The sequence below is a fragment of the Paenibacillus sp. J22P165 genome, from assembly GCF_059692015.1.
The window spans coordinates 173015-403700 of the sequence record NZ_JCAUAP010000002.1 but is presented as its reverse complement, the minus strand read 5'-3'; the positions used below and the strand labels follow the sequence as shown (position 1 = coordinate 403700).

Genomic DNA, 230686 nt, shown 5'->3' with positions numbered 1-230686 from the left:
GATTTGCTCCTGATCTTCGTGATTATGGCATTGGTGCTCAAATCTTAAAAGATCTTGGTATTACGAAGCTTCGCCTATTAACGAATAATCCGCGCAAAATCAAGGGCTTGGAAGGCTATGGCCTCGAAGTGGATGAGCGTGTTCCGATTCAGATGGAAAGCAAGAAGGATAACCTGAGTTATTTGCAAACGAAACAACAGAAGTTAGGCCACATGCTGAATTTCAACGATGTCGGCAAAGGCATTTAATTTTAGTTACTAGTTGATCACATAGATCACATCACAAACCACTAATACGCTTTAACAGAAAAGGAGATTCTTATCATGGCTACAATTTATGAGGGACATTTAATTTCGCAAAACTTAAAATATGGGATTGTTGTAGGTCGTTTCAACGAATTCATTACTTCCAAGCTGCTTGGCGGCGCACAAGATGCGCTTAAACGTCATGGTGTGGATGAGAATGAGATTGACATCGCTTGGGTTCCTGGCGCATTTGAACTTCCTCTTATCGCTCAAAAGATGGCGGAAAGCGGTAAGTACGACGCAGTGATTACCCTTGGTGCTGTTATTCGTGGTTCAACGCCGCATTTTGATTATGTGTGCAGCGAAGTAGCAAAAGGTGTTTCTGCGATTAACTTGAAAACTGGCGTGCCTACGATCTTCGGTGTATTAACAACCGATTCCATTGAGCAAGCTGTTGAACGTGCAGGAACGAAAGCAGGCAACAAAGGCTGGGAAGCTGCCGTAACTGCAATTGAAATGGCGAATTTGACGAAGCAATTCACTTCGTAATGCTGGCTTATTACCATTTGGAAACATTGTTGCCTCGGCTGTTTGCCTTCCTAATTGCCATGACCCTGCATGATACAGCTCATGCGGGTATTGCTTGGTGGTTAGGGGATCGAACAGCCCGAGACAGCAAAAGATTATCGCTAAACCCCTTGGCACATTTAGATGTCTTGGGGCTAGCGATGATTATATTCGGACCCTATGGATGGTCGAAGAAAATGCCGGTTGATTCTAACCATTTTCGTAAGCACAAAAGGCTCTCACATACCCTAGTTTACCTAGCGGGACCTGTGACGAATCTCGTTCTTGTGCTGTTTTTTTGGTGGTTATATTTTTATTTACCATCTCTTCTCGGCTCTTCAGCTGAATCGATGGTCATTGAACAATGGCGCGTGTATTTACAATATTGTGTGATTGTTAATTTAATGATTGGACTCATACATATGCTGCCGCTCTACCCACTGGATGGCTGGTACATTTGGAGAGGCTTCGTTTCTCCTCCGAAACAGCGCTGGATGGCAAGACAAGAATTAAAAGCACTTATTCTTGTAATCGTTTTAATGGTTACCCCAATTGGTCAATTAGCGCTCAGTCGCATTTATCCATATGCTGTACAAGTAATCATGCATCTTTATTCACTATGACAAGGGGAAGAACGACATGAAAGTTACGTATAAGTTAGAAGCATTTGAAGGTCCCCTTGATCTATTGCTACATCTGATTGATAAAAATGAACTCGACATTTACAATATTCCGATCAAAGAAATTACAGATCAATACCTTGGGTATGTACAAGCGATGCAGGAGCTAGAGTTAGATATTACAAGTGAGTTTCTAGTTATGGCAGCCACGCTGCTCTCCATCAAAAGCAAAATGCTGTTACCTAAGCCGCCTGTCATTGAATTTGACGAATATTTTGATGATATGGATGACTCCTTAGACCCGCGCGCAGAACTTGTTGCCAAGCTGATTGAATATCGGAAATATAAATCGATTGCGGATATGCTTCGTGACAAAGAGGTAGAGCGCAGCCTCGTATACACACGTGAACCTGAGGATTTAACGTCTTATTTGCCGGACCTTCAAGAGAATCCGGTGGAAGGGTTAGATGTTGCTGATTTACTAATTGCCTTTCAACGAACATTGCGGAAACTTGCAAATCGTAACGTCGTAGCGCGAATTAGGCGCGATGAGATCTCGGTAAAGGATCGTATTCGTGAGGTTGTTGATTTGCTTAAAATAAAAGGTGGTAAGTTATTATTCTCTAAGCTATTCGATTATGAGATGACGCGGGAAGAAATCGTCGTCACTTTTCTAGCCATTCTTGAGTTGATGAAAATGAAGAAAATTACATGCTACCAGAACCAGCTTTTTGAAGATATCGTCATTCAAGCCAAAGAGGAGGGATCCGATCTTGACACTCAACTTCCAACAGATGAAATCGATTATTGAAGGACTTCTCTTCGCTTCTGGCGATGAAGGTCTAGATCTCAAGCAACTTGCTGAAGTGATGGAGCTTGATGCTTATGTGATTAAAGATTTGCTGAAAGATATGCGAACGGATTTCAAACGAAAAGGGCGCGGCGTCCAAATCGTAGAGGTTGCGGGAGCATACCAACTGACTACATTGGCGGAGCACGCTCCTTATTTTGAGCGACTGGCTTATACACCGTCTCGTTCTTCGCTCTCTCAGGCTGCCTTAGAGACATTGTCCATCGTTGCGTATAAACAGCCTATCACGCGCGTTGAGATCGAAGAGATCCGCGGCGTTAAGTGTGATCGTGCACTCGCGACCTTAACGGGTAAAGATTTAATTACGGAGGTTGGACGAGCTGACGCCGTGGGAAGACCTATCTTATATGGGACATCCAAACAATTCTTAGAATATTTCGGTCTTAACTCGATTCAAGAATTACCAGACTCAGCGAACTTCCAAGGTAATTTTGACTTGGAGGAAGAAACACGCATGCTATTCGATCGTTTAGGCGGAGACCAGAAGCAATTAACACTGGACGATGTGAGTGACGACCATTCGGAATAGATCGTGAACGTGAACTAAAGCTTATCCAAACATGCATTTCATTTCCTCTTAGAGGTCATACTAACTCCACCTGCGAGAAGTTCTTTTCCTGCAGGTGGAGTTTTTAACATGCCGGTTTATTTTGACTGAGGAGGCGTAAGTGTTGCTGTGGGTAGGATTGGCCGTCTTGGTTGTTTTGATTGCCAGTATCGTTGTACTGTGCAGTTTTATGCGCGGTGAGTTTTATTTCTCCCGAGTAAAAGATAACGATACGCTTTCCGTAGAGATGCGGGGGCTGTTTGGACTCGTGCGATATCGGTATGTGATCCCTATCATTCAATTCAAAGGTTTCACTCAAGGGATTTTAATTAAGTCAGAAACTGTAACGAAGCATGATGCCAAGTTAAAAGATGAAACGAGAGAGCATATTACCAAAGATAAAGTCATTACCTTTTACAAGGAAACCAAAGATGTCCTTGTACATACGTTGAATTTATATGGCTGGATGAAGCAAACGTTGGCCAAAGTGGAGTGTACGGAGCTGAAATGGATCACACGGGTAGGAGTAGGCGATGCGCCAGAAACGGCGATTACGACAGGTGCTGTATGGGGGATTAAGTCGTCGCTGCTTGGCTTCACAATTCGATATGTGAAGCTGATTGCGAAGCCGCGTGTGGATGTCATTCCACAGTATAACGAGAAGCAATTTGCCACGGAGTTTCGGTTTGCTGGTCGCATCCGTGTATGGTTTGCCGTTATAGCAGGCATACGGTTATTGTATCGAGCAGCTAAGGTCAAAGGGGGCATTCGGAGCTGGATCCAGTTCGCGCTGAAGGCCAGAGCTAGATTTAAACCTGCATCCTGAGTTGAGTTGTACATAACCCCATGCCACTAGGGGCACTCTAGAACTGAACCATATTTGTTCTTTTGAGTTCTTGTGCTTGAGCTTTCGATGCCAGCATGTATGGCGAAAAACGCTAAGGAGGAATATGAAGATGTCCGAACACCCGATTCAAGGCCTCATGAAAGTCGCCATGGAAAATATAAAAGAAATGGTCGACGTAAACACAATTGTCGGTGATCCGGTCGAAACGCCAGATGGAAGTGTCATTATGCCGATCTCCAAAGTAGGATTTGGTTTCGCGGCAGGTGGCAGTGAGTTTGTGACTGACTCTGAAATCGAAATCGAAAGTGGGTCAATGAACCGCGGAGATGCACTTAATGCCAAAGTTGCGTTGCCCTTCGGAGGCGGTAGCGGTGGCGGGGTATCCATAACACCTATTGCTTTCCTAGTCGTGGGTAAGAATGGTGTTAAGGTCGTGCCGCTAGATAACCAAACGCATATTCTGGAGCGACTCATCGATTCTGCACCGCAGGTTGTGGACAAGATTCAAAGTATGATTAAAGGGATGTCAGCGAAACCGGCGGCAGCCGCTTCAACGAATGTCACCAACGTCGAGAATCAGAATTTTATTGTGTAGCATCTGGTCATCATGAGCTGTCCTTTGTGGACAGCTTTTTTCTTTATGATTCCTGTCATAGCATTAATCAATTGCACCTTTCACTGCCGTCTTGGCAGACGTTGGGCGCCAATTTACCAATCGGATAAGTTGATCCTGCATATATGCGGGTGAATATTTAAAATCACTTTCGACCCAGTGGAAAATTAGACCGAGCAGCGCATGTATCGCATAAATACTAAGCAGCTCTTGATCAATAGCGCTATCTTGTTCGGAATAGATAAGTTCTTCTTGCGTGATTTTTTTCAAGGCAGTAAACATCTTCTCTTTTAATTTAGGAAGAACATCACTTTTAGTTAAGACGGTATAAATGGCAGCGTTTTGATAAAAGTGTTCAAATATTTTGACTGAGGTGGCCGTCAATTCATTGATGCGGAACACTTCTACATGTTCATAGGGGGCGCGGAAGGATTGAAGTAATTGCAAGGTCAAATTGTCAATGACTTCATCAAGCAGTTCTTCTTTGCTTTCGTAATTGGCATAAAAAGTGCCTCGATTATAGTTGGCACATTCTACAATTTCAGTAATCGAAATGGTGGAGAACGGTTTTTGAGCCATTAGCGAAAGCAGTGCTTCCCTTAAAGCTAGTTTGCTTCTTACGACGCGGCGATCCGTTTTTTTAGTGTTTTCCGACATTTCGGCTCATTCCTTTTTGACGATAGTGAACACATCAAAGCATTTTGTACAGTAGCTAACAAAAGCATGTTTTTTACTGATTGTATCAAACTTGAACCTCTATTATACTCCAATTGTAAGAAGTTCTATAGGCACATTTCAATGTTCAATTCGCACCGAAAATACGGTTCATTTGGAGGAATTATATATGAAGCTTACAGGAAAAGTGGCTATTGTTACAGGTGCAGCGTCTGGTATGGGGAAAGCAATCGCAGAGTTGTTTGCGACGGAAGGTGCGCAAGTTGTCGTTTCGGATCTTCGGGTAGAAGCGGCTCAAACCGTTGTAGCGGGAATTGCAGAAAAAGGTGGTTCTGCCATTGCGGTTGCCGCCAATGTTGCGAAAGAAGAGGACGTACAAGCTTTAATAGATACGGCTGTGAAGGAATACGGCACGGTAGATATTTTAATAAATAATGCTGGAATCATGGATAATTTTGTTCCCGCTGGGGACTTAACGGACGAGCTGTGGGAGCGTGTATTCGCAATCAACACGACGGGTGTCATGAGAACAACACGTAAAGTCCTTCCTATTTTTACAGAAAGAAAAAGTGGTGTCATTGTGAATATTGCCTCTGCTGGAGGATTGAATGGCTCTAGAGCGGGTGCAGCCTATACGGCTTCCAAACATGCGGTCGTTGGCTTTACGAAAAACGTTGGGTTTCAATATGCCAATCTAGGAATCCGCTGCAATGCGATTGCACCTGGTGGTGTAAGCACGAACATTGGGACAACCATTACCGCGCCAAATCCGTTCGGGATGGAAAGAGCGATGGTTGGCATGGGCTTAAATCCACGGGCTGGTGAGCCTGAGGAAATCGCAAAGGTAGCCTTATTCTTGGCTTCTGACGACGCTAGCTTTGTGAATGGTACAGTTGTTACGGCAGATGCGGGTTGGACAGCTTACTAATCTATACAACATTGAATATGGAAGTTTAGCCTGTTGATTATTCAACAGGTTTTTTGTTGTTTTAGCTCATCTGTCCCTTCCCTTGGGATAGCATCGAATTCTCGGACATATCCCTCGTCCAACCGCATATACTTGTACAAAGTTTTATCTGTCGATTCGAACTAGCATGTGTACAAGTTCGCTCGTGTGGGAGGATAACCAAAACGATGAAAACCAAACACCAGTTCTTCTTCATTTGCTGTGCCTTGATTGGAATATTAGTCGCGCCATGGTCTTATGTAGACGCCGCGCCGCCAAGCATTCATACCAATGCTGTTGGTGCTTCGCTCGTTGATGTGGAGTCAGGTCGGGTCCTTTATAGTGAAAAAGGGGACACGCCTATGCGAATAGCCAGCTTGACCAAAATTATGACCGCGATCATTGCCATTGAGCAAGGTGATCTGGGGAGTATGGTCAAAGTCAGCAAGAACGCTTTTGGGAAAGAAGGGTCTTCAATTTATTTGAAGCTTGGGGAAGAAATGCGACTTCATGACATGCTCTATGGACTCATGATGCGTTCGGGCAATGATGCGGCTACTGCAATTGCAGAGCATATCGGTGGAAGTGTCGATGGCTTTGTCTATTTGATGAATGAAAAAGCGCAAATGCTGGGGATGGATCATTCCCATTTCACGAATCCATCAGGGCTGGACGAAGGTGAGGGTCATCGCTCAAGTCCGAACGATATGGCGAAGTTGACAGCTTATGCACTTAAAAATAGTGTTTTCGCAGACATTGTGTCTACGAAGTTGAAGAAAGTACCTAATCCGAACGAAACATGGGATTACTCCTGGTTGAACAAGAATAAGATGCTCTCCATGTTCGAAGGAGCCGACGGTGTAAAAACGGGTTATACGAAGCTGGCAAAGCGTTGCTTAGTATCTTCAGCTACTAGAGACGGGCAGCAGCTTGTCGTTGTTACTTTGAATGATGGGGATGACTGGGCAGACCACGCGAGATTGCTTCAGTACGGCTTTGCGAATTTCCCGCTGCAGACGTTAGTGAAGAAAGGGGATGCGATCGAAGGAACCCCTTGGGTGGCAAGCCGAACCTTTAAATATCCACTTGCAGAAGGTGAATATGCTAGCCTATCCCACAAAGTGACTTCGGTGGATCCGATGACAACAGAGTATCGTCTAGCGGAGCGCGGCTCTTTACAGATCTTATTAAAGAACAAGTTGATCCAAACGATTCCGATCTATGATAAGACGAATCCGTTGTTAGCCGTACCGGAGAAAGCGACGTTTTCGTTTCAACCTAGCCTTCCTTATAAAGAAACAATACTAACAAAGTATGGGTATATCTGCCGAATGCTTGTACAAGGACTGTTTAATCTATCTGGCTCCCAATGGGCGGATTGATCGGTGGCAAGTATAGGGCAAAAGTCGCGTTGTAAGGAGGCTAAGCTATGGTGAATTGGATTTGGTTGTTTTTTATCGTCGTTGGTTTCCTCGTCGCGGCGATTAATGGAGATATCGAATTGGTTACGCAAGCGGCTTTTGATGGGGCAAAGAATGGGGTAACGGTCTGTTTCGGATTAATTAGTGTATTGGTATTCTGGATGGGCATGATGCGAATTGCCGAGGATGCGGGTATTTTACAAAAGCTAGCTAGACTGCTTCAACCTGCAGTACGTTTCTTATTCCCAAGCGTTCCTAAGAATCACCCTGCAATTGGCTATATTATGTCGAACATGAGTGCGAATATCCTAGGTTTAGGCAACGCAGCTACACCGATGGGTATTAAAGCGATGCAGGAGCTGCAGAAGCTCAATCCTAACAAGGAAGAAGCTAGTACGGCAATGGCTACACTGCTTGCACTAAATACGTCGAGTATCACGCTAATTCCAACAACACTTATTGCGATTCGTATGAATTTCAATTCCATGAATCCAGCAGAAATCGTAGGCACTACACTCATTGCGACTATCATCTCAACAACAGCGGCCATTTTCGTAGATCGATGGTATCGTAGATCGCGCTCACCTATCCCTCCGCTGAAAGGATGAACCGGCATGTACGCACTCGTTTCGCTCATTTCGGCATGGGCAATCCCAATCATGATAGTATTCATTCCCTTATACGCCGCATATCGCAAAGTACCTGTCTATGAATCATTTGTAGAGGGAGCTAAGGACGGCTTCGACACGGCGATCAAAATCATTCCGCACTTAGTGGGGATGATGGTGGCGATCTCTGTGTTTCGCGCTTCTGGTGCAATGGACATGATGATCGGCTGGATGCGGCCTTTCTTCGAAAGTATCGGCGTGCCTACGGAAGTGCTGCCTTTAGCTATTTTGCGACCGATCACGGGAGCGGGTTCGTTGGCTTTTACCACTGATTTGATTGAACAATTTGGACCGGATTCGATGATTGGACGTATTGCATCAACGGTGCAAGGGAGCACAGATACGACGTTATATGTGATTACTGTCTATTTTGGCGCAATTGGCATCCGCAAGGCCGGATATGCGCTTAAAGTTGGATTAATTTCCGATGCGGTGGGCTTCATTGCATCCCTTATTATTTGTTATTTGGTATTTTCTTAAAAAGATGTGTGTCTACGATGCCGCTCAAAGTCAACATTCTGTCACCTTCTGTCAGTTAATGTGGGTTGCCGCTTGAGATTTGCTGTTAAGTCCGTTATCATTAGCTTGAGGTGAAAGCGGATAATGGAAAGACTGCAAAAAGTATTAGCCGAAGCTGGGATTGCATCCCGCCGGAAATGTGAAGAGATCATTACAGCGGGACGCGTGCAAGTGAACGGTGAAGTCGTCACGACGCTGGGTGTGAAAGTGAATACAGAAGAAGATGAAATTAGGGTCGATGGACGTGCGATAGGTCAACAGAAGAAGATCTATGTCATTTTAAATAAGCCCAAAGGTGTCATCACGAGTGCAACAGATCCAGAAGGACGAAAAGTCGTTACTGATTTCTTGCCAGGGATCAGAGAGCGTGTATATCCGGTCGGACGATTGGATTATGATACGGAAGGCTTACTCATCCTAACGAATGACGGAGAGTTTGCTCATTTATTGACACATCCTAAGCATCATGTACCGAAGACCTATCAAGCGACTGTCAAAGGGGTGCCACACGGCACGTTATTAGATAAGCTCAAAATGGGCATACAGTTAGAAGATGGGATGACAGCTCCTGCAGAAGTTGAGTATGCGGATGTGAACATGGAGAAGAATGAGTCAGTCGTTCAGATCACAATTTATGAAGGAAGAAACCGCCAAGTTAGACGGATGTTTGAGGCGATTTCATTCCCAGTTATCAAATTAAAGCGGATTAAATTTGGTCCCATCTTCTTAACAGGTCTGCCAAGAGCGAAGTATCGTCACTTGACGCCCAAAGAGGTTGAAGAGCTTAGGAACGAAGCTCTAAGGACACATAACGTTCAAAAAGGCCAATAAGAATTGGCCTTCTTTTCGTTATAATAAGGGTATAATTCGATATTCAAAACTAACATTGTCGACAAAGCGAAGGTGATTAACAGTGGGTCGTAATAAGAAGTGGGTACAGATTGGGATATTTGCAATCGTGCTCATTATTGGTGTGTTTACGATTATTACAAATTTGTCTGCTTCAGCAAGCAAGAAGTACCCGCAACAAGGGGAGAAAGCTACAAACTTTTCCTTGGTAGGGTTAGATGGTAAGACGCATGAGCTTTCCGATTACAAAGGGAAGGTCGTGTTAGTGAATTTCTGGGGCACGTTTTGTCCACCATGTAAAGAGGAAATGCCTGATCTTCAGAAGCAATATGATAAGTGGAAGAGTCAAGGTGTCGTTTTCTTGGAAGTGAATGTGGACAAGAATAAAGTAACGGTTCAGAGTTTCATGGAACAATACAATCTAAATATGCCGGTGCTGCTCGATGCCAATGAAGTTGTACGTAAGTTGTACGGCGTTATGGACTATCCAACCACCTTTTTCATAGGGGCAGATGGCAAAATTGCTGTGAAAAAAATTGGCCAAATGGAAGAGGCTTATATTGATGAGACCTTGGCTAGCTTGGTTAATAAATCTTAAGTAGTAAAAGAAATGTCGCACGCAGGCTCAATGTTTTTAGGAGGTCATCATGTTCTACAATACCAAATGCGATTGCGGTCATCAGAATCCCACAGGGACTACGCTGTGTGAATCATGTGGCAATCCGTTGATCGATGTCGATGGCAGAGATATTCTGGAAATGCGCTATGATGGCATGGCTCGACGCTCTCAGAAATCCAATCCCTCTCTGCTCGATAAAGTCTGGAATTTCTTCTCCTCGGTCAAAATAGCCGTATGGATTATTTTCATTACAACACTAGCTTCGGCAGTAGGGACAATTTTTCCACAAGAGAATACATTTTTGGACATGGATCCAACCCAATACTACAGCGATAATTACGGAACGTTAGGGAATATCTATCACGCGCTAGGTTTTTCTCATACCTTCAGTTCCTGGTGGTTCATCACGTTACTATTCATGATTGGAACCTCACTTGTCATTTGCAGTCTGGATCGTGTTCTTCCGTTATATCGGGCGCTTTCCAAGCAGCAAATACGTAAGCATATCAATTTCCTTACTAGACAAAATGTTACCTACGTAACAGACTTGCCTGCTGGTACGGATGAGATCGCATGGACGAATAAGTTAGGTACACTTTTACGCAAAAAAAATTACCGCGTACATACAGATGGTTCAGCGCTTCTTGCTGAAAAATATCGTTTTAGCCGTTGGGGTCCCTATATTAATCACATTGGACTCATTATCTTTCTCATCGGTGTGCTGATGCGAGGCATTCCTGGTTGGCATATGGATCAATATATGGGTATTCTCGAAGGCGAAACTAAGCCTATCCCGCATACTTCGTACTACATCAAAAATGAGAAATTTACACTTACGTTGTATGATGAGCAAGATCTGCCTGAAAGCATAAAATCGAAGGGTCAGATTGTGCCCAAAACGTATGAAACACAAGCCATCTTGTACCATTGTACAGCGAATTGCAAAGATGGGTCAGAGGCGCCAGTACTGGAAGAAGTCCATAAATCCAACATCATTGTGAACCATCCATTGGATTACAAGGGTCTGCAAGCCTATCAGTTTGACTATAAAGCAACGCCATTACTGATCTCTGTGAAACCAACGTTGAGCAACCCAACAACTGGTGAGACCTATGGCAGCTTTGATTTACCTATGAATAATCCCAAGGATTCCTATCAAGTAGGACCGTATAAGCTTACGTTAAAAGGCTTCTTCCCTGAGTTTGGCATGGAGAAGGGGCAACCGATCTCGAAATCGAACGAACCGAAAGCACCTGCTTTTATTTTTAGCATTACGGGACCGGGGCTAGCGGAAAAAGGCGAACCTTATCTATATTTCCCAAGACAAATTGATAAGGAAACGTTCTCGCAAGATACAATTAACGGTGCAATTAGCCAAAAGTTGAAGATAGCAGTGGGCTCTATGGAAGGCGTTCAGTTTGCCAATTACACGACCTATTTGAATATCCGCGTAGATAAAGCTATGCCGTATATCTGGGTTGGCTCCGCGATCTTTATGATTGGGGTCATCATGGGCTTCTATTGGCAACATCGACGCATTTGGATTCGAATTGATGAGGGTAAGCTTACACTCGGCGGTCACACGAACAAGAACTGGTTCGGACTTCGCAATGAAGTTGCCGCCGCATTAAATAAGAATGATTTAGAAGTTCAGCCGAAAACATTAGCAAATGGAGGAAACCAGGGGTGAATGTAAACTCTGTCAGCAGCACCTTTCTACTCATCGCTTTTTTTGTATACTTGCTCGCATTCTTCCTGTTCGTCTTATCGATTACCGGTAAAAGATGGAGCAATCGGAAGCCCGAGGATCACACGAGGCAGTGGGGCTTCGTCGCTTTTATAACGTCGGTTATTGGTTTTGCTTGTCATGTGACGTTCTTCTTCACAAGATGGGCAGAAGGGGGGCATATCCCTACCTCCAATATGTATGAATTTATGACTTTCTTAGGGATGATGATCATGTGTGCCTTCTTGATCGTATATCTCATTTATCGGACACCAGTATTAGGGGTCTTTGCCTTACCGATTGGTTTTATCATTATTGCTTATGCATCTGTATTCCCAAGTGAAGTACAGCCATTGATTCCTGCGTTGCAGAGCTACTGGCTTAAAATTCACGTGACGACGGCTGCAACTGGAGAAGCTTTCTTTGCAGTAGGTTTTGCCGGCGGCTTGATGTATTTGCTGCGTGCTGTCGACTATCAAGGAACGACGAAGACTGATAAAAAGGAACAAAGGGGTGTTGAGCTAACCCTATTCTTTATCCTTATGCTCGTGGCATTTATTGCGTCGATTTTTACATTCAACGGATCGGGTTACAAAGCAGTCTTCTCCAAAGATGTGATTGTGACCAATGCGCAAGGTGTGCAGGAAACGAATCATACAACGGAAACGTATGTATTGCCTCCAATTGTACAACCGTATGATACGCAGGTCGTGGAGATGAAATCATTCTTAGGCATGTCAGAGCCATTATTCACAGCTCCATCCTGGATGGAAGGGGCAAGTGCGGGGCGTAAATTGAACACGGTGATTTGGTCTATTCTCGGTGGTTTAATCCTCTATTGGTTGGCACGTTTAGTTGCACGCAAACCTTTAGGAGCTGCGATTGGCCCTGTTGTAAAAGGGATGGATGCGGAAGATTTGGATGAAATCAGTTATCGTGCTATTGCGATTGGTTATCCGATCTTTACACTGGGTGCACTGATCTTTGCGATGATTTGGGCTCAGGAGGCTTGGGGCCGCTTTTGGGGATGGGATCCCAAGGAAGTATGGGCATTGATTACTTGGTTATTCTATGCTGTATTCCTACATCTTCGTCTTTCAAAAGGGTGGCAAGGTAAGAAATCCGCTTGGTTAACGGTTATTGGATTTATCGTGGTAATGTTCACCTTAGTAGGTGTCAACTTAGTGATTGCAGGACTGCATTCCTATGCTGGTGTTTAATATCAAGTACGTACATTAAAAGAGGATGTGACGTGAAGGTGGAATTGAAGCCTAGTATACTTGTTGTAGATGATGAAGAACGTATTCGCCGATTGCTGCGCATGTACTTAGAGAAAGAAGGATATCTCATTGAAGAAGCGGAGGACGGAGAAACCGCTTTGCGGATGGCGACGGAAACCGACTTTGATTTAATCTTGCTCGACGTGATGCTGCCTGGCATCGATGGGATTGAAGTGTGTGCACGCCTTCGACAAGTGAAGTCCACACCAGTCATTATGCTGACTGCGAAGGGTGAAGAGACGAATCGTGTGAGTGGATTTGAAGTGGGAGCGGATGACTATGTGGTTAAACCGTTCTCGCCTCGTGAAGTGATATATCGGGTGAAAGCGATCCTTCGCCGCTCGTCAGCAACTGCTTATCTATCTAAAGATGCAAGCTCCAGCAATAATATTGTATTCCCGAACCTGATTATCGAGCATGATGCACATCGTGTGACAGCGGGTGGTCAAGAAGTTGCATTAACACCGAAAGAGTACGAATTGCTGCATTACTTAGCCGTATCTCCGGATAAGGTGTTCTCCCGAGAAGAGCTGTTGAAGGATGTTTGGAATTACGAGTTTTTTGGTGACTTACGTACGGTAGATACACATGTAAAAAGACTTCGTGAAAAATTAAATAAAGTATCCCCGGATGCTGCCGCGATGATTACGACCGTGTGGGGTGTAGGCTACAAGCTAGAGGTGCCTAAATAAGTGTTTATTTTCAGGAGTGTCGTAGGGAAGTTGTGGTTAACGATTATTGGCCTAGTTGGGGTTGTTTTGCTCATACTAGGCTTTTTCCTTGTCAAATATATGGGAAATTATTTCTCGCAAGCAACGGATCAGCGCGAGAATATGAGAGAAATGGCAGTCAAGTTTTCGGAAGAAGCAACGACGCACATGTACAATGAGCAATTTTATCAACTAAGTAATGAGCTGCTCAGCTTTCAAGATTCAAGAATGCTCGTGATTTCTACAGATATGAAGGAAATGGTCATCCCACGAACTAGCGGGAGCCAGTTAGTCGAATTCCATGTTTCTGATTTCTACACGCAAGAAGAATTGAAGCCTGTATTTTCTGGCCAAACCATCGATAAGCAAGTCAATAAATCGGGCACTGGCCGCTTTGAGGCAGGAGCGGAATACCTCGTAGTGGCAGCTCCGCTTTTCAGTTTGGAGGGCGGCATTGTAGGGGCGACATTGCTGTATCAATCCCTGCAGTCGTTAGAAGCCACGCAATCGTATATGTTAAGATTGTTTATTTATGTGTCTATTGTTGGTTTTCTCATGACGACCTTCTTCGCCTTCTTCTTATTCTCACAAATTACGAGACCGTTGCAGCAATTGAAGAAAGCAGCTGATTTTATTACACATGGGGAATATGGAAGGCGTGTCCCTATTTTATCCAAAGATGAGATTGGTGAGCTTGCCAAGACGTTTAACCACATGGGCGAAAAGGTACAGGAAAGCATTCAAGCCCTTAGTCAGGAAAAAGAACATTTATCAAGCATTCTTGGAAGTATGACCGATGCGGTCATCACCCTGGATGTGAATGGATCTGTTATGCTGAGCAACCCACAAGGGGAGAAGATCGTAGAAGAGTGGAGCACAATTGAGTGGTCTGATGATGAGGGAGAGCCAAGACGTTTCCCAAAACCGGATACCGCACTTGGCGATTGGGGACTCATGAGCTACAGCAATCCGAACACCAAGCCAATTCCTGTGCCGTTGATTCCGCTCTTTGAAGCGGTTGTCGATGAGTCGGCAGAAGCTGCTACGAAGCTTCATGTAAAGAATGGCGTCTGGTCCGTGGCTATGACGCCACTCTACTCGCGAGACCAGGTGCGCGGCGCTGTGGCTGTCCTCCGTGATGTGACGGAGGAGGAACGGCTGGATAAGCTGCGCAAGGATTTCGTGGCGAACGTCTCACACGAGCTGCGTACGCCGATCTCGATGCTGCAGGGCTACAGTGAAGCCCTGCTCGATGATATTCCCTCCACGCCGGAGGAACGCGTGGAGCTGGTGCAGGTCATTCACGATGAGTCGCTCCGTATGGGGCGCCTCGTCCGTGACCTGCTCGATCTGGCGCGGATGGAGGCCGGCCATCTCGAGCTTTCCTTCAGGGAGGTCGAGATCGACTCCCTGGTGCGTCGGGTGCACCGCAAATTCGCGGTGCTGGCCAAAGAGCGCGGTATCGCGCTTAGCGTGGCGCTGCCGGAAGAGCCGCTCATCCTGCGGCGTGCGGATGAGGATCGCTTGGAGCAGGTGTTGACGAACCTGCTCGACAACGCGTTCCGCCATACGCCTGCCGGGGCGATTGCCTTGAAGGCGGAGGCATGCCTCTCGAAGGATCGGCCTGCGATCCGCATTGAGATTACTGACGAAGGACAGGGTATCCCTGCCGAAGACTTGCCTTTCATATTTGAACGGTTCTACAAGGCGGACAAAGCGCGTACGCGTGGATCCTCAGGGGGGACTGGACTTGGACTTGCAATCGTCAAGAATATCATTGATTCCCATCATGGTACGGTAACGGTACAAAGCTCATGGGGGCATGGCAGCACGTTTACGATCTGCTTGCCTTGTGAACACAAATAAACAGAAAATTGTGCGAATTTCGACACAAAAAATAGGCGTTTGCTAGGAATACTCAGCAAACGCCTATTTCATGTGTAGAATATTCAGATAAAATCTTGTTGTTCGTGAAACAATTTGTGCTTATTAGAGCGTAAGTGCACGAACATTCACGATTTCATCAAGCTTTGTCAATTCAGCCAACACTTCAGAAGGAGCTGTTTTATCAATCGTCAGAACCATGATTGCGGATCCGCCGATTACTTTACGACCCACTTGCATTGTCGCGATGTTAACTTGGTTGCTTCCTAGCAATGTACCAACGCGGCCGATAATACCTGGTTTATCGTTGTGAGAGATCAATAGCAAGTTACCTTCAGCAGCGAAGTCAACAGGGTATTGATCAATACGCACGATACGCTCACCGAAGCCAGCAAGTAATGTACCTGCAAGAGTTTTCTCTTCTTGTTTCGTTTTAACCGTTACAGTAACAAGGTTAGTGAAACTGTTGGATGCGTTTGATTTTTGCACGACGATGTTCACACCGCGTGATTTAGCCAGATGCATCGCATTGATAATGTTGATGGATTCTAATTGGTTTTGGAAAATACCTTTTACGATATAACGATTTAACGGACTTGTATCAACATCCATCAAATCACCTGCATAGTTAATGATGATTTCAGAAACAGCACCTTGGGCAATTTGACCAAGAACAGAACCAATTTTCTCACCAAGACTGAAGTAAGGTTGCAGCTTGTTAAGCACATCTGCTGGAACTGGCGGCATGTTTACTGCGTTTTTGAACGGCTCGTTGCGAAGAATGTGAAGAACTTCCTCGGATACATCGATCGCTACGTTTTCTTGTGCTTCAATCGTGGAAGCGCCAAGATGAGGCGTTACGATTACTTTAGGATTCGTTAAGAACGGGTGATCCTTTGCTGGCGGCTCAACTTCGAATACGTCGAAAGCAGCTCCTGCAACGATTCCTTGATCAATCGCTTCTACTAATGCTAGCTCGTCGATAATTCCGCCGCGCGCACAGTTGATGATGCGAATGCCTGGTTTCATAAGTTCGAATTGTGTTCTGGAAATCAGGTGACGCGTTTCTGGCGTAAGTGGTGTATGAACAGTGATGAAATCAGCTTGAGCAGCGATCTCGTTAACAGTTCCTAGCTTAACACCCATTTTCTCAGCGCGCTCTTCTGTCAAGAACGGATCGTAACCGATAACTTCCATACCGAATACTTTTGCGCGTTTCGCAACTTCACTACCGATACGTCCCATTCCGAGAATACCTAGTGTTTTGTTACGAAGCTCAACGCCGATAAATTTACGATCCCACTCGCCGCCAACCGTTTTCTTGTACGCTTGTGGAATCATACGAGCTGTTGCCATCATCATAGCGAAAGTAAGCTCGCAAGTTGCAATTGTGTTCCCGTCAGGTGCATTGATAACGATAATTCCGCGTTTAGTCGCTGCTTCCAAATCAATATTATCAACACCAACACCGGCGCGGCCAATGACTTTCAACTTCGTACCGGCAGTCATGATTTTCTCAGTTACTTTAGTTTGGCTACGAACTAAGAGGGCATCGTACTCACCGATGATTGCGATGAGTTCGTCTTCGGATAGACCTGATTGCTTAACCACTTCAACATCAGTTGCATCATAAAGCATTTGAATTCCCATGTCACTAATTGGATCGGATACTAGAACTTTGAACATAATTCGTTTCCTCCTTAGATTTGAACATAAAAAAACTCCCAGCCCTCGGACACAGACAGTTAGCCTGTAGCCAAAGGGACGAGAGATTGCTTTCGTGGTACCACCCTAGTTCGCTGCCCATTCGCATGGGTAGCCTCATTTGGTCTTGCGACCTGGAACTGTAACGTGTTCCTATCCCGATTGCATCTACTAAAGTTCAATGCAATAACTCTGGAGTGCTCCGCAATAGTTCGCTACCGATTCTCACCTACCATCGGTTCTCTGAAAGCTACTTTACCTGCTTGGCTCCGTCAACGCTGTACTGTGATATAGAATTTTTACTAGATTACCATGCGTTCGAAATCGTGTCAATACATGTCGAACGATTTTCACTTTTACGTCATAAATGTTCGGATTGACAATCATTCAGAAGCTTTTCGTTTATTTTATAGCATGAATGTTAAGAAAGCAATGAGTTTTTGTTAATATTTGAGCCTATATTTCGTGTATGGTACAGTGAATGTTAAGATCTCATTTTAAAAAATCAGGAGTGTGTACGGAAATGGAAATCAATCGCATTTATCCGCAAATTTTTCTCCAAGAGATAGAAAAGAAATCGCTTGGCAATAGTGTAATTATTGATGTAAGGGAACCCCATGAGTGGGAGTACTATCATATGGAAGAAGCAAAGCTTATTCCGATGCAGCAAATACCGCTGCGTATGGGGGAGCTTCCAGATGATGAAGACATATATATTGTATGTGCACATGGAGTGCGCAGTATGCGTGTAGCTGAATATTTGAAAGAGAATGGGTTTGATCGCGTCATCAATGTTGATGGAGGAATGGCGGCCATTGCCATGTTCCGCGGCTTCCAATACGACTAAACTGAAAAAGCTGAGGATGCGGGTTATCAACCACATTCTCAGCTTTTATTAATTTACATCTGAAAAGAAGGGTAATTGAGGTAACATCTCATTGGTATACCATTTTGATTTCCCTTTGACAAAGTCGCCTGTTCGAACCGCATTGGTACTTAGCAATAATTCCATCGTTTGATTTACATCGGTTACATTTAATTTCTTAGCTTGCCCTGAGGCAATGAACTCGTCAATTCTTATCGTTAAATCCTGCGGATAAAATGGCGAGAAGGCTTTGTTTTTCAATAATTTAGCAGTAATATAAACATTCTTCACATTCAAATTCATCGATCGCCACTGATCGAGATTGGCTGTATTGTTGGAATCGAAATATTCAATATCTGGATCCAGTGTGCCATTCCAAACAAGAATGGAGTCAAAATAATTTTTTTGAGCGGTTAAAGCTTGCGTCTTGGCTTCAAGAAAATAAGCGTCTTTGTGAATGGCATCAATCAACTGTGAATGGCTTTGGGCATTCGCTTTCGATTGATACGTATTTAATGCATCTGTGAAAAGCTTTAAGCTCTTTAAATAACCTTGGTGTGATTGAACCAGCAGTGGTGAAGACGCAGGCATATTTTTGTTCTGTAATGTATTGTATTTGTCCGCAGCAATTTTACTAAGCTCTTTCAGAACAGCGGAAGCATCCACGGCGGCATTATCCATCTCGATTTGACTCAGCAATTCAAACCATTTATTCTGAAATTCCCTAAAGGGTAAAAAGATGGTATGGTAATATGACACTAGCACTTGTTGGTCATAAGCGCCTACTTCGGGGGCTGCGGCGGCTTTACCAGCGTTCATTATTTTATCATACTTCAAATCCGCTTTCGTTTGTCCTAATCGTAACCCATAGAAAAAAGCGCCAAGGATACAGACCAGCATAAAGATAAACATGAGGGCAAATAAATAATCAGTGCGAGTAAGACGCTTCTCCATAAATCTAGCTCCTTGTTGTCTTTGATATTTGTTTTAGTATAGGTCAATCAGCATTAAAAAGGAATATTATAAGGAAATGAGGTACTTCCTTTGAAAAAATTTGATTTCAAGAACCTTCGTATTGGGAAAGTTGACATTAGTGAGCTGAATGACAGGACATTATTACTAAATCTTTACTTTACACAACTGCTTACGCTTATTATCGGAATAATCATCTTAATATTTCAGAGCAATTCTAAGATTCTTTCTGCCTTGTCCTTTCAAGGTGGATGGAAAGTTGTAATTTGGGGATGCTTATTTGCTGTAGTGGTGCTTGGTGTGGACTTGCTTATCTCAAGATGGGTACCCAAGGAAGTTGCGGATGACGGCGGCATTAATCAAATGATTTTTGGAAATAGAGCCCTTTGGCATATTGCACTTATCTCATTTATCGTATCTGTCTGTGAAGAAGTCCTATTCCGTGGTGCGATTCAACATGCTTGGGGGCCTTACTGGACTAGTATTCTGTTCGCTGCGATTCATGTGCGGTATCTTCAGCATTGGCTTATGACAGGAATGGTTTTCTGCATTAGCTATGGCTTAGGTTGGATTTACCTTCATACGGGAAGCCTATGGACACCGATAATTGCTCACTTTATGATTGATATGGTGATGGGATGCATACTTCGTTTTAGCAAGGAGGAAGATCAAGTTTCATGAGTGTAGGAGATAGAGTAGCTTCACGATCGAATCCTGGAGTGGAGGAGAATCAGGAGGATGAGACCTATTTACCGCCGCGTAGAGCCGTACATCCTTCAGAGCAAGGTAAATGGACGAATCTTTTTTATATGACACTGCTGTGGTTGTTTATCGCGTTGGTGGTGAGTTTAACTGTTTGGGGGATTAAATATTCTTCGTTATGAGACCATAAAATGAGCCATACGCTTGCACGAAAGATTCGTGGCAGCCGTATGGCTCTTATTTTCGTTTCTAGCGCATCTCAAGCTCGATCGCATTCGGATCAACAAAAGTATAGCCTTTTTCCTCCAGCTTCGTAAGCAGCGTATCGAGGGCGCTCACGGTCCAAGGGAGTTCATGCATGAGGATGTTGCTGCCATTGTGAAGCTGTTGCAACACATTCTCAATGACTTTGTTAGAATCATTGTTTTTATTCGTCATATCCCAATCTAGAGAACCATTGGACCATGTCATATAAAGCATTTTGTTGTTTTTAATTTTTGTTTTCAAATAATCGTTGCCCGAACCAAATGGGGGACGGAAAAACTGAGGGGACTGCCCGATAATGTCTTTCACAGCTTGTTGCACATCATCCACCTGTTTATCAATCTTCTCATTCGCCATATCTTTCAGATTCTCATGATCCCAAGCGTGATTGCCGATGATATTTCCACTCTCATGAACAAGCTTAACGAGCTCTGGCTTTTGCTTAATGCGATAGCCGTTCATGAAGAAGATTGCTTTCGCTTTGTGTTTGTTTAGAATATCAATCAGAGATTGATTCATCGCCTGATCTTTCGGGCCATCATCAAAGGTTAACAGGACGACTTTCTTATTGCCATTCGGGTCATTCGGTACAATATCATAATTCTTGTTCATATGATAGGTCTTCTGAACGACTTCGGGGGCAACGGGTGTTGGAGTCGGCGTAGGTGTAAGTGCCGCGGTTGGTGTTGGACTTGAAGTTGGGCTTGGACTAGCTGTTGCTTCTGTTGTTGGGGCCAAGCTCGATGAGGCAGCAGGGCTCGTTTCTGTTTGATTTGAACTGCAGGCAGCTAACAAAAGCATCACCGACAGGAGCAAGGTACTTGCTTTCTTTTTCATCATATGTCTTCTCCTCAGATCCTTACATGGTAGTCATTCCTTATAGTACCACAAGTATATACATATTTCGCAGATGTCAATTCTCCTATGTTTTCCTTCTGATTTGACGTATGCCCACTTCTAAACTCGCACAACCTAGGAAGGCTTCATACTACTTATCATGGAGGGAGATCCAATGAAATTAGGCACATTTATGCTTGGTGGTATTGCAGGCGCGGCTGCGGTCATTTATCTCAATCGTAAAAGTAAATCGATGCTCTTCTCAGCATTTAGCTCATCCAATCAATCGATGGGCAATGTCATGGATAAGGCGAAAGAAACGTTCGCGAGCAAATCTTTTGGAGAATCTGCCGCCAGAAATTTCTCCTCGACGAGTACAAATGGCTTGAATCAAGTGGAGAAAATTGTGAAAGAGGACCCGCATTTGAAGGCAACCGTCAGCGAAATTCTGCAAGATAATAAAATAAGCAACGCTACAATTCAATAATAATAAGCTCGCAGCGCAGTCTGGCATACCCACGGGGCCGGCTGTGCTTTTTCTTTTTATACATAACTTGCGCGTGCAATTGCGAAGATTTAGTGTTAACATGATAGGTGAAAACAATAGATGGATGCATGTCCATTTATTAATTAATGGTTCACCTTTTTATTTTTCTAACATATTCTGATTGAAATAAGGTGACCATGCTTTCGATGCAAGCTTTCCTAGTGGAGAGCTCAAAGGAGGATCCTATCATGAAAATAGAACGCTTAAGTCAGGATAAGATACGGATTTTCCTAACATTCGATGACTTAACTGAACGTGGAATTCAAAAAGACGACATGTGGAGAGAAATTCCAAAAGTGCACGAGTTGTTTAGTGAAATGATGGATCAAGCCTATTCGGAGCTCGGATTTGACCCGTCCGGTCCGCTTGCTGTTGAGGTATTCGCACTCCCAGCGCAAGGAATGGTTGTTATTGTGACCAGAGGTAAGCTTGATTTGTATGCAAGTTCTGATGCATATGACGATCACGAAGCTGAAGAAGTGTACGAAATGGAAGTTACGCTTGAACAAAGCGATTTAATCTCCTATGCTTTCCGTGATTTTGAAGATCTGCTGCGTGTATCCAAAGTAATCAATCCCCTTCTGATGGAAGGCGGTACCCTGTATTCGTACAAAGGGAAATATATTTTACAGCTTGAGCCTGTAGATCTTGAAGAGACGAAGTATCAAGCACTAATCGCTGTCCTATCTGAGTTCGGTGAAGCTTCTTCTATAACGTTAGCCGTCCTCGAAGAATACGGAAAGACGATTATCGCTGATGATGCTGTGAAGGTGCTCTGCCGTCACTTCAAATAAGCAGGACTCACGTCCTCATGCAGTCCAATGAAACAAGCATCTACCAAAAACAACCGTTTTTGAGGATGCTTGTTTTGTTTTCCATAATACGCATCTAAGGTGTCATGTGTTACAAGTAGATAAGTCAAACAAGAACGACTATAATAGAGGTATGTATTTCAAAAAGAGAGGGGAGCTGGAACTTTGCATATCGTGCCTATTTTACTGGCAGCCATAGCCCCAGGTCTCTCGTTGCTCGCCTACTTTTATCTGAAGGATCGATACGAAACAGAACCTATACATCTAGTGATTCGCATGTTTCTCTTCGGTGTACTCCTGGTGTATCCGACGATGGTTCTACAGAACGCATTTATCCAAGAATTCGGCAATGGCACTATTATGACTTCCTTTTTTCTATCTGGAGGCATTGAAGAGTTTCTGAAGTGGTTATTATTGTATCATCTGATTTTCCGTCATGAAGCCTTCGATGAGCCCTATGATGGGATTGTGTACGCGGTGGCTGTAAGTCTCGGCTTCGCAACCCTAGAGAATATCATTTACGCCTTCTTACATGCTTCTTCGTTCTCAGCTCTAATGCTTCGTGCACTGCTGCCTGTTTCGGGTCATGCCTTATTTGGTGTGATGATGGGGTATTACATGGGCAAAGCGAAATTCGTTCCTCACAAGCAAAACAGGTACCTCTGGATGTCGCTTCTGCTTCCAATTGCGTGGCATGGTGCATTCGATTATATTTTGCTCATTTTCAAAACAGGCTGGATGTGGATTATGATTCCGCTGATGACATTTCTGTGGATACGCTCGATTTGGCGTGTTGATCGTGCGAATGCACACTCTCCCTTACGCGTTGTGACCGTCGATGAGAAGATTAAAATGGGATGAATTGGGTATAATGACTGTATAATTGGTGAGCTCCATTACATGGAATGGGGATAGACCGGGAGGGTATACATGTCATTAACGACGCGCGTGAAAGTGAAGATCCGATGTCGATTATGTGGTGAGAAGTTTGTTTTACGAGGCAAAAAGGAAAAAGACAAAATTGAAACTGGATTTCGGCAATGTATATGCAGTAATGAGCACGATTTTGAAATAGAGACCGAAAGTTAGCGAAAGGCCATTCTTCCGAATAGGCCTTTTTTTGCATAGAACTTGTGTTTAACGCCTCCGTCCTTACAGGACTGTGAGGCTTTTATTTTGTGTCAATCTTGTATAAACCTGCCTCCTCGCGTAAAAACTAAGCGCAAGATTGGGTATGAAAGGAGCAGTTCTGTGTATAAAAGATTAAGTATTGTCATGTTTCCATTTCTATTGCTGGCATTGATCGGGGCTTCTGTATGGGGGTATTTAGAGCACCAAGAGAAGAATACGATTTTAATTAAAGCTGAAAATCAGTACCAACGGGCGTTTCATGATTTGTCCTTTCACATGGATAAGCTACATACGGAGTTAGGGAATACATTGGCTGTGAATGAAACATCGGAGCCTTCCTATCGAAAAGGATTAGTGAATGTTTGGCGTCTAACCAGTCAAGCACAAAGCGATATCACCCAATTGCCACTGATGCTGCTGCCTTTTAATAAAACAGAAGATTTTCTAGCGAATATGGCGAATTTCTCCTATCGGATGTCGGTACGGGATATGACGAAACAACCTTTAACAGAAGCTGAAATGAAGACGTTAAACACGCTTTACGCACATTCTGCTGATATTACGAAAGAAATTCGCGGCGTACAAGATAAAGTCATTGCAAATAATTTAAGATGGATGGATGTAGAGACGGCTCTAGTGTCTGAGAACCAAATGCATGACAATGCGATCATCGATGGTTTTAAGATTGTGGATAAGCAAGTAGGTGGATATGATGAATTAAATTGGGGGACAGGCAACTTATCGGTATTCTCCAAAAATGATGTTAAAATGTTGACAGGGAACGAGATGACGGCTGATCAGATTAAAAAGAAGGCCATTGCATTCCTTGGTGTTCAAGATTCATCTAACATTAAAGTTATCGAAAACGGTGGAAATGCACCCGAATTTCAAAGCTTTAGTGTTGTGGTTCCGAGCGGGGATGCTTCCAAAACGGATACACAAATGGATTTTACTAAAAAAGGCGGGCATCTCATTTATTTCATGAAGTCGCGCGATGTGCCATCCTCGAAGTTTAATCTTCGTCAAGCAAGAGATGTAGCTAATGAATTCTTGGATCAACATGAATATAAGGATTTAAGTGCCATTAGCTATGATCAATATCAGAATACGGCGACAATTCTTTTTGCTAAGAAAGAAAACAATGTCACCATTTACCCCGAACAAGTAACGGTTAAAGTTGCCTTGGATACGCTTGAAGTAACAGGGCTGCAGGCTACTAATTATATTTATTCGCAAAAAGATCGCAAAATTGGTCAGCCCAAAATTACTGCCGAGCAAGCTCGTAAGCAGCTGAGTTCCAAAATGAAAGTGACCGGTGAATCTCTCGCAATCATCAAGAATGATCTGGACGAAGAGGTGCTGTGTCATGAATTTATCGGAACGATGAATAACAATATCTATCGGATTTATGTCAATGGGGATGTGGGCATGGAAGAGAAAATTGAGACGATTCGTCAGGATCAAGTAGAAGCAGCAAAAGGAAAATCTTAGTAGAGAAGAAGCAGGCTAATGGCCTGTTTCTTTTTTTTCTATCTAAATGTTGATGGCATGGTATAATTAGGACATAATACTTCGCGGAGGTGCGGAAATTGCTTCCTAAGGTCAACCAGATATTACATATGCAAATGAACAGTATTGATGAAGATGAGTCCAAAATCGAGTATAAGTCGCGAATTGCGGATGTAACAGAAAGCGCGATCATTATTGAAATCCCGCTGAATGAGAAAACAGGACGCTTGAAAAAAATGTATCATGGGGATGAAATAAGCGCACATTTCCTTGGACAAGGCGGTGTAAAGCACTATTTCACCACGGAGGTCACGGGATTCACAGAAGACGTCATTCGTTTAATTGAATTGCGACTCCCTGAGTTAAGTGCAATAACGCAAATACAACGTAGGAATTTCTTACGGGTTTTGGCTGAACTTGAGATCGCTGTGAAGCTCAACGACCAAATTCAATTCATTGGCTTAACGGATGATGTTGGCGGTGGTGGTATTTCATTTATTTGTGATGGACATATCCCAATCGGTTTAAATGCGATTATTTCGTGCTGGGTGCTTGCTCCCTTCAAAAATGGCGCGATCGAACATATTCCATTCACAGGTGAAGTGGTCCGAGTGAAGGCTACTGAGACAGGCAAACAACTTGTGATGATACGATTCGCAGAAATTGCGGATCGAGAGCGACAGAAGTTGATACGCTTTTGCTTCGAAAGACAAATGGATTTTCGCAAGCGTTAAGGATTGAGAGGAGTCGACTGCGGGCATACTGCTAAGCATATTGGAAGCTAGCAGGAGTGTGGTCTCATGTCGAAGGAGCAAGAGTCAGAATCGTATGAGCAGTTATTTATTCGCTTCTCGGCGAAAGTAGAGAAGCTCATTATTAGAGCTGTCATTTTTGTTATTATTCTGCTAGTTTGTGTACAAGCGTTGCTGCAAAATGCGTATATTCGTAAGCATTTCACACGTGTGGAGCCGCTGGAAGGGCAGCCTTATATCGTGCCAGAACATCCAATGAAAGAACGCTCCTAGGCGCATGAATTCAGCGAACGAATGAACCCAAGTTTTGCATATGACCATGTTCTGTGGTATAATTTCTAGTAATTAGCAGGCAAGTGCCTGCTTTTTTGTACGTAAGGTACTGTGAAGTATTGTTAGGAGGAACAGCAGCTTGGATAAGTTCAATATTGCCATAGATGGTCCTGCTGGAGCCGGTAAAAGTACCATTGCACGGTTAGTTGCCGGTGCACTAGGTTTCATTTACGTGGATACAGGAGCCATGTATCGAGCAGTAACATGGAAAGTACAGCAAGAAGGGCTGCTACCTGAGCAAGAAACAGAAGTGGCTGCGCTCTCCAATCGCATGAAGCTTGAGCTCATCCCTGGAGATGAAGGACAACAAGTATTCGTAGATGGTGTTGATGTGACGAAAGCAATCCGTTCAGCGGAAGTAACGACACATGTTTCGCAAATTGCCAGCTATGGTGCTGTACGTCATTTGTTAGTAGCTTTGCAGAAGCAAATGACCGTTTCCAAAGGCGTAGTCATGGATGGCCGTGACATTGGTACGCATGTCATGCCAGATGCAGAAATTAAGGTTTTCTTAACTGCGAGTGTGAAGGAACGTGCTGAGCGCCGATTCAAGGAACTAGAAAACAGTGGTACGAATACACTGACTCTTTCCGAATTGGAGCAGGATATCGCACGTCGCGATCAATTCGACGAGGCGAGAGAAATATCACCACTGCGTAGGGCGCATGATGCCGTGTTAATGGACAGTACGTCAATGACGATTGAAGAAGTTGTGGACGAAATCCTTGGACTTTGCAAGGACAAAGTCGGAGGTGGCAAATAAGATGCTATATCGCATCGGAAGAGCCTTATTTCGATTTATTTTTACCGTATTTTTCCGAATGCGAGCGATCGGGATGGAGAATGTGCCAGCACAAGGCGCTGTTGTTTTGTGTGGTAATCATACCAGCTACTTGGATCCGCCTTTCTTAGGCTCACCTCTGCGGCGGAAGGTTCATTTCATGGCCAAGGCAGAGTTGTTTGATATCCCAGTACTTGGGACGATCATTTCCAAAGTAGGGGCATTCCCTGTTAAGCGCGGCGGTGTTAGCAGAGAGTCAATTCGACTGGCTGTGCAGTTGTTGCGTGACGGCAATATCCTTGGCGTTTTTCCAGAAGGAACAAGAAGTAATGCTGGAGGCATGGGGAAAAAAGGCGCAGCAAGTCTTGCATTGAAGTCCGGTGCAGCTGTTGTTCCAGTAGCTATCGTAGGTACTTATTCACTTTTCCGTCGTATGACAATCGTTTATGGGGCGCCGCTGGATTTGACTGCTTATGCGGGAGCGAGCTCAGAAGATTTGGAGCTGGCTACAGAGGCGATCATGAAAGAAATACGCCGACTACATACGGTTACTAGTAAAGCCTAGTCAGAAATGTATGGAATCGAAAGCTTGGAATTATACTAACCTTAAAGCGATTAGAACTTATTATTGTGTTTGAAACAGAGTAGGAGCTTGTCTGCTGCTTTGTGACTTATAAATTATTTTTGTTGGTTGTAAATAGAGGAGGCTAATCTCATGTCAGATGAAGTAAAAGTTGAAGATCAATCACAGGAAGCTCAAGAAACGGCCGTTTCACAAGCAGAAGCAGAGCATGCGCTTAACAATGTTGCTGTGCTGAAGAAAGGCGCTACAGTTAAAGGCAAAATCGTTAAAGTAGACGCTGATCAAGCTTTCGTCGATATCGGTTACAAATACGATGGTGTCATCCCAGTTCGTGAGCTTTCATCCGTAAGCTTGAACGACGCTGCGCAAGCAGTTGAATTGGGGCAAGAAGTTGAATTGAAAATCGTTTCCATTAACGATGCGAAAGAAACATTGGTATTGTCCAAACGCGTTGTTGACAACGAAAAAGCTTGGGAAACTCTTCAAGGTCAACTAGAAAGCAAAGAAATTATTGAAGCTGCAGTTGCTGAAGTAGTTAAAGGCGGACTAGTTGTGGATATCGGCGTACGTGGTTTCGTACCTGCTTCCATGGTTGAGCGTCAATTCGTTGAAGATTTCTCCTCTTACAAAGGCCGCACTTTGCGTCTTCGTGTGAAAGAAATCGATCGTGAGAAAAACAAAGTCATCCTATCTCAAAAAGATATTTTGGATGAAGAGTTCGAAACAAACAAAAAGAAAATCATCGAAGGTCTTCAAGTTGGTCAAGTACTTGATGGTACAGTTCAACGTTTGACACAATTCGGTGCATTTGTTGATATCGGTGGAATTGATGGCCTTGTTCATATTTCCGAACTTGCTTGGCAACACGTAGAACAAGCATCTGATGTTGTTAAAGAAGGCGACAAAGTTAAGGTACAAATCCTTAAACTTGATGCGTCTAATGACAAAATCAGCTTGAGCATCAAAGCAACTCAAGATGGTCCTTGGTCCAATGTTGAGCGTGATTTCAAAGCTGGTGATATCGTAACGGGTACAGTTAAACGTCTTGCAGCATTCGGCGCATTCGTTGAAGTAGCTCCTGGTGTTGAAGGTCTTGTGCACATTTCCCAAATCGCACACCGTCACATTGGTACGCCTCATGAAGTGTTGAAAGAAGGACAAGAAGTTCAAGTGAAAATCTTGGAAATCAACCTTGCTGAGAAACGCGTTAGCTTGAGTATCAAAGATACAGAAGATGCTCCTGAAGCACCTGCTGGTGCAGCGGCTCCATCATCTGCTGGCAAACCAGAAAGAGAAAGACAACCTCGCGGCGATCGTGACCGCGGTAACAGTGCAAGTCACCAAAAAGAAATTGCTGGTAACGAAAATGTATCTCTAAGCAATCAAGGTTTGTCCATGACACTTGGTGAGCGTTTTGGTGATAAACTAGCAAAATTCAAAAAATAAATAGATCCAACTTCTAGGAGGTAAAGAAATGCGCATCTCACGCAAAATGGAGCATGTCCATTACGCGCTGGAGCTTGGTCAAACTCGTCAGCAAGGGCTGGCGGACATCAAGCTTGTGCATAACTGTCTTCCTGAGACTTCGACGGATCATATTGCTTTAACCACAACAATCGGCGATCTCATTATGAGTTCGCCGATTTTAATTAATGCAATGACCGGCGGCGCTCACGAAACAGAGAGCATTAATCGCGAACTGGCCATTCTCGCCAGGGAGAAAGGTTTGCCAATGGCTGTTGGGTCTCAGATGTCAGCTATTAAAAATAGTGAAGTAGCATCCAGCTATCAAGTAGTACGGCGCGAGAATCCAAACGGCATTATTTTCGCTAATTTGGGCAGTGAAGCAACAACAGAACAAGCACTACGTGCTATTGATATGATTGAAGCGAATGCGCTTCAAATTCATTTGAATGTGATGCAGGAGCTGATTATGCCGGAAGGTGATCGCAGCTTCGTAGGTATGCTTGGTCGGATTGAGAACATCGTTCGTCATGCTCCTGTTCCAGTTATTGTGAAAGAGGTCGGCTTTGGGATTTCAAGCGATAATGCGAAGCAACTGCGGGATATTGGCGTAAAGGTTATCGATGTAGGCGGATCGGGTGGAACTAATTTTGCAGCTATTGAAAATGCAAGACGACCAGCTGAACTCGCATGGTTGAACGATTGGGGAACACCGACTAGTATGACTTTATTAGAGGTGCTATCTGTTTATCCATGGGGATCTGTTATTGCTTCAGGCGGTATTACGAATGCTTTGGAAGCCGCTAAAGCACTTACATTAGGTGCTTCAGCAGTTGGTATGGCAGGCGCATTTCTGAAAGTAATGCGTGTAGATGGCGTAGATGCCCTTCATGCTTATGCGGATGAGCTGCACCAAGGACTTATTTTAATCATGACAGCATTAGGTGCTAATTCCATTCAAGACTTAACACAATGCCCTGTAGTTATCGTTGGAGATACCGCAGAGTGGTGTCGTGCGAGAGGCATTGACTTAACTTCATACGCAGAGCGAAGATATCAGAGTAAATAATCAAAATATTGCCATACTAAGGATCAGGCAGTTCTCCCTTATTTCTAGTGAGGGGGAGCCTGAAGATCCGCAAGCCAATCGATGGGGAAAAGTTTTCGAAGGCTAAGCGGGGTAGGGTGGGTTTGATTATGAATGACGGTTATCTATCGCTTATTCTCCTTTGCATCACGCTGATCTTACTTGCCAGCGGTTGGAAGGAGCTTTACATCCGAAGTATATCGCATAAGGGCATGCTTCTTTTTTTTGTCTCTTGGTTGATTGGGACGAGAGTAACCGTTACTATCCAACATGTACATATTCAGCTTGTCTATGTCGTCGTGCTAGTGATCTCTTTCAGCATTCTTTATGTCACGCGAGGATTTATACATAAGCTTCATCTGCTATCCATCGGTTTATTAATCGGTTCACTTCACTTTCTATTTCAACAGCTTCTTGAGATGGACCCGATTCTCATCATACGTAACTCAGAGTGGCAGACCGCTCTGTTAATCGCCATTGTTGCCGTGGTTGTTCAACGGCAAGCGTGGGAACAGATTGCAGCGATTTCGATCGGTTATCTGATCGGGGATATGTACCAAGCGGGTATTCATGAGGTTAATGGCTTTCATCAATTGGGTATGGCTACTTTTCAAGATCAGTGGTGGCTTACAATCTTCACTGCGAGGACGGTAACGATCCTGATTCAAGCTGCGTATGGTGGATGTCGAACTGTATGGAGAGATTGGTTTGGCCGCAGGGGGGATAGATGAGATGAATTTCACGGATATGGCATGGCTCCATACACATCGTTATACGATTGGGATAGTCATTGGTGTTATTTTTGGCATTATCTCACGGATCAATATGCTGCGTACGGATTATAGGCAATATCCGACGTATCCACATGGCAAAATCATTCATGTCTCACTTGGCGTTATCGCTGCAGGACTTGGGGCTGTGGCCATACCGGCACTTCTGGAGAAGAATTATACAGCCGTCACTTTTCTATCGCTGGCTGCTCAGCAATTTCGAGATGTACGAAATATGGAAAGACAGAGCTTAACGAAAATAGATGAATTAGAATTAGTACCAAGAGGTTCTGCTTATATTGAAGGTATCGCCATGGTCTTCGAAGGTCGAAATTATTTAGTCATCATGACGGCATTCTTGGCCTCGTTATTTAGCATCTTATTTGCTTGGTATTGGGGAGCAGTTGCTGGAGTGCTTTCGATAGGACTGGCTAACTTTTTTAAATCAGGCAGTAATTTAGGAGATATCACTGACATAGAACAGGTCGATATTCGAATGGAAGGGCCAGATGTTTACGTCGGCTCCATCTATATGATGAATGTTGGGCTTGTGGACAATCGTGAGAAAATAATGAAATATGGGCAAGGTTTTTTCATTAAACCCAAAAATCGTAATGCACGCGTGACGATTTCACATTTGGGGCAGCGCCAAGCGATCATGTACGATATGTCGACCTTATTTGGGGTTTATCGTGATGAGGGAGAGCCTTCGTTACGACCTATGGCCAAGCTGGACCTAGATTCGGGAACGATCGGTCTGCTGCTTCTTTTGCAGGAGAATGATAAAGAGAAAACGGTAACTGCACTACATCGCGTGCCTGTCCTTGAAAGTGCTGTACGCATGCCTTCTGAAGCTGGTGTGAATAAAAGGAGGGAGGGGTAATCCCTGATGTCACAGATCCTCGCAATTGTAACATTAACGAAAGAACGCATTGCTGGCGGTGCTCCGATCTTTGTTGTTGACGGGGAGGATGAGCTTCAGAGAATGGCATTTTCTTTGGAAAAAATGTTAGATGCGAATGCCCATGATTTGAAAAATGGCACGATGATTTTGGTGAAACATGGCTAAAAACCGCAAATGATGGGATCTCCTTGGAGCAAGTCTCAAAACAGATTAGCCAAGGCGCGTCTTTTTTGTTATGATGTAAGTTGCGTATTTTTCCATGGAATTCATGGAATTCGAAGGAGTGATATAAATTGGCTAGACCCGTACTTGCAATTGTAGGCCGACCTAATGTCGGGAAGTCCACCATTTTTAACCGAATCGTAGGCGATCGTATGGCGATCGTAGAAGATAAACCAGGTGTTACACGGGATCGTTTATATGGTGTTGGTGAGTGGCTGAATACGTCGTTCAGTGTTATTGATACAGGCGGTATTGAAATTGACGGTGAAGACGTCATCTTAAAATCGGTGCGTGTGCAAGCTGAGCTTGCGATTGAAGAAGCGGATGTTATCGTGTTCATGGTTGATGCGAAAGCAGGCGTAACTCCGTCAGATGAAGAAGTAGCGCAGTTATTGTTCCGTTCCAAGAAGCCAGTCGTTCTGGCAGTGAACAAAGTCGATAATTTGGCGCGTCAAGATGATATTTATGAGTTTTATTCCCTTGGTTTCGGTGACCCTGTTGGGATTTCCGGTTCGCACGGTATTGGGATAGGCGATCTTCTTGAGGTCGTATGTAACTTATTCCCGGATAAAACAGATGATGAGTACGGTGAAGAAGTTGTTAAATTTGCCTTGATCGGTCGTCCGAATGTCGGGAAATCGTCCATGACGAATGCGATTCTTGGTGAAGAACGAGTTATCGTGAGCGACGTTGCGGGTACAACGCGTGACGCCATTGATACACCGTTTGAACGTGATGGACAGAAGTTCGTCATCATCGATACCGCGGGTATGCGTAAGCGTGGCAAGGTGTACGAGAACACAGAGAAGTACAGTGTTATGCGTGCAATGAAAGCCATCGAGCGTGCGGATGTGGTATTGGTTGTAATCGATGGTCAAGAAGGAATTATTGATCAAGATAAGCATATTGCTGGTTACGCGCACGAAGCAGGAAAAGCGATTGTCATTGTCGTAAATAAATGGGACATAGTAGAGAAAGATGATAAGACGATGCAACATTTCACGACAACAATCCGTGATCATTTCTTGTTCTTGAGCTACGCACCGATTGTATTTGTATCAGCCAAAACGACTCAGCGTCTTCACAAGTTGCTGCCAGTTATCGTTCAAGTGGCTGAAAATCATGCATTGCGTGTACAAACTCATCTACTTAATGATGTTGTTTCCGATGCTGTTGCCTATAATCCGCCACCAACGGACAAAGGGAAGCGTCTGCGGATTAACTATGTGACCCAAGTGGCTGTGAAGCCGCCAGTCTTCGTTCTTTTCGTGAATGAGCCCGAGCTTATGCATTTCTCGTACGAGCGTTATTTGGATAACAAAATCCGTGCAGCTTTCGGCTTTGAAGGAACGCCCATTCGCATCTTGAGCCGAAGAAAAACTTCGGACAAAGAATAGGAGATGTTGTACATTGCTTTCGATAATAACAATTGTAGTGGGCTATTTACTAGGATCCATAAGCTTTAGTTATTTATTCGGAAAATGGTTTAAGGGAATTGATATTCGCAAACACGGCAGTGGGAACGCAGGGGCAACGAATACGCTTCGCGTACTGGGGAAAGGTCCTGCAATCCTCGTCCTTCTGCTGGATGCGTTGAAAGGCGTCGTTGCTGTCCTGTTGGGTGTATGGGCTGCCCCAGGACCAGATGACATCTGGATTCGCGTTCTGTGTGGTTTAGCAGCCATTGTAGGGCATAATTGGCCAGTATTCTTTGGCTTCCGTGGTGGTAAAGGCATTGCTACCACCATTGGTGTCATGGCAACGCTTTGTTTCGTTCCTACTTTGATCGCTGGCCTTACAGCAATCCTTATCATTGCTATCACACGCTTTGTATCGCTCGGTTCCCTCATTCTTACAGCACTCTTACCTTTTCTTATTTGGGGGATGGACCGGCCGTTGCCTGTTTTGTGGATTAGCATATTGCTGTGCGCCTTTGCATTTTTGCGTCATCGGACGAACATTGTAAAGCTTATTCAAGGAAAAGAAAACAAGCTGGGCCAGAAAAGAGCCTAACGCAATACAACTACACGTAGGAGGGGTAACCGTGACACAAAAAGTATCGGTCCTTGTAGCTGGAAGTTGGGGGACGGCACTCGCCTCGGTATTGGCGGATAATGGGAAAGAAGTACTGCTATGGTCTCGTAATGAAGAACAAGTAGTGGAAATCAATGAAAAGCACACGAACAGTCGTTTTCTCAAGGAGATTTCGCTTTCTCCATCGATTATAGCGACTAATTCGTTGCAAGATGCTGTGCAGGATGCAGATGCGATCATCATGGTTGTTCCTTCTTCAGGCATGCGTGAAGTGGCTTCTAGGATGCGTCCTTTTCTGAAGAAAGAGACCCTCATCATTCACGCCACGAAGGGCTTTGAAACGGGAACTCTGAAGCGTATGACCGAAGTGCTTGCAGACGAGTTGCCAGAAATGGATCCAAAGCGATTTGTCGTCCTTTCTGGACCTAGTCATGCGGAAGAGGTCATTTGCAAAATGCCGACAACCGTTGTTGTCGCTGCAGAGGATTTACAAGCTGCTGAGGCGGCTCAAGACTTGCTCATTACGCGATACTTCCGAGTCTATACGAATCCGGATGTAACCGGTGTTGAAGTAGGCGGTGCTTTGAAAAATATTATCGGTCTTGGTGCCGGGCTGACGGATGGCTTGGATTTTGGCGATAATGCGAAAGCAGCACTTGTGACCAGAGGGCTTGCGGAAATTACGCGACTAGGCACAGCAATGGGGGCGAACCCGCTTACTTTTGCTGGATTAGCTGGAATTGGTGATTTGATCGCTACATGTACAAGTAGACATAGTCGTAATTGGCGGGCAGGCAATAAATTGGCTAAGGGTATTCCTTTAGATGAGGTACTCAAAGAGATGGGCATGGTTGTGGAAGGCGTCAAGACGACGAAAGCAGCTTATGATCTCGCAAGCCGGTATGAGGTCACAATGCCAATTACAACTGAATTACATAATGTGTTATTCGAGGGGAAATCTCCACAGCTGGCAGCGCGCGATCTAATGGGACGTGTGCGTACGCACGAGATGGAAGAATTACCGATGACACGATAAGCAACAAAAGGTTGGAGATAGCCTACACCAGATCTTCTCCGCACTCATACTATACCCTATCAGGAGTTCTCATTAGCTTAGGGTATAGGAGGCGGCATAATTGGCGAATAAAGATATGTCGAAGGATGTATTAAGTGTAGTCAAGAAGAAGACGGGCAAATCCGTTACATCTAAAGATATCGAAAAAATTGCAAGTGGAGTGAAACCATCTACCTTGCAGAGTGAAGTTCAATTAAGAGCTCTCATTAAACAGGTATCTGGATTAGTGAATGTCAAGGTATCGGAAGAAACGATTAATGATATCATTCAAGCAGTAAAAAGCAGTAAACTTGATACCAACAATATGCAGCAATTAATGAGCATGATGATGGGTAAGAAATAAGAAGCATGAAGGGGTCTCATCCCCTTTATGCTTTTTTCTCATTCTGTGCTATACTTACATGTGTTTCATTTTTGATTTTTACATAAGGAGTTTAGAATATGTCATCTTTAGACAAAATGTGGGCCTCATTTGTAGCCATGGGATTGATGGTTGTTGCTTCCTTTCTAATTTCATATGCTCGAACAAGAACAAATGGATGGTGGCGCGGTGTTTTATCGCTTATTGCCTTTTTGATGTTTATCCCTATATTGCTATTTATGCTGTCTTCTTTGTTTTAAACAACCAGAGGGGAGATCATCATGTTAGAGTTGAAAACACGCAAAACGCAAGTTAAACTAACACCGGAAACAGGCTTAACCATTCTGGATCATGCCTTGAAGGCAGATGTGGAATGGGGGTTCTCCTGTACGCGAGGAACTTGCGCGAGATGCCGCTGCTATGTAGCAGAAGGCCGTGAGCTGCTTTCTGAGGCATCAGAGGCGGAAGAAGATCGTCTAGAGCCAGAAGAGCTGGAACAAGGCTACCGACTAGCCTGTCAATGCGTAGTAAAGCAAGAAGGCACGATTTCAGTGACACATAAACCTTATTTTTAAAAATTACTGCCTGAAAGGTGTGGGCATGATGAAACTGCTGGAGCCACTACTCCCGTCGATTTCGACTATTCATACTCGGTTACAGCAAGCTCATAACGTTCAATGGTTGATAGGCGGTAGCTGTGGTTTACTCCTGCACAACGTCGATATAGGGAGAACACCTAGAGATTTGGATATCTATATCGATCTGAAGGATGTTCAGACGGTGCATATGTTGCTTGAACCTTACGCGACGGATCGTCCAGAATTGAGTGAAACCTCCATATATGCGTCCATTCTAAGTCACTATAACATCGAGGGGCATCTCGTTGAAGTTGTTGGTGATTTTAAAGTAAAAGCTTTAGATTCGATGTATCAGGTCGAAGTCAGCTATTTAAGGGAAAACTACTATTCCCCTGTTCATGTCGAGGGACAAGAGGTTCCAAGGATGCCGCTCGCGCATGAGTTTCTCTTCAATGTACTGCGCAACAGGCCAGATCGCTATGAACCGATTCTTAGGACCATGAAAGCATATCCTGATCAACATATGAAGGCTTTGGGTGAATTGATAAACCGGAATCAATGGGGTCATGAATTTCAGGAAAAGATGAACGAAATGCTAGATTGGAACCGATAGTCAGATAGACGGTCCGCTAAGAAGGTGACGATTATGAGTATATATGAGGTTCATTTTTGGCCAGATAACAAAAAAATTAAAGTGAGACCTGGCACATCTTTGCTGGATGCTGGCAATAGGGCGAAGGTTCACATCCGTACGCGTTGCGGAGCAAAGGCTGCCTGTTTAATGTGTAAAGTGAAGGTTAACGATCAAAGTGGTCTTGCTCCGATGAATACGAACGAACGCTTGAAGCTGGGTTCCTTGGTTCATGAGGGAGTTCGACTTGCCTGTCAGGCGCGTGTAACAGGTGCTGTAGAGGTTCACATTCCAGAGGATCCGTTAAAGGCAGCTATTCGTGCGCAACTTGCGAGACAAGCCGAAGACAATGACTTATTTTAGACCAGATAGGATGGTTGAGTTGTGACAATAAATCGAAGATGGACCCAAGGTAGAAGCTTGCTTCTGGCGCTTATCTTGGTTATTTTGCTTACAGGCTGTGCCTACCCACAAGAGCTCCGAAAAGAAAATCAAATTAATCCCGCTGAATTTATTACTGTGGTTCAACAAGCTGTCGATGCCTTTCACGAGAAGTCAGGCGTGCTTCCCATTAAAAATAGTGAGATGTCAACGCCACTCTATGAGAAATATGTGATTGATTTTCCGAAACTGAAAAAAATGAATCTACTGAGTACCGTGCCTGCAAATGCTTTTGAAAGCGGGGGTGTATTCATCTATGTACTCGTGGACGCCGAAACGAAACCCGTTGTAAAGCTGATGGACCTATCCGCCTATCAAAGTGTGGAAGATGTTCAGAAGAAAGTGAATGATTACATTGTGAAGCATGGTGGCAATATGCCGCAAACGGTATCTCAGAATGACGCATTTGCTTATGTTGATTTCAAGTTGCTAGGGATGAAGGAGTCCGAGATTAAGTCGGTTTATAATCGGAAAAATAAGATAACGTATATATTAAATAAGCAAACGGGTGAGGTTTCCATTGATTATGCGATGGATATCAACACGTTTATTCAGAATAATGCATTGAGCAATTCGTTGAAGCCAGGTCAGGATTTGAGGCAGATTCTCGTAGAAAAATCCTATTTTGTGCCGATTCGAAGCGTTGCCTATGCCTGGAAGGATAATCAACCTATGCCGCAAAAGTAGTTATACAGCTAACCTCCTCCAAAACTGGTGGAGGTTTTTTTGTCTTTATAGAATAAGCGCAACCGACAGATCATATATTCTTTCGAAAGCCGTATGTGCTTCATAAAATATGAGCGAAAAAAAGTTGAAACGCATCTATCATATTTCTATCGAAAGTACATATATTTTTACTAGTCCAAATGAATGTACGAGTAGTCAATTGTTACCGTCATTAGCGTCAGTTGACGACCAAACTGTAGGAGGGATTCTCTTGGAGAAAGTGGATATCTTTAAGGACATTGCAGAACGAACGGGAGGGGACATTTACCTGGGGGTTGTCGGAGCAGTCCGGACAGGGAAATCAACCTTTATCAAACGTTTTGTGGAATCTGTAGTGCTGCCGAACATTCAAAGCGAAGCGGATAGGATCCGGGCTACCGATGAACTCCCGCAGAGCGCTGCTGGCCGCACGATTATGACAACGGAGCCGAAATTCGTACCGAATACGGCGGTTCAAATTTCTGTGGCCGAGGGACTGAACGTCAATGTTCGCCTTGTTGATTGTGTTGGATATGCAGTCGATGGCGCCAAAGGCTATGAAGACGAGAACGGACCTCGGATGATCAATACGCCATGGTTCGATGAGCCGATTCCTTTCCAAGAAGCGGCAGAAATCGGAACTCGGAAAGTCATTCAAGAGCATTCCACATTAGGTGTTGTTGTTACAACAGATGGCACGATTTCGGATATCCCGCGGTCATCCTATGTACTGGCTGAGGAAAGAGTCATTAATGAGCTCAAAGAAGTCGGGAAACCGTTCATTGTGATCATTAACTCTCAGAAACCTAATAGTGAACCTGCACTTGAGCTTCGCAGCGAGCTGCAAAGCCGCTATGATGTTCCTGTTGTGACAATGAGTGTAGCCAGCGCCGGAGAAGAAGAAATGGTCTCTGTGCTGCGTGAAGTGCTGTATGAGTTCCCAGTGCATGAAGTGAATGTGAACTTGCCTAGCTGGGTGATGGTGCTGGATGAGAATCATTGGCTGCGCACACAGTTCGAAGCATCCGTTCGCGATACGGTACAGGATATCAGACGCTTACGTGATGTTGACCGAGTTGTCAGTCAATTTGCTGAATATGAGTTTATCGACAAGGCGGCATTGGCTGGTCTGAATATGGGTCAGGGTGTAGCTGAGATTGATCTCTTTGCACCGGATGAACTGTATGACCGCATTCTCGTTGAGGTCGTGGGTGTCGAGATTCGCGGGAAGGATCATCTCCTTCAGCTCATGCAGGATTTCACACATGCGAAGAGGGAATATGATCAGTTCGCTGAAGCCCTTGAGATGGTCAAAACAACTGGCTACGGGATAGCGCCTCCTACGTTAGCGGAGATGGCGCTGGATGAGCCTGAGTTAATCCGTCAAGGTTCCAGATTCGGTGTTCGCTTGAGAGCTACCGCGCCTTCGATCCATATGATCCGAGTGGATGTTGAATCCGAATTCTCACCGATTATCGGAACGGAGAAACAAAGCGAAGAGCTAGTGCGCTATCTGATGCAGGACTTCGAGGATAATCCGCTGAAGATTTGGGAGTCTGATATCTTCGGAAGATCGCTGCACTCGATTGTGCGAGAAGGCATACAAGGCAAGCTGGCTCAAATGCCAGACAACGCGAGATACAAACTTCAAGAAACACTTGGCCGCATTATTAACGAAGGCTCTGGTGGCTTGATTGCCATTATTTTGTAGGTAAATGTGGACAAAAAAACACTCGAAAGAGTGTTTTTTGTCGTTTCTTAGCGGAAAGACCCACATAAATTGGAAATAGATACTTGAAATTGCTCCCTGAGTGTATTACTATGAATTTATTCGTCTGCTTTCAAAGTTCATTTTGCTTAGAAAATCAACGATTTTTCAGCGGTTTATGTATAATTTCTGAGAAAACGGTGAAAACAGGAAGTAACGGAAGTGAGAAATTTTGGGGGGAGGTGAATGGCATGAATAAATCTGAATTGATCAACAAAGTTGCGGAAACATCTGAGCTTTCCAAGAAAGACGCAACGAAAGCAGTAGATGCTGTTTTTGATGCAATTTCTGAAGCATTGCAAGGTGGAGATAAAGTGCAATTGGTTGGATTTGGTAACTTCGAAGTTCGTGAACGTTCTGCTCGTAAAGGACGCAATCCACAGACTGGTGGAGAAATTGATATCCCAGCTAGCAAAATCCCAGCTTTCAAACCTGGTAAAGCACTTAAAGATGGCATTCAATAATTTGTATTTATACATAGGATTGAACGTTACATAATTATAAAGCCGTGACCCCGGAATGGGGGGACGGCTTTATTTGTTTTCCCTTAATATGGCTTTACAATATGAAATTCTCCTACTATAATTACAAAAGTGAAAGCGTTATTCTTGGCAGTAAACGGGGAATGACGGGGTATGGCGCAGCTCGGTAGCGCGCACCCTTGGGGTGGGTGAGGTCGCACGTTCAAATCGTGTTACTCCGATTATCACAAAGACATCGGCGTTCGATGTCTTTTTCTATTGCCAAGAATACAGACGCAGTTCAATTTCAGCTAGGAATAGATGTCTAGAAATTCTTTTCTTGGAAGACGTAGGGGGTACCGGTTGTGAATAAGTTGAAGTTGAATGAGCTTGTGAAGTCACAGGATTGGACAATGTTTGGTATTATTGCTTCGATTTACTTGATCTGGCGTATTGGGACCGTTGGCAACTGGAGTACAGAATGCTGGATATTGTTATGTATCTGTCTGTTAGGTGTTCGGAAGGATCAGATTGACGTGGATTGGAAACGTTTTTTTTTGATAGGAATACCACTATTGGGTATTTTTTATTATTTTTATGGGACAGGGAACGGATTCTGGTGGAAGATCGCCAACTGGATGTTTGAAAATAATCGCCACCCTTGGCGCTGGGATAGTTATATGAATGCCATTCCGCTGAACTCTGGAGGATGGGCCAGATGGATTGCTAACCCTTTTCTAGATCGAGCAATGGTGTGGGTGTATAACTATGGCTTTGTGCTATCACTTTGGATTTGTATTGTGAGAAGTTTTTGGACACGCAGTGTGAAAAAAATGCTGTCCTATGCGCTGTCGGGACATATGCTGCAATTTCCGCTCATTTTACCCTTCTATAATCTCATCCTGCTCCATGAAGTGTGGTATGTAAATAAACAACCAGATTTGCTGCATCGCGTATTCGCGGATGAAAACTCTCTATTAGTAGCCGTCATGAATTGTTTTCCTAGTATGCATACCTCCATTTCATTCGCCATGCTCCTTCTGGCGCTTCGTGAGAAGGACCGCATTTTTAAATACATGATGGTTACCTATTGCTCAGCGATTATTTTCTCAACGTTATATTTGCAAATTCATTGGGTGATTGATGTTTGTGCAGGTATGTTATTCGCATATGGCACGGTGAAATTAACGGATCTCATCATACGACTAGGTACCACACATGTGTTGCCGGCCAGATTCAAACATTTTTACCGAAAACGCACAAATTCATCTTCTACTGAAATATCCGTCTAGGACATGTTGACTTCCGGTTACTATTTTTGGCATCATTAGATATAGGGATGAAGGATAGGGAAGAACGGAGGATAACTATGGAACAATCGAATAAATCGAATCAGTCCAATCAGTCGAACGCGAATTCGAACTCGAATGGTAATGAGTACTTCGTGATTAAAGCCAAAGACAATGGTGTTCATGTGATTGGATTAACACGTGGACAAGACACACGTTTTCATCATACAGAGAAGCTGGATAAGGGCGAAGTCATGATTGCTCAGTTTACGGAGCATACCTCCGCGGTAAAAGTGAGAGGTAAGGCATTGATTATGACGAAGTTTGGAACGATCGATACAGAAGAGTAAGAGTGAATCAACAAATAAGTGTTGTTATTTGGACAAAAGCAGGCATAGCCTGCTTTTTTTATTTGTACAATGGTGTATAGGACTTGTCATTGGGAATAACCTGTGGGTTATTTGGCTCCTGCATATGCTTAGGAGGTGTTGAATGTGAAATGGTCGATGCGCATTGTGATGACGCTTGGTATTTCTGTTGTTGTTGCGATAAGTTTATCCATGCTGCCGAAGATGGATCTTTCTTCAGGCTTGAGTTCTGCTTACACGTGGTCCAATAATCGAGGCGGTCAGTTGACTGAGAATAATCTAGCGGATCTGCTCGTTCAAATTCCGCTGCAGCTGCGGATTCGGAAGGTGGAGCTGAGTGCAACACGATTGTCACTTGACTTGAGCTTGCCCAAAAATGCGGATACGATTGCCGTTTATCGGGACTTATATACCATTGCGCAAACGATGCTTATCAATACGAAGAATGTAGATCAAGTATGGGTACGCATCATCGATTATTCAGGAGCTGCAGATACAACTTCAACACAGCTCGTCCTTGCTATGGTAGCGCAGCGAGAATATGGAAAGGATATGGAGAAGAAACCTTCTGAATTAAGTTTAATTCAATTGGAGCAGGAGTTGCAGAACCGCTTTCGAATCACATATACCTCTAAATGGCAGCAAAAATATCCGCTATAATTTATTGTGCTTCTATTAACTTGTTATGCTATAATAATTTGGATTGAGACATCGAGGTTTATAAAATGAGATTTGGCATACGGTTACGGAGGCTTTTGCATGAATTCTTATCGGATCCCTGAGATCGCTAAGCAGTACACGGAGTATGATATGATCCAAATTCACACAGACTTGCCCGATTTTCCTGAGTTGCGCACACGTCTGTTGTTTGCATTCTTGAATGAAGATAACAAACTAAGTTCATTAAGTGAATTATTTACCTTAGCTACTGCACTTGTCCAGCTTGGCCTCGATACCCATGATCTTGTGACAGCATCCAATGAAGTCAAGGAGAAGAAGGCATCTAGATCAAGGCAGTTGAAGGTGCTGGCAGGGGACTACTTTAGTGCCAGATTTTATCATCTCCTAGCCAAAACGGGACAGATTGATATGATTAAGCAACTTTCGAATGCGATCTGTGAAGTCAATCGGCTTAAGATGAGCAGCTATATGAAAATGAAACAGCTGAAACTGACGGCAGAAGATTACATTCACCATATGGTGGAAATCAAATCTCAGCTGTTTTTGTCTTTTTCAGAAGTCATGTCCGAAACACACAAGCCAGCATGGCCTGATATTTTGAGAAGCTTTGTGAGATGTGAACTATTATTTAATGAAATTTTCTGTATGGAGTCAACTTCGAAGTTTAGAGGTAGCTGGGGATATTGGCATATTAACCAGAATGGCACCAAAGAAGAGCGAAAGCAGCTGCAAGTTGAAGAAGTTGATACAACAAAGGTTCGCACTCTTTTGCATAAATACAGTATCTCTTCGCAATTGTATCAATTGCTTAACCTTCATACCAAGCAATTGCAGGACTATATTAAGAAGCTTGATTCGGACATGCTACAAAGTGAACTCTTTCACATGGGAGAGCCCTTTTTACGATTTACTGGGGAGAAGCCCAAAGTATTAGAAGAAATTTAAGGGGATTAAGGGGACCTGGGTAATGAGTGTAAGTAAAACAAATACCGACAACAAAAAAGCTAAGAGCAAAGAAGAGTTTGTCCATGGTGTCTTTGAAAGTATCGCGCCTAAGTATGATTTGATGAATAATATTATTAGTTTTAACCGGCATAAAGCATGGCGCAAATTTGCGATGAAGAAGATGAATGTACAGCCAGGGGATACAGCAATCGATCTATGCTGTGGTACGTGTGACTGGACAATAAGTCTTGCGCAAGCCAGTGGTACTGGGAAAATGGTTGGCTTAGATTTCAGCCAGAACATGCTGGATTTTGGAGCGGAGAAAGTAAAACAATTGCGCTTAGATCAGCAGATCGAGCTTATACAAGGAAATGCGATGAGTCTTCCGTTTGACGACAATACTTTTGACTTTGCCACAATCGGGTTTGCCCTGCGTAATGTTCCCGATCTAGAACAAGTCATCAGAGAAATGCAACGTGTCGTTAAGCCCGGAGGGCTAGTTGTGTCTTTAGAGCTATCTAAACCAACCTGGCAGCCGTTCAAGTCCTTATACTATATCTATTTCCGGCATATCATGCCCTTCCTTGGTAAATTGATTGTCAAAAAATATGAGCAATACAAATGGTTACCGGAGTCCCTAATTACATTTCCAGATCATAAACAACTTGCAGCGATCTTCGCAAAGAATGGTTTAGATCAGGTACAAGCCCACCCGCTCTTTGGCGGTGTAGCAGCTTTACATGTAGGGACTAAAGGTAAAACGAAATCAGGAGTGTAACAGCATATGTTTACTAAATTGAAGATTTTTCTTGAAATGATTAAATTTGAACACAGCGTGTTTGCTTTACCCTTTGCCTTCATGGGAGCTATTCTTGGTTCCGTGGTACTACATGGGCATCTGCCGAGTTGGGCACAAATTGGTTGGATTACGTTAGCTATGGTAGGGGCAAGAACTGCCGCGATGGCGTTGAATCGTGTTATTGACCAAGCGATTGACAAACGCAATCCTCGGACGGTGAATCGTGCTATTCCTGCCGGGCTTATTTCAGTCCCACAAGTCATTATCTATATCATCATCTCGTTTGCAGTTCTTTTCTGGGCAACCTATCATCTAAGCACGTTGTCTATGAAGCTGCTTCCAATAGCTGTATTCTTTCTTGTCATTTATTCGTATACCAAAAGATTCACATGGACCTGCCATTTCGTTCTAGGTTTGACGCTAGGTCTTGCTCCATTAGGTGGCTGGATTGCGGTTACTGGTCAATTTACGTGGTCTTCGATCATCTTTTTCCTAACGGTTGCTTGCTGGAGCGCAGGATTTGATCTGATTTACGCTTGTCAGGATGCAGATTTTGATCGTAAAGAAGGCTTGCACTCTCTGCCTAGTCGATTTGGCATTAAAGCAGCTTTGCAAACAGCTCGTGTGCTTCATGTTTTGACTGCAATCGGATTAGTCTCCTTATTCTTTATCACGCATTTGAGTTGGTTGTATTTAGTCGGGCTAGTTATTGCTTATATCTTGCTGTTTAAAGAACATAGACTCGTTACACCACAGGATTTATCCAAATTAAACACGGCTTTTTTCACGATGAATGGTGTTTTAAGTTTAGTTATGTTCACATTCACATTACTTGATGTCTTAGTAAGCCAACACTCATGAGCAGCGGAAACTGGGTTATTGGAATTACGGGTGCGAGTGGAGCTATTTATGGCGTACGGTTGTGTGAAGTTTTGTTGGATCTTGGTTTAGATGTACATCTTATTATTACGGATGCTGGATGGCGTGTCCTGCAGGACGAGTTGGACTGGAGCGTCACGAAACGTCAGGATGTCCTCGAAAAGCAGTTCGGGGGACGAGCAGGTTCATTTGAATATCATCCCGTAGCGAATATAGGTGCGACAGTTGCCAGCGGTTCATTTCGAACCAAGGGGATGGTTGTCATTCCATGTTCAATGGGGACGTTATCCGGTATTGCGCATGGATCATCCGATAACTTACTTGAACGTACCGCGGATGTCATGTTAAAAGAAGGAAGAAAATTAATTCTGGTGCCAAGGGAAACACCTTTGCATGCTATACATTTAGAAAATATGCTTACCCTAACAAGAATGGGTGTGCGAATGATTCCGGCTATGCCAGCCTTCTATAATCATCCGCGCTCAATCGATGAGATGGTTGATTTTTTGGTAGGCAAAGTAATGGATAGTATGGAGATTGAACATTCCTTGTACCGGAGATGGGGAGATACGAATGAGCAACCTAGACCCTAAAATCCGAATTGGTCGAATCAACTATACAAATGTATGGCCGATCTATTTTTATTTTCCAGAATTGATGAACAGTTCGGAAGTCGATATTATTGAGCAAGTCCCTACATCACTCAATCAAGCAATGGCGGAAGGCCGGATTGATATGGGGCCAATTTCTTCTTTTTCATATGGACAATATTTTGAAGATTATATGCTTTTCCCTGACCTATCCGTAAGCTCATATGGTGAAGTGAATTCAATTCTGTTATTCCATGACAAACCACTGCGTGAAATCGTAAACGGGAAGATCATCCTTCCGACGACATCAGCAACGTCTGTGAATTTACTTAAAATCATTATTGAGAAGTTTTATAATGGCAAACCGACGTATGAGTATGCGAAGCCAAGCTTGGATCAAATGATGGAGGGAGCAGATGCTGCACTCCTCATTGGGGACGATGCGATTAAGGAAAGTTGGCGTAATCAAAAGTATATGATTACTGATCTAGGTCAAGAATGGGCCAAATGGACAGGGAAATGGATGTCATTTGCCGTCTGGGCAATTCGTAAGGAAACGATTCGTAAATATCCTGAGCTTGTAGCTACCGTTTATGAGGCATTCAAAGCAAGTAAAGAAAAAGCGCATCGCGATCCGAAATTCATGATAGAAGAGGCGCAAGCTACTGTTGGCGGCAACGCGGATTATTGGCATCATTATTTTCATACATTGTGTTATGATTTCGCGGCTGAACAGTGGGAAGGACTTACTTCGTATTATCAGTACTGTTACGAGCTAGGTTTCTTACCCAAACCAGTTCAAATAGGCATTTGGGAAGATAATAAAGTGGCACGGGTGACAGAATGAAAAACTTGTTGGATATTTATTCTAGAAAAAGAAGAGATATTTCAGCGATCGAGAAAGAACTCGAAGAGAGTGTTAATAACGATCATTCTTTACTAAGAGAAACCTCGATCCATCTACTTAAAGCAGGAGGGAAACGGATTAGACCCGTTTTCGTCCTGTTATCAGGTGAATTTGGCAATTATCAACTGCAAACGATGAAAAACGTAGCCGTGCCATTAGAGCTGATCCATATGGCCTCCCTTGTCCATGATGATGTTATCGATGATGCTAACACGCGACGTGGTCAATTGACGGTACGTTCCAAATGGGATAATCGCATTGCTATGTTTACAGGTGATTATATATTTGCTAGAGCGCTAGGTGTGATTACTCAGATCCCGAATCCCAAAGTTCATCAGATTATGTCCAAAGCTATTGTGGAAATGTCCATTGGCGAGATGGAACAGATTCGATTTTTCTTTCATTCCGAGCAAACCATTCGTGATTATTTACTGCGCATTCGCCGTAAAACTGCTTTGTTAATTGCGATTTCATGTCAATTAGGAGCGATGGCATCAGGGGCTTCTGATCAGGTGAGCACTAAATTGTATAATTTTGGCTATAATGTAGGTATGGCCTTCCAAATTAGAGATGATATTCTGGATTTAATCGGAACGGAGAAGCAAATTGGGAAGCCGCCTGGGAGCGATGTTAAGCAGGGGAATATCACATTACCCGTATTGCTGACCCTCCAAGATCCTGTTTTGAAACCGATGATATTGACAGAACTGGATCGAATCCATAAACTGGATGGACAAACAGATGTGAGTCGATTCCTAGAAATGATCCGCGGCAGCGCTGGCATTAAGGAAGCCGATCGACTTTCTCAGCTTTATATTGATAAAGCGATTTCGTCGTTAGACAACCTGCCAGATATCCAAGCGAAGAAGGATCTCATTGAAGTCGCTTATTTCATTGGGAATCGATCGTATTAACGTTAACGTGAAGTGGATGCTTAAGAAGTCATTTTTTTGACGAAAACTTAAGTGGATGCTTACGAAGTCAGTTTTCTGGCGAAAACTTTAAGGAGGTAGTCTTTCAATGGAAAAAACATTTCTCATGGTTAAACCAGATGGTGTGCAGCGGGGGCTTGTCGGCGAGATTGTTAAGCGCTTTGAACAAAAGGGTTTCCAATTGATTGGCAGCAAGCTGACGGTCATTAGCCGTGAGCAGGCGGAGATACACTATGCAGAGCATAAAGGAAAAGATTTTTTCGAAAGACTTGTGAATTTTATTACATCAGGCCCTGTCTTTGCCATGGTATGGCATGGTGATCAAGTTATCGCTTTGTCCCGAACAATGATTGGCAAAACAAATTCGCTTGAAGCCGCACCTGGAACCATTCGCGGAGATTACGCCGTACATACGAATCTCAATCTGATTCATGGGTCTGATTCACCTGAAAGCGCCGAACGTGAAATTAATAACTTCTTTCAGCCTAGTGAAATTCACATGTATACGAAAAACATACAAGAATGGATCTAACAACTACTTAACCAAAGAATCTGGTATCTGATGGGGATACAGGTTCTTTTTTGTTGTTATATAAAGGATTTTGGTAAATCCACACAGAAAGTATCAGGGTAGATACTGATCAAGGTGGGTGGACAGCATGGAAGATCAAGATTTTTTACTATTTATTAAAAAGATAAAGGAACACACGTCCATTGATCTTGCGCTGTATAAAGAAGCGCAAATGAAGCGACGATTAACTACCTTGCGGATGAAGCGGGGTTACAATACGTTTATTTCTTTTTTTGAAGCTATGATGAAAGATAAAGAACTCTTCTATGAGTTTCTGGATCGGATGACGATCAATGTTTCTGAGTTTTGGCGGAATCCGAATCGTTGGGAGCTCGTGGAGCAAAAATTTATTCCAGAAATGCTAAAACGTAATCGTAGGTTAAAAATTTGGAGTGCCGCCTGTTCGACAGGGGAAGAGCCATACACGTTAGCTATGATCTTAGCTGAACAAGGGGCGCTGGGTGAGACGACCTTACACGCGACGGATATTGACGATGGCGCTTTGGAGAAAGCGCGTAAAGGCATGTATTTGGACCGCTCCGTGCGCGATGTTCCGGCTGCTTATGTGAAGAAATATTTTAAGCAAGATGGTCTCATGTTTCATGTTTCAGATGAACTCAAAAAAGCAGTGAAATTCCAAAAGCAAAACTTACTCGTCGACACGTTTGATAGTGGTTACGATCTTATCGTTTGCCGGAATGTAATCATCTATTTCACAGAAGAAGCAAAGCATGTCCTTTATCAAAAGTTTGCCAAAGCCCTTAAACCTGGCGGTTTGCTTTTCGTCGGTTCCACAGAGCAAATTTTCTCGCCTGGTCAATATGATTTAGAGGCTGCCGAAACGTTCTTTTATCGCAAAAAGGGTGTATAAGATCTTCCTTATCTTCCAATACTAAGATGTAGCAATGCAAAGTGAGAGAAATGTCGCGCTTTGCACAATGCATACACGCTTAGGGGGCTATCATGGACAAACGCAAGGTGATTACCGCTTATCGCAGAGGAATGATTTCCATTCAAGAATGTGCTCAAATTTTAGGAGTCGATTCCTCACAAATTACGGGTCTAATGAATGATCCTCAGCTTTGTGAGCCTCAGAGGGTTGTCCAGAAGCAGCCTATGCACGGGTAATACTAGCTCCTGTCTAGTTGATGACACGCTTACGCGGAAGGGAATGTCCCCGACCTGTGAAGCGTGTTTTTGCATTTGTGTTGTTGCCAAACCTGAATACCTATACTATAATGACAACAGATAATCGCGCGTCAAAGCGCTAAAGTGCTTGGTGCTGCAACATTCTCAACGTTAGCACACGAAGTAAGTATGCTCGGTTTTTCCATACTATTATGTTTATATACGGAGTTCCATGTTCTTCGTAAAATTCTTAGGGGGTAACGGATTGTGAGATATTTAACAGCAGGTGAAACGCATGGACCGCAGCTCACTGCGATTATTGAAGGGTTCCCAAGTAATGTAACCCTTAACTTTGAAGACTTGAACCATCAATTACATAGACGTCAAAAAGGCTATGGTCGTGGTCGTCGGATGCAAATCGAGAAAGATACAGCTACCATTGCAGGTGGTGTGCGCCATGGTAAAACAACAGGAGCACCAATCGCTTTAGTCGTTGTAAACAATGACTGGAAACATTGGACTTCGGTTATGGGTATCGAACCCGTTGAAGAAGATAATGAAGGTAAACGTCGCGTCAATCGTCCTCGTCCTGGACATGCGGATTTAAACGGCGGACTTAAATATAATCAAAAAGATTTACGTAATATTTTGGAAAGATCCAGTGCGCGTGAAACAACAATGCGCGTTGCTACGGGTGCAGTAGCGCGTCAATTACTAGCTGAGTTCGGGATCAAAGTAGCTGGACAAGTTATTCGAATCGGCGATGTAGAAGTAGAGCGTCAAGAACTGCCAGTTGATGAGCTCATTCGTATTACGGAAGAATCACCAGTTCGTGTAGTGGATAAAGAAGCAGAAGCCAAAATGATCGCTGCGATTGATGCTGCCAAAGAAGATGGCGATACATTGGGTGGTATTGTTGAAGTTATTATTGAAGGTGTGCCAGTTGGACTAGGCAGCCATGTTCAATGGGATCGCAAATTGGATGGCAAAATTGCACAAGCGGTGCTTTCCATTCAAGCATTCAAAGGTGTTGAATTCGGTATTGGTTTTGAAGCAGCAGAGCGTAGAGGCTCCAATGTACATGACGAAATCTTGTACACGCAAGAAGAAGGCTTCAGACGCAGAACGAATCGTGCAGGCGGTTTTGAAGGTGGTATGACGACTGGCGAGCAAATCATCGTGCGCGGTGTTATGAAGCCAATCTCGACGTTGTACAAGCCATTGCAAAGCGTGGATATTGATACGAAGGAAGTATTCACAGCGCAAGTAGAGCGTTCCGACACTTGTGCCGTGCCAGCAGCATGCGTGATTATGGAAAACGTAATTGCCTGGGAAGTGGCGAATGCTTTCTTGGATAAATTCGGCGGAGATTCCATCGAAGAAATTCGTACGAACTTAACGAATTTCCTCAAGCAAGTGGAGAACTACTAAAATGAGAGAACTTACCGTAGAGCTTGGAGAACGGTCTTATCCCATTTATATTGGCCAAGGCATTCTTACCAATATCACGGCGCTGTTCGACCGCGCGAAGCTTAGCCGCAAGTCGCCGCTGCTCATCGTCACCGACGAATCGGTGGCGGCACTACACTTGGAGCGCGTCCTGACGCTGCTCCGTGAAGGCGGCTTCGCCGCGACAGCCTGCGTCGTGCCCGCAGGCGAAACATCCAAATCCCTCGCGCAGCTCGAGGGAATCGTCACTGCCGCCCTCCAGGCCGGCCTTGATCGCAATTCTGCGATCATTGCCCTCGGAGGAGGCGTGGTCGGCGATCTCGCCGGCTTCGCCGCGGCGAGCTTCATGCGCGGGATCCGCTTCGTGCAGATCCCGACGACGATCCTTGCCCACGACAGCTCTGTCGGCGGCAAGGTAGCGGTCAATCACCCGATGGCGAAGAACATCATCGGGGCGTTTCACCAGCCGGAGCTAGTCCTCTTCGACATCGACTTGCTGTTGACTTTGCCTGAGCGCGAAGTGAAGGCAGGCCTGTCTGAAGTGATCAAGCATGGCTTGATCTGGGATGCCGCTTTTACACAGTGGTGCGATGAAAACGCAGACAAGCTGCTGACGTTAGATCCAGAAGCGTTAAGTTATGCGCTTTATATAGGTTGTCAGGTGAAAGCCATCGTGGTATCGCAGGATGAACGAGAGAATGATCTCCGTGCGATATTAAACCTCGGACATACGATCGGACATGCACTAGAAGCCGTAGCGGGCTATGGTGAGTTGCTTCACGGTGAGGCCATCGCTATTGGGATGGTTGGCGCTGCAAAGCTTGCTCAACAGTTCGGCTACAGCGAAGATATTCATACGGTGACCAAAGGTTTATTTGAGAAATATGGGCTGCCAGTAGCCATTCCTTCGCATTTGGATACAGATCGCATTATGAGTGCCATGATGCATGATAAGAAGTTCAAAGAAGGTACGATGGTGTACATCATTCCTACCGAAATTGGTAAAGTCGAGATCCGCAAGGACGTAACGGCACAGCAAGTCAGAGAAATTGTTGACCTTCTAAAAGGGGAGAAATAACCGATGTACTTAAGGGGAATTCGCGGCGCGACAACAGTTCAACACAATGATGCAGATGAAATACTTTCAGCTACGAGTGAGCTTCTTCAAGCAATTGTAGAAGCCAATGATTTCCTTCCAGAAGATATTGGATCGGTTTTCATTACAGTTACGGAAGATATTACGGCAACGTTTCCAGCAAGAGCTATTCGTACGTTGGTAGGCTGGGAACTTGTACCGCTAATGTGTTCATTAGAAGTGCCGGTTGAGAATGCATTACCAAAATGTATTCGCTTGATGGTGCAGGTGAACACGACCAAAACCCAAGCAGAGATCAACCATGTGTATTTGAAAGAAGCGAAAGCGCTTCGGCCTGATATTGTTAAATTGACAAATGAAGCTACACGGTAGTATAGTGAATTTAGATGAGTTTAGGTTAGTAGAGCAGAGTTTAGTCGAGTAGAGCAGAGCCGAGTTGAGATGAGAAAAAGTAAAGTAGCAGCTGTATGACCATAGGTTCGTTCCCATAGGGGATCGTCTATTTACTCATACCCAGCCCTCATTATTTTTTTTCACATTCATCCTGATCGTCTACTGAAACTAAAGTCAACCTCTACCCCTGGTAGAGGTTTTTTTGTATTCGAATAGAGTTTTGAGCGCCGCAAAGACGAGTAGCTCACAAGCTGAGAGGGGATGTTTCCATGTATACACCTGAGTTGCAAGAAGTCATTCGTTTGTCCAAAGATTATAATCTTATCCCAGTGGTGCGTCATTTACTAGCAGATACCGAAACGCCAATACGTGTGTTCCAACATTTGTACCAAGAGCCCCGTGCTTTCCTTTTAGAAAGCGTAGAAGGAGGAGTGAAATGGGCACGTTATTCCTTCTTAGGAAGCGATCCTTTCTTAATGATCACGGCGAAGCATGGAAAAACAACGGTCGAAACGGGGTCCGAAAAGAAAGTTACGGATGAGAAACCGATCGAAGTGTTGAAGGCTTATCTTCGTTCCTACTCCAGCCCTCAGCTTGCTGACCTTCCTCGTTTTACAGGCGGTGCGGTTGGATTCTTCGGATATGATTTATTGCAATACTATGAGAAACTGCCGGCTCATCAGATTGATGACTTGCAAATGAATGATATTCAATTCATGTTCTGTGACCAGGTTATTGTGTTTGATCATTTCAAACAGCAGATTAAAGTGATTGCAAACATACATGTGCCCCAATTCGCAACGGATGCGGATATCGCGAAAGCCTATCAAGCAACCTGTGAGAAAATCGATGCGACGATTGAGAAGATTAAACGTCCACTTAAATCAGATACGATGACGCATAATCCAATTGTATCTGAACCAGAACTGGGTGAAATTCGCTCCAATATTACGAAAGAAAAGTACATCGCCAATGTAAACAAAGCGAAAGAATACATTCGTGCCGGCGATATATTCCAAGTCGTGCTATCGCAGCGTTTTGAAATGGAAACGACCGTTTCTCCTTTGCAGGTGTATCGTGTACTTCGAACAATGAATCCTTCGCCTTATATGTACGTGTTAAAAATGGATGATGAGGTTATTGTCGGTACATCCCCCGAGCTGCTGGTACGTGTTGAGGAAGAAAAAGTAGAAACGAGGCCAATTGCTGGAACAAGACCTAGAGGCAAAACACCAGAGGAAGACCATGCATTAGAGCTTGAATTGCTTGCGGATGAGAAAGAACGTGCGGAGCATTTGATGCTGGTTGATCTAGGACGCAATGATATCGGGCGTGTGTCGGAATTCGGTACTGTCAAATGTGATACGTTTATGGACATTGAACGCTACTCGCACGTGATGCATATCGTTTCGAATGTGTCTGGTAAGATAGCGAAAGATAAAGATTTCTTTGATGCTTTCCTTTCCTGTATGCCTGCAGGCACGGTGTCTGGAGCGCCGAAGCTGAGAGCGATGGGGATTATTGCTGAATTGGAACCTGAATCTCGCGGTTCTTACGCTGGTGCGATTGGTTATCTAGGATTTTCCGGGAATTTGGACACTTGTATTACGATTCGGACGATTGTTTTCAAGAATGGCAAAGCCTATGTGCAAGCAGGGGCGGGAATCGTTTGGGATTCAGTACCTGAGAGTGAATATCAAGAAACCGTGAACAAAGCGACGGCTTTGCTGAAATCAATTCGTATGGCAGAAGCCATGTTCAGTCCTGAGCCAAGACCTGTAAGCGATATTAACAAAGATTATTTTGTTAACTCATAGAAGGAAGGGGTTTGGATGAACATGAGTGGAACAATTTCAATACAGCAAGCACTTGGTAAAGTCATTAGTGGCAGTCATTTGACACGGGAAGAATCACGTAGTGTCATGGCTGAGATTATGGATGGAGTAGCTTCACCTGCGCAAATTGGCAGCTTGTTGACGGCGCTTCGTATTAAAGGGGAAACCTTTGAAGAGATCACAGGATTTGCGGAGACAATGCGAAGCAAAGCTGTGCAGGTGAAGGTTCACCAAAGCGACCTCCTCGATACCTGTGGAACAGGTGGAGATGGTGCAGATACCTTCAATATATCAACAACAGCAGCGATCGTTGCAGCAGCAGGCGGAATTCGAGTGGCGAAGCATGGAAATAGAGCGATGTCGAGTAAAAGCGGGAGCGCTGATGTTCTAGAAGCACTGGGAGTCAAGATTACGCTTAGTGGTGAACAAGCGGCAAAGTGTCTAGACCGTACGGGTATTTGCTTTATGTTTGCGCAAGCGTACCATCAATCCATGAAGCATGTTGCGGCACCTCGTAGAGAGCTTGGTTTTCGAACAGTGTTCAATTTACTTGGCCCACTAACGAACCCAGCAGGCGCGGATCGTCAAGTGCTTGGTGTGTTCGACAGAACCAAGACGGAAATGCTGGCACAATCGTTGCAAGCTCTCGGCCTGAAGCGCGCGCTAGTTGTTGCTAGCGAAGATGGGTTGGATGAGTTCAGCATCTCCGCACCTACGAAGGTAACTGAGCTCAAATCAGATATCATCACAACGTATACCATAACGCCAGACGATTTGGGCCTTCGTTCACATAGTATCAAAGATGTAGCTGGCGGGGATGCTTCATTAAACGCAGAAATTATTCGTCATATATTTGCAGGTGAAAAAGGACCCTACCGAGACATCGTACTTGCCAATACTGCTGCATGCTTCTATGTAACTGGACTTGTAGGCACCATGCAGCAAGGTGTTAAAATGGCTGCAGATGTGATTGATTCGGGGCGCGCAGAGCAGAAATTGAATGATTTAATCCAATATACAGGAGAACTATGCCATGTTTCTTGATAAAATTGTAGCTACCAAGCGTGTAGAAGTGGAAGCAATGAGTGGATTTTCAATCGCTGAGGCAGAGAAGCTGATTGCTCAACTTCCCCCTTGCCTAGGCTTTGAGAAGGCGTTAACAACTAGAAAGAATCGCTCCATGGGGTTGATCGCCGAAGTGAAGAAGGCTTCTCCGTCCAAAGGATTAATTCGCGAGGATTTCGAACCTGTTGCGTTGGCCCAGTCTTATGAACGTGCTGGCGCAGATTGCATTTCGGTTTTGACGGATGTGTCTTACTTCCAAGGGAGTAATGACTATCTGCAAGCTGTGCGCAAAGCCGTGAATGTACCGTTACTGCGCAAAGATTTCACCATTGATCCAAAACAAATTTATGAAGCTAGATTACTTGGCGCAGATGCGATCCTTCTCATTGCTGCGATTCTTACAACAGAACAAATGAAGCAATATTTGAAGTTAGCCAAAGACCTTGGTCTGGATGCGTTAGTTGAAGTGCACGATCGTGAAGAATTGGAACGCGCACTAGAACTGGATACCCAACTCATAGGTATAAATAACCGAAATTTAAAAACCTTCGTAACCGATTTAGGAACAACTGAAGAGTTAATCAGCTATATGCCAAAAGGTAAAACTGTCGTAAGTGAAAGTGGCATCTCGACGGTTGGAGATATGGCATATGTGGAGCGTGTTGGCGCTCAAGCTGTGCTGATCGGCGAGCATTTCATGCGTCAACCAGTTGTCGAGCAAGCGGTCCATCAGTTGATGGGTGAACTGCTCAATAAGGCGTAGAAACAGGGAAGAAAGAGGCGAATTTGATGGGGGTTGGCACGATTCCGACGGTAAAAATTTGTGGACTTCAAAGCGTTGAAGTGTTAAAATCAATCGTACATTTGCCGATAGCACATATCGGCATTGTTTTTGCACCGAGCAAGCGACAGGTTACGCCAGAGAAAGCTGCCGAGCTGATTGCTTATTTGAAAACGGAAGAAGCGAAGGGGCAGACTGTGCCTCGTACAGTAGGCGTCTTTGTAAATCCGACGCAAGAGCAATTGATCGATATTTTAGCCGTAGCACCACTTGACATCGTTCAACTTCATAGCCAAGAAACCCCCGATTTCTGCGGGTGGGTGCGTGAACATTTCGGGGTCAGCGTATTTAAAACCGTCTCTATCTCGAAAGCAGAAGATCGAATTCCCTCCTCCGCGGAGGTAGCTGCTCAACTTGATCCGTATATCGGGAATGTCGATGCTATTTTATTAGATACCTTTGACCCCGTATATGGCGGTGGTTCCGGGAAGACCTTTGCCTGGGATTGTATTCCCGTTTATCAAGCGTGGGCAAGGGCTGCGGGTGTACAACTGCTGGTGGCAGGCGGACTTCGACATGATAATGTAGATCAATTAGTGCTTGCCTATGCTCCTGATGGCGTTGATGTATCGAGCAGCGTGGAGACAGATGGCGTGAAAGATATTGCGAAAATAACCGCGTTTGTGGAAAGGGTGACCCGTAAGTGACACAAGTACCTGATCAGCATGGTAGATTTGGCAAGTTCGGTGGCCGTTATGTGCCCGAGACATTAATGAATGCCTTACATGAGCTTGAAGAAGCTTATGCACGATATAAAGATGATCCTGAATTTATTGCGGAAGTTCGTTATTTGCAAAAGCAATACTCTGGGCGACCTACGCCGCTATATTATGCAGAACGTCTGACTGAGCTTCTTGGTGGAGCGAAAATTTATTTGAAACGTGAAGATTTAAATCATACAGGCGCACACAAAATTAATAACACCATTGGACAAGCGGTTCTCGCAAAGCGAATGGGCAAGAAGAAAATCATCGCAGAAACGGGAGCAGGTCAGCATGGTGTTGCTTCTGCTACCGTCGCGGCACTCATGGGTTTTGAGTGTAAAGTGTTCATGGGGGAAGAAGATACGAAGCGTCAACAATTGAATGTATTCCGTATGAAATTGTTAGGCTCGGAAGTTATTCCTGTGACTTCAGGAACGCGCACGTTAAAAGATGCTTGTAACGAAACGCTTCGTTACTGGGTTAGTAATGTGCAAGATACGTATTATATTCTTGGTTCGGTTACTGGACCTCACCCATATCCGATGATGGTTCGTGATTTTCAACGTATAATCGGGGATGAATCCCGTGAGCAAATTCTAGAAACAGAAGGCCGATTGCCAGATGCGGTCGTTGCCTGTGTTGGCGGAGGCAGTAATGCGATGGGGATTTTCTACCCATTCGTACAAGATGCTTCCGTGAAGTTGATTGGTGTTGAAGCAGCCGGTCGTGGCGTTAACACAGAGGAGCACGCAGCAACCATGACCAAGGGAACGCCAGGCGTGTTCCAAGGTTCACTCAGCTACTTGCTTCAGGATGAGTACGGTCAAGTGTTACCGGCGCATTCGATTTCAGCAGGTTTAGACTATCCAGGGATTGGACCAGAGCATGCTTATTTGAAAGACTCTGAGCGTGCTTCGTATTATCCAATCACGGATCAGGAAGCGCTTGATGCGCTGCAACTGCTGAGCCGCACAGAAGGTATTATTCCTGCACTAGAGAGCGCACATGCAATTGCCCATACATTGAAATTAGCACCTACGATGTCCAAGGATCAAATCATTATCGTAAGCTTGTCTGGACGCGGCGATAAAGACGTGGAATCCATTCTAAGTTATCTTGGCGAGGGGGAATAGGCGATGAACCGTATTGACAGTCGTTTTGCAGAACTCAAAGCGCGCGGTGAAACCGCATTGATGCCCTTTCTCACGATTGGCGACCCATCGATTGAGGCTTCCCTGGAACTTATTCTGGAAATGGAACGCGCAGGCGCGGATTTAATCGAGCTCGGTGTACCATACTCCGATCCGCTCGCGGATGGGCCAGTGATTCAGCGCTCCTCCGAGCGCGCGCTCAAACGTAAGATCTCCATATTTGATGTGATCGATGTGGCCAAACAAGCAAGAACCCGTGGTTCAGAGCTGCCATTCATCCTCTTTACGTACTATAATCCGGTTCTTCAGATCGGTTTGGATCGTATTTTCAAAGTGATGCAAGAGAATGAAATCAGTGGTATTATCATACCTGATCTACCATTAGAAGAAGATAGTGAGACTAGAGCTATTGCTGAGAAGTACGGCGTACATTTGATCCCATTAGTGGCACCAACATCCAATGAACGCGTGCAACGTATCGCAGCGAGTGCGCGTGGTTTCGTCTATTGTGTATCTTCACTAGGTGTAACCGGCGAGCGTGCTGAGTTCTTTGGAGGAATCGAAGACTTCCTAACAACGGTTAGGGAAGCTGCTTCGGTGCCCATTGTTGTGGGCTTCGGTATATCGTCACGTGAGCAAGTCGAACGCTTCGAGAAGCTTTGTGATGGCGTTGTGGTGGGGAGCGCAATTGTCCGTACAATTGAGAATGCTTTGCCGCACTTCGAAGTTGACGCTGCTCATCCGGAAGGTCTCAAGCAAATCGGCAGCTTTGTAGGTCAGTTAAAACGTTCGAACAACTAATTGATGAGGTGACTACACGACATGAAACCGAAACAAACCATTATACATTTGCCAGTCTATCAACCAGGTAAACCGATAGAGGAAGTCAAGCGTGAGCTTGGGTTAACTGAAGTCATCAAGCTTGCTTCTAATGAGAACCCATTTGGGTCTTCTCCACACGTCAAGGCTGCAATTGAAGCGGAAATCGCCAATATTAGCCTTTATCCAGATGGAGGTGCTGTACAGCTAACGGAAGCCGTAGCAGCATCATTAGGCGTTGAGAAGAATCAACTTATTTTTGGCGCAGGCTCCGATGAAGTCATCCTTATGCTAGCACGTGCTTTTCTAGTGCCTGGAGATGAGTCGGTTATGGCTTCTCACACATTCCCTCAATACAAACATAATTGTGAAATTGAAGGTGCGATTTCTATTGAAGTTCCGTTGAAAGAGGGTACGCACGATTTGGATGCCATGGCTGCGGCTATTACAGATCGTACGAAAATCGTTTGGATTTGTAATCCAAATAACCCAACAGGAACGATGAACACGGATGCCGAAATTAAAGCTTTCTTAGCCAAGGTTCCTGCACATACCATTGTTGTCCTTGATGAGGCTTATTGCGAGTACAACACAACAGGTGAGTTCCCAGATAGTATTGAGCTAATTAGTCAATACAAAAATGTTATTTCACTCAGAACCTTCTCGAAAATTTATGGTCTTGCTTCACTTCGTATTGGTTACGGTATTGGACATCCGGATGTCATTCGTTCAATTAACCAAGTACGTGAGCCATTTAACACGACACGTTTTGCACAAGCCGCTGCGCTCGCTGCGATCGAAGATCAAGATTTCATCGCGAGTTGTCGCGATGCGAATACAGCTGGTTTGCACTACTTAAAAGAGCAATTTGAAGTACTTGGACTACAATCATTCCCTGCACACGGTAACTTTATCATGGTCGATGTTTCACGACCTGCAGGAGACGTGTTCAATGGCTTAATGCGCCGCGGAATTATTGTTCGTGGTGGACATATGTTAGGTTTCCCAACTTCGCTGAGAGTCACAATTGGCTCTAGCGAGCAAAATGCAAAATTTATTGCGGCTCTAACGGAAGTTCTCTCAGAGGTTCCCGTTCAAGTCTAATTCAGAGGATAAAGGTTGATTCCTGTCATGACGAAAATTGCAATATTCGGAGTAGGGCTGATCGGCGGATCACTAGCCTTGTGTTACAAAGGAAAACCAGAATTTACCGTTGTAGGACATTCGCCTAATCCGAATTCGGTAGAAAAGCTGCTGAAACGAAATGTAGTTGATTATGCAACTACAGATATGGCTGAAGCGGTTGATGGGGCTGACTACATATTTCTCTGTGTTCCTGTAGGTAATCTGGAGGAATATGTGCAGAAGCTGATGAAGCTACCCCTGAAACAAGGCTGCATCATTACGGATGTAGGGAGCACCAAGGCTTCAATCACAGAAAGTGCGGCAGCCCACTTGAAGGAAGGCTATTTCTTTATTGGTGGTCATCCGATGGCAGGCTCTGAGCGGCATGGGGTGGAAGCTGCGTCATCGCACTTGTATGAGAATGCGTTCTACGTGTTGACACCAGCACTAGGGACACCACAAAGTGAAGTTGACCGACTATCTAGTCTACTCAGTTTAACAAAAGCTCAAATCGTGCAGGTTGACGCACGAGAACATGATGATATCGTGGGTGCGATTAGTCATTTGCCACATATCATCGCGGTGGCACTTGTCAATCAAGTTAGAGGATATAACGAGAGTAATCCCTTGTATCAGAACTTGGCAGCTGGAGGCTTCCGCGATATTACACGAATTGCATCCAGTGAGCCGACGATTTGGCGTGATATTCTAGTCAATAATCGTGCTGTTCTGCTTCGATTGCTCAAGGATTGGAAAGAGGAGATAGCTCGATTTGTTCAGCTTATTGAGCAGAGCGATGGCGAGGGGATTGCTGAGCAGTTTCGTATCGCGGGTGAATTCCGCAATACATTACCGGAACGTCGTAAGGGCATACTTACCTCTTTATTTGATATTTACGTTGACGTTCCTGACCATCCAGGAATTATTGGAGCCATTACTTCCTTGCTTGGAAATGCTCGAATCAATTTGAGCAACATTCAAATCATCGAAAGCCGGGAAGATGTACCTGGCATTCTTCGATTATCTTTCCGTAACCAAGAGGATGCGGATAGGGCTTCAGAATTGTTGGGCAAAGAATATGCCGTGCATGTGTAATACGTATCTCAATATTTCATACCTGGACTTCCTTTGCATTGGTTTCTGCCAATGTGAAGGGGGTCTTTTTATTATTTTGATTTACCGGATTCTCAGGCCAAAAGGCTCATGCTATAATGGGACTTATTATTCATATATATACTTTTTATTGTAATGGGGCGGTTGAAATGAAATATCGAATGATGGTAGTCAGTTTGTTGGCGGTAATGATCGTAATCCTTAACTTTTCACCCATTTTAGTAAGTGCCAAAGATGTGTATTATTCCAATGAGGTAGCCGTACTCGTATACCATCACATCGACGAGAATGAACAGAGCTCTGTCACCATTACGCCAAAGCTCTTCCAGCGGCAACTCGTATCGTTACAGCGGAAAGGTTTTCAGTTCATCACCCTAGACGAATTTAAGGACTTCAAGAGCAAAGGAAAAGCTGTCCCAGATAATGCCTTGCTCGTCACGTTTGATGATGGCTATGAAAGCTTCTATACGTATGCTTATCCCATTCTACAAAAGCTACATATTCCTGCCGTGAATTTCGTTATCACCAAAGATCTGGAAGATCCCAAAAGGCCTAAGTTAGCATCCCTATCCAAAGATGAGATTAGACTGATGCGCAGCGAAAATTCTTATATTGATTTTCAAGGGCACTCGGATGAGCTTCATGCGATGAAAGATGGGAAGCCCATGCTTTCTAATAAGGTTATGCACAATGGGACTCTTGAAACGGATGGGGAGTTTAAGATAAGGGTTGTACAAGATACGCGCAATTGTATTGCCAAACTTAAGGCATTACAGGCTTCGAAGGAAGTCGATGCCTACGCCTATCCATATGGCAGCTACGATGATACGACAATTTCCTACTTGCAAGAAGCGGGAGTACGCTATGCTTTTACAACGAAAGCAGGGATTGCTTCAGATTGGACAGATCCGATGCAAATTCCACGAATTAATGGAGGCAGTCCTTTTGTACGTCCGCATTCCATCAGTAACTTAATTAAGCAGGCGAAGAGAGAGCAATCTCAATTTGCAAGCTTGAAATGATCTGTAGTAAACGTTTTCAAAAAAGTGTTGACAGAATGAAACCGTATACATATAATAAAAGTACAGTATGGTTTCTCTCCACTCCTATCCGATAATCGCACCATAAGTGCAACCGCCGATTCGGCGGTTTTTTTTTGTCTATTTTTCTAAGGTCGTACATATGAAATGATAGAGGAGTAATCAGAGAGTCACACAACAAGTGAAATATGAACTTTATCCAACAATTTGTCGAATCTAGCAGGAATCTCGTGCTGAATCGAGAATAGGTAATAGGCTAATTGTTTGCCAATTTAGGTATTCACATATTTTTTACAATCCAACGCAACTTTTCACTCCAACTGAAGTAAAACATGTATGAACAGTTGGAGTGGTACCCGGAATCGCGAGGAGGGTCGCCACGTAATGACCGATTCCCAATTGATCAGAGAAATCAAGGATGGAAATGTACAGCTGTATAACGAGCTTATGCGTCGTTACGAGCGTAAAATCCTTGCCTTTATTTATCACATGCTCAAGAGTACGCAAATGGAAGCAATCGCCGAAGATTTGTGTAATGAAACTTTTTATAAAGCGTATCGCAGTTTGCATTCTTTCCGTGAGATTGAGGCATCTTTTTCTACGTGGTTATATACGATTGCCCGTAATACTGTATTGAGTGAGCTGCGCAAAAATAAAAGTGTCCAAGTGTCGTTGGAGCAAAGCGGGCTAACCCCTCATGCTTCTTTTGATGCGATGCCAGAGCAGGCGATGTTGCGAAATGAGAAGGTGTCCATGGTACGTGACGCGATCAATAGCTTGCCTGAAAAGCAAAGATCAGCATTGATTTTACGTGAATACGATCAGATGGATTATCAAGAAATTGCCAACATTTTGGGTCAAACTGTCAGCTCGGTGAAATCGCTTCTATTTAGAGCGAGAGCGTCCGTCAAATTGCATTTGGATCCTTATTTCAGTGAACCGATATTCGAAGAATCGAAGGGATGACAAGCGATGAAGTGTAGTGAGATCCAGGACTTATTTGGCGTCTATTGGGATTTACCGAATGATGACCTGCGTCGTAAGGCAGTGGATGTACATTTAGAAACATGTGACTCTTGTAAAGAGGAATTTCAAATATGGGAAGAAAGCATGATCCTTATCCGAACGGCAGCAACGGAAGAAGAGTTTACGGACTTTGAGCCTATCGTTTCCACGAAAGTGATGAGTCGTATTTATGAAGATGAATCATGGCGGATTCCTGTTTCAGAACGGATGTATTCGATTTCCTATAAATTAAGAAGAAATTTAACTGCGGTAATCGCATTTTGTCTCGCGCTATTTGTGTTTAGCTTTTTATTTGCAATTGTTTATGATGGTACACCCCAGTCAACAATGGCTTCCGCGGACAATTCACTTTATGATTTAGAAGCGCCGCAAGCCCTTAAATCAAGTGGGACAGAATCATTGAATGGACATAAGCTGGGGGATGCTGTAGCCAGTCTGAATCCAAGCTTTATGGAGCCATTACGCTTTCATGTAGGGCCCATTCACTCGTATCCACATTATTTGCTAGTTGTTTCACTGCTTGGGTTAGTATCTACCATTATTATTATGAATTGGTTATCACGAACAAAAACCTAGTGCTCCTTATGGAGCATTTTGCATTTCAAGAGCTGGAGGTAAAGAATGACGACAATCGGCTTCATACGACATGGCAGCACGGAATGGAATCGCTTAGGCAAGCTGCAGGGACAATTGGATACAGATTTAACAGAAGAAGGCAGGGAACAAGCTAGATTGCTTGGATTACGTTTAGCCAATGAAAGCTGGGATGGGATCATAAGCAGTGATCTTAAACGAGCAAATGAAACGGCACAAATCATCTCTTCCTTATCGGGTATTCCATTTATACGAACAGATATACGGTTGAGAGAGCGCAAATATGGACTTGTAGAAGGCACTACCGTCTCTGAGCGTGAAGAGCGCTGGGGAGCCGAATGGAAGCTTCAGGATCTAGGTCAAGAATCGGATAGCGAGCTATGGGCACGATGGATGGGGTTGGAGACGGAGATTTTGCGCGATTTCCCGAATAAGAAGGTGCTGCTCGTATCGCATGGTGGCTTCATTGTTCAAGTGCTTCGCGTTCTAAAGCTGAATCAAGAGGAATTTCTGCAAAATACGTCATTAACCCTTTTGTTGCGTCAGTCTGATCAATGGGAGCTTCAATTGTATAATTGTTTAACTCATTTGCAAACAACCTCGGAAGCGAGGGTATAAACGTAAACATGACTCAATTAGAGTCATGTTTTTTTGTTTTACACGGAATATTTTCGGGAAAAAATCCCATAATGGTTACTAGAAACATCGGAGTAGATAGCTCCGTTAGATAGGAGATGTAGGATGGAAATGAACCTAGCGGATATGCTTAGCTATGCCGATATCCATGATTTAGGCCGAATTGCACATACCTACGAGTGTGAGTGTAATGGTCATTCTAAGAATGAGTTGATTCAATCCATACTGAGTACGGCCATGCGCAAAGATATATTCGAAAAACACATTCAAAGTCTTAGTTCGGAACATATTCGATTCCTCAACTCCTTACTCTCCGATCCTCGCAATGCGTTTAGTATGGAGGAGCTTATCGCTAGAGCCCAACAGTCGCGATTTCAGAAGGAAGAGTCGTCAGAGGGTTGGAATCCAAGAGATATGATCCTGAACTTCAAGAAGCTAGGATGGCTGTTTAACGGGTACTCACAGCAAACGAAATACCTATTTCACGTTCCATCTGATTTAAAGCGAAGATTTAGTGATGTGTTGGCCAATCAATTCAAGCAAGCTTTGGTCAAAACAGAAGAACCAGAGGTTTATCGCGATGAGCAAGTACTTCTAGCCCATGACGTATTTCACTTCTTAACGGCCGTTGCACAGCAAGAGATGCCTTTAACTGCAGAAGGTTTTCTTTACAAAAGGCAGCTAGGGCAGATCATCACGCTATTATCTGTTCAAGAGAACATGGTACCAAAAGGGACTTGGCGGTTTGGTTATGGACGGATGTTTAAAGAATACCCGAATCGATTTTCACTTATCTATGATTATTGCTACTACCACGAATTCATAAGTGAACATGACTTGGTCCTTCGCCTGACAGACGCAGGCAAAGCTCGTTTAATGGAAGGAAAGAAAGAGTCGATAGCGGATATTTATTCGTTTTGGTTGAGACTTTACAAAACACCAATTCCAAATATCCAAAGCATCGCAGGTTGGATGGATCGACTCTGTGATCAGTGGGTGACGATGGCTTCCATTGTAGAGTTGCTTAGTCAATTGGTAAAACCATTTTACTATGATAGTTCAGCATCCATTGTTGAGCAGAGAATCATTCAAATGATGATGCATATGGGTCTGATCCGAATCGGGGAAGATCACAGTCACGGTGCGGTTATTCAAGTAACCAAGCTAGGTTCTAAAGTAATTCGAGGAATCAATATTGCTGATGATGACAAAGTGGTGCTTATTTAAACTAGGTATTAACACATTCATGTTCAAACGGGCTTTTGAATGAAGCGTAGTATTTGCGAGTGAATATGATGTGATAGGAGCATAACAACGGGTTGGCGTACACCAAAATGCAGACACATATTTTTGCGAAAAAGAAGCTCCTGACAAACCGCGGACAACATTTGGAGGTAGGTCTCATGGGAAAAATGAATGTATCTAACGATGCGCTGCTGGCACTTTTCGCGGAAATGATTTGGGATAATGCCTTACGCAAATATAGAGAAGAAAATCTTTATAAGGAGATTGATAGCGCCTTGGCTAAAGGAGATCAGACATCGTTTCTGGCGCTAACATCTGAATTAAGGATTTTACAATCACTAGGGTAATCATTAGCGCGAATGAATTAGTAAACACGAAGACATGAGGATTCCAATCCCATGTCTTTTTGTCTGTCGAATGATTGACAGTCATGAGATGACGGATTAAAGTACAAGTTGAGCTTATTCTACATAGCGATTGTTGTTTTGGTAAATGATAGGGAGGCGCTTCACTTTGAAGTTTAATGAGATTGCATCACAAGATTGGACGGAATTGAAACCTTACTTGGATACGTGTCTTCTGCCTGTAACCGGATTGACAGGAATGGAAGATCCGATGCAAGTGACGACAGCGTTGGAGAAGCTCCGAGATGTAATGGAAACGATTGAGATTCCTTACAAAGGCAGAGTAGTCACTTATCCAGCTCTCCATTACATAGCAGATATGGGAACAAATAACCAAGTGAATGACATCGTGCGACATTTGAAAAAATCCGGCTTTCGTTACATCATCATCGTAACCTTGCATGAGGAAGCAATGAATTGGAAATCAGATGAAACCGATTTGATGATTGTTGTCGATCAAGAGCAATGGGCCCAGCAAGCAGAGGCAATAAAATCAGGTATTTCCAAACATGTGCAGCAACTATGGTACCCTGCCTGAGTAACTTTGGTCGAGTCGTGTATTAATGGAAAAAAAATGTGCAAGATAAGGGTAGTAATGGATGAATGAGGCATGCAAAAAGTTGTGACAATTTCGTTAAAATTTGTCCAAAAGCGAAGATTTCAATCCAATAAAAGGAGTTATGAATTCTTGACGACCTAGTAGACGTAGGCTATTATTAGAAATGTCCTAGTTATGTAGTGTAATGTCGAACGACACGTGATAGAGGTAGCTGGTGTCCGAGAGGGTTCGGACTTCGGCCAATGTAGGAGGGTAGACCTGAGAATGAGTGATCATAACAATCACAATGAAGAACAGCATGGGAAGAAACCCGGGACCAAACGCGAAATGTCTCGTCGACAATTTCTTTCTTATACCCTTGGTGGCGCTGGTGGATTCATGGGAGCCGGGATTATCATACCGATGATTCGGTTTGCCGTTGATCCTGTCCTTCAGCCAAAAGCAGCATCGGACTGGGTTAAAGTTGTCGAAGAAAGTAAAATTACGAATGTTCCACAAGCGTTTACGTTCCAAGTCCATCAGGTAGATGGTTGGTATGAAAGTGAAGCTGAACTCGTAGCATGGATTTCCAAAGATAGTAAGGGTGCTCTCTTTGCGTTAAATCCAACGTGTAAGCACTTAGGTTGTACGGTCAACTGGAACGACAACCCTGCTTACAAAGATCAGTATTTCTGTCCTTGTCATGGTGCGCACTATACGCAAGACGGCAAGAACCTTGCTGTTGCGCCAAGTCCATTAGATGAGTACACAACAAAAGTAGAGAATGGTTTCGTGTATGTTGGACAACTGCATGCTAACACTAGAGTATAAGGGGGCGTCACGATCAGATGTTTAAAAACGTATACAACTGGATTGACGAACGTCTTGATATTACGCCTATGTGGAGAGATGTAGCGGATCACGAGGTACCAGAACACGTTAACCCTGCTCATCACTTTTCCGCATTCGTTTATTGTTTTGGCGGATTGACGTTTTTCATCACAGTCATTCAAATTTTGTCAGGTATGTTCTTAACTATGTATTACACACCTGATATTATCAATGCTTATGCAAGTGTTGATTACCTACAACATAAAGTAGCTTTCGGTGTTATCGTCAGAGGTATGCACCACTGGGGAGCTAGTTTAGTTATCGTAATGATGTTCTTACATACCCTGCGCGTGTTCTTCACAGGATCTTACAAAGCTCCACGTGAAATGAACTGGGTAGTAGGCATGCTCATTTTCTTCGTTATGTTAGGTCTTGGTTTTACGGGATACCTGCTTCCATGGGATAACAAAGCTTACTTTGCAACACAAGTAGGTATGAAAATTGCAGCATCGGTACCATTTGCTGGACCGTACATCGAAACATTGCTGCAAGGCGGAAGCATTGTTGGTGCACAAACACTGACACGATTCTTTGCTATTCATGTGTTCTTCCTGCCTGGCGTTCTGCTCGCTTTGCTTGCCGGACACTTCTTCATGATTCGCAAACAAGGTATTTCCGGACCGCTATAATTTAGGGAGGGGCGAATAGCGTGGCGCATGGTCATAAGTCTGATGAAAAAATCGTTTACGTTGGGGATTCCCGCGTAATTAAGAAAACGCAAGAACAACGACTCATTCCGAGAGATTACTCTGCTTACCCAGGTAAATCAGAAGCCTTCATTCCAAACTTCTTGTTGAAAGAGTGGATGGTTGGTGTCGTTGTCTTGGTCGGTATGCTAGTTCTAGTAATGTCCGACCCAGCTCCGTTAGGTTATCCTGCGGATCCTAAGAACACAGCATTTATTCCGATGCCTGACTGGTATTTCTTGTTCATGTATCAATTGCTGAAGTATCCATATACATCGGGTGATTATGTTGTTCTTGGAGCGGTTGTAGTACCAGGTTTACTATTTGGTGGTTTGTTGCTGGCTCCATTCTTGGATACGGGCAAAGAACGTCGTTTTTATAGAAGACCAATTGCTTCAAGCCTTATGATTCTATCTTTGGTCGCTTGTACATACCTTACGTACACGTCATGGGCTCATTACCAAGTTGAGCTTAAAGAGAAAAACATTATTCCAGAGCACATTAAGCGTGAAGAAGAAATGCACGCTAACAAAGGTGGAGCAGCTGGCGAAGGCGCGAAGAAAGAAACGAAAAAAGCAGCGGCAATCGTTGCTGCTGATGATCCAGGTGCTGCGATCTATGCCAAAGCAACTTGCTTAGCATGTCACGGAGCGCAGTTAAAAGGAATGCCAGCTTCAGGAGTACCTGCTTTACTAGGTACTGGCGATACGCATACGAAAGAAGATATCATGGGCATTATCAAAAATGGTAAAGGCAACATGCCTGCCATGTATAAGCCTAATATTGATAAAGGTTTGACGGATGCGGATATCGATAAACTTGCTGATTGGTTATCCAAACAAAAAACGCAATAACAATGAAACCTGATCGCGAAAGTGATCAGGTTTTTTTTGAAAAAATATAACAGTCTACGTTTCAATATTGATTTTTAAGGAGGAGCCTACATGTCTGTTTCCTACTTTTGGAGCAGGGACTTCTTACTTAGTAAGAAAATGCTATGGGTGCTTTTCATCAGTAATTTGTTAGGAACCATTTATGGCTATGAATGGTACTGGATACAAATGGTAGATACGATTGCCGAAAGTCCAGTCTGGTATGTGTTATTTGTACCGGATAGCCCTACAGCAAGCTTGTTTTTCACACTATCCGTTGGCTATTTGATCTGGGATCACGCTCGACCTAGAGCAACAACGAAGCTTTCTAAGGCCATACGCGGATTCATTGAAGCTTTCGGTCTCATCACTTCGTTTAAGTATGGGATTTGGGCAGTTACGATGATCTGGGCAGGAGCTTGGCAAGGAGCAGCCGTGGGCTGGGATGGATGGATGTTAACTGCTTCACATTTGGCAATGGCTGTGGAAGCGCTGTTATTTGTACGCTGGTTTTCGTTTCGCATGCCGGCTATTGTCCTTGTGGGAATCTGGACCTTTTGGAATGATTTCATGGATTATGAGCGAGGGGTCTTCCCGAGGTTACAGCGTGAGCTTCATCCTTATTTAGGTACAATTCAATTCTTCACAATATGTTTAAGTATCATTGGAATCTGGATTGCGATCACGTGTCTTATGGTAAGAGAGAAAAAAATGTTGAAAGCGAACACCTGATGGTCTAAAGTGGGACGAACCTCCATATGATGATGGTGAAGGAGGGGATGTCCCATGTTTTTCAATAGAGTGGTGAGAGGGATAGCGGCGACTTTCTTACTCGGACTTGTGCTGTGTATACTTGCAGCTTGTGGAGCAAGCAGCCGATCAGTCGGACAAGTTAGTAAACCCATTGACCCCGCACAAGTAGAGCGGATTACATTTCTGAATCAAATTGCTGAGGAAATGTATACGTTAACGATGTCGGGACAAATTCCAGAGGCAAGAAATAAGTTAATTCAACTATCCGATCAAATTCCGAAGATCTCATTTGAAGGAATTACGTCCATTGAGGGCTTGAACGCTTTGACGGAAACAGTCACAGAGGCAAAGCGCGTATATAATGCGGTCAATTACTCGCCGACAGACGGACAAGTAGCTGTAGCCAAAATTCGTCTTGCAACAGATGCACTCTCCCATAAGAACCAGCCAATGTGGCTGCAATATGATAAGGTGCTGCGAAATGATAGTCAGCTGTTAAGTCAGCAAGTGAAAGCCAATAAACAGCAGGAAGCGATCGCTGAATTCAGTAAACTCTCTCAGCATATAGCTATTATTCATCCCTCATTAATTATTAGTCGCGACGCTGGATCGGTAGAGAAGTTAGATTCGATAATTGTCTTCCTCCGAACCCAAGTAAACACGAAACCAATGCCGATAAAACAGATAGAAGGCGGCATTGTTCATCTGAATCAAGTGTTGGATGAACTATTTATGAAACATAAAGATGCTCTGGCCTACGTGCCCCTTACGGATCCGAAACAACCTATTATCTGGTCACTCAGTATAGGTGTCATTATAATAGGAGTGCTATCCTATGTTGGTTGGCAAATGTACCAGTCCGGCCGTCACATCGTACCTGTTAAGCAAACAAAGGAAAGCGAAAATAGATAATAAAAGTGGGTTAAGATTGCTCGGAGAGAGCTGCTTAACCCACTTTTTGTCATTCATTTGTAGTTTTTTTATTGTATGGTTTTGAATCCTTCACCAATGACTTCATGTACATCTCCAACAATGATAAAGGCCCGTGGATCTACGGCATGAATGAGCTCTCGCAGTTGCCTGGTTTCATGTCGGTATACCACACAATAAACCACTTCCTTGGTGTTGCCAGAATAGGCACCACGAGCTGGGAAGAGCGTTACACCACGATCTAATACTTTGGTAATGGACTCTGCTAAGACACTCGGCTGTTCCGTGATGATTGTAAATGCTTTCGCAGCATAAGCACCTTCGGATATGTAATCAATGAGTCGAGAAGTAACGAAGACGGCTACTAGGGAGTAGAGCACTTTTTCTTTTGGCAGATATAAGAAGGAAGAGCCAATCACGATAACATCGATAATGAGGATGACTTGTCCGACACTCCAACCTCTTTTTTTATGTCCGATACGAGCCAAAATATCAGAACCACCCGTTGTTCCTCCGAACCGGAAGACGAGCCCAAGTCCAGTTCCAAGCGTTATGCCTGCATAAAGGGTTGCTAGGAAATAATCTTGTGTAGTGTGAAAAGGGATTAACCAGCCCATATGGATCAGCCGCTCCATCACCCAAAGAAAGAGCGAAAGACAAATAACGCCGAAGATCGTATAAAGCATGGGACCTTTGCCGAAATTACGCCATCCTAAGTAAAATAAAGGGATATTAAAGAGGAGTGTAGAGATGGAAGGCGGAACATTTAACACATATTTGAGCAACAGCGATATCCCTGTTAATCCGCCTTCCATCAGTTCATTGGAAATGACAAAATAATGCAAACCAAACGCATAAATAGCGGTTCCAATCAGAATGCCTACCACATTAAGAAACTGATCAGCGAACCTTTCTTTGAAAATCATGTGAATTCCTCCATGCCTAAAATACATTCTGGTGTAACAAAAAATTTGTCAACTTTTCTCGTTTAGTTTAACATAAGGAGGATAACCTTTGTGAAGATGATGGAAAGAAGGATGCCAATGTCAGAACGTTCACTAAAAGACCTGCAACAAGAGGTTGATACTTATATTTCCCAGTTCAAAGAAGGATATTTCAGTCCACTCGCTATGCTGGCGAGAATGTCAGAAGAAGTGGGTGAATTAGCTCGTGAGGTGAATCATTCTTACGGTGAAAAACCGAAAAAGAGTACAGAAGCGGACAATTCAATTGAATTGGAGCTTGGTGATATTTTGTTCATCACGATCTGCTTTGCGAATTCACTTGGCATTGATCTGACCGAAGCGCATGACAAAATCATGCACAAGTTTAATACCCGCGATGCAGGGCGTTGGACTAAAATAAACACCGAAACGAATTGATCTTCATAAACTAAACCATCCCCACTAGTCGGGAAAACCGCTTATGGCAAAGGAGGATGGGCAGATGAATGGAGAAAATCAAATACAGAAAGCATACGAATCCATACTTGGGCATGATTTTGAAAAGGCCATTGAATGGTTTGAAAAAGCAATAGCTGAAGAACCAAACAATGCTGCCTATCACCACAAATTATCCATTACTTTCGCGAGAAGCAATAAACTCAGCAAAGCTGTGGAACATGCATCAAAGGCGATTGAACTAGAACCGACGAATGAGGCGTTTCGCTTCCATTTGCAAGTGTTAAATGCACGTGAGCTGGTTGAACAAGCCAGAAGACAGCTTACGAATCAGTCGGCGCATGCGGAACGTGCTATATTCCTGCTAAAAGAAGCGATTGTACTTGATCCGCTAGCCATTGAGGCGTATCTTATTCTAGGTGAAGCCTTCGCTATGCGCAAGGATTATACAAGAGCTTATCAAACCGTTATGGAGGCTGTTCGATTGGAGCCGCATCACGAGCTTGCGAAACAACATGCCGCGATTTATCAGATTAAAATGAAGTCTGAGCAGGGCCCGAAACAAAGATAAAGGAGATCATCATATTATGGAGCGTCCAATACGCGTAGCAGTCATCGGAGCAAGTGGAAGAATGGGGCGGGAGGTCGTCAAGACCGTACTGCGTGAATCCGATATGGAGTTAGTAGCAGGGGTAAGTCGTACCTCTGGCCCGATTGATCTTGGGAAAATGGTGGGCATGGAAGAATGCGGGATACTGATGGGGAACGATATTGAAAAAGTACTTATTGAATCCAAACCCGATGTGTTAGTTGATTTTACAGGACCGCAAACAGCGGTTTCACATACAAATCTTGCGATTCGCCTAGGGATTCGCCCCGTGATGGGAACGACGGGCTTCACCCCTCAGGCTATTGCTGACTTGGACATGCTATGTCGAGATAACAAAATAGGGGGATTAATTGCACCGAATTTCTCCATTGGGGCAATCCTAATGATGAGATTTGCTGCACAAGCCTCTAAATATTTTCCGCATCTTGAAATTATTGAATATCACGGTGATCAAAAACTAGATGCACCATCTGGTACAGCTGTTAAGACCGCTGAAATGATTTCAGAAGTGCGAGAAGAAATTAAGCAAGGGAATCCGAAAGAAGAAGAAACAATTGAAGGTTCACGCGGTGGGTATTACAATGGATTCAGAATACATAGTGTACGTTTGCCAGGTGTATTTGCCCAACAAGAAGTCATTATGGCTGAGCAAGGCCAAGCGCTCAAAATTCGACATGACTCTTACGATCGTGCTGCCTACATGCCAGGTGTAGCTATCGCGGTTCGTAAAGTGATGACATATACCGGAATGATTTATGGATTTGAGCATTTTATAGATTAGAGACCCCTAGGAGAGTGGAAGTCAGATGTTAAACATCGCGCTTATTGCCCATGATCGGAAAAAAGATGAGATGGTGAATTTCGTTACTGCTTATGAGCATGTTTTCGAGGGGCACAAACTATATGCAACAGGCACGACAGGTACACGCATTATGGCGAATACCAAATTAAGTATTCATCGATTTATGTCAGGTCCATTAGGCGGGGATCAGCAGATTGGTGCGATGGTGGCAGAAAATGAGATGGATTTCATCATTTTCTTGCGAGATCCACTAATGGCACAACCGCACGAGCCTGATATCATTGCTTTGCTTCGTTTGTGTGATGTGCAGGGGATTCCATGCGCAACCAACATTGCGACAGCAGAACTGCTAGTGAGAGCGTTAGACCGCGGAGATTTCGCGTGGAGAGAACTCGTACATAAATATAAGCCAGGTATTGAGTAATATGAGTGAACATGTTGATATTCTCATATTTGGTGCCCATGCAGATGATGCTGAGATTGGGATGGGTGCAACAATTGCGAAACATACAGAGCGTGGGCTTCGAGTTGGACTCTGCGAACTGACCTATGCCGAAATGTCTTCGAATGGTACGGTTGAAACGAGATTAGAAGAAGCAGCAGAAGCTGCCAAAATACTAGGCGTAGCAGCCCGTACAAATCTTGGTTTGCCGGATCGCGGTTTGTTCATCACTGCGCAGAACATTGAACGCATTACACAAGAAATTAGAAAGTTTCGTCCGCGGATCGTGTTCGCGCCATATTGGCAAGATCGTCATCCCGATCATATCGCGTGTTCCATGCTCGTACAGGAAGCTGTTTTTAATGCGAAGCTGCGTAAATATTTACCTGAAACAGAAGCAGTAAATGTGGAACAATTATTATTTTATTTTATTAATGATGTTTACGAAGCTAGTGCGATTGTAGATGTAACAGATACATATGATAAAAAAATGGACGCACTCCGTGCGTACCAGTCACAATTTGTAACGGGTGCGAATTCGGTTGTGACGCCACTCAATCAAGGTTATGTCGAGCGCGTTGAAGCTCGTGATCGACTTATGGGTCAGAGACGTCAATTGACGTACGCGGAAGGGTTCGTTTCCAAACTCCCCTTGGTGATAGAACATTTTGATTGATCGGAAAGAGGTGTGACAGATGAAAGACAAATTAAAAATTGGTATTACCTGTTATCCGACTTTGGGCGGTTCAGGAGTTGTTGCGACTGAATTAGGAAAGTTATTGGCTGAAAAAGGACACGAAGTTCACTTTATAACACATAGCATGCCTTTTCGTTTAGGCAAATTTCATAAAAATATTTTTTATCATGAAGTGGAAGTGAGTCAATATTACGTCTTCCGCTATCCGCCTTACGATCTTTCACTTGCCAGTAAATTAGCTCAGGTTGCCAAAATGGAGGAGCTTGATTTACTGCATGTGCATTATGCGATTCCGCATGCTGTATGTGCGTTGCTAGCAAAGCAAATGGTTGGTTCGAATCTCAAGGTTGTTACAACGCTCCACGGCACAGATATAACGGTATTGGGGCAGGATCAATCGATATCAGATCTTATTCGCTATGCCATTAATGAAAGTGATGCCGTAACGGCTGTTTCCAAAGATCTGATCAAAGAAACACGAGAATTGCTAGCCATCGATCGTGATATTGATTTGACGTATAACTTTGTAGATAAACGGGTGTATTACCCGCGAGATATATCGAAGCTAAGAGGCGAGTTCGCGCGACCAGATGAAAAAATACTGATTCATATTTCCAATTTCAGACCTGTGAAACGCGTGCAGGATGTGGTGGACATTTTTGCCAAGGTTAGTAAGGAAGTACCGTCTCGACTTTTATTTGTTGGGGAAGGTCCGGATCTTTCGAAAATGATATCGAAGGTGAAGGAGCTTGGGCTATCAGATAAAGTAACCTTCTGCGGTAAACAGGATGACGTCGCTCAAGTTATTTCTCTTGCAGACGTGATGCTGCTTCCTTCTGAGAAAGAAAGTTTCGGTCTGGTTGCACTAGAAGCAATGGCTTGTGCTGTGCCAACCATTGGATCCAATGCGGGTGGTATACCCGAGTTGATTACACATGGTGAAACTGGATTTTTGGCGGAAGTCGGAGATACGGACCAAATGGCTACATACGCGATTAATTTGCTGAAAAATCAAGTGATGTACGAACAAATGGCGCAAAATTGTTTGAATCGTGCGCGTTATACGTTTTGTAACGATATTACTACGGTCCAATATGAAGAAATTTATTATCGTGTGCTAGGGAGAGAACTCCCTGAATCACACCGTATTTCAGCATCTTCTTGTCAGTAAGGATGCGAATCGGATAGGAGAATGAAGTTGGAAGTTCGTAAGGGATTGCATGATCCAGGAGCTGCAGAGGTATTGTCGACACTGGTGGAAGCTGGATTTGAGGCTTATTTGGTCGGTGGTTGTGTGCGAGATGCAGTTCTTGGAAGGCCAATAAAAGATATTGATATCGCAACTTCTGCGCTTCCAAATCAGGTTATTGAGCTTTTTCAACGTACAGTTCCGACGGGTCTTCAACATGGGACAGTTACTGTACTAATCGCGCAGGAAACCTATGAGGTAACGACCTTTCGTAAAGAAGCTGCGTACGAGGGCTTTCGTCGACCCGCCTCTGTCGCATTTATTTCAGATTTAACCGAGGATTTACAACGAAGGGATTTCACGATGAACGCGATGGCCATGGATCGGGCTGGCGTTCTGCAGGATCCTTTTGGCGGCCAAGGGGATCTGGCCGCGGGTATCCTCCGATGCGTAGGCGTACCGGAGGAACGATTCGGCGAAGATGCGTTGCGCATGCTTCGCTGTATTCGTTTCGCCTCGAGCTACGATCTAGAGATCGAGGAAAGCACTTGGCAAGCGCTGCTGGCGAAAGCACCGTTACTGCGTCATATTGCGATGGAACGCGTCCGCAGCGAGCTGCAGCGCATGGTTGAAGGCCCAGCCCCTGCGAGGGCTGTGCGGCTATTGCTGGCGAGCGGCCTGCTGGCCTACCTCAAAAAGCAGCTTCCGCTGCCTTTTGAGGCTTGGCTCGCCTGGGACGACGCGCTGGACGTTGTCAGCGCGCTGGAGGCGCAGCATGACCGCTGGGCCATGCTGCTGATGCTCCTGGAGGTGCCAGCGGACATTGTCCGCGAGGCGCTCCAGGAGCTGACCTTCTCCCGCGCCGACGCCGCTGCGGTCGCGGGCGTGCTTGCGCTGCGCGACGCTGTCGCCGCGCAGATGGTTGCCGAGGACCCGGCTCCGCTGGAGCGGGTCTGGAAGCTTGGCGCGGTGCGCCGCGGCGAAGCCGCAGCCCGCGCGTTCTTGCGGCTGCTGCGCGAGCTGCCGCAGGTGGATGGGAAGCGCGGCCAATTGGCGCGCTTCTTGGCTGAGACGGCGCCGGAGCTGCTGCGGCGCGGAGAGGCTTGGCTGAAGGAGGTCCCCTGCTTCAGCCTGAAGGAACTCGCCATATCCGGCCAGGATGTGGCGGCAGCACTTGAGAAGCAGCCGGGCCCATGGATGGGCGTGCTGCTGCAGGATCTGCTCGAGCGAGCGGCTCTCGGGGAAATCCCGAATGAGCGCGAAGCTCTGATTTACGCCGCGCAGGCTGCGAAGTAGCAGCGCTGTGCGGTTTTTCTTTTTGAATGGCGACGACGATGGGATGGGAGCCATTCTACGCATTGTTGAAATCGAATAACTGTAAGAACTACATTTAATTTTCATGTATTTAACTTGAAATTGCATTTAACTGTAAAACATCCAGCTAATGAATACCTATGATGTGAAAAAGGCAGAATTCATCGAAAATAGCTACATAAAATCCAGTTATTTACGATTTTGGTGGTTTTTCATTCATTCAAAATAACTACATAAAATCCAGTTATTTGAAAAATGGTTCGTGAGGTAGTCAGTTAAGCCAGAGGTATCTTGTACGCTGAATTAGCTAATAAATTGAATTAGAAATCAAGCGCAACCCTGCGCTACTATAGATCAAACTATAAGATTGCGAGTGAATTCGTATGAATGAACGAATTTTAGAGCTTTTTGAGGAAGCTCCTGAGACGTATGTATCCGGAGCGGAGATCAGTCGACGGCTGGGTGTGAGCCGAACGGCCATTTGGAAGCATATCGAAGAACTGCGTGAGGAGGGGTATGCGTTCGAAGCGGCCCCACGCAAAGGGTATCGTCTGCTGAGTAAGCCGGCAAAGTGGCGGGTTAGCGAGTTATTGAACGGGATGAAGACAAAGGTACTTGGTCAGAAAGTACATATTTACGATGAAGTCGACTCGACCCAGACGATTGCACATCAGCTCGTCGCCTCAGGGGCGGCTGAGGGCACGATTGTGCTTGCGGAAAGGCAGACGGCAGGAAGAGGTCGAATGGGGCGCAGCTGGCATTCTCCTTCGGGTAAGGGGATCTGGATGAGTCTTATTTTGACCCCGCGTATTCCTGTGTACTTCATGCCTCAGTTAACTTTACTTAGTGCGGTTGCCCTTTGTCGGGCCATTCAAAAAGTATGTCACGTGGAGATCGGCATCAAATGGCCGAATGATCTTCTGATTAAAGGGAAGAAGGTCAGTGGTATTTTGCTGGAAAGCAGCGGTGAGGATGAACGTTTGAAATATGTCATCGCAGGTATTGGCATCAGTGTGAATTTGTCTGTAGAGGATTATCCGGAAGCACTTCGTTCGATTGCAACTTCTTTAGCGATTGAATCCGGTAGCGAGGTTTCACGCGAGGGCTTAGTACAAGCTTTCCTTTTGGAATTTGAAGAGATGTATGCTCTTTATTTGGAGAAGGGCTTTGCCCCCATCCGTCTGCTGTGGGAAGCTCTAAGTGTCACATTGAAGAGACCAATCCGGACATCAACGCCATCTGGCTTTATTGAAGGTATCGCAGATTCCTTGGATGATACGGGAGCTTTGACCGTTATTACTGCCTCAGGTGAGCGGATTAAAATTTACTCTGGTGACATTGAACTAAAGTAGTGGGAGATAAAGGGTATCCTCCAGGAGCAAGCTTTGGTATAATAGAAGCATAAGGCGGTATCCTTATAGGAACTGCACTTGTAAGTTGGGTGTCAATCTCGACAACGAAATAACGTTTGAAACAAGATGTTGGATTCTGCTCTGAGCCTTATTGGACCGAGACAGAGGGATCATTGATTCTTTCTGCATGCGTTCCTTTTAGCTCTTAGCTAAAAGGTTTTTTATTTTATATGAGGAAGCTGGGATGACTGTGGAACAACGTAAGGCGCTAACGACAGCAAAGATGAGAAAAATGAAGCAGGACGGCGTACCGATTACGATGGTGACGGCTTATGATTATCCCTCCGCACGTTTATCAGAGGAAGCTGGTATTGATGTCATTCTAGTAGGTGATTCTCTGGGGAATGTCGTGCTAGGCTATGATTCTACGTTGCCTGTTACCTTGGATGACATGGTCTATCATACGCGAGCAGCTGTACGCGGCGCCGCGAATACGTTTGTCGTCGCGGATATGCCATTCTTAACGTACCATGGCAGCTTGGACGCAACGTTGCAAGGTGTCGGGCGTTTAATGCGTGAAGGTGGCGCTAAGGCGGTTAAATTGGAAGGCGGGGCTGAAATAGCGGCTACGGTGAAGGCCATTACAGAAGCAGGTGTGCCTGTGGTTGGCCATTTGGGATTAACACCGCAGTCGGTTCACCAATTGGGCGGCTTCCGTGTTCAAGGTCGCAGCTCAGAGCAAGCAAAGAAGCTTCTGAGTGATGCTAAAGCGATCGAGGAAGCTGGAGCATTTGCGGTCGTTTTGGAGCTCGTAACCGATGAATTGGCCGCGTGGATCACGAAGCAGCTATCGATCCCTACAATCGGAATTGGATCTGGTGTACATTGCGACGGGCAAGTTCTGGTGTACCACGATTTGTTGCAGTATGGTTCTGACAGTACTCCCAGAAAGTTTGTAAAAGCTTATGCAAATGTAGGGGAAACTATCCGTACGGGTATTGGTGAATATGTGAAAGAAGTGAAGGCGCGGACGTTCCCGGCGCAAGAAAATACATTTCATATGGACAATGATGTTGTTCAATATCTATACGGCGATAAGGAGTGATTGGCGATGGAAGCGATCCATACCATGGAAGTTGTTCAGACAATTGCCGATTTGCGAGCTCGAATAAAGGCATATCGACGGAAGAACGATCAATCGGTCGGGTTCGTGCCGACGATGGGCTTTCTACATGAGGGTCACGCTAGCTTGCTGAACAAGGCACGTTCACAAAGTGGTTTGGTGGTATTAAGCATTTTTGTGAATCCGCTGCAGTTTGGTCCTGGTGAAGACTTTGAACGTTATCCGCGCAATGCAGAGAAAGACTTGGCTGTAGCCGAGGCAGCGGGCGTGGACATTGTTTTCATGCCATCCGTAGAGGAGATGTACCCTACACCGATACGAACGAATGTCAGTGTAGCGGAAGTGACCACTAGGCTATGTGGGGCTTCACGGCCAGGCCATTTTGATGGTGTAGCTACGGTTGTAAGTAAGCTGTTTCATATGGTTCAGCCGGATCAAGCTTTCTTTGGGCTAAAAGATGCCCAACAAGTTGCGGTCATTGAGCAGATGGTGCGGGATTTGAATATTCCGGTAGAAATCGTACCTTGCCCAACCCTTCGTGAAAAGGATGGCTTGGCGATGAGCTCCCGTAATGTGTATTTATCTCAGGATGAGCGTCAACAAGCGCTAGTATTGTCGCAGTCCCTGCAGAAAGCGAAGGCGTTCATCGAAAGCCAGCCACTGGATTCTTTTACCTCACAAGAAATAGAAAGTCTTGTCCGTGCACATATACAAACGGCGCCATTAGCCGTTATTGACTACGCTGAAGTACTGTCTTACCCAACTTTAGAGCCTTTTGAACATAGCCATTCTATTTCTACTCTTATTATTGCTCTGGCTGTAAAGTTCGGGAAAACACGTTTAATTGATAATCTTATTCTACAAGTCAGGAAGTGACGTCTATGTTTCGCACAATGATGAAAGCTAAGATCCACCGCGCCACGGTTACAGAGGCGAATTTAAATTATATCGGCAGTATCACGATTGATGAGGATTTAATTGATTTAGTGGATATGCTTCCGAATGAGAAAGTGCAAATTGTGAACAACAACAATGGTGCACGTCTTGAAACTTACATTATACCGGGGCCGCGCGGCACAGGTGTCATTTGTTTAAATGGCGCAGCAGCAAGACTGGTCCAAACAGGAGATACGGTAATTATCGTTTCTTATGCCATGATGAGTGATGAAGAAGCTAAGAAGCACCATCCAACGATTGCTATTATGGGAGCGAACAACACGGTTGCTCAATTGCTGAAGGAAGAAGAGCACTCCACTGTTCTTTAAGATAGGGGTAGAACCACTTGCATGCATGAAATCGTCTTAGTTTACAAAGAATGAGGGTAAGCTTTCGAAGCAAAGGTGGGGATGCCAAATGTTTAAGCATTTATTTTCCACAATGAATGAGGTTTTGGAAGAAATCCAGAAGGAATATCCGAACAGCGATGTGGAGAAAAAGGCAGAGCTTGACGAACAACTGCAAGTGTTGAAGACGATGAGTGATGAATTCATCGAGGCGTGGCTGCTATTTGAGGAGAAGCTGGGAAAGTTCTATGGGGCGGAGCCGACCATCAGTACCAAAACTTTACATGACGAGCTGATGGAACTCGATATGTCTGGCAAGCAAACCGAAGAGTTCATGCGTGGGCAAGGATACTACAAGTTGTACATGTATGATCAAGCGATTAAAGAATTCGAAGTGTTGATCCAAAGGCAACCGGATTTCTTGTTAGCACGCGTATATTTAGCGATGGGGCATTTGCGCAAAGGAGAGTTTGGGGATGCGTATCAGCACTTCAAATTCTTGCTTCCATTGACGGATAATACGAAGATGAAAGCTATTTCTTATAACGCCATGGGTTGTATCCAAGTGCAGAACCAGAACTTAGAGAAAGCTTTCGAGTATTTTCAAAAAGCCTATCATACCGACCCCTCTTGTATGGAGCCACTAATCAATCTTGATGAGTCCTAACCCGAAACGGTAAAACAAGGTATTCCCTTTTCCTAATTAGATTTGGTATGCTAGGAGAAGTGTAGGACGAAGGGATTGAAGATAGACGTTATGAAATTTGCAGTTTTGGATTTTGAAACGACAGGAAGTCAGCCTGGGGACGAAATTATACAGGTTGGACTCGTCATCATAGATCAATTTGAAATTACAGACAGGTATACTTCTCTGGTAAATCCAGGGATTAGTATACCTTCTTCGATTACAACTTTAACAGGGATCACGAACGAGATGGTTGCCGATGCACCTTCACTCGATCAGGTTATGTCAGACATGTTCCCGTTGCTGTTTGATTGTGTGTTAGTCGCGCATCAAGCAGCATTTGATTTGTCTTTTCTACAACGAGGCTTAACGAGAACGGGGTATCCTCCTTTCTCAGGACGCGTGCTCGATACGATGGATATGCTACGTATTTTATTCCCATCGATCTCAAGTCTTCAACTCAGCATGGTTGCTGCTTTGTTTGGCATTGATCATGAGAGGCCCCACCAAGCGGATAGTGATGCGGAAGTGACGGCTTTGATTTGGATTCATTGTCTGGACCGTTTATTAGGATTGCCGCTATTAACCGTACAAAGGTTGAACCAAATTTTCGAAAACGGTAATACCGATTTAGGCTGGTTTCTGGATGAAATTTGTTTATATAAAGAGTCAGTGACTAGTGTCGATATGGAAACGAATCGCTACTTCCGTCAATTTACTTTGAATGTGACGGATTGGGGCGAAGATGAGGAACTGCGTACAGAGTACGAAGTGACACAAGCGCTAGGCACTTCTTTTCAAGCGTTTCAGCAGGGGTTAAAGTCCGCGTTGCAGCAAAAATTTGAGGTCTACGAAGATCGTGAATCTCAGGATCAAATGATTCTCGAAGTCGAAAAGTCATTGGAAGCGGATCAGCATTTGATGATCGAAGCGGGAACAGGTACGGGGAAATCTTTAGGATACTTGATCCCATCGATCTATTACGGCTTGAAATATGAGAAGAAAGTAGTTGTTTCCACGCATACGATTAATCTGCAGGAGCAGCTGCGAGAGCGGGATATTCCTTTGTTAAAAGAAATTTTCCCAGTTCCTTTCAAAGCGGCTGTGCTCAAGGGTAGGAGTCATTATCTGTGCCTGCGTAAATTTGAAACTAAGCTGACCACGCGGGATTATGAGAATGGCAGGGAAGACCCAATCACCGCTGCTCAAATGGTGGTTTGGTTAAGCGAAACGGAGCATGGGGACGAAGAGGAGCTGCACTTTGGGAATAAAGGCGCTCAATTCTGGTATTCGGTTGCGAGTGATACGGACTCCTGTTTAAATCGGATGTGTCCTTGGTACAAAAAATGCTTCTACCACCGCGCGCGTAATGATGCCAACACGGCCGATGTGATCATCACGAACCATTCCCTCCTTTTTACGGATATGAAGGCTGAGAACCGCCTTCTACCGTCTTACAAGCACCTTGTCATTGATGAGGCGCATCACTTTGAAGAAGTGGCGAGTAAGCACTTGGGTATCGAGCTGCATGCTTCAGCTTTCTATCATTCCTTATTGTGGCTGTACAAGGATAATCGGAGTGGTCAGCTTCCTATGCTTCGGTTCCGATTACAAAAATCGGACGAGGCTGGGGAGCGTGCAGCGGCATGGAGTAACACGATTGATGGATTGTTTCCCAAAATCATTTCAATTAAAGAAGACTGGGAGCGATTAAGCGAAGCGCTTTACGAATTGGTATCCTCCAAAAGCGACCCTTCACAATCGGAGAATTCGCAGTATGTACTGCGTTTGAAGTCAGATACGTTGCCTGCGAATTGGCGTGAGCTGCTGATTATGGAGGATAATATTTATCTGAATGCGAATGATCTGTTGCGAACATTGGATAAATTGTTGAATGAATTGAAAGAACAACAGGATGGACTAGGGGTTCAAGGGCTAGTTACCGATCTGAACGGCACAGTGAAAGAATTGTATGCGCATCGTGACGCCCTGCACTTCTTTATGAAAATGGCGGATGAAGGCTATGTGTATTGGATTGAAGCGGGTACTTACGCCAAAGCCAAATCGGTTCAGCTGAACTCCGTTCCTACTGATGTAAGCAGCTTGCTGCAACAGCATTTCTTTGAAACGAAGGATAGTATCATTCTGACTTCTGCGACACTTTCGGTGAATAAATCGTTCCAATACTCGGCCGAGCAATTAGGATTAGCTATTCCAGAGGATGAAGAATCCGGCAAGTTGAAAACCGTTCAATTGCCATCTCCCTTTAATTATCGGGAGCAAGCTCTGGTTGTGATTCCGCGTGATTTTCCCACGATTAAGGGAGCAGGAGATCCTGTATTCATTGATGCCCTGATCGCTTCGCTCAGCGATGTTGCGCTAGTGACGAAGGGGCGTATGCTAGTGCTATGTACGTCGAATCGAATGTTGAAGCTCGTGCATGCAGGCATGAAAGAGAAGCTGAGCCAGCATGGCATTACCGTGCTTGGACAGGGGGTGGACAGCGGCAATCGGAGTAAGCTGACACGCATGTTCCAAGATAACAAAATGTGCGTGCTGCTGGGCACAAGCTCGTTCTGGGAAGGCGTAGATATCCCTGGCGATGCGCTTAGTTGTCTGGCGATCATCCGTCTACCGTTCCAGCCGCCGAATCATCCACTCGTGGAAGCGAAGTGTGAAAATATTAAGAAGCGGAATGAAAATCCTTTCATGAAATTCTCTGTACCACAAGCCGTCATTCGGTTTAAGCAGGGCTTTGGTCGTCTTGTTCGGAGAGCGTCTGACAAAGGGATCGTTATCATCTATGATACACGTGTTATTGAAACGTATTATGGCAAGCATTTCCTCTACTCGTTGCCTGGTCCGAAGATCGAGCACATGACATGTGAACAAATGTTACCGAGGATCGAGCAGTGGATGGGAGGAGCCTAATACGTGAAAACACAAAAAATTTCAGAAGCCGTTGTCCGTCGTTTACCGATCTATTTGCGTTATCTGAATGAATTGCAAATGAACAATGTATCGACTGTGTCTTCTCAGGATTTAGGTCAGAAGCTGGATCTAAATCCAGCTCAAATACGTAAGGATCTAGCTTATTTCGGTGAGTTTGGTAAAAAAGGAATCGGTTATGACATCAATTATCTCATTGAGAAGATTCGGCAGATACTGAAATTGGATCGACATATCCAAGTTGCACTCGTAGGAGCCGGCAACTTGGGGAGGGCCCTTTGCAATTATAATACCTACTTACGGAATGATATGAAAATTGTCGCTTTATTCGATGCCATGCCTTCTAAAACAGGTGAGGTTATAAATAACTTGGTCGTGCTGCCGATGGACCAAATGAAATCGGTCTTGTCTGACCTTGGTGTGAGGATTGGTATTATAACAGTGCCAGCAAATGAGGCGCAAAATGTGGCCAATGAATTCGTTGCCTGTGGCATTGAAGCGATATTGAATTTTGCTCCCGTCATTATTAAAGTACCGCCAGATGTCCGAGTGCATTATGCCGATTTCACGACAGAGCTGCAGAGCTTGGCTTACTACTTGGATTAAAAAGAAAAAAAGGCACGGCCCGCGCAGCTTCAGCGGGTCGTGCCTTTTGTTTGATTACATGATCAAGCGGAAAATCGCAAAGTACAATGAGTAGGCTAGCACCATGGAAATTGGAATCGTAATAATCCAAGTGATGAGCATGCGACCTACAGTACCCCATTGTACTTCATGGAAACGCATGACACTTCCTGTTCCGATGATTGCGGAGGAAATAACATGAGTCGTTGACAATGGTTTACCAATGAACGTTGAGAATTGAATAACAATCGAAGATGTTAAGTCTGCCGCGAAACCGTTAATGGGTTCAATTTTGACAATTTTACCGGACACGGTTTTAATGATACGCCATCCACCAATCGATGTACCAAGACCCATCGCGAGAGCTGCAGCAATTTTCACCCAGAGCGGTACATTCAAATCATCTTGAACCCCAGCCGCCACGAGACCAAATACGATAATCCCCATCGCTTTTTGTGCATCATTTCCACCATGTGAGTAGGAAAGTAATCCGGCAGACAGGATTTGTAACGTACGAAATCCACGATTTAGCTTAGATCTGGACGTATTACCTGACCAAATTACGATATATTTGATCAACACCATGATGAGATAACCCAATATGAAAGCAATGATCGGTGACAGAATCAGAATAATAATAATTTGAGTGAATCCACTCCAATTCACGCCATTGAATCCAGCACCCGCAATAACTGCTCCAGCTAAGGAACCAAGCAGTGTATGGGAGGAAGAAGACGGAATCGATAGATACCAGGTGAGCAGGTTCCAAATAATGGCGGCAAGTAAAGCAGCAATAACAACTTCAACACCATTTTCGATTTTGGCTGGATTCGCAATACTACCACCAACTGTTTTGGCTACTTCGGAAGATACCATGGCGCCTACAAAATTAAGTGAAGCTGCCATGAAAATAGCTACCCGCGGGCTTAATGCTCGCGTAGATATCGAAGTTGCGATCGCATTAGCTGTATCGTGAAAACCGTTGATGAAATCAAATAGCAGTGCTAATGCAACGATAATGATCAAATAAGTTAACATGAATTCCTCCTAGCGTTTTCCAATTGGAAAACTTTCCTCGTACACCAAGACATCTCGTCTTAAGAATAACGAAGTACTACACTGTCTAGAATGTTAGCGACATCCTCACAAGCATCAGTTGTTTCTTCAAGGCGCTCATAAATTTCTTTGAGTTTAAAATCTTCGTACACATCTTTACGCGTGATGAAAATTTGGCGGATCCCTTCGCGCATCAAGCGGTCTCCATCATTTTCCAGCTTATTTATGGCTACGGTATGTTCCGGAATTTGCATATATTTTTTCTTAGCCAATAACTTGAAGGCATCCAACATATGCTGACAAGAGTCAACAATTACACCTGAGAAATCTTTCATATAAGAATCCGTATGAGAGACATTCAAATAGTCGAAACGAGCAATTGTTGCTTCAATTCCGTCTGTAACATCATCTACTTTGGAAGCAAGAACCATAATATCTTCCCGATCGATTGGGGTGATAAATACTTTGTTCAGACCTCTGAAGATGTCGTGGGTAATCGAGTCACCTGCATGTTCCAGATCATGAATCGCTTTGACATATTCAATTGGGGGTTTTTCACCCATCATCGCTGTGCGAAACAGTTGAGCTGTTTCTAGAGCGTTCTCTGCAGCACGAATGAGAAGTTGCAAGAAATCGACTTCATTCTTTCTGGTGAATAACGTTGTCATAGAATCCTCCTAATTTTTACTATATGTACAAGTTTTTAAACGAATTTGTTAATCGAAAAAGACCAAATTGTAGAAAAAACTCACAAGGTTTAAAGTATCATACTCATTAGTGCTAAAGCAACGAAAATTCCGTGACAATTTACAATTTCTCAACATCTTTGAAATCGCGCTCGGCTTCCTTGATTTTACAAGCCTGAAGATGTAAAGTTTATGGAGCAGTAGCTGTTTATAGAATGAGCATAGAGAGGGTTTTTTACTATGAAAAAAACATTAATTTCAAATGGTATTTTTATTACTAATAAGGAAGACAAAACATCCATCAAGGGCTGTATGGTAATCGAAGGCAGTCAAATTACATACTTGGGAGCAGAAGTCCCAGAACCGTTAGAAAATTATGATGAAGTGATAGATGGGACAAATAAATTGTATATGCCTGGACTTGTGAATACACATGGACATGCTGCGATGTCACTGCTTCGCGGGTATGGGGATGACTTAGCCCTTCAAGTATGGTTAGAGGAAAAAATGTGGCCAATGGAAGGGAAATTCACTTCGCAAGACGTGAAATGGGGAACACGGTTGTCGATCCTTGAAATGATCAAGGGCGGCACGACGACATTTGTCGACATGTATGACCATATGAATGAAGTAGCCCTTGCTGTAGAAGATTCCGGTATGCGCGGCGTATTAACTCGCGGTGTTATCGGTCTTTGCCCACCTGATGTTCAAACAGCAAAGCTCAAGGAAGCAACGGAGTTCGCGACAAATTGGCACGAGAAAGCAAATGGCAGAATTACAACGATGATGTCACCACATGCACCATACACATGTCCTCCTGATTATATCGAGCGAATTGTACAAGTTGCCCATGATCTTAATTTGCCCATTCATACGCATATGTCGGAGACACGACGTGAAGTTGAAGGCAATGTAGAGCAGTACGGGGCACGTCCAGTAGCTCACTTGGAAAAGCTAGGTGTGTTTACACGTCCAACTCTGGTTGCGCATGGTGTTCATTTGAATGATGAAGAAATCGCGATTCTTAGTAAATATGATGTACGTGTCTCCCATAACCCAGGAAGCAATTTGAAACTGGCGAGTGGAGTAGCGCGTGTTCCAGAATTACTGCGTGCAGGAGTCAAGGTTTCGTTAGGCACAGATGGTGCGGCTTCTAACAACAATTTGGATATGTTTGAAGAAATGCGTTTGGCAGCACTTATTCATAAAGGGGTATCCGGAGATCCATTGGCTGTACCGGCGAGGGAAGCTTTGCTGCTAGGTACGCGTATGGGAGCAGAATCCATCTGGTTGGATAACGTTGGACTGCTTGAACCGGGCATGAAAGCAGACTTCATCGCATTAGACATCGATCAACCCCATTTCTTACCGAAGACAGACTTCGTTTCTCACATTGTGTACTCGGCTTGTGCGAAAGACGTTGTAGATGTCTGTGTAGACGGGAATTGGATCGTACGCAAAGGTGAGTGCTTGACGCTTGATGAAGAGAAAATTAAACGTGAATTTGAACTTAGCTTCGATAAACTCATTGGTTAAATGAATGCGGAGTAAGAGCATGTGGGGAGGTGCGCGGCGTTCATGAATGCGAAGCGGACGATTACACTTGGCATTTTTATCGTACTAACGCTAGGTGTTGTGCTTGGCCGATTCTACCTCAATATACAGAATGAACACTGGGATGAGAAACATGTTGCTGTAGAGAAAGCTTACGAGGGCAGTATGATGACAAAAGCCTCCAAAGTTGATTTTTTCTATGGTGATGCGGCCTATCAAATTGTATACGGTGAAAATAAGCTAGGACAGCGATTAATTGCTTGGGTGTCAGATCAAGAAGTTCATACGGAGATAACGGACGAAGCTTTCACAGAGGAGCAAGCCCGCGCAGCTGTCATGACGAAAGCACCGAGTAGTGAAATTGAACGTGTTATGCCAGGAAGATTAGGAAATGATTATGTATGGGAAGTGTTTTATAAGACGAAGGATGATAGAGGTACACGTTATTTCTATGATTATTATGCCTTCAAAGATGGAACGTTTTTGGATACCTATCGACTCAGCCTTCAATAAGAAGGTTGAGTTTTTTTCTATTTTAAAGCACGTGTTAGATGCTGTTTACTCTTTTTTCTGCGGTTTCCACTGTTTGCATAAGGCAGATCGTGTATATAAAGTGATATACTGATCGTATAGCTTTTTGGGATATACAAAATAAATCATTACAGAAAGGTGGACGCCAATCCATGAAGATGAAGCTGCGCGTTTTACCTGTGATTTTTAGTGTGATTATTTCAGCAGGTGTACTTTTCGGTGGCTGGTTCGCCTATACAAGCTTTGCAGTGGAAAATCCACTATCCAATATCATTAATCGTGCGCCAGGAGTGACGGATTCCACGATGAAGCTAACTTCCAATCAAGTGGATATTGAGTTGACACTCAAGCCTGATGCAAACTTACGGCAAGTTGTAGAATTAATTAAGCAAGATGGCGCGTCGAACATTGGGAAGCGTTCTGTGAATATATCGATTAAGAATCAATCCTCGGAGAAGCTGGATCAATGGTGGTCCAAAGCTTTGTTTGAAGTAGCGCAAGCGATGGAAACGAAGCATTATGCGGATATTCCAACAACTTTACAGAAGTATGCAGATGGTGTGCCTACAATGAAAGTAGATAGTGAGATGGATGAACACAACGTATATATCCGTTTAACAGATGGTGATGCGACGAAATTTATCATGCTGCCAAGAGTCTCCCAGATCGGAGTGTGGCCGAATGAGTAAAATATATAAAGAGATAAGCATTGGATTTGTACCTGTTCTACTCGTGTTTTTAGCTTTTCAAGGTGTGAATGTGCTGCCCATTATTTTTGTTAGTGCGCTTGGTGTTTCTTTATTCTATATGATGAAAACTCGCGGTGGTATCGGAGCTGCTGCAGGCGGCGGAGATCGTAAAAGTAAAAATAGGACTCCGTCTTTTTTGACATTTGATGAAATCGGTGGACAAGATCGAGCGAAAAAAGAATTGATGGAAGCTCTCGATTTTCTAATTAAGCATGAGGAAATTAAAAAGTTAGGTATTCGTCCACTGAAAGGTCTACTTCTAACGGGGCCTCCAGGTACAGGGAAGACTTTAATGGCGAAAGCAGCAGCTCATTATACGAATTCCGTCTATATGGCTGCTTCAGGCAGTGAATTTGTGGAGATGTATGTGGGTGTTGGTGCAAGCCGGGTCAGAGATTTATTTAATGAGGCTAGAACGCGTGCGCTTAAAGAGGGCAAGGATAATGCTATTATTTTTATTGATGAAATTGATGTTATCGGCGGTAAGCGTGATGGGGGTCAACAGCGTGAGTATGACCAAACCTTGAATCAATTATTGACGGAGATGGATGGCATTCATACCAATGATGCGCCGCGCATCCTAATTATTGCTGCCACCAACAGAAAAGAAATGCTCGATAGCGCTTTGCTGCGTCCAGGGCGTTTCGACCGTCACATTGAGGTAGATTTGCCAGATAAAAAGGGCCGCTTAGCTATTCTCCATATCCATGCCAAAAATAAGCCCTTGGCAGAAGGTGTTACATTGGATATAACGGCGGAACAAACTTTTGGTTTCTCGGGTGCACAGCTAGAAGGCGTGTTGAATGAAGCGGCTATTTATGCAATGCGGGAAGATAAGCCAGCGATTGAGCAGCCACATTTGGCTTCAGCGATCGATAAAGTGATGATGGGTGAACGAACAGATAAAGAAACGGCGAATGAAGAGAAAGAACGTGTGGCGTATCATGAATTAGGCCATGCTATTATTGCAGAGCTAGTTAGACCAGGTTCTGTTTCACAGGTTACTGTTAGCCCACGGGGTAAAGCATTAGGCTATGTTCGTCATAATCCCCCGCAGGATCATTATTTGTATACGAAGGATTATATCGAAGATCAAATCATGATTGCCCTTGGTGGAGCTGCCGCCGAAGAAATGATTTATGGTGGTCGAAGCACGGGTTCACGAAACGATTTTGAACAGTCCCTTTCTATGGTTCGTAACATGATGGACGCTGGACTAACCAGCTTAGGTATCATTGATCGTGATATGGTGACGAAAGAACAACTCATGAAAGAAAATGCAGCCATTCTGGATGCATTAATGCTAAGAACAAAGAAAATGTTAGATGAGCAACGCGGTATTTTCGAGCATGCTTTTGCAATTTTGATGAAAGAAGAAGTACTCTCAGGGGATACATTTCGCGCCTTATTTGACGCCTCGGTATCTCAAAGTGCATAATATGACCGTTGGCCAATTAGGCCAGCGGTTCTTGTCTTTACCTAGGGCCGTACTTATACATATACTAAGTGTAAACCATAAGCGAAGAGCAAGTTGCAAGGAAGAAGGAGAAACGAGCTATGATGTTTAGAACAATTGGTGTAATTGGCGGAGGAACGATGGGACAAGGCATTTCTGAAATGCTGGCAGCCCGAGGCCTTGACGTTATGCTTGCTGAGAAATCAACTGAAAAACTAGACCGAGCGATCGAGTTAATTACGGTTAGTTTAGATAAGCAAATTGAGCGGTGGGCATTGACCGAAGCAGAAAAGAAATCGATTTTATCCAAAATAAAAAGAGCTGATTCGATCCAGGATATGGCAAGCTGTGATCTTGTCATTGAAACGATTTCCGAAGATTTGAATGCTAAGAAACATATCTTTTTCCAGCTCAATCAAATATGTTCGCCGCACATTATTTTGGCAACGAATACTTCCACATTAAGTGTAACGGAAATCGCTGCTATAACGACACATCCAGAGCGAGTAATTGGTTTGCACTTTTTGCATCCGGTTGCCAAGGTAAATCTGGTTGAAATTGTTCGGGCTATGAAAACATCCGATGAAACTTATGAACACACTCGCCGCTTTGTTGACGATTTACTTTCGAAAAAAAGTATTAAAGTCAATGAATCGCCGGGGTATATTACGACCCGTTTGATCTGCACGCTCATTAATGAGGCACTTCACACCTTATCCGAAGGTGTCGCTTCAGCGGAAGATATTGATCAAGCCATGCGCATAGGATATGAGTTTAAGCACGGCCCACTAGAAATGTGTGACCGATTCGGACTCGACGCTGTTCTAGCTGCGCTAGAAGGGATGTTCCGAGAATACGGCGATATCAAATATCGACCATCCTATTTGTTGAAGCAAATGGTGCGTGCTGGGCATCTGGGGACCAAGACAGGAGAAGGGTTCTTCCGTTACGACAAGGATGGTGACCGACTATGAACATTCTGGTGATTAATGCCGGCAGCTCATCCGTGAAGTATCAACTTTATGATATGGAAAATGCGAAGGTGCTCGCAAAAGGCAGAGTTGAGCGCATTGGCATGGATACCGCAATCCTGATGCACGAACCTGCCGACAAACCCGAATTTCATAAGGTAGATGAAATCCTAGAACACACAACCGCCATCCGCAAAGTGCTGGATGTGCTTGTACATCCTGAGCATGGTGTGCTAAGCGCCATCTCGCAGATCGATGCCGTAGGCCACCGTGTCGTCCACGGCGGCGAATCGTTCAAGAACTCTGTCCTCGTCACGGACGAGGTGAAGAAAGAGATCCGGCGCCTCTTCGATTTGGCGCCGCTGCACAACCCGGCGCATATGCTGGGCATTTCGGCGGTGGATGTGAACATGCCTGGCGTGCCGCAGGCCGTCGTCTTCGACACCGCCTTCCATCAGTCCATGCCGGCGAAGGCGTATCTGTATCCGGTGCCGATGGCTCTCTACCGGAAGCACAAGGTGCGCCGCTACGGTTTCCATGGCACGTCGCACAAGTACGTCAGCGAGCGTGCCGCAGCCTTCCTAGGACGCCCGCTGGAGCAGTTGAAGCTCATTACCTGTCACATAGGTAATGGCGCTTCCTGCGCCGCTGTATGGGGCGGCCAGTCGGTTGACACGAGCATGGGGATGACGCCGCTCGAGGGTCTGATGATGGGCACGCGCAGCGGCGATCTGGATCCGGCCATCGTGCCCTTCGTGATGGGCAAGGAGGATTTGACGATCGGCGAGGTCAGCTCGATGCTGAATAAGCATAGCGGACTGCAGGCGATCTCGGGGATCTCCAGCGATATGCGGGAGATCGTGGAAGCGATGGAAGCGGGCGATAAGAATGCTACCATGGCTTTTGAGATGTATGCGTATCGATTACGCAAATACATCGGGGCTTATGCCGCAGCGATGAATGGCGTCGATGCGATTGTCTTCACCGCCGGCGTAGGCGAGAATTCTGCACCGCTGCGCAAAGCGGTCTGCGAGGGATTGAGCTTCCTTGGTGTTGATTTTGACGAGGAAGCGAATCTGCAAGGAAGAGGCATTGAGAAGCGAATTACTAAGCTTGATTCACGTGTTGAGGTCCTAGTGATCCCGACCAATGAGGAATGGGTAATTGCTCAGGATACGTATAGTCTGGTGAAATCGCAGACCCCGTGATTCTTTCGTGGAAATCGTCAAATAGTGTACAATAGAGTAGATCTTCAGTGATCTTCAGTTCTAAGGAGGAAGATATTCAAATGAAAAGTACAATAGGTGAAGTTAAACATCATGTCGGCGAGTCAGTCACCATCGGCTGTTGGCTAAACAAGAAGCGTTCCAGCGGTAAAATTCAATTTTTGCAGCTTCGCGACGGTTCGGGATATATACAAGGTGTTGTTGTAAAAAGTGAAGTGAGTGAAGAGGCATGGGAAGCGGCTTCTAAGTTAACCCAAGAGAGCTCCTTATACATAACGGGCAAAGTGAAAGAAGACACCCGCAGTAAAGGTGGTTTCGAGCTTGATGTAACAGGTGTTGAGATCATTCAAGTAACCGAAGAGTATCCGATTACACCGAAGGAGCATGGCGTAGATTTCCTAATGGACAATCGTCATCTGTGGATTCGGAGCCCGCGTCAGCGTGCAGTACTTGTGATCCGTGCTGAAATTATCAAAGCGGTTCAAGGGTTCTTCAATGACCGCGGCTTTCATTTGGTGGATCCGCCGATTTTGACGCCATCCTCTTGCGAAGGCACGACTAACTTGTTCCACACCAAATATTTTGATGAAGATGCCTTTTTGACACAAAGCGGACAGCTTTACATGGAAGCTGCTGCGATGGCGCTAGGCCGCGTATACTCTTTCGGTCCAACATTCCGAGCAGAGAAATCGAAGACTCGTCGACATTTGATTGAGTTTTGGATGATTGAGCCCGAAATGGCTTTCGTGGATCACGTGGAAAACCTTGAGGTTCAAGAGCAATTCGTTTCCCATATCGTGCAAACTGTGCTTCAAAACTGTCAAGCAGAGCTTGAGACATTGGAGCGGGATACATCGAAGCTAGAGAAGATTAAAGGCAGTTTCCCACGTATTACGTACGATGAGGCTGTCGATTATTTGCAAAAGAATGGGCACGAATTCGCATGGGGCGAAGATTTTGGAGCTCCACATGAGACAGCGATTGCCGCGCAATACGAAACGCCGGTATTTATCACACATTGGCCAACGGAAATTAAGGCTTTCTACATGAAGCCAGATCCTAGCCGTCCTGAAGTCGTGCTATGTGCCGATATGATCGCACCTGAGGGCTATGGCGAAATCATCGGGGGCAGTCAACGGATCGATGACCCTGAATTGATGGAGCAGCGCTTCAAGGAGCATGAGTTATCGCAAGAAGCGTACCAATGGTACTTGGATTTGCGCAAATATGGAACAGTGCCGCATTCCGGGTTCGGTTTGGGCTTAGAACGTACTGTTGCTTGGATTTGCGGTTTAGATCATGTGCGTGAAACGATTCCGTTCCCACGTTTGTTATACCGTCTATACCCTTAAGTAGTGGCATTGTCCATGGGGAGAAAGGGGAAAGACGTATGAGTACTCAAACGAATACACAGATGAAGGTCGAAGCGATCCTAATGAATAGCTTTATGGAGGGGAGCGTCGCGGTACCGAGTCTATTGCTCAAGCATTATCGCGCCTTGCTTTTGAGTGAAGTGGATGTCATGACACTCATTCATTTCATTTCTTTTGTTGAAAAGGATAGGAACAACTTCCCGACTTTAGATGAAATTCAGGAGCGAATGTCAGCTTCACCTGATGTAGTTATTGCGAGTGTGCAGAAGCTGATTCGAGAGCAATTTATTGCCATCGATGAGGATACACATGAGACGACAGGTTTTCGAAGTGAGCAGTACAACCTAACGCCACTGTATAAGAAATTAGCGAAACGCGTGGCTGAGCAGCAGCTCCAAGAGTTAGCGGAGTTGGCGGCACAAGCGCCTGCTCCTTCAGATGATCGAGTTAAGAACATCTATACGACGATCGAAAATGAATTCGCAAGACCGTTAACGCCAATGGAGCTGGAAACGATCAGCAATTGGTTAGATAAAGATAATTACAAAGAAGAGCTGATTATGACGGCTTTGAAAGAAGCGGTATTTGCTGGGAAAGTCCATTTCCGCTATATTGATCGGATTCTACTGGATTGGAGTCGCAATCGCGTTTCGACGGTGGATCAAGCCAAGGAGTATTCGCAGCGATTCAGGCAGACTAGATAAAAGGCAGAGGGAGTTCCACTAGGGTGGTGCTCCCTTTTTTATTTGAATTAGCACTCATGGTGGGAGAGAGTGGGATTTAGGGAATTGATGCAAATGTGCAGGCTTTTGATCTGAATATTAGAGTGTAGTGCGCATTGATGCAAATGTGCAGGGCTTTTGAGTTGAATATCGGAGTAATAGCTGTTTGAGCTCGAAATTGCTGCATTTTCGCATCAATTTCTTATTCTTCGCAGGATAATAGGGGAAAAAGATGCACATTTGCAGGAATTTTCGATATAGGGTAGAGGAGTAGCTGATGCAAACCCAAAAACACCTAGCCAACCAGTACATGTCGTACTTGTCAGCCAGGTGTTTATTAGTGTTCACACTTGGATTTCATTCAACTACTTGTTCATTACATGCAAACGGTACACATATTCGAATAAGAATTCGAATGCTTCAAGATGACGTTTTGCTTCGAACGCATTCGCGCCCCACGCGTAGATCCCGTGCTTACGCAGCACGATACCGGGAATGCGAGGTACGATCGCACCTTCGACAAGCTCAGCAATGCGTGGAATGTCCGCATAATTAGGCAAGATAGGAATCTCAATTTGAGCTTCTTCATCCCAAATGTTGAACGCTTTAATAAGCTCCACACCATCAACGGGAATGCTGCCACGCTCACCATATAGTTCGGAAGCTAAGTTGTTATAGATGGTATGCACGTGGAAAATAGCGCCGGCACCTGTTAAGCGGTAAATTTCGCTATGGATCAATGTTTCCGCTGATGGCTTTAGGCTGGTTGCTTCTGTTGGCAAGCCTTTCTCGTTAACGAGAAGGAAGTCCTCTGGCGTTTGGACAGATTTATCTCTTCCGCTTGACGTGATAGCGAAGGTGAAGGCTTCAGGTTCAAAGCCGCCAACACGAACAGATAAGTTACCGCTTGTCGCAGGAAACCATCCACGTGCTGCCAGATTAGCCTTGATGTCACGTAATTCAGCGAAGGCACGCTGTTTTTCTTCTAGTAAAATACTCATTTGACCGGTTCAGCCTCCAATTGCTTAATGATATCGAAGAACGTTTCGAAGGAGTGGTAAGCATATCCGAGTTGCTCACAACGTTCAATGAGATAGGATCTGGCAAAAATCGTATCCACAAGCTTAGCACCCTCAAAATCGGTGATACTGTCTCCGATAATAATGCGCTCGTATTTCTCAGAATCGTAAGAGCGAATGATGCTTGTTTTGCACATTCCACAATCGGTTTGGCAGTGAGCATCACACGGATTCGGCCATAGAATCTCGATCGTTTCTCCTTCGAAAGAGCTGGCGTTGCTATAAATATGATTCTTCGGAATCGCGAATGGACGAAGAAGCGGGTAGATAAAGAAATCGATGCCTCCACTTGTGACCAAAAGCGTAATTCCTTGCTCCTTACAGTACGTGACGAATTCTTCAAAACCATCGCGAATGATAGCATTGTTAATAGCAAAGTCCACAATCTCCGCTTTACGCGAGGTAGGCAGCAGACGGAACATCGCACCAACGCCTTCGCGAATGGAGATTTGCTGCGTCACGATTTGTTCGACGATACCTTCCCAGCCTTCAGGATTAAAATGCTTCATAATCGCGACGATGTTATCACTAACGGTAATCGTACCGTCAAAGTCACAAAAGATAATGCGTTCCTTGCTCATTCTCTAATCCCCCATGTGTCAATAGCTGATTGTAATTCTGGATGTGTTTGGGCGTAGTCGCGCAATGTTTTGCCTTGCAGTGTTGCGTCGATAGCTTGACGGAAAGCTTGTCCACCTGCGATCGTTCCCATCGGATGACCGTGGATCCCGCCGCCTGCATTCACGATGACATCCCCTCCAAAATCGCGCAGAATGAGCGGAACTAAGCCAGGATGGATCCCTGCGGACGGCACCGGGAAGCTAGTTGCTAATTTCAATTCTACTTCATTCGGCACTTGATACGTGTAATCTTTATGTAAATCCTTCGTTAAGAGTACATGTTTAATCGCCAAATTTTCTTCCCGCGGCATGACAACAGAGCCGTAAGGCGAAGGGAAGAGCACTAGATCAGCACCAGCTAAGCGCATCAATTTGCCTAGAAGAACAGAAGCTGAGATGCCGTAATGTGGTGACGGATAAGTGGCGCCAGCCATCGCAGGATGAGCCATAATCGGAATGTTAATGTCCGGATCCGAGCTTAATTCATGCAGCACATCAAAGCCGTAAGCCAATACATTGAAAAGCAAAGCATTAGCGCCTGCCGCAATGGCTTTCTTAGCTTGGGCAGCAAGTTTGGAGGTGGACCCAGTCAAATTAACCGCATATAGCAGCTTTTGCCCCGTCTCCTTCGTCGCTTGTTCGGCAGCTTCGAGACAGATCGCAATGCGTTTCTCCATAGGTGTTAATGGGTTTTCGAATAAGATCTCATCATCCTTAATCAGATCAACGCCACCAGCAGCTTGCAAGTAAAACTGCTCGCGAAGTGCCGGTAATTCGTACCCTACAACGGATTTGAAAATACTCATAAGCAGCGGGCGGTCATGTACGCCAAGCAGATCACGAACACCTTGCATACCAAATTTCGGCCCCGGGAATCCCGAGAGGAAATCGGAAGAGAAAGCAAGGTCAATCAGCTTGATTTTACCGTCCATAGACAACTTTCCGAATACAGTCACTAATAGCGCTGGGATATCTCGGCTAAAGTTCACATCCGGATAGGCGATAGTGATATCCGCATAGCGTCCCGAAAGGGGCTCACCAGCAGCAGGCTCGTGCACCTCAACAGAAACGACCTTGCCTAGATGCTTCTCCATGGAAGCTTTCTGAGCCTCCGGCAATTCGGTCCAACTGCCAACAGTAAGGCCAATGGCGATACCTGTAGCTTTTTTATGAAAATCGGCTTTCTCATCGAAACTCCGATAGGTTGCTAAACAATAGGAACTCATAACGAACTTTCACCTGCTTTAATTAGAATTCAAACGAACTTGTTACTTGTCAATGTCGCTTAGAGTGATTTGCCTACAGGACTTGTGGCAGCAATTTGCTCGCCCATTTCCTTCGCACGTGCAGCGGATGCAAATACGGCTTGGGTTATTGCTTCGCTAAATTGGAAACGATCCAAGGCTTCAATTGATTTTTGCGTAGCTCCATTTGGAGACGTCACTTTGCGGCGTAACTCCGCAGGATCTTCCTTCGTATGCTGCACCATATGGGCAGCGCCAAGAAACGTTTGGAGTGTCAATTGCCGCGCATCTTCTTCGGTTAGACCGCCATCGATTCCTGCTTTAATCATTGCTTCCATGAAATAATAGACATAAGCAGGGCCGCTTCCGGACACGCCTGTCAAAATTTCTAACTTATCTTCGTCCACAATCGTGACGGTTCCAACGGCTTCAAACATTTGGATAGCGAACTGCTTGAATGTATCATTAACCTTAGCGGAGAAGCTCATTCCTGTTGCGCCTAATCCGATGGTTGAAGAGGTGTTAGGCATGGTACGTACGATTGGCATGTTGGTTTGTAATAGCTTTTCAGCTTTCTCGATGGATAGTCCAGCAATGACCGAAATCAGCAGCTGCTTCTCATTCAAAAGGGGAGCAAGCTCAGCAAAAGCCGTCTCGACATCCTTAGGCTTCATGCAAAGGACGATGACGTCTGCCTCACGAATGAAGGCATCTTTTGTTTCTGGGTCTAAAGTAGCCTCCAGCCCGTATTCCGAGCGAAGATAAGCTAATCTGTCTTGATTGGAACGATTCATCATATAAATATGTTTCGGATTGGCTACTTCGGTCTGAATAAGGCCGCGAGCGATGGCTTCTGCCATTGAACCTGCACCTACAAAGGCAATTTTCGCTTGAGATAACATCGTGGACATCAGGCATTCCTCCTTAGTATATACAGCTTATTCGCGTATTTGTCCGCTTCCGTAGACGCGGTATTTAGTTGAAGTTAGGGCAGGCAGTCCCATGGGACCACGTGCATGAAGCTTCTGTGTGGAAATGCCGATCTCGGCTCCGAATCCAAACTCAAAGCCATCTGTAAAGCGCGTCGAAGCATTATGATAGACAGCAGCTGCATCTACTTCTTGCAGGAATTTCTCTGCATTGGCAGCATCTTCCGTTACGATACATTCCGAGTGCATCGTGCCATACGTACGAATGTGGGACAGCGCCTCGTCCAGATCTTTTACAATTTTGATCGATAAAATATAATCACCGTATTCTGTTCCCCAATCAGCTTGTTCAGCAACCAGCATGCTTGGCACTAGGTTCCTTGCCTGCTCGTCACCACGAAGCTCAACATTGACGTCTTGGAACGCTTCGGCAATCGCAGCTAAGTGTTGCTCAGCAATCGCTTCATGGACAAGCAAGGTTTCCATACTATTGCAAACAGAGGGACGCTGCGTCTTGGCATTAATACCTATGCGTACCGCCATATCGAGTTGAGCACTTTGATCTATAAAAGTATGACATACCCCTGCACCTGTTTCAATGACTGGGACGGATGCGTTATTGACAACATTTTGAATAAGTGAATGCCCACCACGTGGAATCAGCACGTCAATGAGGCCATTGAGCTTCAGCATTTCATCCACAGAGCTGCGATCAGCGCTTAGAATTAATTGCAAAGCATCAGCTGGGAGGGCAGAACGTTCCAAAGCTGCATGCAGAACCTCTACAATTTTCTCATTCGAAAAGAGGGCTGAAGATCCACCACGCAGCACGACTGCGTTGCCAGTTTTGAGACATAACCCTGCGGCATCCACCGTAACATTCGGTCTAGCTTCATAGATAATACCGATAACGCCTAGGGGCACTCGGATTTTGCGAATCCGCAGACCATTCGGGCGGTCAAAAGATTCTAGCGTATCGCCAATCGGATCTGGCAACTCGGCGATTTGACGAAGACCTTCTGCCATCGCTGCGATACGAGATTCGTTAAGCGCCAATCGGTCGAGTAGGGACGCGCTGGTACCCAACTCTTTGCCACGCTGCAAATCCTTCGCATTGGCTTCAATAATTGCTTGCTGTTCCGTAACCAAGGCATCAGCCATAAGAAGCAGAGCTTCATTCTTCTGTTCGGTCGTTAGATTGCCCATCGCTTGGGCAGCTTGTTTGGCAAGTTTGGATTTCGAAATAACTTCACTCATGGGAGAACCTCCTAGTTCAATAAGGATTGGCAATGTGGCAACAATTGTTCGACAGTAAGCTCATAAGCGGCACCGTTACTGCGCTCTTTACATTCAACAATATGTTCGCCAGCTTTTTTACCGATAGTGATGCGTAATGGGAAGCCGAGTAAATCGGCATCATTGAATTTCACGCCTGGGCGTTCTTCACGATCATCCCAAAGGACTGAGAAACCTGCTCGAGTTAGGGTTTGGTAAAGCTCTTCAGATAATTTCAATTGAGCTTCATCTTTCATCTGAACGGTTAAAAGATGGATATCGTAAGGTGAAATTGCGTTTGGCCATATAATGCCTCGCTCATCTTGATGCTGCTCAATGACCGCAGCCAATACGCGTGATACGCCAATCCCGTAGCAGCCCATAATCATGGGCTCGGACAGTCCATTCTCATCCGTGAAGGAAGCGCCGAGGGATTCACTATATTTTGTGCCGAGCTTAAATACATGACCAACTTCAATACCTTTAGCAAAAGAGAGTTCATGTCCGCAGTGGGTACAATTTTCGCCTTGACCGACGTTGCGAACGTCAACATAGGTTAACTTACCTAGATCGCGTTCGACATCCACGTGTTGAAGATGATAATTAGCTTCATTGGCACCGACAACGGCATTCTTTAAACCTTGAATCGATGTGTCTGCAATCAATCTGACGGTGGATAAACCAATCGGACCTATAAAACCAGCGATTGAACCAAGCGCTGCGATTTCAGCTTCGGAGAGCATAACGATGTCTTGAACGCCAAGAACCTGTTTCAGCTTAATGTCATTGATGTCGAGATCACCTCTTACAAGCGCAATGACGGGTGTGCCGTCTGCTTGTATGGCGACCGATTTAATGATTTGCTGTGGTTCAATGTGGAGGAATTGGCTCAATTGCTTAATCGAAGTTACGCCTGGTGTATGCACTTTTACGGGTTGCGTGTTTACCAAGTCCGTAAGGGAATCCCTTGCATTTGTAATGTTTCCAGTGGCTTTCTCCAAGTTCGCTGCGTACTGACAGGATGGACAATGAACGATGGTATCTTCACCGACATCCGCCAGTGCCATAAATTCATGTGTATCCGTGCCGCCGATAGCGCCAGAATCAGCTTCTACCGCTCGAAATTGAAGACCGCAGCGTGTAAAGATGTTAACATAGGCGTCAAACATCGCTTGATAACTCGCATCGAGACCACTTGCTGAGCGATCAAAGGAATAAGCATCCTTCATTAGAAACTCACGACCACGCAGCAGGCCAAAACGAGGTCTGCGCTCATCCCGATATTTCGTTTGGATTTGATAGAGAGTGACAGGTAGTTTCTTATAGGAATGAATTTCATCTTTAACGAGTGTCGTGATGACTTCCTCATGGGTTGCACCTAGTGCGAACTCGCGGCCATTCCGGTCTTCCAATCGCATCAATTCAGGACCGTATACGTCCCAGCGACCGGAGGCTTTCCATAATTCGGCAGGATGGAGGGCAGGCATGAGCATCTCTTGTGCCCCTGCACGATCCATTTCTTCACGTACAATCGTTTGAATATGTTGAAGGGCTTTAAGACCCAAGGGTAAGTAGGAATAAATTCCACTGGATAACTGGCGAATGAGTCCTGCTCGCAGCATGAGTCGGTGACTGGCTGCCTCGGCATCTCCCGGTACATCGCGTAAAGTTGGATTAAGTAGTCGTTGTTGTCTCATGTGTAGGGAGATCCTCGCTTTCTATATTCAAAATAGTAATTTCAAGCTTATGTCAAAGGCACCCATTCATCACGATGGATGACTTCGATGCGAGATACTTCGACGCGCTTCTGAACTTCGTCGGTCGAAAGCCCTGCCGCGGCTTGCACTTGCCAAGCCGCATAATTGACGACGCCGCGGCCAAGCAGCGCGCCTTCACTGCAGATCACCTCGACGACGTCGCCGGGGTGGAAGTCGCCAACCGCTGACGTGATGCCAGCGGGGAGTAAGCTCTTCCCACCGTTGATCAGGGCTGCCTTGGCCCCCTGATCAACGATGATTTGCCCTTGGGGCAGCGAGTGGAAGCCGACCCACTGCTTCTTGACCGGCAGATTATTCAGCGCCGTGTCAAAGTACGTTCCCTTGCCTGTGCCTTGCACGGCAAGGTGCAGATCATCGGGCTCCAGCACCCGCCCGATGAAGACCGGCACGCCCCCGCGCATCGCGATGCGGGCGGCCTCGACCTTGGAGCGCATGCCGCCGGTGCCGACCGCGCTCCCAGAGCCTCCAGCGAAGCTGAACAGCTCATCGCTGATGGCGTCTACGCGCTCGATGCGCTGCGCGTTCGCGTTCTTACGAGGATCGTCCGTGTAGAGGCCGTCCATATCTGTAATGATGATCAATTTGTTCGCCTTGACCAAATTGCCTACCAAAGCCGACAACGTATCATTGTCGCCAAATTTAAGTTCATCCACGGAGACGGTGTCATTCTCGTTAATAATCGGGACGACGCCGCGCTGCAAGAGCTCGTCGATCGTCATCATCGCGTTCTGGACGCGCTTGCGGTTGGAGAAGTCGTACCGGGTCAGCAGGATTTGCGCCACGCTCACGCCATGGGATGCAAATGCTTCATGGTACGCTTGCATTAACAGTGCTTGGCCGACGGCCGCGGCAGCCTGCTTCTCGTGCAGCACCTTGGGGCGTGTGCGATAGCCAAGGGACGTGAAGCCTGCGGCAACGGCGCCTGAGGTCACGAGCAGCACTTGGCTGCCGCTGCGCTGCAATTGCGCGAGCTCAGATGCAAAGAAACGTATTTTATCCGGATTCAAGCCACCCGTATCTGACGTTAATGAGGAGCTGCCAATTTTGACGACGATTCGCTGAGTCATATTCATCCCATCCTTCGTTTTCGTAGCTATGTAAATACAAAAAAGACTCCCGTCCTTAAAACATAAGGACGAAAGTCTGTTGCTTCCGCGGTACCACCTTAGATTAGCGCATACTGATGTCCAGATGCACTCAACTCTATTCCCTGTATAACAGTAGGGCACTGTTCAACTCATCGTTGACGGTTCAGGGGCAGGTTCAGATTCGGTTCACGGCAAGCTCTCTCAGTCGGTGGAGCTTACTCTCTGGTTACGTGCTGTACGATTCTTACTATTCCCATCATCACGTTGCTGTTTGTAATTATAATTCTAACTAGAATAGCATGGTACGCAAGACTTTGTAAAGAAGCAAAAGCCTAGATTACTGCATATATCTTACATTGGGCCTGCCCAAATGGTTTACGCAAAAAGATTCAATTTCCCAATTCGCTGTACGGCTTCTTCTAAGCGTTCTTCAGAGGATAGAAGCCCTAGTCGGACATAGCCTTCACCGTGTGTACCGAAGCCCACACCTGGTGCCACGACAACTTTCGCTTCCTCTAAGAGGAGATCAGCTAGACTCTGGGAGGAATGACCTTTCGGCACGGGCAGCCAAGAGAAGAAGGAGCCTTGGGAAGGACGGGCATTCCAGCCAATGCTGGCTAGAGCGGTGTAGAGTGCATTTCGACGGCTCTCGTACACATCACGTAACTCAGTTACACAGTCTTGTGAGGCTGTTAAGGCTGTAGCCGCAGCAACTTGAATCCCTCCAAATAACGAGCAATAGTAGTGATCTTGCATCAAGTTGATAAGGCGGATCACTTCTTTGTTACCGAGGGCAAAACCGACACGCCAACCTGCCATATTATACGTTTTGGATAACGTGTAGAACTCTATGCCTACTTCTTTGGCACCAGGGGTTTGTAAGAATGAGATCGGTTTTTGACCATCAAAACCAATGGCTCCATAGGCGAAATCACTCGCTACTACGACGCCATTTTTCTCCGCAAAGGCAACTGTTTCTTCATAAAAAGAAGCGGGAGCGGTAGCACCGGTTGGGTTGTTCGGATAATTAACGAACATGAGCTTGGCGCGATCCAATTCGGATTGTTTCAACTGAGCGTAATCAGGTAGGAAATTATTTTCTTCTCTCAGCGGCATGAAAGCCATCTCAGCACCTGCCAGCGCGACCCCAGACCAATAATCAGGGTAGCCTGGATCAGGGACTAAGCAGACATCGCCGGGATTTAATAAGCATTGCGCGATTTCAATGAGTCCTGTTTTACCGCCAAAAAGGATGGCAACTTCCGTATCTGGATCCAGATCAACGTTATGATCTTCCTTATAACGCTGCGCAATCGCTTGTTTCAAGAAAGGAAAGCCACTGAAAGGTGGATACTTATGATACAAAGGATTAGCCGATGCTTCTTGTATGGAGGTCACAATATGCGGAGGCGTAGGGCGATCTGGATTCCCTTGGCCCAAATTGATGACGTCATGCCCGGCGGCAATTTGTGCATTCGCTTTACCTACTAGCGTTGCAAAGAATTGTGTAGGGAGCCCCTTCATTCTTTCAGCAGGCTGTATGGCAAAGCGAGAAGTTGTTGAAGATACGTTGGTCACGGTTTAATTCACACTCCGGAGGTCGGGATTTTAAACTATACCCTAAATGTAACATGATTAATCTTTTTTTCATAGTCGATGAAGATAATCAATTGTACTTCATTTTGCCGTTATCATATGATGTAGGCAACGACTTACGAAGGAGAGGAATGCAGATGACAGACCATGCTCAAATCGCTGATGTTTTTCTACAGGAATCGATACGTGCTTTTCAAAGTATGAAGAAATTGGGGGATCGTGCTTTTGCCCAAACGGATGAGTCATTGTTTTATCAGACATTAGATGAAGAATCGAACTCGTTAGAGGTTCTTATCAAGCACATGCATGGGAATATGTTGTCCCGTTGGACGGATTTCTTAACCACAGATGGGGAAAAAGAGTCGCGTGATCGCGATGGCGAGTTTGAAGGGGAACGAGTATCTCGGGATGCTTTGCTTGTCTTGTGGGAAGAAGGTTGGCAAGTGCTTTTTACAACATTGGGTTCGTTAACCTCTGAGGATGTGCTATCACTAGTGCGTATTCGAGGGGAGCATCATACTGTCTTGCAAGCCATTCAGCGCCAAGTTTCGCATTACGGCTATCATGTTGGGCAAATTGTGTTGTTGTGTAAGCATTGGTCGAGTCAAGATTGGCAAACGCTTAGTATTGCTAGAGGTCAGTCAAAGCTATTTAAACCTACGGTGTAGTTTCGTTTGATTTGGCTGCGAGCAGAGTTTGAACAAGAACAGATAGAGAAGTGAATATTGAGTTACACGTACTTTTCGACTACTATGTAGTCATATATGTTTTTTTATTGGAAGGGGTCAAACCAAATGTCGCAGTCACAACTGCTCAACCTTGCATTAATTCAAATGGATATTGCGATCGGGGAACCCGATGTGAATTTTGCGCAGCTCGAAAAGAAGCTTCACGAAGCCGTTCAAGCGGAACAAAAGCCGGATGTCCTGATTTTCCCCGAAATGTGGAACACCGGGTATGCGCTAACGGAAATTCAACAACTAGCTGATGTGAATGGGGAGAGAACGAAGGCTTTCTTAAGTAACTTCGCCCGTACACATCGTGTGAATATTATTGGTGGATCGATCGCGGATAAAAAAGAAGAGCGTGTACTTAATACGATTTATGCTTGGGATCGTGAAGGCAATGAGATCGTAGAGTACTCAAAAATTCATCTTTTCCGACTCATGGATGAAGAGAAATTCTTGCACAGCGGGGAGCAACTTGGCTTATTTGAACTAGAAGGTGTACCTGCTGGCGCAATGATTTGCTATGATATTCGATTCCCTGAACTTTCACGTAAATTAGCGCTAGAGGGCGCGAGAATCTTATTCGTTCCGGCAGAATGGCCGCATCCACGTCTGCATCATTGGCGTACACTCCTCATGGCACGGGCCATTGAGAATCAAATGTACGTAGTTGCATGTAATCGCGTAGGGACAAGCGGTACGACGAATTTCTTCGGTCATTCGATGGTTATTGACCCTTGGGGTGAAGTGCTGGTTGAAGGCGATGAAAGTGAAGCGATCTTACGGGCTACGATTGATTTGGAAGAAGTTGTGCGCGTACGGGGTAAAATACCCGTTTTTGAAGATCGCAGGCCTCATTTGTATTAGGGAAGTTGATTTTTGCAGCGATATTCTGTAAACTAAAACCAATTGAATGATCAATTGTGGCTGTGAAGGATGAATAGTACTTGAAGGACTTCATAATCAGCGAGTTGGGGAATGGTGTAAGCCCAGCATGAAGCTCAAGGAAACGGCTATCCGGAGCCAATACGATAAAGGGGATACATGCTTATGTGAGGTGTATCAACTAGGGTGGAACCGCGGGTGCTAAAGCTCTCGTCCCTAGGCATTATTTGATGCCTTTGGATGTTGAGCTTTTTTGATGTTTGCTCATGTCCAACGGTCGTCATCGGGCGAAGTCCCACTAACTAGAGCTTAAGGAGCGATTGAACAATGAGTGTAACAATGGAGCAAGTTGTCGCATTAGCGAAGCACAGAGGTTTTGTTTTCCCAGGTTCCGAAATTTATGGCGGTTTGGCGAATACGTGGGATTACGGCCCACTTGGTGTTGAATTGAAAAACAACATCAAGCGCGCATGGTGGAAAAAATTCATTCAAGAGTCCCCGTATAACGTAGGATTAGACGCGGCAATCTTGATGAACCCGCAAGCTTGGGTAGCATCCGGTCACGTAGGGAATTTCAACGATCCAATGATCGATTGCAAAAGCTGTAAAGCCCGTCACCGCGCGGATAAATTGATCGAGAACAAGCTGGCTGAGAAAGATATCGAAATCATCGTAGACGGTATGACGTTCGATGACATGATGAAGCTGATCGTGGAACACAATATCGTGTGTCCAGATTGCGGAAGCAAGGATTTCACAGATATTCGTCAGTTCAACTTGATGTTCAAAACGTTCCAAGGTGTAACAGAAGCGAGTTCAAACGTTGTTTATCTTCGTCCTGAAACGGCACAAGGGATCTTCGTTAACTTCAAAAACGCACAACGTACAATGCGTAAAAAGCTGCCATTTGGTATTGGTCAAATCGGAAAAAGCTTCCGTAATGAAATTACGCCAGGTAACTTTACATTCCGTACGCGCGAATTCGAACAAATGGAGCTTGAATTCTTCTGCAAACCAGGTGAAGATTTGAAATGGTTCGAGTACTGGAGAAGCTTCTGCCATAACTGGTTGCTATCCCTAGGTGCGAAAGCAGATAATCTTCGTCTTCGTGATCACAACGACGATGAGTTGTCCCACTATAGTAATGCAACAACAGATATCGAGTATAAATTCCCGTTCGGCTGGGGCGAGCTATGGGGCATCGCGGATCGTACGGACTATGACTTGAAGCAACATATGGCGCATTCCGGCGAAGATTTCAACTACATCGAGCCAGAAACGAATGAGCGTTATGTTCCTTATTGTATCGAGCCGTCCCTTGGGGCAGACCGTGTGACTTTGGCGCTTCTGATCGATGCGTTTGAAGAGCAAAAGCTGGAAGGTGACGACACTCGTACGGTTCTTCACTTCCACCCAGCGTTGGCACCGATGAAAGCAGCGATTTTCCCGCTTTCCAAGAAATTGAATGAGGGTGCACAAGCGGTATTCGCAGACCTTGCGAAGCATTTCATGGTAGATTACGATGATACAGGATCCATTGGTAAACGTTACCGTCGTCATGACGAGATCGGTACACCATTCTGTATCACATACGATTTCGAATCCGAGACAGATGGTCAAGTGACGGTTCGTGATCGTGATACGATGGAACAAACACGGATGCCGATTTCGGAGCTAAAAGCCTTTATCGAGAACGCTCTACAATTCTAATAAGCATATCATATGTAGGAAAAAACCCCTTGTAAGCACGTCAGTTGACGTAAGCTACAAGGGGTTTTTCTCTTAGATGACATAATCTAAGACTTCGCTATAGGGTAAGTAACGTCGGACTTCGCGTAACGGCGGCGTATATACATGCAGGGAAATGGCCGGCTCATGAAATGGATTGTTCAACTGGTGAATCTGATCCGCAGGTGCAACAAAATACTCGCCAGCTTGGATGAAATCGTCTTGATGAGCAATCGGATACCCTTCCGAGTCTAAGGCGAAAGTCGAATTGACTAAGGAACCTGAGGCCAGATAAGCTGCGCCGATGGACGAGCCATGATTATGGATAGCGGTTGAGCAGGAAGCGGGGATATGAATGACGATGACTTCGAGATCGGGTGAGCTAAATACGACATTTCGGCCATATGGTAGTTGAGTAGGTTCAGTTTTGAGGTCTGGAACGAAGGATAGATTTCGCTCTATCGATTGAAGCGCCTCTATTAATTGTTCCAGGGTTGGTGCATGCAACTTACAGAATGTCTGTTCAATTGCTCTGATGAGCGTCATTGGCATCTCGCCTCCTAGGCATTCTTATCTCTTTATCAAAAATAATTTGGGGAAGGATAAGTTTTGTTTATATAATATGCCTCGGAGTTTCAAAAGGTTAGGGATAAATGTAAGATTTTAACGTGGAAATCAGTCTGTAGACGGGGAAATGTTCCTACTCTAGCGGTATGACATACGGATATCGAATCTGAGACAATAGTAGATATGACAATCTACGGAAATTGAGAGGATGAACGAGTATGCTGCAGGTTGGAGTGAATGAGCAAGATCAGAAAGAAATTTTGGCCGTATTTGCTGCGTTAAGCAAAGCATGGAATGACCATGATGGTCAGGCATTTGGAGCTTGTTTTACGGAAGATGCTGATTATGTGACGTTTAATGGGCAGCATTTGAAGGGGCGTCAAGCCATAAGCGATGTTCATCAAGTGTTGTTTGATGGTATTTTGCGTGGTTCCAGTATGGTTGAAGGGGGAGCTCTGAATATACGATTCGTGACATCCGATATGGCAATTGCGCATGCCGTAGGGGCCATTAAGCTGCGTTGGCAGAAGAAGGCGCCTAAAAATCGAGATTCCATAAATACGAACGTGGTGATTAAAGAAAAAGGGGCATGGAAAATTGCTGCCTTTCATAATTGCCGCATCCAACAGCCGAATTTTATTCAAAAGTGGTTCATGAACAAAGCGAAATCGAAAAATGCGTGAGGACTTGTTCTCCATCCCCTTAGACCACGTTTTCTAACCCATCTGCGGTGTTCCTGGTAGTTACGAATTGGAACATTCCACACCTATTTCGTATGTATCCTACGAATGGCACGTGCCTGAAATCCTTACTCCTGATTGAAAATCTGCGAACGCTGTCGTTTAGTAGTGCAAGTATACTATCTTATTAGAATTACTACCTTTGCACTATTTCAAGCATTTGTTTTGAGCCTTATAGTTAGTGACACATGCGCGAAAAATACAAAATTTTGTAAAGGTTGTGAAAAGATACGGCGATAAACGACAAATAATTCAATTCTACTCACAGCATGGATGCTATTTCATTACAAGGGTATATAGGGAAGAAGGAGTGGAATTGATGAAAGGTTTAGCTGAAGAGACGCAAATGCATGAATTTACAGAGAAAATAGGCATCTCCCAAGTGGAGATTGCCAAGCTGCATGAGAAATCATTTCTTAATGGCGTTCAAAGAGATTCGACGCGCGTGAGGTTTCGCGTGCAAGGCAAGATGATGGAACGGCTGCTAGCTAAAAACCAAGTACTCATGGATGTCATACTTCGGCAAGCACATTTGAAGACGAATACCTTTTATTTTCCGAATTTATTAATGGTAACAGATAATCACGGGGTCATATTAACAATTAATGGGGATGAACGTTCCATTCTACAAGCCGCGAATTTGAATAATATCGGCATTGGTTCTTCGTTATCACTTTCTAGTGCGGGTACAAATGCAGTGTCGGCTGCAATTGACCTTCAGCGTCCAGTATGGATAAGTGGTGAAGATCATTATCTGGATACGATGCATAATTGGGTGACGATGTGTGTTCCGATACAACCGGCTGATAATCAAATTATAGGGTACTTAGTTTTGACGGCTTTTGAGCACATTTCCGCACCTTTCATGTATCCATGCATCAAGTCAATTGCGCTTCTGCTCGAATATGAGTTAAGAAAAACAGAGCTGCAAAGTAAAACTTGGTTCGTTGAGGAAATGCTGGAAGAACGATTGAAAGCCTTCAAGTTAACGCTTCGGGAGAAGGAAGTCGCAACGTATTGGCTGCTAGATTATGATTATAAGCAAATAGGAAAAGTTCTGGGAATTAGTGAGAATACTGTTCGAGTCTATGTTACTAAAATTAATCGCAAGCTCAAAGTCAATTCCAAAGCTTCTTTGATTCTAAGTGTTCTTGGTGCTATTTAATGCTATACGAAAATTAGACAGATACATGTATGGCACATCTAATAATAATGACGTGTTAAGCAGAGAAATGGTTCAAATTTGTAAAAAAAGCTTCTATCTCACAGGATGTACGTGGGATGAGGCTTTTTTGTCTTGAAAAAGCGAATGTAAACTTCGTAGTAGCGTGAAAATTGATAGATGGGATACATGTGGAAGACCCATTTTTCACTGAAATTGCTGAAAAAACACGATCGATCAGATAGATAGGCTTGTGAGATATATAAAGATAGAAATTTACTACAGTAGAAGACGTTTCGAAAGAACTATATGAAATCGCTTCCAAAGTATGAGTTCTGTTGAAATATCCCGACTTCTGTCCTCGGATGAGACTGTCAACTAGCTTGAAATCCCTATAAAATGGCCCATTCCTAGTAGGCATACCTTAAGAATTATAGTTCATGCATTAGGTCATTTGAATTAATAAATATGTATGATTTGCTCTACAGAAATTACCGTCTATATTTGAGGCATCCCACCGAAACGGGAGGGAAAATGTCGAGCTTTGAGGGACGGTAGGCTATGAGACAAAGAAGAAAGGCCTTGATCCTGCAGCCTATTAAATGGATTCTTCTTCTAGGCGTCGTCGGTTCTGGAAGTGTATATGGTTTATCGGCGGCAGGATTCATCGAGTGGAATTCAGAGCACAAGTTGGAAAGCCTCATGTTCTGGAAAGCCACGGACAATACGGCAACGAAAGGTATTGCCTTAGCAGCTGGGGCGGATAAAGATAGTGCGAAGCCATCGGTCAAACCGACACCAACTGTAAGTGGAGCACCAACAGCTACCACATCGGCAGCACCAACAGTAATGCCTGCAAGCACGCCAGCACAAACAACGGCACCAGCAGCAACGGCGGGCTTACAAGTGATCTCACAAGCACAAAGTATTGTCGGAGTTAATGCCAATGTCAAAGCATGGCTGGAGCAGGCAGGATTAATCAAACTTGACCCAGGGAAGTTGTTCTCCTTTCAAGCTTGGTTGGCTGAAGCTAGCAAAGGCAAAGTGCCAGAGAAGAAAGCAGATGAGCTATCTCAGGTAGCCTCGTTACTGTATGAAGCTGCATTACGAGCTGGCTTGCAAGTTGGTGAGCGTTATGCACATCAAGATAATCCGAGCTATGCAGCTGCAGGATTCGATGTTGAAATTCAAGGCGAGCAGAAGGATTTAACATTGTATAACTCGCTGGATGTGCCCTTAACGGTAGGCGTGATGTATAACGGTGAAATTCCAATCCTGACGTTGAATGGAAAACCGAAAGCAGAGTGGAAAGCTCCTAAAATTACGGTTACGAAAGAAGTATTCGCACCGGAGAGCATGTTTGTGATCGATTTTACGCTGGCGGGTCAAGGTGAAGCTAAACGAAGTGAAGGCCAATCAGGACTTCTAGTCAAAGTGTTCGCTGATGAGAAGAATGATGGCAAGAACGAGCTGATATATAAAGATTTCTACGCACCACGTCCTATTGTTATCGCAAAGGCGCCAACTGCGGAAGAACTTAAATCACCATAGATCACAAGGTTGCACAGATCCGTTACGTACTCTATCAACAGAAGGGAGGACCCCCCAATGCGCATAGGTGAACTTTTTGTCATGAACGGACTCATCACGGAGGATCAGCTTGAGCAAGGGCTGAAGCAGCAAGTGCACACACGGAAGAAAATCGGTGAGATTCTCATCGATAAAGGGTTGATTACAGAAAGACAGTTAGTCGAAGTCCTGGAATTTCAATTAGGTTTTCCAGTCGTCAATATGTTTGAGACGCAGCTGGATATGCCAACAGTTCAATTAATTCCAGAAGCGCTAGCGCGTAAGCACTGTGTCATTCCTATCGAACGTAAAAATGGCAAAATCAAGGTCGCGATGGTTGATCCGCTGAACTACGGCGCGATTGAAGAAATTCGCATGGCGACGAATATGAGTGTGCAGCCCGTCATTGCGATTCGCTCTGAGGTTGAGCAGGCGATTACGAAAAACTATGGCATGAAAGAATCCGTCGATGAGCTCATGGTCGACTTGGACAAGATCGAAATCAAGGACGAGGAATCGGAAGCAAATGACCAAGGTTCACCGATTGTAAAGCTAGTGAACCAAATCATTCAATCCGCTGTGCAGCAGAGGGCGTCCGATATTCACGTTGATCCACAAGAGAAGCAACTGATCGTGAAATACCGGATTGATGGTGTGCTGCGAACAGAGAAAGCGCTGCCGAAGCATATGCAAGGTGTATTGACTGCTCGTTTGAAGATTATTGCGAAGCTGAATATCGCGGAACGCAGGTTGCCGCAGGATGGTCGCATCCAGATGCAGGTCGATAACCGCCGAATTGATATTCGGGTATCCACGTTACCGACAGTTCATGGTGAAAGTATCGTTCTCCGGATTTTAGATCAATCCGCAGGTGTGAAAAAAATTGCCGAATTAGGACTCAGTGAAGCCAATCTGGTGAAATTCGACAAAATGATTCAAAAGCCAAATGGGATCATGCTGATCTCAGGACCTACAGGAAGCGGGAAAACGTCAACGCTCTATTCCGCACTCGGACAATTGAACGGTGATGATGTCAAAATCATCACGGTTGAGGATCCGGTCGAGTATCGGATGAATGGTGTCACGCAAGTGCAGGTTAACTCGCAGATTGGATTAACCTTTGCATCCGGTTTACGTTCCATCCTACGACAAGATCCGAACATCGTCATGGTCGGGGAGGTCCGGGACGCAGAAACGGCCGAGATTGCGGTGCGTGCTTCTCTTACAGGACATTTAGTCTTAAGCACCATCCATACGAATAGTGCAGTCAGCACAATAAGCCGGCTAGTCGATATGGGTATCGATTCCTATTTAATCGCATCATCGCTCTCCTGTATCGTCGCTCAGCGTTTAGTACGGCGAGTGTGTAGAGAATGCGCAGCACAAGTACCAGCTAGAGAAGATGAAATTAAGATGCTGGAAACGGCTGGACTACTGGGTGGCAGTGAGCAATCATTGGCGGGTACAGGTACAGGTGTCGTAGTTCCGCTGACTTCGCCAAAATTAGCCGATAAGCAAGTCATGGTGACCAGAGGTAAAGGCTGTGGCACATGCAACAAAACAGGTTATAGAGGTCGTATTGCTGTTCACGAGTTGCTAGTCGTGGATGAACCGCTGCGCAGCCTAATTGTGCAGAACCGACCAGTAAGTGAGTTAGAGCAGCATTTGGTTAAGCACGGCTTTAAGAACATGCTATATGATGGTTTGCTCAAGATTCGTCAAGGACACACAACGATTGAAGAAGTGTTAAAAGCCGTGGCGGACGAATAACGACAGCAAAGAAAGCAAGTGTTGATTGGGGGTGAATGTTAACTTGGCGAACTTTACGTATGAAGCCGTCAACGAAAGCGGTAAGAAGCTGAAGGGGCTGATCAAGGCCCAGAACAAGCAGTTGGCCATAACGGAGCTGCGAGGACGCGGAATTACCATACGAAGTATCCAAGAGCAGCGGAAAACAGCGATGGATCTGGAGATTCACATTGGACGAGCAGTTAAGTTGGAGGACTTCGTTATCTTCTGTCGACAATTTGCTACCTTGATCCGAGCTGGTATTCAAATCGACCAAGCGGTTTCTATTCTTGAAGATCAATCGACATCCAAGTATTTGAAAGCAGCTTTAGGTGATATTTCGGAGCAAATCCGCAATGGCCATCCCTTATCGAAAGGAATGGGAGAACACCCGAAAGTATTTCCCGACATGTTTGTTAATATGATGGCCTCTGGTGAAACGGGAGGTAACTTGGACGAAGTACTTGAACGAATGGCTGAACATTACGAGAAAGAACACAAAATAGTGCAAAAGGTGAAGTCAGCTATGACTTATCCAATCGTTGTTCTGGTCATCGCTATCGTTGTCGTCATTTTCCTTCTGATAAAAATTGTACCAACATTCGCATCCATGTTTATGGATCAAGGCTCGGAATTACCATTGATTACGAGATTTGTCATGAGTTCAAGCGACGCAATCGTTCATTATTGGTGGATGTTCTTGGCTGGACTTGTTGGATTGATTGTTCTCTATCGGAGCTTCACATCAAGTGAGGAGGGGAAATTCTGGGTTGATACGATCAAATTTAAGATACCCGTTTTCGGAATTATTCTCAAAAAAGCAGCAGTTGCAAGAATGACACGCACGATGTCATCGCTATTCGTTAGTGCGGTGCCAGTACTACAGGCGCTTGATGTGACAGCGAAAGTCGTTGGTAATCGCGTTATTGCCAAGGTGCTGCTTGAAGCAAAAGATAGTTTGCAGCAAGGCAAAATGTTATCGGAGCCGATTCAGAAAAGCGGTATTTTTCCGAAAATGGTCGTTCAAATGCTGATGATCGGTGAGGAAACAGGGCAAGTCGATAACATGCTTGCAAAAATTGCCGATTTCTTTGAAGCCGATGTTGATCAAAGTGTCGATCGATTAAAGGCGGTCATTGAACCTCTGATGTTATTGTTTATTTCCAGTATTGTCGGAGTCATTGTCGCTGCAATTATGAGTCCGATGTTCAAAATGTACGATAATTTCTTAGGCTAATGTCATTCAGGCTTGAAGGGAGGTGATAGATAGACATGTCTGCGGTTTTACAAGCAATCCAACATAAAGCAACAACAGTTTGGCAAGAGAACGTACATAATCAAAATAAACCAAGAGGTGGGAATGAAATGAGCGCAATCGCCATGGAAAACAAACAAATTGAAGGTTTTAAAGCTCCTAAAATGTCTTTCAGAGAAGCAATGAAGAATGAAAAAGGGTTGACACTCATCGAGTTGCTAGCAGTAATCGTCATTATTGCTATTATTGCAGCAATCGCAATACCATCCATTAGCTCCATTCTTGAGAGAACGAAAGCGAATGCTCATAAATCGAATGCTCATATGATGGTTGATGCTGCAAGACTTTACGTAACTGGCGAAGGGATTACGGTGCCTACTAACGGAAACGTAACAGTCAATATGGCAGACCTACAGGCAAAAGGATATTTACAAATTATACCACAAGATCCATCGAACAAAGGAACTACGTACACGGCTGGAACAAAAACAACTACGCCTACAGCTCCAGCAACAGATGGATCAAAAGTAGTTATTACAAATACTGCTGGAATATTTACTTATGTTGTACACCTATTAAATGGCACACATAATTACCTAACTGTTGATGGTACTGACGTAGGTACACCAGGTGTAGAAGAGGCTAACCTAGATACAATTGCTGTCGTATTACCATAATTCCAATTCAAGCGCGCCGCCTAGCGGCGCGCCCCTTATCCCTTATGCATACCCGAGAGGAGTTACCGCAATGTTCGCAAAGAAAATTAGCAAATACACATACGGCATGCAAATTTCGGATACAGAAGCGAAGTTAGTTGAAATTATGAATGTGAATGGGCAAGTTACCCTGACACAGCGTCATTCCATCGCGCTGGATAGAGGCAGTATTAAACACGGAAAATTCGTGGACGAAGACGCGGTCATTGGTCGCATTTCAACCTTAGTGAAACAAATAGGGTTACAAGGTGCACATATCAATGTCACAGTACCGCTTTCTAATGTGGTGCTGCGTAAATCGGTCTTTTCGGCCTTAAAAGATAAAGCATTACGCAACATGATTGACGTTGAATTACATGGCGGGCAGCAGCTGCCATTTAAGAACCCTGTTTTTGACTTTGTTCGATTAGGCGCACCAAAGGATGAGACAGCGGCTTCGGTGGAAGGCGCTGTGAAATCGTCTAAAGCCTCTGGGCAAGAAGAAGTCCTTATTTTTGCAACGCCTAGCGAAGTAGTTGAAAGCTATGCGCATGTCATCAAGCAATCAGGACTCGTTCCTGTGGCTGTTGACCTCGCACCGCTGGCGCTACACCGCATGTTGGTACGCCATACTCGGTTAACCGGCTCCGCGATGAAGGATCGATTCATGCTGCTGCATGTCGAGCCCGACCATGCGGATGTCAGCATATTCGTGAATGGCATTCCGGTATTTTTCAGATCGATTCAAATCAATACGAGCTTTTTCTTGGACACGGGGACAGATCAACTTGCGGCTTATGCGCGCAATTTATCCATGGAGCTTGGTCGTGTATTGAATTATTTCCAATATACGGTGTCTACGGATCAAAAGCATGTGGAACTCGTGTATCTCGTAGGTGAGCATGAGTGGGTAACTGCACTGCCAGAGCATCTGGAAAGCGCTTTTACGGGGGAGATTACTTCGTTTCCATTGCAGGCTATTTTGAAAGATGAAGATACAACATGTCAAGCTTACGCGGTTCCAGTTGGACTAGCGATGAAAGGAGCTTAAGGACGATGAGCGCAAGTGTACAGAAACTTCAGTCCATCGAAATTAACTTGCTGCAAATGCGGCAGGAAGAGCAAGCAGGATCAAGTCCGCTACTCCGCTATGTATTTATGGCAGCAATCGTCGTGGTGGTTGGCGGCATGGGATGGATGTATACGACCGCAAAATCAGAACTGAAAAAGACGAATACCGCCATTGAGCAAGTGAACCTTCAAATTAAGGAAGGTCAATCGAAACTTGCCAATTCCCCAACAGCCGGGGCTGTTGCTGATTTCATCTCCATTCCGAAACAAATTATCGCCAGTAAGCCCTTAGCCACAGATGTATTGGATAAACTCTCAGCCCTCATGCCGCTCGCATCCAATATCACGGCATTGAGCTTTGGGGATGGAAATAAGCTCAAAGTGACAGGGAATTTTGCTTCGAGTGAAGATGTGATTACATTCATGCAAGCGACGAAAGCCTCAACCTCCTTTACTTTAATTGCAACAAGCGGGATGAATAAGTTGGCTGCCACACAAGAGGATAAAAGTGGAGCAGCAGTAACAGATCCGCCTTTACCTGTCATTCAAGCTACTTTTGAGCTGCAGTACAAGTCCGATGCCACCAAGAAAGGTTGATCTCGCGAATGAGCATGCTTAACAGCACAAGAAATCAAATCATCGTAGCTGTCATCCTTGCGTTGGCGCTCGTGATGGTCTACATGAATTTCGTCTCTCCGCTGCAAAGTGAAAGGGAGTCCAAAGCGAAATTGTTAGTCCAAAAGAAGCAAGAGCTGGATTCATTGAATAAACGGGCTGCTGGAGGAAGCGCAGTAGGCGCAGCCGAGCAAATCAGCCTTTCCAAAGCGCGCAGTCGTGTGCCAGAAGTGCCCGATGTGGAAGGTCTCATTCGCGAAGTGAGAATGCTGGAAGTCATTACGAAAATGTCGTTAGCTTCTTATAACTTTGAGATTGGCAAAGCCGCAGATCCTGTTGCTGCACCAGCTTCTAGTGCACAGCCTGCTAATGGAAGCACAACGCCTGCTGCGACAGCGGCTGTCATGCCATCACTAGCGATCCCAGTTAAGCTCAATACAACAGTTAAAGGGGATTATCAGCAAATTCGCCGCTTTCTTGGTGAGTTGCAAACAGCGAATCGTTTGATGCAAGTGGATAAGCTGACATTTGCTATTAAAGGTGCAGCACCTGTGAAATTAAACGCATCCAAACGGGAGATTACGGTCAACATTTCGCTTGTTTCGTATTATGCGCCTGGATTACAGAAGTTCTTCAAGGCACCGCTGCCGGTTCCATATTACAAGCCAGCTGGCAAGACGAATCCACTTTATTAATGAAATTCATATCCATTCAGGAGGAAATACGATGAGTATGATAGCACCAACCACGTCTGACATGTTATCACTGAAAGATTTGCTGCGTGTTTCTTACGAGTCGAAGGCTTCTGATTTGCATATTAATGCAACCACAGAACCGCTTATGCGGCTTCATGGGAAATTAATGAAGGTGGTTGATTCGGTGCTTTCGCCAGAGGATACCCATCGAATGGCGAAAGAAATATTAACAAAAGAGCAATACGAAACGTTATCCAAAAAAGGGGAGGTCGACTTTTCGTTCGAGCTTCCTGGACTGTCCCGTTATCGAGGAAATGTGTTTAAGCAAAAACGACATATCAACATGGTATTTCGTGTGTTATCGACGACAGTACCATCCCTTTTTAGCTTAAATCTGCCAGATTTGGTTCAGGAATTTGCATATAAGCATCAAGGTCTAGTCCTAGTAACAGGTCCTACTGGTAGCGGGAAGTCTACTACACTTGCCTCCATTATCGATTTTATTAATGAAACGCAGAAGAAACATATCATCACCTTGGAAGATCCGATTGAGTACATTCATCCAAGTAAAAACTGTCTTGTCGCGCAGCGTGAAATTGGTATTGATACATTGACGTTCTCCAACGGTTTGCGATCTGCACTTCGTCAAGATCCAGATGTTATTCTTGTCGGCGAGATGCGGGACTTAGAAACGATTAAGACAGCTATCACGGCTGCTGAAACAGGTCACTTAGTTCTGGCAACACTGCATACCCCGGATGCGCCTCAAACCGTCGATCGGATTATCGATGTATTCCCTACCGAACAGCAGAGACAAATTCGCGTACAGCTTGCCTCCGTATTGATTAGTGTCTTATCCCAGCGTTTAGTTCCGCGTATGGATGGCAGAGGGAGAGCCATGGCGCTTGAAATACTCATTAATACACCCGCTGTTGCGAACTTGATTCGCCAAGAAAAGATTTATCAAATCAAATCTGTCATTCAAACGAACCGCCAAATCGGGATGCAAACGATGGTTTCCAGTCTGAAACAGCTTGTTGAAGAGGGGATCATTCACCGAGATGCGATCAAAGAATATGAAATGACCTTAGGAGAAGATTAAATGAAAAAACATAAACATGCACTCGTCATTGCGTTACTTGTTGTATCCATCATGTCTCCATCTGCGGTCTTAGCAAGCGAAACGACGGTTAACACAGCAGTGTCCAGCCAAGTAAGCAACCCATTTGCTATTGTACAAGGTCTTGATTACGAAGCTCGGAATCAGAAATACGAAACGATGAAGTTATCACTCACGGGTTGGGAAGTCGGTATGGTTGTTTCCAAGGAACCTTATGCTGTAGTTACGAAAGCAGATGCAACAGGCGCACATGTGAAAATTTGGACCGGAGCGATTGCGCGAGACAATAACGACTTACTCGTGTTCTGGGATGAAATCGGTGTCAAGCCGACAGGTGAGCTTGATTTTCATGCGACAGATGTAGACGAGATCGTCCGTTCGTACTTCGAAAGTGCATCCCAAGAGTTGTACCGTGTAAAAGCCTACCTAGGTAAAGTGCCATGGGCTAACATTCCAACAGATGCGGAAGCTGCACTTCATGGAGGTGCGAAGGTCACTTCAGATGGTTTGATTAACGTATACGGTATCGCTTTTCAAAATCCAGATCGCGCTGTTGCGAAGGAGCTGGGTTCAGTGAAAAAAGCTGGTGATATACCAGCAGCAGTACCGACACTGCGCACGTGGAAACAAACAACCGTAAAGACAGTGCCTTCTGATGCAGAGACGCATTGGGCGAAAGAAGAAATTCTCGATTTGATGCAAAAGTCGATTATTGATGGATACGAAGATCACACAATTCGACCGAACCGAACACTTTCAAAAGCGGAATTTATCACGCTAGTCGTAAAATCCTTAGGCATGGAACCTGTGAAGTCACTGGTGGTGGGTTATGAGGACATGGGGAAACATTGGTCGACCGGCATGGTGGCTTCTGCGCAATCGATGGGATTGCTTGACCTGAGACCCGTGGATCTAAATTTCTCGCCAGACTTACCGATTACACGGATAGAAATGGTTGGACTGGTTGATCGCATTTTACAGAAATTTGACGTGAAGGTCGGTACGGGAACTGGCGATTTCAATGACATCACAAGCTTAACAGATAAGAATAAGGCATCCCTGCAAAATGTGATAAAGGCAGGTATTGTCGGCGGATATGAAGACGGTTCATTCAGACCACAAGGGTCACTTACTCGGGCAGAAGCATTTAAGGTCATCTCGAGAATCATTCATTTGGTGTAGGAAGGAGTTCAATCCATGCATTGGTATCTTAAAATGAAAAAGAAAAGCGCGATCATGCTGGCTGGGATGCTGCTTACGAGTATGCTTCCTGCTGCTTTTGTAGGATCGAGCCCCGCTTATGGGACAGAAGTAGATAATGGTTGTTTAGCCATTAGCGGTGTAGGTAATGTGCCTGTTACCAGTGTTGAGCGGAACCAATTAGTTACGATCAATTACACACTGGATCCGAGCGGGACTCATACGGTAACGCAGAGGCGTGATCCTGTAGATATTGCTTTCGTAGCCGACGTTTCTGGCAGTATGGCCTACCATATGGATAAAGATAATAGCAGAACACCTATTCGTCTTCAGATTTTAAAGGATGCCTCAGCTACATTGACCAATAAATTTACAAGCGTGAACATGGGGGACCGTATTGGACTTATTAAATTTAGTTCTGATGCGACAAAAGTACTTGATTTGGATACGAATTACACGAATGTTCAATCGGAGATCGAAAAATTCAAAGCTAATGGCAGTACGAATATTGACGATGGTCTCGCTAAAGCGAAGACAATGTTAACTGCGTCGGGAACGAAGCCCGTAAAACAAATTATTTTGCTTACAGATGGTAAAGCAACGGTTTGGACCAATGAAAACGACGGCAATAAGGTGATAACGAATGATACAGGTGCCAAAGCCGCAGCAAAAGCAGATGCAGATGTATTAGCAGGTCTAGGCATTAAAGTATTTACGATCGCTTTGGCTACGCCAGGCTCTGAGGAGATTGATTTGGAATTACTGAACTATATTGCTACTAAAACCGGAGGAACCGCTTATGAAGCAAGTTCTACCAGCCAGCTTTCAGCCGTTTTTGATAACATTACCAAAACGATTGAAACGCCAACTCAACTTAAAACGGTGACACTGCGTCAACCGATTCCAACTGGTTTCATCTTGGCGCCAGGCGAAAATGCTTCGAATGTAAAATATGAAGCTGCCACACACGAAGTTGTAATTAACGTTGGTGATATCAATTTTCCATTTAGCCCGGAGCAAGACAAGATTGATCTAGCTATTAAGTTAATTCCTGACACTGCTGCAGGCGATTATCCACTGCAAGATGCCAAAGTAACTTACAAAGATGCATGTAATGCGAACCGACAGTTCAACATTAATTTCAATACACAGCTGTCTGTTAGTGTTCGTGTCCTTGATAAATACGAGAATGTGTATATCGGGAATAGTGTAGGTGAATTGCAGCGGTTACGCGCAAGTGATAAGCAGAAGCAATGGACGATTAAGAATAAAAATTCAGCGATCACGGATATACACTTTGTGGATACTGATCATTCGATTGTAAGGATTAGCTATAAGGATGGTACAACAGAGCAAATTGATTTGAAGCCTAAAGCGCCAGCGTCATATGAACTCGTTGATGGGAATGGCAAGCTGATTAATGAGAATGGCTGGCATTTTGGACCAGGAAAGCTTCGTTCTGTTTCTGGTTCCATTTCACAACTTCCTAACACTACTGTCTATGCGAATGATGATTTCCAAGGTAACTATATTGCGGGTTATGAGATATCCGTGAATAATGGCAATTGGCAAAAGCAAACAACAGACGGTGTGGTCGTTCCAGATGGGGATGGTATGAATTTTAAAACACGAGCATTTACAAATGCAATCAGTGGTAGTGCTTTGACTCCTATTGCTGGGGCAGTTGCGACTGGAAATGTCTCCTTAGATAGTTCAGGGCCATTGATTAGCTGGAGTAACGACATTGATATCACAAAACCGACGAATGATGCCATCATTTATATTACGGCAACGGATGATTTAAGTCCCGTAACGAGTGTTAGAGTTTGGTTCGATAATAAAGCACTTTCCATCTCATCCAGCTCTCCGAAAATGGCGAAGAATGGCAATACGTATGCTTTCCGTTTAAGTGATGTGGCAGGATTGGGAACGCTTGAGCAACGCCAAGGATGGCATCAAATTCATTTTGAAGCGACATCCATTGGTGGAACAACTTCTACGGCGCAGACGCCAGAGTATTTCGTTATCAATCCGGGTCCGACAGCTACGCTTAAAGGTGTGAATTATAAGGCAGGCGACATTTCGGATAAACCGGTTAGTGTAACGATAGTGGATGAGAAGTATCCAGTAGCTGATCGCCCGTTTGGCAGCGTTATAAAGGAAGGATACACACTGAAAGCAATGTATTATGCGATTATGCCGTCTTCAGCAACACCAGAGAAAAGCGATTGGAAACCATTAACATCGAAACGTTTAACGGTAACGACCAAAACCAATATGACAATAGGGACTTCCTACGTGTTCTTAAAGTTGGTTGATAGTTCCAATGTTGAAATCGTTCAACAACCGTTTAGTGTTCAATTCGATACAGAACAAAACAACAACTAGACCGGCGAAATCGGTGAGGTAGTGAGGAGGACTTACGGTGCGCCGCAATGAACGTCTGAAGCAAGTGGAGTCTAACGAAGACGGCATGTCACTCGTGGAAATCTTGATTGCTGTGACGATTATGTCGATTATCAGCGTTACGCTGATGGGATATTTTACTTCAGCTGTAGATAAATCGGCACAAGAAAGCCGCAAAATAATTGGCGCTAACTTAGCTCGTTTGAAAGCAGCTGAGCTGCGCGACGTTTTTAAAACGGGCTATGAAGATGCCATTGTTCCATTGTTGACGAGCAGTCCCAAATTTTCAGGTGACTTATCGAGTAATGGTTCAGAGTTAATGAAAGGCAGATTAAAAGCGACTGAGATTAATGGCACGCTCTACCACTATTTGGTTGAACTAGATAAGAGCTATTCTCGCTGGGAGGCTGCAGATCCGTTTCGTAATGATTCGGACGACTATTTGGCTCAAATGTTCGTTACTGTATACTGGTCAGGCGAAGAGTCAATTGCAGTCCCATCAGCCAAATCATCAACGACACTCGATACGTATCTTATCAAAAGGTGGTAGCGCCACATGGAGCGGAATGAGAAAGGGATGACCTTGATTGAGATTCTGGCTGCTTTGCTGATCTTCGGCATGGTAGCCTCCATCCTGTACTCTTTTATGCTAATGGGCGTGTCGATGTATAAACGAGTCACGATGGAAACCCAGATGCGTAATCAAGGAGACGGGTTGTACAGCCAGATTATATCGGAGCTGAAGGAAGCGATCTACGTTCAGGATGAGGGAACGGATAAGAAGATCATTCGGTATGCGAAGAAGAACAATGATCCAAAAATGTATATTGATCTTTTTGAAATGGAAGTTATACCGGATCCAAAAGGCGGCGGGAAAATTGAAATTAGGGAAGCTGGCACGAATGCGGTTAAACGTGTTTTCCAGCTGGGAAGCAAATTTACGATTCGTGAGGGTAGCTTGAGTGAAGCGAGTCAGAATCATGACCGTGTTCAAGTGACGCTCGAATATGCCAGAGTGAATAGTAATCAGTATAAGGACGCAGATAATCCGAAACTGGTCATTGATTCGCAAATCCCACTATTTCGCAATGATTAAATGGGACGGATTGGAGGAGGCATACATTGAACACTGTGAATGAAGACAACAACGACCTCCAACCGAGGATGCATCCTGAGCAAGGCTCTGCGCTAGTTATCGCTTTGCTGGCCGTTGTGTTAATGACCATGATGGGGCTCATTCTCATGAGCGTGCTGCGAGGTGGAGCTATCCAAGCTGCGACGACAGAATCAAGCGTTCAAGCGGAGGCCATTGCACAGAAAGGCTTGGACGACACATTGGCACAAATCCGGCGAGCGGTTGCGCAAGGAGAATTCAATGGCGGGACGAACTATCGGAATCGTGTTAGCCATGTAGAAAAGCAAATCGTCGAAATGATGCTTCCATTTATTGATAAGCATATAGGTGATCCCAATAATCCCAACGATAAGAATGGAGAAGTGGTTAAAGCCAAGAAAGGAAGCTATCAAGTTGATGTTGTGCTTGATGAGCCTACGAATCCAGAGTTATCGCCGAAAAAGCCTTTGGCGATTCCTGATGCACCCTATGTGCGCAAGTTTACCATTACCTCGCGAGGAATCATGGAGGGGAAGCCAGTTACAGTCGTAACCAAAGTGATGACTGTGTATGTGAGTACGATTAACCCGGTATTTCGGTATCCCGTATCATCCGGCGGTGATCTTTTGCTGAATGGAACGCCTTCTATAACCGGTGATATTTATGTGGCCAATCATCTGAAAATCCGAGATGAAGCTTTATTTACGGGGACTGCGAGCGGAACCAATCTGAGTAAATATGGCATACAAACGGGACTTCCAGCGATCCGCGGATTTATTCGGGTAGGTGGTGATCAGGATATCATTGTGCCAAGGAAGTTCAATTTTACACAATCTGATGGTGTGACTGAATCCCTGCCAATTACGGATGCGAGTGACATTGTAAAGCCGGACTATTTTGCTCCTCAGAATTTTCCTTTAGAAGATCCTACCCTTGACGCTGATATTGATGTCGATGTGCAGGGGTATGTTTTGAATAAAACGCAAACCGAATTACAAGTCAAATTAGCTGCTTTGTCTTTAGGTGGTAATTCGGAGCCTAATCCAGAGTTGATTGAGCTTCCGCCGTTATTCGGTGATCTGACAAAGAGTATGCTATACAACGATTTGTGGGTGACTGTTGATGGTGAGGTGAACGTTAAGGACGCTGTCTCCGCTGCAAACGAGGCGGATATGTTCGTGAATAATGGCGTTCTCACGATGGCGAATGATGCCTCGAAGCTCAAGCTTAGTAATGGTTCTGTGTATGTGAAGTCGCCCGATCCGAATTTAGTTGCCGCTGACTTGCGAGGAGAACTTTCACTAGCAGCTGGTAAATTCGTCGCAGTTGATGGCAATGTAACTCTGAATAACGGCTTCCGTTTTCCGAAGGGCACGATGTACATCAAGGGTGATTTGAAGATTATTGGGAATGTTTGGCTGCAAGGCACAGTGTATGTAGATGGAAATGTAGAGTTAAAGCAGATGACGTCGATTAACAAAGAAGTGGAAGGATCAACAGGTTCATCGCAAACCCCGCTTATTGTCGTGGCTTCTGGCGAAATTGTACTAGGAAATAGTACGAACGCGGGTGATGAAAATGTTCGCGCCTTCTTCTATACCAAACAAGGCATTCGTTTGTATGGGGTCATTTCGAAGCTGTGGCTGACCGGTGGCATACACGGTGGTACTGGGGGAGTTGAACTTAATGCTGTGAAAGGTGACTTACTCACTGGCGGAGGGAGCACGGTTAAGAGATACCAAGGGAGTACGGATTGGAATAGAGACGTCCCAGAAATTCAATTGGGCAATTCGAAACCATCTCGGCTCCAGATTTTCTACGATGATAATCTCTATGACGCACCTCCAGATGGCATCCCAACGACTGACAATTTTAACGTGTTTGTGAAGAATATCAAATACATCAAGTAAGGACAGATTAACCATTCTGGAAGGAGGTACCTTCAATGTCATTCCAAATCCTAGTCGTTGACGATACGAAATTTATGCGGAAAATGTTGACTGATATTTTGAAGCAATACGGTCATGAGGTGGTTGGCGAAGCAGAGAATGGCAGACAGGCTGTACAAAAGTATGAGGAGCTTCAGCCGGATATTGTTCTCATGGACATTACCATGCCTGAAATGGACGGGATTGAAGCGATGAAAGAAATTCGCAAGCTCAATCCGACAGCCGTCGTTCTCATCTGTTCAGCTATGAGTCAGCAAGATCTCATCTCTGATGCGCTAAAAGCAGGAGCGAACGGTTATGTTATGAAACCGTTTAAACCAAATCGCGTTAACGAAATTGTTCGTAAATATGGTGTGCCGCGTGTAATAGGTCATTTAATACCACAAGAGATGCAACGCACGGAAACCGTTCCCGCAGAAATCGAGATCCAAGAGACGATATTTGAGAAAGAAGAATTGGAATTGCAGGCTAATATAGCCGAAGGTGCTAACACCCAAGTTGAAGGTCTGAAAGCAGTTGACCAAGCTTATTCAGAGCCTGAGGTATTACTTTATACGAAACAAGATGTGGAAGAAGTACATGTACCAGAAGTCATCGAACTTCGACAATCTAATCCTGAACCCGAAATGAAGAGTCAGGTCGTGGAGGAACGGAAAGTTGCAGCCAAACCAGCTCAGGTCGTCAACGCGCTAGAGGTATTGCTGGCCTTTGCTGAAGTGGAGGAGTCTAAAATTGCGATGGAATCCACGGACCCCATACAAATGGAAGAGGTAATGGAACTTTCAGTTTCAGACGAATCTGAAGATCGCCTCTCGGAAATGGAAAAGCTTGCTGCCGCAATGCAAGGAGACTTGGACCAAGAATGGCAGTTGGAACAAGAATTACTACAAGAAGTACAACAAGCCCAAATTGAAGAACCGATTCCCCTTCAGTTCGAAGAAGGAAATGAGTCAGAGTCCATTGTCGTAGTGGAACAAGCTATGGAAGAAATCGTTGAAGATTTGGAAGCGAGTTCATTTGAACTTAGCTTAGAAGATCTCAATGATCTCACAATGGAGATGGAATCGCTTGCGAATATTGAGTTGGCCCAAGAAATGGATGATCTAGTCAATGAAGCTCCTGAAATGAAAGAAGAGGCTCCTATCAACACCACATACAAGTCTCCAGAACCGACGGACACGAATAGAGTTGGCTTTAAAGCTGTGAATGGCGGAAAGATCATTAATTTATTCAGGGGGAATGGACCAATGAAGAACTTCACAAGCAGTGTTATGTGTAATTGGAGTGAGGATTTGAACGGCGAAATGTCACAATACTTGGTTGTATGTACAGAAGCAGAGAATAAAATCGAGATCGATATGACGACTTCAAGTGGGCAAAAGCAATCCATTACGGTTACCATTGAGAGCTTTAATCAATTGGCGGCCTGGCTGCAGGTTCAATTGGGAACTGCTCCTGTGAGCAATCGTGAATATGCGAAGAAAGCAGATTTTTAAGCAGGGCATAGCAAGGATAGACATCTAGAGGGGGTTAGGGCGATGGGGTGGGAAGCATGGAGTTACACAATTCTATTGTTCATAGTGGGTGCATTATTCGGTTCATTCTTTAATGTCGTGGGGCTGCGAGTACCGAAAGGGATATCTGTTATTGCACCGCGATCCAGTTGTGGAAGTTGTGGACGTCAGCTTAACGCGATAGACTTAATCCCAATCTTGGGATGGTTCATCCGCAGAGGAAAATGTCATACCTGTGGGTCATCCATATCCCCTGTGTATATCGTTGGTGAGTTGGCAGGGGGTGTCTTATTTGCCTCACTTCCATCATTGGTTAGCATCGAAGAACTATGGATTGCTTACCCGCTTGTCTCTGTGCTTCTCATTCTTACGGTGAGTGATTTGGCGTACATGCTGCTGCCTAACAAAATCATTTATCCAGCTATGCTGCTGTTTACGGCATTACGCTTGTTCGTACACCCCTTGCCGATTTGGCAGTATGCACTGGGATTTGTGATTGGGGGAGGCACTTTGATCATCGTATCCCTTGTAGCGACTTGGATGGGGAAGCCGGCTATGGGCTTTGGGGATATTCGATTGATGGCTTTAGTAGGACTTGTTATGGGAATTAAGCTTGTGCTGTTATGCATTTTTCTGTCGGCGCTGCTCGGCAGCGTCATCGGTATGGCTCTAATCGCCTCAGGCAAACTGGATCGGCGTTCACCCATTCCCTATGGTCCTTTCATCGCTGTCGCTGGATTCATCTGCTTTTGCTTCGGAGACCCATTGATGACGTGGTACATGGACCTCATCCTTTGGCAGTAAACCTACATTTCGTAAAAGAGAGGTCGAATTCCTATGAACTGGTTTCTAATGCAATCGTTTCGTGCTAAGCTTCAGCTCGGCTACTATGCCGTTGTTGTTTTCTACACAATTATTATCCTTATTTTAATGTTAACGGCAGATGTATCTGTGATTTTTGCTCTTTCTTCATCTTTGATTCTCATGGTATTCAGCTTTCCTTATGTGCGTTTCTTGGAAAAAGCGTTAACCGAGCCTATCGATAATGTAACGCGTGTTGCCATGAATATTGCGAAAGGAGACTTTACGCAGACGGTAGATGCTTCCTCGAAGGATGCGTTAGGCGATATGGGCAGATCGTTCAATGCGATGATTGTGAAATTGAAGGAGCTTTTGAATGAAACTGCCTCCATCTCGAAGCACGTCGCTGACTCGAGTCGCGATATTTACCACAAGAATGAAGGGATAAACACGATGATTGTGGAAGCTACAGGTTCTGTGACTTCACTTGCTGAAGGAGCAAATGAAATCTCGTCTGGGGTTTTTAAAAGCTTCTCCGTCGTTAAGGAAATCGAGACCAAAATCACGGATTATGTAGATTCCACACATGAAATGAATAATCGTTGTGGGCAAACGTTAGAGCTTGTGAAAAAAGGGATGCGAGCAGTTGAAAGTCAATCCGAAAGTGTCTCTCACATTGTTCTTGCGACAAGTAATGTATCGGGGACGATTGATGATCTGGTGAAGGAAGCCGCTGGTATTTCCTCTATCACACGTACGATTTCAGAAATTGCTGAGCAGACCAATTTGCTGTCCTTGAATGCCTCAATTGAAGCAGCGCGTGCTGGTGAGCATGGAAGAGGGTTCTCTGTGGTAGCGCAAGAGGTGCGTAAGCTAGCTGAAGAGTCGTCCAAGTCAGCCAAAAGCGTATTTCATATGGTACATAACATTGAGAATAGCATTCGAATGGCTCAGAAGAATATTCAAATTAATGAGGAAATCGCACGTAGACAGACAGAATCTATTGAAGCAACGGAAAAAATATTTGGCGAAATGGTTGAAAGTATACAATTCATTACGCAGCGTATGGGTGAGTTCACGGGTGAAAGCCAGAAGATGCTGAATGCAGCCCAATTCATCACGGGTACCATGGAAAACATTTCTGCCATTACGCAACAATCGGCTGCTGGTACAGAGCAAGTATCTACGTCTATGGTCCAACAAACGCGTTCTGTCAAGGCTGTCGTTATTCAGTCAGAGCAAATGCTTCGAATGGTAACACAACTACAGCGCACGATTCAGATATTTAAGCTTTGAGAGAACGAAGTAGAGATCCAGAAAGCATGCAAGAGAAGGATACCCAAATAAACGATGGTGGAGAAGCGAAACAAGTTTTGGATGAGCAGTCGTTTACCTGCTTTTGCCGCTAAAAAGAAAAGAGAGAGGGGGAGAATAATTTTAATGCCATAGAAGGCAAAATAGCTGTGCTCGTAAAGGAAAGCCATAATAGGATTCGCTTCACCAATTAAGTTTAATCGGAGTCCCATATCTGTTAGACCAGCATCTAATAGACTAGCAATACATAAAAAAACAATTAAAGTTCGACTCAAAGGAACCACTCCTTTTGGTTGTTTAAGAGGTTATGCTAACGAATCGTTTGCATAACCTCTTTCATTGTGGAAATAAACGCTTCCGCGGCTTTTGAAATATAGCGACCTTTGCGATAGGCAATAACAAGCTTGCGGGTAGGTCTACCTTCTAGTGAAACGTTAACGGGAGAAAGCTCATGCAAACTTCTTTTTGATATCAAGTAAGGGACGAATGCGATCCCCATGCCAGCAGCAACTAGCGATTGCACAGTTTCCATATTACTCGATTCAAAAACAATATTCGGTGTAAAGCCAGCTTCCTGACACAGATCAAGCGTTAGCTTACGGAAACCTTGCCCTTTTTTTAATGCGATGAAAGCTTCCTTTTCCAGATGAGAAATACGTATGGGCTCTTTACTTGCTGCTAAAGGATGCAGTGGCGGAACAGCTAAAATAATTTCTTCTTCCAGTAAGGTCTCATAGACAAGAGATTCTTCACGTAAAGGTAAGGAAAGAAGAGAAATATCGGTTTGACCATTCACAGTTAATGTCTCGAGGTTGGATGAAGTTTCTTCAACAAGCGAAATTTCAATATCCGGATAGGCGGCTTGAAACACAGGTACTACGAAGGGTAAAATGGTTGATCCTGTGATTGGCATACTGCCAATGACAAGACGTCCTTTTTTCATTTGTGAAATATCTTCCATTTCTTTTTTGAGTCCTTCAATCATATCGAGAATCTTTTGTGACTTCTCGACGAAGAGGGAGCCTGCATGGGTTAATTCAACCGAATTCGTGCTGCGTTGGAACAAGAGTACGCCAAGCTCCTTCTCCAGCTTGGATAATTGCTGGCTTAAGGAAGGCTGAGCGATATGGAGCTTCTCAGCTGCACGTGAGAAATTGCGTTCGATCGCGATCTGGATTGCATATTGTAATTGACGTAATTCCATCCGAAGAAGTGTCTCCTTTTTCATGGCTTGATGGTAATCATATCAAGCTTTTTGGGCCGAAACAAGCTGATACTAGGAATAAATAACCATAAAGGGCAGCAAGAACTGGTTTCTTCCAGTTTCGCTGCCCTTTATGGTTATTTTCAGGAAATAAACGTTATCTACGAACGGTACTTCGATACATTAAGAATAACAAATATGGAGCACCGATGATCGCAACTACGATCCCCGAAGGAATCTCTTTGGGAATGAGAATCGTTTTGCCTATAATATCAGCTAATGTTAGTAGAATAGCCCCTAAGATGGCCGAAAGTACAACCGACTTCTGATGATGCTGCCCCATGAAGAGACGAACAGCGTGTGGCGCGAGTAAGCCAACGAAGCTTACGGTTCCAACCGCGGCTACAGCAATCGCAGCAACGAACACGCCAATTGCAGCAGATACTAACCTTGTCTTCTGCAGCTTCAGACCTAGTCCAATAGACACGTGGTCACCGAATGCTAATAAATCTACACGTCGACCTAGTAACCAAGCGCTCGGCAGTAAAATGATCGTTGTAATCAGTAGTTGGATGACTTCTTTCCAACCTCTAGAATAGGTACTGCCCGCTAACCATGTAAGTGCGGGAGCGGCACCAAGCTTAGATTGGATCACGAGAAATTGAATAACAGCCGAACCTATTGCAGAAATCGCAATACCGACTAGAATCAGCACGACGGGATTTAGTCCCTTTTTCCATGCGAGGGCATAGACGCTTCCCGCGGAAAGGAGTGCACCGATTATAGCACCAATAGGCACCCAAGTAGCGGACCCTGTTGGCCAAATCGTCAACACAAGCAGAGCACCCATTCCGGCACCAGATGTAACACCAACGACGGAGGGGTCTGCAAGTGGATTGCGAACAGCCCCTTGCATCATGGAGCCAGCAACAGCCAAGGAGGCGCCAGCGAGCGCAGCAACCAGAATGCGCGGCAGACGCAAGTTGAGAATGACATTGCGCGCCATTTCTTCACCTTGCCCAGTCATTACGGCGATAACGTTAGATAGGGGGATATGTAAAGCTCCAGCTGTTAGGCCGAAGAGAACCAAGACGACAAGGGCAATTGCAGATACCACAACTAGGATCGGATATGGAATTTTGGTGCCTACATAACCGACGCTCATCGAGCTGCTCTCAGCGGAAGCTTTCATGCGAGATCCTCGAATTGCCAGCCAAATTAACCAAGGTGCACCTATTAGAGCGGTTACGGAACCTGCAGGAAGTTCGCCTAGTGTACTGCGGAACATTTTGGCAATTGTATCCGCGCCAAGTAAAACTGCTGCACCCCAGATCGCACTCCCTGGAATCAACAGTCGATGTCGTTGTAAGCCAATTAATCGAACAAGATGAGGTGCGATAAGCCCTATAAAACCGATGGGGCCAACAACACTCACAGTTACACCTGCGAGTAGAATTGCTGCGGCTAACGCAACCAATCGAACTAGGTTAATATTTTCACCTAATGAAATAGCAGTTTCTTCGCTTAATGCAAGCATATCTAGCTTTTGATGGAACAGAAAGGCAACGACGAGACCAATGCAAATCCAAGGGAGTGCATATTGGACACCTTGCCAATCGTTCTGACCTAATGCACCTGAACCCCACATGAATAAGCCATTAGTGGCATCTTCAAACATGATCTGCAGTCCGCTTGTGAAAGCCGAGAGTACGAGTGTTACGATCATGCCAGCAAGTGCCATGCGTAGAGGCGAGCTTTTGCGGCCGCCTGACATGTAATAGGCCATAACGGCTGCGCCACAGGCCCCAACTAATGCCAAAAGTAAGGCGTGATCCGACTTCAGCGCTGGGAAAAAAACGGCAGCCAAAACAATAATGAAATAGGCACCCGCATTCAAACCTAACGTTGAAGCGGAAGCGAGAGGATTACGTGTGACGGTTTGTAATAAAGCACCTGCAACTGCGAGTGCTGCTCCTGCGAGCATGCCCATCACTGCGCGCGGCATGCGAAGCCCCCGCACCATCAAATGGTCGGGGGTATCTTGTGGAGCTATCAAAGCTTGTATAACCGTATGAACGGTAATGTTCGCTTCTCCTTGTGTTAAGTTGAGGAAAAGCAAGAGGCAGAGGGCGATTCCCCCGCCTCCAAATACAAGAAGTGATTTCCACGCGATATTAGCGAAAGGGTTAGTTTTCGATTTCATCGCAGATTGGATCATTTCGTAAGTGAAGCAGCAGTTAGCTCAGCAAATAATTTGGCAGACAAAGGTCCACCGAAAGTCCAAGTGTTACCAGGAAGCTTAAATGTTTTGTTGTCTTTCACAAATGAAAGACCTTTCCATACGGCATTGTCTTTCAGTTGTTTCTCGAATACGTTATCCGCATCTTGAACGATGTAGAAGAAGTTTGCATTTTGAACAGCAGGTAAAGCTTCTACGGAAGCAGTAGAGAAACCATAAAGCTCAAATTTCGTGGATTTAAATACGTTTTTCAAACCGATACGTTGCATAATTTGAACGACCATGGAGTTGTCAGTGAACATACGTAGAACAGCATTGTTTTGGTTGCTGAATGCTTGTGTTAAAGCGAACTCAGCGCCATCCTTTTTCGCAGCAACTAATTTCGCCTTCGTATCTGCAAACGCTTTGTCAAGGTCAGCAAGTACTTTGTCTCCTTCTGCTTTCTTACCTACGATATCTGAAATTGTTTTGAATGTAGTGATCATATCGGAATATTGATCGCCTTTTCCTTCAGCTGGGTAGGATTCAAAAGCGATCGTTGGAGCGATCTTGGAAAGAGCTTCGTAGTTTTTGCTCGAACGCAATGTGCTTGTAATGATAAGATCTGGCTTCAGTCCCGTGATTGTTTCTAGGTTAGGCTCTTGACGAGTCCCAACGTCGACAACGGAAGCATCTAAGGCAGGCTTCACATTTACCGCACCTAGGTAGCCTTTATTATCAGCTTGACCTACAGGTTGAAGGCCAAGTGCTAACACATCTTCTGTGTATGCCCATTCTAATGTTACGATGCGTTTTGGTGTACCTTTAATTGTTGTTGTTCCGAGTGCGTGTGTAATTGTCTTATCTGCAGCAGGTGTTGCTGTCGGCGCCACACTTGCAGCGGCAGCGGCGCTTGGTGCAGGTGATGTTGTTGTCGTAGAATTTCCGCATGCAGCGGTTACGATTAACGATAGTAGTGCGATTGAAAAAGTAAGTGGTTTAAATATGGTTCTCACAAAAATTTCCCCCTAAATATTCTATTTTTTTCTTAGAATCGATGGCCAATTCGAGTCCACTAGGAGAATGATAATCATTATCATTAAATATGTCAACCTTATTTTGCTATATAGGAACAATCTATCAAGCTTATAGTTATTATATCTTGGAACTATGAGATAATCCGTGCTACATTACTATATGAGGGTAAGACATTAGCAAACTAATGCGGATAATGACAAGAGGTGACTGGATATGAGTAAAAAGACAATGTTCGAGAAGATTTGGGATAATCACGTTATTAACCAGGAAGATGGCAAGCCTAGTGTTATTTATATTGATTTGCATCTAGTACATGAAGTAACTTCACCGCAAGCTTTTGAAGGGCTTCGCATTTCTGGTCGTAAAGTTCGTCGTCCAGACTTAACGTTCGCAACGATGGATCACAACGTTCCTACTAAAGATCGTTTCAATATTACAGATCCAATTTCGAAGCAACAAATTGATACACTTTCACAAAACTGCCGCGATTTCGGCGTTACACTTTTTGACTTAGACAGTCTTGATCAAGGTGTTGTCCACGTTATGGGGCCTGAGCTTGGTCTTACACACCCAGGTAAAACCATCGTATGTGGAGACAGCCATACATCTACACACGGTGCTTTCGGCGCACTTGCTTTCGGTATCGGAACAAGTGAAGTTGAGCACGTAATGGCGACACAAACGTTGCAACAATCCAGAGCAAAATCCCTAGAAGTTCGTATTAATGGCAGCTTGAAGCCAGGCGTTACAGCAAAGGATTTAATCCTTGGTGTCATCGCGAAGTACGGAACAGATTTTGCAACCGGTTATGTTATTGAGTACACAGGCGAAGCAATCCGCGGTCTTTCTATGGAAGAGCGTATGACGGTTTGTAACATGTCTATTGAAGGTGGAGCTCGTGCTGGTCTAATTGCTCCTGATGCGACAACATTTAATTATCTGCGTGGTCGTGAATATGTACCTCAAGGTGCTGATTTCGACGCAGCTGTTGCTGAATGGTCCAATCTTGTAACAGACGAAGGCGCTACGTATGACTGGGTATTGGAATTCGACGCAGACACATTGATTCCGCAAGTAACCTGGGGTACGAGCCCTGGTATGGGAACAAGTGTGACTTCCTTGGTTCCAGATCCGCAAAGCTTCGAAACAGAGAATGAACGTAAAGCTGCTGAAAAAGCGCTTGAATATATGGATTTAACACCAGGCACGCCGATGACTGAACTGAAAGTAGACTATGTCTTCATCGGTTCTTGTACAAATGGACGTATCGAGGATCTTCGTGCAGCAGCTAAGATTGCACAAGGTTACACGGTAGATCCAAGCGTTACAGCAATCGTTGTTCCAGGTTCAGGTCGTGTTAAAATTCAAGCTGAGAAAGAAGGTTTGGATAAAATCTTCTCCGACGCTGGATTCGAATGGCGCGATGCAGGTTGCAGTATGTGTTTGGCGATGAACCCAGACGTGCTTCAACCAGGACAACGTTGTGCTTCCACGTCCAACCGTAACTTCGAAGGACGTCAAGGACGCGGCGGACGTACTCACCTTGTTTCCCCAGCTATGGCAGTTGCTGCAGCAATCAAAGGTCATTTCTATGACGTTCGTGATTGGGAAATTAAAGAATACCAACAAGCTTAATTTCGGCTAAGTCAAGCAATGCTTAAGATGCTAGTTTTGCTATAGCAAAACTTTAAGGAGAATGAGAACATGGAAGCTTTCAAACAACATACAGGTCTAGTAGGCCCTGTTGATCGTGTAAACGTAGATACAGATGCAATTATCCCTAAGCAATTTCTTAAACGTATTGAGCGTTCTGGTTTCGGACAATTTCTATTCTTCGAGTGGAGATGGGACGAAGCAGGCAACGTAATTGAGAACTTCCCGTTAAACCAAGATCGTTATCAAGGAGCTTCTGTTTTGATTTCCAGAGCGAACTTTGGTTGCGGGTCTTCCCGTGAGCACGCGCCTTGGGCGATTCAAGATTTCGGATTCCGCGTGATCATCGCGCCTTCCTACGCAGACATTTTCTACAACAACTGTTTCAAAAACAGCATTCTGCCAATCAAATTGTCGGAAGAACAAGTTGAGGATCTGTTCCAACGTACGGCGATGCACGAAGGATACAAGCTGAATGTTGATCTTGAGAACAAGAAACTGACTGATGAGTACGGACTTGAAATCAACTTCGATTTGGATGAGCACCGTCGTCAATTCTTACTGCAAGGCTTGGATGACATTGGTTTGACGCTTCAGCATGAAGCGAAAATTACTGCGTATGAGCAAGCACACCAAAAGCGCTTAGCTTATAAATAAGGTTGGACTAAAAGGCGTATCCCCTCAATGGGGATACGCCTTTTTTTTGCTATAATTTGCATATTTTCTTGAGCAATCTTGCAACTTTTGGCAGTTAGTAACGTCTAATAGATTACTAGATTGTCGAAGAGAAGGAGGTTGCGCTGTCAGGTAAAGGTTAATTTTGCTATAATAACAAGGAAGTTGATAGAATGATAGAGTTGGCTAAATAACTTCGTAGTGACATCCCCCCATTCCGACATTACATAGAGGTGAATAATGAAATTTCCTGCAATTTGTTTGTTTTTACTCGCTTGTCTGTTGCTGCTGCCAACTACTGCCCTCGGTGCTGAAGCGCCAAAGCCGATAAAGCTATTTATGAATGAAAAGCTGTTGGATGTTCAGGGGGCTCAGCCCCGTATTGTGAATGATAATACAATTGTTCCTGTAAGAATTATTGTCGAGCAAATTGGTGCGCAAGTGAGCTGGGACGAAGCGACCAGTAAAGTAACCATTGTGAAAGACAAAGTGAACATCCAACTCGTAATTAACAATGTAACCGCACTTATTAATGGGAAGAAAGAGACATTAGAAGTGGGTCCGAAGATTGAAAATGGTTCTACCATGCTACCACTGCGATTCATAGGTGAGGTATTTGGAATTGAGTTCAAATGGGATGGCCCTACATCGTCTGTCCATATGTTCAAAAAGGATGATTCCGATTCAAAACCCGTAACCGGACCTGTAGATGTTAGTGATCCGAATGGGAATAACGGTAATCCCGAAACAAAGCCGCCAGGAACTAAGCCAACAACCGGGACAGGTAATGGTACCGGCAATGGCAACGGAAACGGAACGCCGATACCAGATCCATCAGTTCGCGTAATCACGTCTATTTCACTGACAGAAACAGAATTGACGGTTACTGCGAAGGATGGAACTCTAACTCCGAATGTATTGAATCTATCGAATCCTTCACGCTTGGTGTTTGATTTCCCGAACACGACATTGGATGATTCACTTCAGAAACTGTTGGTTAAAAATGCAGGAGAACTGCCATCCAAGCAGCCGCTTGTATCCAAAGTGCGATTCTCTAATTTTAATGATAATCCGGCTACCGTAAGAATTATTCTCGATTTGAACGGCCCGGCAGGTTACCAAACGATAGCTACAAAGCTGCCGAATCAGTGGAAGGCAACGATTGGTGAAAAGAAGTTAACTGTGATTATTGATGCTGGGCATGGGGATAACGATCCAGGTGCGCTTTCCATTACAGGTAGGCATGAGAAGGATTTTACACTTGCAACAGCGAATAAAGTAAATGCACTGTTAATCAAAGATAAGCGAATTAACGTTCTGATGACCCGTTCAGATGATACCTTTATTCCATTAGATGATCGTGTTTCTTTTGCCAACAATATTTCAGCGGACCTATTTTTATCGATTCATGGGAATAGCGCCAAAGCAACCGTGTCAGGAACAGAAACCTACTATAACAGGCCCGAAAGCTTAGATTTCGCCAATGTTATTCATAAGTATGCGGTTCCGGCTACTGGATTTGCAGATCGCAAAGTTCGCCAAGCAGATTTCCGTGTGATCACGAAAACCAACATGCCAGCAGTATTGCTTGAAGTTGGTTACTTGTCCAATAAAAATGATGAATCCGCGATGTACAAAGAGGCATTCCAGGACAAATTAGCTGCTTCGCTCGTTGCTGCTATTAAGGAGTACTTGAACCTTAAGTAAGCAATAAGAATTCGAAGCAGCAAAAACTAGGCTAGCATGTCTAGGCATAAAGCTAAGGAGTGAATAAGATGAACAAAACAAGTCGCCTAGTTCAAGGAGCGCTCCTTGTAAGTGCCATCACGTTGTCTATCACGGCCTGTGGCCAGAAAACACAATTAACAGGAGCTGCTACGTCGGAACCACAAGCTACGACTACACCGATTGCAACTATTTCTACGCCAACAGCCACGCCAAAGCCAACACCAGCGCCTCTTAAGCAGGTGCAAGTTAAGGCTTATTACAGTGATCAAGATGAAATGAAGCTCGTTGAGAAAGTGGTAACAATCAGCGTGGAGAAGGATGCTGACACTTATGAGGCTGCATTGAAAGCACTTCAGAAGAATGATGATCCCAAAGCACCTTCATTATTTGACGATATGAAATTCACAAGTGTCAAGTTCGATGCTGCCAAAGGCGAATTGAAGTTGGATATGGCATTCGGACCCAAAACGCAAATGGGTGCGCCTGGAGAAGAATTATTTATCCAAGCATTAAAGAAAACAGTGTTCCAATTTCCTGAAGTGAAAACCTTGTATGTACTTAAAGACGGTAAGCAAGTAGATAGTCTAATGGGACATCTGGAGCTTCCTTACCCGATCAAACGACCTAACTAAATAGGAATTGTAGAGGAGTTACATCGAACATGAAAAATAAGAAATTGGCGAGTGCTATCGTAAGCTCCATGATCATCACAAGTCTAGCAGGTACGCCAGTCCTTGCAGCACCCGTGAATACAACAACATCAACAACAACGAACACGAATGTACGACTATCTTTTAATGATGTGAGCAGTGATTACTGGGGGATTCGCCACATTTCCAAACTAGCCTTAGAAGGCGTTATCGAGGGAGTCGCAGAGGGCATCTACTCACCAGAAACTTCGGTTTCACAACAAGATGTATTAATTATGGCTACACGTATGATGGGCTTACAGGCTGATGCGGACAATTTGGCGACGGATACGGTATTCCCTGATTACATGTTAGTTGATAAATATGCTCGTAACTACGTAGCGCTAGCCTTACAAAAAGGCTTGATATCAACAGAGCAAGAAAAAGTTAGAACGCAAGGTACGAAGCCGGTTGGTAATTGGGGACAACAAAAAGCAACGAGAGAATGGGTGGCTGAAGTCGTCATTCGTGCTATTGGGAAAGCTTCCTTAGCGGAAAGCTTATCTACGAAAGCAACTTCATTTACAGATAACAAACAGATCAGCAACAGTGCGCTAGGTTTCGTAAATGCAGCTGTGTCATTAAAAGTCGTAGATGGGTTCGAAGATGGCTCATTTCAACCGAAAGGCGCGGTAACACGTGCTCAAATGGCTGCTTTCCTAAGTCGTTCACAAAAGAGTTTGACGACATTACCAGAACGCGCTAAAAAAGGGTATATGACAAGCCTAACAAGCGGCAGTATTGGCCTAATGGATAAAGACGGGAATACAAGTACATACAAGATTTCACCTAATACCGTATTTTTCGGAAATAAAAATGATGTAGCTATTTCATCCAAAGAATTGCTAGAAACGTATGAAGTATCCATTGTTCAAGTTAACGGTACAGCTTATTATGTAGAAATCCTAAGTGATGAGCTGTATATGGACATCCACGAAGGACAATTACTGAAGCTTAATCTGACTACGATGAAAGCGACATTAGACGATTATGAAAGTTACGATTTAGCGTCCGATGTTGCCGTAACGGATATGAATGGACGTGGACTTAGCTTAGGAGAGATTGTAGCAGGAAGCACGATCCAAATTCGTAAAAGTCAACTTGTGGACAGCGACAAATATACATCTATCGTTGTCAAACAAATTCCAGTGAGTAAAACGGCGGTTGGTGATATCCAAACGTTGAATAAAGACGCGATGCAACTAACTCTGATTGAGTCTGCCTCTGGAGAGACAGAGATCTATGGATTTTCGAGTAATTTGATTGCTACGCTGGCAGATAATACGCTTATCAATTTGGATGCCATCCATGTTGGAGACACAGTTGAATACACCGTCAAGAATAGTGAAATTGTGAAGCTTATTGTTAAAAAGCAAGCAGATGTTGGAACAAGTGTGGAAGGGACGTTCAAACAGTTTACCGACGACCAATCTACGATTTTGATTAATAAAACGTCTGGTAAAACAGTTGATGCCTATGAGTTAAGCAGTAACACGCGAGTTGTTATTAATGGCTTAGCCAATGCGAGTATTTATGATTTGTCTGCTGGGGATCAATTGAAGTTAGATGTGTTGAATAATAAGGTTACAACGATTACAGTTATTAATCGGTCAATTGAGAATTTATATTTTGCGAAAATTATTGATTACAATGCCTCATCCAAAATTTTAACTGTCACGGATAATGCAGGTAAACCACATGCCTTTCTTTTGAATGATAGTGTTGCCATTTGGTACAACGGAACTAAACTTCCATTCACTAATTTCAATAGCCTATTCTCAGCGGGCAAATATGTAGATCTTCTTGTTTCCAATGATTCGGTTAAACAAATTCAAATGTCCTTGCAGCTGGATGGTGCACTGACACAATTGAATTTACAAACGAATGATATTACATTGAAAACAGATAGTGGACAAAGTTTAACATTTAAACTTAATTTTACACCAATTGTTGAACTTGCTAACAAGCCAAACAGTACGCTTTCCGATTTGAAAGTGGGAGATAAAATTAGTCTGCTTCTAAGTTTTGATCAGGCGACAGTAACGAAAATCGTCACCAGTAACACAAAGGTATTAAAAACCCTATTAACGAATACGAACCAAAAACAAGCTACGTTCTTGGATGACTCCAATACGACTGTTACTATTCCTTTAGATGGGGTACCGCTTGTGAAAGCAGATGGCACGAGTGCTGCATTCGCTGACCTTGCGATTGACGATTATGTGAAATTCTCATTCAAAGGTCTTGCGATTACGAAAGCCGAGTTAGTAACACCTGTTCGAGGTAAAGTAACAGCGGTGAACGCTGCAAGTTCAAGTCTGACCATTCAAGATTTTACAGGTAAAAGTCAAGTAGTTAACGCTGGCAACAATTACAGTGTGAAACTCAATGGCGGCATGGATTGGAGCTTCTCCTCGATTAAAGTTGGGGATCGTGTTCAATTGATGAAGGACGCCAATGATAAACTCATGATTCAAGTTGCTGTCGCTTCTAAACGTGAGTTTGATCAGTATAGCCCTACATTGAACCAAGTGAATGTCAAAGCTTCTGGAGGCGAGCAAACTGCCTATAACCTGTTTCCGAGAGCTTACCTGCACACTAGTACCTCAATTGTCTTGCCATCTTCCTTCGTTTCTGGAGATCAGCTGACGCTTTATATCCTTGACAATAAAATTGTTGAGATTGAAAATTAGATCGTTGAACAAATGTTTAAGGAAAACCGTCTGTATAGGAGAAGCCAATCTTCTCAAACAGGCGGTTTTTTTCTTATTTTCAAAAAAAATGTTTATTTTTTAGAAAATGTTCGCATTTTGACGCTTTCAAGGATTGATTATGCCCTGACAATTCGCTAAACTGAAGAATATTACGACCCTAAGGAAGATCAGCTATGACACAGAAGACAGTAAGACATATTCTGGACACCATCGGTGAACTATATCCGGATGCGCATTGTGAGTTGAATCACAGTAATCCATTTGAATTAACGATTGCCGTGTTGCTATCAGCGCAGTGTACGGATGAAACCGTGAATAAGGTTACCAAAGACTTGTTTGAGAAGTACAAACGACCTGAAGACTACTTGGCTGTTCCGTTAGAGGAACTGGAGCAAGATATTCGGCGAATTGGTTTATTTCGCAACAAGGCTAGTCATATTCATAAGCTGTGTCAGTTGCTACTGGACAAGTTCGGTGGTGAAATTCCTGAGAAGCATGAGCAATTGGTTGAATTGCCTGGTGTTGGGCGTAAGACGGCAAATGTCGTCGTATCGAACGCATTCGGCGTTCCGGCAATTGCGGTTGACACGCATGTCGAACGAGTCTCTAAGCGATTAGGACTTGTTGGCTGGGATGATTCCGTACTAGAAGTTGAAAAGAAGTTAATGAAGAAAGTACCACGTGACGAATGGACGCAAACACATCATCGATTGATTTTCTTCGGTCGATATCACTGTAAGGCACAGAACCCCAATTGCCCGATTTGTCCCTTATTGGACATTTGCCGCGAGGGGAAGAAGCGTATGAAACCACAGCCAACAAGGAAAACTATTACAAACAAATGAAATGCTGACAAAGGATGGGATTGAAATGAAATGCATCGCCGTATATACCAATAGCTTCGAATTGTTCTCCGATATTTATGAGCAAGTGATCAACACGCCGCTAGCCGATAATGAGGAAAAAGTCATTGAAGGTGTAACTGTCAGTGAATCCGGTGAGGTTCCTCAGAATTACATAGACAAAATGAAAACAAAATCCGAGGTTGTTGTGATGAAAGTGAAGGATTCGGATATTACGATTCTTCAGCATCGTGACGTTTTTGAAATTTTCCTGCCGGAAAAAGAAAAAATCGCCCTCACGTAAGTCCAGAATCTCCCTTTGGGAGATTTTTTTTCTGTACAGCTGAGAGGGATAGTTAAGAATCAATCATAGAGGAGCGGAATGAACGAATGTCGCAATTGGTAGCTAGAAGCATCAAGGTCATGCCGGATGCGCTTAAGAAGATGCAACAGGTGCTTGGGCAGGCAGGGGATGAAGATAACGCGGCAAAAATGGGGCAATTGCTCGACAAGCTGGACAGTGGACGGATGAATATTGCGTTCTGCGGACATTTCTCTGCAGGTAAATCAACGCTGATTAATCAACTTTGTGCCCATGCCTTGTTACCGTCGAGTCCGATTCCTACGAGTGCTAATATCGTGAGTATTCGAAATGGGCAGCCTGGTGCGCATGTGACGCATCGCAGCCTTGAAGGAAAGGTCAATCCCTTAGGAGAGACGACAACAATTCCGCTCAGTGAGCTGGAGGCTTACTGTGTAAATGGAACCGATATTGAAACGGTAGAAATCACGTATCCCATTCCTTTTCTAGGTGAAGACACAGCGCTGTTGGACACACCAGGTATTGATTCTACGGATGATGCACATCATCAATCGACGGAATCTGCTTTACACTTAGCTGATGTGGTGTTCTATGTTATGGACTATAACCACGTACAATCAGAAGTGAATTTAGCTTTTACGAAAAAAATGAAGGAGTGGGGAAAACCGCTCTATCTGATTGTGAATATGATTGATAAACACAAGGAGTGGGAGCTTCCCTTTGCACAATATCAAACGGGAACAAAGCAAGCTTTCTTGAACTGGGGCATTGAACCTGATGACCTGTTGTTCGTTACGATGAAGGAACCTGCACATCCGCATAATGAGTACGCTAAACTGCAATGGTTGCTGAGCCGACTTATTGAGCGTGGAGATTCTTTGCGCAGTTATAGTATTGATGCTTCTGCGAGGTATTTGGCAGCAGAGCATAGTAAATGGTTGGCCGAGCAACACGAAGCTCAGAAAGCGGAATTGCTGGAATCGATCCATGAAGAAGGCGATGTGGAGGATGTTCAACAGCTGGCTGCAGCCAAGCAAGAACAACTTAACACATTAAATAGCTTGCCGGAAACGTTAATAGTTGATCTCCGAAAAGATGTTGGTGCCATTATAGAGAATGCCAATATAACACCTGCGTTAACGCGTGATTATGCTAACGCCTATTTGGAGAGCCGTAAGCCTGGTTTTAAGGTTGGATTTTTCGGGGGCGCAGCTAAGACCGCTGCAGAGCAAGAGAAACGGCTGACGGCGTTTCAGGGAGAATTGGCAGAGCAAGTGGAAGCTCAACTTGACTGGCACTTGCGAGATGCCCTGAAAAAGGCAGCAAGTGATCAAGGTCAGCATGATGTTGCGTTAATTGCTCAGATTGAAGCTTTGAAGGTTGAAGTAACCGGCCTTTTGATTGCTTCCCAGGTGAATACGGGAGCAACGTTCGGCGGTGAGTATACGTTAAACTACATGAAGCAGCTTGCTGGCGAGTTGAAGCTGCAGTACCGCAAACTGGCGTTTGCGGTGATTGACATCATCGCGGCGGCGGTCCGCGACAGTTCCCTTCCAGCCGCCGCTGCGCTAGCGGCTGAGCTTGAAGCCCTGAGCGGCCGGCTGAGCGCCTGCCGCGAGCTCGCTCGCCTCGAGGAAGCCGAGGCGGCGGCTGAGACCCAGCTGCTGCGCATGGCCAGCTGGGAAAGACCGTCTGCGCCGGCGCTGCCGGATGCGCAGCAGTACACGGCCATGGAGGAGCCGGCAGCAGCCCCGCTGAGCGGGGCTAACCTGCACGTGACCTCCATGGGCACGATCCTGCAGGCTGCCGCGATAGCTTCGGCAGCTGCAGGCACGGGCGACGCTGCTCCAACGGCAGCAGCAGCGCCCGCAACGCCGTCATCCGTGTTCACCTCGGGTGAGCACGGACGGCGCATGGAGCGCAAGGCCGCCGACTTGCAGGCGGCCTCAAGCCTCATCGACGGGCTGCCGTCGATGAGGTCGCTCGCGCGCTCCATGCGCGAGAAAGCGGACCGTCTGCGCCAGCGGACGTTCACGATTGCGCTGTTCGGCGCATTCAGCGCGGGTAAATCTTCGTTCGCCAATGCACTGATTGGTGAACGGGTGTTGCCGGTGTCGCCGAACCCGACGACGGCGGCGATCAACAAGATCATGCCGCCGACGGAAGGCTGGCCGCACGGTACCGCCAAGGTCAAGATGAAGAAAGCAGAAGCCATCTTGGAGGATGTGCTCTACTCGCTTCAAATTCTAGGCGTTGAAGCAATCGATATGTCGTCCGCGTTGAAACGGATAGGCCAGCTTTCACCTGCTGACGTAACAGCCAAAGGAAAACCCCATTTCTCTTTCCTGAAAGCTGTTGAAAAAGGTTGGGAAGCAGCCTCGGGTCAATTGGGTACTGAACTTCGGATCACGAAAGATGAATTCTCAGGGTATGTAGCAGAAGAACACAAGTCCTGTTTTGTGGAATTTATTGAATTATATTATTCCAATCCGCTGACGGATCAAGGTATCATTTTCGTGGATACACCAGGGGCAGATTCTATTAATGCTCGACATACGGGGGTCGCTTTTAACTATATTAAAAATGCAGATGCTATTCTTTTCGTCACTTATTATAACCATGCATTTTCCCAGGCAGACCGCGAGTTTCTGCTTCAGCTAGGTCGTGTTAAAGATAGCTTTGAAATGGATAAAATGTTTTTCATCGTTAACGCGTCTGATTTGGCGGCAAGCTCAGAGGAGCTGGCAGGGGTCGTGAAGCATGTGGAGACGAATTTAGTGCAGCACGGTATTCGTCATCCACGTATTTATCCGATATCCAGTTATTTGGCAGCAGAAGGTAAAATCAATGGCAATGAAAGCTTAGTCGTACAATCGGGTATTCAACCTTTTGAGCAGCAGTTTGTTCAATTCACCTTGAATGAACTCAGTGATGTGGCCATTCATTCGGCTAATCTAGAGCTTCATCGAGCAATTAGCACCATGCAGAAGTGGCTGGAACGAGCACAATCGGGTGAGGAAGAACGTAGACTACAGCTTATTATGTTGGAGGAGTCGGAACAACAGGGCTTAGACCTATTAGACGACACACGCTATGATGCGGAGCTGAAAGAATTGAAGAAGGAAATCCAAGAGTTGATGTACTACGTTAAGCAACGTACGATGTATCGCTTTGGAGAGCTTTATAATTTTGCATTCAATCCTTCTACCTTCCGTGATGAAGCCAAAGACCCTAAGGCCGCACTGCAATTCGCATGGAATGAACTGCTGCGCATGATCGGCCATGATTTATCGCAAGAAGTTCTAGCCACTACACTTCGTGTGGAGAATCGCATGAATCTCATTAGTACGAAGCGAATGAATCGTTGGGGTGAGGAGCTGAGCTTACTGTTAGAAGGCTTTGAGAAGGCTGCCTACGAGTCCAGCAAGTTTGTGACACCTGAGGTGACTACGAAGCTTGAAGCATCGGAAGTGAGTTTGAAGCTGCTTCAGAGTTATTTCAAGAATGCGAAGCAATTTTTTGAAGGTGATGGTAAAGGCAAGTTGAAAGCTGAATTAGAGAATCGGATCAATGCCCCGGTTGTTACGTTTATTGAAGGGCAAACCAATGAGCTCGAGCAAGCTTACGGCATCCAACTGGAAAAGTGGTTAATTTCACAGAAATTGATCATGGAGCAACAGGTAAAAGAACACGCAGAAGGGCTTCGCGATGCACTTCAAATGAAGATTGATTTGGATGAACTCATATCTAAACAGCATCAGTTGAAGGCATTTGTTTAGCTATTAAACAAAAGGGTGACTAGGTTCTTCGGAACTTAGTTGCCCCTTTTTTTGGATTGTTCATGTAAAGGCTTTCATTGGCGGTTATCCCGATGATTTAAAAGAATAGGGGGGATTACTACACGTTTTTGTGAATTTATGCCTATTTAAGCGATTAAATCCGATTATCCTCGAATTGCTCACATATAGTGATGGTGTTAAGATTCATAAAGTGTTCACACATTATAAGCGTTTCAAATCTATCCTTTTAAGGAGGGCCCAAAGTGGATGTATTCAGGCAACTGAAGCCATATTTTTGGCCAGAGAAAAAACTGTTTTTTGGAGCTATTGCATGTCTTGCAATCGCTACCGCGCTCGGCTTGGTGTACCCCAATTTGCTTCGGTATTTGATTGACGAAGTTATCACCAAGAAGCAATTTGGCCTAGTGCCGAAACTGGCACTCATCGTTGTACTTGTTGTTTCTACAAAGGGGATGTTCCAATTTTTGCATGGTTTGTGCGGGGGTCGCTTAGGTAACCGTGTTGCTTACCACTTACGGAATGCACTATACAAGAAACTGCAATATTTGTCGTTCCAGTACTACGATCAAGCAAGAACGGGAGACTTGATGTCCAGGTTGACAGCTGACTTGGAAGCAATTCGCCAATTTATTGGCTTTGGCTTCGCACAAATACTGAATGTATTGTTAATGCTCGTTTTCGGTATGGCGATGATGTTTTCTATCAGTTGGAAGTTAGCTTTACTTACGATGATTACTATGCCTTTTCTAGCTTTTACTGCCGTTCGCTTTGAAGGTAAAATTCATCCGGCTTTCCGGATGGTGCGTCAGTCCTTGAGCACAATGACAACGGCTGTTCAAGAAAATATTACAGGTGTTCGGACTGTTAAATCATTTGCACGCGAACCGCATGAAATTTCCAAGTTCGCTGAACGTAATGAGGATTACAAGTCCATGAATATTGGGTCGTCAGGGATTTGGGCAAAGTACTTCCCGATCATGGAGATTCTAGCGAACTTGAGTGTCGTTATACTACTCGGGGCTGGCGGTTACATGGTAATTGACGGGGCGATCTCACTAGGTGAATTGGTAGCCTGCTTTAGTCTTATTTGGTACATAATCGGTCCGATGTGGGGACTTGGTTTTCACATTAATAACTTTACACAAACGAAAGCTTCTGGTGAAAAAATTCTCGAGGTTCTGCATCACTACATGCATGTAAAAGATAGCGAAAACGCTGCAGCTCTGACTAAGGTTGATGGGCACGTTCGATTCGAAAATGTCACATTCGCTTATCCCGAAAAACAACCGGCCTTATATAATTTTACACTGGATGCCCCTCCAGGCTCTGTCATTGGACTCTTAGGCAGTACGGGATCAGGGAAAACGACCGTGATTTCGCTCCTGATGAGAGCTTACAATGTCAAAGAAGGCAAGGTAATGCTTGATGGAAAGGATATTCGTTCTTTACAGATTGAAAGCTACCGCAGCCAAATTTCAACGGTTTTCCAAGAAACGTTCCTATTCTCTTCTACGATTCGAAATAATATCGCATACGGTCGCAAAAATGTGACCATGGACGAAATTATTCGGGCTGCGAAGCTAGCCAAAGCGCATGATTTCATTTCGGAGCTGCCTGAAGGCTATGACACCTTAGTGGGTGAACGTGGACTCGGTCTTTCCGGAGGACAAAAACAGCGGATTGCGATTGCTAGAGCTCTGATCAAAGATCCGAAGATCCTCGTGCTAGATGATGCTACAAGTGCAGTTGACATGGAAACAGAACATGAAATTCAAGCTGGTTTTGGTGAAGTTATGGCAGGACGTACAACGTTCATCATTGCGCACCGAATCTCATCTTTGAAACATGCGGACGAAATCATTGTACTCGATAAAGGGCGCGTCATTCAAAGAGGTAAGCATCATGAACTTCTACAGCAAGAGGGCTTGTACCGCCAAACGTATGAGATTCAGTATGCAGACGGTCCACAAAACCAATCTGCTCAGAACCAAGCAGCCGTTACCCGAGAAGAGGGGACTTCTGTAGACTCAGAAGTTGACGTCAATCCAATAACCCATTCCTCCAAGCCAGAAAGAAGGTTAGCAAATTGAGTACTCCATCGAAACAAGCTGAGGCAGCTGCGCCGAATCCAGATTCTCAAACAGGGCATCGCTTCGTTTATCAAGATGATGAACTAATCGAAAAGCCTTTTGACTGGGGCCAATTAAAACGCTTGTTTGGCTATATGAAGCCTTATCGTAAACAAATGCTGCCCATCATCATTACCATGATGCTTTTGGGCGCGATTACGAAATTGACAGTTCCACTTCTCATCAGTAAAGCAATTGACAATGCGATTATCCCGAAAGATAAGAATATGCTCTTTATCATTGTTGGCATTATGCTCAGTGTCTATCTAATTCAATGGCTTGCGAATACATTCCGTATCAAATATACGAACATGATCGGGCAACGTGTCATCTATGATCTTCGTCATGACCTTTTCAGTCATATTCAGAAGCTCTCATTTCGTTTCTTCGATACGAGACCAGCCGGGTCTGTCCTTGTTCGTGTGACGAACTATGTGAATTCCTTACAGGATTTATTTACGAACGGTGTCGTCAACTTATTGATCGACGTTGTACAACTCGTAGGTATCATTATTATCTTGCTATCATTTAATTTTAAATTAGGTGCATCGATCATTGTTACAGTTCCTATTATGTTTATCATCTCGACAAAGCTTCGGACCAAAATCCGCCGCTCTTGGCAAGATGTTACGATGAAGCAATCCCGATTGAATGCCCACTTGAATGAGTGTATTCAAGGTATTAAAGTCACACAGGCCTACACACAGGAGAAAGAGAACATTCAGTTCTTCTCCAAAATGAACATGACCAATCGATTATCCTGGAATCGTGCTTCCATGCTGAATCAATCCTTTGGGCCACTCATTGAAATAACAGGTGCAATTGGTTACTTTATCTTATTCTGGTTGGGTGCGCATTTGATTCAAACGGGTGAAATCAGCGTTGGTTTACTTGTAGCGTTCGCGACTTACATCGGGTATTTCTGGGAGCCGATTACCCGTTTGGGGCAGATGTATTCGCAGTTATTGATTGCGATGGCTTCGGCGGAGCGGATTTTTGAATTTATGGATGAGAAACCTACGGTGGCAGAAATCGAAGGTGCGAAAGATTTACCTACCGTACAAGGAAATGTGAAGTTCAAAGATCTTGTTTTCGAGTATGAGCCTGGACGCCCAGCACTGAATCGGATCAATTTGGATGTAACTGCCGGACAATCTATCGCTTTGGTAGGTCATACCGGATCTGGGAAAAGTACGATTATGAACTTACTCTGTCGCTTCTATGACCCGAATGAAGGGGTTGTTGAAGTCGATGGATACAACATTCGTAATGTCACGATCCAAAGTCTTCGCTCCCAAATTGGTGTTGTACTCCAAGATACATTTATTTTCTCGGGCTCGATACGTGATAACATTCGTTTCGGTCGATTAAATGCAACAGATGATGAAATCGAGCAGGTCGCAAAAGCTGTTCATGCGCATGATTTTATCGCTCAGTTGCCTAATGGGTATGACACAGAAGTGCAAGAGCGCGGTAACGTCCTGTCGATGGGGCAGCGCCAATTGATTTCCTTTGCAAGAGCCCTTCTTGCGAATCCGCGAGTGCTCATTTTGGATGAAGCGACGGCAAGTATTGACACGGATACGGAGCTCAAAATCCAAGAGGCACTTAAGACGCTTCTAGCGGGTCGTACGTCATTTATAGTAGCGCATCGTCTTTCTACGATTCGTAATGCCGACAAAATCGTCGTACTGGATCACGGACGTATGATGGAAATCGGTAATCATGATGAACTCATGAAGGAACAGAAGATCTACTACGGCTTGATTCAAGCCCAGTATAAATTTTTGCAGGATGCTGTATAGGTTTGAACAAAGGGAGCTGCTTAGCCACTTGGATGTGGTTAGGCAGCTTTTTTGTGTGCGATGCAAAGGGAATCAATGTAGACTTCTGAACGCCAACCCCCACTTAAGCAGCCACTACTCAACCAACCACCACTAGCTATTTTAATCAACCAGTCACCCGAAAAAGTGTATGCGGCATGCTGTAAGTCGAAAAAATCGACCTACAGGCGGGAATTATAGCTGTGAGCGTGCTGTAAGTCGAAAAAATCGACTTACAGGTGAGAATTATAACTGTGAGCGTGCTGTAAGTCGAAAAAATCGACTTACAGGCGGGAATTATATCTTTGAGCGTGCTGTAAGTCGAAAAAATCGACTTACAGGCGGGAATTATATCTTTGAGCGTGCTGTAACTCGAAAAAATCGACTTACAGGTAGGAATTATAGCTGTGACATGCTGTAAGTTGAAAAAATCGACCTACAGGCGGGAATTATAGCTGTGAGCGTGCTGTAAGTCGAAAAAATCGACCTACAGGCGGGACTAGAGTAGTGTGCATACTACAATCACCACCCCGTAAACTCACCCATCTTTACAATGTTTGCAAAATTTGACGAGAAGCTATACTCTTAAATTGGAAATATGCCAAATATTCGCAGGAGGGGACAGCAATGAAATCATCTCGTTTCATTTGGGGTGCCATTGGTTTAACCGCGTCAATTTCTACGATCGTTTTCGCTGTTGGCTTTGCATACGCGGCGAATCAAATATGGTTTCCTAAAGCCTCTGGAGATTTGCAATTAGCCACTCCAGCGCCAACGAAACCATCGATAATCGAAAGTAACAATAAGTTACAAATTGTCGCATTAGGGGATTCACTTACAGCAGGAACAGGCGACAATACGGGTAAAGGCTACGTAGGACGAGTCCGTGAGAAGCTGGAAAAAGCAAGCGGCAAACCTGTCTTCGTACTTAATAACCTTGCTATTCCTGGCTACAAAAGCGATCAACTTCTGACGGATTTAGAACAGAAAAAAACACAAGATGCACTTGCGCAAGCTGATATTATTTTGCTTACCATTGGGGGAAATGATATTTTTGCAGGAGGCGAAGGGCTTTTCAAAGGAGCTAACCAAACGGAATTTAATCCTGAGGCCGCTGAGAAGCGTGTAGACCCTGCACTCACCAAGATGGAGAAGATTATTTCGACCATTAACAAAGCAAACCCGAAAGCAACGCTATTATATATCGGTTTATATCACCCTTTTCTGGATCTTGATCCGACAAGAGAGGGCTCTTTAACTGTACAGCGATGGAATAACGGGGTGTTTAAGTTAACTAATCAATATCCACAGATGCTGATTGTTCCTACTTACGACCTATTTGAACAAAATTTGATCAAATACTTATCCTCTGCTGATCATTTTCATCCAAATGGGGATGGCTATGAACGAATTGCAGATCGAATTGTCCAAATTTTAAAATAGGGAGGTCATGGTAAATGGCTATTGCAACGCCTCAGATCGTTTTATCTGTCAATAATCTTAAAAAAAGAATTAAAAATAAAGAAATTATCAAAGGAATTTCTTTTGATGTCTACGCAGGCGAGATTTTTGGTTTCCTTGGGCCTAATGGTTCAGGTAAAACAACGACAATTCGTATGCTCGTGGATTTAATTCGTCCTACGGAAGGCACGATACACATTTGTGGGTTCGATGTTCATAAGGAACATGACGAAGCCATGAGAAAAGTAGGATGTATTGTTGAAAATCCTGAACTCTATTCCTATCTGACTGGGTGGGAAAATCTTGAGCATTTTGCCCGCATGCTGCCGGATGTAGATGACAATCGAATTAAAGAAGTTGTCGACATTGTTTCGATGGATGCGCGCATTCATGATAAAGTACGGACCTATTCCCTCGGTATGCGTCAGCGTTTAGGAATCGCTCAGGCACTTCTAGGTCGACCCAGTCTATTGATTTTGGACGAGCCTACGAACGGACTTGATCCTCAGGGAATTAAAGAAATGAGGGAGTTTATACAACGTTTAGCTGCGGATGGACTTAGCTTGTTCGTCTCCAGTCACTTACTTAGCGAGCTTCAGCAAATGTGTGATCGTGTAGCCATTATTAGTCATGGCGAAGTGATTCAAGTTGGTGCTGTGGATGAGCTGATTGCTCAGGGTGGCAGGGTGGTTTGGACAGTTTCTCCAGGAGATCAAGCCGAGCGTGTGCTTCAAACTTCGGAAATGGTGTTATCTATCCAAACCTTAGATTCAGACAACCCAATAGGGATACCAGCTGCTGCAAAGCAAATTGCTACGCAAATGGATCAAGTAAACATTCCTAAGCTAAGTCAACGACTTATCGAAGAAGGAATTAGCCTATATGCGGTAGAAATCAAAAATCCAACACTGGAAGATCTGTTCTTGCGTTTAACTGAAGGGGAACGAATCGAGTAAAAGAGGGTGAAAGAATTGACAGGACTATATGCTTTAGTTAAAAATGAAATGATTAAAATGATTAAGAAAAAGCGATTTTACGTCATTCTACTTATTCTTCTTGCTTTAATTCCCATGTTCACTTATGCTCAAATGCGAGTTGCTCAACATACACAGAAGCAATTTGGAACATCGGATTGGAAGGCTGATCAGCGTCAGAAAGTGACGGATTGGGAAAAACGCCTCAGTTCGGCACGAACACCAGATGAGTGGAAGCAACAGCTTCGCGTTCAAATTCAAATTGCGAATTATTATTTAGAACAAGATGTGAATCCCAGCTCCCCGAATGCGGTTACATTTACACGTGAATTTGTCAAAAATGCCGTTGGTTTATTTATTCCGTTGATTATTATGGTCATTTCAGCAGATATCGTATCATCCGAGCATTCTACGGGGACTATTAAATTATTGTTGACAAGACCGGTCAGGCGTTGGAAAATCCTATTGAGTAAATTAATTACCGTTGTCTTCTTTACTTCGCTGACTGTTTTGTCGACTGGATTGATCTGTTACTTGATTTCAGGCATTGTTTTTGGCTATAACGGATGGACGATGCCGATCTTCACGGGTATTCAGCTAACAGGCGCAGATGTCGATTTTAGTCGTGTAAGAGCAGTAGATCAATGGTTCTTCCTCTTGATGGAATTCGGCTTAGTATGGTTTACAGCAATTGTCGTAGCGATTATGTCGCTTATGCTTTCTGTACTAATTCGATCAACCGCAGCAGGTATGGGGGTCATGCTTGCCGTATTAATATCAGGAACCATTCTTTCGAATATGGTGTCCTCTTGGGAAACGGCTAAATATTTGTTTATGGTCAACTTGGATCTGACAAAGTATTTGACAGGAGGAATCCCACCTATTCAAGGTATGGATCTAGGCTTCTCTCTTAGTGTATTAAGTGTTTGGACCGTACTGGCGTTAATTGTTTCATTTACGGTATTTTCACGCAAAGATATTTTAAATTAGAGTATAAAGAGATAAAGGAGGGCTCCAATGGCTGAGCAGCTAGAATTTGCGAAAGGGAAAGCCCCGACACCCGTCACGGATTACGAAGCAGATGATATTCAAGTCCTGGAAGGGCTTGTCGCCGTTCGTAAAAGACCAGGGATGTATATTGGGAGTACCAGTTCCTCAGGTCTTCATCATCTGATCTGGGAAATCGTAGATAATGCAGTCGATGAGCATCTGGCAAAGCATTGTTCCAAAATTAATGTCACGATACATAAAGATCAATCCATTACGGTACAGGATAATGGCCGCGGTATTCCTACAGGCATGCATAAAACAGGCGTTCCAACGCCTCAAGTCGTTTATACAATCCTGCATGCAGGCGGTAAGTTTGGTGGCTCAGGTTACAAGAAGTCCGGGGGCTTACATGGTGTAGGCGCTTCCGTTACGAATGCACTTTCCGAGTGGTTGGAAGTTGAAATCAACCGTGAAGGTAAAGTACATCGGATGCGTTTCGAATATTGGGTAGATGATAAAGGGATTGAACATGTTGGTGAACCGGTTACAGGACTTGAAGTTATCGGCAATACCAACCGTACAGGAACGAAAGTAACGTTTAAACCAGATAAACGCGTCTTCCAAGGCGGCACGACGATTAATTACGATACGCTTGCTGAACGTTTACAAGAGATTGCGTTCCTTAACTCTGGTCTGCAAGTAAATTTGAAGGATGATCGCACCGATAAAGTGGATTCGTTCCAGTATGAGGGCGGCGCAAGTCAATTCGTAGCCTTCTTGAACGAAGAGAAGACCGTGCTGCATCCTGTGATTCATTTTGCCTCAGAGAAGGACGACATTGAAGTTGAAGTTGCACTTCAATACAATGATGGCTACACAGAGACGATTGCTTCCTTCGTGAACTCTATTCCTACCCGCGGCGGTGGAACCCACGAAACGGGTTTCAAGACTGCTTATACGAGGGTGATGAATGAATATGCCCGTAAAGGGGGCATTCTCAAGGAAAAGGATAAAAACCTCGATGGAACGGATCTCAGAGAAGGTATGATGTCGGTTATCAATATCAAAATGGGTGATGTTGAGTTTGTAGGACAAACCAAAGACCAACTGGGAAGTGCAATTGCACGTAGTGCAGTGGACGCCGTAGTTTCCGATAAAATGACGGTTTTCCTTGAAGAGAATCCACAAATCGCACAAATGATGCTGAAGAAAGCTGTACAGGCATCAAGAGCGAGAGAAGCAGCGCGAAAAGCACGTGAGGAGATTCGCAGCGGCAAGAAAGGTAAGAGCGAGAGCTCAAACCTGAATGGGAAGCTTACACCTGCACAGTCGAAGGATTTGCAACGAAATGAGCTGTTCATCGTGGAAGGTGATTCCGCTGGTGGGTCAGCTAAGCAAGGACGAGATTCGAAGCATCAAGCGATTTTGCCGCTTAAAGGGAAGCCAATGAATCCTGAGAAGGCGAAGTTGTTGGACATTTTGAAAAACGAAGAATATAAGGCTATTATTGCAGCAATCGGTGCAGGCGTAGGGTCGGAGTTCGAAGCGGAAGAAACGAATTACGGTAAAATTATTATAATGACTGATGCTGATACTGATGGCGCACACATTCAGGTACTGCTGCTAACCTTCTTCTACCGGTACATGAAGCCGTTGATTGATGCGGGAAAAGTGTATATTGCGCAACCACCTCTGTATAAAGTGACGAGAAAAGGTAAAAATGGTGGTCATAAATACGCTTGGACAGATGATCAGCTGCAGAAAGTGGTCAAAGAGCTCGGTAAAAATACAGAGCTTCAGCGTTATAAAGGACTAGGCGAGATGAATCCAGATCAGCTGTGGGAAACTACAATGAATCCGGAAAGCCGGACGCTGCTTCAAGTACAGATTGAAGATGCGGCCAAAGCAGAACGACGTGTGACAACATTGATGGGTGATAAAGTAGATCCACGTAAGAGATGGATTATCGAAAACGTTGATTTTACTGAATATGTTGAGTAGACCAAAAAGAGTGGTGACGAGAAAGTGAGCATTTTAGAAGAGTTTTTACCAGCCTTTCTAGAGGAGATCGTTGGCGATCGATTCGGTCGATATTCCAAATATATTATTCAGGATCGAGCAATTCCTGACGTTAGAGACGGCTTGAAGCCTGTTCAACGCCGGGTCTTGTACGCCATGTACGACTCAGGCAACACGCCTGATAAACCTTATCGGAAATCAGCGAAGACCGTAGGGGATGTTATGGGGAACTATCATCCACATGGTGACGCGTCGATTTATGATGGTATGGTTCGTATGGCACAACCATGGAAAATGGGGCATACCCTCGTGGATGGTCACGGGAACTGGGGTTCCTTAGACGATGATCCACCAGCAGCTATGCGTTATACAGAAGCACGTTTATCAGAAATCGCGATGGAGCTTCTTCGCGATATTGAGAAGCGTACAGTGATGTTCAAGGATAACTTTGATAATTCAACCAAAGAACCGGTTGTATTGCCTGCACGTTATCCGAATTTACTTGTAAACGGTGTAAGTGGAATCTCAGCAGGTTTTGCGACGGAAATTCCGCCTCATAATTTGCGTGAAATCATCGACGCTTGTACGGCTATGATCGATAAACCTGAGATTACGGTTGACGAATTAATGTCGATCGTAAAAGGTCCGGATTTCCCAACTTCAGGCATCATCATGGGTGAAGATGGGATACGTGAAGCCTACCGCACAGGAAAAGGCCGTATTTATATCCGCTCCAAAACCGCGATCGAAGAAATGCGCGGCGGCAGACAGCAACTTGTCATTACCGAAATCCCTTATCAAGTGGTCAAATCTCGGTTAGTCACAGCGATGGAGAATATCCGTCTGGAGAAGAAAATCGAAGGAATCGCTGAAGTACGAGATGAAAGCGGCCGTAATGGACTTCGTATCGTGATCGAACTCAAGAAGGAAGCGGATGCACAAGGGATTTTGGCTTATTTGCTGAAGAAAACGGATCTGCAAGTTACGTATAACTTCAACATGGTTGCCATTGTCAATAAAGCGCCGCGTCAACTGGGTATTCGTGAGATTCTGGAGGCTTACATTGAGCATCAGAAGGAAGTTGTTACATTCCGTTCGCAATACGAATTGGAAAAGGCAGAAGATCGGGCACATGTTCTTGAAGGGCTTGTCAAAGCACTAAACATTTTGGACGAGGTCATTGCCACGATTAAAGCATCGAAAAATCGGCAGGACGCCCAAAATAATCTCGTAGAGAAGTTTCATTTTTCGGAACGTCAAGCTGATGCCATCCTCGTCCTGCAATTATACCGTTTAACGAATTTGGAAATAACGACGCTGGAGAAGGAATTGAAGGATGTTGAGAAAACGATTGCGTACTTGCGCGGGATTCTCGGCAGCTTGAAGAAGCTTCTCGGTGTTATTAAAGACGAGATGGGAGAGATCCGCAAGAAATATGGGATCGATCGCCGCTCGGAGATTCAAGGAGAAGTCGAAGAACTGAAAGTAAATCTTGAAGTTCTTGTAACGGCTGAAGATGTGCTTGTCACCTTGTCCAATGAGGGCTACTTGAAGCGTACAAGCAAGCTATCCTTCACACGTTCAGGTGGGGAGCTTGAGAATACAGGCATGAAGGAAGGCGATTACCTTCGTTTCTTGCTAGATGTGAATACGATCGAGAGCTTGCTGATCTTCACGAAGAAGGGGCAATACTACTTATTGCCTGTCCATCAAGTTCCGGAGTACAAGTGGAAAGAAAACGGTACAGCGATCGTCAATGTCATCCCTATTGCGAAGGAAGATCGCATCGTGAATGTGATTCCTGTCAAAGGCTTTGACGATCCGACGAAGTCACTCGTGTTCGTCACACGCAAAGGACAAGTGAAGCGCACAGAGCTCAAAGAGTACATGACGAATCGCTCAAACGCGATTGTCGCGTGTAAGCTTGGGGAACAAGATGAAGTGCTGCAAGTCCATATGAGTGATAATACGAAGGAAATTCTACTTGTCACGAAGCAGGGCATGAGCATCCGTTTCCGTGAGGAAGAAGTGAACCCGATGGGCCGTGCAGCCGCGGGTGTGCGCGGCATCCAGCTCAAGGAAGACGACGAAGTCGTGTCTGCTGAGTGGATCTACGGGGATGAAGGGGAAGTACTGGTCATCTCGGACCTCGGGTATGCGAAGCGATCTCTCGTTGTGGATTATCCAATTCAAGGTCGCGGCGGAAAGGGGATCATTACCTTCGAATTCAAAGAAGGTAAGCGTGTCAGACCTAACGGTTCTGCCTTAATCCGGACGTTTATTGTGAAAATGGATTACTTGATTACAGCTGTGATGAGCACTGGTGAAAAGCTGCGCTTCTCTACGGAAACAGCTCCGTTAGAAGATCGTAAAGCGCAAGGCAAATCACTTATTCCAGTCACGAAAACAGATTCCATTGTAGAGATTTTGCGCTTTCCTCAATCGTAACTAATTGTTGGGGGATCCAGTCTTTCAATCAATGTAAAAGCTAACTCTAATAGGACCCACAGAGGCATCGGTTCGTCTAATCGATCCAGCCATTGTGGGTCTTTCAGCATGCCGGCTTCCAGCGCTTTTTTGCCTAGCTCTACTTTCCAATCTTCCAATCCAATCACTCCTTGAAAGTTAATTAACAGCCTTGCACGTCTAATTTCTCCGAAAAAAAGGAAATCGCTGTTGTCTACAAGGGTGCATGGTACCTTCGAACAGTATATGTGGCTACTGGGCAACTTGTTAAAAGAAGTCGATTGGCTTGTTCGTTTATCCAAGAGTAGACAAGCTTTGCGGAGGCTCGACATCAGGTATCAGCAAACCTCAGCATGTCCACTTTACTTGCAATTTTTGTAAGAAAATATTAATGGCATTAATCTTTAAACTAGCGAAAAGGCGTGCTATACTTGCAATAAATAGGTGAAAATGGAAGCGAGTTGATGAGGATGTATTCCGATGAATTCGGAAAGCTATGGCTAAAATTATCGAAGGAATTGAAAAATCAGATGGAGGTAGGCTTAGCCCCTACGATTACGGAAGGACAGCTGAATGTGTTAGAACTGCTCCTAGTCCATGAACGTATGAAGCCTTCGGATTTAATCGAATATTTATCCACGACACCTGCGGCCGTCACAACTTTACTCGATCGGATGGAAAAAGCGGAGTTAATTACACGTATAAGAGACGAGAAAGACCGTCGTATCGTCTGGATTCACGTTACAGGCAAAGGAAAAGCGGAATGCGAGAGAGGTCGTGGAATCCGTGAAGAACTGTTGGATTCGTACCTGAATCGCGTTTCCGCTCATAATCAGAAATTGCTTATTTATTTATTGGGCAAGGTTGCCAACTAAATGGCGTGCATCCCCTCATAGCTCGGGGATGGTGAACTCGTTCCAAGGCCGCTGCACGGGAGGCAGCGACCGGAAGCGGAGCATCTCCTTCGTAGTCGGATGCTCAAAGGCAAGTGCTGTGGCCCACAGCGCGAGCTGCTGGCCCGGTTTGTTCACAGCGCTGCCATAGCGCTGGTCGCCGTACAGCGTGCAGCCAATGGCAGCCAGCTGCACGCGGATCTGATGCGGCCGCCCGGTGTGCAGCTTGATCTGGATCAAGCTGAGCCCGTCTTGGCTGCCGAGCAGCTTATAGTCCAGCACCGCCTCCTTGGCGTCCTGCTGGCCTGCCTTGACCACGCTGACGGTATTCGTCCGCGTATCCTTCCACAGCCAGTGGCGCAGCGTAGCGGCCGGCTGGGAGGGTTTACCGTGCACGACAGCGACGTACGTCTTGTCGAGCTGCCTCGTTCTTACCGCGTCCGAAAGTCGGGACGCGGCTTTTGACGTTTTGGCGAAGACCATCACGCCGCCAACGGGACGATCCAAGCGATGCACAAGCCCCAGGTAGACATTGCCGGGCTTGTTATACCGCTCCTTGATGTCCGCCTTCAAGGCGTTCAACAAGTCGAGATCACGAGACTCGTCTTCCTGCGTAGGCATGTTGACGGGCTTCTCAACCACAAGAATGTGGTTGTCTTCAAAAATAATCGGGATCTGTGATGCACCGTTATCATCCTTGAAAGCCACTGCTTACGCCTCCCAGCGTCCCAGAATACCACAAGGGAGCATTAGGCCGGAGTGGGTGATCGGAAGCCCGATTTCCCCACTGGAGATCGTTCCGCCATGCTTTTCTTTCATCGCCATTGTCAAAATATTCTGAAGCACAGTAGCCGATATTCCTGTTGTGTAAGAGTTAATCAACAAGAACAACGGGTTGTCCGTCAAAATGGATTGGCAAGTCTGAATGAATGGGAAGAGGTCATCTTCCAATTTCCAAGTTTCACCGTTAGGTCCCCGTCCGTAGGAAGGTGGATCCATAATGATTGCATCGTATTTGCTGCCGCGGCGCTGTTCTCTTTGAACGAATTTGAACACATCATCCGTAATGAATCGAACAGGTCGGGAACCCATACCGCTTAGGTGCAAATTCTCTTTTGCCCATTGAACAACGCCTTTGGACGCATCAACATGACATACTTCAGCGCCTGCATGCGCGCAAGCAAGTGTTGCGCCACCCGTGTAAGCGAAAAGGTTGAGCACTTTGATCGGACGGCCTGCGCCTTTGATCTTGTCCATCATCCATTTCCAATTGACCGCTTGCTCAGGGAACAGACCCGTATGCTTAAAGCTAGTTGGCTTAATATAAAAGGTCAGCTTCTGATCGTAAGTGATCGTCCAGCGTTCAGGTAGCTCTGCGTGCTGCTGCCATTGGCCGCCGCCGCTGGAGCTGCGGTGATAGTGGGCATCAGCTTGACGCCAAGCTGGTGTTTCTTTTTGTAGAGGCCAAATAATTTGCGGGTCGGGTCTGCGAAGTACAATCGTTCCCCAGCGTTCTAGCTTTTCGCCGCCGCCAGTATCGAGTAGTTCATAATCGACCCAATCTTTTGCATAAAACATGCTGTAATCCATCCTTCAACTGTTTACTAGACTAAACATCCATTGTACACCATTTATTGACCTAAATCGATCTTTTCAATCAATCCAGGCAGTTCTTTTTCTGCGAATTGTTGGTATTGTGCTTGTTCAAGGCCACCTCTGAGTGAATCCTTGACAACATCGAACGATTTAACAGATCTAGATTCCACCTTGATGATGTGATAACCGAATTCGGTTTCAACAGGGTCGCCGATTGCACCTACCGTTTGATTAATGGCTGCGTTTTTGAAACCTTCTACCCATTGGCTTACGTCAGCATCAGCATAAAGTCCGCCCGCATCCTTTGAACCTGGATCTTCGGAATATTGTTTAGCAAGTGCTGCGAAGTCGCCGCCATTTTTAAGCTTGGAAGCTACATCATTGGCAAGTTTTAGCGCTTCTTCCTTCGTGCGAAGTGCTTTTCCGTCTTGATCAGATAACCCGATTAAAATATGACGAACAGACGCCACGGTGTAAGCTTCTTTATTAGCTTTTAGCGTCGCCTCATATTGTGCCTTCAGCTGTGCATCTGTAATACTGGATTTCACGTAGTTCGAAGCCGTCAAACTGCCCACTAAGAAATACTGAATAGCACTCTCTGAAGTATTCACGTTCTTCAAGTCGGCAACAAACTTAGCTTCGCCCATTTGCTGTTTCCAAGCAGCAACCTGTAAGGCCGCACTTTCCTTAGCTGTTGCTATATCAGCTTCAGAAGCACGACTATAGAGAATACGGTTCGTTACTAATTCCTTCAGTATCCCTGTCTGATACTCCACATTATCTTTGGAGGCAGCATGGTTGCTGTTGAATAAAGCTTTGAGGTTAAAGAAGGCATCGAAATCAGCTCTCGTCACAGTCCCGCCTTTATAAGTGGCAACCACTTGATTCGGATTATTACCAATCCAAATCGTGCTTGTCTCATCATCCCACGCTACTTTTTTGCCGAGCGAGTCGCTCATGAAACGTAAAGGAACATAAGTGGTCCCTTCATAAATAAAGCCTTTGCTATCCGTTGGCGTTTTTTCGACACCATCAAACATATACGTCAGATTACGGAAGGCCACTTCAATCTGAGTTCCTGCGGCAAAAGCTACCGTTCCACTTAAAACTGATCCAATCGTTAAACCCACGATAAGTCCTTTTACTTTATCCTTCATTATGTGTGATCCACCTTTCATTTCTTGTCCTACCAATAATTCACCGAAGGTTGAGAGATTTCCTTTTTTTTATTCGGTTTGAATTGAAGGAATTCATTACCTGTTTGTTGTATTTGTAGAGGTAGAGACGATTTGCAACACGCATCTTAGAGTTAGGACATGTCGAAATAGGGGGGGATAATGTGGGAGCAAATGTTGGTATTCCAAGCTCCGAGGATTTGTTTCTGCTTCATGAAGGATCCCTTTTCCACAGTTATCGTATCTTAGGGGCACATGTTAGCAAAGAACAAGGGCATGAGGGTGTTCGATTCGCCGTGTGGGCACCACATGCAAAAACTGTCTGTGTACTTGGAGATTTCAATGATTGGCAAACCGGCGAGCATCACATGGAAAAGATTAGTTCGTTAGGCCTCTGGATGCTGCTTATTCCAGAAGCGAGTGAAGGTGACTATTACAAGTTCGAAATTCATAGTCAAACTGGGCAGATTTTGCTCAAAGCAGATCCATATGCCTTCTATTCCGAATTAAGGCCCGGTACGGCATCAAGGGTTGTTGATTTGGATGGTTATGACTGGCAGGATCAAGCCTGGCAGCAGCAGAAGAAAGAAGTACCCGCGTATAACAAGCCGCTTTCTATTTACGAGGTGCATCTAGGTACTTGGCGTAAGAAAGACCCCAAGAGCGAAGAACTGTATACGTACGAGCAATTAACGACTGAACTAGTGGATTATGCAGTAGAAATGGGCTATACGCACATCGAAGTTATGCCGCTGGCTGAGCATCCCTTCGATCGTTCGTGGGGGTACCAAGCTACGGGATACTATTCGGTTACAAGTCGTCACGGTTCGCCAAAGGATTTCATGCGCTTCGTGGATACGTGTCATCAGAAAGGTATCGGCGTCATTATGGACTGGGTACCTGGTCATTTCTGCAAAGACAGTCATGGACTACGTCAGTTTGATGGCAAGCCTTTGTATGAATATGAAGATCCTCGCAAAGCGGAAAAGCTCGAGTGGGGGACGCTCACCTTCGATTTTGGCAGGCCGGAGGTTCAGAGCTTTTTAATCTCAAATGCCGTATTTTGGATGGACATGTATCATATGGATGGGATACGCGTTGATGCGGTTGCTTCCATGCTACATTTAAATTTCGGCAGATGGGATGAAACTCCGATTCGTAACCAACAGGGTGGCGAGGAGAATCTAGAGGCAATTGCGTTCATTCGCAAACTGAATCAAGTTGTGTTCTCCTATTTCCCCAATGCACTGATGATGGCAGAGGATTCAACGGATTGGCCGCTCGTAACAGCACCCGTCCACGAAGGTGGATTAGGTTTTAATTACAAGTGGAATATGGGCTGGATGAACGATATGCTGAAGTATATGAAGCTGGATCCCATCCACCGTAGGTATAATCACAAGTTAATTACCTTCTCGTTCATGTACGCATGGAGTGAAAATTATGTACTTCCTCTTTCACATGATGAGGTTGTGCATGGAAAGCGTTCACTCTTGCATAAAATGCCTGGTGACTATTGGCAGAAATTCGCTAATTTGAGGGTGTTATATGGTTACATGTCGGGGCATCCAGGTAAAAAGCTGCTCTTCATGGGAAGTGAATTCGGTCAATTCGATGAATGGAAGGATCTTGAAGAGCTAGATTGGTTTTTGTTAGATGGTTATGAGAAACACGAGCAGATGCATCATTATGTGAAGTCGCTCAATCAGTTTTATTTGAAAGAACCAGCCTTATGGCAGCTGGATCATGATCCAGAAGGCTTTGCATGGATTAACCCCCATGACGAGAGCCAAAGTGTTGTTACTTATTTGCGAAAAGGGACTGCGCCGGAGGATGAACTCATTCTTGTGTGTAATTTCACACCCGTTGTTCATCCGGATTATCGAATCGGCGTTCCGAAATTAGGTTTATACGAAGTTGTTTTCAATAGCGACGCGTCTGAGTTTGGCGGTTCCGGTCAAGGGAATACGATGCCGATCACAAGCAAAGCTAGCTCCATGCATGGTCACCCGTATAGTTTATCTCTATGTATTCCGCCGCTTGCGGCTGTTTATATCAAGTGTGTGAGTGAATTCCAATCAGAGAATGATGAAGTTGAAGGGGGAAATCAAATATGCGCAGTAAAGAATGTGTTGCCATGCTCCTCGCTGGAGGAGAAGGGCGAAGATTAGGCGTACTGACGAACAATTTAGCTAAGCCAGCTGTACACTTTGGCGGCAAATATCGCATTATTGATTTTACTCTCAGCAATTGTACGAATTCAGGGATCGATACGGTTGGGGTTCTTACCCAGTATCAGCCTCTCGTGTTGAATACTTACATTGGTATTGGAAGCTCTTGGGATCTTGACCGCAAATATGGCGGTGTTACGGTGCTGCCACCGTTCATGGAGCAAAAAGGCGGCGACTGGTACAAAGGTACGGCCAACGCGATTTATCGCAATATCGGTTTTATCGAGCAATATGATCCGGAATATGTTTTGGTCATCTCAGGTGACCATATCTATAAAATGGATTACGATCTCATGCTTTCTTATCACAAAGAGAAAAATGCGGACGCCACAATCGCCGTTATCGAAGTGAAATGGGAAGAAACAAGCCGCTTTGGCATCATGAGCGTAAACGAGAAGCAGGAGATCACGGAATTCGCTGAAAAGCCGAAGGAAGCAAACTCTAACTTAGCGTCCATGGGAATTTACATTTTTAATTGGAAAGCGTTGAAATCTTATCTGCTGGAAGATGAAGCGAATCCGGAGTCAAGCAAGGATTTTGGAAAAGATATCATTCCGATGATGCTGAAGGATGAGGCGAGAATGTTTGCCTATCCATTCCAAGGCTATTGGAAAGACGTCGGTACCATTGATAGTCTATGGGAAGCGAATATGGACCTTTTGGATGACAATAATGAACTAAACCTCAACGATAAAGACTGGCGCGTGTATTCTCAGAATCCTTATCAACCTGCTCAATATGTAGCACCTACAGCCAATATTAAGCGTTCTTTGGTCAATGAGGGCTGCGCGATTTTTGGAGATGTTGATCATTCTGTCCTTTTCTTCGGTGTTCAGGTTGGTGAAGGCAGCCATATTAAAGATTCCGTGATTATGCCAAATGCCAAAATTGGTAACAACGTAACGATTATCAAAGCAATTATTGGTGAAAATACGGTGGTTGAAGATGGTGCGGTTGTTGATGGTGCAGGAGAAATTGTACTTATTGGCGGTAACGAGCGGGTAACAGGCTACGCTAATCAGAAGGGATGATGTCAGATGAAACACGTGATGGGAGTCATTAATTTAGTCAATGAACCGGATGATTTGGAGGAACTGACTTATTTCCGCTGCCCGGCATCCGTGCCTTTCGGTGGACGTTATCGGTTAATCGATTTTGCACTTTCGAATATGGTGAATTCAGGGATTGACAACGTAGCTGTATTCACACAACACAAATATCGTTCGCTCATGGATCATCTCGGATCTGGTAAAGAATGGGATTTGGATCGTAAACGTGGCGGACTATTCGTCCTTCCATCCGTTCTTGATGAACCGACAGGGATTTCTCGCGGAGATTTGTATCAATTCTATAGCCATCGTGACTATTTCTACCGTGGTAAAGAAGAGTTCGTTATTATTTCCCGCAGTCACATGGTGTGCAATCTGGATTTGAACGATGCAGTTCGTTACCATGAAGATATGCAAGCGGATATCACCGTGATTTATAAACAAACAGACGAAGAGGTTCATGGGAAATTCCGCCGTATGGCAGTCAAAGAGACGGGCCAAGTGACGTTGATGGAAGATCATACAGGCCGCTTGCGGACGAACAACATCTCCATGGAAATGTATATCATGAGCAAAGCATTGCTCTTGGATATGGTGGAATCCTGCCTAGCGCAAGGATATGATCATTTGGTACGAGACGGGATTATGAAAAATATTGATAAGTTAAGCGTGTATGGTTATAAATTTGAGGGGCATCTGGGCATTGTGAATTCCATCCAAGGTTACTACAAGCACAGCATGCAGCTGCTAAATCCAGCCATTTGGCGTGAACTCTTCTTCCAGAAGAATCTTATTTATACCAAAGTGAAGGATGAGCCGCCTGCCAAATATTGGGACTCCGCCTCTGCCAAGAACGCGCTTATCGCGAACGGCTGTCAAATCGAAGGGAAAGTCGAGAACAGTATCTTGTTCCGTGGCGTAAAGATCCGCAAAGGTGCTTATGTGAAAAATAGTATCATCCTGCAAAACTGCGAGATTGAGGAAAACGTAATTATCGAGAACGCGATACTGGATAAGGATGTTTTCATTAGTCGTGGCCGTGTGTTAACGGGGGACAACAAAGCCCCATTCATTGCAGCAAAAACGAAAGTCATCTAAGAGCAGGATAGATCCGTGTACCACCAAAGTTGGAGGAGTGGCAAGATGAGAATACTGTTCGCGGCTTCGGAGGCCGTGCCTTTTATAAAAACAGGTGGATTAGCAGATGTGATTGGCTCCTTACCCAAGGAGCTGACCCATCAAGGGCTTGATGTGCGGGTCATTTTGCCCAAATACGGGGATATCCCTGCTAAGTTTAGAGACAAAATGTCACAAGTGGCAGCATTCGATGTTCAATTAGGCTGGCGCAAGCAATATATCGGCATTGATGTGCTTGAACATGAAGGAGTCACCTTTTACTTCGTGGATAATGAGTTTTATTACAAGCGTTCAGGTATCTATGGTTTTGGCGATGAAGCGGAGCGGTTTGGCTTCTTCAGTCGCGGGGTCATTGAGGCGCTTCCTTACTTGGATTTCCAGCCAGACGTTATTCATTGTCATGATTGGCAAGCGGGGATGATTCCTGTTCTGTTAAAAGCTCATTATCAGCATTTGCCTTTCTTTAGCGAAATCAAAACGATGACGACTGTGCATAACCTGAAGTATCAAGGTGTGTTTGGTCAAGAAGTGTTCAAGGATTTGTTCGGCTTGTCCGACGATCACTTCTCTGGAACCGCTCTTGAGCTTCATGGCGGGGCTAGCTTCCTAAAAGGCGGACTCTTGTATTCGGATCAAATTACAACCGTTAGTCAGACATATGCGGAGGAAATTCAAACGCCGTATTACGGCGAGTTTTTGGACAGCCTGCTGCGTCATCGTAAAGATGAATTGACTGGCATCGTGAATGGGATTGATTACGATATTTTTGACCCTATGACGGATAAGAATCTCGTCGTGAATTACCGCGATTCATTGCCGAAGAAAACGCAGAATAAATTAGCGCTTCAGGAGCGCCTAGGGCTTCCTGTGGATGGCGACATCCCGATGATTGTACTCGTGACTCGCTTGGTGCAGCAGAAGGGCTTAGATCTCATTCAACACGTGCTGCGTGAGATTCTAACACTCAACATTCAGTTAGTCGTTCTGGGAACTGGCGAGCCTGTCTACGAGCAAATGTTTCGAGATGCGGCCGCTGTTTATCCGACTAAAGTGTCTGCGCATATTTACTTCGACGAAGCGTTAGCTCATCAGTTTTATGCTGCTTCGGACCTCTTCTTAATGCCATCCCAATTCGAGCCATGCGGCATCGGTCAATTGATTGCTCTTCGCTATCGTTCTGTGCCGATCGTGCGGGAAACGGGTGGTCTGAAGGATACGGTGCAGCCGTATAATGAGTTTACGGGGGAAGGTACAGGCTTCTCCTTCACGCACTATAACGCTCACGATATGCTGCATATCATCAGGCGAGCGGTATTCTTTTATAAGAATGATCGGGACAGTTGGATGAAGATTCAGCAGAATATGAAAAAATGTGACTATAGCTGGCGCAGATCCGCGCAGCAATATATCGCACTTTACAAAGAAATGATCTCTTAGGGATCGTGAATAGGACCTCCTCATTCGGAAGATTGAGGGGGTCTTTTTCGTTATTTAGAAAATTCAGGTATAATAGGTGCAGATGTTAAAGAGGGTTGGAGTGGTAAATGATGGGCATGGATTGGATTTCTCATATGTTAACCGTGTTGTTCGTCGTAAATATTTTATTGGCGCTCACGGTAGTGTTTTTAGAACGACGTAATGTAGCGGCTACATGGTCTTGGTTAATGGTGCTATTATTCATTCCTATTCTAGGCTTTCTATTGTATGTGATGCTGGGTCAAAACCTAAGCCGCCGAAAACTGTATAAATGGAATAAGCGCATGCAGGAACGGATGCAGACTGTGATTGGTGAGCAGCGGCAGCAACTTATGGAGGGGACTTTTCCCTATATCGATCCCATGGTAATGGAATATCGTTATTTAATTTATTTGAATGTAGCTACGAATGATTCATTTTTGTCACAGGATAATGAGGTACATATCTTCACGGATGGTGTGGAGAAATTTAATGATTTGATCAGCCGACTAGAGGCAGCCGTTTACCATATCCATATGCAATACTATATTGTGAAAAATGATTCCTTAGGTCAGCGAATTATGGAAGTGCTAACTCGGAAAGCCGCGCAAGGTGTTACAGTTCGCTTTTTATATGATGATATCGGTTCGCGTACCTTGAAGGACTCCTTTTTTAAAGATTTTTTGCAGGCAGGCGGACACAAAGCTGCATTTTTTCCATCGCGCATTCCTTTCCTGAATTATCGTGTGAATTATCGAAATCATCGTAAACTTGTCGTGATTGATGGGCAAATTGGCTATATTGGCGGATTTAATATCGGAAATGAATACCTTGGATTAAACCCCAAGTTTGGCTACTGGCGTGATACGCATCTTCGTCTATCAGGGAGTGTTGTACGCGCGTTGCAATCCCGATTTATACTCGATTGGAACCTGGCATCGTCAGAAACACTGGAAGTGGATGCGAGTTATTTTCCAGCGATTGCAAACGATGCAACACTAGGAAAAGTACCTATGCAAATCGTTGCAAGTGGTCCGAATGAGACTTGGCCGCACTTTGTTTATACGTTCCTCAAACTGATACATATGGCCAAAAGCCGTATTTTGCTGCAAACGCCTTATTTTATTCCCGAAGAAAGTATGTTGAATGCGTTGCGAATTGCTGCCCTTTCGGGGATTGATGTGCGTATTATGATACCGGAGAAGGCTGATCATCTCTTCGTGCATTGGGCTTCTTTGTATTATGTAGGTGAATTATTACGCGCTGGCGTGAAATGTTATCTGTATGATTTCGGCTTTCTACATGCCAAAACGATTATTGTAGATGGCAAAGTAGCTTCTGTGGGAACAGCGAATTTCGATATTCGCAGCTTGCGGCTAAACTTCGAGACGAACGCGCTGATGTTTCATGAGGAGACAGCAAGGAAGCTGGAAGACACCTTCTGGATGGACATGGAGGGCTGTATGGAGTTGACCTTGGAGGAGTATGAGAAACGGTCCTTGCGTATTCGTTTTTTGGAGTCGATTTCGAAGTTGATTTCACCGATCTTATAAAAGAGAAAGGCCCGTGCTGTAAGCAGGGGCCTTTTGGTGTGTATAATTAGAAAGATTCACCGCTATCGAGGTTGAACTGCCAGAGGATGCCGAACTTGTCCTCTATTTGACCGTACAGTTTACTCCAGTCCGTCGCTTGCAGCTCCATAGCTACTTTGCCGCCAACTTTCAACTTATGAAATACATTTTTAAGTTCTTCTTCGTTAGAGCTGACATAGGAAAGACTAATGTTGTTCCCTACAACGTATGGCATACCTGGGAACGTGTCGGAGAACATCAGTGGGCTTCCGTTAATATCCAAACGTGTGTGCATGACACCGTTTTTAGCCTCTTCAGGCAGCGGATAGTCAGGATTTTGCGGCATATCGCCAAATGTAATCATTTTTGGAGATGGCAGATTAAATGCATCTGCATAGAAATTTACAACTTCACGAGTGTTTCCGGGGAAATTTAAATAAGCATTAATTGACATGACCATTCTCCTCTAATTGTGAAATTGGGACAACCTCCTATATTCTACCACTGGTTACTTAGAAAATCCACCAGCCCTATAAGCGGAGTAATAGGGACTGGAGTTGATTTCTGCCTTCGGTGGACAAGGATTGGAGCACCTGATCGGAGGCTTGGCTCATCGCGGCACGTGCTTTCGCAATCAGGGGAGGTGCTGCTTCCGTTAACTGGAGGAAGGTTGCTCGGCGGTCATCAGGATCGGTCGTACGCACGAGGAGAGCCTCTTGTTCAAGCGCATCAACGAATTGGGTGACGGTGCGTGCTTTGATGCCTAATTTGGAAGCGAGATCGGACATACGGATGCTTCCTTCTTCTTCAATTGCGATGAGTACCCGTACACGTGGCCCTGTCAAATAAGCAGGTATCCCAAGCTCACTTAAGTGCTCCTCAAATTGTGTGTGCAAACGATGGGTCGTACGGATTAATAGCTGCAAAATGTCACCTGCAGTTGGTGTGGATGGACCCTCTGGGAAATGGTTAGAATCCCCCTGTTTATCAGTTGAGTGAATAGGCTTCATAATCCTCCTTGACAGTCGCAAAAGTACTGAGTATACTCATTATAAATTGAAATGCTGAGTATACTCAATAAATATACCATAGATGGTGCGGAAAGAGGAGGGCACGAAAATGACAGACAGTAAGGAAGCCATTGGGAACGCTAAGCAGATGCGTGCTGTTCGATATCATTCATTCGGTGAAGCGGATGTTCTGCAAGTTGAGCAGATCCCCATTCCGCAGCCTCAGGCCGGAGAAGTGCTTGTACGTATTCATGCAGCGGGTGTTCTTCCTGTTGATTGGAAAATACGCAGGGGAATGTTCCCGATGCCGGTTCAATTTCCCCATATTCCAGGAACAGCGTTTGCAGGAGTCATTGCAGCTGTAGGAGAAGGTGTGTCCGCGTGGCAGATTGGACAATCAGTCTTTGGGCGCAGTACGAAGGGAACCTACGCGGAGTATACGACAGCGTTGGAGGATGAGCTTGCGCTGAAGCCAGCTTCGATCACTTACGAAGAAGCGTCATCGTTGTCAGGTGGAGCCACCACGGCGTGGCGTGCCATTGTCACGGAAGGGCAAGTGAAGCCGAACGAACGTGTTCTGATCCACGGCGCCGCGGGAGGCGTCGGCATGTTCGCGGTTCAATTCGCCAAATGGCGAGGCGCAGAGGTCTATGCAACTGCTGGACCCGCGAACAAGGCTTTTGTGGCCTCGTTAGGAGCGGATCACGTCATAGATTACACGTCGGAACGTTTTGAAGACATCGTGAAGGACGCAGATTTCGTGCTAGATACCATAGGTGGAGAAACGTTGGCGCGCACCTGGTCTGTCATGAAGCGAGGTGGACGCTTGGCATCCATCGCAGGCCAACCGCCGGTAGAGCAGGCCAAACAGCATGGCATCACATTAATTCGTGCTGGTATCGCTACGAATGCTGATTTGACAGCCATTGCTGAGCTTATCGAAGAAGGGAAGCTTATCTTTCATATCGAGCAAAGCTTTACTATGGGAGACGTACGTCAAGCTCATGAGAAGAGCCAGACGGGGCATGGACGCGGACGGATTGTGCTTCGCATAATCGAGTAAATCTTTCACGCAAAGTGAAACCTGGGTAGAACTTTGACAAGTTCTATGCAGGTTTTTCTCATGTTAGATACCCGAATATATACAATCGTGCGGTCAATGAATGAAAAGTCAGCATTTTTACGTATTCACAAAGAAGGATTTGTCCTATATACTCCTAATTATCGATAATGATTATCAGTATCATCTAGGGGGATATCCAATGATTCAAGCAAGCAAAAGAAAGTTCATTAACTTCACGGCGGTTTTACTCGTGTCTTCGTTATTTCTAGCCGGCTGTGGTGCCGGAACCGATACGAACAATGCAGCTACGCCTGCAAGTACGACGCTAGCAACGGCAACAGCCTCTGCACAACCGCAAGAACGTGTCCTGAAGGATGCGATGGGACATGAGGTGAAAATTCCAGGCGAGGTTAAGCGTGTAATCGCTCCTTTCCTAGAAGATGGCTTAACGGCACTCGGCATTAAGCCTGTCGCGCAATGGTCTGCTGCCGGTGAGCCTCAACAGTATTTGCAAAACGTATTGAGCGGGGTGCCTGTTTTAGACATGACGGGTGGACTCAAACCTGAGCAAACGTTAAGTCATAATCCAGATCTGATTATTCTTGCTGCACCAACTTATATGAAAAATGGAACCTACGAGGATTTCTCCAAAATTGCTCCTACGTTCGTATTATCCAATGACGAGAATGACTGGCGCGGGAGTGTTGCCAGATTAGGTGAAGTGCTTGGGAAAACAAAAGAAGCGGAGCAAGCAATTAAGAAATATGATGAGAAGGTCACGGCTTCCAAAGATAAGCTTCGGACAGCGATTGGAGACAAATCTGCCGTATTATTCCAATCCGCTAATGAAAAAGGTTTTAAATTGTTTGGTGCGAATTTCTATAGTGGTAAACTATTGTATCAAGGGTTTGGTTTCAAACAGCCTAAATTGTTAAAAGGCGACTATGATACGTATTCCCTGGAAACACTGGCTCAGCTCGATGATGTGGATTACATTTTTGTGCTTTCAGGTAAAGGTCGTGCAAAGGCTCCTGTGGATAACCCGCTTTGGCAGCAATTGTCCGCGGTTAAACAAGGTCATGTGTATGAAGTGGATTCCGGACATTGGTTTAATCAGAACGTGACCGCGAACCAACTAATTATTGATGATGTGCTTCGACTTATAGTCAAATAGGTTTTGAGAGGACGGGGGATTCCCTCGTCCTTTCTATATTGCGTATGGATATAGGAGTGTAATTCCGACAATGAAATATGAGGATACTCAAATGGATCTCGTAGACGAGAACGCTAGAAGTACGATGTGGTATAAGCTAAAATCGATTGAACGTATATTGGCGAAGGATCTGCAGTTCCCTGTGGAACGAGATTTTATTAAAGCGGACGCTATGATGTTAATCGTATCTGATTCAACGGATGGTCGTTTGATCATAAATGGCCAGTATTACCCCCTGCGATCCGGTACTGTATTCATAGGCAGGCCAGGTCAACTCATTGAAGTAGGTCTACCTAAAGGGGTGGAGGATGGGATCTATATTCTGCGGTTTCATGCAGCAGCCATTCTCCAAACAGAATCTGACGAAGCGAATATCCAGACTGTGAACTCGTTTCCAGGTGAAGGGGAAGCTATGCACCTCGCCGTTTCTACGGTCATTCCATTAGTTAAAATGATCGCAACACATTGGGAGAATGGCACGATTGCGGATCGATTTCGGGCTGAGGCAGGGTTCTATGAATTGCTAAGCTTAGTTTTGCAAAATGAAGAGCACAAAACGGCGATCGCCTTGGAGTATGCCAAGTTCATGCTCGAACGAGATTTCACAGAAGAAATAACGATTGATGCATTGGCAGCAAGAGCCGGTTTAAGTCGGTTTCATTTTATGCGATTATTCAAGGAGAAATTTGGTAAGGGTGTTATCGAATACGTAACGGAGTTACGATTAAGTAAATCCAAGGAGTTAATGCGAGAACTCCCTCAAGCATCTATAAAGGAGATTGCATTCCAAGTTGGTTATAAAAACGAAATTTATTTCAGCAATAATTTTAAGAAACATATGGGAATGGCACCAGCCGTTTATTTGAAAAATACGAAAATGAAAGTCGCGGCATACAGTTGGGTGAATATCGGACAGTTGCTAGCCCTTCAAATTATCCCTTATGCGGCGCCTATGGATCACTATTGGACTGATTTTTATCGGAATAAATATGCCTATGATGTTAGGGTGCCGTTAAGCCACCACTATGGGTTTAATCTTGCTGCCTTACAACAAGCCAAGCCGGATTATATCATAGGAATTGATACTTGGGTCCCTAAAGATGAGCAAGATAAACTTGCTGAAATCACTCCTGCTTTATTTTTATCATGGGATAGGAATTGGCGCGAGCATCTGATGTTGATCAGTGAATTCTTAGGCAAGGAACGTGAAGCGGAGAAATGGTTGCAAAACTATGACCTTAAAGCAACTGATGTACGTGACACTGTAGAGAAGACATTGAAGAAGGAGAAGGTGTTAGTTGTACTGATTCATCACAAAGAAATTCAAGTGTGGGGACGTCTTGCCGGAACGGTTCTCTATGATGATCTGCAGTTAACCCCTGCGAATCTAGTCGCAGATATTCAGTGGACGAAATCGGTGCAATTGTCGGAGTTGGCCGAATTTGATGCTGACCATATCATCGTGAATATTTGTAAAGATGCCATGTCTCAAGCAACTTGGGCAAATCAATCTAGTCAAGCAAGCTGGCGGGGGTTAAAGGCTGTGAAGAAAGGGCAGGTTCATTGGACCCCTGGTTATTCGGGCTGGGAGTCACCTTGGAATGAACATACAGCCTTCAATCATGATCGGTTTCTCGGGCAATTTGCACAAATCATACATCCAGCAACGTAATTGTTGTTGGATTTTATTTTTGATTGTATTCGAATTCTTGAAATCATGATAGAATTACTGGAAATTGGAAGAGTATGTGGGTGAATGTATGAAAAAATTGATATTAATCGCGATCATTGCCAGTAGTTTTGTTACGCTGTCATTTTCTTTATACTATATACTCAAGATTTATCAAAGCGATTTGAGTATGTCTAGTAGTGCAGGGGAACCCATGGTGCATGAGCATGAAGAACGCATCGTGATTATCTCACAAGAGCAGGGTAGCTTTATGATGAATGCGATTCAAAAAGGGGCACACGAGGCTGCGGAAGAACACCATATCAAAATTGATTTTTGGGGCGTCTACCGTTCGAACTTGGAAGGCCTCATTAAACAGATTGATATTGCAATCGCTTCCAAAGCGAGTGGGATTGTCGTGGAAGGCGTGGATCATCCCGATTTCGATCTTATGGTGAAGAAAGCGACGGAGAAAGGGATTCCAATTATTACGATTAATTCCGACGCCCCAAGCAGCTTGCGTAAGTCGTACATAGGTTCTGATCATTATCAAGAAGGAATCATTATGGGCGAATATATCGCGACCCAATTACAGGGCAAAGGGGTAGTCGGTGTGATTAAGAACCTGTCATCTCCCTCAACGGATGATCTCCGCTTAAAAGGTCTGCACGAAGTGTTTAGTAAATACGACGAATTGAAGATTGTTACGGCGGCAAATGATCCAGAGATGTCACAACCGAAAATGCAAACGAATGATATTTTAAATCACTATCCAAATGTGACCGCTTTCATTGGGTTGTCGACGGAATCTGGTGAGAGTATCGTGCAGGCGGCGCGTACGCGTTCGCGAACGAAGGAATATCCGATCTTCCTTTTTGATGATTCCCCGCAAACGCTAATGTTGATTAAGAATGGTCAGGTGAAAGCTGGGCTCTCGCAGCATTATGAAGACATGGGGATTTTGAGCGTCAACTTGATGAAACGATGGTTAGATGCTACACAACTGCCGCTAGAGAACAGCTACTTCACACCAATCAGTGTGGTGACTTCATCTGGAGAAGAGGAGAAAGCCCTTGAAAACCATTCGAAGTAAAATGATGATGTTATCGATTCTCATCTGGGTCATTATGGCGATCATTTGGCTTTCTATGAGCATTTATAACCAGCGAACAGTTGAGAAGTACAACGAGATTCTTCAGCGTTATATGCAGATGAACCAAGCGTCGCAATTAAGCCAGCAATCCTTAACCACCTTGAATAAGTACCGAATGTCTCCTACGCTGGAAAGCTTGAATCAATATGCAACGGATAACAGCAGCTTGCTGCGAACGAAGTCCGAGATGGATTGGCTGCGAAACTTGAGTAACACGATGCTGCTCGACAATTTGCAGAACATGCTGGAAAGTCAATCGGAAGCGATGGATCTGGCCGTACGTTTCCAGAAGGATAATGATGAAGAAAATGCAGCAAAGCAATTTGACGAAGCTTCTAATATTTCGAAATATATATCAGAGACGACACTAACCTTAATTAGCGGTGAGCAGAACACCTATGATGCTTTCTACAGAAAGATTATTAAGCGAAGTGAAAATATAAAGAAAATGGGCCTCTGGACGTTGGCGCTGGTATCCTTGCTGTTACTGCTATTTTCGTATCGATTCGTCGATAGTGTCACGCAGCCTTTGTTGAAATTAACGCTGTCCGCGCGTGAACTGTCACGAGGAAATTTCAAAAATCCGATTGATCTGGGCAATAACGATGAAATGGCCTTCTTGGCCAAAACCTTGGATAGTATGCGATTGAAAATAGGACATTTTATCGACGATATTCAGAGTAAGGCGCAATTGGAGTATGATCTTCATCGACATAAGCTCATGTTGAAAGAAAGTGAGTTGAAAAGCTTACAAAGTCAAATCAACCCTCATTTTCTTTTTAACACCCTAAATATGCTGTCTAAGGAAGCTTATTTGGCAGGTGCAGGTAAAACAAGCGAATTAATTAGCTCTGTCGCTGGTATGCTTAGATATAATCTCCGTAAGCTGGATAGCCGGGTGTCTTTAAAGGATGAGCTCGAGGTGCTTGAGGAGTATTTAACGATTCAAAAGGCCCGCTTCGGCGATCGCTTGCATGTCGTGCGTGAAATTGATGAGGATGCACTTGGCATCGAGCTTCCTATCCTTATTTTGCAACCGCTCGCAGAGAATGCCTTTATTTATGCAATTGAACCCGCTGAAGAGGGCGGAACGTTAACGATTCGTGTCAAGCAGGATGAGAAACATATCCTCGTTCAGGTACAGGATACAGGACAAGGTATGGATGAAGAACAGTTATCTAAATTATTATCTCATACAGAAAACTCTGTTTATAAAGGACATTCAACAGGGATCGGCATATGGAATGTGATTCATCGCTTACAGCTGTTTTATGGGGTTGAAGAGATTATAGAGATAGAATCCCATCTAGGAGCGGGTACTTGTATAACATTGAAACTGCCAAGGGGGCAAGCAGTATGATTCGTTTATTAATCGTGGATGATGAACACATTGAGCGGACTGCCCTGCAAAGAATCATAGAAGAGGGCTCGCCAGACGTGGAGGTTGTGGGCCAAGCAGTGAATGGCAGGGAAGCGATAGAAGCCGCAGAACGGTTGCAGCCAGACCTGATTACGATGGATATTAAAATGCCTGGCATTAATGGACTTCAAGCGATAGAGAAGATTAGGGAGACTAACAAAACAGTCAAATTTATCGTCGTCACTGCATTCGATACATTTGAATTTGCTCAGCAAGCGATTAAATTAGGCGTGTATGATTATATGTTGAAACCAAGCCGAATTTCGGTTGTGCTGGAGACGATTGGTCGAGTAGCCAGCGAAATTATGAACATGCAGCTTGAATTGGCGAGTAGACGTTCGGAGCAAGAACGTTTGCTGAAGATGATACCTCTGGTCGAGGCAGATCTAGTCGAACAATTGTTATTCGATTATGTGCAATCCGCTTCACTGCCTGAAATGATCGATCTCGTCGGAATGCCAACTGGGCGAGAGGGATTCGTGATGACGCTGCAATTTACGCAAGTCTCCGAGGAATCAGCAAGCATCCGTAATTTGGATATGGTATATATGCAATTAAACGAGCTGCTTCCTGAGATATCCAATCCGATTTGGTTTGGGAAAATGTCAGGCAATCAAGTACCAGCTATTGTTTTTATGGACGGTGAATTCTCATATCGCGCACAAGCCATTAGCATCGCAAAGAAATGGATTCAAGTATTGGATACTAGATGTGGATTTCGTTTATTTATCGGAATAGGTGGTCTATGCAAGGATATACGGGACATGCGCAAATCCTATCAGGAAGCTTTGTTGGCTTCAATGGATATGACGTTGCCAGCTCGTTATTGTTTGTATGAGAATTTGACGCAGGATGAGATTCAAGCGATGGGGATCCTTACCTTTGAGATGGAGAAAACCGTGCTCGAAGAGATGAGGCGCGGCAATCTAGAAGGGGCAGGAGATCAGATCGTAAAAATGATTGATGTATTTGAAGGCATTGGCCAAGGGGTTGGCATGTCTCAGCAACGCATATTTGAAGTACTGATTGTTGTGTCTCGAATGCTGCTGGAAATGGGGATGGAGGTCAATACGCCTTATTTTCCCTACGCAACGACTAGTTATATGCAATTAAAAGCGGAATCCCGGCTGTTGATTCATAACCTAATCCCGCTTGGAGAAGTTGTCGAGACAGATCTACTGCAGACGATGAAGCAATATATCCAGAAGCACGCACATGAAGACTTGTCCTTGGAACGGATTGCCGCTACGGTTGATCGAAATCCTTTTTATATCAGCAAGCTGTTCAAAGAGCATTTCGGAATGAATTATATCGATTTTCTTACGGACTATCGGATTGAAATGGCTAAACAATTGATGCAGGAAACGGATAAAAGCCTAAAAGAAATTACCTTTGAAGTGGGTTATAATGATCCAAATTATTTCAGTCGGGTGTTTAAAAAGTTAGTTGGATATGCTCCGACAGATTATCGGAAAATGTTGATTCGACCAACGAACAAAAAGCACAGCTAAGCTGGGACCTTCCTGGAGTGTAATAGCATGACGAAAACTTGGAAGAGAGGGGGAGGTTGCCCTGCAACATGTCAGAAAGAAGAGCGGAATGGTTGGCCTTATCGCCATCTTGGCTGTAGGGCTAACCGCTTGCTCGTTCATCGGAGCGAGTCGTACACCAACCGATAAAGCTAGCCCGCAGATTGATAGTAAACCAAGCCCAAGTCGGATCGTCCGTGCGGATAAGCCAGTGGTCGTTGGATTATCCATCGATACATTGCTGGAAGAACGTTGGCAAAAGGATCGTGATTTGTTTAAAGCAGCGGTAGAAAAGCTTGGTGCTCGTATCGAAGTTCAGGCTGCGAATGGCGACGATGCCTTGCAGCTTGCTCAGGCGGAAAACCTTATATCACGCGGCGTTGATGTTCTTGTCGTTGTGCCGCACAACGCGGAGGTATCCGCAGCAATTGTAGAAAAGGCACATAAGTCAGGCATTAAGGTCATCTCCTATGACCGATTAATTGTCAATTCGGATGTCGATTTATATATCTCCTTCGATAATGAGAAGGCTGGCGAGTTACAGGCCAAAGCGATTGTCAAAAAGGTGCCTAAGGGGAACTATGTGCTCATTGAAGGCGCGGATACGGACAATAATGCCCATATGTTCAAAAAAGGGCAAATGAACATTTTGAAGCCCCTTGTTGAGAAGGGGGATATTAACATCGTATTTGATCAAGCGACCAAAGAGTGGAAACCTGCGAATGCGAAAGCGAATATGGAGCGGGCACTGCTGGCGAATCAGAACAAAGTGGATGCGGTTGTTGCCGCCAATGACGCCACAGCAGGTGGTGTGATTCAAGCTTTAGCTGCCCAGAACATGGCGGGTCGTATTCCTGTCTCTGGGCAAGATGCGGAGCTGGCAGCTGCGCAGCGAATCGTTGAGGGGACGCAAACGATGACGGTGTATAAGCCGATTAAGAAGCTTGCAGAAACGGCAGCTGAGCTTGCTGTAAAGATGGCTAAAGGTGAAAATGTCCATGCGGATAAGAAAGTAAACAATAAGAAAATGGATGTACCATCCATTTTGCTTGAACCGATTGCTGTTGATCAATTGAATATGGATGCTACGATCATTGCAGATGGCTTCCATGTGAGAGAAGACGTGTATAAAAATGTGCTTCAAGGACAAATGACAAAATAGTATAGCATTGTTAAAAAAAGTGCTAATATAAAGCGGTTACATTGGAAAATCCCGGTGATATACTCAGTTTGTAGTTGGCGCACAGCCAAAACAAATGAGAGGGGTATTACAAATGAAACGAAGTGTGAAAGCGATTTCTTTAATGTTAGTGGTCATGTTTCTAGCCGTGATGGTTGCAGCATGTGGGAACTCCGGCAGTTCCAAAGTTAGCGTTGGGATTGTATTACCTACCAAAGACGAGCCAAGATGGGTTCAAGATGAGCAACGCTTCAAAGACGCATTGAAAGGTTCTAAATATACAACGGAAATCTTGTTCAGCCAAGGTTCTTCGGCGAAAGAAAAGGAAAACGTGGATGCTTTGATTGCCAAAGGCATTAAAGTATTGATCATTTGTCCACAAGATGGTGATGCAGCAGCAGCTGCAGTAGAATCCGCTAAGAAAGCCGGTATCCAAGTCATCTCTTACGACCGTTTGATTACGAAAACAGATGCAGTTAACTACTATGTGACTTTCGATAGTATCGCTGTAGGTAAAGCACAAGCACAGTACTTAGTTGATAAAGCTAAAAAAGGCCAACCATTGTACCTGTATGCAGGTGCAGCATCTGACAATAATGCCTTCTTATTCTTCGAAGGTGCATGGCAAGTGCTTCAACCGAAAATTGCCGATGGCACATTCAAAATCGCCAACTCCAGTGAAGCTGTTGCTCTAAAAGGAAACGCCAAATTGACTCGTGAGCAAATGAGTAAAATCATCGGTCAAGTAACAACGAACTGGGATGCGAATGAAGCGAAAAACAAAGCTCAAACGCATTTGACAGCGGCTGCAGCAGATATGAAAGGCGATGTTGCCATTCTAGCTCCGAATGATGGTACGGCTCGTTCCATCGCAGATGTATTTTCGTCAGACAAAGCTGTAACGAAGTTCCTGGTGACAGGTCAAGATGCGGAGAAAGCTTCCATTCAATATGTTATCGATGGTAAACAATCCATGACGGTATTCAAAGATGTTCGAACACTTGTTAAAGATGCTATGGGAATGGCTGTTGCGATCCTAGATGGTAAAACGCCTGAAACAACAGGATCATATAACAATGGCAAAATTGATGTTAAAGCGAAACAAACGAATGTCATCGTTGTTGATAAAGCGAACGTTAAATCCGCACTTGTCGACTCAGCATACTACCAAGCATCCGATTTCAAAGGCTTGTAAGTGTAAGATCACATAGCTTGGATGGAATAGTGATAGATACGTCTATCACTATTCCTCTATTCCAAGAGTCGTTCGGCTAAGGAGCGCTTGATAATGAGCAAATATATATTAGAGATGAACAACATTTCCAAGGAATTCACGGGTGTGAAGGCACTTGCGAACGTAAATTTTAAAGTTAATGCAGGTGAAATTCATTGTTTGGTCGGTGAAAATGGCGCAGGCAAATCAACCTTGATGAAGGTGCTCAGCGGAGTGTATCCACATGGTTCTTACTCGGGAGATATTGTTTTTGAAGGCAAAGTTCAGCAATTTGCGAAAATCAGCGACAGTGTGAAGACGGGAATCGCTATTATTTATCAAGAGTTAGCTTTATTCCCCGACCTGACCGTGTATGAGAACATTTATGCAGGCAATGAAGTGAAAAAAGGCCTCATGGTTGATTGGAATCAAACAATACGTCAAGCCAAAGCAATGCTTCAGAAAGTGAAGTTAGATGTGAACCCGGAAGTTCTCGTGAAGGATCTGGGTGTTGGGAAGCAGCAGCTTGTGGAAATTGCCAAAGCCTTGAGCAAGGATGTGAAGCTGCTGATTCTAGATGAACCAACAGCTGCGCTCAATGAGAAAGAAAGCGAGAATTTGCTTGATCTGCTGCGAGAACTAAAAAAGCAAGGCATTACGAGCATTATGATTTCGCATAAGCTCAAAGAAGTGACTGCGATTGCTGATCAACTCACAGTGCTACGAGATGGTAGAACGATCTGTACTTTGAATGCGGCCAAAGGTGAGATTTCGGAAAGCGTCATCATCAAAAACATGGTAGGCCGTGAAATTGATGATATTTATCCAAAAAGAATGACAAAGTCCTTCGGTACGAACATTCTAGAGATTCAAAACTGGACGGCGTATGATCCGCAGTTGGGCCGCGACGTCGTGAAAGAAGTTAATTTTCATATTAAAAAGGGTGAAATTGTCGGTATTGCAGGTTTGATGGGTTCAGGTAGAACGGAACTGGCTCAAAGTATATTTGGCAATCCCAAAGGATATAAGCTCCGCGGAGATCTTCTTATGGAAGGTGTTAAGCATAACTTTCACCATCCGAAAGATGCCATTAAGGCAGGCATTGCGTATGTGACGGAAGATCGCAAAGGAGACGGCTTATTCCTCATTCAAGATATTAAGCAAAACATTTCCGTCGCCAACTTGCATGATATCTCTGAGAAGGGCGTCATCAACAATAACGAAGAAGTGAAGATTTCCAATCATTATAAGCAATCTATGAACATTAAGGCGCCTTCCGTTGAGCAAATTGTTGGTAATTTGAGCGGGGGAAATCAACAGAAAGTATCACTCGGCAAATGGTTATTTGTGAATCCGAGCCTGCTCATCTTAGATGAACCTACACGCGGCATTGATGTCGGGGCCAAATACGAAATTTATACGATCATGAACAAGCTGATCAGCGAAGGGATGAGCATCATTATGATCTCATCGGAGCTTAGCGAAGTCTTGGGCATGAGTGACCGTGTATACGTGATGGCTGAAGGTAAAATAAAAGGCGAGCTATCCATCGAGGATGCGGATCAAGAAATGATTATGAAGCTTGCGACGCAATAGGAGGAAGACCAGTGCAATTTTATAGTGAAGCCAAATCGCTAATCAAAGTGAATATTCGAGAATATGGGATGTACATTGCCCTATTCATCATCATGCTGACGTTCTCCATCATGACGGATGGATTGTTCATGTCATCACGAAATATAAGTAATCTAATTGACGCTACAGGCTACATTGCAGTTCTAGCCGTGGGGATGACGTTAGTCATTGTCATCCGACATATTGATTTATCTGTCGGATTTGCAGCAGGCTTTCTGGGTGCGATTGCTGCCGTGCTTCTTTCACAAGCGGGAGTCCCGTTCTACATCACGATTCCAATTATTCTTGTACTTGGTATTATCGTGGGACTATTCAATGGGTTGTTAGTCGCACAGTTCGGTATTCCATCCTTTGTGGCCTCCCTCGCAGGTATGTTGATATTTAGAGGAGCTCTCCTGCGCGTAACAGAGAAAACGGGTACGATTATCATTAAAGATGAGAACTTCAACGCAATTGGGAATGGCTTTATTCCTGTCATAGCGAAGGTAGGCGGATTGAATCTCCTCTCCTTGATTCTAGGCGCCGTGATGATCGTTCTGTATATTTACAGTGAAATTTCAAAACGAAATAATAAGCTGAAATACAATTTCGAAGTGGTTTCTTCCAATATTTTTACCGTGAAGGTCATTTTCGTTTCGGCAATTATTGCGTATATTACATGGATTCTAGCTGGGTATAACGGCTTTTCTTGGACAGTCATCGTGGTTTTGATTGTGGTTGCTGTGTATCATTTCTTAACAACTTCGACCGTGTTAGGCAGACATATTTATGCCGTTGGCAGCAATCCCGAGGCAGCAAACTTGAGCGGGATTAGTGTGAAGAAAATTACGTATATCGTTTTTGGATCTATGGGTTTGCTATCCGCTCTTTCGGGTATTCTCTTTACGGCAAGACTGCAATCCGCGACGACAACCGCCGGAACCTTATTCGAACTTGATGCGATAGCTGCAGCCTATGTGGGCGGTGTATCGGCAGCGGGCGGGGTTGGAAAAGTGACAGGCTCCATTATTGGAGCGATTGTTATGGCTTCTTTATCCAGTGGGATGAATCTTATGGGAATTGGTATTTCCTATCAATACATGATTCGTGGTGCGGTATTGGCAATCGCAGTTATCTTCGATGTCGTTACGAGGAAGAAGAGAGCTTAACGGATGGTGGCCGCAGAGGAGGGACTGGGGGATGGCCATTTATACGCCGCAAGGGCTCAAAATAAGTCTCGATGATTCCACAAGCTTTGGTCTTATGGCGAGATTGTATCCAGAAGTAAAACCAGACAGCATTCTAAAAACCACAGAATCGATTAGTGTCATGACTTCATCCTTAGGTTTTTTTACTGGGATTTTGTGTTTCGCGCTGCATTTAAATCCCTTAAATATTGGCATATGTACATTGTTTGCTATGTCGATAGGTATCGTACTCACCTTTAGTGGGATCGTGTTGTTCCCATTTATACAGTTAGGTGCTATGTTTTCGCATATTTATGGACTCTTTCTCCCGACGTTGATTGCCGTAGCAATTGGATCCGTTTTAACGGGGTGGGCAGGTGTTGCCTCCTACCTGATCTCTCGTTTAGCCGCGTCTGTTGTTTCAATACTTGTTGGCATAGGGTTTTCGCAGCTATCCATCCTCTATAAGGGCAGTCCGATTAGCATGGCGGAAAGAAATTTTTACAATGCTTATCGGTATCATGCTTTGCAAATAGGTAAATCGCCGAGTCTGGAACTGTCGAGAGATGAGTTAAATGAAGCATACTGGGGTAAAGCTTATCAAGATTTAATAACTAGCTACCCAGAGTTGCAGAAGCGATTGTAATTAATTCCTAATCATGTTATACGATTCAGTCGAACGTGCATTGCCTTAGGGTAATGTACTTTTTTGTGTTCTGGACCTACTTATATAATGAGGATCTTTCTCAATATAGTGACGAATACTGGGCTCTCATAAACAAATACAGATTGCCTAGGACGACGGTGGATACACGTACCCGCATTGATAAGTACGGCGCTGGCTATTTAAGCAGTAAGAACTGGGTAGGAGGCTCCGTCATTACTAATGCGTATGGTGTGGCAGGGATGGAACTGGATGCATACGGGAGTACATTGACGGTCAAAAAATCGTGGTTTATGTTCGCCTTCAACATCACCGATTCTAGCAGAATTTAAAGTCAAGCTAGGTGCAGAGAATCTGTACGCGATACAGCTTATGTCTGGAACAATGACTGCGGTAAGGCTCCGAACGAGTAGCGGAAAACTACAAATAAGTAATGCTGGCGTATACACGGACCTACAAGCCTATTCTTCCTCTAGCTGGTACACCATTAAGATTGTGGCGGATCCAGCTGCGGATAAAGCCGATATTTATGTGAATGGCGTATTGCGACAATCGCTGGGCTCGTTTGCGACTGCAGTTAGTTTGCTGGATACGATTCAATTTGCAACGCATAGCACCACTGCGAATATGACGATGCTCGTAGATGATGTATTTGTTAGCATGGAATAAAAGGGACTTCGACATACCATCCTATGTGTAGCTGTTTAATATTTGTGTAAGCAGTTTATAGTTTACACATAGGGGGGATTTACTTGAAATTAACTTCGGAGCAGATGATCACGCTGCATGGCTTTAATAATTTAACTAAATCGCTAAGTTTTAATATGTACGATATCTGTTTTACCAAAACAAGAGAAGAGCGTGAAGCCTACATAGCTTATATTGATAAGCAATATAATGCCGATCGTTTGACAGCTTTATTGAACACGGTTGCTGACATTATTGGGGCGCACGTCTTGAATATAGCGAAGCAGGATTATATCCCTCAGGGAGCTAGCGTTACCATGCTTGTGTCAGAAGGGCCAATTGAGCAGGAACCGAGTGAATCGTTCGAAGAATCACCAGGGCCGCTGCCTGATGCTGTTGTCATGCATCTGAATACGAGTCATATTACGGTACATACGTATCCAGAATATCACCCTGACGAAGGCATTAGCACCTTCCGTGCAGATATTGATGTCTCCACATGTGGAGAAATATCGCCGCTTAAAGCATTGAATTTTCTAATTCGATCTTTCGATAACGATATTCTGACGATGGATTACAGAGTCAGAGGGTTCACACGTGATATAAGTGGACATAAGCTATTCATCGATCATGAGATTAGCTCCATTCAAAATTACATCCCTGAGGACATACAAGATTTATATCAGATGATTGATGTCAATGTGTATCAAGAAAATATTTTTCATACGAAATGTAAGCTTCGCGAGTTTGATCTGAACAATTATTTGTTTGGATATACGAAGGATACGCTTAGCAATGAGGAGCAGCTAGAAATCGAGAAAAGCGTCAAATGGGAGATGGATGAGATCTTCTATGGGAAAAATATGATTTTTAATTGAATTTGCACCAAAAAACCTGTCGCGTGTATGACAGGTTTTTTGGTATTGTGCGATCTATGTAAGAAGATAAGGGGCGATCGCTGTTCGGAACACGTGCAAAGGGATCTTTTTCTTGACGCGTTGATCATTGGTTAACACGACAACAGCTTCGAGACTAGGTACGATATAGATGGCTTGTCCTCCGAATCCATAAGCATTGAAGTAGTCAAACGAGGGTGAGCTCGACTCTGTATTTGTTTGATCAGGATAGGTATCCGTCCACCAGTGCCAGCCATAGCAGCCGCGACGGGGGGCTTCTGCATGAATTGCTGGCTGCGTAGAGCGATGGATAAGTGCTTGGGAAATAATCTGCTGGTTCCCCCATCTACCTTGCTGTGCGTAAAGTTGGCCGAATTTAAGCATATCCAAGGGACGCATGGACATCCCGAATCCACCTGTATGTATGCCTTGTGGATCTTGTTCCCATGTATAGGACTCAATGCCAAGCGGTCCGAATAAATGTAACTCGGCATAGCGAGCAACGGACATACCGGTTACTTCACTGAGGATAGCTGCCAATAATTGCGAACCGCCAGAGTTATAGGTCATTCTCGTGCCAGGCACATCGGCTAAGGGTTGATCTAAGACGAAATTAACCCAATGTGGTGTTCTTGTCATCGAAGGGAAGGAGTTTTGTCCTCCAAATTCGGTCCAATTCATACCGGAAGTCATCGTTAATAAATGAAGTAATGTAATATCAGCTTTATGCGATTGTGGGTCGCTGGCCAGTTGTGGGAAAAAGAAGGACGCTGGTGTAGAGGGATCTGGAAATAATCCTTGATCCATAGCGATGCAGCAAAGTGCAGAGAGAATGCTTTTGGTGCTGGAATTGATTTTGGCTAAGGCATCTGCAAGTTGCGGTTCTCGGTATTGTTCAAAAAGCAGTTGGCCTTGTTGACTGATCAAACAACTCACGAGATTGGCTGGTTCTAAAGTCTCAGTTATTTTTGAAAAATTCATGACATCCTTCTTTATGTATCCGACATTATTCTAAAATTAGGAGGATTTACCTTAGGATCGTTTAGGTTCCTATGATAAAATTTAACTTACATAACCACTTTTTGTGTAAGAAACGGAGCTGCTGGAATTCATGAGAATAAACAGGAATTTCGTAATCATTAGCCTCGTTTTGGTTGGTATAGCCGCCATTTATTATGTGTATCAAGTTACTTTGGGGGATAGTCTGCAAAGACAGCCCAATAGCCAATACAATGAGACCATGCAAATTTCAAAAAAACGAGATTTGTTAGTTAGTTTTATCCAAAATAAGCTTACTAGTAAGTATGGCACTTATACAAATCTGCTGGATACGGATCAAAATGGAGCCGCGGCATCAGGACACGAGGTCTTAAGTGAATCCGCAGGACTCTGGATGCGCTATTACGCGCTCACGGGTCAACAAGATAAGTTTGATGCGCAGTGGCAGCAAGCCAGGCGAATTTTTGATACACCGATTGGTTTTAGTTACCGTTTCAGCCCCAAACCAAACAGACTGTACCCGATGAATGCAAGTGTTGATGATTTGCGCATCATTCGTGCTTTAGATGAAGCTTCAATCGCTTTTGGTACTAAGAGCTATAACAAGGAAGCCAAAGCTTACGGAAACCGTTTTTATGAACATAATGTTGTGAATGGGCAATTGCGAGATTTCTATGATCCCACCTACAAAATGACCAATTCGTTCCTTACTTTATGCTACATAGATGCGGCATCTTTGGAACTTGCTTCGGTATCTAGGAAGAAAAAGACGACACTTGAATCGAACATGCTGCAGATTGCCCAGAAGGGCTACCTGTCGGATTCGTTCCCATTTTACCAAACACGCTTTGATTTCACTACGCATCATTACCAATCTGAGAACATAAGTACCGTGGAATCATTGCTAACGATTTTGAATTTGGCTGAAGTTCAGCAACATAAAGCCGAAAGTATTCGTTATATCAAAGAGCGAGTCAAGGCAGGGACTTTATACGGGCAATACGATTTGCACGGAAAACCGTTAAACGACATTAGGTCAACAGCGATTTATGCGATATCCGCTATGATTGGGTCGGTCATCAAGGACCAAGAGTTGTATACAGATAGCATTCTCCAAATGAATGAGTTTCAAATACAGGATCCACAGAGCCCGCTGTATGGCGGATTCGGGGATACCCAAACGGGACAAGCCTATTCCTTCGATAATTTGATGGCGTTGTTAGCCTACGTGTATTGATAGAAAGGAGTACGATCACATGTGGAACAATCGCGTGGTGCAAACCGTGCTCCGTAAAGTGTCTCCAGCTAGTTTCGCCGCTATAAGCGTGCTCCTAATTACGGTGATTGCACTGTTTACGCCTCCCTATATCGGGATGGCCGATAATGGGGACTACGCACGTATTTTGAATGGTCTATACGTGAACGATCCTACCTATACGAGCCAATACTTTGGTTATTTTATCAAAACTTTTGGGATTTTTCAGTACTATAACGAGAATAGTGCTTCCATATTTTCCACACAAACTTTTTTCATGAAAGCCGCTATACTCATCAATCAACTTTTTTATCGTGATGATATTTTTGATATTCGCTTTCAAGCTGGTATGTATTTGATGTTATATATAGGTGCGATCTATTTGCTCGTCGAAGCACTGACTTGGAAAATGTCAAAGAAGCTAGGCTATTTGATGGCTGCCATCGTTATTTTTATGTTAGGTGATACAGGGTATACAGCTTATTTTAGTTCATTTTATGGAGAGAGCGTAGTGCTGATCATGACCGTTTACATGGTCGCTTTCGGCGTACTTCTCTATCGGAAAAGATATAATGATTATCTGATGATCTTATTATTTGTTCTTAGTGCCATGATTTTGACAGCTAGTAAACAGCAAAATGCTCCTGTTGGTATGATTGCTGCACCTATTGGCATTTTCTTCATTTATTTAAGGAAGAATGCATGGTACCGCATCATCACATCCGTATTGCTTATCGCATTACTTGGTGTTGGTGTTGGCACCTACGTGCTCATTCCGAAGGAGTTTGTCAATATTAATAAATATCATGCCATGACACGAGGCGTACTCATGGGCGCAGAGAACCCAGAGAATACCTTAAAAGGATTTGACATCGATAAGCAATATGCAATTCTGAATGAAACGGAATATTTTGATGCTTATACGACGGTAAATGTGGAGTCTGAAATACTTCAGAAACAGTTCTATAGCAAATATGGTTTCGTTTCTATATTAAATTATTATTTGACGCATCCGAATCAAGCTGGTCAAATGTTGAATTTGGCTGCGCGCGACGGTTTCAGCATCCGACCTAAAGCAATGGGGAACTATGAACGCTCTGTGGGTAAACCATTTGGCGAACAGACCGTGTTTTTCTCGGGATACAGTCTGCTAAAGAGTGCGATTGCTCCTAAAACGTTTGGTTTTGTTTTACTATGGATCTTAACGATCCTTGGTCTTTATTTACCTTCCTTTATTTCAGCAATTCGGTCACGATTATGGAGGAATGCGATCAGGTTGCCACTGATTATCATGCTAATCGGGATTGGTCTTTCCGGGATTTTTGTTTCGATCATTGGTGCCGGGGACGCGGATCTTGCCAAACATGAATTTTTATTTACGTTGATTTTCGATTTAGTATCATTGATTACGGTTGTAGATCTCTTCGCAAAGCGGTTATGGAGCCAAGAAACTTGAGCCGTCATTTGATTGAGAAGGGAGGAGAAAAGTAGGCATGTTGAAACGAAACAAAGTAAGTACATCCTTATTGTTAATCGTTAATTTACTATTTTTTTTCTGTTTACCTAAAGTTACCTCTGCTAATCCAGTGGTGCCAGCTCCTGTTTTGATTGTTTATGATAGCTTAGCTATAGGAACACCGTATGAAGGGAATATAGAAGCGCTACAACGGATACTTTCATCGTTTAGTACCCAGGTAACGATAACTTCAATGGATAAATACGAGGCGGGAACACTTCAGAAATTCAATAAAGTGATTACTATCCATAACTTGGACGACATTCCGCATTCATCTGAAGCATTTAGCCGTGATATGAAAAGTTACTTTGGAGATTATATGCATATAGGGTATCAACTCCCACAGCATGTTGCTCAAGAAATGGGGGTAGAGGTGCAACAGCACGCCAACGATACTCTGAAAATTACTATGGGTCAACTCACTGAAGGTTCAATAATGGTCAACAATATTTCGTATATAACGAAGTTTATGGGAACCCCATACGGGACTATTGCTTCTGACAACAGGAACGTCAGCTATCCTTTTGGAGTGATTCAGGGCAAAAATGCTTATATTCCATACATGGTGAAAGGGAATGTCAGCGAACTGGCAACGTCCTTCGTCATGAAGGATTGGTTACATGTGAATACGACAGGGCAGAACTATGTTTTGCTAAATGAGATATATCCATTCTCAGATTTGGATTTGCTTAATGAGGTTGCCGATCGGTTATACAATGCTGGAATTCCCTTCATTGCGAGTGTTCAACCCGTGTTTAGCAACTTCCAATTCCCCGCGATGCAGCGATATTTGGAGACTTTAAAGCACATGCAATCGCGAAATGGCAGTATTGTGGTGAATGCACCAGTTGTTGCATCAACAATAAGTCCAGACATCGCTGGATTAAAATCGCAGATGAGTGCTTTTCTTGACGTACTAGCTGAAAAAGAAATTGTTCCTCTTGGCATTAGTTCAGAACTATATTGGACGTATGATCAGCATTATACGGATTATGGATTGTCGATCTTCGATTCAGGCATTGTTTATGATAATCGTAATATTAGGTATCACACACAAAGAAATACTTCAAGTGTCTTTCATTCAGCGATGTATACAATCCAGGGTAAGGACATAACCAGGTATTTGAACGCAACGAAAATACTGAATTCCTTACCAATGAACACAGCGTTCGTTTATCCGTTTCCAGTAGATCGTAAAGAAATGGAAGCCACACTGGACACGTTATTGACAAGTTGGACGACATATTCCGACTTTAAGAATGAGGAGCATACAGTGAAGACGGAAACGAATGAATTGGCTTCGCATAACGGTCACTTGCAAATTAATGGACAAGTTATCGCATTGAACAATAAGATCGCTGAGATTGACTCTGATCATACCTATGTGCAAGAAGTGAAGAAAAGCTTTAAAACCTTATTTTCTGTACAAAATAACATCTTTATCGCCCTTATCCTAATAACGCTTCTTATTTTCATGGTATTTCTCATTATTGGTTACCGTCTATATAGACGCAAATTCATGCATCAGGAGAAGTCATTATGACAATTGCAGATATTCTCATGCTAATCGCCGTCTTCTGTATCTGGTCTCTCCTCTTGGTCAATGTGGGTTTGATTGTCGCGGGGTACATGTACTATATACAAATTGAGAATAAACCAGTTGCTCCCGTAGAAGGTGAGTATCCCTTCGTAAGTATCATGGTGCCTGCACACAATGAAGCGAGGGTCATCACCAAAACCGTAGAATCCCTGCTGGCTCTTTCGTATCCACATGATCGTTATGAGATTATCGTCATCAATGATAATTCCTCCGATAATAGCAGTGTGTTATTAGGAAAGCTACAAGTGAATTATCCTGGGCGCAATCTGATTATCTTGAACACGGATAATGTCATAGGGGGAAAAGGGAAGTCTAATGCTTTGAATTTGGGATTAAAGATGAGCAGAGGAGAACTTATTGCCATTTATGATGCAGATAACACGCCTGAGAAAACAGCGTTACTGTATTTAGTATCTGAAATTACCCAGGATGCAACGTTAGGAGCTGTTATCGGGAAATTTCGAACACGTAATCGAGATGCCAGCCTATTAACTCGTTTTATCAATATCGAGACGTTATCTTTTCAATGGATGGCGCAGGCAGGGCGATGGAAGTTATTCAAGTTGTGTACGATTCCTGGTACGAATTTCATCATTCGGAGATCGATTATCGAGCAAATGGGTGGCTGGGATGTAAAGGCAATTGCGGAAGATACCGAAATTAGTTTTCGTATCTACTTGATGGGATATAAGATTAAATTCCAGCCCAAGTCGGTAACATGGGAGCAAGAACCTCAAACCGTCAAGGTTTGGTTTAAGCAGAGAACCCGATGGGCCAAGGGAAATATTTATGTTATCGTCAAAAACATACCCTTGTTATTCAAACGATCAGCGCGGAACATTCATTTTGACATTTTATATTATCTCTCCATTTATGTCCTGTTGTTAACCTCGCTAGTGATGTCTGATTTACTGCTAGTTCTTCATGCATTGGGTTATGTGAGAACAACGATAGCAAGTTTTAGTTCCTTCTTATGGGGGCTGGCCATCATCTTATTCATTGTAGGGACATTTATTACACTTGTGACTGAAAAAGGGGAAATGAAACTTTCTAACGTTTGGATTATTATGCTCATGTATGTGTCCTATTGTCAGATGTGGATGGTTGTTGCTGCATATGGCATGTACGCTTATTTGAAGGATTTGGTTTTCAAGCGAGAAGCCAAATGGTATAAAACCGAGAGGTACTAGATAGGGGGGATCATTAATGAGGAAACGATGGCTGTTGATTGCAACCGTTTGTCTTTTTTCCTTGCTGCATGTATTTCCATCTTCAGCTTGGGCTGAAGAAACGACCCCTGCTGGGTCGAGACAATACCAAACCAATTTTGCAGATACATCGTTAATTGGTGGTGTGACAAATACGCAACAGTATTTTCAAGTTGAAAACTATTGGAATGTAGAAAGTGTAGAGATTCATCTTGACTATGAGGTTTCACGCCTTTTGCAGAATGACCGTTCGAGTGTGACGTTATCGATGAATGGAAAGCCGTTTCATTCTTTTCGTCCGGTTCTGCAAGAAACGAAACAGCAGCAATTGTCAGTCTTCGTACCTGTGGCGTACATCGTGAAAGGTATGAATACGCTAACGGTTCAAGGACATTTCGAAACAACTTCACCGCTGGCAGTCAATGCTTGTTTGCCGACAGATACGAAAGATAATTGGTTTCAGATTGCCAAAACCTCCCGGATCTCGGTGAATTACACGAATTCTCCGATTCAAAAGAGCATCCGTGATTTTAATGAGCATTTTATCGGTTTGGATACGATTAAAGAAGGTCAGAATGCCATTGCTGTTACAGAAGGGGAAAGCAACTTGTCCGTACTTGAGGCGGCAACCTACGCGCTTTCTGGATTCGCGAAAGTGAATCCTGTGTCGGATAATGGGATTCCGATTGTTTCCTATAATACGAATAATTTGAAGTTGAAGCAGGCTATCATTCTTATCTCGTTCTATAATGATCTACCTGAAGAAGTGAAATCGGCTTTTCAATCGGAGAATCTTGATAATAAGGCTTTAATTAAATTGGTTACTGTTGCGGGAAGTCCAACTTTGGTAGTTACTTCATTGGACACTGCGTTGCTAGTTAAAGCGGGGCGCTTAATAGGAAACCAGTCCTTGCTAAGTCAACTGGATACAGATCGAAAAGAATTAGATCAAGCGACAGAGGTAGAAACACCAGCAGTGACCATTAGCCGTAACATCACGTTAACGGAAACCGGTGATAAGCTTCAAGGAGATCATCATCGTGAGAAGGAGTACTACATATCACTCCCTGGTAACCGATCGATTGCAGAGGCGAGTAAATTAAGCATTAAGTATCGATATGCCAAAAACCTAGATTTCGACCGCTCCATGGTGACCATTCTAATTAATGATACACCTATTGGCAGTAAGCGGTTGTCTACCGAACTTGCAGACAATGATCATATTGATGTTACGATTCCTAAAACGCTTAATAGTAGTGGGAATTTCACTGTAAAAGTTGCTTTTGATTTGGAGCTTAAGAATGCAGGATGTATGGAGAATCAGGATCAAATGCCATGGGCATTTGTTGACAAAGATTCGATGCTGCAGCTGAATACCAAAGATAGAGCGGATATGTTGTTTAACAATTACCCTTATCCATTTTTACGCGATGGCAGCTATAATCAAGTGGCCGTCGTACTGCCTAAAGAGCATGATACATATCTATATCAAACGATTTCGAACATTTTCAACTTGTTAGGTCGTTATGCACAGACGAATACGGGGGAAGTCCTATTTTATCAAGATAATGTCGCGGTATCACAGCTCAAAGGCCGCGAGATCATCGCCATTGGAAGTTATCAAAATAACCAAGTGATTCGAACGAATAATGATAAGTTATATTTCCGATATAACCAAAGTGGCACTGGCTTTATTTCCAATGAAAAAATGAGCATCGAGGCTAACTACGGCAAGCAAATTGGTTCCTTACAATTAATCGATTCGCCATACGCAAGTGGCTTCGGGCTGCTTGCTGTCACAGGAAGTCGCACAGAGTACGCCTATCTGGCATCTAAGCTGATCGGCTCAGAAGGAACCCTATGGAAAGTATTCGGAGATGGCGCTGTAACGGACATAGATGGGCATATCCAAGCTTTTCGATTTAAAAAAGTCACAACGACTGAGCCACCTTCGATACTTAACGATGTTATGGAGCGTAAAGATGTACTAGGTTTCATGATTGCAGTCGTCCTTGTTGCTTTAATAGTAGTCCTTTCACTCATTCTATTGATCCGTAAGTATCGGAAGAAGCGGAGGGATCGATCATGAGGCGAATACAGGGCAATATGGTTTCAGATGGCGCATTCATTTTGCTGATTATAGTTTGTTTTATTTGTATCGTATTTACGGCGGGGAATCCAAACCTCTATATTCAAAATATCATATTTCTGAATATCGCCTTATTAATTGCGATTGTCACTTACTTTACAAACGTAACAACGGGCTTGATATTGAACATTATTTTCATTTTCGGTTATGGCACATACACACTTTATCAAACGATCGTTGTAGGCGGGCTGATCGGTACACAGAATTACTTCTGGCTCATTATGACACCCTTATTCACCATTTCAACGTGGTTGCTTACCTATGGGAACCGTCAGCTGCAGTTTGAGAATGAACAGTTACAGAAGGCCAACAAATACCTGGCAACCGTAGATGCCAAAACGAGCTTAAAGAATACATTCTCGTTTCAATCCGATGCTACGATCTTCATGGCGTTGTCTGTTCGCTATCACATTCCGTTAACGCTGTTAGTTTTCAGTGTGAAATACTGGGATGAGATTCGGCGTATTATTGGGGAAGAGCAGCTGATGGAAGCTGTCCTTGACCTTTCTCAAATGAGTCAGACTAGCATCCGAACGAATGATTCTCTCTATTTGCTGAATCAGGAGAATCCGATGTGGGGAATGTTGTTGTTTACGGATCGACCTGGAGCATCCATCGTGATTGATCGGTTGAGGAATAACGTCGAAGAACGAAACCGGAACGAATACAGGGATAAATTTCGAGTAGAGCTTATTCTGAAGATGGGTGCAGTCGAGTATGATGCGCAGCAGGTATCAAATCCCTTGGAATTTATTACACTAGCTAAAAAGCAAGTGGAATTTGATGTGTAGGTGGGGGGATAACCCCCAATGAATGTAAAAGGTCCAAATCTCATTAACAGAGATTTGGACCTTTTATTTATTTTTCCATTTGTACAGTATGAATTGAAATGATTAACAAAACAGAAGGAAGCAAATACTACCTGAGATATGCTTGACACAATGGAAGAGGAACGGAGGAGACGTATTGTCGATTGTGACCAGTCTGAAAAATCATTTTCATCAAGACAGGGAATATATTTCACGCCATTTATGGTTTGGCAGTGATTCAATAACGTTTCTAGGATTAAGGACGCTTATTAATTTTCCACATTCTCTAACCATGGTACGCGAACAATTACAGCATGTAGATGGTTTAGATCACACAGTAGAAGTTAGGCTAAGAGGGCTTGGTCATGATGTATCCGACTGCACATTGGAAGAAATTATCTCAGAGATACTAAATGGCATGCTCATTGCCATACATGAGCCAACTGTTACTTATATTAGCATCATCCCGGTTGCACAACCGATAAACCGTTCAGTTACCGTGCCATTAACTGAAAATGTGGTTAGGGGGTCAAGCAGCGCTTTTAACGAGGATATTGAGCTCAATATCGGCTTGCTTCGAAAGCATATAAATTCAAGCGATTTGCAGATTGCAACGTATCGATTTGGGGAAGTATCCCAAAATTGCGTGGTCGTATCGTATTTGAATACAAAGATTGATCCTGCACTTCTTCGTTCTATCACCAACGCGATCGAAAAGAATTTGCATATGGATGTTAGTAATGTGCAAGAACTATCGCAAATGTTTGGGTTTTCAAACTTTACACTAGTAACCCGTTACAATACAACAGAACTGCCACAGAGTGCGGCACGAGCTTTGAAAAATGGTAAAGCGGTGCTTTTTCTTGAGCGATTACCTTTCGCATTGGTATTACCCAGCCTTGTTTCTGATTTGTTCGTAACGGCTGATGATGCCAATCACCCGCATGTGTTTGCTGCGGCCCTTAGCTTCATTCGTATTATTGGCGCACTGATAACGCTAATTATCCCAGGTTTGTATGTAGCCTTAGTTTCCGTAAATCCGGATGTGCTGAGATTTGAGCTAGCGCACTCTATTGCTAAGAGTAGGATAGATGTTCCTTACCCAGCGATTGTAGAGACCTTACTGTTACTGTTTGTCCTGGAACTAACATTAGAAGCTATCATCCGACTTCCTCCGAGTATAGGACCAACAATAACTATGGTAGGGGGGATCGTACTAGGACAGGCTGTCGTATCGGCGAAATTAGTAAGTAGTTTGCTCATTATCGTATTGGCGGCTACGACCATTTCAAGTGCGACCGTCGTCGGCTATCAAAATGGGCTCACGATACGTTTGTTTAAATATGTCTTATTGATTCTATCCGCAATATTTGGTGTCCTTGGTCTATTATTCGGGATCGTCATTATCTGCTCCTATTTGGCAGGCGTCAAATCACTTGGAGTTCCGTATTTGCAATTGAAAAATCCAGAAGGTGAATGAGATGAGTAAAAACTTACAAGTGGCTGTTATCTACATCATAACCCATTTAGGGTTGATATTCTTTGTGTATCCGACGGATATCTTAGCGAGTACACGTGAAGCCTATTGGATACCTGTTGGCTTAGGTTACCTCATCCATATTACCGTCATAGTTACTTATCTGAAGGGGCTTAGTTATTTTGGAAATCAGAATATCCTTCAAGTATTGATCAACAAGAATAAAGTAATTGTTTGGTTAACATTACTTCCTGTTTTTCTATATCTTTCATTGGTAATTGTGATTACAGTTAGGGCTTATGCTGAAATTATTTCAATTGTTTTTCTAGCTGACACACCGCTTTGGATTCTTATGTGTTTGTTGCTAGGGATTCCTGTATTTATGGTCATCCACGGTGGAGTAAGAGCACTATTAAGAGCAGGTCTTTTACTAGCGGTCCTGTTTCTTCCTCCCATGATATTTGTAATGGTTTCAACGTTTCAAAACATCGATCTGAATTATGCACTTCCACTGTTCCCCAAGGATCGTTCCAGGCTTTTCGCATTTCTAACTAACTTTTCGTATTATAAAAGCTTGTTTGCATTCGCGGGAGGCTTTCTATTTCTGGGCTTTATTCCCTCCTATATCACCTATAAACCCAAAACCATTTATCTAAGCAGCATTATTCTCTTCATTTTTTTCCTACTTTCGGTGTATATTCCTATCCTAACATTAGGGGAAGAAACCGCTAGACAGCTTGCATTCCCCTTTATTTTCACAATTGATACGATAGAAATTAACTGGCTGATGTTTGATCGGATTACGATTTTTTTTCTATTGAGTCAAATCGCGTTTGTCCTTCTTTTTATCGCAATGACCCTATGGCAAATCGTATGCTTAACCCGATGTTGTCTAAAAAAAATGAAAAATCACTATCTAGTAGCTGCCACTGCCATTGTCGTGTTCATCCTATGCTTGTTCATACCTGATTGGGTTCATGTTGAATTGCTGTTGCAGTGGAATTCATTTCTTAGATTGTATGTTTCAATCGTTGTTCCGGCTGTCATTTTCATAATAGGGTATCGACATCAAAAACAAGTCAGAGAGAGTTGACGTGAAGAATATGCTGAAATGGATCGTTGCCACACTCCTACTTTTTATTCTCACCGGCTGTTGGGACAACAAAGACATTAATCACCGCTCTTTACCGATCGCTATGGGTGTTTCTTTCAATGAAGGGAAATATACAGTGTATCTCGATATTCCAAAAGTAAGTGAAACTGATGCCATACAAGTTGTTTCGGATCGTGGTGATACGATTAACGAAATCATTGATCGCATTAGCATGAATATGGAGAGCGAAATTGATCTGCTCCATTTGAAAATCATTATTGTCGATAAAGAGTTTGCCAAACATGGGTTAAATGAAGGTGTGGCAAGCCTAATTCGTTCGCGGCATGTGTCCCCAAAAACATTGTTCGTCATTTGTGATGAATCGCCTGATCGTTTTTTTCAAAAAATGGATAGACATTCATATGACGGGACCCTAATTTATGATTTTTTTCAACGAAATAGTGGGTTGAGTCCTGAAATTGCCTATACGCAAACGTGGAAAATATTTAGGAGCATCCACTCCTTTACCAACGATGTGGTCATCCCCATCATCAAATCAGGAGATTCAACGGTGATAGAAAGCACAGGCTCGGCCATCATGAAGAATGGCAAAATGGTGGGACGACTAAGTAATGAAGAAACCTTGCTTATCAATGTGTTTAATGGGAAGCAAACGCAGGGAAAAATCGAAGTGATGGGTAAGGGGACCGTTCAAATTGTAAGTAACCATCTGATGCATCGGAGTACTTTGGTCAATAATCAGCCTACGTTGAAAAGTAAGCTAAGCTTAAAAGTAATCCTGATGGATACGAAAGGCAGTCCTTCGCTCGATTCGATTAAATCAGATTTGAACAAGCTGGTTCTAGAACGATTCGAACACTTATTTGAAAAAATTAAGCTAGAAGGCGCAGATGTCTTGGGAATAGGACAACATTTTCGGAATGATATGACACGATCACAACTGGAAGTTTGGCGAACAGAGTATTTTACAAATTTGAAAATTGATTTGCAGGTCAAAACAACGATTCGAAATACCGGGAATTTAAAAGCTACATAAACTTAGAAAATGGTGGACTAAGAAGCTGTCTCAGCAAGGTTTAAGAACCACTGCGGATGGCTTTTTTGCCCTGCAAAATAAGTTGATAAACAGCCAGAATTCTATGAGTTTCGTCCATGCATTGGTTTTTAGGGAACATATAATATAGAAAATAGAAACGGTTTCCGCTATGAAAGAGGACTGGATATTCATATTTTGGAGGTGTGACGCTTGTGGGCAAACTTGCCGAGTTAATGAATCATGTTGCCATTGTTGGTATGACGAATATCGAAAAAGTACAAGTTGAGTACTTAAACGAAACTGAATTGACAATAAAATTCAATATAGGTGACGGCGCAATTCAAAGAATATTCGAGTTTGATAAATTTGTTGCAACGGTTGATTGGGCTCAGGTCAAGGAAATTGATATTGAAGAGTACCGCGGAAGAGAAGTGAAACTTAGATTTTATGTGGCTGCGATAGGGCAGATCGGGGTAACAGGAGCTTCTGGAGAGACAGTAGAAATGGGAACTACGGGAAGTACAGGAACGGATGGAACTACAGGTGAAACAGGCGAAACAGGCGAAACAGGCGAAACAGGCGAAACAGGTGAAACTAGCGAAACTAGCGAAACTAGTGAAATTGGTGAGGAGATAGCTACGGATGCAACGGGGGAAATGGGTGTAACAGGTGAAAAAGGAACTACAGAAGCTACAGTTACTAGTCTTACAACAGGTAAGTTGAAAAGAAGAATCCGTCGATGGATCACAGCGGTGCGTATCTACTTTATTAAGAACACAAGAACATAGGATTAATTTACCTCACGATTATGTATAATGGTTCTAAACGACTATTATGATGAGGTGATGGCAATGATTCAAGTTAGAGTCTTTTCTAGTTCGAATAAAATGCTTGTACAAGATGATGCCAATAAATTCTTGGCTGGATTACCAGAATCATCCGTTGTCGATGTTAAGTTTTCCTCTTCGGATGGGTCTTTTGATATTTTAGTTACTTATAAATCGTAGATTTGGTACAACACAAAACGATACATAAACAGCCTTAGGACGATGGCAGTCCTAAGGCTGTTTATGTATCATAAGTTGATTTTCCTTCTAAAAATGTCAGTTATATGCTAGTTGACTTGATCAAAAAATAGCGTTATATTGTAGATGTAGTTAATCGACGATAAATGTTATCGACGTTATGTTTGGCGAGCCGCGCAATGGTTATGATCTGAATCGCGGCTGAACTACTTTCATCTGTGAAATATTGAAATGGCACAAAAATGATGCCCTTTTGCCGGCGCCAAGTGAATTTGCCATTATCACTCGGATTAAAAGAGGTTACCTAATACAAAATAAAGGAGTAATGACACATGGAAATGAGATTGGATTATACAAAAGTGCGCCCTGAATCTTTGCAAGCACTATTAAAATTGGAAGGGTATGTGAAGAAAAGCGGTCTTGACCCTAAACTGGTGGAGTTGATTAAACTTCGTGCCTCTCAAATCAACGGCTGCGCCTATTGTCTGGATATGCACTCCAAAGATGCGCGTGCGATGGGAGAAACGGAACAGCGAATTTATTTGCTCAACGCTTGGAGGGAAGCACCATTCTACACAGAATCTGAGCGAGCAGCACTTGCATTAACAGAAGCTGTGACCCAAATCTCTATTGGTGGTGTATCGGAGGAGTTGTTTGAGAAAGTCCGTAGACATTTCGATGAAGAACAGTTTGTTGATTTGATCATGGCAATTAATGCGATTAACGCTTGGAATCGTATAGCGATTTCAACAGGTATGATCCCTGGCGATTATCAGCCACCAGCAACGAAGTAAAGATCTTCTAAGGTGAACTCACTAATTGTTTGAATGATGATACCTAATACAAAATAAAGGAGTAATGACACATGGAAATTAGATTGGATTATACAAAAGTGCGCCCTGAATCTTTGCAAGCACTATTAAAATTGGAAGGGTATGTGAAGAAAAGCGGTCTTGACCCTAAACTGGTGGAGTTGATTAAACTTCGTGCCTCTCAAATCAACGGCTGCGCCTATTGTCTGGATATGCACTCCAAAGATGCGCGTGCGATGGGAGAAACGGAACAGCGAATTTATTTGCTCAACGCTTGGAGAGAAGCACCATTCTACACAGAATCTGAGCGAGCAGCACTTGCATTAACAGAAGCTGTGACCCAAATCTCTATTGGTGGTGTATCGGAGGAGTTGTTTGAGAAAGTCCGTAGACATTTTGATGAAGAACAGTTTGTTGATTTGATCATGGCAATTAATGCGATTAACGCTTGGAATCGTATAGCGATTTCAACAGGTATGATCCCTGGCGATTATCAGCCACCAGCAACGAAGTAAAGATCTTGAAGGGGAACTCACCGAGGACGAAGCTATAACGTATGTGAGTCCTATGGAGAAGTTAATAGAACGAATGCAGCCCGCCTTTAGATCAAGGTTGAGCTGCTTTTTTCTAAAGACGCGGATAAAGTGGCTAAGGTTCATTTGACAATTAATTGTTTCGAAGGAGAGTCAAGATGAATAATTATAAAATTCTGCTGTTTGATCTAGACGATACTTTGTTAGATTTTGGCGCTAACGAAATGGACTCATTAACGAAGTTGTTTGAACACTTTGGATACACGTTATCTGACGAATTGTTTCAAGTTTATAATAGTGTGAATAGGCGACTATGGGCCGATTACGAAAATGGAAAGGTTACATTAGAAGTTGTGCTCAACAATAGATTCTCTGAAACGATGTTAAACCTCGGTACAGTTGTTGATGGCCTGGAATGGGAAGAGAAATATAGAGATTTGTTAGGGAACGGCAGTCAGCTTATGGAAGGTGCTTTAGAAGTGTGCCAGAGGTTATCAGCGTCCCATCGACTGTTCGTAATTACGAACGGGATAACAATAACACAGAAAAAGCGATTAAAGCAGGCAGGTCTATATGAATTTTTTGAAGATATTTTTGATTCGCAAAGTATTGCCTTTCAAAAGCCTTCTAAAGAATTCTTCAATCATATCATGAACCGTATCCCAGATTTCAATAAGGAAGAAGCACTTATCATTGGCGATACACTGAATACGGATATTAGAGGCGGGATCTTGTCCGGTATTGATACGTGTTGGATGAACCAAAAGAATCAAGAACTAAATGATGAAATTAAAAGTACCTACACGATCACCAACTTAGTAGAACTATATGATATTTGTTGATCGTGCACTTATAAATTAATAAAATGTATTCACCTCAAAAATCTCCAAAATGACTGATAATAATTATCATTATTGGTTACAATAGACGTAGATACATAAAAAGAGGCCCAAACGGCCTCTTTTTACTCCAATTGTTACATCAGCTTGTTTCGTGTGAGAAAGGAATTAAACTTTGGATTCAAACGTACGACAATCCGTTTCTTCTGCATTGCGCGCTTGATTGCTACCGTGGTGACTCACGATGGAAATCGAACTAGCGCTGCACTTGTTCCCATTAGACCAGTATTTGCAGGAATTCACTTCACACATTACATCTTTTGCCATGTCCTTTTCACCTCCCCTACCTCATAGGGTGGGCGAAAGGGACCTCTTTTTATACATCGCATTCAAAATAGATTTCACATCCCTATTCACACCTACACAGATCATCTTCATATACTTGAAGTAAGAGATCAAAGATTTCAAGGGGATGAAGATATGGCCGGGAAGGATGAGCTTCAAACCTGTGTCAGATGCAAGTACGTTGCAGGGAAAGAAGACAGGTACTGCATACGTTGTGGGGCGCCGCTCAAGAATAAATGTACGAAAGAAAAATCCCTGATGCATAAGGGTTGTTATAAGGTTAACAAAGCGGATGCGAAGTACTGCGCGGATTGTGGGACGGAGACGACGTTCAGTCAATTGGGGTTTATATAATAAAAAACCTGAGATAAGGACCTTGTCCTTATCTCAGGTTATTGTCTTTTCTTCTGTAATGATTCCAATTTACTTCTTCTGCAGCACTGCCTGCCATAAATCAGCTGAATCATAGCCTAGACGCCAAGCAGCGACACCTGCGATGTCGTACTTTTTGGCGATGTCCATACGCGCTGTAACAGTCGCTTGATTCTCTAGCCAGAGAACGTACGTGTAGCCATTCTCTTTGTATTCTACACGGTATTGTCCAAATTCACTGTCCCATGTTTGGGTGGTTGATTTCGAAGCCATTAAAGCAGGAATGTCTTTCATGAGTACGGTGCGGTTACCAACCAATGCACCTTTGGCATCCAACTGCCATTCACGTACATAGTAGGGAATGCCAAGAATGATTTTATCACGTGGAATACCGTAGGATAGGAACTCTTGAACGCCCCCATCTGCCCAAGGAATACCCGCAACGGAGCCTGGCGATGTGCTACCCTTCCAATACTGGTCGTAAGCCATGATGACGACGTAATCAACAATGGCACCGATTTTCTCATGGTCAAATGCGGATAGATGATTCCATTTCACGCTGCCGCGCGGCAGATCAATGGAGATGACTAAGCCTTTGGCATGCGCAGCTGAGGTTAATTTGGAAATAAACGCTGAGAACGCATTGCGATCCGAACCTGCTAAACTTTCGAAATCCACATTGATGCCTGGAACACCCAACTGGACAGATCGGTTAACCAAGGCGGTAATGAACTTGTCCTGAGCTGCAGTATTCGCCAAAAATTGTGTGGTTAAAGTTGAGCTAAATTGGTTACTAACTAGTGGATAGACGGTATAGCCATTTTTCTGCAGCCATTTGACCGTATCGACATTCGACGTATCCTTCAAATTGCCAGTGTTGTCTGCCAATTCGAAATAAGAAGGAGAATCGACATCAAGTCCAAGTGTGTTAGACACATGAGCTTTAATCGTCTCTGCACCTGAACTGCCATTCCAGCCCCAGACTTGAAGTTTTTTGAAATTATCCCATAACATCCGATGCTCCAAGGTTTGAATAGAAGCATTACTGTACTGTTTACCATAAGATAGAGCTTCCGGTAAGGTTTTAAACTCACCAATCAGATTCGTACTTTGATACACTTGATATGACGCATAGTTGTTCCAAATTTTTCGACCTTCTCGGTAAATGGCGCTATGTCCCCATAGCTTTGCATAATTGATGGCGTCATCAATGGAAGTGAATTCCTCGAGAAAAGCGTCATTTTGAAAAACTTTATATGTTTTAAGATTGCTGTAAACCGTTTGTTTGGTGTTGATATTTACGACAGTGGAGTTCCCCCAATTAAGAGCTTCTTTAATCGCATCTTCCAAAGAGGCAAATCCCCAATTAGGCGCTGAAAAAGTTCCTTGATACACCTTGTATAGCACGCTGCCCGCGCTGTTTGCTGCTTTTTCAGCTTGCGGGATGTTATCCCATACCCACTTATTCGAATTCAAATCGATAATATGAGCGCCGCCCCACTTTTTAGCCTCAGCGATGGCATCAGGTAAACTAGTAAACTTCCATGAATCTTGTGAAATCTCATTTTGATAGACTTGGAAACGGGCATAATTGTTCCACACCCAACCCGTGGACTGCAAATCCCGCACACTCGCGTTCGTCCATTTTTTTGCTTCAGCGATGGCTTCATTCAGAGTCGCGAATTGCCATTCCGGCAGGGTGAGATCTTGCTGATAGACTTGATAGCGAGGGAAATTGCTCCAAATCCAAATACGAGTGCCAATTTCTTCAACATGACTGTTCGAAAACCATTTCGCATACGCTTCGGCCTGTGTATACGTTGCAAATTCCATGAGTACTTGATTGTACTGAAAGACGCGGTATTTCGTCGTTTTGTCTATACTAGATGGACCATTGCTTGCTGCGAAAACTGTTGAAGGCACCGTCATGGAGAGTAGTAATGTGCCGCTAAGTAACCATTTTCCTATTTTCATTCATTCCGCCTCTTTCTAGTAAGCTACTCTATTGGACGCATGAAAAGGTAGATTGGTTGCGCTTTCGACCCCATGGAAGTTCATGGATAAAGCATGAAGTTGGACGATGACCCGACTTTTTAGTAACATATGGAGAGAATGGTTTAACCGTGATGAACTTAAAGGTGAGGGGATTTCAAATGACGCAATATCCAGAGGCATACACCGATTATTTATGTTATTTTCACGGAGAGCGGGATTATTTCGAATGTCATGAAGTTATGGAAGAGTATTGGAAGGAGCATCCCAGTGATCCGGCGAGGTTAACGTACGTAGGACTTATTCAAATTGCTGTAGGGATGTATCACAGTCGTAGAGGAAATTACGCAGGTGCTGTGAAAATGCTGCAAAGTGCTGCGAAAAATCTGCAAGCTGAAGATGTGCGCACCTTGGGGTTGGACGATGTGGAACTGCAAGCAAGAATTGCGCAAGCATGGCAAGCGATCGGAACTGACAATTACCAATTTGTCGATATGAATTTGCCTATTGCAGATCCTGAGCTACAGGATTTATGTATGGAATTATGCCAGCTCAAGGGTTGGACTTGGCAAGCGCCGAGCCGGCTGTCTGACGAAATGATCATTCATAAGCATACGCGAAGAGATCGGACTGAAGTGATTGAAGAGAGGGCAAGACAACATCATATTCGAAAGGAATTAGGTGGCAAGGAATGAGTTCAGAGGGTAAAATTCTAGTCGTTGAAGATGAACCTAATATTTCTGAAGTTGTCAGACTCTATTTGGAGCATTCGAATTATGAAGCGATTCAATTGTTTCGCGGCGGAAATGTACTTAAAACAATCATAAGTGAGCGGCCATGCTTGGTATTGCTCGACATCATGCTCCCAGATGTATCTGGCTATGAATTGTGTGAGCAAATTCGAAAAATGGATGCTCCATATCATCACACCCCGATCATTTTCCTAACGGCAAAAGGGGAGTCCTTGGATAAGCTGAGAGGTTTTAATTTGGGAGTCGACGATTATTTAGTGAAGCCATTTGATCCGAATGAGCTGATTGCGCGTATTAAAGCTGTGCTACGCAGAACCTTGCAAGTGCCAGCAGATATGACTGGGCCACAAAGCTCACCACGTAAATGGTTGGAAATGGGCAATATTATGATCGATTTGGAGCAGTATCGTGTAACGGTTGATGGCAACCGAATCGAATTAACGCCGAAAGAAATTGAGCTTCTATTTTTTTTAATGAGCAACCCAGGACGTGTATTTACACGCGAGGATTTGCTCGGGTATGTGTGGAACTTTGATTTTACAGGAGGCACTCGGACCGTGGATGCGCATGTGAAAAACCTTCGGAAGAAGCTAGGTCAGCACGAGACGTGGAATATCCAAACGCTGTGGGGAATTGGGTACTCATTTGAGGTTGTACAGCATGCTTAAACGTTGGGTCATGGGGAAATACAATAGCTTATATATTAAAATTTTCCTCTCCTTTCTAGCGACCTGTGTGCTTTTTTTTATTGGTCTATTCGTCTTTTGGAATTATTATTTTACAGATCTCTTCTATAAGGATAAAATCGAGCTTCTGGAAAAAAGAAATACGGAAATTACCCGCCTATTGAATTCGGTTCAGGATGGCACGATTTCTATCCGTGAATTGAAATATACCGTTCGAATTCTCGCTAGAAGTATTAATGGACAAGTCTGGCTCGTAGATGAGAAAGGCAATATCAGCAACGGTTCATCGGATAGTGAAGGAAGAGCCATTCCCAAACAGATGGACGCGTTGTTTATTGATGGTTTGCATGGTCGCACAGGGCATAGCATGATTAGTCTGGAAACGCCGGAAGGGAAACGAAACTTATTTGCCTTCTACGCTCCGTATCAATTAAACGAACAGCCGATGGTTATTATTCTTCATTTCCCATCAGGTGATGTTCGTGAAGTCATTTCAGCGGTTCGTCTGAATATTTTATTACCGCTCTTGTTTTCGCTTATTGCAGTTGGTTTTATCCTGTTCGTTGTTTCCCGTAAGCTCGCAGGGCCGCTGCAACAGATGAATCGTGCCGCCTTGGAGCTAGCACATGGAGATTTCAAGACGCGTGTTCCCGTCAATTCGCAGGATGAAGTGGGACAGTTGGCGAAAAGCTTTAATTTCATGGTGGAGAAACTGGAGGAGTGGGAGGAGACGAGGCAAGAATTTCTCGCCAATGTCTCTCATGAGCTCAGATCACCGTTAACAACATTACGTGGTTTCATCATTGCTATGAATGATCATATTATTCCACAGGAAAAATACCCGCACTATTTAACCATTTGTGAACAAGAGGTGCAGCGTTTGCAACGGTTAGTAGCGGATCTTCTAGACCTTGCCCAGATTCAAAATGGCGTGGATGTATTTCGGCTGCGACCCGTCGATATGATCGAATTATTGGAGGATTCAATGGAACTCTTGAAGCCTGCAATGAAAGTGAAACACATTTCCCTGCACCTCATTCTACCTGATACACATGTTAAAGGATGTTACATACAGTTAGACCCAGATCGTTTTGCCCAAATCATCCATAATCTCATCTATAATTCGTTGAAGTTCACCCCAGAAGGGGGTACAGTGACACTCGCATTAGAAGAGAATGAGAAAGAAGTCCATTTGTATATTCGAGACACAGGGGCAGGGATGACGGCTTCCGAATTATCTCGAATTTGGGATCGATTCTATAAGGCTGATGAAGCTAGAACGTCCAAAGCAGACGGTATTTCGGGGACGGGGTTAGGTCTTACAATAGTGAAGCATTTAGTCACGGGGATGCATGGTACAATAAACGCTCGCTCCCGTGTTGGGGAAGGGACAGAGTTTCATATCGTATTTCCTAGAAGAGTTTAAAGTGTTCACAAAATTGTCACAATTTTATCATACTTCATACACATATTTCGCCTATCCTGTTGCTGATGGATAGGTTTTTTTGTGGAGGTGTATGTTGGTTGAGCAGCAGTACACGCAATAGTTTGCTGTGTGTAATCCTCACGACCTTCTTGTTAGTCGGTTGTACCAGACAGAGTATCGGACAGGTTGGATCCTCTGCCACTGTGGCCCCGTCTATGCCTGCTTCAGCCCAAGTCTCGCAAGAGACCCCTGCGGCAGAAGATGTACAAAATGTAACGGAGCAGCAGCTAGTTATGCTATTTCAAGGGTTAATCGTGATGGATCGACAACCGTTATTAGCACTGACAGCAGAGCAATCTCGATCCATTTTGCCCATTGTTCGCAAGAGTGAAGAAGAAGGAAGTATTGACGAATCCGAGCGTAAAGCAGTCATCCAAGTGTTAACGAAAGAGCAGAAAGCTTATCTGGATGAACAATCGAAGCAATTGAAGCAGCGTATCGCAGAACGAGTGAAAGCTCATAGGGAAGCGTTGACAGCGGCGGAGAGGGAGCGATATGTAACCGCTTTCGAAAAGAGGAGGAAGTCCGAACAGCAGGTTGAAGCTGGTGTCTCAGAGCGTGTCAACAGTGATACGTCCATTCCTGATTCACGTGGATTAGGGATCAGCGTAGAGCAGCAATTAATCGAATTACTGGTTTCGAAGTCGTAAGATTGCGTACAAGCGTACAATTGCTAAGGGGGAAGTATCAGAATGAAATTTTTTCGCAGTAAATGGTTCATCGTGATTGTGGCAATCCTCGTTTGTGCTGGCGGTTCCTATGCGTATCTATCGAAAGGAAAGAAATCGAAAGCAGCAGAGGCGAAAGAAGTTACGGTCGATGTCAAAAAAGGGAACATTCGCTCCTCCGTTTCGGGAACTGCCCAATTTGAACCGAAGGATACCCAAACGATTTCGTCTACAGAAAATGCTCTCATCAAATCGATTAACCTGACTCGTAATCAAACAGTTAAAGCGGGAGATGTTCTGATCGAGCTGACAAGCTCCAACTTGGAAAACGATCTTCAGGATAACATAACGACTTATGAGCAATTGGAGAAAGATTTGAACACGAAGCAGCAACAAAGAGGAATAACTGGCGTTACTGCACCGATTAGCGGGAAATTAACGTATGCCAATATTGATGTAGGCACAACGATTAATAAATCGACGAAAATCGCTACGATTGGCGATGCGAGTACATTAACCATTACCTTGCCATTTTTTGTCGAGGATGCTGCACAACTACATAAAGGCGATACCATAGACATAACGGTGGATGGCTTCATGATCACCAAAACAGGAACAATAGCAGCCATTTCCAAAGATCCGAAATCGGATGGTAAGGGTGGCAAGCTTGTTGATATCGATATTCAAATTAAGAATGACAATTCCATGGATGCAGGTTTGAATGCAATGGGATCTGCGACGATTGGCGGACGTACAGTTGATTCGCAGGGGAAAGCAGCACTTCAGTACGTGCAAGTTGCTACAGTTCTCGCAGGAACGACGGGTAGTATCTCCACATTGCCTTTCAAAACAGGTGTAATTGTACATCAAGGAGATCTGCTTGCAGCCTTCCTTAATGATACCTTAGATGATGATATAACTACGGCTCAAGCTGCACTAGAGCGTCAGAAGCTGAAAGTTGATGCGGCACAAGATCGCGTAACCGGATTGAAAATTCTTGCTCCTTTCGATGGTGTATTCTCGACAGATTTCGTAAATAAAAAAGTGGATATTCTGGCCAACTTCCGACCAGGTACAAGAGTTCAAAGCGGTACGCAGTTTGGTACTGTTGCAAGTTTTGCCAAAATGCAGCTTCCCGTGCAAGTGGATGAGCTAGATTTACCTAATATTAAAGTAGGCATGAAAGCTGAAATTAAGGTCGACTCGTTCCCAGGACGTCCATTCCCAGCTGAGGTGACACAAGTTTCTACGGTAGGTACCACAACGAATGGTGTTACTTTCTACGATGTCATTTTGGCGACTGAGAACAAAGATAATTTGTTGAAGTATGGGATGACGGCAACTGGTGAAATCTTGATTCAAGATAAAAAAGATGTGCTCTATATCCCGCCAGAAGCGCTTCAACTGCAACGCGGTAAACGAGTTGTTACGGTGAAGAAAGCGGATGGAACAACAGAACCTGAGCATGAAGTGAAAATTGGTATTCGTTCCACAACGCAAATTGAGATTACGGAAGGTCTTAAAGAAGGCGATAAAGTCGTATTGCCTGCTGCTGTAAGAAGACAGCAAAATTTAAGCCAAGACGAAATTAATCGCTTAAGACAGCAATTCCAGCAAGGTGGCGGAGCTGGTGGAGCAGGCGGCTTTGGTGGCGGCGGTGGCTTCCAACAAGGTGGTGCAGGTGGAGCTGGCGGCGCAGCCGGTGGTGGTAATGCCGGAGGCGGGGCTGCACAGCGTACCCAAGTTGGCGGTAATGCTGGTGGCGGCGGTAACAGATAATGCTGCCCTGAAAGGAGCTGGTGCGGGATGAATATCATTGAACTAAAAGATATTACGAAAACCTATAGGCGCGGCGAGGAAGATCTTCCCATTCTCCGCAATATATCTTTATCTGTCGCCGAGGGTGATTTTGTCGCCATTATCGGTCCAAGCGGATCCGGCAAATCAACCTTGATGAATACAATCGGTTTATTGGACATACCGAGCTCAGGCAGCTACACGTTAGACGGTGTTGTAACGGAGCGTATGAGTGACAATGAGCTGGCGGAGCTGAGAAATCAGAAGATCGGCTTTATCTTTCAGCAATTTAATTTGTTGCCTCGTTTAACCGCGATGGAGAACGTTGAACTGCCGATGATCTATGCTGGCATTTCGAAGAAAGAGCGTAAGGAACGTGCGAATGCGATGTTGAAAATGCTTGGCATGGGCGAACGTGGTCATCACCGGCCAAGTGAGTTGTCAGGCGGTCAGCAGCAGCGGGTAGCCATTGCGCGTGCACTGGCCATCTCTCCTTCGCTGATTCTAGCGGATGAGCCGACAGGTGCTTTGGACTCTCGTACAGGAGAGGAAGTACTGGAGCTTATCTTGCAATTGAATGCTCAAGGGAACACCATTGTTCTTATCACGCATGATCATCATATCGCGGATAATGCGAAGCGTGTCGTTGCCCTTCGTGACGGTGTCATCGTGGACGATTATCGGAATGACACGAAGAAGCCGCAATTGCAGCAAGAGGTGAGCGTATGAAGGTAAGTGAACTGATTCGGATGTCGCTTCGGACGATCATCTCGAGTCCACTGCGTACATTTCTGACCATGCTCGGCGTTATTATTGGTGTCAGCTCAGTTGTAACACTCGTTTCCATTGGGCAAGGAACATCAGAAGCCATTGCGAAGCAATACGAGAACATGGGAACGAATTTGCTGGTCGTAACAGCTACGGGGAACGGGCGTGCGACTCAGTTGAGCTATGATGATCTGATGAATTTCGAGAATTTCCCGGAATTCAAATCCATTGCTCCAACGATGTCGAAGAACGGCTCTAATGTGAAGTATGATCGCACACAAGAAAAATATAACGTGCTGGGGACGAATGATCGCTATTTCGACATCATTAAAGCCAGTATTGATAAAGGTCGAAATTTGTCTCCGACAGATCTTGAGTTTCGTTCTAACGTCGCGATCTTAGGCAGTGAAGTGACGAAAAAATTCTTTGGGACACTGGATCCAGTTGGCGAAAACATCAACATTGATGGTGTTGTTTTCAGCGTCATCGGGACATTGAAAGAAAAGGGTTCTAACATTGGGGGAGCTTCGGTAGACAGCTCTGTCATCGTACCCCTAGAATCCGCCAGACGTCAATTTAAGCTGGGACAGATTCGAACAACTTATGTTGAAGCACCAACAAAAGACGATATTTATACCGCACAGGAAACAATGAAACAATACCTGACGTATAAGTTCAAAAGTGATACCGGCTTTGTGTTAACGAACCAGGACGAGCTATTGAAAGCACGGACAGAAGCAACCAATACCCTTACGAATCAATTAGTGGCGGTTGCATTGATTTCCTTGCTCGTCGGAGGAATCGGGATCATGAATATTATGCTCGTAACCGTAAGTGAGCGGACGCGTGAAATTGGGATTCGCAAATCGATTGGTGCTAAACGTCGCAATATTTTGCTCCAATTTCTAGTTGAAGCGGTTGTGATCAGTGGCATGGGCGGTTTAATCGGACTCTTGCTCGGGATTGGTTTCTCCTATGCTTTGCCGTATTTCAGCCCGAAACAATCGACCAGCCTTTCCTTTAATGTAGGTCTTTATTCGTTCTTATTCTCTGTATTAGTCGGTGTGGTATTCGGTTTATATCCGGCTAACAAAGCATCCAAGCTGCGTCCGATTGACGCATTGCGTTCTGACTAATTGTAACTACAAGGAGGACTTCCTGTGATCCAACAACGTAAAATGAAAAGACTGCTCAGTCGTTCAGCTTTACTGCTAACTGCTGCTAGCTTTCTAACACTTCCTCTGGCAACCTCAGCTTTCGCTGGCAAGGAAGGTGTATTTCTAAGTGATTCCGTCTATTTCACATTAGACAAAGTGTCATTATCGGTAGGGGCTGAAGATGGATCACTTCGTTTCTCATTAGGCTTGAACAATCATGGTGACTCCATCGTCGATTTTAATAATTATGGCGTAAAAGTCATAGATGCGAATGGCATTACGTATACAGCGAAGCTTAATGAGAAGGTAGTAGCACGTGTGAAAGCAGGAGAGACGGGGACGTTCAAATTTACGTCTGAAATTCCGAACAATCTGACCCCTTCCGATTTGAAGGTTGATATTTTCAGATGGAATAATAACACGACATCAGAGATTGGTGCGCTTTCTGTCGAATCTGCGATGGTTGATGCAGGTCAAACGCTGGAGCAGCAAGCAGTTATTAATTTAAAAGAGATTGATACAACGCTAGCTGAAGAAGTAATAGTAACCGCCAGACTAGGAAAAAGTTATAAAGTTTACAAAGACGGCGTGTGGATGCTCTATACAGATCTCACATTAGCCAATGAGAGTACCTCCAGCGTAAAACTGCCAGATGGTCTAGAACTCAATTTCTATGATAGTAAAGGATTGACCTATGGCGCTCAGTTCGTTGCAAGTGTGGGCACATTGCTTCCTGACCAACCAGTGACCGTGAAAATACAGGCGGCTGTACCAGCTTCTCTCGACACGAGTAAACTGTCCTTGCTTTTCTCTCCTAAGGGCAAAGTGAAAACGACGGTACTCGGTACGTTGAATGCAGCGAAAACTTTCTCAGTTGGCAAAATTGGCGACAAAGTGGCTTATCCAATTACAGAATCGAATGATGATTTGAAAGGCCTAGTCATCGCGACTTCTTGGGCAACGGCTGTCCAACAATCCGATGGGTTGCACGTTCAGGCGAATGTGACGTTGACCAACGAAGGTGAAGGCATTATCACGATTCCTAACTTAACAGCAGAGTTCCAGGCAAATCGTGGCAACGTTGGCGTGACATCCAGTGATAACGCGGTGCGCACATCGTATTTATCACCAAATGAATCCACTACGTTCCGTTTCCAAGGCGTGGTGCCAGCGGCGCTTAGCCCTGAAGCGTTACAACTTGTTTTGCTCGAGAAACAAGCTACAGCTGCGTCAACAACACCGCAAACAGGGACAGGCAGCAATGGCAATACGGGGAATACGGGGAATACGGATAACAATACGAAACAAGTATCCTCCCTGCCAGTAGCTATTACCTCACTTGCGGGTGCAGGTGCTGCGAGTGAAGGTACAACCTATGCAGCTGCACAAGATTATAAGATCGGTGAATCTTTTAAATTTACATCCTCGAATGCGATTGATTCCAACGTGGATATGTCTCTGGTTGAGCTGGGTTTGAGTGTGAATTCAGATTTCGGTTACAAGACGGTAGTTGGAAAATACAAATTAACGAATAAAGGCACATCCACCTTAACGTTGCCGGATATTCAAACGGATTTAACGAACGAAGATGGCTACACCTATACAGGTGTTCGTCAAACCAATGTGGCGAAGAGCATCGCTCCGAATACAAGCTATGTGATGAGCTACTCGTACATGGTACCTGATAGTGAGGATGCGGATAAGCTTGCGCTAAATCTGTATGATACAAGCCGATTGGCACTTGGCTCATACAAGGCAGAAGTGCAGCCTGTACCAGCGACGGGTCCTATCTCCGTATATCCATTTACGATCGATTTTGACGATTACTCGATAAGTACGACCTATAGCAAAGACGGCGGGTATGGTTACCGTATGCGGTTAGATCTGGATGTGCAGCGTCAAGCACAAGTGATCACGGATGCGAATTTCTCCTCGCTCTTGTTTGAAGTGGTGGACATGGAAGGACGTCTACTGAGCTCCAAAACAATGACCTTCACAGGTCAGCAAAAAATAATGTCCGGTATTCAATTCCTAGAATTTCCAAATTTAAGATCGGAACAAGATACATCAGGCTCATTTATCAATATTTATGAAGTTGTTTCCACGCCGAATGGGGAAGCCAAACGTTTGATCAGATCAATTAAGCCATAATCGAATGGGTAAAATGAAAAAAGAGTAGGTCCAGATAAACTGGATCTACTCTTTTTTGTTACTATAACAATTCTGGAGCGAGTGGATAAGCCGAATCTACGAGATCTAAACGACCTGTTTCCGGATCGATGATCAGACCGTGAACGGGTAAATTTTTAGGTAATAATGGATGATTTCGAATAATATTAACGCTCTTCTCAATGCCATCGCGCACATGTTCGAAACCAGTCAGCCAGCGTTTCAAATCAATACCAGCATGTCCCAGCGTTTCGACGACATCGTCCGAAATACCTCTTGCCTTCGCATTAGCTAGAACCGTTTCGGAGTTAAGCCCCGTCATCCCACAATCATAATGACCAATGACGAAAACTTCATCAGCTTCCAGTTGATACACAGCGACAATAATACTGCGCATCAGACTGCCGAAGGGGTGAGAGACGATGGCACCGGCATTTTTAATAATTTTGGCATCCCCATTATGTAGGTTCAAAGCTTTAGGCAGTAATTCAACTAGCCGTGTATCCATACAAGTGACGACTACCATTTTTTTGTCTGGAAATTTCGTTGTCAAAAACTCTTGATATTGTTTCGTTTCTACGAATTCTTTGTTGTAGCTCAAAATTTCATTAATCAAAGACATGGTGTTCCCTCCAGGTAAGTTGTTGGCTGCGTTTCTATGTTGTGCAGCATTATCGTTTATCGACTAAGCTCATACCCGCATTGTAAATCTGATTATTACTCTTTAGTATATAAGATTTATTTGCGTCGTGGAAGTCAATTTTCATGTTCTCTTCGAAAAAGATCTCGTCCTTCGCTTTATAAATCAATTGAAAAGTGTCTGTCACAGCGGAAATATCATCGGCATTTGCTTTCGTAACCAACCACAAAGTAGGCACACCATTCACCGAACAACCGCAGCCTTCCGTATCAAAAACGAGCTTCAGTAAGGTGTTGTTTTGATCTAAATATGGTGACAATCGTTGTTTCGCTGTATCCGTAAACGTGATGTTCATTCCGGTCATCTCCCTCGTGTAGTTGCACCAAAAACAGCCAGTCATTCCAAGGCATTATTATATTGTACCACATCTAGATGGAAATTTGATTCTCTCCCTCGTAGGAAGTATGATAAATATTGAAACATTTGGGAGCATATGCTTCCGAAACTAGTTTTCTATCGAAAACTTGAAGGAGATGAGCACATGAGTGTTAGTGTTGTAAATGCGAAATTGGCATCGTTCAAATCTTATGTTCGTAAAATGAAGCAGTACGAAGAGGCAATCTCTTTGATTTATTGGGACATGCGGACAGGTGCTCCGAAAAAAGGGATTGAAACGCGTTCCGAAGTTGTCGGTGAGCTCTCCACCGAGGTGTTTCGGATGTCTACGTCGGATGAAATGGGAAGTTATCTCGACTTCTTCATGCAGCCAGCTGAACTGGACCAATTAGATCCCATTTCCCGTAAAATGGTGCAAGAATGCAAAAAAGAATATGACCGCAGCAAAAAAATACCAGCTGAAAAATATCAGGCCTATGTCGTATTAACGTCTCAGGCAGAGTCTGCTTGGGAAAGCGCTAAGCATACTTCTGATTGGGCTTCCTTCCAACCATACTTGGAGAAAATCGTAGCGACTACACAAGAATTTATCGAGTTGTGGGGCTATGAAGGGCATAAATATAACACATTGTTGGATATGTATGAGCCAGGAATGACAGTTGAGAAGTTAGATGAGGTATTCGGCACCCTACGGGAAAAAGCAGTTCCATTGCTAGGGAGGATCGCCGCTTCAGCCAACCAGCCTAATCGTACCTTCTTAGATCAACAATTTGATATCGGTAAGCAAAAGCAATTCTCGCTGTCAATTTTGAAACAAATGCAATATGATTTCGAAGCAGGTCGCCTGGATGAAACTGTCCATCCTTTTGCTACAGCATTGAACCCAGGTGATGTGCGTATTACGACACGTTATTTGCCCAATGATATCACTTCGGCCTTGTTCGGGACGATTCATGAAGGCGGACATGCGCTGTATGAGCAAAATATTTCAACAGACCTCGTTGGAACGAATCTCTGCACAGGTACTTCCATGGGGATTCACGAGTCACAGTCCCGCTTCTGGGAAAATGTCATTGGTCGCAGCAAACAATTCTGGGATCGCTATTATGGTGAGCTTCAGACGACGTTTAGCGGGCAAATTGATGATGTTAGTGTCGAAGATTTCTACCGTGCCATTAACCATATTGAGCCATCTCTCATCCGAATTGAAGCAGATGAGCTCACGTATAACTTACATATCATGATTCGCTATGAGCTTGAAAAAGGGTTATTCAACGGTACGATTGCCGTAGCAGATCTTCCAGCGGCGTGGAATGCGAAATACGAGGAGTATTTAGGGGTAACACCACCGAATGACGGAGAAGGTGTCCTGCAGGATGTTCATTGGTCTGGCGGCGCTTTCGGCTATTTCCCATCGTATGCGCTTGGGAACATGTACGCGGCGCAATTCACGAACACGCTCCGGAAAGAGCTGCCGAACTTTGATAGCTTAATTGCTGAAGGCAATCTGGCACCTATCAAAGCATGGTTGACGGAGAAAGTGTACCAGCACGGTAAACTGCTCACGCCTAATGAAATCATTCAGCAAGTCACAGGAGAACCGTTAAATCCGGAATATCTGGTTGCGTATTTGGAAGAGAAGTACTCGGAAGTATACGGCATTTAGAGGATTTCAGTAGTTAGGCGCATAGTAGCAATAGGAAGTACTAGAAACAGCTTTCCCTTGACGGTTATCCGTCTGGGGAAGCTGTTTTTTCGTGTTGCTGTTTGTCAGTCATCTCCCATGCCTTAGCATGTCTTCGTACACATGCACAAACGTATCCTCCGTATCTTCGTCAAATTTCCCAAATTTTATGGACTCCTCAAGCTTTTCTGTAAGAACCATTAACCGACGTCTGGGCTCTTGCATACGATACATTACAATTCGAATCGGAGGGACGTCATATGAACAATCGGAAAAGATGGGGATTTACACTATCCGTCGTTCTGCTCCTAAGCTTAATTGCTTCGGCGTGTGGAACCAAAACGGAAGAAACGACGAAGGTGCGCATTGGTGAGGTGACGCGTTCCTTGTTCTATGCACCGCAATATGTCGCGTTATCACAGGGGTTTTTCAAAGATGAAGGGCTTGATGTTGAGCTCACAACTACACCTGGCGGAGATAAAACAATGACCGCGCTGCTCTCGAATGCCATTGACGTTGCTCTAGTAGGCTCGGAAACATCCATTTATGTGTCTCAACAAGGGTCAGATGATCCAGTAATCAACTTTGCTCAACTTACTCAAACGGACGGAACGTTCCTAGTTGCGCGCAACAAAGTGGATAAGTTGGATTGGAACGCATTGAAAGGAAAAGTTTTCCTTGGCCAAAGAAAAGGTGGCATGCCACAAATGGCAGGCGAATTCACCTTGAAGAAGCACAACATTGATCCACAGAAGGATTTACAGCTGATCCAAAATATTGATTTTGCTAACATTGTTTCTGCATATGCCTCAGGCACAGGGGAGTATGTACAGCTTTTCGAACCGCAGGCGTCCATTATTGAAAAAGAAGGCAAGGGGTATGTGTTGGCATCCTTTGGGGTAGAAAGCGGACATTTGCCGTATACCGTCTTCATGGCGAAGCAAAGCTTTTTGAAGTCGAATGCAAGCACGATTCAGAAGTTCACGAATGCCATTCAACGGGCGCAGCTATGGGTTGCCGCGAAAAGTGTGGATGAAATCACCGAAGCAGTTTTGCCTTATTTTAAAGATATTGATGTCGCGATTGTCAAAAATGTAGTGAAACGCTATAAAGATCAAGGCTCCTTCGCCCCAGATGGCATTGTGGATGAAGCCGAGTGGAACAATTTGCTCGATGTCATGGCATCAGCAGGCGAACTGAAAGAGAAAGTAGCATGGAGTAAATTAGTGAATAATTCCTTTGCAGAAAAAGCGAAAACGAATGTGAAGAAGTACTAAAGATATTCCCGCAAGATGGAGATAAGAGGAGGTTAGGCGCCATGGAAACAGCTGTGCAGGTTGGGGATGTCACGCAGGTTTACGTCACAGAAGAGCGAGCCACGCTGGCCCTCCAAGGAATTTCGTTCAACATTGCAAAAGGCGAGTTTGTCAGTTTGATTGGTCCTAGCGGTTGTGGCAAAACAACGCTCTTATCCATCATTGCGGGACTCCTTCCGCCGACCTCTGGCAGGGTCACCGTAGCCGGTCATCGTGTGCAGGGGCCTTCGGCAAAAGTAGGCTACATGCTGCAGCAGGACTACTTATTTCCTTGGCGAACGATTGAAGCTAATGCTTGTATGGGGTTGGAAATCGCAGGCTCACTGACGAAAGAGAAGAGGCAGGGGGCGCTTCACTTATTGGAAGAGATGGGTCTGCTTGCTTTCAAAGATTATTATCCCGCGCAGCTATCAGGGGGCATGCGGCAACGCGTTGCGCTCGTCCGAACCTTGGCAACGGAACCGGAATTGCTGCTATTGGATGAGCCATTTTCCGCACTGGACTATCAGACGAAGCTGCAGTTAGAAGATTTGGTTGTAGAGACGCTGCGCGCAAAGAAGAAAACAGCGATACTAGTCACGCATGATATTTCAGAGGCTATTGCCATGAGTGACCGCATTATTGTGTTGGCTCCGAATCCAGGGCGTATTCGCAGATCCTTCGAAATGCCAGACGTTGTTCGGGCAGCCGTACCTTTTGAAGCGAGAGAATTGCCTGAATTTCATATACTATTTCGACAAATATGGCAGGAATTCGGGGGTGTGCAGCATGGATAATCGAGATGAGCAGCACATCCTCAAAGACCAATCGAATGAGAAATTAAAGCAGGATGTTCATCAGCGTTTTTTGAAAGCAATAAAGAAAGAAACGAAGTGGGTCCGCCTCTTTCAATGCGCGATTTTAGTCTTATTTTTATCCATATGGGAAATGGCATCGCGATTGAAATGGATTGATGTGCTGCTTTTTAGCTATCCATCTAAAGTATTTCAGCTGCTATGGGAGAAGTTGCTTGACGGAACGCTTCTTCCTCATGTAGCTGTCACTGTAGAAGAAACGATTATTGGGTTTTTCTTGGGGACTATTTTCGGAACAGCCTTAGCGGTCGTAATTTGGTGGTCTCCTTTTCTATCGCGAGTATTGGATCCCTATATTGTCGTGCTCAATAGTATGCCGAAAGTAGCGCTAGGGCCCTTATTTATTGTAGGCTTCGGGCCTGGACTACTTTCCATTATCGCGACAACACTGTCGATTACGGTTATTATTACGACGCTTGTTGTATACGGCAGCTTCAAGGAAGTGGATCATAATTACATTAAGGTTGTCAAATTATTCGGTGGCAATCAGCGTAAAGTTTTTCTCAAAGCCATACTGCCCGCTTCGTTTCCCACTATTGTTTCTACGCTGAAAGTCAATGTTGGCTTGGCCTGGATCGGCGTCATCGTCGGAGAATTTCTAGTGTCCCAGAAGGGGCTGGGATACTTAATCATATACGGCTTTCAAGTCTTTAATTTCACTCTAGTGATATCCACCTTATTCGTTATTGCTTTAGTCGCTACGGTGATGTATCAGCTTGTTGCCAACCTAGAGAAAAAACTAACGAAACATCGGTAATAGAGAGAGGCTTGCCACAACACCATGCAAAATGAAATAATGAGCCCATAGAATAACCTGTAAAGAGGTGAAAACGCTATGGGCTTTCGTGTGCTCAAAACAGCAGTTGCCGTCATAATCGCGATGTACTTGGCGTATATATTAGGGGTTCATACACCAGGGGCAGCGGGACTTCTTGCCATTCTGGGTATTGAAGTGACGAAGAAGAAAGGCATTCAGAGTGCCCTACACCGTATCGCGGCATCCATTCTGGCTTTATTCATTGGTTCAATTTTGTTTAACGTGCTTGGCTTCCATATCTGGGTCGTTAGTTTGTTTATTCTTATCGTGTTTCCCGTTCTAGTTCGGCTACGGATTACCGAGGGGGCTGTAACAGGCGCGGTCGTGATGCTGCATCTCTTTGCATATGAGTCAGCCGACTGGCAGTCCGTGCTCAACGAGCTGATTTTGTTAGTCATTGGACTGGGATCAGCGACCCTCATCAATATCGCTTACATGCCGAAGGCAGACACCTCACTGAACGCGCATAAACGAAAAATTGAGGAATTATTTTCTGCTATATTTATTAACATTGCCAAGCATCTTCGGGACAACAAAGTCATTTGGGATGGAAAAGAGCTGCTGGAAGTTAGTGAGGAAATCGAAAATGGCGCCTTAATGGCAAAACGTTCAATGGACAATACGTTGTTGTTCGGCTGGGATCCTTATTGGCGGGTGTATTTCTATATGCGAGGCGAACAGCTCGAATCAATACATCGGATGATTGATCTAGTGGCCGGTGTGTATCAGACTTTACCTCAGGGAGAGTTAGTCGCTGCGATCTTCGAAGATATTAGCCAAACTGTCAAGGAAGACTATTATACAGGGGCTGCGGAGAAAGAATTACAAGAGCTGGTTGCCCGATATAAATTGATGCCCTTGCCTGAGAGTCGTGAAGAATTCGAAGTGAGATCAGCGATTTTACAGCTTAACAGGGAGTTAATGCACTACTTAGCTATTGCCAAAAAGCAAAAAAAACACCGCCCTGAAGCGGGTTGACTCTGACAGATATAAGTATTTTTGAATCTCAAAAATAATATAAAATAATTGTCACTCTAGACTACTGTCCTGCATACACTTGTAATGAATGATTGTATGGAGGAGGTTGAAAGGATGTCATTAGATAAAGATTTGCAATGCAGAGAGATCATTACAAAGGCTGTCTGCGGTAAAGGTCGCAAATTTTCTCATGTAAGTCATACCGTGACTCCGCCTTATTCTCCAACCAGTATTTTGGGCGCTTGGATTATTAATAACCAATTCGAGGCTGTCCATTCATCTGGAGAGGGCGTAGAGGTAGTTGGTACTTACGATATCAACATCTGGTATTCTTACGATCGTAACACCAAAACAGACGTAGCAAAAGAAACCGTATCGTATGTAGAAATCGTTGGACTAAGCTACCTGGACAAAAAACATAAGTCGACGACAGCCGAAGTATCCGCTGTCGCAACGCAAGAGCCGAACTGCGTAGAAGCAAGTATCTCTTCCAGCGGCAGCGGCGTTGTCATTCGGGTAGAACGCGAATTCCAAGTGGAACTCATCGCCGAAACCAAAGTTTGTGTAGTCGTTTGCACCAACGGCTGCAATGATTTCGACGATAAGCACGTGGATTTCGATGACAGTGGCGATGGGGATTTTGAGGATCTAGACGCCGATCTGCTCGAGGATGAACTGGATTAAGGAACTTTATACGCCAGTATATGCGGGCTAAAGAGGTTCGGCAGAGGGCATTTGCCCTCTTTTTTGTTGTATACACACATTTGGGCAGGATGCGTTTAGATACAAGCAGCAAAGCTTGAAATGAGGGGGTGTTAGTGTGGAAACCTTCTTCCTGCACGCTCAGGAGAAAGATGCACTTGAGCTTGCTGAACGAATTCGGATTCCTAGTGGGTCCAGGCTTCCTGAGAACTGGCAAGGACAGATCATATTGCATTGGGGCGCTGCACATGATGAATATCCCCACCAGGCTGCTCTGCAGCCCATTAAAGCGATCATGCGCGCTCAGAATCGAAGGAAGCGGGAGGAGATACTTCAGCTTCACGGGATGAAGACAATGGCATCCCATGCTGCCTCAGCTCAGGGGAAAAAGGAAGCGAAGCCATTTATACTTAAATATAAAGTGGCTGTTTTTCACTTACAAACGCTTCTCATCTATGAAAAAAAGGAGACCGTTCTGCTTGCGGAGAAATCCTTGCAACATCAGAGACAATATAGTGTGAACGCAGCTTACATAGAAGTTGGAACAGCTCAAATCAACTTCCACGCTCGCAGAGCGAGCCGGGAATCCGTTAAAGCCATTTACGCACTTGGCTTAGACTATGGCCTTGTCACCATCGGTATCACGCCTAGCGGGCATACGCTCGTGCTAGATGTAGATCCCGTTCCAAAGCTGAACGGGAGATTGGCACAGCTCTTTGCACAAGCGATTGATCATTATGATGATTCACTCACGAAAGAGCTGGAGCGGAAAGAGCGAGTGATGCTCGGCTGCGATCCCGAGTTCCTGCTGGTGAATCCGCAGGGTAAGGTCGTCTTCGCCGACCGTTTCTTAACCCGGGAAGGCACTGTGGGCAGCGATGCCATCGTATTGAGCGGCCATCGCGTGATTCTGCCGCTAGCAGAGCTGCGCCCGCAGCCCAGCGTTGATCCGCTGCAGCTTGTAAAGAATGTGCGAGTGACCATGGGGATTGCTGCACGGAAGATTACAGACCAGAGCTTAGCATGGTGCTCGGGCGGCATGCCCGTACGAGGCTACCCGCTTGGCGGCCACATCCATTTTAGCCGCTGCTGGATGAATGTACATCTGCTGCGAGTGCTGGACAATTATCTCGCACTGCCGCTGATCTTAATTGAAGACGAATCAACCCGCGGTCGGCGTCCAAGGTATGGCTATTTAGGTGACTTCCGCAAGAAGTCACATGGCGGGTTCGAATACCGAACTCTGCCAAGCTGGCTACAGACTCCCACCATTACACGAGGTGTGTTCGCACTTGCCGCATTGATTGTTAATAATTACTGGCGATTGCCGCGGAAGCCGCTGCAAGAACTCGATATCCAAGCGGCCTATTACAAGGGTGATAAGATCAGGATTCAGGGTGAGGTTGCCAAGCTTTGGAAGGATTTGGAGCAACTCAAGGGGTATGAGCTCTATGCAGGGGCGTTGGAAGGGCTTCGATTACAGATCACCTCCATGCTGCCTTGGCGCGAAATGGCAGACATTCGGATCGCTTGGAAAATTGCACCCGGTGTGCGTAAAGAAGCTTTTGACGAAGAAATCATGTTATAATAGATTATCTATTGCATCCTAGAGTTAGAGATGATTAGTAGATAGTTAGCCGTTGGTTTTTCTAAAAATGTGTGGCATGTGAAGGCTGTACACGAATTCCATTGTTCTGCTTGCCCGGGGGCGATTTACCTGCGGCAAGCAGAATGATTTCTATGAGGTTGTGTATCGTTGAAAATAAGATTGATAGTTTCAAAGAGTTCACTATTTATTTTGCAATAGGTTGGAGGAACACGAGTTGGCTACATATACGCCGATGATTCAGCAATACTTAGCCGTGAAGGCACAGGTGCCAGATGCTTTTTTATTTTTTCGTCTGGGCGATTTTTATGAGATGTTTTTTGAGGATGCGATTAATGCATCCCGTGAACTTGAAATTACGTTAACAGGCCGTGAAGGTGGCGGTGAAGAGAAAATTCCGATGTGCGGCGTTCCACATCATGCGGCAGACAACTACATGTCCCGCTTAATTGAAAAAGGTTTCAAAGTCGCCATCTGTGAACAGGTCGAGGATCCTGCAGAAGCCAAAGGTGTTGTGCGGCGCGAAATTGTTCGGATCGTTACGCCAGGTACCGTAATGGACAGTAAGTTGTTAGGCGAATCTGTCAACAATTACATCGTTTCTTTGGTAAACCAAGCGGATGGTTACGCGTTTACAGCGTGTGATATTTCAACAGGTGAGCTTTATACGACGCAGCTGCCTCCTTCATGGGAACTCGTGGCAGATGAGTTGAATGTATATAATCCTTCCGAAATTGTAACGAATCAAGCTTTGCTGACTACGATTCGTGAATCGGGCGCAGCTTGGGGCCGTAACATGGTGCTGACGGAATGGACGAACGCGGATGAAGCCTTGCTTGATGAGCATTTCGCTGAAGATGCTGCGCTAGCGGACTTATCCAGTATCAGTCGACAAGGTGTCGCATTACTACTTGCCTATTTAAAAGAAACTCAAAAAAGAGCACTTACACACGTAAAGCACATTCGTATCTATGAACCGGATCAATTCATGACGATGGATCCATTTACGCGTCGTAACTTAGAACTCGTTGAAACGGTTCGTGAACGTGCCAAAAAAGGTTCATTACTATGGCTTTTAGACAAAACCGTAACCGCAATGGGTGCACGGATGCTGCGCCGCTGGATCGAGAAGCCGCTGATGAACGTGGCTCGTATTGAAGAAAGATTAGAAGCCGTCAATCTCCTCTATAATCAATTGATTGTACGTGAAGACGTGAAGCAAGCTCTGAAGGAAGTCTATGATTTAGAGCGTCTAGTTGCCCGCATTTCTTATGGCAATGCCAATGCCCGCGATATGATTGCGCTGAAGCACTCCTTACAGCAAGTTCCGATGCTCCAGCAGTTATGTGCCACATCTGGATCCGAAACACTGCGGAAGCTCGTTGAAAATATGGACGTCTGTGATGACGTCATGTCTTGGATTGCCAATGCCATCGAGGATGAGCCACCTGTATCCATTCGTGACGGGGGAATGATTCGCGAAGGCTATCAGCCTTACTTGGATACGCTTCGTGAGGCAAGTAAGAACGGGAAGCAATGGATTGCTGAGCTGGAGCGTCAAGAACGTGAAGCAACGGGCATTAAGTCGCTCAAAATCGGCTACAACAAAGTTTTCGGTTACTTTATTGAAGTCACGAAGGCCAACATGTCCGCTTTGCAGGAAGGCCGCTACGAGCGTAAACAGACGCTTGCAAACGCAGAGCGTTATGTGACGCCAGAGCTCAAAGAAAAAGAAGCGCTCATTCTGGAAGCGCAAGATAAAATGATCGATCTGGAGTATGAGCTGTTCACGGAGCTGCGCGACCGGATTTCCAAGCACATCTCCAGACTGCAAAAGCTGGCGGAGGTCATTGCCACCGCCGATGTCTATCAATCGCTGGCAACAGTCAGCGCGGCGCATCACTTCCGCAAGCCGGAGATCGGCGAAGGCTTCGATCTTGAAATCATAGACGGCCGACACCCGGTGGTGGAGGCTGTCATCCAGGACGGCTCGTTCATTGCGAACGGGACGAGCCTGTTGCAAGAGCAGGGCCGCATCCTGCTGATTACCGGTCCGAATATGGCCGGTAAGAGCACGTATATGCGGCAAGTTGCCGTGATCTGCCTCATGGCGCAGATCGGCTGCTTTGTGCCTGCGAACTCCGCGCGGATTCCGGTCACAGACCGGATCTTCACGCGGATCGGCGCTGCCGATGATCTCATCGGTGGGCAGAGTACGTTCATGGTCGAGATGATGGACATCCAGGTCATGACGGAGAAGGCCACAAGTCGAAGCCTGGTCATCATTGATGAGCTGGGTCGCGGCACCTCGACAGGTGAAGGCATGGCGATTGCTCAGGCCGTCATCGAATTCCTTCATGATCAGATCGGCTGCAAGACGCTCGTGTCGACGCATTTCCATGAGCTCGCGCATCTGGAAGAGAGCCTTGGGCATCTGCGCAATCACTGCATGGCTGTGAAAGAAAGCGGCAGGCAGGTAACCTTCCTGCGCAAGCTTATCCCTGGGGCAGCCAGCACAAGTTACGGCATCTACTGTGCCGAAATTGCCGGGCTGCCGGATGCGATCATTCAGCGCTCGTATGCGCTGCTGAATGGCTTTGAAGAGCGTGCAGCAGCAGCGCCGCACGTACAAGTAGCCACGAGGGAACCCGTGGCTGCAATGACGACTGCCACAGCTGAACCTGTGGCAGCCCCGATCCGTCAGCTGTCCCTCTTCGAAGAGGACAGCCCGGCTGAAGTTGCCGTCAAGAAGAAGCATGACGGCAAGTCTCAACTGGTGCTTGACCAGTTGAAGGGGATTGATCTTATCAATATGACGCCGCTGCAGGCGCTCAATTTGGTGTATGAGTGGAAACAAAAGCTACAGTAAAATCAAGACTGGGATACTAATCTTACTATTTTTATTATCAGCAGTTATTCAACATTCATCTTCAGATCACAATTGAACGGAGATATCCATATGAAAGTATCACCACTTAGCAAAAAAGCTTTGAAAGCAACGTTAGCATTAGCATCGGCTCTAGCCGTCGTTATGCCTGTGAGTGCCATGGCACAAGAGGATTTGAATACTGTTCTCGTACGAAAAACACTGGTTGAAAACCATGTGAGCGGCGTCTCCTTAGAGGCGCTTGAGAATAAGAACATTGAGCAAATGCTCGAGAGTTTGAAGGATCCCTATACGGTGCTATTCACACCGCAGGATTATGGTCAATTTTCAAATACCCTTGAGAACAGTTTTGAAGGCATAGGCTGTGTGATTGGGCTCGACGATAAAGGCGTTTATGTGTCAAAACCAATCCCAGGCTCGCCAGCAGAGCTTGCTGGCCTACAGAAGGATGATTATATCCGTGCAGTAGATGGCGTTCCCGCCTCTACTACGTCAATTGACGAAGTTCGGAACAAAATCATCGGTGTCGCAGGGACCAAAGTGAAGGTTACCGTTTTGCGCGGAGATCAAGAATTAACGTTCGAGATTACACGCCAAGCTGTGAATTCCCCTGAAGTCTATAGCAGCAGCTTTACCAATGGTGTTGGGTATATTCAAATCACGGACTTTTCGGATGAAGCTGACGAGGAATTTGACAAACAACTAAGTACGCTCCAGGAAAAAGGATTGAAATCGTTAATCCTAGATGTGCGTGACAATCCCGGTGGTTATCTGGAAACAGCGAGGAATATTGCGAAGCATTTTGTAAAAGACGGCGTCCTCATTCATACGAAAGATCGGGATGGTGTCGATGATCCTGTTAACATTACCGGGGGTAATCCGCTGGGGATTCCTGTTTATATTTTAGCTAATGAAAATAGTGCCAGTGCTTCTGAAGTGCTCTCAGGCGCTCTTCAGGATTATGGAGTTGCGAAAGTAATCGGTATGCAAACCTATGGGAAAGGAAGCGTGCAGCAACTATTTGAGTTTCCGGATCATAGTGTTTTGAAGGTGACTGTAGAAGAATACCTAACACCCAAAATGCGGAAAGTGAACAAAGAAGGCATTACACCAGACCTCAAGGTTGATGGCGTATCTGCACAATTTATCACAGCCCTTCATGAATCTGGGATAGCGAATATTCAAGTTATGATCAAGAAACATGGTGCTACTTATAACGGCGTTGATGTCGGTTTTGGCTTTGGTAGCTTCCAAGAGAAAGGTAAGTTTTATGCTTCAGCAAGAGGACTTGCCGCTCTAATCGGAGCTAAGATCTCATGGAATAATGCAGATCGAACTGTTGAGATCACAGATAACAAAGGAACGCATGCATTTCCAATTGAAGCGGATAAGTTGATGATTGTAAATGATGCGAGCTATATCAATGTCGATCTCTTTGATGATTATTTCCCACAACTGAAGGTTAATGTTCAAGGGGACACGGTTTCAATTCAAGGTACAAAGGGGAACTAAATCAATGGGCAAAATTCAGCTCTTAAGCGAGCATATTGCGAACCAAATTGCAGCAGGTGAAGTGGTGGAACGACCTTCATCGGTCGTGAAAGAGCTGGTTGAAAACTCGGTTGATGCGGGAAGTACCCGTGTTGATGTCACGATTGAAGAGGGTGGCTTGAGTCTTATTCGGGTATCGGATAATGGTTCAGGCATGGCACTTGAGGACTGTGAATTAGCTTTTCAGCGGCATGCGACGAGCAAAATCGCGACGAGCAAAGATCTATTCTCCATCCGCACGTTGGGTTTTCGAGGGGAGGCTTTGCCCAGTATTGCCTCAGTCTCCAGACTGGAGTGTGTGACAAGCGCGACTACAGATGGACTAGGTCGGAAAATCGTCATCGAAGGCGGCACGATTCGCAGTGTGGAAGAAACTGCAGCTTCGCGCGGTACGGAAGTGACGGTACGCGATTTATTTTATAACACGCCAGCTAGATTGAAATATATGAAAACGATCCAGACGGAGCTTGGGCACATCTCTGATTATTTATATCGTCTTTCATTGGCTCATCCGGGGATTGCTTTCATGTTAAAGCATAACGGAAATGTGCTGCTCCAAACGTTAGGCAACGGGGATCTGCTGCAAGTCATTGCAGGCATCTACGGCACGGCGATTGCCAAACAAATGCTTCCTCTCCAAGTGGAAAGCTTGGATTATACCATCACGGGCTTCGTGGCGAAGCCCGAAATGACGCGCGCGAATCGCGGCGGCATCTCGACCATTGTCAATGGTCGGTATGTGCGCAACTTCGCGCTGAATCAAGCACTGCTGCAGGGGTATCATACCCTGCTGCCGATCAACCGTTATCCCGTTGCTGCGTTGCATATCGGGATGGATCCTGCGCTTGTGGATGTCAACGTGCATCCATCCAAGCTCGAAGTCCGCTTCAGTAAGGAAGCGGAGCTAACGGCATTGATCGAAGCCGAGGTGAAGCGGCTATTTGGGCGACAAGTGTTGATTCCAACGGGCGTCAAGGCGGCAGCCGCTCCGAAAGGTGCATATGTCCAGGAGCAATTGGAGCTCACCCGTACGGTGGAGCCTCCGAAAGAAACACGCAGCGCATCGATGGATTTGGATGCGGAGTTTTTTAAAGATCATAAGGATCCTGAAGATACGAATAAGCTGAATTTGACGGAGTCAAGTGTTGCGCAAAGCACGGAGAAGTCTTGGATGCCAACGCTGCCGCAGATTAAGGAAACGGCACCAGCATATCAGCAGCAGCAGGTACCATCTCCTGTGACGTCTGTGCCATCTCCAGTGGCACCTGTGGCACCAGTGGCACCTGTGGCACCAGTAGCCTCACGGCCGCCATCCACTAATCAAGGATACACGTCCTCTAGCCATGCACCTTATCGCAATACCTCTATTCAGCAGCAACGACGCACGAATGAGGCATTTATGGATTTGATGCCTTCCAATGAAGATAGCGATGCACCTAAGCTGCCGACGTTTCCAAGATTGGACCCGATTGGACAAATGCATGGCACCTATTTGATTGCTCAGAATGAAACGGGCTTATATCTCATTGATCAACATGCGGCACATGAGCGCATCAATTATGAATATTTTTATGAGCGTTTTGGCAATCCTGCTGAGGCGAGCCAAGAATTACTCGTTCCGATTACCTTGGAATTTACACCGTCTGAGGCGGGTGTCATTGGGGATAGGCTTGCTTTGTTTGAGCAAGTAGGCGTGTTTATGGAAGCTTTTGGCGGCAATACGTTCCTAGTGCGTGCGCATCCACATTGGTTCCCATCTGGCGAGGAGAAGTCCATTGTCGAAGAGATGTGCGAACTTATCATTTCGGACCGGAAGGCATTGGATATTGCTAAGCTGCGTGAAAAGGCGGCGATCATGTGCTCCTGCAAGGCTTCCATTAAGGCTAATCAAGGTCTTAGCGTTGTCGAGATGGAGATGCTCATTGATCGACTTGCTGGCTGTAGGAACCCCTACACTTGTCCACATGGACGACCAATCGTAGTAAGTTTTACAACGTATGAGTTAGAAAAAATGTTTAAGCGAGTGATGTAACCCTGTGCTAGTGACAACTTCGTATAACCCGTCTGCCGAATTGGCAGCGGAAGCCGCACGATTATCAGCTTTATATGGTGGCCGAATTGTGCCCCGGAAGAAGTATTCTTTGGAACTTCTTAGGAGAAATTATAAGGATAGTTCCGTTCTGCTTGTGACAAGAGAAGAGATCAGGTACTATGAAGAAGACCACCCTGCAACTTTTTTCCATCCTAGCATGTCCCTCGTACGTGTCAAACGGATGCAGCGAGGAGAGCCTGATTTACTCATTGAGGCATCAGGAGCAGGTCCAGGAGACCGTATCGTGGATTGTACAGCGGGATTAGCGTCGGATGCGATCGTCTTCTCTTATGTAGTTGGTGAGGAAGGGCGAGTTACAGCTCTGGAAAGTGAAGCGATACCGGCCATGCTCATCCAAGAAGGATTGGCTCAGTATCAGTCGGAGATACCAGAGTTGAATGCAGCGATGAGACGCATTGAGGTTAGGCGGACAGATCACCTTTCTTATTTGCAAAAGTTAGAGACGCAGAGTGTGGATGTTGTTTATTTTGATCCTATGTTTCGCAGTCCGATTGAGGAATCCCAGGCGATATCCCCACTTCGGCATCGTGCGAACGATGAAGCAGTTAGTTTGGCTTCGATCGCAGAAGCAAGACGCGTTGCGCGCAAAAGTATTGTGCTTAAGGAAAACAGAGAAAGTTCAGAGTTTGCCCGGCTCGGGTTCGAGCATGTGTTACGATCAACAACGAAAACAACGTATGGAGTGATTCGATTGTGTTAGCCCCATCTCCCAAG

General features: G+C 44.5%; 221 protein-coding genes, 1 tRNA gene, 1 pseudogene and 1 other annotated feature (2 of these 224 cut by a window edge). Of the genes and pseudogenes, 192 read left to right on the top strand and 31 right to left on the bottom strand.

What is annotated here, in order from left to right:
* The 7 genes from AC58QM_RS05970 to ytfJ form a co-directional block, all read left to right on the top strand.
* Positions 1 to 248, top strand: partial view of a bifunctional 3,4-dihydroxy-2-butanone-4-phosphate synthase/GTP cyclohydrolase II gene (locus tag AC58QM_RS05970; RefSeq protein WP_497282203.1) — the 3' end only. 982 nt of this gene lie to the left of the window's left edge; only the last 248 of its 1230 coding nucleotides appear in the window; its start codon lies off the left edge, out of view; the stop codon is at positions 246 to 248.
* Between the two features lie 75 nt (positions 249 to 323).
* On the top strand, positions 324 to 794 hold the full coding sequence (ribH, locus tag AC58QM_RS05965; RefSeq protein ID WP_028554240.1) for a 6,7-dimethyl-8-ribityllumazine synthase: 471 nt from the start codon (positions 324 to 326) through the stop codon (positions 792 to 794).
* 17 nt (positions 795 to 811) lie between these two features.
* A complete protein-coding gene (locus tag AC58QM_RS05960; RefSeq protein ID WP_497282201.1) occupies positions 812 to 1435 on the top strand; it encodes a site-2 protease family protein in 624 nt (207 codons plus the stop codon).
* 16 nt (positions 1436 to 1451) lie between these two features.
* On the top strand, positions 1452 to 2243 hold the full coding sequence (locus AC58QM_RS05955) for a segregation and condensation protein A (protein WP_497282199.1): 792 nt from the start codon (positions 1452 to 1454) through the stop codon (positions 2241 to 2243).
* Entirely contained in the window at positions 2227 to 2832 is a 606-nt protein-coding gene (gene scpB / locus AC58QM_RS05950; protein ID WP_310223378.1) for an SMC-Scp complex subunit ScpB, read from the top strand. Before AC58QM_RS05955 ends, scpB begins: the two co-directional genes overlap by 17 nt.
* A 139-nt stretch (positions 2833 to 2971) precedes the next feature.
* A complete protein-coding gene (locus tag AC58QM_RS05945; RefSeq protein ID WP_497282197.1) occupies positions 2972 to 3676 on the top strand; it encodes a DUF2953 domain-containing protein in 705 nt (234 codons plus the stop codon).
* A 130-nt stretch (positions 3677 to 3806) separates the two neighbouring features.
* Entirely contained in the window at positions 3807 to 4292 is a 486-nt protein-coding gene (gene ytfJ / locus AC58QM_RS05940; protein ID WP_497282195.1) for a GerW family sporulation protein, read from the top strand.
* Positions 4293 to 4355: 63 nt separating this feature from the next.
* Here ytfJ and AC58QM_RS05935 read toward each other — a convergent pair whose 3' ends face one another.
* Positions 4356 to 4967, bottom strand: a complete 612-nt coding sequence (locus tag AC58QM_RS05935) for a TetR/AcrR family transcriptional regulator (RefSeq protein WP_497282193.1) — start codon at positions 4965 to 4967, stop codon at positions 4356 to 4358.
* A gap of 187 nt (positions 4968 to 5154) precedes the next feature.
* Between AC58QM_RS05935 and AC58QM_RS05930 the strand changes: the two genes are divergently transcribed.
* From AC58QM_RS05930 to AC58QM_RS05885, 10 genes are all read left to right on the top strand, one after another.
* Complete coding sequence (locus tag AC58QM_RS05930; protein ID WP_497282191.1) at positions 5155 to 5913, top strand: SDR family oxidoreductase; 759 nt, start codon at positions 5155 to 5157, stop codon at positions 5911 to 5913.
* A gap of 206 nt (positions 5914 to 6119) precedes the next feature.
* On the top strand, positions 6120 to 7313 hold the full coding sequence (locus tag AC58QM_RS05925) for a D-alanyl-D-alanine carboxypeptidase family protein (RefSeq protein ID WP_497282189.1): 1194 nt from the start codon (positions 6120 to 6122) through the stop codon (positions 7311 to 7313).
* Between the two features lie 47 nt (positions 7314 to 7360).
* Positions 7361 to 7960 carry a nucleoside recognition domain-containing protein gene (locus tag AC58QM_RS05920; RefSeq protein ID WP_497282187.1) on the top strand — a complete coding sequence of 200 codons (600 nt, stop codon included), beginning with the start codon at positions 7361 to 7363 and terminating at the stop codon, positions 7958 to 7960.
* A gap of 6 nt (positions 7961 to 7966) precedes the next feature.
* A complete protein-coding gene (locus AC58QM_RS05915) occupies positions 7967 to 8500 on the top strand; it encodes a spore maturation protein (protein WP_497282185.1) in 534 nt (177 codons plus the stop codon).
* A gap of 123 nt (positions 8501 to 8623) precedes the next feature.
* Positions 8624 to 9370: a pseudouridine synthase gene (locus AC58QM_RS05910; RefSeq protein ID WP_310223394.1), complete on the top strand. Its 747-nt coding sequence runs from the start codon at positions 8624 to 8626 to the stop codon at positions 9368 to 9370.
* An 82-nt stretch (positions 9371 to 9452) separates the two neighbouring features.
* Positions 9453 to 9986 carry a redoxin domain-containing protein gene (locus AC58QM_RS05905; protein ID WP_497282183.1) on the top strand — a complete coding sequence of 178 codons (534 nt, stop codon included), beginning with the start codon at positions 9453 to 9455 and terminating at the stop codon, positions 9984 to 9986.
* 49 nt (positions 9987 to 10035) lie between these two features.
* Positions 10036 to 11697, top strand: a complete 1662-nt coding sequence (resB, locus tag AC58QM_RS05900; protein ID WP_497282181.1) for a cytochrome c biogenesis protein ResB — start codon at positions 10036 to 10038, stop codon at positions 11695 to 11697.
* Positions 11694 to 12953, top strand: coding sequence for a cytochrome c biogenesis protein CcsA (gene ccsA, locus AC58QM_RS05895; protein ID WP_497282179.1), 1260 nt, complete (start codon positions 11694 to 11696; stop codon positions 12951 to 12953). Before resB ends, ccsA begins: the two co-directional genes overlap by 4 nt.
* A gap of 38 nt (positions 12954 to 12991) precedes the next feature.
* Positions 12992 to 13705 (top strand): response regulator transcription factor, encoded by a 714-nt coding sequence (locus AC58QM_RS05890; RefSeq protein WP_056614488.1) that lies wholly within the window; start codon positions 12992 to 12994, stop codon positions 13703 to 13705.
* A complete protein-coding gene (locus AC58QM_RS05885; RefSeq protein WP_497282177.1) occupies positions 13706 to 15589 on the top strand; it encodes a sensor histidine kinase in 1884 nt (627 codons plus the stop codon).
* A 123-nt stretch (positions 15590 to 15712) separates the two neighbouring features.
* Here the strand turns inward: AC58QM_RS05885 and serA are convergent, their stop codons facing one another.
* Positions 15713 to 17293, bottom strand: coding sequence for a phosphoglycerate dehydrogenase (gene serA, locus AC58QM_RS05880; protein ID WP_497282176.1), 1581 nt, complete (start codon positions 17291 to 17293; stop codon positions 15713 to 15715).
* A gap of 71 nt (positions 17294 to 17364) precedes the next feature.
* Positions 17365 to 17596 (bottom strand) — a binding site (T-box leader).
* A gap of 238 nt (positions 17597 to 17834) precedes the next feature.
* Between serA and AC58QM_RS05875 the strand changes: the two genes are divergently transcribed.
* Entirely contained in the window at positions 17835 to 18158 is a 324-nt protein-coding gene (locus AC58QM_RS05875; protein WP_497282174.1) for a rhodanese-like domain-containing protein, read from the top strand.
* Positions 18159 to 18206: 48 nt separating this feature from the next.
* Here AC58QM_RS05875 and AC58QM_RS05870 read toward each other — a convergent pair whose 3' ends face one another.
* On the bottom strand, positions 18207 to 19130 hold the full coding sequence (locus AC58QM_RS05870; protein ID WP_497282173.1) for a hypothetical protein: 924 nt from the start codon (positions 19128 to 19130) through the stop codon (positions 18207 to 18209).
* 90 nt (positions 19131 to 19220) lie between these two features.
* Here AC58QM_RS05870 and AC58QM_RS05865 point away from each other — a divergent pair, with 90 nt between their 5' ends.
* Complete coding sequence (locus AC58QM_RS05865) at positions 19221 to 19829, top strand: CPBP family intramembrane glutamic endopeptidase (RefSeq protein WP_497282171.1); 609 nt, start codon at positions 19221 to 19223, stop codon at positions 19827 to 19829.
* On the top strand, positions 19826 to 20032 hold the full coding sequence (locus AC58QM_RS05860; protein WP_497282169.1) for a hypothetical protein: 207 nt from the start codon (positions 19826 to 19828) through the stop codon (positions 20030 to 20032). Before AC58QM_RS05865 ends, AC58QM_RS05860 begins: the two co-directional genes overlap by 4 nt.
* A 67-nt stretch (positions 20033 to 20099) precedes the next feature.
* Here the strand turns inward: AC58QM_RS05860 and AC58QM_RS05855 are convergent, their stop codons facing one another.
* A complete protein-coding gene (locus AC58QM_RS05855) occupies positions 20100 to 20954 on the bottom strand; it encodes a polysaccharide deacetylase family protein (protein WP_497282167.1) in 855 nt (284 codons plus the stop codon).
* A gap of 172 nt (positions 20955 to 21126) precedes the next feature.
* Between AC58QM_RS05855 and AC58QM_RS05850 the strand changes: the two genes are divergently transcribed.
* The 60 genes from AC58QM_RS05850 to AC58QM_RS05555 all read left to right on the top strand — a co-directional run bounded on the left by AC58QM_RS05850 (position 21127) and on the right by AC58QM_RS05555 (position 70177).
* A complete protein-coding gene (locus tag AC58QM_RS05850; RefSeq protein ID WP_497282165.1) occupies positions 21127 to 21438 on the top strand; it encodes a hypothetical protein in 312 nt (103 codons plus the stop codon).
* 248 nt (positions 21439 to 21686) lie between these two features.
* Entirely contained in the window at positions 21687 to 22292 is a 606-nt protein-coding gene (locus tag AC58QM_RS05845) for a genetic competence negative regulator (protein ID WP_310223419.1), read from the top strand.
* A 183-nt stretch (positions 22293 to 22475) separates the two neighbouring features.
* Entirely contained in the window at positions 22476 to 23171 is a 696-nt protein-coding gene (prsW, locus tag AC58QM_RS05840; protein ID WP_310223421.1) for a glutamic-type intramembrane protease PrsW, read from the top strand.
* Between the two features lie 390 nt (positions 23172 to 23561).
* Entirely contained in the window at positions 23562 to 24932 is a 1371-nt protein-coding gene (ypeB, locus tag AC58QM_RS05835; protein WP_497282162.1) for a germination protein YpeB, read from the top strand.
* An 89-nt stretch (positions 24933 to 25021) separates the two neighbouring features.
* A complete protein-coding gene (locus AC58QM_RS05830; RefSeq protein WP_497282161.1) occupies positions 25022 to 25684 on the top strand; it encodes a flagellar brake protein in 663 nt (220 codons plus the stop codon).
* 66 nt (positions 25685 to 25750) lie between these two features.
* Positions 25751 to 25975: a hypothetical protein gene (locus AC58QM_RS05825; protein ID WP_497282159.1), complete on the top strand. Its 225-nt coding sequence runs from the start codon at positions 25751 to 25753 to the stop codon at positions 25973 to 25975.
* Between the two features lie 139 nt (positions 25976 to 26114).
* The gene (gene cmk / locus AC58QM_RS05820) at positions 26115 to 26798 is read left to right on the top strand and encodes a (d)CMP kinase (RefSeq protein ID WP_497282157.1); all 684 of its coding nucleotides are present in this window, start codon (positions 26115 to 26117) and stop codon (positions 26796 to 26798) included.
* A gap of 1 nt (position 26799) precedes the next feature.
* A complete protein-coding gene (locus AC58QM_RS05815) occupies positions 26800 to 27381 on the top strand; it encodes a lysophospholipid acyltransferase family protein (protein WP_497282155.1) in 582 nt (193 codons plus the stop codon).
* A gap of 150 nt (positions 27382 to 27531) precedes the next feature.
* Positions 27532 to 28845, top strand: a complete 1314-nt coding sequence (gene rpsA / locus AC58QM_RS05810) for a 30S ribosomal protein S1 (RefSeq protein WP_310223435.1) — start codon at positions 27532 to 27534, stop codon at positions 28843 to 28845.
* 28 nt (positions 28846 to 28873) lie between these two features.
* Positions 28874 to 29932 carry a type 2 isopentenyl-diphosphate Delta-isomerase gene (gene fni, locus AC58QM_RS05805; protein ID WP_497282153.1) on the top strand — a complete coding sequence of 353 codons (1059 nt, stop codon included), beginning with the start codon at positions 28874 to 28876 and terminating at the stop codon, positions 29930 to 29932.
* A 128-nt stretch (positions 29933 to 30060) separates the two neighbouring features.
* On the top strand, positions 30061 to 30681 hold the full coding sequence (locus tag AC58QM_RS05800) for a YphA family membrane protein (protein ID WP_497282152.1): 621 nt from the start codon (positions 30061 to 30063) through the stop codon (positions 30679 to 30681).
* A gap of 1 nt (position 30682) precedes the next feature.
* On the top strand, positions 30683 to 31603 hold the full coding sequence (locus AC58QM_RS05795; protein WP_497282150.1) for a YIEGIA family protein: 921 nt from the start codon (positions 30683 to 30685) through the stop codon (positions 31601 to 31603).
* A 6-nt stretch (positions 31604 to 31609) separates the two neighbouring features.
* Entirely contained in the window at positions 31610 to 31789 is a 180-nt protein-coding gene (locus AC58QM_RS05790; protein ID WP_310223443.1) for a capping complex subunit for YIEGIA, read from the top strand.
* A 128-nt stretch (positions 31790 to 31917) separates the two neighbouring features.
* Positions 31918 to 33243: a ribosome biogenesis GTPase Der gene (der, locus tag AC58QM_RS05785; protein WP_068670360.1), complete on the top strand. Its 1326-nt coding sequence runs from the start codon at positions 31918 to 31920 to the stop codon at positions 33241 to 33243.
* Between the two features lie 13 nt (positions 33244 to 33256).
* A complete protein-coding gene (gene plsY, locus AC58QM_RS05780) occupies positions 33257 to 33859 on the top strand; it encodes a glycerol-3-phosphate 1-O-acyltransferase PlsY (protein WP_497282148.1) in 603 nt (200 codons plus the stop codon).
* 31 nt (positions 33860 to 33890) lie between these two features.
* On the top strand, positions 33891 to 34916 hold the full coding sequence (locus tag AC58QM_RS05775) for an NAD(P)H-dependent glycerol-3-phosphate dehydrogenase (RefSeq protein ID WP_497282146.1): 1026 nt from the start codon (positions 33891 to 33893) through the stop codon (positions 34914 to 34916).
* Between the two features lie 100 nt (positions 34917 to 35016).
* Entirely contained in the window at positions 35017 to 35298 is a 282-nt protein-coding gene (locus AC58QM_RS05770) for a stage VI sporulation protein F (RefSeq protein WP_497282144.1), read from the top strand.
* A 98-nt stretch (positions 35299 to 35396) separates the two neighbouring features.
* The gene (locus AC58QM_RS05765) at positions 35397 to 35576 is read left to right on the top strand and encodes a DUF2768 family protein (protein WP_497282142.1); all 180 of its coding nucleotides are present in this window, start codon (positions 35397 to 35399) and stop codon (positions 35574 to 35576) included.
* Positions 35577 to 35597: 21 nt separating this feature from the next.
* A complete protein-coding gene (locus AC58QM_RS05760) occupies positions 35598 to 35891 on the top strand; it encodes a 2Fe-2S iron-sulfur cluster-binding protein (protein WP_497282140.1) in 294 nt (97 codons plus the stop codon).
* Between the two features lie 25 nt (positions 35892 to 35916).
* On the top strand, positions 35917 to 36507 hold the full coding sequence (locus AC58QM_RS05755) for a nucleotidyltransferase domain-containing protein (protein ID WP_497282139.1): 591 nt from the start codon (positions 35917 to 35919) through the stop codon (positions 36505 to 36507).
* A gap of 33 nt (positions 36508 to 36540) precedes the next feature.
* Positions 36541 to 36888 carry a 2Fe-2S iron-sulfur cluster-binding protein gene (locus AC58QM_RS05750; RefSeq protein WP_497282138.1) on the top strand — a complete coding sequence of 116 codons (348 nt, stop codon included), beginning with the start codon at positions 36541 to 36543 and terminating at the stop codon, positions 36886 to 36888.
* Positions 36889 to 36909: 21 nt separating this feature from the next.
* Positions 36910 to 37653: a YphF family lipoprotein gene (locus tag AC58QM_RS05745; RefSeq protein WP_497282136.1), complete on the top strand. Its 744-nt coding sequence runs from the start codon at positions 36910 to 36912 to the stop codon at positions 37651 to 37653.
* Between the two features lie 250 nt (positions 37654 to 37903).
* Entirely contained in the window at positions 37904 to 39382 is a 1479-nt protein-coding gene (gene spoIVA / locus AC58QM_RS05740) for a stage IV sporulation protein A (RefSeq protein WP_056614411.1), read from the top strand.
* Between the two features lie 248 nt (positions 39383 to 39630).
* Positions 39631 to 39903, top strand: a complete 273-nt coding sequence (locus tag AC58QM_RS05735; protein WP_056614405.1) for an HU family DNA-binding protein — start codon at positions 39631 to 39633, stop codon at positions 39901 to 39903.
* Positions 39904 to 40068: 165 nt separating this feature from the next.
* Positions 40069 to 40142 (top strand) — tRNA-Pro (locus AC58QM_RS05730).
* Between the two features lie 123 nt (positions 40143 to 40265).
* Entirely contained in the window at positions 40266 to 41192 is a 927-nt protein-coding gene (locus AC58QM_RS05725) for a phosphatase PAP2 family protein (protein WP_497282135.1), read from the top strand.
* Positions 41193 to 41269: 77 nt separating this feature from the next.
* A complete protein-coding gene (gene mtrB / locus AC58QM_RS05720; RefSeq protein ID WP_497282133.1) occupies positions 41270 to 41539 on the top strand; it encodes a trp RNA-binding attenuation protein MtrB in 270 nt (89 codons plus the stop codon).
* A gap of 144 nt (positions 41540 to 41683) precedes the next feature.
* Positions 41684 to 42217 carry a hypothetical protein gene (locus AC58QM_RS05715; RefSeq protein WP_310223467.1) on the top strand — a complete coding sequence of 178 codons (534 nt, stop codon included), beginning with the start codon at positions 41684 to 41686 and terminating at the stop codon, positions 42215 to 42217.
* Between the two features lie 99 nt (positions 42218 to 42316).
* Positions 42317 to 43183, top strand: a complete 867-nt coding sequence (locus tag AC58QM_RS05710; RefSeq protein ID WP_497282131.1) for a heptaprenyl diphosphate synthase component 1 — start codon at positions 42317 to 42319, stop codon at positions 43181 to 43183.
* Positions 43184 to 43205: 22 nt separating this feature from the next.
* Entirely contained in the window at positions 43206 to 43961 is a 756-nt protein-coding gene (locus AC58QM_RS05705; RefSeq protein ID WP_497282130.1) for a demethylmenaquinone methyltransferase, read from the top strand.
* Positions 43962 to 43967: 6 nt separating this feature from the next.
* Positions 43968 to 44843 carry a UbiA-like polyprenyltransferase gene (locus AC58QM_RS05700; RefSeq protein ID WP_497282128.1) on the top strand — a complete coding sequence of 292 codons (876 nt, stop codon included), beginning with the start codon at positions 43968 to 43970 and terminating at the stop codon, positions 44841 to 44843.
* On the top strand, positions 44840 to 45454 hold the full coding sequence (locus tag AC58QM_RS05695) for a UbiX family flavin prenyltransferase (protein WP_497282126.1): 615 nt from the start codon (positions 44840 to 44842) through the stop codon (positions 45452 to 45454). The genes AC58QM_RS05700 and AC58QM_RS05695 overlap by 4 nt, the downstream gene beginning before the upstream one ends.
* Positions 45435 to 46298 carry a menaquinone biosynthetic enzyme MqnA/MqnD family protein gene (locus AC58QM_RS05690; protein ID WP_497282124.1) on the top strand — a complete coding sequence of 288 codons (864 nt, stop codon included), beginning with the start codon at positions 45435 to 45437 and terminating at the stop codon, positions 46296 to 46298. Before AC58QM_RS05695 ends, AC58QM_RS05690 begins: the two co-directional genes overlap by 20 nt.
* Positions 46295 to 47272: a polyprenyl synthetase family protein gene (locus AC58QM_RS05685; protein ID WP_497282122.1), complete on the top strand. Its 978-nt coding sequence runs from the start codon at positions 46295 to 46297 to the stop codon at positions 47270 to 47272. Before AC58QM_RS05690 ends, AC58QM_RS05685 begins: the two co-directional genes overlap by 4 nt.
* Positions 47273 to 47378: 106 nt before the next feature.
* Positions 47379 to 47822 carry a nucleoside-diphosphate kinase gene (ndk, locus tag AC58QM_RS05680; RefSeq protein ID WP_497282120.1) on the top strand — a complete coding sequence of 148 codons (444 nt, stop codon included), beginning with the start codon at positions 47379 to 47381 and terminating at the stop codon, positions 47820 to 47822.
* Between the two features lie 127 nt (positions 47823 to 47949).
* Complete coding sequence (locus AC58QM_RS05675; RefSeq protein WP_497282118.1) at positions 47950 to 48732, top strand: CheR family methyltransferase; 783 nt, start codon at positions 47950 to 47952, stop codon at positions 48730 to 48732.
* 92 nt (positions 48733 to 48824) lie between these two features.
* Positions 48825 to 48989: a hypothetical protein gene (locus AC58QM_RS05670; protein ID WP_310223485.1), complete on the top strand. Its 165-nt coding sequence runs from the start codon at positions 48825 to 48827 to the stop codon at positions 48987 to 48989.
* Positions 48990 to 49256: 267 nt separating this feature from the next.
* Positions 49257 to 50420 carry a chorismate synthase gene (aroC, locus tag AC58QM_RS05665; RefSeq protein WP_497282117.1) on the top strand — a complete coding sequence of 388 codons (1164 nt, stop codon included), beginning with the start codon at positions 49257 to 49259 and terminating at the stop codon, positions 50418 to 50420.
* Position 50421: 1 nt separating this feature from the next.
* The gene (gene aroB / locus AC58QM_RS05660) at positions 50422 to 51516 is read left to right on the top strand and encodes a 3-dehydroquinate synthase (protein ID WP_497282115.1); all 1095 of its coding nucleotides are present in this window, start codon (positions 50422 to 50424) and stop codon (positions 51514 to 51516) included.
* 3 nt (positions 51517 to 51519) lie between these two features.
* Positions 51520 to 51906: a chorismate mutase gene (aroH, locus tag AC58QM_RS05655; RefSeq protein ID WP_310223491.1), complete on the top strand. Its 387-nt coding sequence runs from the start codon at positions 51520 to 51522 to the stop codon at positions 51904 to 51906.
* Positions 51907 to 52196: 290 nt separating this feature from the next.
* Positions 52197 to 53744: an anthranilate synthase component I gene (gene trpE / locus AC58QM_RS05650; protein WP_497282114.1), complete on the top strand. Its 1548-nt coding sequence runs from the start codon at positions 52197 to 52199 to the stop codon at positions 53742 to 53744.
* A gap of 21 nt (positions 53745 to 53765) precedes the next feature.
* Positions 53766 to 54806 carry an anthranilate phosphoribosyltransferase gene (gene trpD / locus AC58QM_RS05645; RefSeq protein WP_497282112.1) on the top strand — a complete coding sequence of 347 codons (1041 nt, stop codon included), beginning with the start codon at positions 53766 to 53768 and terminating at the stop codon, positions 54804 to 54806.
* On the top strand, positions 54796 to 55590 hold the full coding sequence (gene trpC / locus AC58QM_RS05640; RefSeq protein WP_497282110.1) for an indole-3-glycerol phosphate synthase TrpC: 795 nt from the start codon (positions 54796 to 54798) through the stop codon (positions 55588 to 55590). Before trpD ends, trpC begins: the two co-directional genes overlap by 11 nt.
* A gap of 26 nt (positions 55591 to 55616) precedes the next feature.
* Complete coding sequence (locus tag AC58QM_RS05635; protein ID WP_497282109.1) at positions 55617 to 56315, top strand: phosphoribosylanthranilate isomerase; 699 nt, start codon at positions 55617 to 55619, stop codon at positions 56313 to 56315.
* Complete coding sequence (trpB, locus tag AC58QM_RS05630; protein ID WP_497282107.1) at positions 56312 to 57505, top strand: tryptophan synthase subunit beta; 1194 nt, start codon at positions 56312 to 56314, stop codon at positions 57503 to 57505. Before AC58QM_RS05635 ends, trpB begins: the two co-directional genes overlap by 4 nt.
* A 3-nt stretch (positions 57506 to 57508) precedes the next feature.
* Entirely contained in the window at positions 57509 to 58324 is an 816-nt protein-coding gene (trpA, locus tag AC58QM_RS05625; RefSeq protein ID WP_497282105.1) for a tryptophan synthase subunit alpha, read from the top strand.
* Positions 58325 to 58345: 21 nt separating this feature from the next.
* Positions 58346 to 59446, top strand: coding sequence for a histidinol-phosphate transaminase (gene hisC, locus AC58QM_RS05620; protein ID WP_497282103.1), 1101 nt, complete (start codon positions 58346 to 58348; stop codon positions 59444 to 59446).
* Between the two features lie 27 nt (positions 59447 to 59473).
* Positions 59474 to 60562, top strand: a complete 1089-nt coding sequence (locus AC58QM_RS05615) for a prephenate dehydrogenase (protein WP_497282102.1) — start codon at positions 59474 to 59476, stop codon at positions 60560 to 60562.
* 167 nt (positions 60563 to 60729) lie between these two features.
* Positions 60730 to 61602, top strand: coding sequence for a polysaccharide deacetylase family protein (locus AC58QM_RS05610; protein ID WP_497282100.1), 873 nt, complete (start codon positions 60730 to 60732; stop codon positions 61600 to 61602).
* Between the two features lie 402 nt (positions 61603 to 62004).
* Positions 62005 to 62586: an RNA polymerase sigma factor gene (locus tag AC58QM_RS05605; RefSeq protein ID WP_310223509.1), complete on the top strand. Its 582-nt coding sequence runs from the start codon at positions 62005 to 62007 to the stop codon at positions 62584 to 62586.
* Between the two features lie 6 nt (positions 62587 to 62592).
* Positions 62593 to 63222 carry an anti-sigma factor family protein gene (locus AC58QM_RS05600; RefSeq protein ID WP_497282098.1) on the top strand — a complete coding sequence of 210 codons (630 nt, stop codon included), beginning with the start codon at positions 62593 to 62595 and terminating at the stop codon, positions 63220 to 63222.
* A gap of 45 nt (positions 63223 to 63267) precedes the next feature.
* Positions 63268 to 63858 (top strand): histidine phosphatase family protein, encoded by a 591-nt coding sequence (locus AC58QM_RS05595; RefSeq protein WP_497282096.1) that lies wholly within the window; start codon positions 63268 to 63270, stop codon positions 63856 to 63858.
* A gap of 123 nt (positions 63859 to 63981) precedes the next feature.
* Positions 63982 to 65103 (top strand): hypothetical protein, encoded by a 1122-nt coding sequence (locus AC58QM_RS05590; protein WP_497282094.1) that lies wholly within the window; start codon positions 63982 to 63984, stop codon positions 65101 to 65103.
* A 176-nt stretch (positions 65104 to 65279) separates the two neighbouring features.
* Positions 65280 to 65468 carry an IDEAL domain-containing protein gene (locus AC58QM_RS05585; protein ID WP_056616951.1) on the top strand — a complete coding sequence of 63 codons (189 nt, stop codon included), beginning with the start codon at positions 65280 to 65282 and terminating at the stop codon, positions 65466 to 65468.
* Between the two features lie 166 nt (positions 65469 to 65634).
* Positions 65635 to 66063, top strand: coding sequence for a DUF2487 family protein (locus AC58QM_RS05580; protein ID WP_497282093.1), 429 nt, complete (start codon positions 65635 to 65637; stop codon positions 66061 to 66063).
* A gap of 285 nt (positions 66064 to 66348) precedes the next feature.
* Positions 66349 to 66894 carry a Rieske (2Fe-2S) protein gene (locus AC58QM_RS05575; RefSeq protein WP_057312009.1) on the top strand — a complete coding sequence of 182 codons (546 nt, stop codon included), beginning with the start codon at positions 66349 to 66351 and terminating at the stop codon, positions 66892 to 66894.
* A 17-nt stretch (positions 66895 to 66911) separates the two neighbouring features.
* Complete coding sequence (gene qcrB / locus AC58QM_RS05570) at positions 66912 to 67583, top strand: menaquinol-cytochrome c reductase cytochrome b subunit (protein WP_028554311.1); 672 nt, start codon at positions 66912 to 66914, stop codon at positions 67581 to 67583.
* Positions 67584 to 67603: 20 nt separating this feature from the next.
* Positions 67604 to 68494: a c-type cytochrome gene (locus tag AC58QM_RS05565; protein WP_497282092.1), complete on the top strand. Its 891-nt coding sequence runs from the start codon at positions 67604 to 67606 to the stop codon at positions 68492 to 68494.
* A gap of 90 nt (positions 68495 to 68584) precedes the next feature.
* Complete coding sequence (locus tag AC58QM_RS05560; protein WP_497282091.1) at positions 68585 to 69244, top strand: DUF1405 domain-containing protein; 660 nt, start codon at positions 68585 to 68587, stop codon at positions 69242 to 69244.
* A 54-nt stretch (positions 69245 to 69298) separates the two neighbouring features.
* A complete protein-coding gene (locus AC58QM_RS05555; protein WP_497282089.1) occupies positions 69299 to 70177 on the top strand; it encodes a sporulation protein YpjB in 879 nt (292 codons plus the stop codon).
* Positions 70178 to 70245: 68 nt separating this feature from the next.
* Here AC58QM_RS05555 and AC58QM_RS05550 read toward each other — a convergent pair whose 3' ends face one another.
* A complete protein-coding gene (locus tag AC58QM_RS05550; RefSeq protein ID WP_497282088.1) occupies positions 70246 to 71121 on the bottom strand; it encodes a YitT family protein in 876 nt (291 codons plus the stop codon).
* A 117-nt stretch (positions 71122 to 71238) separates the two neighbouring features.
* Here AC58QM_RS05550 and AC58QM_RS05545 point away from each other — a divergent pair, with 117 nt between their 5' ends.
* From AC58QM_RS05545 to AC58QM_RS05480, 14 genes are all read left to right on the top strand, one after another.
* A complete protein-coding gene (locus AC58QM_RS05545; RefSeq protein ID WP_497282771.1) occupies positions 71239 to 71577 on the top strand; it encodes a nucleotide pyrophosphohydrolase in 339 nt (112 codons plus the stop codon).
* A gap of 64 nt (positions 71578 to 71641) precedes the next feature.
* A complete protein-coding gene (locus AC58QM_RS05540) occupies positions 71642 to 72166 on the top strand; it encodes a tetratricopeptide repeat protein (protein WP_497282087.1) in 525 nt (174 codons plus the stop codon).
* Positions 72167 to 72182: 16 nt separating this feature from the next.
* Complete coding sequence (gene dapB / locus AC58QM_RS05535; protein WP_497282086.1) at positions 72183 to 72986, top strand: 4-hydroxy-tetrahydrodipicolinate reductase; 804 nt, start codon at positions 72183 to 72185, stop codon at positions 72984 to 72986.
* Between the two features lie 25 nt (positions 72987 to 73011).
* Positions 73012 to 73431 (top strand): methylglyoxal synthase, encoded by a 420-nt coding sequence (locus AC58QM_RS05530; RefSeq protein ID WP_310223535.1) that lies wholly within the window; start codon positions 73012 to 73014, stop codon positions 73429 to 73431.
* Between the two features lies 1 nt (position 73432).
* A complete protein-coding gene (gene bshB1, locus AC58QM_RS05525; protein WP_497282085.1) occupies positions 73433 to 74125 on the top strand; it encodes a bacillithiol biosynthesis deacetylase BshB1 in 693 nt (230 codons plus the stop codon).
* Positions 74126 to 74144: 19 nt separating this feature from the next.
* Positions 74145 to 75317 carry an N-acetyl-alpha-D-glucosaminyl L-malate synthase BshA gene (gene bshA, locus AC58QM_RS05520; RefSeq protein WP_497282083.1) on the top strand — a complete coding sequence of 391 codons (1173 nt, stop codon included), beginning with the start codon at positions 74145 to 74147 and terminating at the stop codon, positions 75315 to 75317.
* 27 nt (positions 75318 to 75344) lie between these two features.
* The gene (locus AC58QM_RS05515; protein ID WP_497282082.1) at positions 75345 to 76631 is read left to right on the top strand and encodes a CCA tRNA nucleotidyltransferase; all 1287 of its coding nucleotides are present in this window, start codon (positions 75345 to 75347) and stop codon (positions 76629 to 76631) included.
* Between the two features lie 395 nt (positions 76632 to 77026).
* Positions 77027 to 78001 carry a biotin--[acetyl-CoA-carboxylase] ligase gene (locus AC58QM_RS05510; protein ID WP_497282769.1) on the top strand — a complete coding sequence of 325 codons (975 nt, stop codon included), beginning with the start codon at positions 77027 to 77029 and terminating at the stop codon, positions 77999 to 78001.
* A 244-nt stretch (positions 78002 to 78245) separates the two neighbouring features.
* Entirely contained in the window at positions 78246 to 79106 is an 861-nt protein-coding gene (gene panB, locus AC58QM_RS05505; protein ID WP_497282080.1) for a 3-methyl-2-oxobutanoate hydroxymethyltransferase, read from the top strand.
* Between the two features lie 24 nt (positions 79107 to 79130).
* Positions 79131 to 80000 carry a pantoate--beta-alanine ligase gene (gene panC / locus AC58QM_RS05500; protein WP_497282767.1) on the top strand — a complete coding sequence of 290 codons (870 nt, stop codon included), beginning with the start codon at positions 79131 to 79133 and terminating at the stop codon, positions 79998 to 80000.
* 5 nt (positions 80001 to 80005) lie between these two features.
* A complete protein-coding gene (gene panD, locus AC58QM_RS05495) occupies positions 80006 to 80389 on the top strand; it encodes an aspartate 1-decarboxylase (RefSeq protein WP_310223547.1) in 384 nt (127 codons plus the stop codon).
* An 88-nt stretch (positions 80390 to 80477) separates the two neighbouring features.
* Positions 80478 to 81074 carry a tetratricopeptide repeat protein gene (locus AC58QM_RS05490; RefSeq protein WP_497282078.1) on the top strand — a complete coding sequence of 199 codons (597 nt, stop codon included), beginning with the start codon at positions 80478 to 80480 and terminating at the stop codon, positions 81072 to 81074.
* Between the two features lie 90 nt (positions 81075 to 81164).
* On the top strand, positions 81165 to 84023 hold the full coding sequence (gene dinG / locus AC58QM_RS05485) for an ATP-dependent DNA helicase DinG (protein ID WP_497282076.1): 2859 nt from the start codon (positions 81165 to 81167) through the stop codon (positions 84021 to 84023).
* A gap of 3 nt (positions 84024 to 84026) precedes the next feature.
* Positions 84027 to 84647: a redox-sensing transcriptional repressor Rex gene (locus AC58QM_RS05480; protein WP_497282074.1), complete on the top strand. Its 621-nt coding sequence runs from the start codon at positions 84027 to 84029 to the stop codon at positions 84645 to 84647.
* Between the two features lie 54 nt (positions 84648 to 84701).
* Here AC58QM_RS05480 and AC58QM_RS05475 read toward each other — a convergent pair whose 3' ends face one another.
* Both AC58QM_RS05475 and AC58QM_RS05470 read right to left on the bottom strand, forming a co-directional pair.
* Entirely contained in the window at positions 84702 to 85703 is a 1002-nt protein-coding gene (locus AC58QM_RS05475; RefSeq protein ID WP_497282072.1) for an inorganic phosphate transporter, read from the bottom strand.
* A gap of 59 nt (positions 85704 to 85762) precedes the next feature.
* Complete coding sequence (locus tag AC58QM_RS05470; RefSeq protein ID WP_310223556.1) at positions 85763 to 86389, bottom strand: DUF47 domain-containing protein; 627 nt, start codon at positions 86387 to 86389, stop codon at positions 85763 to 85765.
* A gap of 258 nt (positions 86390 to 86647) precedes the next feature.
* Here AC58QM_RS05470 and AC58QM_RS05465 point away from each other — a divergent pair, with 258 nt between their 5' ends.
* From AC58QM_RS05465 to AC58QM_RS05430, 8 genes are all read left to right on the top strand, one after another.
* Positions 86648 to 87943, top strand: coding sequence for an amidohydrolase (locus AC58QM_RS05465; protein WP_497282070.1), 1296 nt, complete (start codon positions 86648 to 86650; stop codon positions 87941 to 87943).
* 42 nt (positions 87944 to 87985) lie between these two features.
* Positions 87986 to 88474 (top strand): cell wall elongation regulator TseB-like domain-containing protein, encoded by a 489-nt coding sequence (locus AC58QM_RS05460; protein WP_497282068.1) that lies wholly within the window; start codon positions 87986 to 87988, stop codon positions 88472 to 88474.
* Between the two features lie 170 nt (positions 88475 to 88644).
* Positions 88645 to 89181, top strand: a complete 537-nt coding sequence (locus AC58QM_RS05455) for a hypothetical protein (protein WP_497282066.1) — start codon at positions 88645 to 88647, stop codon at positions 89179 to 89181.
* Positions 89174 to 90679 (top strand): AAA family ATPase, encoded by a 1506-nt coding sequence (locus AC58QM_RS05450; protein WP_497282063.1) that lies wholly within the window; start codon positions 89174 to 89176, stop codon positions 90677 to 90679. The genes AC58QM_RS05455 and AC58QM_RS05450 overlap by 8 nt, the downstream gene beginning before the upstream one ends.
* Positions 90680 to 90798: 119 nt before the next feature.
* Complete coding sequence (locus AC58QM_RS05445; protein ID WP_497282061.1) at positions 90799 to 91671, top strand: 3-hydroxyacyl-CoA dehydrogenase family protein; 873 nt, start codon at positions 90799 to 90801, stop codon at positions 91669 to 91671.
* A complete protein-coding gene (locus AC58QM_RS05440) occupies positions 91668 to 92876 on the top strand; it encodes an acetate kinase (RefSeq protein ID WP_497282059.1) in 1209 nt (402 codons plus the stop codon). The genes AC58QM_RS05445 and AC58QM_RS05440 overlap by 4 nt, the downstream gene beginning before the upstream one ends.
* A gap of 74 nt (positions 92877 to 92950) precedes the next feature.
* Positions 92951 to 94246, top strand: coding sequence for an asparagine--tRNA ligase (gene asnS / locus AC58QM_RS05435; RefSeq protein WP_497282765.1), 1296 nt, complete (start codon positions 92951 to 92953; stop codon positions 94244 to 94246).
* Between the two features lie 38 nt (positions 94247 to 94284).
* The gene (locus AC58QM_RS05430; protein WP_497282057.1) at positions 94285 to 94971 is read left to right on the top strand and encodes a DnaD domain-containing protein; all 687 of its coding nucleotides are present in this window, start codon (positions 94285 to 94287) and stop codon (positions 94969 to 94971) included.
* 383 nt (positions 94972 to 95354) lie between these two features.
* Here the strand turns inward: AC58QM_RS05430 and mtnB are convergent, their stop codons facing one another.
* The 8 genes from mtnB to AC58QM_RS05390 all read right to left on the bottom strand — a co-directional run bounded on the left by mtnB (position 95355) and on the right by AC58QM_RS05390 (position 104580).
* On the bottom strand, positions 95355 to 95990 hold the full coding sequence (gene mtnB / locus AC58QM_RS05425; RefSeq protein ID WP_497282056.1) for a methylthioribulose 1-phosphate dehydratase: 636 nt from the start codon (positions 95988 to 95990) through the stop codon (positions 95355 to 95357).
* Positions 95987 to 96649: a 2-hydroxy-3-keto-5-methylthiopentenyl-1-phosphate phosphatase gene (locus AC58QM_RS05420; protein WP_497282054.1), complete on the bottom strand. Its 663-nt coding sequence runs from the start codon at positions 96647 to 96649 to the stop codon at positions 95987 to 95989. Before AC58QM_RS05420 ends, mtnB begins: the two co-directional genes overlap by 4 nt.
* Positions 96646 to 97914, bottom strand: coding sequence for a 2,3-diketo-5-methylthiopentyl-1-phosphate enolase (locus AC58QM_RS05415; RefSeq protein WP_497282053.1), 1269 nt, complete (start codon positions 97912 to 97914; stop codon positions 96646 to 96648). Before AC58QM_RS05415 ends, AC58QM_RS05420 begins: the two co-directional genes overlap by 4 nt.
* A 59-nt stretch (positions 97915 to 97973) precedes the next feature.
* The gene (proC, locus tag AC58QM_RS05410) at positions 97974 to 98843 is read right to left on the bottom strand and encodes a pyrroline-5-carboxylate reductase (RefSeq protein ID WP_497282051.1); all 870 of its coding nucleotides are present in this window, start codon (positions 98841 to 98843) and stop codon (positions 97974 to 97976) included.
* A gap of 27 nt (positions 98844 to 98870) precedes the next feature.
* Complete coding sequence (locus AC58QM_RS05405; RefSeq protein ID WP_497282049.1) at positions 98871 to 100118, bottom strand: glutamate-5-semialdehyde dehydrogenase; 1248 nt, start codon at positions 100116 to 100118, stop codon at positions 98871 to 98873.
* 11 nt (positions 100119 to 100129) lie between these two features.
* Complete coding sequence (locus AC58QM_RS05400; protein ID WP_497282047.1) at positions 100130 to 101833, bottom strand: proline--tRNA ligase; 1704 nt, start codon at positions 101831 to 101833, stop codon at positions 100130 to 100132.
* A gap of 47 nt (positions 101834 to 101880) precedes the next feature.
* Positions 101881 to 102981 carry a glutamate 5-kinase gene (proB, locus tag AC58QM_RS05395; RefSeq protein ID WP_497282046.1) on the bottom strand — a complete coding sequence of 367 codons (1101 nt, stop codon included), beginning with the start codon at positions 102979 to 102981 and terminating at the stop codon, positions 101881 to 101883.
* Between the two features lie 396 nt (positions 102982 to 103377).
* Positions 103378 to 104580 (bottom strand): pyridoxal phosphate-dependent aminotransferase, encoded by a 1203-nt coding sequence (locus AC58QM_RS05390; protein ID WP_497282044.1) that lies wholly within the window; start codon positions 104578 to 104580, stop codon positions 103378 to 103380.
* 155 nt (positions 104581 to 104735) lie between these two features.
* Here AC58QM_RS05390 and AC58QM_RS05385 point away from each other — a divergent pair, with 155 nt between their 5' ends.
* The 3 genes from AC58QM_RS05385 to AC58QM_RS05375 all read left to right on the top strand — a co-directional run bounded on the left by AC58QM_RS05385 (position 104736) and on the right by AC58QM_RS05375 (position 107921).
* Positions 104736 to 105266 (top strand): DUF1572 family protein, encoded by a 531-nt coding sequence (locus AC58QM_RS05385; RefSeq protein ID WP_497282042.1) that lies wholly within the window; start codon positions 104736 to 104738, stop codon positions 105264 to 105266.
* Positions 105267 to 105392: 126 nt separating this feature from the next.
* Positions 105393 to 106193 carry a carbon-nitrogen family hydrolase gene (locus AC58QM_RS05380; RefSeq protein WP_497282040.1) on the top strand — a complete coding sequence of 267 codons (801 nt, stop codon included), beginning with the start codon at positions 105393 to 105395 and terminating at the stop codon, positions 106191 to 106193.
* Positions 106194 to 106538: 345 nt separating this feature from the next.
* Positions 106539 to 107921: a glycine--tRNA ligase gene (locus AC58QM_RS05375; RefSeq protein ID WP_310223591.1), complete on the top strand. Its 1383-nt coding sequence runs from the start codon at positions 106539 to 106541 to the stop codon at positions 107919 to 107921.
* Between the two features lie 72 nt (positions 107922 to 107993).
* Here the strand turns inward: AC58QM_RS05375 and AC58QM_RS05370 are convergent, their stop codons facing one another.
* Positions 107994 to 108485 carry a cysteine dioxygenase gene (locus AC58QM_RS05370; protein WP_497282038.1) on the bottom strand — a complete coding sequence of 164 codons (492 nt, stop codon included), beginning with the start codon at positions 108483 to 108485 and terminating at the stop codon, positions 107994 to 107996.
* Between the two features lie 239 nt (positions 108486 to 108724).
* Between AC58QM_RS05370 and AC58QM_RS05365 the strand changes: the two genes are divergently transcribed.
* The 18 genes and pseudogenes from AC58QM_RS05365 (at position 108725) to AC58QM_RS05280 (ending at position 129496) form a co-directional block, all read left to right on the top strand.
* A complete protein-coding gene (locus AC58QM_RS05365; RefSeq protein ID WP_497282036.1) occupies positions 108725 to 109189 on the top strand; it encodes an SgcJ/EcaC family oxidoreductase in 465 nt (154 codons plus the stop codon).
* Between the two features lie 376 nt (positions 109190 to 109565).
* Positions 109566 to 110411 carry a helix-turn-helix transcriptional regulator gene (locus AC58QM_RS05360; protein WP_497282034.1) on the top strand — a complete coding sequence of 282 codons (846 nt, stop codon included), beginning with the start codon at positions 109566 to 109568 and terminating at the stop codon, positions 110409 to 110411.
* 558 nt (positions 110412 to 110969) lie between these two features.
* On the top strand, positions 110970 to 111959 hold the full coding sequence (locus AC58QM_RS05355) for a VanW family protein (protein WP_497282033.1): 990 nt from the start codon (positions 110970 to 110972) through the stop codon (positions 111957 to 111959).
* Positions 111960 to 112016: 57 nt separating this feature from the next.
* A complete protein-coding gene (locus AC58QM_RS05350) occupies positions 112017 to 113747 on the top strand; it encodes a GspE/PulE family protein (RefSeq protein WP_497282031.1) in 1731 nt (576 codons plus the stop codon).
* Positions 113748 to 113790: 43 nt separating this feature from the next.
* Positions 113791 to 115002 carry a type II secretion system F family protein gene (locus tag AC58QM_RS05345; protein ID WP_497282030.1) on the top strand — a complete coding sequence of 404 codons (1212 nt, stop codon included), beginning with the start codon at positions 113791 to 113793 and terminating at the stop codon, positions 115000 to 115002.
* 35 nt (positions 115003 to 115037) lie between these two features.
* On the top strand, positions 115038 to 115697 hold the full coding sequence (locus tag AC58QM_RS05340; RefSeq protein WP_497282028.1) for a prepilin-type N-terminal cleavage/methylation domain-containing protein: 660 nt from the start codon (positions 115038 to 115040) through the stop codon (positions 115695 to 115697).
* 70 nt (positions 115698 to 115767) lie between these two features.
* Positions 115768 to 116766 (top strand): type IV pilus biogenesis protein PilM, encoded by a 999-nt coding sequence (gene pilM, locus AC58QM_RS05335; RefSeq protein ID WP_497282027.1) that lies wholly within the window; start codon positions 115768 to 115770, stop codon positions 116764 to 116766.
* A 5-nt stretch (positions 116767 to 116771) separates the two neighbouring features.
* Entirely contained in the window at positions 116772 to 117383 is a 612-nt protein-coding gene (locus AC58QM_RS05330; RefSeq protein ID WP_497282025.1) for a PilN domain-containing protein, read from the top strand.
* A gap of 8 nt (positions 117384 to 117391) precedes the next feature.
* Positions 117392 to 118096, top strand: coding sequence for a hypothetical protein (locus tag AC58QM_RS05325; RefSeq protein ID WP_497282024.1), 705 nt, complete (start codon positions 117392 to 117394; stop codon positions 118094 to 118096).
* Between the two features lie 31 nt (positions 118097 to 118127).
* On the top strand, positions 118128 to 119198 hold the full coding sequence (locus AC58QM_RS05320) for a type IV pilus twitching motility protein PilT (protein ID WP_497282022.1): 1071 nt from the start codon (positions 118128 to 118130) through the stop codon (positions 119196 to 119198).
* The gene (locus tag AC58QM_RS05315; RefSeq protein WP_497282021.1) at positions 119199 to 120398 is read left to right on the top strand and encodes an S-layer homology domain-containing protein; all 1200 of its coding nucleotides are present in this window, start codon (positions 119199 to 119201) and stop codon (positions 120396 to 120398) included.
* Between the two features lie 15 nt (positions 120399 to 120413).
* On the top strand, positions 120414 to 122804 hold the full coding sequence (locus AC58QM_RS05310; protein WP_497282019.1) for a vWA domain-containing protein: 2391 nt from the start codon (positions 120414 to 120416) through the stop codon (positions 122802 to 122804).
* Between the two features lie 37 nt (positions 122805 to 122841).
* On the top strand, positions 122842 to 123372 hold the full coding sequence (locus AC58QM_RS05305; RefSeq protein ID WP_497282017.1) for a type IV pilus modification PilV family protein: 531 nt from the start codon (positions 122842 to 122844) through the stop codon (positions 123370 to 123372).
* A gap of 6 nt (positions 123373 to 123378) precedes the next feature.
* Positions 123379 to 123918, top strand: coding sequence for a PulJ/GspJ family protein (locus AC58QM_RS05300; RefSeq protein WP_497282015.1), 540 nt, complete (start codon positions 123379 to 123381; stop codon positions 123916 to 123918).
* 26 nt (positions 123919 to 123944) lie between these two features.
* Entirely contained in the window at positions 123945 to 125846 is a 1902-nt protein-coding gene (locus AC58QM_RS05295) for a hypothetical protein (RefSeq protein ID WP_497282014.1), read from the top strand.
* A gap of 35 nt (positions 125847 to 125881) precedes the next feature.
* Positions 125882 to 126232 (top strand): annotated as a pseudogene (locus AC58QM_RS05290) (response regulator); the annotation flags it as partial.
* Between the two features lie 1191 nt (positions 126233 to 127423).
* Positions 127424 to 128203, top strand: a complete 780-nt coding sequence (locus AC58QM_RS05285) for a prepilin peptidase (protein WP_497282012.1) — start codon at positions 127424 to 127426, stop codon at positions 128201 to 128203.
* Positions 128204 to 128236: 33 nt separating this feature from the next.
* Positions 128237 to 129496, top strand: a complete 1260-nt coding sequence (locus tag AC58QM_RS05280) for a methyl-accepting chemotaxis protein (RefSeq protein ID WP_497282010.1) — start codon at positions 128237 to 128239, stop codon at positions 129494 to 129496.
* Here the strand turns inward: AC58QM_RS05280 and AC58QM_RS05275 are convergent.
* The 4 genes from AC58QM_RS05275 to AC58QM_RS05260 all read right to left on the bottom strand — a co-directional run bounded on the left by AC58QM_RS05275 (position 129478) and on the right by AC58QM_RS05260 (position 133952).
* Positions 129478 to 129789 (bottom strand): DUF5658 family protein, encoded by a 312-nt coding sequence (locus tag AC58QM_RS05275; protein ID WP_497282008.1) that lies wholly within the window; start codon positions 129787 to 129789, stop codon positions 129478 to 129480. The two genes, AC58QM_RS05280 and AC58QM_RS05275, sit on opposite strands and share 19 nt — an antisense overlap.
* A gap of 35 nt (positions 129790 to 129824) precedes the next feature.
* Entirely contained in the window at positions 129825 to 130718 is an 894-nt protein-coding gene (locus AC58QM_RS05270; protein WP_310223628.1) for a LysR family transcriptional regulator, read from the bottom strand.
* Between the two features lie 157 nt (positions 130719 to 130875).
* On the bottom strand, positions 130876 to 132921 hold the full coding sequence (fhuB, locus tag AC58QM_RS05265) for a Fe(3+)-hydroxamate ABC transporter permease FhuB (RefSeq protein WP_497282006.1): 2046 nt from the start codon (positions 132919 to 132921) through the stop codon (positions 130876 to 130878).
* Positions 132922 to 132932: 11 nt separating this feature from the next.
* Positions 132933 to 133952 carry an ABC transporter substrate-binding protein gene (locus tag AC58QM_RS05260; RefSeq protein ID WP_497282004.1) on the bottom strand — a complete coding sequence of 340 codons (1020 nt, stop codon included), beginning with the start codon at positions 133950 to 133952 and terminating at the stop codon, positions 132933 to 132935.
* 235 nt (positions 133953 to 134187) lie between these two features.
* Here AC58QM_RS05260 and leuC point away from each other — a divergent pair, with 235 nt between their 5' ends.
* The 15 genes from leuC to gyrA all read left to right on the top strand — a co-directional run bounded on the left by leuC (position 134188) and on the right by gyrA (position 158241).
* Positions 134188 to 135609, top strand: a complete 1422-nt coding sequence (leuC, locus tag AC58QM_RS05255; RefSeq protein WP_497282002.1) for a 3-isopropylmalate dehydratase large subunit — start codon at positions 134188 to 134190, stop codon at positions 135607 to 135609.
* Between the two features lie 69 nt (positions 135610 to 135678).
* Complete coding sequence (gene leuD / locus AC58QM_RS05250) at positions 135679 to 136284, top strand: 3-isopropylmalate dehydratase small subunit (protein ID WP_497282000.1); 606 nt, start codon at positions 135679 to 135681, stop codon at positions 136282 to 136284.
* Between the two features lie 258 nt (positions 136285 to 136542).
* Positions 136543 to 138009 (top strand): N-acetylmuramoyl-L-alanine amidase family protein, encoded by a 1467-nt coding sequence (locus tag AC58QM_RS05245; protein ID WP_497281998.1) that lies wholly within the window; start codon positions 136543 to 136545, stop codon positions 138007 to 138009.
* 68 nt (positions 138010 to 138077) lie between these two features.
* Positions 138078 to 138662, top strand: coding sequence for a GerMN domain-containing protein (locus tag AC58QM_RS05240; RefSeq protein WP_497281996.1), 585 nt, complete (start codon positions 138078 to 138080; stop codon positions 138660 to 138662).
* 29 nt (positions 138663 to 138691) lie between these two features.
* Complete coding sequence (locus tag AC58QM_RS05235; RefSeq protein ID WP_497281994.1) at positions 138692 to 141412, top strand: S-layer homology domain-containing protein; 2721 nt, start codon at positions 138692 to 138694, stop codon at positions 141410 to 141412.
* 194 nt (positions 141413 to 141606) lie between these two features.
* Positions 141607 to 142278: an endonuclease III gene (gene nth, locus AC58QM_RS05230; protein ID WP_497281992.1), complete on the top strand. Its 672-nt coding sequence runs from the start codon at positions 141607 to 141609 to the stop codon at positions 142276 to 142278.
* A 25-nt stretch (positions 142279 to 142303) separates the two neighbouring features.
* Positions 142304 to 142579, top strand: a complete 276-nt coding sequence (locus AC58QM_RS05225; protein WP_028554377.1) for a hypothetical protein — start codon at positions 142304 to 142306, stop codon at positions 142577 to 142579.
* Between the two features lie 86 nt (positions 142580 to 142665).
* On the top strand, positions 142666 to 146376 hold the full coding sequence (locus tag AC58QM_RS05220) for a dynamin family protein (protein ID WP_497281990.1): 3711 nt from the start codon (positions 142666 to 142668) through the stop codon (positions 146374 to 146376).
* A 263-nt stretch (positions 146377 to 146639) separates the two neighbouring features.
* Positions 146640 to 148487: an ABC transporter ATP-binding protein gene (locus AC58QM_RS05215; RefSeq protein ID WP_497281988.1), complete on the top strand. Its 1848-nt coding sequence runs from the start codon at positions 146640 to 146642 to the stop codon at positions 148485 to 148487.
* Positions 148484 to 150331 carry an ABC transporter ATP-binding protein gene (locus AC58QM_RS05210; RefSeq protein ID WP_497281986.1) on the top strand — a complete coding sequence of 616 codons (1848 nt, stop codon included), beginning with the start codon at positions 148484 to 148486 and terminating at the stop codon, positions 150329 to 150331. Before AC58QM_RS05215 ends, AC58QM_RS05210 begins: the two co-directional genes overlap by 4 nt.
* Before the next feature lie 645 nt (positions 150332 to 150976).
* Positions 150977 to 151792, top strand: a complete 816-nt coding sequence (locus AC58QM_RS05205; RefSeq protein WP_497281984.1) for a GDSL-type esterase/lipase family protein — start codon at positions 150977 to 150979, stop codon at positions 151790 to 151792.
* 14 nt (positions 151793 to 151806) lie between these two features.
* Entirely contained in the window at positions 151807 to 152766 is a 960-nt protein-coding gene (locus AC58QM_RS05200) for an ABC transporter ATP-binding protein (protein ID WP_497281982.1), read from the top strand.
* 15 nt (positions 152767 to 152781) lie between these two features.
* Positions 152782 to 153774, top strand: a complete 993-nt coding sequence (locus AC58QM_RS05195; RefSeq protein ID WP_497281980.1) for a DUF2705 family protein — start codon at positions 152782 to 152784, stop codon at positions 153772 to 153774.
* Positions 153775 to 153801: 27 nt separating this feature from the next.
* Entirely contained in the window at positions 153802 to 155775 is a 1974-nt protein-coding gene (gene parE, locus AC58QM_RS05190) for a DNA topoisomerase IV subunit B (RefSeq protein ID WP_497281978.1), read from the top strand.
* Positions 155776 to 155799: 24 nt separating this feature from the next.
* Complete coding sequence (gyrA, locus tag AC58QM_RS05185; RefSeq protein WP_497281976.1) at positions 155800 to 158241, top strand: DNA gyrase subunit A; 2442 nt, start codon at positions 155800 to 155802, stop codon at positions 158239 to 158241.
* Here the strand turns inward: gyrA and AC58QM_RS05180 are convergent.
* Positions 158232 to 158399 carry a hypothetical protein gene (locus AC58QM_RS05180; protein WP_497282793.1) on the bottom strand — a complete coding sequence of 56 codons (168 nt, stop codon included), beginning with the start codon at positions 158397 to 158399 and terminating at the stop codon, positions 158232 to 158234. The two genes, gyrA and AC58QM_RS05180, sit on opposite strands and share 10 nt — an antisense overlap.
* 330 nt (positions 158400 to 158729) lie before the next feature.
* Here AC58QM_RS05180 and AC58QM_RS05175 point away from each other — a divergent pair, with 330 nt between their 5' ends.
* Complete coding sequence (locus AC58QM_RS05175) at positions 158730 to 159134, top strand: MarR family winged helix-turn-helix transcriptional regulator (protein ID WP_310225187.1); 405 nt, start codon at positions 158730 to 158732, stop codon at positions 159132 to 159134.
* A gap of 15 nt (positions 159135 to 159149) precedes the next feature.
* Here the strand turns inward: AC58QM_RS05175 and AC58QM_RS05170 are convergent, their stop codons facing one another.
* Genes AC58QM_RS05170 through AC58QM_RS05160 form a run of 3 tightly spaced genes read right to left on the bottom strand, consistent with a single transcriptional unit; the run spans position 159150 to position 161905 of the window.
* Positions 159150 to 159860, bottom strand: coding sequence for an RluA family pseudouridine synthase (locus tag AC58QM_RS05170; protein ID WP_497281974.1), 711 nt, complete (start codon positions 159858 to 159860; stop codon positions 159150 to 159152).
* A gap of 3 nt (positions 159861 to 159863) precedes the next feature.
* Positions 159864 to 160730: a class I SAM-dependent methyltransferase gene (locus AC58QM_RS05165; protein WP_310223668.1), complete on the bottom strand. Its 867-nt coding sequence runs from the start codon at positions 160728 to 160730 to the stop codon at positions 159864 to 159866.
* A gap of 53 nt (positions 160731 to 160783) precedes the next feature.
* Positions 160784 to 161905 carry a peptidylprolyl isomerase gene (locus AC58QM_RS05160; RefSeq protein WP_497281972.1) on the bottom strand — a complete coding sequence of 374 codons (1122 nt, stop codon included), beginning with the start codon at positions 161903 to 161905 and terminating at the stop codon, positions 160784 to 160786.
* 182 nt (positions 161906 to 162087) lie between these two features.
* On the opposite strand from AC58QM_RS05160, the gene glgB reads away from it, so the two are divergent.
* The 5 genes from glgB to cls all read left to right on the top strand — a co-directional run bounded on the left by glgB (position 162088) and on the right by cls (position 169348).
* Complete coding sequence (gene glgB, locus AC58QM_RS05155) at positions 162088 to 164094, top strand: 1,4-alpha-glucan branching protein GlgB (RefSeq protein WP_497281970.1); 2007 nt, start codon at positions 162088 to 162090, stop codon at positions 164092 to 164094.
* A complete protein-coding gene (locus AC58QM_RS05150) occupies positions 164037 to 165185 on the top strand; it encodes a glucose-1-phosphate adenylyltransferase (RefSeq protein ID WP_497281968.1) in 1149 nt (382 codons plus the stop codon). Before glgB ends, AC58QM_RS05150 begins: the two co-directional genes overlap by 58 nt.
* 6 nt (positions 165186 to 165191) lie before the next feature.
* On the top strand, positions 165192 to 166301 hold the full coding sequence (gene glgD / locus AC58QM_RS05145) for a glucose-1-phosphate adenylyltransferase subunit GlgD (RefSeq protein ID WP_497281967.1): 1110 nt from the start codon (positions 165192 to 165194) through the stop codon (positions 166299 to 166301).
* A gap of 45 nt (positions 166302 to 166346) precedes the next feature.
* Positions 166347 to 167777 carry a glycogen synthase GlgA gene (glgA, locus tag AC58QM_RS05140; RefSeq protein ID WP_497281965.1) on the top strand — a complete coding sequence of 477 codons (1431 nt, stop codon included), beginning with the start codon at positions 166347 to 166349 and terminating at the stop codon, positions 167775 to 167777.
* A gap of 116 nt (positions 167778 to 167893) precedes the next feature.
* Positions 167894 to 169348, top strand: coding sequence for a cardiolipin synthase (cls, locus tag AC58QM_RS05135; RefSeq protein WP_497282763.1), 1455 nt, complete (start codon positions 167894 to 167896; stop codon positions 169346 to 169348).
* Between the two features lie 46 nt (positions 169349 to 169394).
* Here the strand turns inward: cls and AC58QM_RS05130 are convergent, their stop codons facing one another.
* The gene (locus tag AC58QM_RS05130; protein WP_497281963.1) at positions 169395 to 169820 is read right to left on the bottom strand and encodes a VOC family protein; all 426 of its coding nucleotides are present in this window, start codon (positions 169818 to 169820) and stop codon (positions 169395 to 169397) included.
* A 76-nt stretch (positions 169821 to 169896) separates the two neighbouring features.
* Positions 169897 to 170376, bottom strand: coding sequence for a MarR family winged helix-turn-helix transcriptional regulator (locus AC58QM_RS05125; protein WP_497281962.1), 480 nt, complete (start codon positions 170374 to 170376; stop codon positions 169897 to 169899).
* Between the two features lie 109 nt (positions 170377 to 170485).
* Here AC58QM_RS05125 and AC58QM_RS05120 point away from each other — a divergent pair, with 109 nt between their 5' ends.
* The 14 genes from AC58QM_RS05120 to speD all read left to right on the top strand — a co-directional run bounded on the left by AC58QM_RS05120 (position 170486) and on the right by speD (position 185846).
* Positions 170486 to 171439: an NADP-dependent oxidoreductase gene (locus tag AC58QM_RS05120; protein ID WP_497281960.1), complete on the top strand. Its 954-nt coding sequence runs from the start codon at positions 170486 to 170488 to the stop codon at positions 171437 to 171439.
* A gap of 199 nt (positions 171440 to 171638) precedes the next feature.
* Complete coding sequence (locus tag AC58QM_RS05115) at positions 171639 to 172613, top strand: ABC transporter substrate-binding protein (protein ID WP_497281959.1); 975 nt, start codon at positions 171639 to 171641, stop codon at positions 172611 to 172613.
* A gap of 70 nt (positions 172614 to 172683) precedes the next feature.
* Complete coding sequence (locus tag AC58QM_RS05110) at positions 172684 to 174324, top strand: AraC family transcriptional regulator (protein WP_497281957.1); 1641 nt, start codon at positions 172684 to 172686, stop codon at positions 174322 to 174324.
* Positions 174325 to 174412: 88 nt separating this feature from the next.
* Complete coding sequence (locus tag AC58QM_RS05105; RefSeq protein ID WP_497281956.1) at positions 174413 to 175414, top strand: sugar ABC transporter substrate-binding protein; 1002 nt, start codon at positions 174413 to 174415, stop codon at positions 175412 to 175414.
* Positions 175395 to 176834: a sensor histidine kinase gene (locus AC58QM_RS05100; protein WP_497281954.1), complete on the top strand. Its 1440-nt coding sequence runs from the start codon at positions 175395 to 175397 to the stop codon at positions 176832 to 176834. The genes AC58QM_RS05105 and AC58QM_RS05100 overlap by 20 nt, the downstream gene beginning before the upstream one ends.
* Positions 176831 to 178405, top strand: a complete 1575-nt coding sequence (locus AC58QM_RS05095; protein WP_497281952.1) for a response regulator — start codon at positions 176831 to 176833, stop codon at positions 178403 to 178405. Before AC58QM_RS05100 ends, AC58QM_RS05095 begins: the two co-directional genes overlap by 4 nt.
* A gap of 88 nt (positions 178406 to 178493) precedes the next feature.
* Entirely contained in the window at positions 178494 to 179585 is a 1092-nt protein-coding gene (xylF, locus tag AC58QM_RS05090; RefSeq protein WP_497281950.1) for a D-xylose ABC transporter substrate-binding protein, read from the top strand.
* A 112-nt stretch (positions 179586 to 179697) separates the two neighbouring features.
* Positions 179698 to 180798: a sugar ABC transporter substrate-binding protein gene (locus AC58QM_RS05085; protein WP_497281948.1), complete on the top strand. Its 1101-nt coding sequence runs from the start codon at positions 179698 to 179700 to the stop codon at positions 180796 to 180798.
* A gap of 93 nt (positions 180799 to 180891) precedes the next feature.
* A complete protein-coding gene (locus AC58QM_RS05080; RefSeq protein ID WP_497281947.1) occupies positions 180892 to 182412 on the top strand; it encodes an ATP-binding cassette domain-containing protein in 1521 nt (506 codons plus the stop codon).
* A gap of 11 nt (positions 182413 to 182423) precedes the next feature.
* A complete protein-coding gene (locus tag AC58QM_RS05075; RefSeq protein WP_497281945.1) occupies positions 182424 to 183599 on the top strand; it encodes a sugar ABC transporter permease in 1176 nt (391 codons plus the stop codon).
* 31 nt (positions 183600 to 183630) lie between these two features.
* The gene (locus AC58QM_RS05070) at positions 183631 to 184263 is read left to right on the top strand and encodes a hypothetical protein (protein WP_497281944.1); all 633 of its coding nucleotides are present in this window, start codon (positions 183631 to 183633) and stop codon (positions 184261 to 184263) included.
* Between the two features lie 53 nt (positions 184264 to 184316).
* The gene (locus tag AC58QM_RS05065) at positions 184317 to 184613 is read left to right on the top strand and encodes a polysaccharide lyase family 8 super-sandwich domain-containing protein (protein WP_497281943.1); all 297 of its coding nucleotides are present in this window, start codon (positions 184317 to 184319) and stop codon (positions 184611 to 184613) included.
* A gap of 40 nt (positions 184614 to 184653) precedes the next feature.
* A complete protein-coding gene (locus AC58QM_RS05060; protein WP_497281941.1) occupies positions 184654 to 184950 on the top strand; it encodes a hypothetical protein in 297 nt (98 codons plus the stop codon).
* 83 nt (positions 184951 to 185033) lie between these two features.
* Positions 185034 to 185846, top strand: a complete 813-nt coding sequence (gene speD / locus AC58QM_RS05055) for an adenosylmethionine decarboxylase (RefSeq protein ID WP_497281939.1) — start codon at positions 185034 to 185036, stop codon at positions 185844 to 185846.
* 54 nt (positions 185847 to 185900) lie between these two features.
* Here the strand turns inward: speD and AC58QM_RS05050 are convergent, their stop codons facing one another.
* Positions 185901 to 186845 (bottom strand): serine hydrolase domain-containing protein, encoded by a 945-nt coding sequence (locus AC58QM_RS05050; protein WP_497281938.1) that lies wholly within the window; start codon positions 186843 to 186845, stop codon positions 185901 to 185903.
* A gap of 130 nt (positions 186846 to 186975) precedes the next feature.
* On the opposite strand from AC58QM_RS05050, the gene AC58QM_RS05045 reads away from it, so the two are divergent.
* The 14 genes from AC58QM_RS05045 (at position 186976) to AC58QM_RS04980 (ending at position 202239) form a co-directional block, all read left to right on the top strand.
* A complete protein-coding gene (locus tag AC58QM_RS05045) occupies positions 186976 to 188100 on the top strand; it encodes a hypothetical protein (protein WP_497281936.1) in 1125 nt (374 codons plus the stop codon).
* A gap of 19 nt (positions 188101 to 188119) precedes the next feature.
* A complete protein-coding gene (gene wsfD / locus AC58QM_RS05040; RefSeq protein ID WP_497281934.1) occupies positions 188120 to 189574 on the top strand; it encodes a glycan biosynthesis hexose transferase WsfD in 1455 nt (484 codons plus the stop codon).
* 37 nt (positions 189575 to 189611) lie between these two features.
* The gene (locus tag AC58QM_RS05035) at positions 189612 to 191177 is read left to right on the top strand and encodes a hypothetical protein (RefSeq protein ID WP_497281932.1); all 1566 of its coding nucleotides are present in this window, start codon (positions 189612 to 189614) and stop codon (positions 191175 to 191177) included.
* Positions 191174 to 192424, top strand: coding sequence for a glycosyltransferase family 2 protein (locus AC58QM_RS05030; RefSeq protein ID WP_497281931.1), 1251 nt, complete (start codon positions 191174 to 191176; stop codon positions 192422 to 192424). The genes AC58QM_RS05035 and AC58QM_RS05030 overlap by 4 nt, the downstream gene beginning before the upstream one ends.
* A gap of 16 nt (positions 192425 to 192440) precedes the next feature.
* The gene (locus AC58QM_RS05025; RefSeq protein ID WP_497281930.1) at positions 192441 to 194531 is read left to right on the top strand and encodes a cellulose biosynthesis cyclic di-GMP-binding regulatory protein BcsB; all 2091 of its coding nucleotides are present in this window, start codon (positions 192441 to 192443) and stop codon (positions 194529 to 194531) included.
* On the top strand, positions 194528 to 195382 hold the full coding sequence (locus AC58QM_RS05020) for a diguanylate cyclase domain-containing protein (protein ID WP_497281928.1): 855 nt from the start codon (positions 194528 to 194530) through the stop codon (positions 195380 to 195382). Before AC58QM_RS05025 ends, AC58QM_RS05020 begins: the two co-directional genes overlap by 4 nt.
* A 184-nt stretch (positions 195383 to 195566) precedes the next feature.
* Complete coding sequence (locus tag AC58QM_RS05015) at positions 195567 to 196880, top strand: spore germination protein (protein ID WP_497282761.1); 1314 nt, start codon at positions 195567 to 195569, stop codon at positions 196878 to 196880.
* 1 nt (position 196881) lies between these two features.
* Complete coding sequence (locus AC58QM_RS05010) at positions 196882 to 197970, top strand: GerAB/ArcD/ProY family transporter (RefSeq protein WP_497281926.1); 1089 nt, start codon at positions 196882 to 196884, stop codon at positions 197968 to 197970.
* Positions 197971 to 197980: 10 nt separating this feature from the next.
* Positions 197981 to 199027 (top strand): Ger(x)C family spore germination protein, encoded by a 1047-nt coding sequence (locus AC58QM_RS05005; protein WP_497282759.1) that lies wholly within the window; start codon positions 197981 to 197983, stop codon positions 199025 to 199027.
* Positions 199028 to 199239: 212 nt separating this feature from the next.
* The gene (locus tag AC58QM_RS05000; RefSeq protein WP_497281925.1) at positions 199240 to 199815 is read left to right on the top strand and encodes a hypothetical protein; all 576 of its coding nucleotides are present in this window, start codon (positions 199240 to 199242) and stop codon (positions 199813 to 199815) included.
* Between the two features lie 63 nt (positions 199816 to 199878).
* Positions 199879 to 200034 carry a sporulation protein Cse60 gene (locus AC58QM_RS04995; protein WP_397340217.1) on the top strand — a complete coding sequence of 52 codons (156 nt, stop codon included), beginning with the start codon at positions 199879 to 199881 and terminating at the stop codon, positions 200032 to 200034.
* 350 nt (positions 200035 to 200384) lie between these two features.
* Entirely contained in the window at positions 200385 to 200846 is a 462-nt protein-coding gene (locus AC58QM_RS04990; RefSeq protein WP_497281924.1) for a carboxymuconolactone decarboxylase family protein, read from the top strand.
* A 71-nt stretch (positions 200847 to 200917) separates the two neighbouring features.
* A complete protein-coding gene (locus AC58QM_RS04985) occupies positions 200918 to 201379 on the top strand; it encodes a carboxymuconolactone decarboxylase family protein (protein WP_497281922.1) in 462 nt (153 codons plus the stop codon).
* A gap of 176 nt (positions 201380 to 201555) precedes the next feature.
* Positions 201556 to 202239 (top strand): YjjG family noncanonical pyrimidine nucleotidase, encoded by a 684-nt coding sequence (locus AC58QM_RS04980; RefSeq protein ID WP_497281920.1) that lies wholly within the window; start codon positions 201556 to 201558, stop codon positions 202237 to 202239.
* A gap of 165 nt (positions 202240 to 202404) precedes the next feature.
* Here the strand turns inward: AC58QM_RS04980 and AC58QM_RS04975 are convergent, their stop codons facing one another.
* Positions 202405 to 202563 carry a DUF1540 domain-containing protein gene (locus AC58QM_RS04975; protein ID WP_497281918.1) on the bottom strand — a complete coding sequence of 53 codons (159 nt, stop codon included), beginning with the start codon at positions 202561 to 202563 and terminating at the stop codon, positions 202405 to 202407.
* 441 nt (positions 202564 to 203004) lie between these two features.
* Complete coding sequence (locus AC58QM_RS04970) at positions 203005 to 204927, bottom strand: glycosyl hydrolase family 18 protein (protein WP_497281916.1); 1923 nt, start codon at positions 204925 to 204927, stop codon at positions 203005 to 203007.
* A 179-nt stretch (positions 204928 to 205106) separates the two neighbouring features.
* Here AC58QM_RS04970 and AC58QM_RS04965 point away from each other — a divergent pair, with 179 nt between their 5' ends.
* The 8 genes from AC58QM_RS04965 to AC58QM_RS04930 all read left to right on the top strand — a co-directional run bounded on the left by AC58QM_RS04965 (position 205107) and on the right by AC58QM_RS04930 (position 214410).
* Entirely contained in the window at positions 205107 to 205640 is a 534-nt protein-coding gene (locus tag AC58QM_RS04965; protein ID WP_497281914.1) for a DUF309 domain-containing protein, read from the top strand.
* Positions 205637 to 206365 (top strand): response regulator transcription factor, encoded by a 729-nt coding sequence (locus AC58QM_RS04960; protein ID WP_497281912.1) that lies wholly within the window; start codon positions 205637 to 205639, stop codon positions 206363 to 206365. The genes AC58QM_RS04965 and AC58QM_RS04960 overlap by 4 nt, the downstream gene beginning before the upstream one ends.
* Positions 206358 to 207809, top strand: coding sequence for a sensor histidine kinase (locus AC58QM_RS04955; RefSeq protein ID WP_497281910.1), 1452 nt, complete (start codon positions 206358 to 206360; stop codon positions 207807 to 207809). The genes AC58QM_RS04960 and AC58QM_RS04955 overlap by 8 nt, the downstream gene beginning before the upstream one ends.
* A gap of 98 nt (positions 207810 to 207907) precedes the next feature.
* Entirely contained in the window at positions 207908 to 208519 is a 612-nt protein-coding gene (locus tag AC58QM_RS04950) for a hypothetical protein (protein WP_497281908.1), read from the top strand.
* A gap of 42 nt (positions 208520 to 208561) precedes the next feature.
* On the top strand, positions 208562 to 210316 hold the full coding sequence (locus AC58QM_RS04945) for an efflux RND transporter periplasmic adaptor subunit (RefSeq protein WP_497281906.1): 1755 nt from the start codon (positions 208562 to 208564) through the stop codon (positions 210314 to 210316).
* Between the two features lie 27 nt (positions 210317 to 210343).
* Positions 210344 to 211063, top strand: a complete 720-nt coding sequence (locus AC58QM_RS04940) for an ABC transporter ATP-binding protein (RefSeq protein WP_497281904.1) — start codon at positions 210344 to 210346, stop codon at positions 211061 to 211063.
* A complete protein-coding gene (locus tag AC58QM_RS04935; protein WP_497281902.1) occupies positions 211060 to 212238 on the top strand; it encodes an ABC transporter permease in 1179 nt (392 codons plus the stop codon). Before AC58QM_RS04940 ends, AC58QM_RS04935 begins: the two co-directional genes overlap by 4 nt.
* Before the next feature lie 24 nt (positions 212239 to 212262).
* The gene (locus AC58QM_RS04930; protein ID WP_497281900.1) at positions 212263 to 214410 is read left to right on the top strand and encodes a hypothetical protein; all 2148 of its coding nucleotides are present in this window, start codon (positions 212263 to 212265) and stop codon (positions 214408 to 214410) included.
* A 61-nt stretch (positions 214411 to 214471) separates the two neighbouring features.
* Here the strand turns inward: AC58QM_RS04930 and AC58QM_RS04925 are convergent, their stop codons facing one another.
* On the bottom strand, positions 214472 to 215050 hold the full coding sequence (locus AC58QM_RS04925) for a beta-class carbonic anhydrase (protein WP_497281898.1): 579 nt from the start codon (positions 215048 to 215050) through the stop codon (positions 214472 to 214474).
* 49 nt (positions 215051 to 215099) lie between these two features.
* Complete coding sequence (locus tag AC58QM_RS04920) at positions 215100 to 215423, bottom strand: iron-sulfur cluster biosynthesis family protein (RefSeq protein WP_497281896.1); 324 nt, start codon at positions 215421 to 215423, stop codon at positions 215100 to 215102.
* Positions 215424 to 215609: 186 nt separating this feature from the next.
* Here AC58QM_RS04920 and AC58QM_RS04915 point away from each other — a divergent pair, with 186 nt between their 5' ends.
* The 12 genes from AC58QM_RS04915 to miaA all read left to right on the top strand — a co-directional run.
* Positions 215610 to 217130 carry a carboxypeptidase M32 gene (locus AC58QM_RS04915; RefSeq protein WP_497281895.1) on the top strand — a complete coding sequence of 507 codons (1521 nt, stop codon included), beginning with the start codon at positions 215610 to 215612 and terminating at the stop codon, positions 217128 to 217130.
* Between the two features lie 278 nt (positions 217131 to 217408).
* Entirely contained in the window at positions 217409 to 218425 is a 1017-nt protein-coding gene (locus AC58QM_RS04910; protein WP_497281893.1) for an ABC transporter substrate-binding protein, read from the top strand.
* A gap of 41 nt (positions 218426 to 218466) precedes the next feature.
* Complete coding sequence (locus AC58QM_RS04905) at positions 218467 to 219240, top strand: ABC transporter ATP-binding protein (RefSeq protein ID WP_497281891.1); 774 nt, start codon at positions 218467 to 218469, stop codon at positions 219238 to 219240.
* Positions 219233 to 220075, top strand: a complete 843-nt coding sequence (locus AC58QM_RS04900; RefSeq protein WP_497281889.1) for an ABC transporter permease — start codon at positions 219233 to 219235, stop codon at positions 220073 to 220075. Before AC58QM_RS04905 ends, AC58QM_RS04900 begins: the two co-directional genes overlap by 8 nt.
* A gap of 78 nt (positions 220076 to 220153) precedes the next feature.
* Entirely contained in the window at positions 220154 to 221113 is a 960-nt protein-coding gene (locus AC58QM_RS04895) for an aromatic acid exporter family protein (RefSeq protein WP_497281887.1), read from the top strand.
* 114 nt (positions 221114 to 221227) lie between these two features.
* Entirely contained in the window at positions 221228 to 221797 is a 570-nt protein-coding gene (gene cotE / locus AC58QM_RS04890; RefSeq protein WP_497281885.1) for an outer spore coat protein CotE, read from the top strand.
* A 136-nt stretch (positions 221798 to 221933) separates the two neighbouring features.
* Positions 221934 to 223403, top strand: coding sequence for a putative amidoligase domain-containing protein (locus AC58QM_RS04885; protein WP_497281883.1), 1470 nt, complete (start codon positions 221934 to 221936; stop codon positions 223401 to 223403).
* 235 nt (positions 223404 to 223638) lie between these two features.
* Positions 223639 to 226290, top strand: coding sequence for a DNA mismatch repair protein MutS (gene mutS, locus AC58QM_RS04880; protein ID WP_497281881.1), 2652 nt, complete (start codon positions 223639 to 223641; stop codon positions 226288 to 226290).
* Positions 226291 to 226380: 90 nt separating this feature from the next.
* On the top strand, positions 226381 to 227820 hold the full coding sequence (locus AC58QM_RS04875) for a S41 family peptidase (protein ID WP_497281879.1): 1440 nt from the start codon (positions 226381 to 226383) through the stop codon (positions 227818 to 227820).
* A 4-nt stretch (positions 227821 to 227824) separates the two neighbouring features.
* Positions 227825 to 229891: a DNA mismatch repair endonuclease MutL gene (gene mutL / locus AC58QM_RS04870; protein WP_497281877.1), complete on the top strand. Its 2067-nt coding sequence runs from the start codon at positions 227825 to 227827 to the stop codon at positions 229889 to 229891.
* 4 nt (positions 229892 to 229895) lie between these two features.
* On the top strand, positions 229896 to 230672 hold the full coding sequence (locus tag AC58QM_RS04865) for a class I SAM-dependent methyltransferase (protein WP_497281875.1): 777 nt from the start codon (positions 229896 to 229898) through the stop codon (positions 230670 to 230672).
* Positions 230663 to 230686, top strand: partial view of a tRNA (adenosine(37)-N6)-dimethylallyltransferase MiaA gene (miaA, locus tag AC58QM_RS04860; RefSeq protein ID WP_497282757.1) — the 5' portion only. It continues 948 nt past the right edge of the window; the window shows 24 of its 972 coding nt (coding positions 1-24); it begins with the start codon at positions 230663 to 230665; its stop codon lies beyond the right edge, outside the window. The genes AC58QM_RS04865 and miaA overlap by 10 nt, the downstream gene beginning before the upstream one ends.

Excerpts from the sequence above, each read along its gene's own strand:
- AC58QM_RS05010 (WP_497281926.1), top strand. The coding sequence starts at position 196,882 with ATGAGTAAAAACTTACAAGTGGCTGTTATCTACATCATAACCCATTTA.
- AC58QM_RS05955 (WP_497282199.1), top strand. The coding sequence starts at position 1,452 with ATGAAAGTTACGTATAAGTTAGAAGCATTTGAAGGTCCCCTTGATCTA.
- AC58QM_RS05130 (WP_497281963.1), bottom strand. The coding sequence starts at position 169,820 with ATGTCAATTAATGCTTATTTAAATTTCCCCGGAAACACTCGTGAAGTT.
- cotE (WP_497281885.1), top strand. The coding sequence starts at position 221,228 with ATGTCATTAGATAAAGATTTGCAATGCAGAGAGATCATTACAAAGGCT.
- hisC (WP_497282103.1), top strand. The coding sequence starts at position 58,346 with ATGAAACCGAAACAAACCATTATACATTTGCCAGTCTATCAACCAGGT.
- AC58QM_RS04895 (WP_497281887.1), top strand. The coding sequence starts at position 220,154 with ATGGGCTTTCGTGTGCTCAAAACAGCAGTTGCCGTCATAATCGCGATG.
- serA (WP_497282176.1), bottom strand. The coding sequence starts at position 17,293 with ATGTTCAAAGTTCTAGTATCCGATCCAATTAGTGACATGGGAATTCAA.
- AC58QM_RS05235 (WP_497281994.1), top strand. The coding sequence starts at position 138,692 with ATGAAAAATAAGAAATTGGCGAGTGCTATCGTAAGCTCCATGATCATC.
- mtrB (WP_497282133.1), top strand. The coding sequence starts at position 41,270 with ATGGAACAATCGAATAAATCGAATCAGTCCAATCAGTCGAACGCGAAT.
- AC58QM_RS05245 (WP_497281998.1), top strand. The coding sequence starts at position 136,543 with ATGAAATTTCCTGCAATTTGTTTGTTTTTACTCGCTTGTCTGTTGCTG.
- AC58QM_RS05175 (WP_310225187.1), top strand. The coding sequence starts at position 158,730 with ATGTATTCCGATGAATTCGGAAAGCTATGGCTAAAATTATCGAAGGAA.
- scpB (WP_310223378.1), top strand. The coding sequence starts at position 2,227 with ATGAAATCGATTATTGAAGGACTTCTCTTCGCTTCTGGCGATGAAGGT.
- AC58QM_RS05860 (WP_497282169.1), top strand. The coding sequence starts at position 19,826 with ATGAGTGTAGGAGATAGAGTAGCTTCACGATCGAATCCTGGAGTGGAG.
- AC58QM_RS05415 (WP_497282053.1), bottom strand. The coding sequence starts at position 97,914 with ATGAGTTCCTATTGTTTAGCAACCTATCGGAGTTTCGATGAGAAAGCC.
- resB (WP_497282181.1), top strand. The coding sequence starts at position 10,036 with ATGTTCTACAATACCAAATGCGATTGCGGTCATCAGAATCCCACAGGG.
- AC58QM_RS05575 (WP_057312009.1), top strand. The coding sequence starts at position 66,349 with ATGAGTGATCATAACAATCACAATGAAGAACAGCATGGGAAGAAACCC.
- AC58QM_RS05115 (WP_497281959.1), top strand. The coding sequence starts at position 171,639 with ATGATTCAAGCAAGCAAAAGAAAGTTCATTAACTTCACGGCGGTTTTA.
- AC58QM_RS05850 (WP_497282165.1), top strand. The coding sequence starts at position 21,127 with ATGAAATTAGGCACATTTATGCTTGGTGGTATTGCAGGCGCGGCTGCG.
- AC58QM_RS05825 (WP_497282159.1), top strand. The coding sequence starts at position 25,751 with ATGTCGAAGGAGCAAGAGTCAGAATCGTATGAGCAGTTATTTATTCGC.
- AC58QM_RS05060 (WP_497281941.1), top strand. The coding sequence starts at position 184,654 with ATGTCTGGAACAATGACTGCGGTAAGGCTCCGAACGAGTAGCGGAAAA.
- AC58QM_RS05045 (WP_497281936.1), top strand. The coding sequence starts at position 186,976 with ATGAGAATAAACAGGAATTTCGTAATCATTAGCCTCGTTTTGGTTGGT.
- glgA (WP_497281965.1), top strand. The coding sequence starts at position 166,347 with ATGAGAATACTGTTCGCGGCTTCGGAGGCCGTGCCTTTTATAAAAACA.
- AC58QM_RS05220 (WP_497281990.1), top strand. The coding sequence starts at position 142,666 with ATGTCGCAATTGGTAGCTAGAAGCATCAAGGTCATGCCGGATGCGCTT.
- AC58QM_RS05300 (WP_497282015.1), top strand. The coding sequence starts at position 123,379 with ATGGAGCGGAATGAGAAAGGGATGACCTTGATTGAGATTCTGGCTGCT.
- AC58QM_RS05285 (WP_497282012.1), top strand. The coding sequence starts at position 127,424 with ATGGGGTGGGAAGCATGGAGTTACACAATTCTATTGTTCATAGTGGGT.
- AC58QM_RS05240 (WP_497281996.1), top strand. The coding sequence starts at position 138,078 with ATGAACAAAACAAGTCGCCTAGTTCAAGGAGCGCTCCTTGTAAGTGCC.
- AC58QM_RS04915 (WP_497281895.1), top strand. The coding sequence starts at position 215,610 with ATGAGTGTTAGTGTTGTAAATGCGAAATTGGCATCGTTCAAATCTTAT.
- aroB (WP_497282115.1), top strand. The coding sequence starts at position 50,422 with ATGAGAGAACTTACCGTAGAGCTTGGAGAACGGTCTTATCCCATTTAT.
- AC58QM_RS05080 (WP_497281947.1), top strand. The coding sequence starts at position 180,892 with ATGAGCAAATATATATTAGAGATGAACAACATTTCCAAGGAATTCACG.
- AC58QM_RS05125 (WP_497281962.1), bottom strand. The coding sequence starts at position 170,376 with ATGAAGCCTATTCACTCAACTGATAAACAGGGGGATTCTAACCATTTC.
- AC58QM_RS05930 (WP_497282191.1), top strand. The coding sequence starts at position 5,155 with ATGAAGCTTACAGGAAAAGTGGCTATTGTTACAGGTGCAGCGTCTGGT.
- AC58QM_RS05320 (WP_497282022.1), top strand. The coding sequence starts at position 118,128 with ATGAGTATGATAGCACCAACCACGTCTGACATGTTATCACTGAAAGAT.
- ribH (WP_028554240.1), top strand. The coding sequence starts at position 324 with ATGGCTACAATTTATGAGGGACATTTAATTTCGCAAAACTTAAAATAT.
- AC58QM_RS05160 (WP_497281972.1), bottom strand. The coding sequence starts at position 161,905 with ATGAAGGATAAAGTAAAAGGACTTATCGTGGGTTTAACGATTGGATCA.
- AC58QM_RS05105 (WP_497281956.1), top strand. The coding sequence starts at position 174,413 with ATGAAAAAATTGATATTAATCGCGATCATTGCCAGTAGTTTTGTTACG.
- AC58QM_RS05200 (WP_497281982.1), top strand. The coding sequence starts at position 151,807 with ATGGCTATTGCAACGCCTCAGATCGTTTTATCTGTCAATAATCTTAAA.
- AC58QM_RS04970 (WP_497281916.1), bottom strand. The coding sequence starts at position 204,927 with ATGAAAATAGGAAAATGGTTACTTAGCGGCACATTACTACTCTCCATG.
- AC58QM_RS05445 (WP_497282061.1), top strand. The coding sequence starts at position 90,799 with ATGATGTTTAGAACAATTGGTGTAATTGGCGGAGGAACGATGGGACAA.
- fhuB (WP_497282006.1), bottom strand. The coding sequence starts at position 132,921 with ATGAAATCGAAAACTAACCCTTTCGCTAATATCGCGTGGAAATCACTT.
- xylF (WP_497281950.1), top strand. The coding sequence starts at position 178,494 with ATGGTTGGCCTTATCGCCATCTTGGCTGTAGGGCTAACCGCTTGCTCG.
- AC58QM_RS05430 (WP_497282057.1), top strand. The coding sequence starts at position 94,285 with ATGAGTACTCAAACGAATACACAGATGAAGGTCGAAGCGATCCTAATG.
- AC58QM_RS05375 (WP_310223591.1), top strand. The coding sequence starts at position 106,539 with ATGAGTGTAACAATGGAGCAAGTTGTCGCATTAGCGAAGCACAGAGGT.
- aroH (WP_310223491.1), top strand. The coding sequence starts at position 51,520 with ATGTACTTAAGGGGAATTCGCGGCGCGACAACAGTTCAACACAATGAT.
- AC58QM_RS05530 (WP_310223535.1), top strand. The coding sequence starts at position 73,012 with ATGTTAAACATCGCGCTTATTGCCCATGATCGGAAAAAAGATGAGATG.
- AC58QM_RS05205 (WP_497281984.1), top strand. The coding sequence starts at position 150,977 with ATGAAATCATCTCGTTTCATTTGGGGTGCCATTGGTTTAACCGCGTCA.
- AC58QM_RS05755 (WP_497282139.1), top strand. The coding sequence starts at position 35,917 with ATGATGAAACTGCTGGAGCCACTACTCCCGTCGATTTCGACTATTCAT.
- AC58QM_RS05710 (WP_497282131.1), top strand. The coding sequence starts at position 42,317 with ATGAATTCTTATCGGATCCCTGAGATCGCTAAGCAGTACACGGAGTAT.
- AC58QM_RS05765 (WP_497282142.1), top strand. The coding sequence starts at position 35,397 with ATGTCATCTTTAGACAAAATGTGGGCCTCATTTGTAGCCATGGGATTG.
- panB (WP_497282080.1), top strand. The coding sequence starts at position 78,246 with ATGACTGTGGAACAACGTAAGGCGCTAACGACAGCAAAGATGAGAAAA.
- AC58QM_RS05380 (WP_497282040.1), top strand. The coding sequence starts at position 105,393 with ATGTCGCAGTCACAACTGCTCAACCTTGCATTAATTCAAATGGATATT.
- AC58QM_RS05280 (WP_497282010.1), top strand. The coding sequence starts at position 128,237 with ATGAACTGGTTTCTAATGCAATCGTTTCGTGCTAAGCTTCAGCTCGGC.
- AC58QM_RS05340 (WP_497282028.1), top strand. The coding sequence starts at position 115,038 with ATGTCTGCGGTTTTACAAGCAATCCAACATAAAGCAACAACAGTTTGG.
- bshA (WP_497282083.1), top strand. The coding sequence starts at position 74,145 with ATGAAAGACAAATTAAAAATTGGTATTACCTGTTATCCGACTTTGGGC.
- AC58QM_RS05635 (WP_497282109.1), top strand. The coding sequence starts at position 55,617 with ATGGGGGTTGGCACGATTCCGACGGTAAAAATTTGTGGACTTCAAAGC.
- AC58QM_RS05855 (WP_497282167.1), bottom strand. The coding sequence starts at position 20,954 with ATGATGAAAAAGAAAGCAAGTACCTTGCTCCTGTCGGTGATGCTTTTG.
- AC58QM_RS05440 (WP_497282059.1), top strand. The coding sequence starts at position 91,668 with ATGAACATTCTGGTGATTAATGCCGGCAGCTCATCCGTGAAGTATCAA.
- AC58QM_RS05870 (WP_497282173.1), bottom strand. The coding sequence starts at position 19,130 with ATGGAGAAGCGTCTTACTCGCACTGATTATTTATTTGCCCTCATGTTT.
- AC58QM_RS05925 (WP_497282189.1), top strand. The coding sequence starts at position 6,120 with ATGAAAACCAAACACCAGTTCTTCTTCATTTGCTGTGCCTTGATTGGA.
- AC58QM_RS05690 (WP_497282124.1), top strand. The coding sequence starts at position 45,435 with ATGAGCAACCTAGACCCTAAAATCCGAATTGGTCGAATCAACTATACA.
- AC58QM_RS05270 (WP_310223628.1), bottom strand. The coding sequence starts at position 130,718 with ATGGAATTACGTCAATTACAATATGCAATCCAGATCGCGATCGAACGC.
- AC58QM_RS04960 (WP_497281912.1), top strand. The coding sequence starts at position 205,637 with ATGAGTTCAGAGGGTAAAATTCTAGTCGTTGAAGATGAACCTAATATT.
- AC58QM_RS05670 (WP_310223485.1), top strand. The coding sequence starts at position 48,825 with ATGGACAAACGCAAGGTGATTACCGCTTATCGCAGAGGAATGATTTCC.
- AC58QM_RS05550 (WP_497282088.1), bottom strand. The coding sequence starts at position 71,121 with ATGATTTTCAAAGAAAGGTTCGCTGATCAGTTTCTTAATGTGGTAGGC.
- AC58QM_RS05315 (WP_497282021.1), top strand. The coding sequence starts at position 119,199 with ATGAAAAAACATAAACATGCACTCGTCATTGCGTTACTTGTTGTATCC.
- AC58QM_RS05400 (WP_497282047.1), bottom strand. The coding sequence starts at position 101,833 with ATGAGACAACAACGACTACTTAATCCAACTTTACGCGATGTACCGGGA.
- AC58QM_RS05695 (WP_497282126.1), top strand. The coding sequence starts at position 44,840 with ATGAGCAGCGGAAACTGGGTTATTGGAATTACGGGTGCGAGTGGAGCT.
- nth (WP_497281992.1), top strand. The coding sequence starts at position 141,607 with ATGACACAGAAGACAGTAAGACATATTCTGGACACCATCGGTGAACTA.
- AC58QM_RS05605 (WP_310223509.1), top strand. The coding sequence starts at position 62,005 with ATGACCGATTCCCAATTGATCAGAGAAATCAAGGATGGAAATGTACAG.
- AC58QM_RS05450 (WP_497282063.1), top strand. The coding sequence starts at position 89,174 with ATGAGTAAAATATATAAAGAGATAAGCATTGGATTTGTACCTGTTCTA.
- AC58QM_RS05035 (WP_497281932.1), top strand. The coding sequence starts at position 189,612 with ATGTTGAAACGAAACAAAGTAAGTACATCCTTATTGTTAATCGTTAAT.
- AC58QM_RS05165 (WP_310223668.1), bottom strand. The coding sequence starts at position 160,730 with ATGTTTTATGCAAAAGATTGGGTCGATTATGAACTACTCGATACTGGC.
- AC58QM_RS05030 (WP_497281931.1), top strand. The coding sequence starts at position 191,174 with ATGACAATTGCAGATATTCTCATGCTAATCGCCGTCTTCTGTATCTGG.
- AC58QM_RS05935 (WP_497282193.1), bottom strand. The coding sequence starts at position 4,967 with ATGTCGGAAAACACTAAAAAAACGGATCGCCGCGTCGTAAGAAGCAAA.
- proB (WP_497282046.1), bottom strand. The coding sequence starts at position 102,981 with ATGACTCAGCGAATCGTCGTCAAAATTGGCAGCTCCTCATTAACGTCA.
- AC58QM_RS05095 (WP_497281952.1), top strand. The coding sequence starts at position 176,831 with ATGATTCGTTTATTAATCGTGGATGATGAACACATTGAGCGGACTGCC.
- panD (WP_310223547.1), top strand. The coding sequence starts at position 80,006 with ATGTTTCGCACAATGATGAAAGCTAAGATCCACCGCGCCACGGTTACA.
- AC58QM_RS04875 (WP_497281879.1), top strand. The coding sequence starts at position 226,381 with ATGAAAGTATCACCACTTAGCAAAAAAGCTTTGAAAGCAACGTTAGCA.
- AC58QM_RS04920 (WP_497281896.1), bottom strand. The coding sequence starts at position 215,423 with ATGAACATCACGTTTACGGATACAGCGAAACAACGATTGTCACCATAT.
- bshB1 (WP_497282085.1), top strand. The coding sequence starts at position 73,433 with ATGAGTGAACATGTTGATATTCTCATATTTGGTGCCCATGCAGATGAT.
- AC58QM_RS04905 (WP_497281891.1), top strand. The coding sequence starts at position 218,467 with ATGGAAACAGCTGTGCAGGTTGGGGATGTCACGCAGGTTTACGTCACA.
- AC58QM_RS05790 (WP_310223443.1), top strand. The coding sequence starts at position 31,610 with ATGTCACAGATCCTCGCAATTGTAACATTAACGAAAGAACGCATTGCT.
- AC58QM_RS05705 (WP_497282130.1), top strand. The coding sequence starts at position 43,206 with ATGAGTGTAAGTAAAACAAATACCGACAACAAAAAAGCTAAGAGCAAA.
- fni (WP_497282153.1), top strand. The coding sequence starts at position 28,874 with ATGCGCATCTCACGCAAAATGGAGCATGTCCATTACGCGCTGGAGCTT.
- AC58QM_RS05585 (WP_056616951.1), top strand. The coding sequence starts at position 65,280 with ATGGGAAAAATGAATGTATCTAACGATGCGCTGCTGGCACTTTTCGCG.
- AC58QM_RS04940 (WP_497281904.1), top strand. The coding sequence starts at position 210,344 with ATGAATATCATTGAACTAAAAGATATTACGAAAACCTATAGGCGCGGC.
- AC58QM_RS05735 (WP_056614405.1), top strand. The coding sequence starts at position 39,631 with ATGAATAAATCTGAATTGATCAACAAAGTTGCGGAAACATCTGAGCTT.
- AC58QM_RS05065 (WP_497281943.1), top strand. The coding sequence starts at position 184,317 with ATGTACTTTTTTGTGTTCTGGACCTACTTATATAATGAGGATCTTTCT.
- AC58QM_RS05600 (WP_497282098.1), top strand. The coding sequence starts at position 62,593 with ATGAAGTGTAGTGAGATCCAGGACTTATTTGGCGTCTATTGGGATTTA.
- AC58QM_RS04995 (WP_397340217.1), top strand. The coding sequence starts at position 199,879 with ATGATTCAAGTTAGAGTCTTTTCTAGTTCGAATAAAATGCTTGTACAA.
- AC58QM_RS04955 (WP_497281910.1), top strand. The coding sequence starts at position 206,358 with ATGCTTAAACGTTGGGTCATGGGGAAATACAATAGCTTATATATTAAA.
- AC58QM_RS05875 (WP_497282174.1), top strand. The coding sequence starts at position 17,835 with ATGGAAATCAATCGCATTTATCCGCAAATTTTTCTCCAAGAGATAGAA.
- proC (WP_497282051.1), bottom strand. The coding sequence starts at position 98,843 with ATGTCCACGATGTTATCTCAAGCGAAAATTGCCTTTGTAGGTGCAGGT.
- AC58QM_RS05760 (WP_497282140.1), top strand. The coding sequence starts at position 35,598 with ATGTTAGAGTTGAAAACACGCAAAACGCAAGTTAAACTAACACCGGAA.
- AC58QM_RS04985 (WP_497281922.1), top strand. The coding sequence starts at position 200,918 with ATGGAAATTAGATTGGATTATACAAAAGTGCGCCCTGAATCTTTGCAA.
- AC58QM_RS05120 (WP_497281960.1), top strand. The coding sequence starts at position 170,486 with ATGACAGACAGTAAGGAAGCCATTGGGAACGCTAAGCAGATGCGTGCT.
- AC58QM_RS05330 (WP_497282025.1), top strand. The coding sequence starts at position 116,772 with ATGAGCGCAAGTGTACAGAAACTTCAGTCCATCGAAATTAACTTGCTG.
- mutL (WP_497281877.1), top strand. The coding sequence starts at position 227,825 with ATGGGCAAAATTCAGCTCTTAAGCGAGCATATTGCGAACCAAATTGCA.
- AC58QM_RS05470 (WP_310223556.1), bottom strand. The coding sequence starts at position 86,389 with ATGACAACGTTATTCACCAGAAAGAATGAAGTCGATTTCTTGCAACTT.
- AC58QM_RS04925 (WP_497281898.1), bottom strand. The coding sequence starts at position 215,050 with ATGTCTTTGATTAATGAAATTTTGAGCTACAACAAAGAATTCGTAGAA.
- AC58QM_RS04965 (WP_497281914.1), top strand. The coding sequence starts at position 205,107 with ATGACGCAATATCCAGAGGCATACACCGATTATTTATGTTATTTTCAC.
- ytfJ (WP_497282195.1), top strand. The coding sequence starts at position 3,807 with ATGTCCGAACACCCGATTCAAGGCCTCATGAAAGTCGCCATGGAAAAT.
- cls (WP_497282763.1), top strand. The coding sequence starts at position 167,894 with ATGGATTGGATTTCTCATATGTTAACCGTGTTGTTCGTCGTAAATATT.
- trpD (WP_497282112.1), top strand. The coding sequence starts at position 53,766 with ATGAGTGGAACAATTTCAATACAGCAAGCACTTGGTAAAGTCATTAGT.
- AC58QM_RS05685 (WP_497282122.1), top strand. The coding sequence starts at position 46,295 with ATGAAAAACTTGTTGGATATTTATTCTAGAAAAAGAAGAGATATTTCA.
- AC58QM_RS05920 (WP_497282187.1), top strand. The coding sequence starts at position 7,361 with ATGGTGAATTGGATTTGGTTGTTTTTTATCGTCGTTGGTTTCCTCGTC.
- AC58QM_RS05915 (WP_497282185.1), top strand. The coding sequence starts at position 7,967 with ATGTACGCACTCGTTTCGCTCATTTCGGCATGGGCAATCCCAATCATG.
- AC58QM_RS05555 (WP_497282089.1), top strand. The coding sequence starts at position 69,299 with ATGTTTTTCAATAGAGTGGTGAGAGGGATAGCGGCGACTTTCTTACTC.
- leuC (WP_497282002.1), top strand. The coding sequence starts at position 134,188 with ATGAGTAAAAAGACAATGTTCGAGAAGATTTGGGATAATCACGTTATT.
- AC58QM_RS04990 (WP_497281924.1), top strand. The coding sequence starts at position 200,385 with ATGGAAATGAGATTGGATTATACAAAAGTGCGCCCTGAATCTTTGCAA.
- AC58QM_RS05455 (WP_497282066.1), top strand. The coding sequence starts at position 88,645 with ATGAAGATGAAGCTGCGCGTTTTACCTGTGATTTTTAGTGTGATTATT.
- AC58QM_RS05800 (WP_497282152.1), top strand. The coding sequence starts at position 30,061 with ATGAATGACGGTTATCTATCGCTTATTCTCCTTTGCATCACGCTGATC.
- AC58QM_RS04980 (WP_497281920.1), top strand. The coding sequence starts at position 201,556 with ATGAATAATTATAAAATTCTGCTGTTTGATCTAGACGATACTTTGTTA.
- AC58QM_RS04975 (WP_497281918.1), bottom strand. The coding sequence starts at position 202,563 with ATGGCAAAAGATGTAATGTGTGAAGTGAATTCCTGCAAATACTGGTCT.
- AC58QM_RS05355 (WP_497282033.1), top strand. The coding sequence starts at position 110,970 with ATGAGACAAAGAAGAAAGGCCTTGATCCTGCAGCCTATTAAATGGATT.
- trpA (WP_497282105.1), top strand. The coding sequence starts at position 57,509 with ATGAACCGTATTGACAGTCGTTTTGCAGAACTCAAAGCGCGCGGTGAA.
- AC58QM_RS05610 (WP_497282100.1), top strand. The coding sequence starts at position 60,730 with ATGAAATATCGAATGATGGTAGTCAGTTTGTTGGCGGTAATGATCGTA.
- wsfD (WP_497281934.1), top strand. The coding sequence starts at position 188,120 with ATGTGGAACAATCGCGTGGTGCAAACCGTGCTCCGTAAAGTGTCTCCA.
- AC58QM_RS05595 (WP_497282096.1), top strand. The coding sequence starts at position 63,268 with ATGACGACAATCGGCTTCATACGACATGGCAGCACGGAATGGAATCGC.
- AC58QM_RS04945 (WP_497281906.1), top strand. The coding sequence starts at position 208,562 with ATGAAATTTTTTCGCAGTAAATGGTTCATCGTGATTGTGGCAATCCTC.
- AC58QM_RS05675 (WP_497282118.1), top strand. The coding sequence starts at position 47,950 with ATGGAAGATCAAGATTTTTTACTATTTATTAAAAAGATAAAGGAACAC.
- ndk (WP_497282120.1), top strand. The coding sequence starts at position 47,379 with ATGGAAAAAACATTTCTCATGGTTAAACCAGATGGTGTGCAGCGGGGG.
- dinG (WP_497282076.1), top strand. The coding sequence starts at position 81,165 with ATGAAATTTGCAGTTTTGGATTTTGAAACGACAGGAAGTCAGCCTGGG.
- glgD (WP_497281967.1), top strand. The coding sequence starts at position 165,192 with ATGAAACACGTGATGGGAGTCATTAATTTAGTCAATGAACCGGATGAT.
- AC58QM_RS04900 (WP_497281889.1), top strand. The coding sequence starts at position 219,233 with ATGGATAATCGAGATGAGCAGCACATCCTCAAAGACCAATCGAATGAG.
- AC58QM_RS05545 (WP_497282771.1), top strand. The coding sequence starts at position 71,239 with ATGTCAGAACGTTCACTAAAAGACCTGCAACAAGAGGTTGATACTTAT.
- AC58QM_RS05540 (WP_497282087.1), top strand. The coding sequence starts at position 71,642 with ATGAATGGAGAAAATCAAATACAGAAAGCATACGAATCCATACTTGGG.
- AC58QM_RS05310 (WP_497282019.1), top strand. The coding sequence starts at position 120,414 with ATGCATTGGTATCTTAAAATGAAAAAGAAAAGCGCGATCATGCTGGCT.
- trpE (WP_497282114.1), top strand. The coding sequence starts at position 52,197 with ATGTATACACCTGAGTTGCAAGAAGTCATTCGTTTGTCCAAAGATTAT.
- AC58QM_RS05020 (WP_497281928.1), top strand. The coding sequence starts at position 194,528 with ATGAGGCGAATACAGGGCAATATGGTTTCAGATGGCGCATTCATTTTG.
- AC58QM_RS05370 (WP_497282038.1), bottom strand. The coding sequence starts at position 108,485 with ATGACGCTCATCAGAGCAATTGAACAGACATTCTGTAAGTTGCATGCA.
- AC58QM_RS05350 (WP_497282031.1), top strand. The coding sequence starts at position 112,017 with ATGCGCATAGGTGAACTTTTTGTCATGAACGGACTCATCACGGAGGAT.
- AC58QM_RS05750 (WP_497282138.1), top strand. The coding sequence starts at position 36,541 with ATGAGTATATATGAGGTTCATTTTTGGCCAGATAACAAAAAAATTAAA.
- AC58QM_RS05365 (WP_497282036.1), top strand. The coding sequence starts at position 108,725 with ATGCTGCAGGTTGGAGTGAATGAGCAAGATCAGAAAGAAATTTTGGCC.
- AC58QM_RS04910 (WP_497281893.1), top strand. The coding sequence starts at position 217,409 with ATGAACAATCGGAAAAGATGGGGATTTACACTATCCGTCGTTCTGCTC.
- qcrB (WP_028554311.1), top strand. The coding sequence starts at position 66,912 with ATGTTTAAAAACGTATACAACTGGATTGACGAACGTCTTGATATTACG.
- dapB (WP_497282086.1), top strand. The coding sequence starts at position 72,183 with ATGGAGCGTCCAATACGCGTAGCAGTCATCGGAGCAAGTGGAAGAATG.
- AC58QM_RS05465 (WP_497282070.1), top strand. The coding sequence starts at position 86,648 with ATGAAAAAAACATTAATTTCAAATGGTATTTTTATTACTAATAAGGAA.
- AC58QM_RS05845 (WP_310223419.1), top strand. The coding sequence starts at position 21,687 with ATGAAAATAGAACGCTTAAGTCAGGATAAGATACGGATTTTCCTAACA.
- AC58QM_RS05050 (WP_497281938.1), bottom strand. The coding sequence starts at position 186,845 with ATGAATTTTTCAAAAATAACTGAGACTTTAGAACCAGCCAATCTCGTG.
- AC58QM_RS05420 (WP_497282054.1), bottom strand. The coding sequence starts at position 96,649 with ATGAGCAAGGAACGCATTATCTTTTGTGACTTTGACGGTACGATTACC.
- AC58QM_RS05225 (WP_028554377.1), top strand. The coding sequence starts at position 142,304 with ATGAAATGCATCGCCGTATATACCAATAGCTTCGAATTGTTCTCCGAT.
- AC58QM_RS05325 (WP_497282024.1), top strand. The coding sequence starts at position 117,392 with ATGAGCATGCTTAACAGCACAAGAAATCAAATCATCGTAGCTGTCATC.
- pilM (WP_497282027.1), top strand. The coding sequence starts at position 115,768 with ATGTTCGCAAAGAAAATTAGCAAATACACATACGGCATGCAAATTTCG.
- AC58QM_RS05615 (WP_497282102.1), top strand. The coding sequence starts at position 59,474 with ATGACGAAAATTGCAATATTCGGAGTAGGGCTGATCGGCGGATCACTA.
- AC58QM_RS05025 (WP_497281930.1), top strand. The coding sequence starts at position 192,441 with ATGAGGAAACGATGGCTGTTGATTGCAACCGTTTGTCTTTTTTCCTTG.
- AC58QM_RS05475 (WP_497282072.1), bottom strand. The coding sequence starts at position 85,703 with ATGTTAACTTATTTGATCATTATCGTTGCATTAGCACTGCTATTTGAT.
- panC (WP_497282767.1), top strand. The coding sequence starts at position 79,131 with ATGGAAGTTGTTCAGACAATTGCCGATTTGCGAGCTCGAATAAAGGCA.
- AC58QM_RS05460 (WP_497282068.1), top strand. The coding sequence starts at position 87,986 with ATGAATGCGAAGCGGACGATTACACTTGGCATTTTTATCGTACTAACG.
- AC58QM_RS05910 (WP_310223394.1), top strand. The coding sequence starts at position 8,624 with ATGGAAAGACTGCAAAAAGTATTAGCCGAAGCTGGGATTGCATCCCGC.
- AC58QM_RS05005 (WP_497282759.1), top strand. The coding sequence starts at position 197,981 with ATGCTGAAATGGATCGTTGCCACACTCCTACTTTTTATTCTCACCGGC.
- AC58QM_RS05490 (WP_497282078.1), top strand. The coding sequence starts at position 80,478 with ATGTTTAAGCATTTATTTTCCACAATGAATGAGGTTTTGGAAGAAATC.
- trpC (WP_497282110.1), top strand. The coding sequence starts at position 54,796 with ATGTTTCTTGATAAAATTGTAGCTACCAAGCGTGTAGAAGTGGAAGCA.
- AC58QM_RS05590 (WP_497282094.1), top strand. The coding sequence starts at position 63,982 with ATGGAAATGAACCTAGCGGATATGCTTAGCTATGCCGATATCCATGAT.
- AC58QM_RS05150 (WP_497281968.1), top strand. The coding sequence starts at position 164,037 with ATGCGCAGTAAAGAATGTGTTGCCATGCTCCTCGCTGGAGGAGAAGGG.
- AC58QM_RS05560 (WP_497282091.1), top strand. The coding sequence starts at position 68,585 with ATGTCTGTTTCCTACTTTTGGAGCAGGGACTTCTTACTTAGTAAGAAA.
- AC58QM_RS05795 (WP_497282150.1), top strand. The coding sequence starts at position 30,683 with ATGAATTTCACGGATATGGCATGGCTCCATACACATCGTTATACGATT.
- AC58QM_RS05085 (WP_497281948.1), top strand. The coding sequence starts at position 179,698 with ATGAAACGAAGTGTGAAAGCGATTTCTTTAATGTTAGTGGTCATGTTT.
- AC58QM_RS04935 (WP_497281902.1), top strand. The coding sequence starts at position 211,060 with ATGAAGGTAAGTGAACTGATTCGGATGTCGCTTCGGACGATCATCTCG.
- AC58QM_RS05815 (WP_497282155.1), top strand. The coding sequence starts at position 26,800 with ATGCTATATCGCATCGGAAGAGCCTTATTTCGATTTATTTTTACCGTA.
- AC58QM_RS05700 (WP_497282128.1), top strand. The coding sequence starts at position 43,968 with ATGTTTACTAAATTGAAGATTTTTCTTGAAATGATTAAATTTGAACAC.
- leuD (WP_497282000.1), top strand. The coding sequence starts at position 135,679 with ATGGAAGCTTTCAAACAACATACAGGTCTAGTAGGCCCTGTTGATCGT.
- parE (WP_497281978.1), top strand. The coding sequence starts at position 153,802 with ATGGCTGAGCAGCTAGAATTTGCGAAAGGGAAAGCCCCGACACCCGTC.
- rpsA (WP_310223435.1), top strand. The coding sequence starts at position 27,532 with ATGTCAGATGAAGTAAAAGTTGAAGATCAATCACAGGAAGCTCAAGAA.
- AC58QM_RS05070 (WP_497281944.1), top strand. The coding sequence starts at position 183,631 with ATGGCCATTTATACGCCGCAAGGGCTCAAAATAAGTCTCGATGATTCC.
- AC58QM_RS05405 (WP_497282049.1), bottom strand. The coding sequence starts at position 100,118 with ATGAGTGAAGTTATTTCGAAATCCAAACTTGCCAAACAAGCTGCCCAA.
- AC58QM_RS05385 (WP_497282042.1), top strand. The coding sequence starts at position 104,736 with ATGACAGACCATGCTCAAATCGCTGATGTTTTTCTACAGGAATCGATA.
- mtnB (WP_497282056.1), bottom strand. The coding sequence starts at position 95,990 with ATGAGTATTTTACTAGAAGAAAAACAGCGTGCCTTCGCTGAATTACGT.
- AC58QM_RS05360 (WP_497282034.1), top strand. The coding sequence starts at position 109,566 with ATGAAAGGTTTAGCTGAAGAGACGCAAATGCATGAATTTACAGAGAAA.
- AC58QM_RS05110 (WP_497281957.1), top strand. The coding sequence starts at position 172,684 with ATGAAATATGAGGATACTCAAATGGATCTCGTAGACGAGAACGCTAGA.